This window comes from Ancylobacter vacuolatus (assembly GCF_030813595.1).
GTDB classification, from domain to species: Bacteria; Pseudomonadota; Alphaproteobacteria; order Rhizobiales; family Xanthobacteraceae; genus Ancylobacter; species Ancylobacter vacuolatus.
In genome coordinates, this window is record NZ_JAUSUH010000002.1 from 114,481 (window position 1) to 343,457 (window position 228,977).

At 68.9% G+C, this 228,977-nt stretch carries 202 protein-coding genes, 1 tRNA gene, 1 pseudogene and 1 riboswitch (2 of these 205 only partly in view); of the genes and pseudogenes, 89 read left to right on the top strand and 115 right to left on the bottom strand.

Annotation, left to right across the window (positions count from 1 at the left end; genetic code table 11):
- From J2S76_RS04510 to J2S76_RS04555, 10 genes are all read right to left on the bottom strand, one after another.
- Positions 1-1,422 carry the 5' end (the start) of an efflux RND transporter permease subunit gene (locus J2S76_RS04510; protein WP_307057932.1) on the bottom strand. It extends 1,779 nt beyond the left edge of the window, so the window shows 1,422 of its 3,201 coding nt (coding positions 1-1,422); the start codon lies at positions 1,420-1,422; its stop codon lies beyond the left edge, outside the window.
- A complete protein-coding gene (locus J2S76_RS04515; RefSeq protein ID WP_307057934.1) occupies positions 1,422-2,684 on the bottom strand; it encodes an efflux RND transporter periplasmic adaptor subunit in 1,263 nt (420 codons plus the stop codon). The genes J2S76_RS04510 and J2S76_RS04515 overlap by 1 nt, the downstream gene beginning before the upstream one ends.
- Entirely contained in the window at positions 2,681-3,439 is a 759-nt protein-coding gene (locus J2S76_RS04520; RefSeq protein WP_307057936.1) for a TetR/AcrR family transcriptional regulator, read from the bottom strand. Before J2S76_RS04520 ends, J2S76_RS04515 begins: the two co-directional genes overlap by 4 nt.
- Positions 3,440-3,562: 123 nt before the next feature.
- Positions 3,563-4,075 (bottom strand): RNA pyrophosphohydrolase, encoded by a 513-nt coding sequence (locus J2S76_RS04525; protein ID WP_307057938.1) that lies wholly within the window; start codon positions 4,073-4,075, stop codon positions 3,563-3,565.
- A 91-nt stretch (positions 4,076-4,166) separates the two neighbouring features.
- Positions 4,167-4,595, bottom strand: coding sequence for a hypothetical protein (locus J2S76_RS04530; protein ID WP_307057940.1), 429 nt, complete (start codon positions 4,593-4,595; stop codon positions 4,167-4,169).
- 145 nt (positions 4,596-4,740) lie between these two features.
- Positions 4,741-6,090: a S41 family peptidase gene (locus J2S76_RS04535; RefSeq protein ID WP_307057943.1), complete on the bottom strand. Its 1,350-nt coding sequence runs from the start codon at positions 6,088-6,090 to the stop codon at positions 4,741-4,743.
- On the bottom strand, positions 6,087-7,355 hold the full coding sequence (locus tag J2S76_RS04540; RefSeq protein WP_307057945.1) for a murein hydrolase activator EnvC family protein: 1,269 nt from the start codon (positions 7,353-7,355) through the stop codon (positions 6,087-6,089). The genes J2S76_RS04535 and J2S76_RS04540 overlap by 4 nt, the downstream gene beginning before the upstream one ends.
- 124 nt (positions 7,356-7,479) lie before the next feature.
- Complete coding sequence (gene rlmH, locus J2S76_RS04545; RefSeq protein ID WP_307057947.1) at positions 7,480-7,962, bottom strand: 23S rRNA (pseudouridine(1915)-N(3))-methyltransferase RlmH; 483 nt, start codon at positions 7,960-7,962, stop codon at positions 7,480-7,482.
- Between the two features lie 7 nt (positions 7,963-7,969).
- Positions 7,970-8,383 (bottom strand): ribosome silencing factor, encoded by a 414-nt coding sequence (gene rsfS, locus J2S76_RS04550; protein WP_018388178.1) that lies wholly within the window; start codon positions 8,381-8,383, stop codon positions 7,970-7,972.
- A 101-nt stretch (positions 8,384-8,484) separates the two neighbouring features.
- Complete coding sequence (locus J2S76_RS04555; protein ID WP_307057949.1) at positions 8,485-9,963, bottom strand: MFS transporter; 1,479 nt, start codon at positions 9,961-9,963, stop codon at positions 8,485-8,487.
- 339 nt (positions 9,964-10,302) lie between these two features.
- Here J2S76_RS04555 and J2S76_RS04560 point away from each other — a divergent pair, with 339 nt between their 5' ends.
- The 4 genes from J2S76_RS04560 (at position 10,303) to J2S76_RS04575 (ending at position 13,603) form a co-directional block, all read left to right on the top strand.
- On the top strand, positions 10,303-10,689 hold the full coding sequence (locus J2S76_RS04560; RefSeq protein ID WP_307057951.1) for a hypothetical protein: 387 nt from the start codon (positions 10,303-10,305) through the stop codon (positions 10,687-10,689).
- Between the two features lie 87 nt (positions 10,690-10,776).
- Positions 10,777-11,919 carry a BMP family ABC transporter substrate-binding protein gene (locus J2S76_RS04565; protein WP_307057953.1) on the top strand — a complete coding sequence of 381 codons (1,143 nt, stop codon included), beginning with the start codon at positions 10,777-10,779 and terminating at the stop codon, positions 11,917-11,919.
- A gap of 182 nt (positions 11,920-12,101) precedes the next feature.
- On the top strand, positions 12,102-13,154 hold the full coding sequence (locus J2S76_RS04570) for a sensor histidine kinase (protein WP_307057954.1): 1,053 nt from the start codon (positions 12,102-12,104) through the stop codon (positions 13,152-13,154).
- Positions 13,155-13,225: 71 nt separating this feature from the next.
- A complete protein-coding gene (locus J2S76_RS04575) occupies positions 13,226-13,603 on the top strand; it encodes a response regulator (protein WP_307057956.1) in 378 nt (125 codons plus the stop codon).
- A 22-nt stretch (positions 13,604-13,625) separates the two neighbouring features.
- Here the strand turns inward: J2S76_RS04575 and J2S76_RS04580 are convergent, their stop codons facing one another.
- A complete protein-coding gene (locus tag J2S76_RS04580) occupies positions 13,626-14,192 on the bottom strand; it encodes a nicotinate-nucleotide adenylyltransferase (protein WP_307059117.1) in 567 nt (188 codons plus the stop codon).
- Between the two features lie 198 nt (positions 14,193-14,390).
- Positions 14,391-15,632 (bottom strand): glutamate-5-semialdehyde dehydrogenase, encoded by a 1,242-nt coding sequence (locus J2S76_RS04585; protein WP_307059118.1) that lies wholly within the window; start codon positions 15,630-15,632, stop codon positions 14,391-14,393.
- A gap of 334 nt (positions 15,633-15,966) precedes the next feature.
- On the opposite strand from J2S76_RS04585, the gene J2S76_RS04590 reads away from it, so the two are divergent.
- The 10 genes from J2S76_RS04590 to J2S76_RS04635 all read left to right on the top strand — a co-directional run bounded on the left by J2S76_RS04590 (position 15,967) and on the right by J2S76_RS04635 (position 23,310).
- A complete protein-coding gene (locus J2S76_RS04590; RefSeq protein WP_307057958.1) occupies positions 15,967-16,800 on the top strand; it encodes a YihY/virulence factor BrkB family protein in 834 nt (277 codons plus the stop codon).
- A gap of 114 nt (positions 16,801-16,914) precedes the next feature.
- Positions 16,915-17,373: a baeRF12 domain-containing protein gene (locus tag J2S76_RS04595; RefSeq protein ID WP_018388186.1), complete on the top strand. Its 459-nt coding sequence runs from the start codon at positions 16,915-16,917 to the stop codon at positions 17,371-17,373.
- Positions 17,374-17,642: 269 nt separating this feature from the next.
- On the top strand, positions 17,643-18,119 hold the full coding sequence (locus J2S76_RS04600) for a TspO/MBR family protein (RefSeq protein WP_307057960.1): 477 nt from the start codon (positions 17,643-17,645) through the stop codon (positions 18,117-18,119).
- A gap of 45 nt (positions 18,120-18,164) precedes the next feature.
- Entirely contained in the window at positions 18,165-18,368 is a 204-nt protein-coding gene (locus tag J2S76_RS04605; RefSeq protein WP_131836658.1) for a twin transmembrane helix small protein, read from the top strand.
- Between the two features lie 10 nt (positions 18,369-18,378).
- Complete coding sequence (locus tag J2S76_RS04610; RefSeq protein ID WP_307057965.1) at positions 18,379-18,984, top strand: cob(I)yrinic acid a,c-diamide adenosyltransferase; 606 nt, start codon at positions 18,379-18,381, stop codon at positions 18,982-18,984.
- Between the two features lie 5 nt (positions 18,985-18,989).
- Entirely contained in the window at positions 18,990-19,643 is a 654-nt protein-coding gene (locus J2S76_RS04615) for a glutathione S-transferase family protein (RefSeq protein ID WP_307057967.1), read from the top strand.
- Positions 19,644-19,731: 88 nt separating this feature from the next.
- Positions 19,732-20,451 carry a rhomboid family intramembrane serine protease gene (locus tag J2S76_RS04620; protein ID WP_307057969.1) on the top strand — a complete coding sequence of 240 codons (720 nt, stop codon included), beginning with the start codon at positions 19,732-19,734 and terminating at the stop codon, positions 20,449-20,451.
- 221 nt (positions 20,452-20,672) lie between these two features.
- A complete protein-coding gene (locus J2S76_RS04625) occupies positions 20,673-21,422 on the top strand; it encodes an electron transfer flavoprotein subunit beta/FixA family protein (RefSeq protein WP_307057970.1) in 750 nt (249 codons plus the stop codon).
- Between the two features lie 2 nt (positions 21,423-21,424).
- Entirely contained in the window at positions 21,425-22,381 is a 957-nt protein-coding gene (locus J2S76_RS04630; RefSeq protein ID WP_307057972.1) for an electron transfer flavoprotein subunit alpha/FixB family protein, read from the top strand.
- 47 nt (positions 22,382-22,428) lie between these two features.
- Entirely contained in the window at positions 22,429-23,310 is an 882-nt protein-coding gene (locus J2S76_RS04635; RefSeq protein WP_018388194.1) for a 3-hydroxybutyryl-CoA dehydrogenase, read from the top strand.
- 113 nt (positions 23,311-23,423) lie between these two features.
- Here J2S76_RS04635 and J2S76_RS04640 read toward each other — a convergent pair whose 3' ends face one another.
- Complete coding sequence (locus J2S76_RS04640) at positions 23,424-24,386, bottom strand: DMT family transporter (protein ID WP_307057975.1); 963 nt, start codon at positions 24,384-24,386, stop codon at positions 23,424-23,426.
- Between the two features lie 80 nt (positions 24,387-24,466).
- Positions 24,467-25,933 (bottom strand): aminotransferase-like domain-containing protein, encoded by a 1,467-nt coding sequence (locus J2S76_RS04645; RefSeq protein ID WP_307057977.1) that lies wholly within the window; start codon positions 25,931-25,933, stop codon positions 24,467-24,469.
- 121 nt (positions 25,934-26,054) lie between these two features.
- Between J2S76_RS04645 and J2S76_RS04650 the strand changes: the two genes are divergently transcribed.
- A complete protein-coding gene (locus tag J2S76_RS04650; protein ID WP_307057979.1) occupies positions 26,055-26,915 on the top strand; it encodes a DMT family transporter in 861 nt (286 codons plus the stop codon).
- 4 nt (positions 26,916-26,919) lie between these two features.
- On the opposite strand, the gene tlpA is transcribed toward J2S76_RS04650, so the two are convergent.
- The gene (tlpA, locus tag J2S76_RS04655; protein ID WP_307057981.1) at positions 26,920-27,720 is read right to left on the bottom strand and encodes a thiol:disulfide interchange protein TlpA; all 801 of its coding nucleotides are present in this window, start codon (positions 27,718-27,720) and stop codon (positions 26,920-26,922) included.
- A 27-nt stretch (positions 27,721-27,747) separates the two neighbouring features.
- Here tlpA and argH point away from each other — a divergent pair, with 27 nt between their 5' ends.
- Positions 27,748-29,130 (top strand): argininosuccinate lyase, encoded by a 1,383-nt coding sequence (gene argH / locus J2S76_RS04660; protein WP_307057983.1) that lies wholly within the window; start codon positions 27,748-27,750, stop codon positions 29,128-29,130.
- 120 nt (positions 29,131-29,250) lie between these two features.
- Here the strand turns inward: argH and J2S76_RS04665 are convergent, their stop codons facing one another.
- Entirely contained in the window at positions 29,251-31,533 is a 2,283-nt protein-coding gene (locus J2S76_RS04665) for a heavy metal translocating P-type ATPase (protein WP_307057986.1), read from the bottom strand.
- Positions 31,534-31,613: 80 nt separating this feature from the next.
- Between J2S76_RS04665 and J2S76_RS04670 the strand changes: the two genes are divergently transcribed.
- Complete coding sequence (locus J2S76_RS04670; RefSeq protein WP_307057988.1) at positions 31,614-32,048, top strand: MerR family transcriptional regulator; 435 nt, start codon at positions 31,614-31,616, stop codon at positions 32,046-32,048.
- A gap of 15 nt (positions 32,049-32,063) precedes the next feature.
- On the opposite strand, the gene J2S76_RS04675 is transcribed toward J2S76_RS04670, so the two are convergent.
- Positions 32,064-32,987 carry a LysR family transcriptional regulator gene (locus J2S76_RS04675; protein WP_307057990.1) on the bottom strand — a complete coding sequence of 308 codons (924 nt, stop codon included), beginning with the start codon at positions 32,985-32,987 and terminating at the stop codon, positions 32,064-32,066.
- A gap of 117 nt (positions 32,988-33,104) precedes the next feature.
- Here J2S76_RS04675 and J2S76_RS04680 point away from each other — a divergent pair, with 117 nt between their 5' ends.
- Positions 33,105-34,595, top strand: coding sequence for a CoA-acylating methylmalonate-semialdehyde dehydrogenase (locus J2S76_RS04680; RefSeq protein WP_307057992.1), 1,491 nt, complete (start codon positions 33,105-33,107; stop codon positions 34,593-34,595).
- Between the two features lie 112 nt (positions 34,596-34,707).
- On the opposite strand, the gene J2S76_RS04685 is transcribed toward J2S76_RS04680, so the two are convergent.
- From J2S76_RS04685 to J2S76_RS04700, 4 genes are all read right to left on the bottom strand, one after another.
- The gene (locus J2S76_RS04685; RefSeq protein ID WP_307057994.1) at positions 34,708-35,232 is read right to left on the bottom strand and encodes a nucleoside deaminase; all 525 of its coding nucleotides are present in this window, start codon (positions 35,230-35,232) and stop codon (positions 34,708-34,710) included.
- A gap of 29 nt (positions 35,233-35,261) precedes the next feature.
- Positions 35,262-36,197 carry a prephenate/arogenate dehydrogenase family protein gene (locus tag J2S76_RS04690; protein WP_307057996.1) on the bottom strand — a complete coding sequence of 312 codons (936 nt, stop codon included), beginning with the start codon at positions 36,195-36,197 and terminating at the stop codon, positions 35,262-35,264.
- Positions 36,187-37,317, bottom strand: a complete 1,131-nt coding sequence (gene hisC, locus J2S76_RS04695) for a histidinol-phosphate transaminase (RefSeq protein ID WP_307057998.1) — start codon at positions 37,315-37,317, stop codon at positions 36,187-36,189. The genes J2S76_RS04690 and hisC overlap by 11 nt, the downstream gene beginning before the upstream one ends.
- A 78-nt stretch (positions 37,318-37,395) precedes the next feature.
- Entirely contained in the window at positions 37,396-38,298 is a 903-nt protein-coding gene (locus J2S76_RS04700; protein WP_307057999.1) for a chorismate mutase, read from the bottom strand.
- Positions 38,299-38,431: 133 nt separating this feature from the next.
- Between J2S76_RS04700 and metX the strand changes: the two genes are divergently transcribed.
- Both metX and metW read left to right on the top strand, forming a co-directional pair.
- Complete coding sequence (metX, locus tag J2S76_RS04705; protein WP_307058002.1) at positions 38,432-39,619, top strand: homoserine O-acetyltransferase MetX; 1,188 nt, start codon at positions 38,432-38,434, stop codon at positions 39,617-39,619.
- Positions 39,619-40,269, top strand: a complete 651-nt coding sequence (gene metW / locus J2S76_RS04710; protein ID WP_307058004.1) for a methionine biosynthesis protein MetW — start codon at positions 39,619-39,621, stop codon at positions 40,267-40,269. The genes metX and metW overlap by 1 nt, the downstream gene beginning before the upstream one ends.
- 110 nt (positions 40,270-40,379) lie before the next feature.
- On the opposite strand, the gene J2S76_RS04715 is transcribed toward metW, so the two are convergent.
- On the bottom strand, positions 40,380-41,108 hold the full coding sequence (locus J2S76_RS04715) for a class I SAM-dependent methyltransferase (RefSeq protein ID WP_307058006.1): 729 nt from the start codon (positions 41,106-41,108) through the stop codon (positions 40,380-40,382).
- 294 nt (positions 41,109-41,402) lie between these two features.
- On the opposite strand from J2S76_RS04715, the gene J2S76_RS04720 reads away from it, so the two are divergent.
- Both J2S76_RS04720 and infA read left to right on the top strand, forming a co-directional pair.
- Entirely contained in the window at positions 41,403-42,815 is a 1,413-nt protein-coding gene (locus J2S76_RS04720; protein ID WP_126281480.1) for a DEAD/DEAH box helicase, read from the top strand.
- A 159-nt stretch (positions 42,816-42,974) separates the two neighbouring features.
- Positions 42,975-43,256, top strand: coding sequence for a translation initiation factor IF-1 (gene infA / locus J2S76_RS04725; protein WP_013168254.1), 282 nt, complete (start codon positions 42,975-42,977; stop codon positions 43,254-43,256).
- A gap of 79 nt (positions 43,257-43,335) precedes the next feature.
- Here the strand turns inward: infA and tenA are convergent, their stop codons facing one another.
- The 8 genes from tenA to ccmA form a co-directional block, all read right to left on the bottom strand.
- Positions 43,336-44,010, bottom strand: a complete 675-nt coding sequence (tenA, locus tag J2S76_RS04730; RefSeq protein WP_307058009.1) for a thiaminase II — start codon at positions 44,008-44,010, stop codon at positions 43,336-43,338.
- 109 nt (positions 44,011-44,119) lie between these two features.
- Positions 44,120-44,536 carry a F0F1 ATP synthase subunit epsilon gene (locus tag J2S76_RS04735; RefSeq protein ID WP_307058011.1) on the bottom strand — a complete coding sequence of 139 codons (417 nt, stop codon included), beginning with the start codon at positions 44,534-44,536 and terminating at the stop codon, positions 44,120-44,122.
- A gap of 68 nt (positions 44,537-44,604) precedes the next feature.
- Positions 44,605-46,038: a F0F1 ATP synthase subunit beta gene (gene atpD, locus J2S76_RS04740; protein WP_091442226.1), complete on the bottom strand. Its 1,434-nt coding sequence runs from the start codon at positions 46,036-46,038 to the stop codon at positions 44,605-44,607.
- A gap of 25 nt (positions 46,039-46,063) precedes the next feature.
- Positions 46,064-46,945 (bottom strand): F0F1 ATP synthase subunit gamma, encoded by an 882-nt coding sequence (locus J2S76_RS04745; protein ID WP_307058014.1) that lies wholly within the window; start codon positions 46,943-46,945, stop codon positions 46,064-46,066.
- Positions 46,946-46,985: 40 nt separating this feature from the next.
- Positions 46,986-48,515, bottom strand: a complete 1,530-nt coding sequence (gene atpA / locus J2S76_RS04750) for a F0F1 ATP synthase subunit alpha (RefSeq protein ID WP_018388219.1) — start codon at positions 48,513-48,515, stop codon at positions 46,986-46,988.
- Positions 48,515-49,069 (bottom strand): F0F1 ATP synthase subunit delta, encoded by a 555-nt coding sequence (locus J2S76_RS04755; RefSeq protein ID WP_307058016.1) that lies wholly within the window; start codon positions 49,067-49,069, stop codon positions 48,515-48,517. The genes atpA and J2S76_RS04755 overlap by 1 nt, the downstream gene beginning before the upstream one ends.
- Before the next feature lie 375 nt (positions 49,070-49,444).
- On the bottom strand, positions 49,445-50,116 hold the full coding sequence (gene ccmB, locus J2S76_RS04760) for a heme exporter protein CcmB (RefSeq protein ID WP_018388221.1): 672 nt from the start codon (positions 50,114-50,116) through the stop codon (positions 49,445-49,447).
- Positions 50,113-50,751 carry a heme ABC exporter ATP-binding protein CcmA gene (gene ccmA, locus J2S76_RS04765; protein ID WP_307058018.1) on the bottom strand — a complete coding sequence of 213 codons (639 nt, stop codon included), beginning with the start codon at positions 50,749-50,751 and terminating at the stop codon, positions 50,113-50,115. Before ccmA ends, ccmB begins: the two co-directional genes overlap by 4 nt.
- Before the next feature lie 220 nt (positions 50,752-50,971).
- On the opposite strand from ccmA, the gene acnA reads away from it, so the two are divergent.
- The 5 genes from acnA (at position 50,972) to aguA (ending at position 57,582) form a co-directional block, all read left to right on the top strand.
- Positions 50,972-53,656 (top strand): aconitate hydratase AcnA, encoded by a 2,685-nt coding sequence (gene acnA / locus J2S76_RS04770; protein WP_307058020.1) that lies wholly within the window; start codon positions 50,972-50,974, stop codon positions 53,654-53,656.
- Positions 53,657-53,960: 304 nt separating this feature from the next.
- On the top strand, positions 53,961-54,767 hold the full coding sequence (locus tag J2S76_RS04775; protein WP_307058022.1) for a DUF1223 domain-containing protein: 807 nt from the start codon (positions 53,961-53,963) through the stop codon (positions 54,765-54,767).
- A 389-nt stretch (positions 54,768-55,156) separates the two neighbouring features.
- A complete protein-coding gene (locus tag J2S76_RS04780) occupies positions 55,157-55,498 on the top strand; it encodes a DUF2794 domain-containing protein (protein ID WP_307058024.1) in 342 nt (113 codons plus the stop codon).
- Between the two features lie 87 nt (positions 55,499-55,585).
- Positions 55,586-56,491: an N-carbamoylputrescine amidase gene (gene aguB, locus J2S76_RS04785; protein ID WP_307058025.1), complete on the top strand. Its 906-nt coding sequence runs from the start codon at positions 55,586-55,588 to the stop codon at positions 56,489-56,491.
- Positions 56,491-57,582: an agmatine deiminase gene (gene aguA / locus J2S76_RS04790; RefSeq protein ID WP_307058027.1), complete on the top strand. Its 1,092-nt coding sequence runs from the start codon at positions 56,491-56,493 to the stop codon at positions 57,580-57,582. The genes aguB and aguA overlap by 1 nt, the downstream gene beginning before the upstream one ends.
- Before the next feature lie 3 nt (positions 57,583-57,585).
- Here the strand turns inward: aguA and J2S76_RS04795 are convergent, their stop codons facing one another.
- The 8 genes from J2S76_RS04795 to J2S76_RS04830 all read right to left on the bottom strand — a co-directional run bounded on the left by J2S76_RS04795 (position 57,586) and on the right by J2S76_RS04830 (position 65,867).
- A complete protein-coding gene (locus J2S76_RS04795; RefSeq protein WP_307058029.1) occupies positions 57,586-58,617 on the bottom strand; it encodes an SDR family oxidoreductase in 1,032 nt (343 codons plus the stop codon).
- Positions 58,617-59,282: a nickel pincer cofactor biosynthesis protein LarB gene (gene larB, locus J2S76_RS04800; protein ID WP_307058031.1), complete on the bottom strand. Its 666-nt coding sequence runs from the start codon at positions 59,280-59,282 to the stop codon at positions 58,617-58,619. Before larB ends, J2S76_RS04795 begins: the two co-directional genes overlap by 1 nt.
- A 3-nt stretch (positions 59,283-59,285) precedes the next feature.
- Positions 59,286-60,092, bottom strand: coding sequence for an ATP-dependent sacrificial sulfur transferase LarE (larE, locus tag J2S76_RS04805; RefSeq protein ID WP_307058033.1), 807 nt, complete (start codon positions 60,090-60,092; stop codon positions 59,286-59,288).
- Positions 60,085-61,446, bottom strand: coding sequence for a nickel pincer cofactor biosynthesis protein LarC (gene larC, locus J2S76_RS04810; protein WP_307058035.1), 1,362 nt, complete (start codon positions 61,444-61,446; stop codon positions 60,085-60,087). Before larC ends, larE begins: the two co-directional genes overlap by 8 nt.
- Positions 61,443-62,750, bottom strand: coding sequence for a nickel-dependent lactate racemase family protein (locus J2S76_RS04815; protein ID WP_307058037.1), 1,308 nt, complete (start codon positions 62,748-62,750; stop codon positions 61,443-61,445). Before J2S76_RS04815 ends, larC begins: the two co-directional genes overlap by 4 nt.
- A 196-nt stretch (positions 62,751-62,946) precedes the next feature.
- Positions 62,947-64,002 carry a selenide, water dikinase SelD gene (gene selD / locus J2S76_RS04820; protein ID WP_307058039.1) on the bottom strand — a complete coding sequence of 352 codons (1,056 nt, stop codon included), beginning with the start codon at positions 64,000-64,002 and terminating at the stop codon, positions 62,947-62,949.
- A 168-nt stretch (positions 64,003-64,170) separates the two neighbouring features.
- The gene (locus J2S76_RS04825; RefSeq protein ID WP_307058041.1) at positions 64,171-65,301 is read right to left on the bottom strand and encodes a transglutaminase-like domain-containing protein; all 1,131 of its coding nucleotides are present in this window, start codon (positions 65,299-65,301) and stop codon (positions 64,171-64,173) included.
- Positions 65,298-65,867, bottom strand: a complete 570-nt coding sequence (locus J2S76_RS04830) for a TlpA disulfide reductase family protein (RefSeq protein WP_307058044.1) — start codon at positions 65,865-65,867, stop codon at positions 65,298-65,300. The genes J2S76_RS04825 and J2S76_RS04830 overlap by 4 nt, the downstream gene beginning before the upstream one ends.
- Before the next feature lie 287 nt (positions 65,868-66,154).
- Here J2S76_RS04830 and fdnG point away from each other — a divergent pair, with 287 nt between their 5' ends.
- From fdnG to J2S76_RS04865, 7 genes and pseudogenes are all read left to right on the top strand, one after another.
- Positions 66,155-69,244, top strand: coding sequence for a formate dehydrogenase-N subunit alpha (fdnG, locus tag J2S76_RS04835; RefSeq protein WP_307058047.1), 3,090 nt, complete (start codon positions 66,155-66,157; stop codon positions 69,242-69,244).
- A gap of 12 nt (positions 69,245-69,256) precedes the next feature.
- A complete protein-coding gene (fdxH, locus tag J2S76_RS04840) occupies positions 69,257-70,243 on the top strand; it encodes a formate dehydrogenase subunit beta (RefSeq protein ID WP_307058049.1) in 987 nt (328 codons plus the stop codon).
- Positions 70,240-70,959: a formate dehydrogenase subunit gamma gene (locus tag J2S76_RS04845; RefSeq protein WP_307058051.1), complete on the top strand. Its 720-nt coding sequence runs from the start codon at positions 70,240-70,242 to the stop codon at positions 70,957-70,959. The genes fdxH and J2S76_RS04845 overlap by 4 nt, the downstream gene beginning before the upstream one ends.
- Before the next feature lie 240 nt (positions 70,960-71,199).
- Complete coding sequence (fdhE, locus tag J2S76_RS04850; RefSeq protein ID WP_307059120.1) at positions 71,200-72,114, top strand: formate dehydrogenase accessory protein FdhE; 915 nt, start codon at positions 71,200-71,202, stop codon at positions 72,112-72,114.
- A gap of 10 nt (positions 72,115-72,124) precedes the next feature.
- Positions 72,125-73,546 (top strand): L-seryl-tRNA(Sec) selenium transferase, encoded by a 1,422-nt coding sequence (gene selA / locus J2S76_RS04855; RefSeq protein ID WP_307058053.1) that lies wholly within the window; start codon positions 72,125-72,127, stop codon positions 73,544-73,546.
- A pseudogene (gene selB, locus J2S76_RS04860) lies at positions 73,543-75,390 on the top strand (selenocysteine-specific translation elongation factor); the annotation flags it as partial. The gene selA and the pseudogene selB, both read left to right, overlap by 4 nt.
- A 150-nt stretch (positions 75,391-75,540) precedes the next feature.
- Positions 75,541-75,636: transfer RNA gene (locus J2S76_RS04865), tRNA-Sec, on the top strand.
- Between the two features lie 73 nt (positions 75,637-75,709).
- On the opposite strand, the gene J2S76_RS04870 is transcribed toward J2S76_RS04865, so the two are convergent.
- From J2S76_RS04870 to J2S76_RS04890, 5 genes are all read right to left on the bottom strand, one after another.
- Positions 75,710-76,597, bottom strand: coding sequence for an ABC transporter permease (locus J2S76_RS04870; RefSeq protein WP_307058055.1), 888 nt, complete (start codon positions 76,595-76,597; stop codon positions 75,710-75,712).
- The gene (locus J2S76_RS04875) at positions 76,594-77,604 is read right to left on the bottom strand and encodes an ABC transporter permease (protein ID WP_307058057.1); all 1,011 of its coding nucleotides are present in this window, start codon (positions 77,602-77,604) and stop codon (positions 76,594-76,596) included. Before J2S76_RS04875 ends, J2S76_RS04870 begins: the two co-directional genes overlap by 4 nt.
- Before the next feature lies 1 nt (position 77,605).
- Positions 77,606-78,685 carry an ABC transporter ATP-binding protein gene (locus tag J2S76_RS04880; RefSeq protein WP_307058059.1) on the bottom strand — a complete coding sequence of 360 codons (1,080 nt, stop codon included), beginning with the start codon at positions 78,683-78,685 and terminating at the stop codon, positions 77,606-77,608.
- Positions 78,686-78,852: 167 nt separating this feature from the next.
- A complete protein-coding gene (locus J2S76_RS04885; RefSeq protein WP_307058060.1) occupies positions 78,853-80,025 on the bottom strand; it encodes an extracellular solute-binding protein in 1,173 nt (390 codons plus the stop codon).
- 178 nt (positions 80,026-80,203) lie between these two features.
- On the bottom strand, positions 80,204-81,223 hold the full coding sequence (locus J2S76_RS04890) for a serine hydrolase domain-containing protein (RefSeq protein ID WP_307058062.1): 1,020 nt from the start codon (positions 81,221-81,223) through the stop codon (positions 80,204-80,206).
- On the opposite strand from J2S76_RS04890, the gene J2S76_RS04895 reads away from it, so the two are divergent.
- Entirely contained in the window at positions 81,222-82,280 is a 1,059-nt protein-coding gene (locus J2S76_RS04895; protein WP_307058064.1) for a DUF4747 family protein, read from the top strand. The two genes, J2S76_RS04890 and J2S76_RS04895, sit on opposite strands and share 2 nt — an antisense overlap.
- 548 nt (positions 82,281-82,828) lie before the next feature.
- On the opposite strand, the gene proB is transcribed toward J2S76_RS04895, so the two are convergent.
- The 5 genes from proB to rplU form a co-directional block, all read right to left on the bottom strand.
- The gene (gene proB / locus J2S76_RS04900; RefSeq protein ID WP_307058065.1) at positions 82,829-84,013 is read right to left on the bottom strand and encodes a glutamate 5-kinase; all 1,185 of its coding nucleotides are present in this window, start codon (positions 84,011-84,013) and stop codon (positions 82,829-82,831) included.
- Positions 84,014-84,228: 215 nt separating this feature from the next.
- Complete coding sequence (gene obgE / locus J2S76_RS04905; protein ID WP_018388249.1) at positions 84,229-85,266, bottom strand: GTPase ObgE; 1,038 nt, start codon at positions 85,264-85,266, stop codon at positions 84,229-84,231.
- A 68-nt stretch (positions 85,267-85,334) separates the two neighbouring features.
- Positions 85,335-86,006, bottom strand: coding sequence for a GNAT family N-acetyltransferase (locus J2S76_RS04910; protein ID WP_307058068.1), 672 nt, complete (start codon positions 86,004-86,006; stop codon positions 85,335-85,337).
- A gap of 145 nt (positions 86,007-86,151) precedes the next feature.
- A complete protein-coding gene (rpmA, locus tag J2S76_RS04915) occupies positions 86,152-86,421 on the bottom strand; it encodes a 50S ribosomal protein L27 (RefSeq protein WP_307058070.1) in 270 nt (89 codons plus the stop codon).
- Between the two features lie 29 nt (positions 86,422-86,450).
- A complete protein-coding gene (gene rplU / locus J2S76_RS04920; protein WP_018388252.1) occupies positions 86,451-86,759 on the bottom strand; it encodes a 50S ribosomal protein L21 in 309 nt (102 codons plus the stop codon).
- A gap of 280 nt (positions 86,760-87,039) precedes the next feature.
- Here rplU and J2S76_RS04925 point away from each other — a divergent pair, with 280 nt between their 5' ends.
- The 4 genes from J2S76_RS04925 to J2S76_RS04940 all read left to right on the top strand — a co-directional run bounded on the left by J2S76_RS04925 (position 87,040) and on the right by J2S76_RS04940 (position 90,638).
- Positions 87,040-88,278: a CaiB/BaiF CoA transferase family protein gene (locus J2S76_RS04925; RefSeq protein ID WP_307058072.1), complete on the top strand. Its 1,239-nt coding sequence runs from the start codon at positions 87,040-87,042 to the stop codon at positions 88,276-88,278.
- A gap of 149 nt (positions 88,279-88,427) precedes the next feature.
- Positions 88,428-88,949, top strand: a complete 522-nt coding sequence (locus J2S76_RS04930; RefSeq protein WP_307058073.1) for a hypothetical protein — start codon at positions 88,428-88,430, stop codon at positions 88,947-88,949.
- A 79-nt stretch (positions 88,950-89,028) separates the two neighbouring features.
- Positions 89,029-89,724 carry an aminotransferase-like domain-containing protein gene (locus J2S76_RS04935; protein ID WP_307058075.1) on the top strand — a complete coding sequence of 232 codons (696 nt, stop codon included), beginning with the start codon at positions 89,029-89,031 and terminating at the stop codon, positions 89,722-89,724.
- Between the two features lie 149 nt (positions 89,725-89,873).
- Positions 89,874-90,638: an aminotransferase-like domain-containing protein gene (locus tag J2S76_RS04940; RefSeq protein ID WP_307058076.1), complete on the top strand. Its 765-nt coding sequence runs from the start codon at positions 89,874-89,876 to the stop codon at positions 90,636-90,638.
- Here J2S76_RS04940 and J2S76_RS04945 read toward each other — a convergent pair.
- The 20 genes from J2S76_RS04945 to ccoN form a co-directional block, all read right to left on the bottom strand.
- A complete protein-coding gene (locus J2S76_RS04945) occupies positions 90,631-91,644 on the bottom strand; it encodes an ABC transporter substrate-binding protein (RefSeq protein WP_307058078.1) in 1,014 nt (337 codons plus the stop codon). The two genes, J2S76_RS04940 and J2S76_RS04945, sit on opposite strands and share 8 nt — an antisense overlap.
- Positions 91,645-91,671: 27 nt before the next feature.
- Positions 91,672-92,466, bottom strand: a complete 795-nt coding sequence (locus tag J2S76_RS04950) for an ABC transporter permease (RefSeq protein WP_307058080.1) — start codon at positions 92,464-92,466, stop codon at positions 91,672-91,674.
- The gene (locus J2S76_RS04955) at positions 92,463-93,326 is read right to left on the bottom strand and encodes an ABC transporter ATP-binding protein (protein ID WP_307058081.1); all 864 of its coding nucleotides are present in this window, start codon (positions 93,324-93,326) and stop codon (positions 92,463-92,465) included. The genes J2S76_RS04950 and J2S76_RS04955 overlap by 4 nt, the downstream gene beginning before the upstream one ends.
- 24 nt (positions 93,327-93,350) lie before the next feature.
- Entirely contained in the window at positions 93,351-94,313 is a 963-nt protein-coding gene (locus J2S76_RS04960; RefSeq protein WP_307058083.1) for a hydroxymethylglutaryl-CoA lyase, read from the bottom strand.
- Complete coding sequence (locus J2S76_RS04965) at positions 94,310-95,569, bottom strand: CaiB/BaiF CoA transferase family protein (RefSeq protein WP_307058085.1); 1,260 nt, start codon at positions 95,567-95,569, stop codon at positions 94,310-94,312. Before J2S76_RS04965 ends, J2S76_RS04960 begins: the two co-directional genes overlap by 4 nt.
- Positions 95,570-95,719: 150 nt before the next feature.
- Positions 95,720-97,828: a TonB-dependent receptor gene (locus J2S76_RS04970; RefSeq protein ID WP_307059122.1), complete on the bottom strand. Its 2,109-nt coding sequence runs from the start codon at positions 97,826-97,828 to the stop codon at positions 95,720-95,722.
- A 283-nt stretch (positions 97,829-98,111) separates the two neighbouring features.
- A complete protein-coding gene (locus J2S76_RS04975; RefSeq protein WP_307058087.1) occupies positions 98,112-98,507 on the bottom strand; it encodes a DUF2946 family protein in 396 nt (131 codons plus the stop codon).
- Positions 98,508-98,673: 166 nt separating this feature from the next.
- Entirely contained in the window at positions 98,674-99,351 is a 678-nt protein-coding gene (locus J2S76_RS04980; protein WP_307058089.1) for an energy-coupling factor ABC transporter permease, read from the bottom strand.
- Positions 99,352-99,387: 36 nt separating this feature from the next.
- Positions 99,388-99,626, bottom strand: a riboswitch (cobalamin riboswitch).
- Between the two features lie 30 nt (positions 99,627-99,656).
- Complete coding sequence (locus tag J2S76_RS04985; protein WP_307058091.1) at positions 99,657-100,433, bottom strand: Crp/Fnr family transcriptional regulator; 777 nt, start codon at positions 100,431-100,433, stop codon at positions 99,657-99,659.
- Positions 100,434-100,487: 54 nt separating this feature from the next.
- On the bottom strand, positions 100,488-100,892 hold the full coding sequence (locus J2S76_RS04990) for a hypothetical protein (RefSeq protein ID WP_307058094.1): 405 nt from the start codon (positions 100,890-100,892) through the stop codon (positions 100,488-100,490).
- Positions 100,893-101,091: 199 nt separating this feature from the next.
- Positions 101,092-101,835, bottom strand: coding sequence for a sulfite exporter TauE/SafE family protein (locus J2S76_RS04995; RefSeq protein WP_307058096.1), 744 nt, complete (start codon positions 101,833-101,835; stop codon positions 101,092-101,094).
- A 7-nt stretch (positions 101,836-101,842) separates the two neighbouring features.
- Entirely contained in the window at positions 101,843-102,460 is a 618-nt protein-coding gene (locus J2S76_RS05000) for a hypothetical protein (RefSeq protein ID WP_307058098.1), read from the bottom strand.
- A complete protein-coding gene (gene ccoS, locus J2S76_RS05005; protein ID WP_018388272.1) occupies positions 102,457-102,615 on the bottom strand; it encodes a cbb3-type cytochrome oxidase assembly protein CcoS in 159 nt (52 codons plus the stop codon). Before ccoS ends, J2S76_RS05000 begins: the two co-directional genes overlap by 4 nt.
- Positions 102,615-104,825, bottom strand: coding sequence for a heavy metal translocating P-type ATPase (locus J2S76_RS05010; protein WP_307058100.1), 2,211 nt, complete (start codon positions 104,823-104,825; stop codon positions 102,615-102,617). The genes ccoS and J2S76_RS05010 overlap by 1 nt, the downstream gene beginning before the upstream one ends.
- The gene (locus J2S76_RS05015) at positions 104,822-105,298 is read right to left on the bottom strand and encodes a FixH family protein (RefSeq protein WP_307058102.1); all 477 of its coding nucleotides are present in this window, start codon (positions 105,296-105,298) and stop codon (positions 104,822-104,824) included. The genes J2S76_RS05010 and J2S76_RS05015 overlap by 4 nt, the downstream gene beginning before the upstream one ends.
- Complete coding sequence (locus tag J2S76_RS05020) at positions 105,295-106,821, bottom strand: 4Fe-4S dicluster domain-containing protein (protein WP_307058104.1); 1,527 nt, start codon at positions 106,819-106,821, stop codon at positions 105,295-105,297. The genes J2S76_RS05015 and J2S76_RS05020 overlap by 4 nt, the downstream gene beginning before the upstream one ends.
- Complete coding sequence (gene ccoP, locus J2S76_RS05025; protein ID WP_307058106.1) at positions 106,821-107,690, bottom strand: cytochrome-c oxidase, cbb3-type subunit III; 870 nt, start codon at positions 107,688-107,690, stop codon at positions 106,821-106,823. The genes J2S76_RS05020 and ccoP overlap by 1 nt, the downstream gene beginning before the upstream one ends.
- Complete coding sequence (locus tag J2S76_RS05030) at positions 107,677-107,844, bottom strand: cbb3-type cytochrome c oxidase subunit 3 (RefSeq protein ID WP_307058108.1); 168 nt, start codon at positions 107,842-107,844, stop codon at positions 107,677-107,679. Before J2S76_RS05030 ends, ccoP begins: the two co-directional genes overlap by 14 nt.
- A gap of 2 nt (positions 107,845-107,846) precedes the next feature.
- Entirely contained in the window at positions 107,847-108,584 is a 738-nt protein-coding gene (ccoO, locus tag J2S76_RS05035; RefSeq protein WP_307058110.1) for a cytochrome-c oxidase, cbb3-type subunit II, read from the bottom strand.
- A gap of 11 nt (positions 108,585-108,595) precedes the next feature.
- Complete coding sequence (gene ccoN / locus J2S76_RS05040; RefSeq protein WP_307058112.1) at positions 108,596-110,071, bottom strand: cytochrome-c oxidase, cbb3-type subunit I; 1,476 nt, start codon at positions 110,069-110,071, stop codon at positions 108,596-108,598.
- A gap of 136 nt (positions 110,072-110,207) precedes the next feature.
- On the opposite strand from ccoN, the gene J2S76_RS05045 reads away from it, so the two are divergent.
- The 4 genes from J2S76_RS05045 (at position 110,208) to J2S76_RS05060 (ending at position 112,986) form a co-directional block, all read left to right on the top strand.
- A complete protein-coding gene (locus tag J2S76_RS05045) occupies positions 110,208-110,465 on the top strand; it encodes a hypothetical protein (protein ID WP_307058115.1) in 258 nt (85 codons plus the stop codon).
- Positions 110,466-110,480: 15 nt separating this feature from the next.
- Positions 110,481-110,828 (top strand): hypothetical protein, encoded by a 348-nt coding sequence (locus J2S76_RS05050; protein ID WP_307058117.1) that lies wholly within the window; start codon positions 110,481-110,483, stop codon positions 110,826-110,828.
- A gap of 317 nt (positions 110,829-111,145) precedes the next feature.
- Positions 111,146-112,426: an ATP-binding protein gene (locus J2S76_RS05055; RefSeq protein ID WP_307058119.1), complete on the top strand. Its 1,281-nt coding sequence runs from the start codon at positions 111,146-111,148 to the stop codon at positions 112,424-112,426.
- Positions 112,423-112,986: a response regulator transcription factor gene (locus J2S76_RS05060; protein WP_307058121.1), complete on the top strand. Its 564-nt coding sequence runs from the start codon at positions 112,423-112,425 to the stop codon at positions 112,984-112,986. The genes J2S76_RS05055 and J2S76_RS05060 overlap by 4 nt, the downstream gene beginning before the upstream one ends.
- A gap of 10 nt (positions 112,987-112,996) precedes the next feature.
- On the opposite strand, the gene J2S76_RS05065 is transcribed toward J2S76_RS05060, so the two are convergent.
- From J2S76_RS05065 to J2S76_RS05075, 3 genes are read right to left on the bottom strand one after another with little or no spacing between them, the layout of a single operon-like run.
- Positions 112,997-114,265 (bottom strand): SAM-dependent methyltransferase, encoded by a 1,269-nt coding sequence (locus J2S76_RS05065; RefSeq protein WP_307058123.1) that lies wholly within the window; start codon positions 114,263-114,265, stop codon positions 112,997-112,999.
- Between the two features lie 12 nt (positions 114,266-114,277).
- The gene (locus J2S76_RS05070) at positions 114,278-115,060 is read right to left on the bottom strand and encodes a DUF1365 domain-containing protein (protein WP_307058125.1); all 783 of its coding nucleotides are present in this window, start codon (positions 115,058-115,060) and stop codon (positions 114,278-114,280) included.
- Positions 115,057-116,433 (bottom strand): NAD(P)/FAD-dependent oxidoreductase, encoded by a 1,377-nt coding sequence (locus J2S76_RS05075; protein WP_307058127.1) that lies wholly within the window; start codon positions 116,431-116,433, stop codon positions 115,057-115,059. The genes J2S76_RS05070 and J2S76_RS05075 overlap by 4 nt, the downstream gene beginning before the upstream one ends.
- A gap of 206 nt (positions 116,434-116,639) precedes the next feature.
- Between J2S76_RS05075 and J2S76_RS05080 the strand changes: the two genes are divergently transcribed.
- The 4 genes from J2S76_RS05080 to J2S76_RS05095 are packed head-to-tail and all read left to right on the top strand — an operon-like array spanning position 116,640 to position 119,559.
- On the top strand, positions 116,640-117,203 hold the full coding sequence (locus J2S76_RS05080) for a sigma-70 family RNA polymerase sigma factor (protein WP_307058129.1): 564 nt from the start codon (positions 116,640-116,642) through the stop codon (positions 117,201-117,203).
- On the top strand, positions 117,200-117,874 hold the full coding sequence (locus tag J2S76_RS05085) for a ChrR family anti-sigma-E factor (RefSeq protein WP_307058131.1): 675 nt from the start codon (positions 117,200-117,202) through the stop codon (positions 117,872-117,874). Before J2S76_RS05080 ends, J2S76_RS05085 begins: the two co-directional genes overlap by 4 nt.
- A 3-nt stretch (positions 117,875-117,877) precedes the next feature.
- Positions 117,878-118,759, top strand: a complete 882-nt coding sequence (locus J2S76_RS05090) for an alpha/beta hydrolase (protein ID WP_307058132.1) — start codon at positions 117,878-117,880, stop codon at positions 118,757-118,759.
- Positions 118,756-119,559: a DUF1295 domain-containing protein gene (locus J2S76_RS05095; protein ID WP_307058134.1), complete on the top strand. Its 804-nt coding sequence runs from the start codon at positions 118,756-118,758 to the stop codon at positions 119,557-119,559. Before J2S76_RS05090 ends, J2S76_RS05095 begins: the two co-directional genes overlap by 4 nt.
- Here the strand turns inward: J2S76_RS05095 and J2S76_RS05100 are convergent.
- Entirely contained in the window at positions 119,549-119,950 is a 402-nt protein-coding gene (locus J2S76_RS05100) for a DUF2177 family protein (RefSeq protein ID WP_307058135.1), read from the bottom strand. The two genes, J2S76_RS05095 and J2S76_RS05100, sit on opposite strands and share 11 nt — an antisense overlap.
- Before the next feature lie 167 nt (positions 119,951-120,117).
- Here J2S76_RS05100 and J2S76_RS05105 point away from each other — a divergent pair, with 167 nt between their 5' ends.
- From J2S76_RS05105 to J2S76_RS05115, 3 genes are all read left to right on the top strand, one after another.
- Positions 120,118-120,615, top strand: a complete 498-nt coding sequence (locus J2S76_RS05105) for a YciE/YciF ferroxidase family protein (RefSeq protein ID WP_307058137.1) — start codon at positions 120,118-120,120, stop codon at positions 120,613-120,615.
- A gap of 232 nt (positions 120,616-120,847) precedes the next feature.
- A complete protein-coding gene (locus J2S76_RS05110) occupies positions 120,848-123,187 on the top strand; it encodes a glucose/quinate/shikimate family membrane-bound PQQ-dependent dehydrogenase (RefSeq protein ID WP_307058139.1) in 2,340 nt (779 codons plus the stop codon).
- 127 nt (positions 123,188-123,314) lie between these two features.
- Entirely contained in the window at positions 123,315-124,697 is a 1,383-nt protein-coding gene (locus J2S76_RS05115) for an NAD(P)/FAD-dependent oxidoreductase (RefSeq protein WP_307058141.1), read from the top strand.
- A gap of 13 nt (positions 124,698-124,710) precedes the next feature.
- Here the strand turns inward: J2S76_RS05115 and J2S76_RS05120 are convergent, their stop codons facing one another.
- Positions 124,711-124,983 carry a hypothetical protein gene (locus tag J2S76_RS05120; RefSeq protein ID WP_307058143.1) on the bottom strand — a complete coding sequence of 91 codons (273 nt, stop codon included), beginning with the start codon at positions 124,981-124,983 and terminating at the stop codon, positions 124,711-124,713.
- 397 nt (positions 124,984-125,380) lie between these two features.
- Here J2S76_RS05120 and J2S76_RS05125 point away from each other — a divergent pair, with 397 nt between their 5' ends.
- A complete protein-coding gene (locus J2S76_RS05125) occupies positions 125,381-125,659 on the top strand; it encodes a hypothetical protein (protein ID WP_307058145.1) in 279 nt (92 codons plus the stop codon).
- Positions 125,660-125,675: 16 nt separating this feature from the next.
- On the opposite strand, the gene J2S76_RS05130 is transcribed toward J2S76_RS05125, so the two are convergent.
- Complete coding sequence (locus J2S76_RS05130) at positions 125,676-128,036, bottom strand: acetamidase/formamidase family protein (protein ID WP_307058147.1); 2,361 nt, start codon at positions 128,034-128,036, stop codon at positions 125,676-125,678.
- A 289-nt stretch (positions 128,037-128,325) separates the two neighbouring features.
- Between J2S76_RS05130 and J2S76_RS05135 the strand changes: the two genes are divergently transcribed.
- From J2S76_RS05135 to J2S76_RS05160, 6 genes are all read left to right on the top strand, one after another.
- Positions 128,326-129,420 (top strand): TRAP transporter substrate-binding protein, encoded by a 1,095-nt coding sequence (locus J2S76_RS05135; RefSeq protein ID WP_307058149.1) that lies wholly within the window; start codon positions 128,326-128,328, stop codon positions 129,418-129,420.
- Positions 129,417-129,965, top strand: coding sequence for a TRAP transporter small permease subunit (locus J2S76_RS05140; RefSeq protein ID WP_018388302.1), 549 nt, complete (start codon positions 129,417-129,419; stop codon positions 129,963-129,965). The genes J2S76_RS05135 and J2S76_RS05140 overlap by 4 nt, the downstream gene beginning before the upstream one ends.
- A complete protein-coding gene (locus J2S76_RS05145; RefSeq protein WP_307058152.1) occupies positions 129,952-131,277 on the top strand; it encodes a TRAP transporter large permease in 1,326 nt (441 codons plus the stop codon). Before J2S76_RS05140 ends, J2S76_RS05145 begins: the two co-directional genes overlap by 14 nt.
- A 16-nt stretch (positions 131,278-131,293) precedes the next feature.
- Positions 131,294-132,883: a gamma-glutamyltransferase family protein gene (locus tag J2S76_RS05150; RefSeq protein WP_307058154.1), complete on the top strand. Its 1,590-nt coding sequence runs from the start codon at positions 131,294-131,296 to the stop codon at positions 132,881-132,883.
- A 136-nt stretch (positions 132,884-133,019) separates the two neighbouring features.
- On the top strand, positions 133,020-134,351 hold the full coding sequence (locus J2S76_RS05155) for an NAD(P)/FAD-dependent oxidoreductase (protein WP_307059124.1): 1,332 nt from the start codon (positions 133,020-133,022) through the stop codon (positions 134,349-134,351).
- Between the two features lie 45 nt (positions 134,352-134,396).
- Entirely contained in the window at positions 134,397-135,692 is a 1,296-nt protein-coding gene (locus J2S76_RS05160) for an NAD(P)/FAD-dependent oxidoreductase (RefSeq protein WP_307058156.1), read from the top strand.
- A gap of 31 nt (positions 135,693-135,723) precedes the next feature.
- Here J2S76_RS05160 and J2S76_RS05165 read toward each other — a convergent pair whose 3' ends face one another.
- From J2S76_RS05165 to J2S76_RS05210, 10 genes are all read right to left on the bottom strand, one after another.
- Positions 135,724-136,551, bottom strand: coding sequence for an ABC transporter permease (locus J2S76_RS05165; RefSeq protein ID WP_307058158.1), 828 nt, complete (start codon positions 136,549-136,551; stop codon positions 135,724-135,726).
- A gap of 5 nt (positions 136,552-136,556) precedes the next feature.
- The gene (locus J2S76_RS05170; protein WP_307058160.1) at positions 136,557-137,813 is read right to left on the bottom strand and encodes an ABC transporter permease; all 1,257 of its coding nucleotides are present in this window, start codon (positions 137,811-137,813) and stop codon (positions 136,557-136,559) included.
- Positions 137,814-137,984: 171 nt separating this feature from the next.
- Positions 137,985-139,043, bottom strand: a complete 1,059-nt coding sequence (locus tag J2S76_RS05175; RefSeq protein ID WP_370874706.1) for an ABC transporter substrate-binding protein — start codon at positions 139,041-139,043, stop codon at positions 137,985-137,987.
- 83 nt (positions 139,044-139,126) lie between these two features.
- Complete coding sequence (locus J2S76_RS05180) at positions 139,127-140,230, bottom strand: ABC transporter ATP-binding protein (protein ID WP_307058161.1); 1,104 nt, start codon at positions 140,228-140,230, stop codon at positions 139,127-139,129.
- Between the two features lie 672 nt (positions 140,231-140,902).
- A complete protein-coding gene (locus J2S76_RS05185; RefSeq protein ID WP_307058162.1) occupies positions 140,903-141,838 on the bottom strand; it encodes an acetamidase/formamidase family protein in 936 nt (311 codons plus the stop codon).
- 32 nt (positions 141,839-141,870) lie between these two features.
- Positions 141,871-142,569 carry an urea ABC transporter ATP-binding subunit UrtE gene (gene urtE / locus J2S76_RS05190; protein ID WP_307058164.1) on the bottom strand — a complete coding sequence of 233 codons (699 nt, stop codon included), beginning with the start codon at positions 142,567-142,569 and terminating at the stop codon, positions 141,871-141,873.
- Positions 142,566-143,294, bottom strand: a complete 729-nt coding sequence (gene urtD, locus J2S76_RS05195) for an urea ABC transporter ATP-binding protein UrtD (protein WP_307058166.1) — start codon at positions 143,292-143,294, stop codon at positions 142,566-142,568. Before urtD ends, urtE begins: the two co-directional genes overlap by 4 nt.
- Positions 143,291-144,397: an urea ABC transporter permease subunit UrtC gene (gene urtC, locus J2S76_RS05200; RefSeq protein ID WP_307058168.1), complete on the bottom strand. Its 1,107-nt coding sequence runs from the start codon at positions 144,395-144,397 to the stop codon at positions 143,291-143,293. Before urtC ends, urtD begins: the two co-directional genes overlap by 4 nt.
- On the bottom strand, positions 144,394-146,010 hold the full coding sequence (gene urtB / locus J2S76_RS05205) for an urea ABC transporter permease subunit UrtB (protein ID WP_307058170.1): 1,617 nt from the start codon (positions 146,008-146,010) through the stop codon (positions 144,394-144,396). Before urtB ends, urtC begins: the two co-directional genes overlap by 4 nt.
- 204 nt (positions 146,011-146,214) lie before the next feature.
- Complete coding sequence (locus J2S76_RS05210; RefSeq protein ID WP_307058172.1) at positions 146,215-147,468, bottom strand: transporter substrate-binding protein; 1,254 nt, start codon at positions 147,466-147,468, stop codon at positions 146,215-146,217.
- A gap of 435 nt (positions 147,469-147,903) precedes the next feature.
- Between J2S76_RS05210 and J2S76_RS05215 the strand changes: the two genes are divergently transcribed.
- A complete protein-coding gene (locus tag J2S76_RS05215) occupies positions 147,904-148,269 on the top strand; it encodes a transposase (protein ID WP_307058174.1) in 366 nt (121 codons plus the stop codon).
- A gap of 18 nt (positions 148,270-148,287) precedes the next feature.
- On the opposite strand, the gene J2S76_RS05220 is transcribed toward J2S76_RS05215, so the two are convergent.
- The 8 genes from J2S76_RS05220 to J2S76_RS05255 form a co-directional block, all read right to left on the bottom strand.
- Entirely contained in the window at positions 148,288-150,024 is a 1,737-nt protein-coding gene (locus tag J2S76_RS05220; protein WP_307058176.1) for an ABC transporter permease subunit, read from the bottom strand.
- On the bottom strand, positions 150,017-151,096 hold the full coding sequence (locus J2S76_RS05225; protein ID WP_307058179.1) for an ABC transporter ATP-binding protein: 1,080 nt from the start codon (positions 151,094-151,096) through the stop codon (positions 150,017-150,019). The genes J2S76_RS05220 and J2S76_RS05225 overlap by 8 nt, the downstream gene beginning before the upstream one ends.
- Positions 151,097-151,133: 37 nt before the next feature.
- The gene (locus J2S76_RS05230; protein ID WP_307058181.1) at positions 151,134-152,237 is read right to left on the bottom strand and encodes an ABC transporter substrate-binding protein; all 1,104 of its coding nucleotides are present in this window, start codon (positions 152,235-152,237) and stop codon (positions 151,134-151,136) included.
- 331 nt (positions 152,238-152,568) lie between these two features.
- Positions 152,569-154,638 (bottom strand): sigma-54-dependent Fis family transcriptional regulator, encoded by a 2,070-nt coding sequence (locus J2S76_RS05235; RefSeq protein WP_307058183.1) that lies wholly within the window; start codon positions 154,636-154,638, stop codon positions 152,569-152,571.
- Positions 154,639-154,760: 122 nt separating this feature from the next.
- Complete coding sequence (locus J2S76_RS05240; protein WP_307058185.1) at positions 154,761-156,029, bottom strand: D-arabinono-1,4-lactone oxidase; 1,269 nt, start codon at positions 156,027-156,029, stop codon at positions 154,761-154,763.
- Positions 156,030-156,048: 19 nt separating this feature from the next.
- Positions 156,049-157,173 (bottom strand): LLM class flavin-dependent oxidoreductase, encoded by a 1,125-nt coding sequence (locus J2S76_RS05245; RefSeq protein ID WP_307058187.1) that lies wholly within the window; start codon positions 157,171-157,173, stop codon positions 156,049-156,051.
- Positions 157,174-157,346: 173 nt separating this feature from the next.
- Positions 157,347-158,621 carry an NAD(P)/FAD-dependent oxidoreductase gene (locus J2S76_RS05250; protein WP_307058189.1) on the bottom strand — a complete coding sequence of 425 codons (1,275 nt, stop codon included), beginning with the start codon at positions 158,619-158,621 and terminating at the stop codon, positions 157,347-157,349.
- A gap of 416 nt (positions 158,622-159,037) precedes the next feature.
- Entirely contained in the window at positions 159,038-159,400 is a 363-nt protein-coding gene (locus J2S76_RS05255) for a RidA family protein (RefSeq protein ID WP_307058191.1), read from the bottom strand.
- Between the two features lie 452 nt (positions 159,401-159,852).
- Here J2S76_RS05255 and J2S76_RS05260 point away from each other — a divergent pair, with 452 nt between their 5' ends.
- Complete coding sequence (locus J2S76_RS05260) at positions 159,853-161,031, top strand: MFS transporter (RefSeq protein WP_307058193.1); 1,179 nt, start codon at positions 159,853-159,855, stop codon at positions 161,029-161,031.
- A gap of 23 nt (positions 161,032-161,054) precedes the next feature.
- Here the strand turns inward: J2S76_RS05260 and J2S76_RS05265 are convergent, their stop codons facing one another.
- On the bottom strand, positions 161,055-162,542 hold the full coding sequence (locus J2S76_RS05265) for an aldehyde dehydrogenase family protein (RefSeq protein WP_307058195.1): 1,488 nt from the start codon (positions 162,540-162,542) through the stop codon (positions 161,055-161,057).
- 329 nt (positions 162,543-162,871) lie between these two features.
- Between J2S76_RS05265 and J2S76_RS05270 the strand changes: the two genes are divergently transcribed.
- Both J2S76_RS05270 and atzF read left to right on the top strand, forming a co-directional pair.
- Entirely contained in the window at positions 162,872-163,372 is a 501-nt protein-coding gene (locus J2S76_RS05270) for a flavin reductase family protein (RefSeq protein ID WP_307058197.1), read from the top strand.
- Positions 163,373-163,506: 134 nt separating this feature from the next.
- The gene (gene atzF / locus J2S76_RS05275; protein ID WP_307058198.1) at positions 163,507-165,291 is read left to right on the top strand and encodes an allophanate hydrolase; all 1,785 of its coding nucleotides are present in this window, start codon (positions 163,507-163,509) and stop codon (positions 165,289-165,291) included.
- Positions 165,292-165,312: 21 nt separating this feature from the next.
- Here the strand turns inward: atzF and J2S76_RS05280 are convergent, their stop codons facing one another.
- Positions 165,313-166,755: a mannose-1-phosphate guanylyltransferase/mannose-6-phosphate isomerase gene (locus tag J2S76_RS05280; protein ID WP_307058200.1), complete on the bottom strand. Its 1,443-nt coding sequence runs from the start codon at positions 166,753-166,755 to the stop codon at positions 165,313-165,315.
- A gap of 249 nt (positions 166,756-167,004) precedes the next feature.
- Here J2S76_RS05280 and J2S76_RS05285 point away from each other — a divergent pair, with 249 nt between their 5' ends.
- Positions 167,005-168,369, top strand: a complete 1,365-nt coding sequence (locus tag J2S76_RS05285; protein WP_307058201.1) for a phosphohexomutase domain-containing protein — start codon at positions 167,005-167,007, stop codon at positions 168,367-168,369.
- A 3-nt stretch (positions 168,370-168,372) separates the two neighbouring features.
- Here the strand turns inward: J2S76_RS05285 and J2S76_RS05290 are convergent, their stop codons facing one another.
- The 4 genes from J2S76_RS05290 to mdoH all read right to left on the bottom strand — a co-directional run bounded on the left by J2S76_RS05290 (position 168,373) and on the right by mdoH (position 173,143).
- Entirely contained in the window at positions 168,373-169,287 is a 915-nt protein-coding gene (locus tag J2S76_RS05290; RefSeq protein WP_307058203.1) for an alpha/beta hydrolase family protein, read from the bottom strand.
- Between the two features lie 92 nt (positions 169,288-169,379).
- Entirely contained in the window at positions 169,380-169,970 is a 591-nt protein-coding gene (locus J2S76_RS05295) for a hypothetical protein (protein WP_307058204.1), read from the bottom strand.
- A 116-nt stretch (positions 169,971-170,086) separates the two neighbouring features.
- On the bottom strand, positions 170,087-171,148 hold the full coding sequence (locus J2S76_RS05300; RefSeq protein WP_307058206.1) for a rhamnan synthesis F family protein: 1,062 nt from the start codon (positions 171,146-171,148) through the stop codon (positions 170,087-170,089).
- Positions 171,149-171,328: 180 nt separating this feature from the next.
- Positions 171,329-173,143, bottom strand: coding sequence for a glucans biosynthesis glucosyltransferase MdoH (gene mdoH / locus J2S76_RS05305; protein WP_307058208.1), 1,815 nt, complete (start codon positions 173,141-173,143; stop codon positions 171,329-171,331).
- Between the two features lie 151 nt (positions 173,144-173,294).
- Here mdoH and J2S76_RS05310 point away from each other — a divergent pair, with 151 nt between their 5' ends.
- From J2S76_RS05310 to J2S76_RS05325, 4 genes are read left to right on the top strand one after another with little or no spacing between them, the layout of a single operon-like run.
- Positions 173,295-174,278: a zinc-dependent alcohol dehydrogenase gene (locus J2S76_RS05310; protein WP_307058210.1), complete on the top strand. Its 984-nt coding sequence runs from the start codon at positions 173,295-173,297 to the stop codon at positions 174,276-174,278.
- Positions 174,279-174,286: 8 nt separating this feature from the next.
- Positions 174,287-174,688 (top strand): 6-pyruvoyl trahydropterin synthase family protein, encoded by a 402-nt coding sequence (locus tag J2S76_RS05315; protein WP_307058212.1) that lies wholly within the window; start codon positions 174,287-174,289, stop codon positions 174,686-174,688.
- Positions 174,689-174,698: 10 nt separating this feature from the next.
- Positions 174,699-175,745 (top strand): glycosyltransferase family 4 protein, encoded by a 1,047-nt coding sequence (locus J2S76_RS05320; protein WP_307058214.1) that lies wholly within the window; start codon positions 174,699-174,701, stop codon positions 175,743-175,745.
- The gene (locus J2S76_RS05325) at positions 175,742-176,578 is read left to right on the top strand and encodes a class I SAM-dependent methyltransferase (protein ID WP_307058217.1); all 837 of its coding nucleotides are present in this window, start codon (positions 175,742-175,744) and stop codon (positions 176,576-176,578) included. Before J2S76_RS05320 ends, J2S76_RS05325 begins: the two co-directional genes overlap by 4 nt.
- A 20-nt stretch (positions 176,579-176,598) precedes the next feature.
- Here the strand turns inward: J2S76_RS05325 and J2S76_RS05330 are convergent, their stop codons facing one another.
- Both J2S76_RS05330 and J2S76_RS05335 read right to left on the bottom strand, forming a co-directional pair.
- Entirely contained in the window at positions 176,599-177,165 is a 567-nt protein-coding gene (locus J2S76_RS05330) for a cytochrome b (protein WP_307058219.1), read from the bottom strand.
- Positions 177,152-177,901 carry a RibD family protein gene (locus J2S76_RS05335; RefSeq protein ID WP_370874696.1) on the bottom strand — a complete coding sequence of 250 codons (750 nt, stop codon included), beginning with the start codon at positions 177,899-177,901 and terminating at the stop codon, positions 177,152-177,154. Before J2S76_RS05335 ends, J2S76_RS05330 begins: the two co-directional genes overlap by 14 nt.
- Before the next feature lie 109 nt (positions 177,902-178,010).
- Between J2S76_RS05335 and ribA the strand changes: the two genes are divergently transcribed.
- From ribA to J2S76_RS05380, 9 genes are all read left to right on the top strand, one after another.
- On the top strand, positions 178,011-179,165 hold the full coding sequence (ribA, locus tag J2S76_RS05340; protein WP_307058223.1) for a GTP cyclohydrolase II RibA: 1,155 nt from the start codon (positions 178,011-178,013) through the stop codon (positions 179,163-179,165).
- 182 nt (positions 179,166-179,347) lie between these two features.
- The gene (locus J2S76_RS05345; RefSeq protein ID WP_307058225.1) at positions 179,348-180,052 is read left to right on the top strand and encodes an FCD domain-containing protein; all 705 of its coding nucleotides are present in this window, start codon (positions 179,348-179,350) and stop codon (positions 180,050-180,052) included.
- Positions 180,053-180,165: 113 nt separating this feature from the next.
- Positions 180,166-181,122: a tripartite tricarboxylate transporter substrate binding protein gene (locus tag J2S76_RS05350; protein ID WP_307058227.1), complete on the top strand. Its 957-nt coding sequence runs from the start codon at positions 180,166-180,168 to the stop codon at positions 181,120-181,122.
- A gap of 185 nt (positions 181,123-181,307) precedes the next feature.
- A complete protein-coding gene (locus J2S76_RS05355) occupies positions 181,308-181,799 on the top strand; it encodes a tripartite tricarboxylate transporter TctB family protein (RefSeq protein WP_307058229.1) in 492 nt (163 codons plus the stop codon).
- A complete protein-coding gene (locus J2S76_RS05360) occupies positions 181,787-183,292 on the top strand; it encodes a tripartite tricarboxylate transporter permease (protein ID WP_307058231.1) in 1,506 nt (501 codons plus the stop codon). The genes J2S76_RS05355 and J2S76_RS05360 overlap by 13 nt, the downstream gene beginning before the upstream one ends.
- Positions 183,289-184,659, top strand: a complete 1,371-nt coding sequence (locus tag J2S76_RS05365; protein WP_307058233.1) for an MmgE/PrpD family protein — start codon at positions 183,289-183,291, stop codon at positions 184,657-184,659. The genes J2S76_RS05360 and J2S76_RS05365 overlap by 4 nt, the downstream gene beginning before the upstream one ends.
- Positions 184,656-185,423, top strand: coding sequence for an SDR family NAD(P)-dependent oxidoreductase (locus J2S76_RS05370; protein WP_307058234.1), 768 nt, complete (start codon positions 184,656-184,658; stop codon positions 185,421-185,423). Before J2S76_RS05365 ends, J2S76_RS05370 begins: the two co-directional genes overlap by 4 nt.
- Before the next feature lie 39 nt (positions 185,424-185,462).
- Positions 185,463-186,218: a TSUP family transporter gene (locus J2S76_RS05375; RefSeq protein WP_307058236.1), complete on the top strand. Its 756-nt coding sequence runs from the start codon at positions 185,463-185,465 to the stop codon at positions 186,216-186,218.
- 114 nt (positions 186,219-186,332) lie between these two features.
- Positions 186,333-187,856 (top strand): MFS transporter, encoded by a 1,524-nt coding sequence (locus tag J2S76_RS05380; protein WP_307058238.1) that lies wholly within the window; start codon positions 186,333-186,335, stop codon positions 187,854-187,856.
- Between the two features lie 9 nt (positions 187,857-187,865).
- On the opposite strand, the gene argE is transcribed toward J2S76_RS05380, so the two are convergent.
- Entirely contained in the window at positions 187,866-189,020 is a 1,155-nt protein-coding gene (gene argE, locus J2S76_RS05385) for an acetylornithine deacetylase (protein ID WP_307058240.1), read from the bottom strand.
- 216 nt (positions 189,021-189,236) lie between these two features.
- Here argE and J2S76_RS05390 point away from each other — a divergent pair, with 216 nt between their 5' ends.
- On the top strand, positions 189,237-190,487 hold the full coding sequence (locus J2S76_RS05390; protein WP_307058243.1) for a Zn-dependent hydrolase: 1,251 nt from the start codon (positions 189,237-189,239) through the stop codon (positions 190,485-190,487).
- A gap of 221 nt (positions 190,488-190,708) precedes the next feature.
- Here J2S76_RS05390 and J2S76_RS05395 read toward each other — a convergent pair whose 3' ends face one another.
- The 4 genes from J2S76_RS05395 to J2S76_RS05410 form a co-directional block, all read right to left on the bottom strand.
- The gene (locus J2S76_RS05395) at positions 190,709-191,431 is read right to left on the bottom strand and encodes an ROK family protein (RefSeq protein WP_307058245.1); all 723 of its coding nucleotides are present in this window, start codon (positions 191,429-191,431) and stop codon (positions 190,709-190,711) included.
- Between the two features lie 13 nt (positions 191,432-191,444).
- Positions 191,445-193,943, bottom strand: coding sequence for a glucan 1,4-alpha-glucosidase (locus J2S76_RS05400; protein WP_307058247.1), 2,499 nt, complete (start codon positions 193,941-193,943; stop codon positions 191,445-191,447).
- 157 nt (positions 193,944-194,100) lie between these two features.
- Positions 194,101-196,860: an autotransporter domain-containing protein gene (locus tag J2S76_RS05405; protein WP_307058249.1), complete on the bottom strand. Its 2,760-nt coding sequence runs from the start codon at positions 196,858-196,860 to the stop codon at positions 194,101-194,103.
- Between the two features lie 113 nt (positions 196,861-196,973).
- Complete coding sequence (locus tag J2S76_RS05410; RefSeq protein ID WP_307058251.1) at positions 196,974-198,011, bottom strand: LacI family DNA-binding transcriptional regulator; 1,038 nt, start codon at positions 198,009-198,011, stop codon at positions 196,974-196,976.
- Between the two features lie 164 nt (positions 198,012-198,175).
- On the opposite strand from J2S76_RS05410, the gene J2S76_RS05415 reads away from it, so the two are divergent.
- The 8 genes from J2S76_RS05415 (at position 198,176) to xth (ending at position 207,665) form a co-directional block, all read left to right on the top strand.
- Positions 198,176-199,234: a sugar phosphate isomerase/epimerase family protein gene (locus J2S76_RS05415; RefSeq protein WP_307058253.1), complete on the top strand. Its 1,059-nt coding sequence runs from the start codon at positions 198,176-198,178 to the stop codon at positions 199,232-199,234.
- Positions 199,231-200,382, top strand: coding sequence for a Gfo/Idh/MocA family protein (locus J2S76_RS05420; RefSeq protein WP_307058255.1), 1,152 nt, complete (start codon positions 199,231-199,233; stop codon positions 200,380-200,382). The genes J2S76_RS05415 and J2S76_RS05420 overlap by 4 nt, the downstream gene beginning before the upstream one ends.
- Positions 200,379-201,908: a sugar ABC transporter ATP-binding protein gene (locus J2S76_RS05425; RefSeq protein ID WP_307058257.1), complete on the top strand. Its 1,530-nt coding sequence runs from the start codon at positions 200,379-200,381 to the stop codon at positions 201,906-201,908. The genes J2S76_RS05420 and J2S76_RS05425 overlap by 4 nt, the downstream gene beginning before the upstream one ends.
- Positions 201,901-202,938 (top strand): ABC transporter permease, encoded by a 1,038-nt coding sequence (locus tag J2S76_RS05430; protein ID WP_307058259.1) that lies wholly within the window; start codon positions 201,901-201,903, stop codon positions 202,936-202,938. The genes J2S76_RS05425 and J2S76_RS05430 overlap by 8 nt, the downstream gene beginning before the upstream one ends.
- Positions 202,939-202,965: 27 nt before the next feature.
- Positions 202,966-203,931 carry an ABC transporter substrate-binding protein gene (locus J2S76_RS05435; protein ID WP_307058261.1) on the top strand — a complete coding sequence of 322 codons (966 nt, stop codon included), beginning with the start codon at positions 202,966-202,968 and terminating at the stop codon, positions 203,929-203,931.
- A gap of 67 nt (positions 203,932-203,998) precedes the next feature.
- On the top strand, positions 203,999-204,559 hold the full coding sequence (locus tag J2S76_RS05440) for a DNA-3-methyladenine glycosylase (RefSeq protein WP_307058262.1): 561 nt from the start codon (positions 203,999-204,001) through the stop codon (positions 204,557-204,559).
- 131 nt (positions 204,560-204,690) lie between these two features.
- Positions 204,691-206,802 carry a catalase gene (gene katE / locus J2S76_RS05445; protein ID WP_307058264.1) on the top strand — a complete coding sequence of 704 codons (2,112 nt, stop codon included), beginning with the start codon at positions 204,691-204,693 and terminating at the stop codon, positions 206,800-206,802.
- Between the two features lie 56 nt (positions 206,803-206,858).
- On the top strand, positions 206,859-207,665 hold the full coding sequence (gene xth, locus J2S76_RS05450; protein WP_307058266.1) for an exodeoxyribonuclease III: 807 nt from the start codon (positions 206,859-206,861) through the stop codon (positions 207,663-207,665).
- On the opposite strand, the gene J2S76_RS05455 is transcribed toward xth, so the two are convergent.
- The 5 genes from J2S76_RS05455 to J2S76_RS05475 are packed head-to-tail and all read right to left on the bottom strand — an operon-like array spanning position 207,662 to position 211,140.
- The gene (locus J2S76_RS05455) at positions 207,662-208,915 is read right to left on the bottom strand and encodes an RNA polymerase sigma factor (RefSeq protein ID WP_307058268.1); all 1,254 of its coding nucleotides are present in this window, start codon (positions 208,913-208,915) and stop codon (positions 207,662-207,664) included. The genes xth and J2S76_RS05455 overlap by 4 nt on opposite strands.
- Complete coding sequence (locus J2S76_RS05460) at positions 208,915-209,286, bottom strand: YciI family protein (protein WP_307058270.1); 372 nt, start codon at positions 209,284-209,286, stop codon at positions 208,915-208,917. The genes J2S76_RS05455 and J2S76_RS05460 overlap by 1 nt, the downstream gene beginning before the upstream one ends.
- A gap of 24 nt (positions 209,287-209,310) precedes the next feature.
- Positions 209,311-209,619: a ubiquitin family protein gene (locus J2S76_RS05465; protein ID WP_307058272.1), complete on the bottom strand. Its 309-nt coding sequence runs from the start codon at positions 209,617-209,619 to the stop codon at positions 209,311-209,313.
- A gap of 5 nt (positions 209,620-209,624) precedes the next feature.
- Positions 209,625-210,710, bottom strand: coding sequence for a WD40/YVTN/BNR-like repeat-containing protein (locus J2S76_RS05470; protein ID WP_307058274.1), 1,086 nt, complete (start codon positions 210,708-210,710; stop codon positions 209,625-209,627).
- 13 nt (positions 210,711-210,723) lie between these two features.
- Positions 210,724-211,140 carry a VOC family protein gene (locus J2S76_RS05475; RefSeq protein WP_307058276.1) on the bottom strand — a complete coding sequence of 139 codons (417 nt, stop codon included), beginning with the start codon at positions 211,138-211,140 and terminating at the stop codon, positions 210,724-210,726.
- A 152-nt stretch (positions 211,141-211,292) separates the two neighbouring features.
- Here J2S76_RS05475 and J2S76_RS05480 point away from each other — a divergent pair, with 152 nt between their 5' ends.
- Positions 211,293-211,736, top strand: a complete 444-nt coding sequence (locus J2S76_RS05480) for an SRPBCC family protein (RefSeq protein ID WP_307058277.1) — start codon at positions 211,293-211,295, stop codon at positions 211,734-211,736.
- Positions 211,737-211,759: 23 nt separating this feature from the next.
- On the opposite strand, the gene J2S76_RS05485 is transcribed toward J2S76_RS05480, so the two are convergent.
- Together J2S76_RS05485 and J2S76_RS05490 are read right to left on the bottom strand one after the other, a co-directional pair.
- Complete coding sequence (locus tag J2S76_RS05485; RefSeq protein ID WP_307058279.1) at positions 211,760-212,398, bottom strand: NrsF family protein; 639 nt, start codon at positions 212,396-212,398, stop codon at positions 211,760-211,762.
- A 1-nt stretch (position 212,399) separates the two neighbouring features.
- Positions 212,400-212,936: a sigma-70 family RNA polymerase sigma factor gene (locus J2S76_RS05490; RefSeq protein ID WP_018388372.1), complete on the bottom strand. Its 537-nt coding sequence runs from the start codon at positions 212,934-212,936 to the stop codon at positions 212,400-212,402.
- Positions 212,937-213,123: 187 nt separating this feature from the next.
- Between J2S76_RS05490 and J2S76_RS05495 the strand changes: the two genes are divergently transcribed.
- The 4 genes from J2S76_RS05495 (at position 213,124) to J2S76_RS05510 (ending at position 215,658) form a co-directional block, all read left to right on the top strand.
- Positions 213,124-213,411 carry a BufA1 family periplasmic bufferin-type metallophore gene (locus J2S76_RS05495; protein WP_018388373.1) on the top strand — a complete coding sequence of 96 codons (288 nt, stop codon included), beginning with the start codon at positions 213,124-213,126 and terminating at the stop codon, positions 213,409-213,411.
- Between the two features lie 70 nt (positions 213,412-213,481).
- The gene (bufB, locus tag J2S76_RS05500; protein ID WP_370874697.1) at positions 213,482-214,363 is read left to right on the top strand and encodes an MNIO family bufferin maturase; all 882 of its coding nucleotides are present in this window, start codon (positions 213,482-213,484) and stop codon (positions 214,361-214,363) included.
- A gap of 3 nt (positions 214,364-214,366) precedes the next feature.
- Entirely contained in the window at positions 214,367-215,137 is a 771-nt protein-coding gene (locus J2S76_RS05505) for an HvfC/BufC N-terminal domain-containing protein (RefSeq protein ID WP_307058284.1), read from the top strand.
- Entirely contained in the window at positions 215,134-215,658 is a 525-nt protein-coding gene (locus tag J2S76_RS05510; RefSeq protein WP_307058286.1) for a DoxX family protein, read from the top strand. The genes J2S76_RS05505 and J2S76_RS05510 overlap by 4 nt, the downstream gene beginning before the upstream one ends.
- Before the next feature lie 12 nt (positions 215,659-215,670).
- On the opposite strand, the gene J2S76_RS05515 is transcribed toward J2S76_RS05510, so the two are convergent.
- The 3 genes in view from J2S76_RS05515 to J2S76_RS05525 are tightly spaced (each overlapping or abutting the next) and all read right to left on the bottom strand, a layout consistent with a single transcriptional unit that may run on beyond the window.
- Positions 215,671-224,652, bottom strand: a complete 8,982-nt coding sequence (locus J2S76_RS05515) for a type I polyketide synthase (RefSeq protein WP_307058288.1) — start codon at positions 224,650-224,652, stop codon at positions 215,671-215,673.
- Positions 224,639-226,804 (bottom strand): AMP-binding protein, encoded by a 2,166-nt coding sequence (locus J2S76_RS05520; RefSeq protein ID WP_307058289.1) that lies wholly within the window; start codon positions 226,802-226,804, stop codon positions 224,639-224,641. Before J2S76_RS05520 ends, J2S76_RS05515 begins: the two co-directional genes overlap by 14 nt.
- Positions 226,801-228,977: the 3' portion of an ATP-binding cassette domain-containing protein gene (locus tag J2S76_RS05525; protein ID WP_307058292.1), read on the bottom strand. 601 nt of this gene lie beyond the right edge of the window; only the last 2,177 of its 2,778 coding nucleotides appear in the window; its start codon lies off the right edge, out of view; the stop codon is at positions 226,801-226,803. The genes J2S76_RS05520 and J2S76_RS05525 overlap by 4 nt, the downstream gene beginning before the upstream one ends.

A 228,977-nucleotide genomic window follows, 5' to 3' on the forward strand; every position in this document is an offset into this window, starting at 1 on the left:
CACCGCCACCGTGATGCCGAACTGGCGGAAATACTGGCCGGCGATGCCGCCCATGAAGCTGACCGGCAGGAACACCGCGACGATGGTCAGCGTGGTCGCCACCACGGCGAGGCCGATCTCGTCGGCGGCGTCGATAGCGGCGCGATAGGCGGATTTGCCCATCCGCATATGGCGCACGATGTTCTCGATCTCGACGATGGCGTCGTCGACCAGAATGCCGGTGACCAGCGTCACCGCGAGCAGGCTCACCCCGTTCAGCGAGAAGCCGAGCATGTCCATCACCCAGAAGGTGGGCAGGATGGAGAGCGGAATCGCCGTCGCGGTGATGATGGTGGCGCGCCAGTCGCGCAGGAACAGCATGACGACGATCACCGCCAGCACCGCGCCCTCGATCAGCGTGTGCATGGCGGAGGTATAGTCCGCCTCGGTGTATTTCACCGTCGAATCGATCAGCGTGATCGAGACGTCGGGATGGCGCCTCTCCAGGTCGCGCAGCGCCTGCGCCGTGCTCTCGGCCACCACCACGTCGGAAAAGCCCTTGGCGCGGTAGACGCCGAAGGCCACGACAGGCATGCCGTCGAGCCGGGCGAAGATGCGCGGCTCGGCCGCCCCGTCGGTGACGGTGCCGAGATCGGCCAGGCGCACATGGCGCGAGGCCCCGCCCCCGCTCGCCGGCAGGGCGATGCGGGTCTCGGCGAGACCGGCCACCGTGGTGGCGCCGCCGAGCGTGCGGACGGATTGCTCCTGGGTGCCGATTTCACCGCGCCCGCCGGCGAGGTCGACATTGGTGGCGGCGAGCTGGCGGTTCACATCCGCCGCCGTCACGCCGAGCGCCGCCAGCTTGTCGGGGTCGAGCGAGATGCGGATCTCGCGCTCGACGCCGCCCTCGCGCTTCACCTGGGCGACGCCGCGCACGCCCTGCAGCGCCCGCACCAGCGTGTCGTCGACGAACCAGGACAGTTCCTCCGGCGTCATCGCCGGGGCGGAGGCGGCATAGGTGACGATGGCCATGCCTTCGACATCGACGCGCTGGACCAGCGGTTCCTCGATATCCTGCGGCAAATCGGTGCGGACTTTGGTCACCGCGTCGCGCACATCATTCACGGCGCGGTCGACCTGTGTCTCCAGCTGGAACTCGACCACGGTGAGGGAGGAACCCTCGGTAATGGTGGAGGAGATGTGCTTCACCCCCTGAACGCCGGCGATCGAGGTCTCGACGATCTTGGTCACCTGCGACTCAAGCTCGCTCGGCGCGGCGCCGGGCTGGGTGATGGCGACGGAGACGATCGGCACGTCGATATTCGGCATGCGGGTGATCGGCAGCCGGTCGAAGGTGTAGAGGCCGATCGCGGTCAGCACCACGAACAGCACGATCGAGGGCACCGGCTTGCGGATCGCCCAGGCGGAGACGTTGAGAGCCATTACACGCCTCCCTTGGCCGGGTCGGCGGCCAGCGGCACCGGGGTCACCCGGTCGCCATCGCGCAGGAAGCCGCCGGCGCGGGCGACGACGCTCTCGCCCTCGCGCACCCCGTCGGTGATCTCGACCACGCCGTCGCCCTGCAGTCCGATCTTCACCGGCCGGCGGCGCACCGTGTCACCCTCGACCACGAGCACGAAAATCCCATCGGCGGCGAACTGCACCGCCGATTGCGGCAGCGCCACGCCCTGGTGGCGGGCGATCTCGATCACGCCCCTGCCATAGGCGCCCGGGCGCAGGCGCGGGTCTTCCGGCAGCGCCACCGCGACACGGGCGAGGCGGGTGGCGACATCGACCTTGGCGCCGACCAGGCGCACCGTGCCATCCAGCGGCGTGTCGAAGCCGGCCGGCAGCACCGCGACCTTGAGGCCCGGCACCACCCGCGGCAGCGCCGATTCCGGCACTTCGGCGTCGAGATCGATGGCGCCGTCCTTGACGATGCGGAACAGCGGCTCGCTATTGGCCGAGAGCACAATGGCGCCGACGCGGGCCGAGCGGGCCGAGACGATGCCGGCCTGCGGCGCGGTGATCTCGGTGCGGGCGAGCCGCACCTCGATCTCGTCGCGCGTGGCCTTGATCTGGGCCGCTTCGGCCTCGGCGGCCGTCACCATTTCCTCCGCCGCCGTCACCTGGGCGGTGGACACCTTCACCGCGCGCTCGCGCTGGTCCAGCACCTCCTGCGAGGTGGCGCCGGTCTTGATCAGGGTGCGGGCGCGCTCGACGGCGGCATCCGCCTCGGTCAGCTGCGCCAGCATCTGCTGCAGCTGCGCCTTCTGCTGGGCGATGGCGGCCTGCGCCTTGGCGGCATTGGCGGTGTTCTGGGCGAGCAGCGTCTCCAGCATGTCGCGCGAGAGGCGCGCCATCACCTGGCCCTGCTCGACCCGGTCGCCTTCCTCCACCAGGATGTCGGTGATCTGGTAGCCGTCGATCTGCGGGCCGACCATGATCTCCTCCCGCGCCACCAGCGTGCCGGTGACGGGCAGCCGCTCCACCACCTCGCGCACGGTGGCGGGCACCACGGAGATGGTGATGCCCTTGACCTCGTTCGGCGCCGGGGTGGCCACCTCGGCCTGGGCCGGCTCGGAAAGGCTCAGCCCGGCGGCGATCCGGTCCCGGAAGGCATAGCCGGCAAGGCCGACGACCACGGCGGTCATGGTGAGGGCGAGCGCGATACGCCCGCGAAAGGAGGCCGGCTTGACGGTCATGATGTGCGGTCCGGTGAAAGGGTCGGCGCCGCAGCGGGCGCCAGCATGCGGCCGATCAGGCCGGCCAGCGCCGGCATCATCTGGACGAGCGAAAGGTCGGGCTCGAAGCTCTGGCGCAGCACCAGCCCGTCGCCGATGGCATTGATCATCACCATCACGACGTCGGGGTCGAGCGAGGGGTCGATCTCGCCGCGCGCCTGGGCGGCGACGAGATGGGCGCGGATCGCCGCGTTCATTTCATCCTCGACCGCGTCGAAGGTCGGCTTCAGCGCCGAGTTGCGCGCCGCTTCGGCATAGATTTCCGGCCCGAGCGCCAGCGTCACCATCGGCGTCTCGCCGGAAAACAGTGCCTGGCCCATGCGGGCCAGCCCCTCGACGAAGCCCGGCGCGGTGTCCAGCAGTTCCAGGCAGCTCATGCGCACCGCCCGCTCCTCGTCGACAATGGCGACGATGATCGATTCCTTGGAAGGGAAATAGCGGTAGAGCGCGCCCGGGCTCATCCCGGCTTCGGTGCAGATCTGCTGCATCGAGGTGCCGTGGAAGCCGGCGCGGGTGAAGCAGGCAATGGCCGCGTCCAGCACCCGCCGGCGCGGGTCGCGGCGCAGCTTCTCCACCGGCGCGGCGTTCCGCGCGGCGGCGGAATCCGGGCGGCCGGCGGGCTTTGCACCAGCTTGAATGCCAGCCTTGGCACCGGCTGGAGCACTCGGCTTGGCGCCGTGATCGGCCACGGGGAGACGGGGAGCGTGGGTGTTCATGCACCTTCCATTACTGGGAGCGAACGTTCGTTCGCATTTAGACATGCATGGAAATCGTGTCAAGAACGAACGTTCGTTCGCATCAGGCAAGCGGCACCGAAAGCACCGTCGCCGGCCCGGCGACTATTGCGCCGGCGCCACCACCGGCTGGAATTCGCGCGCCACCCGCTCATAGACCGGGCGCTTGAACGGGACGATCAGACCCGGCGTGCGCTCCAGCCGCTCCCAGCGCCAGGCGACGAATTCCGGCTTGTGCTTCCCCCCGCCCGGATGCAGGACGTCGATCTCGTCATCCGTGCCGGTAAAGCGCAGGGCGATCCATTTCTGCGTCTGCCCGCGAAAGCGCCCTTTCCAGGCCTGCCGCGCCAGCGGCTCCGGCAAATCATAGGCGAACCATTCCGAGGCCATGGCGAGCGGCGCCACCGAGGAGACGTTGGTCTCCTCGTAAAGCTCGCGCAGCGCCGCCTCTTCCGGGCTCTCGCCCTCGTCAATGCCGCCCTGCGGCATCTGCCAGGAATGCTGCGCGTCCACCTGCTCGGGCCCGCCCCGGCGCTCGCCGAGAAAGACGAGACCGTCGCGGTTGACGAGCACCACCCCGACGCAGGGGCGATAGGGAAGCTGGTCGAAGGGAATCATGAAGCCACCCCGCAGGAGCCTGGAACGCACGTACGGGCGGTATATAGGCGAGGAGCCGGGCGGCGCGTAGGGGCCGCGCCGGGCCGCTTGGTCACGGGGTTAACGCCGTCTCACTCTCCGCGCCGGCGAAAGGCGCCGCCGTGGCGGTGTCGAGCGACCCGGGACGCGCCATCACCTGGCTGCGTCCGGTCGCGCCGTCGAACACGGTGATGCTGACGCCGTCATCGCCGGCCAGAGGCGCGCGCAGCGTCGGCATGTCGGCGGCGACGCCCATGGTGGGGAAGCCGTCCGCCTCCAGCGCGAAGGGCGCGCTGGGCGGTGCGGCCGGCTCGCCGGCCCGGAACACATAGGCCGCCACCCCGACGCTGATCGCCGACAGGATGGTGAAGCCGAACACCCCGACCGCCACGCAGTGCCGCGCGTGGTCGCGCCCGGCATCGCGGCCCGGCAGGCCTTCGCCGGCGGACGCATGTTCCGACGGAGGCGAGGAAAGCATGCGGAGAGGGGACGCGCTGTTCATGACTGCCTTTGTCGCCGCCGACCAAGGCGGGATCGGGGCAAAATCGGGCATTCGGCGCGGCAGGGCAAAAAAGACGAGGCCCGCCTCGGGTGAAGGCGGGCCTCGCGGGTCTCGGATAGGCCGGCCGGAGGCCAGCGGCAGCACGTCAGTTCGGCACGGAGGCCTTGGGGTCGGCCGGGTAGGCGGCGTTCTTCTGCACGCCCTCGATCAGGTCGATCGCCAGCTTGAGCTGGGTGTCGTCCTTCGGGTCCGGCGGCACATAGGCCGGAGAGCCGGTCTGCTCGTCCTCGCCATTCTTCAGATGGCCCTTGAGCGAGGCCTCGCCGCGCGTGGTCTCGACGCCGGCCGCCTCGGCCTTTTCCTTCACGTCCTGCGGCACGTCCTGCACCAGCTCGATATCGGGCTGGATGCCCTTGGCCTGGATCGAGCGGCCCGACGGCGTGTAGTAGCGCGCCGTGGTCAGCTTGATCGCGGCATTGCCGGACACCGGGATCACGGTCTGCACCGAGCCCTTGCCGAAGGAGAGCGAGCCCAGCACCGTGGCGCGCTTGTGGTCCTGCAGCGCGCCGGCGACGATTTCCGACGCCGAGGCCGAGCCGCCATTGACCAGCACGATGATCGGCTTGCCCTTGGCGAGGTCGCCCGGCCGGGCGTTGCGGCGCTCGGTCTGCTCGGGGTCGCGGCCACGGGTGGAGACGATCTCGCCACGGTCGAGGAAGGTGTCGGAGACGTCGATCGCCTGGTCGAGCAGCCCGCCCGGATTGTTGCGCAGGTCGATGATGAAGCCCTTGAGCTTGTCCTCGCCGATCTGCTGGGTGAGGTCGGCCACCGCCTTCTTCAGCCCCTCGCCGGTCTGTTCGCTGAACGAGGTGATGCGGATATAGCCGACATCGCCGTTCTCGACCCGCGAGCGCACCGACTTGATGTTGATGATGTCACGGGTGATCGACAGTTCGATCGGCTTGTCCGCGCCCTTGCGGACGATGGTCAGCTTGATCGGCGTGTTGACGGCGCCGCGCATCTTGTCGACGGCCTGGTTCAGGGTCATGCCCTTCACCTCTTCGCCGTCGAGCTTGGCGATGAGGTCGCCGGCCTGCACGCCGGCCTTGGCCGCCGGGGTCTCGTCGATCGGGGCGACGACCTTGACCAGGCCGTCCTCCATCGTCACCTCGATGCCGAGCCCGCCGAACTGGCCGCGGGTCTGCACCTGCATGTCGCGAAAATCCTTCGCGTCCATATAGGTCGAGTGCGGGTCGAGCGAGGTGAGCATGCCGTTGATCGCGGCTTCCACCAGCTTCGAATCTTCCGGCTTCTCGACATAATCGGCGCGCACGCGCTCGAAGACGTCGCCGAACAGGTTCAGCTGGCGGTACGTGTCCGAGGCCGCCGCCATCGCCGCCGTGGGCTCAAGCAGCAGCCGAGGCTGAGTGGCACCGACCGCGATCAAGGCGCCGGCCGCCGCACCGAAGAGAAATACAGACGTCCTACGCATCATCCGCGTACCTTCTCGCTTTCGCTCGTCGCCCACCATGGCGTTGGATCGATCGAGTTACCATCCTTGCGGAACTCGACGTAGAGAATGGGTTGGGCGGTTCCAAGGCCGACCGACGACACGAGCTGGGGACCGCGCCCCATCACTCCCACCGGCTCGCCGGACAGCACGAACTGACCCAATTCCACCGTGATCTTATCCATTCCGGCAAGCAGGATATGATAACCGCCACCAGCATTGATAATTAACAGTTGTCCATATGAGCGGAAAGGCCCGGCATACACCACCCAGCCATCGCTGGGGGAGGCCACCTGGGCCTCGATGCGGGTGCCCATGGACATGCCCTTTTCCTGCCCGCCATAGCCGTCATCGGCACCGAAAGCCTTCAGCACCGCGCCGCCGACCGGCAGTTTCAGCAGGCCTTTCGCCTCCTCGAACGGCACGCCGGGCGCCAGCCGGCCGGGGTTCTGCAGCGCCGCCAGCCGGTCCGCCGGGGCCACCCCGGCGCCTTGCTGCGCCTGGCTTTGCGCCGCGTCCTGCGCCGCCTTGCGGGTGGCGGAAATCTCGGTCTCCATCCGCTCCATCAGCTCGCGCACATTGCCCGCCTCGGCCGCCAGCGCCGCGGCGCGGGTCTTCTCCTCGGTCAGCGCCGCCTCGCCCTGCTGCAGCGAGTTCTTCTTCTCCTCGATCAGAGCGGCGGTGCGGGCGCGCTCATCGGCCAGCGCGCGTTTCAATTCTGCGAGAGCGTCGCGTTCGCGGGCGGTGTCCTGGCGCACACGTTCCTGCGCGGCGAGCTCGCTGGCGAGCAGATCGGTCTCCGCCTTCAGTTCCGGCAGCACCGCGCCGAGCATCATGGCGGAGCGGATCGACTGCAGCGCGTCGTCCGGGCGCACCATCAGCGCGGGGGGCGGACGGCGGCCGAGCCGCACCAGCCCGCCCAGCACCTCGGCCAGCACGGCGCGGCGGGCGTCGAGCGATTCCTTGATGTCGGCCGCCTCGCGGTTCAGCAGCAGCAGGCGCTGTTCGCTGGCGTCGAGCTTGGCCTCGGTCTCGCGCACCCGGATCGCGGTGTCGAGCAGCGCCTCGTTCAGCTTGGCGCGGTCGCCCTCCAGCGCCGCCATCTCGGTGGCGAGGCGCTTCTGGACGGCGGTGGAATCCTTCAGCTCGGCATCGAGCCGCTCGATTCGCTGCTGCTGGTCCTGACCAGCCCCCGGTTCAGCGGGCGCCTGCGCCAGCGCGGGCGCCGCAAGGAGCCCCGCCAGCAGCACGCAGGCGCACGCCACCGCCCGGCGGGGCGGCCGGCGGCAGGGGGGCGAAGCGGTGCGGCGCGCGGGCATCGGCACAGGGAGGGGCCGGCAGGGTTAAGGTGAGGTTAGCGCCCCGCCATCGCCCTCAGGCCTTATGGTAGGGGTGGCCTGCGAGAATGGTGGTGGCGCGGTAGATCTGCTCGGCCATCATGACGCGAACGAGCTGGTGGGGAAAGGTGGCGCGGCCGAAGGCGATGAGCCGGTCGGCGCGGGCGCGCACCGGATCGCTCAAACCATCCGCCCCGCCGATGATGAAGGCGAGCGTGCGCGCGCCACGGTCGCGCAGGGCGGCGATGTCGGCGGCGATCTGCTCGGAGCTCATCTCGACCCCGCGCGGGTCAAGCACTATCACCGCCCCGGCCTCGGGCAGCGCCGCGAGGAGGGCGGTCCCCTCCTCGGTCATGCGGTCCTCGGCGCGGCGGGCGGCGCTTTCGCTGATCTCGCTCACATCCGGGCCGGAAAGCCCGAGCGCGCGCCCGCCCTTGCCGGCGCGATCAAAATAGCGCGCGCACAATTCCCTCTCGGGCCCGGCCTTCAGCCGGCCCACAGCAAGAACGAGCAGACGCAAGACGCGCTCAGCCGCGCGTCAGGGTCGCCGGGCCGCCGGGGACGGCAGCCGACCACATCTTCTCGATATTGTAGAACCCGCGCACTTCCGGCTGGAAGACGTGGACGATGACATCGCTCGCATCGATCAGCACCCAGTCGCAGGCCGGGAAGCCTTCGACCCGCACGCCCTTGACGCCATGTGCCTTGAGCGCCTCGACGAGGTGCTCGGCAATGGCGCCGACATGGCGCTGGGCGCGACCGGAGGCGACGACCATGTAATCGGCGATGGTCGTCTTGCCGCGCAGTTCGATGGAGACGACGTCCTCGGCCTGGTCATCATCGAGACGGGCGAGAACGAGGGCAAGAATCTCCTCGGCGTCTAAACGCGCGTCAGAGACAGGTGCAGTCGCCGGGCTGTTGTCGGCCGCTGCAAGCGCCATGATGGACAGGGGTCCTGATCCTCTCGTCGAAACCGCATCGCCACGGGCGGACCTCCCGCTCCGTGCATGCCCCCTTAGGATAGTGCGGATGAGCGCGATCTTCAACCGGGGGGTGGAGATCTCGCGGGCGGGGCCGCCGCCGCCCGGGCCGCGACGGCGGCGAGCACTGCCATCGCCGCCAGCAGCGGCAGCGCGGTCCGCACCGCCGCGAGCAGGCTCGCGCCGTCCGCTCCCAGCCCCTGCGCCCCGCTCCCGGTCTCGGCGCCAAGCCGCCAGGCCAGCGCGGTCGCCCCGGCCGCGACGCCGAGGCTGGTGCCGAGCACGCGCATCAGGTTCAGCAGCGAACCGGCTGCCCCGGCGAGCCCGGCGGGGGCGGCGGCGATGGTCACCGCGCTGTTGGGCGCCACGAACAGGCCGAGCCCGATGCCGATGAGCACAAAGGACAGCGTGTCGAACCAGTGGTGCCAGGGCGACAGGCCGAAGGTCAGCCAGAGAATGACGAGGCCCGCCAGGCACACCGCCATCCCGGCGACGCCGATCCGGCGGGCGCCGAGGAAGCTGCGGATCTCGTGGCTGAACGGCGCGGTCAGGCCGAGCGCGACAGGCACAAGCGCCAGCCGCAGCCCGGCCTCGGCGGCGCTTTCGCCATAGCCATGCGCCAGCCCGAACGACATGAGGAAGAACACGCCATAGAGCAGCCCATAGCCGAGCACCACCGCCAGTGCGCCCCAGCGGAACGCCGCGCTGGCGAACAGGCGGGGATCGATCAGCGGCGAGGCGGTGCGGCGCTCGCGGCGCACCAGCTGCCACAGCAGGAAGGCCGCCAGCGCGAGGCTGCCAAGGGTGAGCGGCGCGGCGAGGCCCCAGCTCGACACATGGTTGAGCGTGCCGACCAGCAGGATCAGGGCCGGGCCGATCATCAGCGCCCCACCCCAGTCGAACGTGCCCTTGCCCCCGGTATCGGTGGAGCGCGGCAGGGCCAGCCAGCCGACGAGAATGGCGATCGCCCCGAACGGCACGGTGATGCCGAAGATCCAGCGCCACCCCAGCCCGTCGACGATGAAGCCGCCCAAAGCCGGCCCGGCGCTCATGCCCACGGCCTGCGCCGCCGCGAAATAGCCGAGCGCTCGGCCGCGCTGCGCCTCGGGAATCGCCCGCACCAGAATCGCGATGCTGTTGGCGCCGAGCAGCGCGCCGCCCATGCCCTGCAGAAAGCGGAAGGCGAGCAGTTCACTGAAGCTGTCCGCCAGGGCGCAGAGCGCGCTCGCCACGATGAACAAGGTGTAGCCGGCTAAATAGAGGCTCTTGCGCCCATAGCTCTCGCACAGCCGGCCGAACACCGGCAGGAAGGAGGCAAAGGCGAGCAAATAGGACAGCGCGACCCAGCTGACATCTTGCAGCGGCGCATCGAACGCCCGGCCGATCGCGGGCAAGGCCAGCTGGACGATGGTGGCGTCCAGCTGCCCGACAAAGGCACCGACGCAGACGAGGGCGACGACGAGCCAGCTGTGCCAGGATTGCCGCTCAAGCCAGGCAAGCGGTGCCGGCTCAATGAGAAGCCGGTTCAGGGGCAGGACCATAAAAAGCACAGCGTCGACAGGGAGGAAGAACGGGGTACAGTCTGGCATGGGTCTGGTTTGTTGACCAGAGAAGCGGCGCCAGCCTCCCGGGTAGCCAGGCGGCTCCCCCCTTCTCGAATCCTGCCGACACCACCGGCGTATTCAACCCGTGGAAGAAACCCAGGCCAGCCTGGGCCGCGCCGCCCGCGCGCCGGCCTCCCCATAGCAGGAAAGGTCCCACCGGCACGGCGCTCCCCCCTCCCGCTCCATCGCCCGCCGCGTGATTCTATCGCTGGCCTCGGGGGCCAAGTTGGCGCACATATCTTTGGGGGTTTTCCGCCCGCCGAGAGGATCGCCAGGATGAATCGTCTCGCCGCGCTGGGAGTGGCCCTCGCCGCCCTCGCCCCATTCCCGGCCCTCGCCCAGACCGTCGCCTTCGACCCCGACGCGCTCATCATTGAGGCGCGGGACAATGGCGAGCTGGCGCGAAAATGGTGCGCGGCCAATCCGGAGGTGGAGCATGTGCTGGTGCTCCCCGCCGCCTTGTTCGTCGACAGCGAGCAGCTCATCTGCGACGGCAACCCCTACAAGCTCTACCGGCTGATCGAGCACGACGATCCCGATGATTTCGAGTATTTCCTCGATCCGCCCTTCACCAACACCATCCGCCTCGGCTGCGACGGCAAGGCCGGCCGCACGATGAAGATTGTGGCGCTGAACTGCCGGCCGCTGCACCCCAAGCCCTAGAGCGTTTTCGAGCGAAGCGGATTCCGGTTCGCGTGAAGAAAGGCGTAAAAACAAGACCCTAGAGCCGCCCCTCCCCGGATGCGCCCCATGCAAGGCCTGCCCACCCGCCGCCATCTGCTGAAAGGTCTGGCCCTCGCCGGGGCGGTCCTTGCGCCCGTCGCACCCTTTGTCCCGCGCGGCGCGCGGGCGCAGGCGCTCACCGTCGGGCTCATCGCCATCGGCCCCTGGCAGGATTGGGGGTGGAACCAGTCCTTCGCCGCCGCCGGCGCGGCGCTCGAGGCCGCCGGCGTCACGGTGGTTGAGGCCGGCTATCTCCCCGAGAGCACCGACTATGACAGCGGCCGGGACGATGCCGAAACCCGCGCCTATGCGGCGGCGCTCGACGCGCTGGTGGCGCAGGGCGCGCGGCTGGTGATCTCCACCTCCTTCGGCCATGACCCGTTCCTGGTGGCGGCGGCGCTGCGCCGCCCGCAGGTCATGTTCCGCCAGGCCTCGGCGCTGGCCAATGACGCCACCCCGGCCAATCTCGGCAGCCAGAACGCGCTGATCAACCAGGGGCATTATGTCAACGGCGTCGCCGCCGGCCTGTGCACGCGCAGCAACACGCTCGGCTTCGTCGCCGGCCTGCCCTTCGCCCCGGTGCTGCTCAATGTGAATTCCTTCCTGCTCGGCGCCCGCGCCAGCAACCCGAAGGCCGTCGTGCGGGTGCTGTTCACCGGCGGCTGGGAGGACGAGGCGCATGACGCGGCCGCCACCAATGCGCTGGTTGATGCCGGCTGCGACGTCATCACCTGCCATCTCGACGCGCCGAAAGTCGCCATCGAGACGGCGGAGGCGCGCGGGGTGAAAACCTGCGGCCACGCCTTCGACCAGAACCCGCTGGCGCCCAAGGGCTACATCACCGGCGCGGATTACCACTGGGCCGGCCTGTTCGCGGGCTTCGCGCAGGCTGTCGTGCGCGGCGCGGCGCTGCCGAAATTCACTGTGGGCGGCTATGACACCGGTCTCGTCCGCTCCAGCCCCTTCGGCGCCGGTGCGACCGCGCCGGCGATCGCGGCGGCAGAGGGCGCCATCGCGGCGATGACGCGCGGCGCGCCAATCTTCACCGGCCCGCTCTTCGACAATAAGGGCCGGCAGGTGCTGGGGGCGGGCACGCGCTATGGCCCTTATGCCGATGAGCTGCAGCGCACCGACTATCTCCTCCAGGGTGTCATCGGCACCATTCCCTGAGCGTCGGGCCGCTCAGCCTGCCACTCAGGGTTCTTACCTATCGCCCACACGCTCAACTCATGCGGGTTCTCACCATTTGTGTGCTAGGGTCTGCCAGAACGTCAGGTCGGCAACGGCCTTTGACGGCGTTCCCGCCGAATGATGGCTCGCTCCGCGGGTTTTCGGCCCTTGAGGGCCACGCCGTGTCAGACGAACCGATTGCGCATTTCGAGGCGGCGAGCACCATCGCCGTCGTCGTCTCGTCCAACGAGCCGCTGCTGTTTCTCAGCGCGGACCAGCGCGTCATCGCGGCGAGCACCTCGTTCTGCCGCGCCTTCGAGATCGAGCCGGCGACGATTCCCGGCCGCCCGCTCGCCGAGCTGGGTGCGGGCGAATGGGCGCTGCCCGGGCTTGCCTCGCTGCTGCGGACCACCGCCTCGGGAAGCGCCCGCATCGAGGCCTATGAGATCGATCTTGAACGGCCCGAGCGCGAGACGCGGCGGCTCATCGTCAATGCGCGCACGCTGGACGATGGCGACAGCGCGCGGGTCCGGCTGCTGATGGCCGTCACCGATGTCACCGACATGCGCGCCGAGGCGCGGCTGAAGGACGATCTGGTGCGGGAAAAGGCCATCCTGATCCAGGAGGTCCAGCACCGCGTGGCCAACAGCCTGCAGATCATCGCCAGCGTGCTGATGCAGAGCGCGCGCGGCGTGCAGTCGGAGGAAGCGCGCGGCCACCTGCAAAACGCCCATCACCGGGTAATGTCCATCGCCTCGGTGCAGCGCCAGCTCTCCTCCGCCAAGGCGGGGAAGGTCGAGCTGCGCACCTATTTCACCCAGCTGAGCGAAAGCCTCGGCGCCTCGATGATCGCCGATCCGGCGCGGCTCTCCATCGCGGTGACGGTGGATGAGAGCAGCGTGGAGGCGGATGTGTCGATCAGCCTCGGCCTCATCGTCACCGAACTCGTCATCAATGCGCTCAAGCACGCCTTCCCCGATCAGGCACAGGGCCGGATCGGGATCGACTTTCACTCCGCCGGCAAGGACTGGACGCTGTGCGTGTCCGATGACGGCGTCGGCCTGCCGACCGGCGAGGCGGCGCCGAAGCCCGGCCTCGGCACCGGCATTGTCGATGCACTGGCGCGCAATCTCGACGGCGAGATCGAGGTGAGCGACGCCCATCCCGGCACGGTCATCACCATCCGCCACCGGGCCGGCGCCCGCCGCCCCGCCAGCCGCCCCGCAGCGGAGTAGCCCTGCCGTGCCCGGCGACATGCCCCTCCCTCAGCCGACGACGTCCTCGGCTCACGTGAACCGAGTGCGTGATGCTTAACGGCAAATCCGTCGTCCTCATCGTCGAGGACAGCCCGATCATCCGGATGAGTGCCGTCGATCTCATGGAATCGGCCGGCTATGTGGCGCTCGAAGCGGACTGCGCCGATGAGGCCATCCGCCTTCTTGAGTCGCGCAACGACATCGACCTCGTCTTCACCGATGTGCAGATGCCCGGCACCATGGACGGCATCAAGCTCTCCCACTACATCCGCGACCGCTGGCCGCCGGTGAAGCTGGTCGTGGCCTCCGGCAAGGCGATCCTGGAGGAGGGTAGCCTGCCCTTGGGAAGCCAGTTCTTCCCAAAACCCTATGACGGCCATGCCATCGCCGACGCGATCGGCCGGCTGCTGGCCGAGGAAGCCCACTGATCGCGGCGCTCAGGCCGCGCGCTCACCCCTCGCCCGCCTGCCGGATCCGTGTCGAGGACAGCGGCGATTTCAGCCCGTGCAGGAACACCCAGGCCGGCGGGCGCATGGTGGCGAGCCCGGCCGCCTCGTTCTCCGGCACCCGCCAGCGGGCGAGCGCGGTGGCCGCCGGGCTCGCCATGGCGGGGAAGGTGCAGCCGGGCCGGTCGATCACGGCGAAGGGCACCAGCGCCGCGATGTCGCGCCAGTGCTGCCAGCGGTGGAAGGCGGCGAGGTTGTCCGCCCCCATCAGCCAGACGAAATGCACCGCGGGATAGCGCCGCACCAACGCCGCCACCGTGTCATGGCTGTAACGGGTGCCGAGCCCGGCCTCCAGCCCGGTGGGCAGCAGCGCCGGGTGGTCCGCCACCGCGCGCGCCTGCGCCAGCCGCTCGGCAAGAGGGGGCAGCGCGCGGTTGTCCTTCAAGGGGTTGCCGGGCGTCACCAGCCACCACACCCGGTCGAGCCGCAGCTTTTTCAGCGCCAGCAGGCTGGCGGCGCGGTGCGCCTCATGCGCCGGGTTGAAGCTGCCGCCATAGAGCCCGATCCGCATGCCCGGCGCGAGCGGCGGGATGCGGGCAAGCGACGGCAACGGGACAACGTCACCTCTCCCTGCCGGGGAGAGGTCGGCGCGGAACGCGCCGGGTGAGGGGAAGGGGCGTTCCGTCATCCCGGCCCCAACGCCCCCTCACCCCGACCCTCTCCCCGGCGGGCAGAGGGAGCAACAGCGCGGCAGGTCAACGCGGGCATGTTACGGCCGGATCTGGCCGGTGCCGCGCACGCGGTATTTGAACGAAGTCAGCTGCTCGGCGCCGACGGGACCACGCGCGTGCATGCGCCCCGTGGCGATGCCGATCTCGCCGCCGAAGCCGAACTCGCCGCCATCGGCGAACTGGGTCGAGGCGTTGTGCACCACGATGGCGGAATCGACCTCACTCAGGAACCGCTCGGCCACATCGGCATCCTCGGTCAGGATGGCGTCGGTGTGGTGCGAGCCATAGGTCGCGATATGGTCGATGGCCGCACCCACACCGTCCACCAGCTTCACCGAGATCACGGCGTCGAGATATTCGGTGCGCCAGTCCTCTTCCGTTGCCGCGCTCACCCGCGCATCCGCCGCCTGGGTGGCGGCGTCGCCGCGCACCGCGCAGCCCTCATCGAGCAGCATGGTGACGAGCGGCGCCAGCAGGCGGGAAGCGTCCGCCCGGTCCACCAGCAGCGTCTCCGCCGCCCCGCACACGCTGGTGCGGCGCAGCTTGGCGTTCTTCACGATGGAGAGCGCCTTGCCGAGGTCGGCGCCCTTGTCGACATAGATGTGCACCAGCCCTTCCAGATGGGCGAAGACCGGCACCCGCGCCTCCGCCTGCACCCGGGCGACGAGGCTTTTCCCCCCGCGCGGCACGATCACGTCGAGGTTGCCGCCGAGCCCGGCGAGCAGCTCGCCCACCGCCGCGCGGTCGCGGGTGGGCACCAGCTGGATCGCGTCGGCGGGCAGGCCGGCGCTCAACAGCCCCTCCACCATCGCGGCATGGATGGCGCGCGAGGAATGGAAACTGTCCGAGCCGCCGCGCAGGATCACCGCATTGCCGGCCTTCAGGCACAGGCTGCCGGCATCCGCCGTCACATTGGGCCGGCTCTCATAGATCACGCCGATGACGCCGAGCGGGGTGCGCACGCGCTCCAGCCGCAGCCCGTTCGGCCGCTCCCAGCTTTCCGTCACCTGCCCCACCGGGTCGGGCAGCGCGGCGATCTCCTCCACCGCGCCGGCGATGGCCTCCAGCCGCGCCTCGTTCAGCACCAGCCGGTCCTGCAGCGCCGCGCTCATGCCGGCCGCGCGGGCGGCGGCGAGGTCGTCCTCATTGGCGGCCAGGATGGCGGGGGCGTGGGCCCGGATGGCGCGGGCGGCGGCCATCAGCCCGGCCTGTTTCACCGGCGCCGGGGCGAGCGCCAGCGCGCGGGCGGCGGCGCGGGCGCGGGTGCCGATGTCGGCCATCACCGCGTGCACATCCTCCGGCAGCGTCCCCTGCACACGCGGCGCCGGCGCGCCGAGAGCGGTCTCGGTGGCGGAAGCGTTGCGCAGGGCGGAGGAGGCGGTCATGACGTCACCCATCATTTTGGTCGGGGCAGATTGGTCGGGGTGGTGAAAGCGGGCGCCCTGTCTAGCACAGGCAGCCCTTCGGGCACCAAAGCGAAATCGCGGGTGCCGCGCTCTTTACCAGTGCGCGCCGGGGTGAATCGCATTTGCGACTTGCCATTTGGCCCCGGGCATCCGATGTCACGCCCACATGCCCGCCCGCTGAGGCGCATCCGCGAGGAGACGGCCGCCCTTGTTTCGCGCCTTCGACATTGCCTGGGACGCCTTTTGGCGCTTCGTCGAGGATGATGGCTGGGCGATTGCCAGCCACATCGCGCTTTCCGCGCTGATGTCGCTGTTTCCCTTCCTCATCTTCGTCACCGCGCTGGCGGCGTTCTTCGATTTCAAGAACCTCGCCGAGGAGACGGTGCAGCTGATGCTGGAGGCGTGGCCGGCCCAGGTGGCCGACCCGATCGGCCGCGAAATCCGCAACGTGCTGACCCAGGTCCGCACCGATGTGCTGACCATCGGTGTGGTGCTGGCGATCTACTTCTCCTCCAACGGCATTGAAAGCCTGCGCATCGGCCTCAACCGCGCCTATGGCATGCGCGAGGCGCGCTCCTGGTACTGGCTGCGCCTCGAGTCGATCGGCTATGTCGTGGTCGGCGCCGCCGGCCTGCTGGCGCTGTCCTTCCTCGTCGTGCTCGGCCCGGTGCTCTGGCTCGCCGCCGTGCGCTATGTGCCGGCGCTGGAGCCGTTCGGCTGGGTCATTACCTTCCTGCGCTATGCCGCGACCTCGGCGATCCTGATCGTGGCGCTTGTGGTGGCGCATATGTGGCTGCCAGCGGGGCGGCGCTCGCTGGCCGACGTGGCGCCGGGCATATTGGTGACGCTCGGCCTGTGGCTCGCCGCCGGCGCCGCCTTCGGCCGCTACCTCGCCGAATTCGCCGGCAATTATGTCACCACCTATGCCGGCCTCGCCTCGGTGATGATCGCGCTGGTCTTCCTCTACACCACCGCCTCGATCTTCGTGTATGGCGGCGAACTCAACGCCGCGATCCGCCGTGCCCGCGAAGGGCGCCTCTAGGGCGATCTGTCCGGGAACCTCTCCGCTCTCCCATCGCTTGACCTTGGTCAAGGCGCCCGGGCGCGTTCCGGGCGCCCAATGGCGTATTGGGTTCGAGATGGCAAGGAGGCTCGCATGAGCACCAGCTACGACAAGATGAAAATCGAGGAAGGCGCGTGGGTCGTCGTCTGCGACGGGCGCAAGGCGCTGATCCTGTGCAACAAGGGCGACGCCCTCTTCCCCAATTTGCGGTCTCATGAGGTGCATGAGCAGGACAACCCGCCCACCCGCGAGCAGGGCACCGACCAGCCCGGCCGGGTGCACCAGTCGGTGGGCTCGGCGCGCTCCTCGGTGGAGCCGACCGACTGGCAGGAAGAGGGCGAGCGCGCCTTCATGCGCCAGCTCGCCGCCCGTCTCGATGCCGCCGTGACGGCGGGCGAGGTGAAGTCGCTGGTCATCGTCGCCGCCCCGCGCTCGCTCGGCGCGCTGCGCCCGCATCTGTCCAAGGGCGTGCAGGACATCCTTGCCGCCGAGGTGGACCGCGACATGGTCAAGCTGCCGATCCACGAGATCGAGAAGCATCTGGCCGCCTGAGCCGGCGCCCATCGCCCGGCGCTCCGCCGCCGGTTTCCCCGCAGCGAAAAAGAAGATTACCTTCTCCCCGCCGCCGGCCCTCCGGCGGCGGGGTTTTGCGTCGAAGCGATCAGCGCGGCCGTGCCGGTGAACCGATGCGCGTCCCGCCCGTATTGCCCTGCGACGCTGATCTCCTGCCTGCCGCCTGCCTGCCGCCTGCCTGCCGCCTGCCTGCCGCCCGCCTGCCGCCTGCGTGAAAAAGCGGGTCCACGAGCCCTGAAGGTGCCCTGATGAAAACCCTCTCCTTCTTCCGTCTCGTCGTCGCGGTCGGCCTCTGTCTTGGCGTCGGGGCGCTCGGCTCGCTGGTCACCACGCCGCAGATTCCCACCTGGTATGCCGGGCTGGTGAAGCCGTCCTGGACCCCGCCGCCGGCCGCCTTCCCCATCGCCTGGACCACGCTCTATGTGCTGATGGCGGTGGCGCTCTGGCGGCTGTGGCAATTGCACGCGCCCTCGCCCGCCCGCCGGCTGGCCATCGGCCTGTGGCTGGCGCAGCTGGCGCTCAACGCCATCTGGTCGCCGGTGTTCTTCGGGCTGGAGGCGCCGGGCGCGGCGCTGGTCGTGGTGGTGGCGCTGTGGCTCGCCATCGCCGCCACGATCTGGGCGTGCCTGCGGATCGACCGTATCGCCGCGGGGCTGCTGGTTCCCTATCTCGCCTGGGTGTCCTATGCCACCACGCTGAACGCTGCCATTGTCGTGCTCAACTGAGCGTTCGCCCATCCAGCGTTCCGATGGGCACCGCCGGAGACCCTGATGGACCTTGTCACCATCGCCAAATTCATCGTCCTGCCCATCGCCCTCGGCTCGGTGGCGCTGGTGCTGGTGCTCGGCCTCGCCAACATGGCGCGCGGCGGCCCGCCGGAGCGCTCGCAGAAGCTGATGCAGTGGCGCGTGCTGCTGCAGGCGGTGGCGCTGTGCTTCGTGCTGCTCACCATCATCCTGATGAACCAGGGCTGAGAGGGTTTCCATGGTCGTCCTCAACCGCATCTACACCCGCACCGGCGACGATGGCACCACCGCGCTCGGCACCGGCGAGCGGCGGCCGAAATATGATCTGCGCGTCGCCGCCTATGGCACGGTGGACGAGACCAATGCGGTGATCGGCGTCGCCCGGCTGCACACCGGCGCGGACCCGGCGCTGGCCGACATGGAGGCGATGCTGGCCCGCATCCAGAACGACCTGTTCGACCTCGGCGCCGACCTCGCCACGCCGGAAACCGGCGAGGATCTCGGCTACACCCCGCTGCGCATCGTCGCCGGGCAGGTCGACAAGCTGGAGCGCGACATCGACACGCTCAATGCCAATCTCAAGCCGCTGCGCTCCTTCGTGCTGCCGGCCGGCACCCCGGCGGCGGCGCATCTGCATGTCGCCCGCACCGTCTGCCGGCGCGCCGAGCGCATGGCGGTGGAGCTTTCCGCCACGCTGGGCGAATTCGTCACCCCGGAAGCGGTGAAATATCTCAACCGCCTCTCCGACCTGCTCTTCGTCATGAGCCGCCTCGCCAATGCCCGCGCGGCGGGGGAAGGCGAGCCGGGCGACGTGCTCTGGGTGCCGGCGGCGGGGCGCGAGTGACGGATTTGGACGACGCGGCCGCGCGGCCCCGCGTCTTCGGCACGCCGGACAGCGTCTATGTCCGCATCGTCCGCCTGACGCTGATGGAGAAGGGCGTCGACCACGACCTTGTGCCGGTCGATCCCTTCGCGGCGGAGGGCCTGCCGCCCGCCTATGGCGAGCGCCACCCCTTCGGCCGGATTCCGGCCTTTGAGCATGACGGGTTCCGTCTCTACGAGACCGGCGCCATCACCCGCTATGTCGACGAGGCCTTCGCCGGCCCTTCCCTGCTGCCCGACACAATGCAGGCGCGCGCCCGCGCCAACCAGATCATCAGCATCGCCGATTCCTACGCCTATCGGGCGCTGGTCTGGGGCGTCTATGTCGAGCGGGTGGAGAAACCCGCTGAAGGCCAAGGCGTCGATGCGGCCCGCCTCGCCGGCGCGCTCAATGAGGCCCGCCTGTGTCTGGCCGCCATCGAGGCGCTCATGGCCGGGGCGCCGTTCCTCGCCGGCAACGAGCTGAGCCTCGCCGATCTCTATCTCGCGCCGATGGCGGATTATTGTCGCCAAGCGCCGGAAGGGGCGGCACTTCTCGCCGCCCATCCCGGCCTCGCCGCCTGGTGGGCCCGCATGGCGGCGCGCCCGTCACTGACGCAGCTCGGCCTCGCCGCGCCGTGAGAGCCGCAGCGGTGGCATTTTCGCGCGCGAAGCGGCATTGTCCCGGGGCGTCGCGCGCCGCACCCTTTCCGAGATTCGCTGTAGCCCCATGCTGATCCCCTTCAACGACGACAATCCGCTGGAGGGCATCACCCACGCCTATGTCACCTGGGCGCTGATCGCGGTGAATGTGCTGGTGTTCGTGCTGCTGCAGCATGGCTACCGCGCCGAGCTCGACATTCCCTCCGCCTTCGGCTTCGGCGCCATTCCAGCCGTGGTCACCCATGCCGCCGTGCTGCCGCAGGAATATGTGCGCGTGCCGGCCGAGCTGACCCTCGTCACCTACATGTTCCTGCATGGCGGCTGGCTGCATCTGGCCGGCAACATGGCCTTCCTCTGGGTGTTCGGCGACAATGTCGAGGACGCGCTCGGCCATGGCCGCTTCCTGCTGTTCTATGTGCTGTGCGGCGTCGCCGGCGGCCTCGCCCATTCCCTCGCCGTGCCTGATTCGGCGTCCCCTCTGGTCGGCGCTTCGGCGGGGATATCGGGGCTCGTCGGCGCCTATCTCATGCTGCACCCCAATGTGCGGATCTGGGTGCTGATGTTCCTGCGCGTGCCGCTGCGTGTGCCGGCGATCTGGCCGCTGGGGGCGTGGATCGGCTTCCAGCTGTGGAGCCTGCTCCAGTCCGGCGACGAGGAAACCGCGTGGTGGGCGCATGTCGCCGGGCTCGTCGCCGGCGCGGTGCTCATCGTCTTCCTGCGCCGGCCGGGCGTGCCGCTCTGGGTGATGACGCGCGACGGCACGCCGGACGGACGCCCACCGGTGTGAACGCGTCCGTGTGACGGCTTCCTGTGCACGTCAGGGTGAGCGTTGACAGTGCCGGGGCCGAATCCTAGTTTGCCGGCGCTTTTCGCCGGCTGCTCCCGCTCCCCCCAGATTCCCGCCCCCAAGCCCCCTCTTCCGGCTTTCCGCGCGGCCCTGGCAGGCGGCGCCGCCGGCGCCGATGGCTGCCAGAGGCGGGGTCGCTGCCCTGCCGGGGGAGACAGGTGATGAAGATCCTCGTGCCCGTGAAGCGGGTGGTCGACTACAACGTCAAGATCCGGGTCAAGGCCGACGGCTCCGGCGTCGAGCTGGCCAATATCAAGATGTCGATGAACCCGTTCGACGAGATCGCCGTCGAGGAGGCGCTGCGCCTGCGCGAGGCGGGCAAGGCCTCCGAGGTGATCGCCGTCTCCATCGGCCCGGTGAAGACCGACGAGACCATCCGCACCGCGCTGGCCATGGGCGCCGATCGCGGCATCTGGGTGAAGACCGAGGAAGCCGGCATCGAGCCGCTCACCGTCGCCAAGCTGCTCAAAGCCCTCGTTGCGGCCGAGGGGCCGTCGCTGGTCATCCTCGGCAAGCAGGCGATCGACGATGATTGCAACCAGACCGGCCAGATGCTCGCCGCCCTGCTCGGCTGGCCGCAGGCGACCTTCGCCTCCAAGGTCGTTGTCGGCGAGGGCACGGTGGACGTCACCCGCGAGATCGATGGCGGGCTGCAGACGCTGCGCCTCGCCCTTCCCGCCGTGCTGACCACCGATCTGCGCCTCAACGAGCCGCGCTACGCCTCGCTGCCCAACATCATGAAGGCGAAGAAGAAGCCGATCGAGGAGAAGAGCGCCGCCGAGCTCGGCGTCGACCTCGCCCCCCGGCTGGAAATCCTCTCCACCTCCGAGCCCTCGGGCCGCACCGCCGGCATCAAGCTGGCCTCCGCCGCCGAGCTGGTCGGCCATCTCAAGACGGCGGGAGTGCTCTGATCATGGCCGACACGCGTCCCACCCTGCTGCTCGCCGACCATGACGATGCGAGCCTGAACCCGGTCACGGCCCGCGCGCTCACCGCCGCCTTGGCGCTCGGCGCCCCGGTGCATGTGCTGGTGGCCGGCGAGAACGCCCGCGCTGCCGCTGAGGCCGCCGCCAAGCTCGACGGCGTGACTGAAGTCCTGCTCGCCGACGGCCCCGCTTTCGCCCACCGCCTCGCCGAGCCGGTGGCCGCGCTCGGCGTCGCACTGGCGCCGGCCTATGGCGCGCTCATTGCCCCCTCCACCGCCTTCGGCAAGAGCGTGATGCCGCGCATCGCCGCGCTGATCGACGTGATGCAGGTCTCCGACGTCATCGCCGTGGTGGCCCCCGACACGTTCGACCGGCCGATCTATGCCGGCAACGCCATCCAGCGGGTACGCGCCACCGACGCCACCAAGGTGCTCACCATCCGCACCGCCTCCTTCACTGCGGCCGGCGAGGGCAATGCCGCGCCGATCCGCGCGCTCGAGGACGCCGTGCCCGCGAGCGGCGCCAGCTTCCTCGGCGAGGAAATCGCCGCCAGCGCCCGCCCGGACCTTGCCGCCGCCCGCATCATCGTCTCGGGTGGAAGGGCGCTCGGCTCGGCCGAGAACTTCCACGCGATTGTCGAGCCGCTGGCCGATGCGCTCGGCGCGGCGGTGGGCGCCTCGCGCGCGGCGGTCGATGCCGGCTACGCCCCGAATGACTGGCAGGTCGGCCAGACCGGCAAGGTGGTGGCGCCCGACCTCTATGTCGCGCTCGGCATTTCAGGCGCCATCCAGCATCTCGCCGGCATGAAGGATTCCAAGGTCATCGTCGCCATCAACAAGGACGAGGACGCGCCGATCTTCCAGGTGGCGGATTACGGGCTGGTCGGCGACCTGTTCGAGATCGTGCCGCAGCTGCAGGCTGAAATAGCTAAGGCAAAAGCCTGACGGGACACTATACTGCCGCCCTCCGCAGGGGCAGAACGGACGTGGCAATGGCTTTCGAGATCAAGCGCATCGGCATCATCGGCGCCGGCCAGATGGGCAATGGCATCGCGCATGTGTGCGCACTCGCCGGCTATGACGTGGTGCTGAACGACCTTGAGGCGGATCGCATCAAGTCCGGCCTCGCCACCATCAATGGCAACATGGCCCGGCAGGTCTCCAAGGGCCTGTATGCCGAGGACGAGAAGAAGGCGGCGCTGTCCCGCATCCACGGCACCGACCAGGCGGCCGACCTCGCCGAGGTCGACCTCGTGATCGAGGCGGCGGTGGAAAAGGAAGAGATCAAGCGCCGCATCTTCTCCTCCATCTGCCCGTTCCTGAAGCCGGAGGCGATCCTCGCCACCAACACCTCCTCCATCTCCATCACCCGGCTGGCCGCCTCCACCGACCGGCCGGAGCGCTTCATCGGCATTCACTTCATGAATCCGGTGCCGCTGATGCAGCTGGTGGAGCTGGTGCGTGGCATCGCCACCGAGGACGAGACCTTCGAGCTGTCCAAGGGCTTCATCACCCGGCTGGGCAAGACCTATGCGGTGGCGGAGGATTTCCCCGCCTTCATGGTCAACCGCATCCTGCTGCCGATGATCAACGAGGCGATCTACACGCTCTATGAGGGCGTCGGCTCGGTGGACGCCATCGACACCGCCATGCGGCTCGGGGCCAACCACCCGATGGGGCCGCTGCAGCTGGCCGATTTCATCGGGCTGGATACTTGCCTGTCGATCATGCAGGTGCTGCATGAGGGGCTGGCCGATTCCAAGTACCGTCCCTGCCCGCTGCTGGTGAAATATGTCGAGGCCGGCTGGCTCGGGCGCAAGACCCAGCGCGGCTTCTACGATTATCGCGGCGAAAAGCCGGTGCCGACCCGTTAGAGGCGGGGCACGCCGGCACGCTGAGAGAGCCCGTCGCCGGGCGCCGTCATGTCCGTCATCCTGAGGTGCCCGGCACTCGCCGGGCCTCGAAGGACGCAGACGGGTGCCGCCCGCTACCCCATCTTCCCCAGCAGCCACCTTGCCGGCCGCCCGTCGATCGCCGCCAGCCCCAGCGCGATGATGGCGAAGCCGGCGAATTCGCGCGGCTCCAGCGCCTCGCCCAGCACCAGCGCGCCGAGCAATATGGCGCTCACCGGCACGAGAAACGTCACCAGCGAGATATTGGTCGCGCCATTGCGGCCGAGGATGCGGAAATACAGGATATAGGCCAGCCCGGTGGAGAGCACGCCGAGGCCGAGCAGCGCGCCGATAACAGGCGCTGAGGGCGCCGGCAGGTTCCACGGCCGGTCGATCAGCGCCACCACCGGCAGCAGCAGCAGGCTGGAGCTGGCCAGCTGCGCCATGGCGATGCCGAGCGGCGGCAGATGCCGGAAGCGCCGGGAATAGACCGCCGCGAAGCCATAGGAGACGGTGGCGCCGATGGCGGCGAGCTGCGCTGGCAATTGGTGCCCGCCGAGCTGGCCGAGCAGCGCCGGCCCCATCATCACAGCGACGCCGAGAAAGCCGAGGCTCACCCCGGCAAGCTTGCCGACGGTGAACTTCTCGTCATGGGTGAACGCCTGCGCCACCAGCACGGTGAACAGCGGCGTCGCCGCGTTGAGGATGGAGGACAGCCCGCTCGGCAGATGCTGCTGCGACCAGGCGATCAGCCCGAACGGGATGATGTTGGCGATCACAGCCAGCAGCAGGAACTCGCCCGCCAGCCGCCGGTTCATCGGCATATGGATGCCGCGCGCCCGGGCGATCACCCACAGCGCCAGCGCGCCGATGGCCACCCGCGTCAGCACCATGGTCAGCGGGGGAATCTCGGCGATCGCCACCTTGCCGAAAAAGAAGGAGCCGCCCCAGATCACCCCCAGCAGCGCCAGCGCCGCCCAGTCGGAAGGCGCCATGGGCAGCGGCCCGGCGACCGAGGTGGCGAGCCCGGTGCGGTGGACGGGGCTCGACGCGGACATGGGGCACGCTCCTGCAGGGGTGAGGGGCGTTCTAGTCCTCCCCAGGGTTGCGCGCCACCCGTTTTCGCCAGCGTCGCCCGTCAGGCGAGGAGAAGCGAGTCCTGCGTTGCCGCCGGCAGGCGACAGGCCCCATCCGCGCCCAAGTCGGCTCCCAGCCCGGCCTTGAGCACGGCGTAGACGCGGGGATCGTCCATCTGCGCCACGTTGAAGCGCATGAAGTCCGCCGCCTGCTGCGCGGGGCTGAAGACATTGCCCGGCGCCAGGATCACCCCCTCTGCGAGTGCGAACTGCGCCAGCCGCGCCGCGTCGCGGCCCTCCGGCAGCTGGCACCAGAGATAGAAGCCGCCGCGCGGCGTCACCCACGCGCGAAAGCCGAGGTCCGCCAGCCTTGTCTGCGCGTCGCGCCGGGCGCGGGAAAGCCGCCCCCGCAGCGCCGCCATGTGCCGGCGATAGCCACTGTCCATCAGGCTGTCGAACACCAGCTGGGAGGCGAGCGGGCTTGCCCCGCCAAACTGCGTCGCGACCTGCAGATCGACCAGCGCCTCGATCCAGTCCGGCCGCGTCGCGATATAGCCGCAGCGGACGGAAGCCGACAGCGTCTTGGAAAAGCTGCCGATGCGGATGACGTTGACGAGACCGTCAAACGCCGCCAGGCGCGGCGAGGGCTCGGGCTCGAACTCGGCGAAGATATCGTCCTCCACGATGACAAGCCCATGGGCCGAGGCGAGGGTCAGCACCTTGTGGATGGTCTGGGCCGACATCGTCGCCCCGGTCGGGTTGTGCAGGCCGCAATTGGTGATGTAGAGCCTCGGCCGATGCTCGGTGAGCATCTCGGCGAACCGCGCCGTGTCGGGCCCGGCCGGCGTATAGGGCACGCTGACGATCCGGGCCTGATGGGCGCGCAGCAGCGCCTGAAAATTGAAATAGCAGGGATCGTCGACCAGCACCGTATCGCCGGGGCGCAGCAGAAACCGGCAGATGAGGTCGATCGCCTGCGTGCCGGACGAGGTCAGCAGCATCTGGTCCGGGCTGAGGTCCAGCCCCTCGCTGGCGCAGCGGCGGGCCAGAAACTGCCGCAGCGGCAGTAACCCCCGTGTACCGCCATAATTGGCCAGCAGGGCGTCATCGGCGCGCGAAAGGCCACGCAGCGCCCGCCGGAGGATCGCGCCCGGCATCCAGTCCGGCGGCAGCCAGCCGCATCCCGGCTTCAGCGTCTGCGCCGCGGCGTCCAGCGACTGGCGCGAGACCCAGAGCGGGTCGATGGCGCGGTCCGCCCTCGGCTGCAGCTCGTTGACGGCCGGGGACGCCATCCCGGACGCGACATAGAAGCCGGACCCCGGCCGCGCATGCACGACTCCCTCCGCCACCAGCCGGTCATAGGCCTCGACCACCGTCGAGGGCGACACGTTCAGGCTTGCGGCGGCGCGACGGATCGAGGGCAGCTTGTCGCCCGGCGCCAAGGTGCGGCGGGCGATCTGGTCGAGGATCGCCGCCATCACCTGCCCGGTTCGGGTCGCACTCGCCGCACTCGCCGCACTCTTTGCCATCGCGTCACCCCAACTGTATGGCTCATATTCTCATACAGTTCGGTACGGATTGTACGGGGTGTAACTGGCCCGGCCAAGGCCGGGGCGGGTATGGATGCCGCTCCTTCACGCGGGCGGACCGATGGAACAGACGTCAAAGGGATGGGGCAGCGGCCTTGTCGGCGTGATCATTTTCAGCGGCTCGCTGCCCGCCACGCGGGTCGCCGTCGGCGGTTTCGAGCCGGTCTTCCTCACCAGCGCCCGCGCGGTGATCGCCGCGCTGCTCGGCGGGGCGCTGCTGGTGGCGCTGCGCCAGCCCCGCCCGGCCGCGACCGACCTCTTCTCGCTGCTGATTGTGGCGATCGGCGTCGTGGTCGGCTTTCCGCTGCTGACGGCGCTGGCGCTCCAGCATGTCACCTCGGCCCATTCCATCGTCTTCATCGGCCTTTTGCCGCTGGCCACCGCGACCTTCGGCGTGCTGCGCGGCGGCGAGCGGCCAAGGCGGGGGTTCTGGTTCTTCTCGGCGCTGGGCAGCCTGTCGGTGGTCGGCTTCGCCCTCTCGCAGAGCGGCGCGGGTTCGCTGGTGGGCGACCTTTTGATGGTGGCGGCCGTTGTCCTGTGCGGCCTCGGCTATGCGGAAGGCGCGGTGCTCTCCCGCCGGCTGGGCGGCTGGCAGGTGATCTGCTGGGCGCTGGTGCTGGCGCTCCCCGTCATGGCGCCGATCGCCCTCGCCACCCAGCCCGCGACATGGCACGGCATCGGCGCCCCGGCATGGCTGGGCCTCGCCTATGTCTCGGTCTTCAGCATGCTGGTCGGCTTCGTGTTCTGGTATCGCGGCCTGGTTCTGGGCGGCATCGCCAAGGTCGGGCAACTGCAGCTGCTGCAGCCCTTCTTCGGTCTCGCGCTGGCGGGCCTGCTGCTGCACGAACCCGTCCCCATCGCCATGGTGGCCGTCACCGGTTTCATCGTGCTGTGCGTCGCGGCCGCCAAGCGGTGCGCGTGAGCCCTCAGGGCGCCGACGTCGCCGCCAGCCCCTTGTCGGCCAGCGCCGCCTTCACCAGCGCCACCGCATCGGGACTCGCCCATTCCGCCGGGCCGGCGATATGGCCGAGCTCGCAGCCCTGCGCATCGATCAGCATGGTGGTGGGCAGACCGAAGCCGCGCCCGACGACGCGCAGGTCCTGGAAGGCCTGCGCCTTCGGGTCGGTGTAGAGGGCGAGGTGCTTCAGCCCCGTCTCCGCGAAGAAGGTTTTCGGCTTGGCCGGGTCGCGGGTGTCGATATTGACCGTGATCACTTCAAAGCCCGGCGCGCCATCGCCGCCCTTGCTGCCGAGCGTCGCCTGCAGCTCGTCAAGCGCCGGCATCTCCTTGCGGCAGGGCACGCACCAGGTCGCCCAGATATTGACCAGCTTCAGCCCGTCGCCGCCCACCTGCGACAGCCGGGTCGGCTGGCCGTCGGGGGCAAGGAAGGCGAGGTCGGGAATGCGGGTCGGCTTCTCCGTCGGGGCGAAGGCGGCGAGCTCCCCGGTGGCCAGGGCGGCGAGGCGCTTGCCGGCCGCGCTGGCCACACTGCACTGATCGTCCACCACACCGGCCTGACTGGCCTCACTCGCCACGGCTATCGGCGCCGGCGCGGCCGGCCCGGTGGCAACGACATTGCGCGGCCCGCCCCCTATCCCGTATACGCCTGCCAGCCCGGCGACGGCGCCCGCCACCACGGCGGCCGCCAGAAGGAGGGCGAAGCGTCCCGTGCGGCGCGGCGAGCCCTCTGTTTCGGGTCCGCCTGCGTCCTCAGGTCGTTCGGTCATGGCCGTCCTCGCGGAGAAAAGTCTAACATGAGCAACAAGATGTGGGGCGGCCGCTTCGAGACCGGGCCCGACGCGATCATGGAGGAGATAAACGCCTCCATCGGTTTCGACCAGCGCCTGTATGCGCAGGACATTGCGGGATCGAAGGCGCATGCCTCGATGCTGGCGGCGCAGGGGATCATCGACAAGGCTGATGCCGAAAAGATCGCCGCCGGTCTAGACACGATCCTGTCAGAGATCGAATCCGGCGATTTCACCTTCCAGCGGGCGCTGGAAGACATCCACATGAACGTGGAATCCCGCCTCGCCACACTACTCGGCGCCCCCGCCGGCCGCCTCCACACCGCAAGGTCGCGCAACGACCAGGTGGCGACCGATTTCCGGCTGTATGTCCGCGACACGATCGACACGCTCGATGCGCAGATTCGCGATCTGCAGCAGGCACTTGCGGAGAAGGCGCTGCTCTATTCCGGCACGGTTATGCCGGGCTTCACCCATCTGCAGACCGCCCAGCCGGTGACCTTCGGCCACCATCTTCTGGCCTATGTCGAGATGCTCGGGCGCGACCGCGGGCGGTTTCGCGATGCCCGCGCCCGGCTCAACGAGTGCCCGTTAGGCGCCGCCGCGCTGGCCGGCACCTCCTTCCCGATCGACCGCTTCGCCACCGCCAGCACCCTCGGCTTCGACCGGCCGACGGCGAATTCGCTCGATTCCGTCTCCGATCGCGACTTCGTGCTGGAGACACTGGCAGCGGCGTCCATCGCGGCGATGCATCTCTCGCGCTTTGCCGAGGAGATCGTGATCTGGACTTCGCCGCTGGTGGGGCTGATGAAGCTCTCCGACCGCTTCACCTCCGGTTCCTCGATCATGCCGCAGAAGCGCAACCCGGACGCGGCCGAGCTGGTGCGCGCCAAGATCGGCCGAATCGCGGGTGCTTTCAACGGCTTGCTGATGGTGATGAAGGGTCTCGCCCTAGCCTATGCCAAGGATATGCAGGAGGACAAGGAAGGCACGTTCGACGCCCTCTCCACCCTCTCGCTGATGATTGCGGCCACCAGCGGCATGGTGCGCGACATGGTGCCGGACGAGAAGCGGATGAAGGCGGCGGCGGGGGCGGGCTATTCCACCGCCACCGATCTCGCCGACTGGCTGGTGCGGGTGCTCGGCCTGCCCTTCCGCGAGGCGCATCACGTCACCGGCCGCATCGTCGCGCTGGCCTCCGCCAAGGACGCCCCGCTGCACAAGCTCACGCTCGCGGAGATGCAGTCGGTGGAACCGCGCATCACCAAGGACGTGTTCGGCGTGCTCTCCGTGTCGAAGTCGGTCGCCAGCCGCGTCTCCTATGGCGGCACCGCGCCGAAGAATGTGCGCACCCAAGCCAAGCGCTGGCTGAAGCTGCTGGCGAAATAAGCGTCGCAGATAGTTGCCGTCATCCCAGCCGAAGCGAAGCGCAGAGCCGGGATCGTCTGCCGCCTTCCGGCGGAGGCCGATCCGGGATCGGCCTCCGCCGTTCGGGATGACGTATCTGGCTCACCCCGCTCTCCGCCCTAGCAATCGCAAGGCGTTGGCCGTCACCAGCACGGTGGCGCCGGTGTCAGCGAGGATGGCGGGCCAGAGGCCGGTGAGGCCGACGAGGGTGGTGACGAGCAGCACCGCCTTCAGTCCCAGCGCCAGCGTGATGTTCTGGTGGATGTTGCGCATAGTGGCGTGCGACAGCGCGATCATCGCCGCGACATCCCCTACCCGGCCATGCAGAACGGCGGCGTCCGCCGTCTCCAGTGCCACGTCCGCGCCACCGCCCATGGCGATGCCGACCGTGGCGGCGGCGAGCGCCGGCGCGTCGTTGATGCCGTCGCCGACCTTGGCGACCTTCAGCCCCTCGCGCTGAAGCTCGCCGATGATGCGCTGCTTGTCGGCCGGCATCAGCCCGGCGCGCACCTCGATGCCGAGGTCGGCGCCGATCGCCCGCGCCGTACGTTCATTGTCGCCGGTCAGCATCAGCGTGCGGATACCGGCGGCTTTCAAGGCATCGAGCCCGGCCCGGGCGTCCGCGCGCGGCTCGTCGCGCAGGGCGATGAGCCCCTGGGCCCGCCCGTCCGCCAGCAGTACCGCCACCGTCTTGCCCGCCGCGTTGAGCGCCGCGATGGCGGCCGACTGTTCTTCGCTCAGCGGCGCCCGTGCGGCGGCCGCCTTGGGCGAGCCGAGGAATAGCGCCGCGCTTCCGACGATGCCGCTCACCCCCTCGCCGCCCAGCGCGCCCGCCTCCCGCGCCGGCGGCACGGCGAGACCACGCGCGGCCGCCTCGCCGAGAATGGCATTGGCGAGCGGATGGGTGGAGCCCGATTCCAGCGCCGCGGCGCGGGCGAGCAGGTCCGCCTCGTCGCCCTCGAAGGCCACGATGTCGGTCACCTCAGGCTTGCCCTCGGTCAGCGTGCCGGTCTTGTCGAAAGCGACGGTGTTAATGGTGCGCAGCGTCTCAAGCACCGCCCCGCCCTTGATCAGCAGGCCGCGCCGCGCGCCCACCGCCAGCCCGGCGGCGATGGCGGCGGGGGTGGAAATGACAAGCGCGCAGGGGCAGCCAATCAGCAGTAGCGCGAGGCCCTTGTAGATCCACTCATCCCAGCCCGCCCCTAACAGCAGCGGCGGCACCACCGCCACCAGAGCGGCGAGAACTACGACGAAGGGCGTGTACCACCGCGCGAAGCGGTCGATGAAGCGCTCAGTCGGCGCCTGGCTCTCCTGCGCCTCCTCCACCAGCCGCACCACGCGGGCAATGGTGTTGTCGGAAGGCGCCGTGGTGGCACGAATGGTGAGCGCCGCCTCGCCATTCACTGTGCCGGCGAACACGCCGTCACCCGCCAGCTTGGCCACCGGCACGCTCTCGCCCGTCACCGGCGCCTCGTTCACCGAGCCGGCACCCTCCAGCACCTCGCCATCGGCTGGAAGCCGTTCACCGGGGCGCACCAGGATCACGTCGCCAATCTCAAGGCTTTCCGCCGGCACCTCGCGCGTGCCCCCGCCCTCGACCAGGCGCGCGGTCTTCGGCACCAGCGCGGTGAGGGCACGGATGGAGTTGCGCGCCCGCCCGGCGGCGACACCTTCCAACAATTCGCCGACGAGAAACAGAAAAACCACGGTCGCCGCCTCCTCGGAAGCGCCGATGATCACCGCGCCGATGGCGGCAATGGTCATCAGCGTTTCGATGGAGAAGGGCGTGCCGACGAGCCCCGCCATCACTGCCCGGCGGGCGATCGGGACAAGGCCGATGGAGAGGGCGGCGATGAAGATCCAGGGGTCGAGCGCGGGAAAGAAATGGCCGAGCCCATAGGCAGCCGCCAATGCCGCGCCGCAGACAAGGGCGAGCCGCGCCTTGCCGCTGCTCCACCACGGGCCGTCGCCTGCGAGATGGGCATGGTCGTGCGCGCTCGGCGCCGCCGCCACGACCGGCGCCGGGGCCGCCGCCGCGTGGGTGGGATCGCCGTGGGCGTGCCCTACGTGCGAATGACCGTGGTCGTGACCGCAGTCGTGACCATGGTCATGGGCCTGTTCATCTGCGTGCGCCGGCGCGGCGGGGGCGCCGGTTGCGGCTTTCGTCGCGGTCGGCAAGGCGGATATGCCGTAGCCGAGGCCGGACACCCGCTTCTCCACAAGCACAAGGTCGGCGCCGTCATGGGCCACCGTCATCGTCCCCGCCGCCACCGCGACCGACACATCGGCGACGCCATCGAGGCGCCGCACCGCCGTCTCGATCTTCATCGCGCAGGAGGCGCAGTCCATGCCCTCTATACGGTAACGGGTCTTTATCGCCGGCATGATCGTCTCTCCTGCGCTCGCCCTTGCGTCGGCCGCAGGCAGACCCTAGTTCCTCTAGCGACTAGAGGAGCAAGAGCGAAATGAAGGGCATTTACACCATTGGCGATGCGGCGCGGCAAAGCGGCGTGAAGGTGCCGACCATCCGCTATTATGAGGAGATCGGCCTGCTCCCCGCGCCGCCGCGCACCGAAGGCGGCCGCCGTTCCTATGGGGCGACCGATCTGCGCCGGCTGGCCTTTATTCGCCATGCGCGGGAGCTCGGCTTCGAGATCGACGCCATCCGCACCCTTCTGCAATTGCAGGACGAGCCCGACCAGTCCTGCGCCGCGGCGGACGCCATTGCCCGCGACCACCTCGTCACGGTGGAGCGGCGCATCGCCAGCCTCACGGCCCTGCGGGAAGAGCTGGCGCGCATGGTCGAGGGCTGCTCGCACGGCCATGTCGCCAGCTGCCGGGTGATCGAGATCCTCGCCGACCACGGTGAATGCGCGCATCATGAGGGCGCGCGCGCCTGATCTCCCGGGCGCCGCTCAGGCCTGGGTCAGGCGCGCGTCCTCGCGCGCTGACGACTCCTGGGTGAAACCCGCCCGCGCCTCGCGCACCGCCCCGGCGATGAAGTCCTCCACCGTGCGGATGCGCCGGAGGTCGCGGATGTCGGCATGCGTCACCAGCCAATAGGCGCGGCGGAAATTCAGTTCGGGCAGCACCCGCACCAGTTCGGGATGCTCCAGCGCGGCATAGTCGTGCAGGATGCCGATACCGCCGCCCGCCCGCACCGCCTCCATCTGGCCAACGACGCTGGCGCATTCGAGCCGGCGCGCCTCCACCTCACGAAACACCTCGAAATAGTCGAGCGCCGGGGAATAGACGAGATCGGGCACATAGGTGACGAGCAGCCGCCCGGTGACATCGCGCAGACACTCCACCGGTCCGGTGCGGGCGAGATAGTCCCGCGAGGCATAGACGCCGAGTGTGTAGTCGGTGAGCTTGCGCGCCACCAGCCGCCCCTCGCTCGGTCGCTGCAGCGTGACGGCAATATCCACCTCGCGCTTGGGCAGCGAGAAGCTGCGCGGCAGCGGCGCCAGCTGGATCGAGAGGCCGGGATGCTCCTCCGCCAGCCGGCCGAGGCGCGGGGCGAGGAAATAGGTGCCGAAACCATCCGGCGCGCCGATCCGTACCGCCCCGGCCAGCGCGAGATCGACATTGCCCAGTGCCGCCTGCGCCTGCAGCATCTCGGTCTCGATGCGCTCGGCATGGGCGAGCAGCCGCTCGCCGGCGGGGGTCAGCTCGCTGCCGGTGGTGCGGCGTTCCAGGAGCTTCGAGCCGAGGCTCGCCTCCAGCGCGCCGAGCCGCCTTCCGACAGTGGCGTGGTCCAGCCCGAGCTGGCGCGCCGCCGCCAGCATCTGGCCGGCGCGAGCGACCGCGAGAAAGATGCGCAAATGGTCCCAATCCATGGCACCCTGCCTAGCGCAATGTGCGCAGCCGCACAACGGATGCGAAAACATCGTCGTTGAAGTGACGACTTTCGACAAGCACAACCGCAGGCAGGAAAACCAGAGGGAGAGATCGCCATGGCGGTCATCGGGCATTACATCGGCGGCAAGGTGGTGACCACGGCGGGACGCACGTCCCCGGTCTTCGACCCCTCCACCGGCGCGCAGACCGGCGAGACGCTGCTCGCCACGACGGCCACGGTGGGCGAGGCGGTTGCCGCCGCCGCCAAGGCGTTCCCCGGCTGGGCCGACACGCCGGCGCTGACCCGCGCCCGCATCATGTTCAAGTTCAAGGCGCTGCTGGAGCGCGATATCGACGCGCTGGCGGAAGCCATCACCCGCGAGCACGGCAAGACCTTTGAGGATGCCAAGGGCGAGGTCACACGCGGCATCGAGGTGGTCGAGTTCGCCTGCGGCATTCCCCACCTCCTGCGCGGCGACTTCACCGAGCAGGTGGCGCGCGGCGTCGATGTGTTCTCCGCCCGCCATCCCGTCGGCGTGGTGGCCGGCATCACGCCGTTCAACTTCCCGGTCATGGTGCCGATGTGGATGTTCCCGGTGGCGCTGGCCTGCGGCAATGCTTTCGTGCTGAAGCCCTCCGAGAAAGACCCGACACCCTCGCTGATGCTGGCCGAACTGCTGACTGAAGCCGGCTTGCCGGCCGGGGTCTTCAACGTGGTTCAGGGCGACAAGGAAGCCGTCGACGCCCTCCTCACCCATCCCGATGTCGCCGCGGTCAGCTTCGTCGGCTCCACCGCCATCGGCGAATATGTCTACAAGACCGCCGCCGCGCATGGAAAGCGGGCGCAGGCGCTGTGCGGCGCCAAGAACCACCTGGTGGTGATGCCGGACGCCGACCTCGACAAGACCGTCGACGCGCTGATGGGCGCCGGCTACGGCTCGGCCGGCGAGCGCTGCATGGCGGTTTCCGTCGCGGTCGCGGTCGGCGGCGTCGGCGACGCGCTGATGGAAAAGCTGGTGCCGAAGGTGCGCGCGCTGAAAGTCGGCCCCGGTCTCGACCGCGACAGCGAGATGGGCCCGCTGGTGACCAAGGAACACCTCGCCAAGGTCTCCGGCTATGTCGATGCCGGCGTCGCCGCTGGCGCCGAGCTGGTGGTCGACGGGCGCGGCCTCAAGCTGCAGGGCTATGAGAACGGCTATTTCATCGGCGGCTGCCTGTTCGACAAGGTGACGCCGGACATGAAGATCTACAAGGAAGAGATCTTCGGCCCGGTGCTCTCGGTGGTGCGCGTCGACCGCTATGATGACGCGCTCAAGCTGGTCAACGACCACGAATATGGCAATGGCGCCGCCATCTTCACCCGCGACGGCGATTCCGCCCGCGCCTTCGACCGCGACGCCAAGGCCGGCATGATCGGCATCAACGTGCCGATCCCGGTGCCGGTGGCGTTCCACTCCTTCGGCGGCTGGAAGCGCTCGGTGTTCGGCGATCGCAACGTCTATGGCATGGAGGGCGTGGGCTTCTACACCAAGATGAAGACCACGACCGCCCGCTGGCCCACCGGCATCCGCGAGGGCGCCCAGTTCGTCATGCCCACCAGCGGCTGAGGCCCTCCGCCTCGCCAAAGCGTCATCCCGGACGGCCAAAGGTCGATCCGGGATGACGGCGCTGCCGGCGCACCACATCCCGGCTCTCCGCTCCACTGCGGCCAGATGACGACTATGGGTCGGCTGCCTCGCCCCGCACCGCCGCCTGGAAAGACGGGGCGCCGCCCTCCCGCCAGAACGGCTCCGCGGTCGTGTCGAGAAAGGTCGCGAACAGCGCCTGCGCCTCGCTGCGGCACACGCCGCCGATAATCTCCAACGGGCGGTGCTGGTGGCGCGGCGGCGCGCCTGTGAGCGTCACCGAAGCGCAGCCGCCATAGGCGTCCTCCATCGCGAAGACCAGCCGCGTGATCGGCAGGTGCAGCAGCGTGCCGAAGCACATCACGCACGGTTCCAGCGTGGTGTAGAGGGTGAGGCCGTCCGCGCGGGCGAAACGATAGTCGCCCATGAACACCCGATGGAACAGGTTCATCTCCGCATGGCTGAGATGATTGGACGCCATCGTCTTACGCGCGCGGCCGAGAACCTGCGTTCCCCGCGCCAGCACGGCGCCGACAGGAAACACGCACGTTTCCAGGGCCCCGGCCGCCTCCGCCAGCGCCTCCGCCATCATGAGTTCATCGTTCGTCCGCCGGTCCATCCGCAGCGTCCCTGAAGGCCCCTCGCGCCTCAGTCGTGCGAGCGGCCGAAGTCCGGCGCCGCCGTCTCCTGGCCGATCTCGATGATCGAGCGGCGGATGGCGCGGGTGCGGGTGAAAAGGTCGAACAGTTTGTCCCCCTCGGCCCAGCGAATGGCCCGCTGCAGCGCGATCAGGTCCTCGGTGAAGCGCCCCAGCACCTCGATCACCGCCTCGCGATTGTTCAGGAACACGTCGCGCCACATGGTCGGGTCGGAAGCGGCGATGCGGGTGAAGTCGCGGAAGCCGCCGGCCGAGTATTTGATCACCTCGGACTGGGTCACCGCCTCAAGGTCCGCCGCCGTGCCGACGATGTTATAGGCAATGAGGTGCGGCACATGCGAGGTGATGGCCAGCACCAGATCGTGGTGCTCGGGCGTCATGGTCTCGACATTGGCGCCCATGGCGGACCACAGGCCGGAAAGCGCCGCCACCGCCGCCGGATCGGTACCCTCGGGCGGGGTGAGGATCGACCAGCGGTTCTTGAACAGCGTGGCGAAGCCCGCATCCGGGCCGGAATATTCCGTGCCCGCCACCGGATGGCCGGGGACGATGTGGACATTGGCCGGCAGATGGGCGCGCAGCGCGCTCACCACCGCCCCCTTCACCGAGCCGACATCGGAGACGATGGCGCCCGGCTTCACATGCGGGGCGATGGCCTGCGCCACCGCACCCATGGCGCCGACCGGCACGCACAATATGATGATGTCGGCGCCGCCCACCGCCTGCGCCGGGGTCGCGGCCACGAGATCGGCAAGCCCCAGCGCTTCGGCACGCGCGCGCACGGCGGCCTCGCCGTCATAGGCCACCAGCGTGCCCGCCAGCCCACGCGCCTTGGCGGCACGCAGGATGGACGAACCGATGAGCCCAACACCGATGACGGTGAGCCGGCCAATGAGTGGATGGGCGAGGGGCGGATCAAGCACCATCGCCCGTCTCCTTCCCGCCCATGAAGTCCTTCAGCGCCACAACCAGCAGGCGGTTAGCCTCCTCGGTACCGACGGTGACGCGCAGCGCGCCGGGCAGGCCATAGGAATCCACCCGCCGCAGGATCAGCCCGCGCTGGGCGAGGAAGGCGTCGGCCTCCTTCGCCGTGCGGCCGGGCGCCTCTGGGAAATGCACCAGCAGGAAATTGGTCACGCTTGGCGTCACGGTGAGGCCGAGCCCGGTCAGTTCCTGCGCCAGCCAGGGCAGCCAGTGCTCGTTATGGGCGATGGCGGCATCGACATGGCCGGTGTCCTCGATCGCCGCCACGGCGGCGGCAAGGCCCGGCGCCGAGACGTTGAACGCCCCGCGAATGCGGTTCACCGCGTCCGCCACCTCGGCCGGCCCATAGAGCCAGCCGACCCGCAGCGCAGCGAGGCCGTGGATCTTCGAGAAGGTGCGCAGCATCACCACGTTGGAGCAGGTCGCCACCAGCTCGATGCCGGCCTCGTAGTCGTTGCGGCGGACATATTCGGCATAGGCGGCATCGAGCGCCAAAAGCACATGCGGCGGCAGACCACGCTGCAGCCGCTTCACCTCATCGAAGGGGATATAGGTGCCGGTCGGGTTGTTCGGGTTAGCGAGGAAGACCACGCGCGTCTTGTCCGTCACCGCCGCCAGCAGCGCGTCGACATCGGAACGATAGTCCTTCTCCGGCGCCACCACGGGCGTCGCACCCGCCGCCAGCGTGGCGATGCGGTAGACGAGGAAGCCATGCTGGGAAAACAGCACCTCGTCGCCGGGACCGGCAAAGGCGGCGGCCGTCAGCATCAGCAGTTCGTCTGAACCGGTGCCGCAGACAATGCGGGCCGGGTCGAGCCCATAGTTGGCGGCGATCGCCTCGCGCAGCTTGGTCGAGGAACCGTCGGGATACAGCTCCAGCGCGGTGGCCGACTGGAAAGCGGCGATCGCCTTCGGGCTGGGACCGAGCGGGTTCTCGTTGGCCGAGAGCTTGTGCACCTTCACGCCCGCACCGCCATGCGACTTGCCCGGCACATAGGCCTCGATCGCCATGACGCTGGCGCGCGGGACAGGACGGGTGGGGCGGTTGGCGGGGGACGACATGACGTGGCTCCGAAGGGCGGCGATTCTCAGATGTGAAAGGCGGGAGACGGAAGGCAGGGCGGGATCCGGTAGGGCCGATCAGCCCTGCGGCGAATGGGTATAGCGGCTCGCATGGCTGCCGACGAGAGCCGCCGCGCGCACCGAGGCGCCGCCTTCGCGCAAGGCCGCCAGCACTGTGTCCAGGGTGGCCGCGTCACCGACCGGAATCGAGGCCAGCAGCGCCGCCCCGTCGAGGCCGCGATCGGGCACGGCGATCACGTCGGCGAGCGGCGCCAGCGTGCGGGCCGCCTGAGCGTTCCACCCCGAAACATGCAGGCTCCAGGTCTCGACTTCCGTCACCGCCCCGTCCGTCACCGGATGGGCGATGCAGAACACCGGCAGGCCGGCGGGGTGGTCGGCGCGCTCGACGAAGGGCAGGCGGGCGATGATCTTGGGCGCGTGCGCGCCCTCCAGCGCCGTCCACCACGCCCCGGCGGAGGGCGAGGCGAAGGCGGGCACCAGGCCGAGATCGCCGCGTGAACGCGCCACCGCCGCCACCACGCCGGCCGCGCCCATATGGCCGATGAACGGCACGGTGAAGCCGAAATGGAAGCGCGAGGCATCGCGCATCGCCGCCTCGCCGGAGGCGAGGTCGGCATGCACGGCATAGGGCGCCTGCACATAGGTGAAGGTGGAGATGATGACCCGCCAGATGCCTTCCACCGTGTCGAGCGGGAGAATGCCGCGGTGCCGGTCGACGATCTGGCGCATCATCGAGGCCTCGCGCGCCGGGCGGAAGGCCGAGCCACTTTCCGTTCCCTGCGCCCGCTTCACCGCCACCAGCCGGTCGATGATCTGGCTGCGCTCGATCAAAAGCGCGTGCATCGCGGCGTCGATACGGTCGATTTCCGCGCGCAGGGTCCCGAGGTCCGGCGCGGCAGGCGCACAGACCGGCGAAAGGGCGGCTTGCGGCCCTTCGGGCCTATCGGCTTTCATGTCCATCGAGCGATGTCGTACCCCTCGCGCGCGTCGCGCGCAAAAGAAAATCGGGGGGTCGGCTCTATTGACAAGTGGCGGCTGTGGGATCATCCGATCGTCCGGTATAACGAACTCTTCGTCCGGTATGACGGTTCCCATGTCCGATAGCACGGCCCTGCGCGATCTTCCGGCCTATGAGGCCGCCCGCGGCGAAGCGGACCACCCGCATTCCGCCGTGGCACGCTTTGGCGCCGACACGCCGCTCCCGCTCGATGCCGGCGGCGTGCTGACACCGTTCCAGATCGCCTACCAGACCTATGGCACGCTGAACGCGGCCCGCTCCAACGCCATCCTGCTCTGTCACGCCCTGTCCGGCGACCAGCACGCGGCCAATGTCCACCCCGTCACGGGCAAGCCAGGCTGGTGGGAGACGCTGGTAGGCCCGGGCAAGCCGATCGACACCGAGCGCTTCTTCGTCATCGCCTCGAATGTTCTGGGCGGCTGCCTGGGCACAACAGGCCCCTCCTCGACCAACCCCGCCACCGGCCAGCCCTATGGCCTCGACCTGCCCGTGGTGACCATCCGCGACATGGTGCGGGCGCAGGCCATGCTCATCGACCATCTCGGCATCGAGAAGCTGCTCGCCGTGGTCGGCGGGTCGATGGGCGGCATGCAGGTTCTGCAATGGGCGGCGAGCTATCCCGAGCGCGTCTTCGCCGCCATGCCTATTGCTACAGCGGCGCGCCATTCGGCGCAGAACATCGCCTTCCACGAGGTCGGCCGGCAGGCGGTGATGGCCGATCCGGAATGGCGCGGCGGGCGCTATCTGCAGGAGGGCACCAGCCCGCGGCGCGGTCTCTCCGTCGCCCGCATGGCGGCACACATCACCTATATGTCGGATTCCTCGCTGCACCGTAAATTCGGCCGGCGGCTGCAGGATCGCGACGGGCACACCTTCTCCTTCGACGCGGATTTCCAGGTGGAATCCTATCTGCGCCATCAGGGCGAGGCCTTCGTCGATCGCTTCGACGCCAATTCCTATCTCTATGTCACCCGCGCGATGGATTATTTCGACCTCGCGGCGGACTATGGCGGCGTGCTGGCCAATGCCTTCAAGGGCAGCAAGACGCGGTTCTGCCTCGTCTCCTTCACCTCCGACTGGCTGTTCACCACGGCGGATTCGCGGGCCATAGTGCACGCGCTCAACGCCTCCGGCGCTCAGGTATCCTTCGCCGAGATCGAGAGCGACAAGGGCCACGATTCCTTCCTGCTCGACGAGCCGGAATTCTCCGCTATCACCCGCGGCTTCATCGATGCCGCCGCCCGCGCCGTGGGGGCACTGTGATGACCCCGCGCGACCTCACCATGAGCGAAGCCGCCCGGGTCGCCGGCGCCCGCGTCGATCTGCTGCTCATCGCTGAGATGGTGCGGCCCGGCTCGCGCGTGCTCGATGTCGGCTCGGGCGACGGCGAATTGCTGGAACTGCTCGCCACCACGCGCGGCTGCGACGCGCGCGGCATCGAATTGTCGCGCGAGGGGGTCAATGCCGGCGTGGCGCGCGGCCTGCCGATCATCCAGGGCGACGCCGATGTCGACCTGGCCGACTACCCCGACAATTCCTTCGACTATGTGATCCTCTCGCAGACCATCCAGGCGACGCGTCGGCCGAAATGGGTGCTGGAGCAGATGCTGCGCGTAGGGACCCACGCCATCGTCTCCTTCCCCAATTTCGGTTTCTGGCGCATGCGGCTCGACCTGCTGCTGAACGGGCGGATGCCGAGCACGGAGAATCTGCCCTATAGCTGGCACGACACGCCGAACATCCATTTCTGCACCATTCGCGACTTCGTGGCGCTGGTGGAGGAGGTCGGCGCCCAGATCGACCGCGCGGCCGCGCTGAACGGCTACGGCCACCCGGTGCGGTTCAACCTGCCTTGGGCGGTGTGGAACCTGCTGGGCGAGCAGGCGGTATTCCTGCTCTCCCGCAAGGGGTGAGCGGGCGCGGCCAGCGAGCGAGGGAAGCGGTCGCCAATCTTATCCAAGACACGGACAGAAGCTATATTTACGCTGCCAAGTCCCAACCTCGCCTCAGTCCTTCGTAGGGCTCACCCCCCCATCGGCTGCGGCGCCAGCACCGGCTCGAACACCCGGAGCCGGGCGCGGCGCTTGGTCGGCACCGGCTTGTAGACCTGCTTGGTCGCCTCGACGATGTGCACCCCGGCGAAGGGCAGCGCCAGCGTGGCGCCCACCCGCTCCCATGCCACGGCCGAGCGCAGGAACCAGTTGCGCGGCACAGGCGGCATGTACAGCGCCTCGTCCCAGCCCACCGGCGTAAACAGCGCCTGCCGCAGCAGGTCGGTGATCTGGGTGCGGGAGAACGGCCTGCCATGGCCGAACGGGTTGTTTTCGGTGCGGGCCCAGATGCCGCGCCGGCTCGGCACCACGCAGATGAGCCGCCCGCCCGGCGCCAGTACCCGCCACACCTCCCGCAGCACCTCCCCGGCCTCGGGGGTCATCTCCAGCAGATGCACGGCGATGACGCGGTCGATCATGCCGTCGCGCAGCGGCAGCTCGGTCTCGTCGACCAGCGCGGCGAGCGTCGGAGCGGCGGAGGGCCAGCGCGTTACGCCCTGCGCGCCCGGCATGAAGGCGAACGCCCGCTCGCATTCCTCGCGGAACATGCCGAGATAGGGCGTGGCATAGCCAATGCCCAGCAAAGAGAGGCCGCGCACATTGCCGGAACGCGCGCGGATGGCGCGCCCGACAAGGCGGCGCGTGACCACGCCGATGGGCTGGGCATAGAAGCTGCGAAGGCCGACAACATCAGGATACATGGCTCAAGCTTATAGCCTGAGCGATGACGCCTTGAAATCACCACCCTTTTAGGCCACATAGGCGGGGCATGCGGGATATTCGTCCGCATCGGGGCCGCGTCGCTCGATGTCCGCTTCGGCTGGGAGCCGGATCCGGTCAGGTTTATCCTGATCGAATTTCCGCCTCCACTTCTGAGCCGCGGCAGTCTTCGGCCCTTCATCACCTGAAATCGCCGACGTCCCAGGCCACGCGGGGTGTCTCAACACCCCGTGATTCGCGGTTTGCGCCCGATGTGAGCGCGAACGCAATCGCCCATGAAAGAATTTTACTTGATCTCCTTCAACGAACTCGGCCTTGCCGAGCCGATCCTGAAAGCCCTCGCGGAAGCGAACCACACCACCCCCACCCCGATCCAGATCCAGGCCGTGCCGCAGGTGCTCGCCGGACGTGATCTCATCGGCATCGCCCAGACCGGCACGGGCAAGACGGCCGCCTTCGCGCTGCCGATCCTGCAGCATCTCGTCACCAACCGCTTCCGCCCCGAGCGCCGCTCGGCCCGCGCGCTGGTGCTGAGCCCGACCCGCGAGCTCTCCGGCCAGATCCTCGAGAGCTTCCGCCTCTATGGGAAGCATGTGCGCCCCTCCACGGCGCTCGCCATCGGCGGCGTGCCGATCGGCCGCCAGGCCCGGGCGCTGGCCAATGGCGTCGACGTGCTCGTCGCCACGCCGGGTCGCCTGGTCGACCTGCTTGAGAACAACGCCGTGCGGCTCGACATGGTCGAAGTGCTCGTCCTCGACGAGGCCGACCAGATGCTCGATATGGGCTTCATTCACGCCATCCGCGCCATCTGCGCCCGGCTGCCGGCCAAGCGCCGCAACCTGTTCTTCTCCGCCACCATGCCGCGCGAGATCGAGAAGCTGGCGGATTCGCTGCTGACCGATCCGGTCCGCGTCGCGGTGACCCCGGTTGCCAAGACCGCCGACCGCGTCGAGCAGAAGGTGCTGTTCACCGACCGCGCCGGCAAGCCGAACCTGCTGGTCGAGCTGCTCTCCGAGCCGGAGATGGACCGCGCCCTCGTCTTCTCCCGCACCAAGCACGGCGCCGACCGTGTGGTGAAGGGGCTGGCCGGAGCCGGCATCGCCGCCGAGGCGATCCATGGCAACAAGTCGCAGCCCCAGCGCGAGCGCGCTCTGGCCGCCTTCCGTCAGGGCGTGGTCAAGGTACTGGTGGCGACCGATATCGCCGCCCGCGGCATTGACGTGCCGGGCGTCAGCCACGTCATCAATTACGACCTGCCCAACGTGCCCGAGAGCTATGTCCACCGCATCGGCCGCACCGCGCGCGCCGGCCGCGAAGGCATCGCCATCTCGCTGTGCGATGGCGAGGAGCGCGCCTTCCTGCGTGACATCGAGCGGCTGATCAAGATCACCATCCCCTCGGTCGACCGTCGTGGCGAAAGCCGTCGCGAAGGCGCCCCGCGCCTTGAAGGCTTCCGCTCGGAAGGCCGCCCCGAGGGCGCCCGCCCCTCGCGCGACGCCCGTGGCCCGCGCAGCGACGCTCCCCGTGGCGCCCGCCCGTTCAACCGGGGCCCGCGCCCCGAGGGTGACGCCCGCAAGGACGGCCCGCGCCATGAAGGCCCGCGTCTCGACGCCGTAGTGCGCCGGGATGGCCCGCCGCTCGAAGGCCGCCGCCCCCCGCGCCGCAAGGCCTATCGCGCCGCCCCGTGACCGCCTGAAACCCACCCCGCGTCCCGATAAGGGTGCGCGGGGTGTTGCGGAGGCTGGCATGTACGGCGCCGCAGCATTATCAGGACAAGACAAATGCCGGCCGGCAGGGTATTGGCCTAGCGGCAAGGCCGGCAGCAGCCTGTACGAGGAGAGCCATTAATGGCGAAAGAGGAACTGCTCGAGTTCGACGGCACCGTGACGGAAGTTCTGCCCGACGGCAACTTCCGCGTCGTGCTCGACAATGAACACGAGATACTCGCCTATGCGGCGGGCAAGATGAAGAAGAACCGCATCCGCACCATCGTCGGCGACCGTGTCGTCGTCGAGATGTCGCCCTATGATCTGGAGCGTGGACGCATCAATTTCCGCCACAAGACCGGTGGACCGACCCCGCCGATCGGCAGCGGCCAGCGTCGCCCGCCTCCCGGCCGTCGGCGCTGAGCAGCCGGGCGTCGCCGCCCGGCCCCTCTCCCCGCCGCGCGCGGGCTTGCCTTGTCCGCCCGCGCCGCGCCCGGTCCGTTCAGACCGGCCAGTCGGCGAGGCGCCAGGCTGAATCCCAGAACATCCATTCGAGCTCCGTGGCCCGCTTATAGGCCGCGTGCATGCGCTTGAGCACGGCGGGCGACGCGCCCATCGCCGCGCGGTCGGTCGTGGCGATCACCGCCCGCACCGCCTCGTGGAATTCCTCGCCGGCATAGGTGTCGATCCAGGCGTCATACGGGTTGGGCCGCACCGCCCGCCCGAGAATGTCGCGACCGACCTCGGCATAGATCCAGAAGCACGGCAGCAGCGCCGCCAGCGCCACCGGATAGGGCTCGCTATAGGCGGTCGCGATCAGGAAGCTGGAATAATGGTGGCACACCGGCGACATCGGCGTGCGTTCGAACGCGTCCGCATCAATGCCGAAGCTCTCGAAGAAATCGGCATGCAGCGAGCGCTCGACCACCACCGCGACCTTGGCGGCCTCGGCGAACTGCACCAGCCCGTCCGTATCGTCCGCCTTGGCGGCGGCGATCGCCAGCGCCCGGCCAAAGGCGATCAGGTAGTGCGCGTCCTGCAGCATGTAGTGCCGGAAGCGCTCCAGCGACAGCGTGCCATCTGCCAGCGCCGCGTTGAACGGCATGGTGCGGATCGCCTCATAGGTCGGCAGGTTCCGCCCCCAGGCATGGGAACTGAAGGTTGAGCCGTCGCTCATCAGCGTTTCCTCCGGACATGAAAAGGGCCGCTGGTGACAGCGGCCCGGATCATAGACGTTTCAAGGGTGGCTGCGAAACCGGCGCATGCGCGGTTCCGAGCGAGGCGCGTCAGTGCGCGGTGCGCGCATCCGCCTCGATCGCCGCCGCCGCCGATGTCAGCTGTTCCAGGAACTGCTGACGGCTGGCGCGGGTCACCTCGTCGCGGGCGTCCTCCACGTCTTCCTGCGCGTCGCGGATCATCTTGGCGAGATTCTCGGCGCGCAGTTCGGCGAGCGGGATCGCAGTCTCGGCCAGCACGGTGAGGCCCTGCGGGTTGGCTTCGGCGAAGCCGCCGCGCACGAAGAGCTTCTTCGGCCCGCCATCGCCCTTGATCGTCAGCACGCCGGGCTTCAGCGTCGACACGAAGGGCGCATGGCCGGCAAGGATGCCGAACTCGCCCTCGGCGCCGGGGACGATGACTTCCGTCACCGCGCCGGAATAGACGAGGCGCTCGGGGGAGACGAGTTCAAACGGGAAGGTGGCCATGGATCCTCCAGGGGATGCGTCAGCGTCAATGATCGACGCCCCGTGCCGTCAGGGCCGGGGCGCGCGGATCACGCGGCCTCGGCAGCCATCTTCTTGCCCTTCTCGATCGCCTCTTCGATGGTGCCGACCATGTAGAAGGCCTGCTCCGGGAGGTGATCATACTTGCCTTCCACCAGGCCCTTGAAGCCCTTGATGGTGTCGGCGAGGTCGACGAGCTTGCCGGGCGAGCCGGTGAAGACTTCGGCGACGTGGAAGGGCTGCGACAGGAAGCGCTCGATCTTGCGGGCGCGGGCGACGGTGAGCTTGTCCTCTTCCGACAGCTCGTCCATGCCCAGGATCGCGATGATGTCCTGCAGCGACTTGTAGCGCTGCAGCGTCTGCTGCACCTGACGCGCCACATTGTAGTGCTCCTCGCCGATGATCAGCGGCGAGAGAATGCGCGAGGTGGAGTCGAGCGGGTCCACCGCCGGGTAGATGCCCTTTTCCGCGATCGAGCGCGACAGAACGGTCGTCGCGTCAAGATGGGCGAAGGAGGCGGCCGGCGCCGGGTCGGTCAGATCGTCGGCGGGCACGTAAATGGCCTGCACCGAGGTGATCGAACCCTTGGTGGTGGTGGTGATGCGCTCCTGCAGCGCGCCCATGTCGGTGGCGAGCGTCGGCTGATAGCCCACCGCCGAGGGAATGCGGCCGAGCAGTGCCGACACTTCCGAACCCGCCTGGGTGAAGCGGAAGATGTTGTCGACGAAGAACAGCACGTCCTGGCCCTGGTCGCGGAAATGCTCGGCGACGGTGAGGCCGGTGAGCGCGACGCGGGCGCGGGCGCCCGGAGGCTCGTTCATCTGGCCATAGACCAGCGCGCACTTGGAGCCGGCGGAGGAGCCGTTGTGCTCGTGCGGGTCGACGTTCACCTTCGACTCGATCATCTCGTAATAGAGATCGTTACCCTCGCGGGTGCGCTCGCCGACGCCGGCGAACACCGAGTAGCCGCCATGCGCCTTGGCGATGTTGTTGATCAGTTCCATGATCAGCACGGTCTTGCCGACGCCGGCGCCGCCGAACAGGCCGACCTTGCCGCCCTTGGAATAGGGCGCCAGCAGATCGACGACCTTGATGCCGGTGACGAGGATCTCGGCCTCGGTCGACTGGTCGGCATAGGAGGGCGCGGGCTGATGGATGCCGCGCGTGGCCTCGCCGACGATCGGGCCGAGTTCGTCCACCGGCTCGCCGATGACGTTCATGATGCGGCCGAGGCACGCCTCGCCGACCGGCACGGAGATCGCGCCGCCGGTGTCGGTCACCTTGGTGCCGCGGACCAGACCTTCGGTCGAGTCCATGGCGATGGTCCGCACGGTGTTCTCGCCGAGATGCTGGGCGACTTCGAGAACGAGGCGGGCCCCGTTATTCGTCGTCTCCAGCGCGTTCAGGATCGCCGGGAGGTGATCCTCGAACTGCACGTCCACGACGGCGCCGATGACCTGCGTGATGCGTCCGACATTAGCCATGTTCGTCGTCCTTCCGGGTCCTGCCTCACAGCGCCTCGGCGCCGGAAATGATCTCGATAAGTTCCTTCGTGATCATCGCCTGGCGGGTGCGGTTGTAGGTCAAAGTCTGCTTCTTGATCATGTCACCCGCGTTGCGGGTGGCGTTGTCCATCGCGCTCATGCGCGCGCCCTGCTCGGACGCGCCATTTTCGAGCAGCGCCTTGAAGACCTGCACGGCAAGATTGCGCGGCAGCAGGTCGGCGAGGATTTCGGCCTCGCCCGGCTCGTATTCATACACCGCCTCGGCCCCGGTCGCGGCAGCGGCCGGCGCGGCGAAGGTGGCGGGGATCAGCTGCTGCGCGGTCGGGACCTGCGAGATCACCGACTGGAAGCGGCTGAAGAACTGGGTCGCAACGTCGAACTCGCCGGCGGCGAACATGGCGCCGATCTTCTCGGCGATCTTCTGCGCGTCGGCGAAGGTGACGCCCTTGTTGGCGCGCAGTTCGACAACGTCGACGATCTGCTTCTCGAACTGGCGGCGCAGCGCCTCGTGGCCCTTGCGGCCGACGCAGAAGATCTTGACCGTCTTGCCCTGCCCCATGAGCGACAGCGCGCGCTCGCGGGTGAGGCGGACGATCGAGGAGTTGAAGGCGCCGCACAGGCCGCGCTCGGCGGTCAGCACGATCAGGAGATGCGTCTGGTCCTTGCCGGTGCCGGTCAGCAGCAGCGGCGCGTCCGGCCCGCCGGAAATCGCGCCGGCAATGTTGCCGAGCACGCTCTCCATGCGCTGGGCATAGGGGCGCGCGGCCTCGGCCGCCTGCTGGGCGCGCCGCAGCTTGGCGGCGGCGACCATCTGCATGGCCTTGGTGATCTTCTGCGTCGCCTTCACCGAAGCGATGCGATTGCGCAGATCCTTAAGGCTGGCCATCTAACTTGGACTCCCGTGCCCCGGTGCTCGGCTCTGCCGTTCAGGCGAAGGTCTTGGAGAAGGAATCGAGCGCCTTGACGAGCTTCTCGGCGGTATCCTTCGACAGTTCCTTCGACGTGCGGATGGCGTCGAGAATGTCGGCATGCTTGGTGCGCAGGAAGATCAGCAGGCCCTGCTCGAACTCGCGCACCTTGGAAACCGGCAGCACGTCGAGATAGCCATTGGTACCGGCATAGATCACCACCACCTGCTCCTCGACCCGCAGCGGCGCGAACTGCGACTGCTTGAGGAGCTCAGTGAGGCGCGCGCCGCGGTTCAGCAGCTTCTGCGTCGAGGCGTCGAGGTCGGAGCCGAACTGGGCGAAGGCGGCCAGCTCGCGATACTGAGCGAGCTCGCCCTTGATCTTGCCGGCAACCTGCTTCATCGCCTTGATCTGCGCCGAGGAACCGACGCGCGACACCGAGAGGCCGACGTTCACCGCCGGGCGGATGCCCTGGAAGAACAGGTCGGATTCCAGGAAGATCTGGCCGTCGGTGATCGAGATCACATTGGTCGGGATATAGGCCGAGACGTCGTTGGCCTGGGTCTCGATGACCGGAAGGGCGGTCAGCGAGCCGGCGCCGTTCTCGTCATTGAGCTTGGCGGCGCGCTCGAGCAGGCGCGAGTGGAGATAGAACACGTCGCCGGGATAGGCTTCGCGGCCCGGCGGGCGGCGCAGCAGCAGCGACATCTGGCGGTAGGCCACGGCCTGCTTGGACAGATCGTCATGGACGATCAGCGCATGCATACCGTTGTCGCGGAAGAACTCGCCCATGGCGGTGCCGGAGAACGGCGCCAGGAACTGCATCGGCGCCGCATCGGAGGCGGTGGCGGCGATGATGATGGAATATTCCAGCGCGCCCTGCTCTTCGAGCACCTTGACGAACTGCGCGACGGTGGAACGCTTCTGCCCGATCGCGACATAGACGCAATAGAGCTTAGCCTTCTCGTCGGTGCCGGCGTTGATCGTCTTCTGGTTCAGGATGGCATCGAGCGCGACGGCGGTCTTGCCGGTCTGGCGATCGCCGATGATCAGCTCGCGCTGGCCACGGCCGATCGGGATCAGCGCGTCGATGGCCTTGAGGCCGGTCTGCATCGGCTCATGCACGGACTTGCGCGGGATGATGCCCGGCGCCTTCACGTCGACGCGGCGACGCTCGGTGTACTCGATCGGGCCCTTGCCGTCGATCGGGTTGCCGAGGGCGTCGACGACGCGGCCGAGCAGGCCCTTGCCGACCGGAACGTCGACGATGGCGCCGGTGCGCTTGACCGTCTGGCCTTCCATGATCTCGCGGTCGGAACCGAAGATGACGACGCCGACATTGTCGATTTCGAGGTTCAGCGCCATGCCGCGCGTGCCGTTCTCGAACTCGACCATCTCGCCCGCCTGGACGTTGTCGAGCCCGTAGATGCGGGCGATGCCGTCACCGACGGACAGAACCTGACCCACCTCGGAGACTTCGGCTTCCTGGCCGAAATTCTTGATCTGCTCCTTGAGGATCGCGGAAATTTCAGCGGCGCGGATATCCATCAGCGAACCTCTTTCATCGCAGTGCGGATCGAATTGAGCTTGGTCTTCAGCGAGGCATCGATGAGCTTTGAACCGACCTTGACCTTCAGCCCGCCCAGGAGCGAGGGGTCGACCTCGACGGCGAGCTTGACGTCCTTGCCGGTCAGCGCGTCGAGCGCCTGCTTCAGCGTGGCAGCGTGGGAGTCCGAAAGCGGCTGGGCGACGGTGACTTCGGCCGTCACTTCGCCCTTATAGGCGGCGACCAGCAGCGCGAAATCGCGCATGATGGCCTCGACGGTGAAGAGCCGGCGGTTGGCCGCCACGGTCTTGAAGAAATTGGCGGAGAGGCCCGTAATGCCGGCCTTTTCGAGGAGGGCGGCGATCGCCCTCTCCTGCGCCTCGGACGCGAAGACCGGGCTGCGCACCAGGCGCCTGAGATCATCGCTCTCGGCGATCATGGCGCTGAACCTGTCCAGGTCCGCCTTGACCGCATCGACAGCATTGGCGTCGCGGGCCAGCTCGAAGAGCGCCGTCGCGTAGCGTCCTGCCGCTCCGGATACGTAGGTCTCGGCCACTTTGCCTCTCTCGGGGCTTGTCCGGAGCGCGCGTCACCCGGCAGGGGACGCCTCTTCCGGACTGGAAGGATGTGAACTCAAGGCGGCGCAGGGATTTCCCTTACCCCACAGCGAAGTCGGCGGTTCCCTAACACGGCTCTCCGCATGCTGCAACACGAGGGCGTGAGGGAAAAACCGGGGCAAATGACGTAGCGGCCGGATAATGCCGGCTCACGCGCCATATCTCGTTGCCGCAAGGCTTTGCGAGGCCTGCGGCGCATTGTTGCACCGCGCCTTTTCCCCATGCCGGCGCGAGGTTTTCCACCCCTGCGCGAGGATGTCGCGCTTTCTGGCATACCAGAGCCTGGTCGCCTCCGCCGGCTCGCGGCCGGCGGCTCAGTCGCGGGCGACCCGCAGCGCTGCCGCCGCCGCGATCGGGCCGAGCACCATCGCCGCCAGCGACAGGCCGAGCAGGATGCGGAACGGCGTGCCGAACGGCACCGTGCCGCCGAGCGCGGTTGAGGTGGCCGCCACCGCGAAGATCAGCACGGGAATCGTCAGCGGCATCACCAACACCGCCACCAGGAGCCCGCCGCGCCGGAACACGGCGGCGAAGGCGGCGCCGATCAGGCCGAGAAAGGTGATGGCCGGCGTGCCCACCAGCAGCGTCAGCGTCAAGGCGCCGATCGATGCGGGGGCAAGGTTCAGCAGCAGCGCCAGCACCGGCGCGGCCACCACCAGCGGCAGGCCGGTGGCGATCCAGTGCGCCAGCCCCTTCGCCGCCGCCACCAGTTCCAGCGGCAGCGCCCCCATGGCGAGCACATCAAGCGCGCCATCCTCCGCATCGGCGGAAAACAGCCGGTCGAGGCCGATCAGCGAGGCCAGCAGCGCGCCGATCCACAGGATCGCCGGGCCGATGCGGGCCAGCAAGGCGAGATCCGGCCCGATGGCGAAGGGCGTCACCACCACAACGGCGAGGAAGAACACCACGCCGAGCCCCGCGCCGCCGCCGGCGCGCAAGGCGAGCCGAAGGTCGCGGGCAAGCAGCGCCAGAAAGGCCCGGCTCATGCGTCTATCCTCTCGGCAACAGGCCGCGCCGGCCGCCAGGCGCCGAGATCGAGCCCGTCGCAGGGGCCGAAATCCAGCGGCGCGTGGGTGGCGGCGACGATCAGCCCGCCCGCCGCCACATGCGCCCGCGCCAGTTCGGCAAAGCGCAGCTGCGCCGCCACGTCCAGCGCCGTGGTCGGCTCGTCCAGCAGCCAGAGAGGGCGCTCTGCCACCAGCAGGCGGGCCAGCGCCAGCCGGCGCTTCTGCCCGGCCGAGAGCACCGCCACCGGCAACCGCTCCAGCCCGCCGAGCCCGACCGCTTCCATGGCCTCGCCCACGGTGAGCGCCGGACGGCCGAGCATGGCGCGCCAGAAGGCGAGGTTCTCCTGCGCGCTCAGCGCGCCCTTATGCGCATCGAGATGGCCGAGATAATGCACATCCTCGGCGAAATCATTCGGCTCGGGCGCCCCTTCCAGCCGCAGCACGCCCGCTTCCGGCCGTGCCAACCCGGCGAGGATGCGCAGGAGCGAGGATTTTCCCGTGCCGTTCGGCCCGGTCACGATCAGCGCCCGCCCGGCCTCCAGCGTGAAGCCGAGCCCTTGGAAAAGCATCCGAACGCCGCGCCGGCAAGCCAGTTTTTCGACCACGAGCCGCATCAGCCCCTCCGCCGCCTACCGCTGACGACGCGCCGCACAATTTTCCGACGCATCGCGTCAAGCCCTCTAGGATCGGAGTTTGAAATGGCTCTATATAGAAATCTGAACGATGCGCCCCGTGCCGTGCCAGGGCCCGCCCGAGCTGAGCTATAGCCCGCGGGCCCGCTTCCCTCCAAGGCCCAGCGCATCCTGTCACTTTGTTAGCGGGGACCTGCCAGCCGTGACGTCTCTCGACAGCTTCAAAAGCCGGAAAACTCTCACCGTCGGGTCCAAGACCTACGTCTATTACAGCCTGCCGGAGGCGGAGAAGAACGGCCTCGACGGCGTCTCGGCCCTGCCCTTCTCGATGAAGGTGCTGCTGGAGAACCTGCTCCGCTTCGAGGACGGCCGCTCCGTCTCGAAGAAGGACATCGTCTTCATCAAGGACTGGCTGATCAATCGCGGCAAGGTCGAGAACGAGATCGCCTATCGCCCCGCCCGCGTGCTGATGCAGGACTTCACCGGCGTTCCCGCCGTGGTCGACCTCGCCGCCATGCGCGACGCCATGGTGCATCTGGGCGGCGACCCCAAGCGGATCAACCCGCTGGTTCCCGTCGACCTCGTCATCGACCATTCGGTGATCGTCAACTTCTTCGGCGACAGCGCCGCCTTCGGCAAGAATGTCGACGAGGAATACAAGCAGAACCAGGAGCGCTACCGCTTCCTGAAATGGGGCCAGTCGGCCTTCGACAATTTCCGCGTGGTGCCGCCCGGCACCGGCATCTGCCACCAGGTGAACCTCGAATATCTCGCCCAGACCGTGTGGACGAGGGATGAGGACGGCGAGACGGTCGCCTATCCCGACACCTGCGTCGGCACGGACAGCCACACCACCATGATCAACGGCCTCGGCGTGCTCGGCTGGGGCGTCGGCGGCATTGAGGCGGAGGCGGCCATGCTCGGCCAGCCGGTGTCCATGCTCATCCCCGAGGTCATCGGCTTCAAGATGACCGGCGAGATGAAGGAGGGCATCACCGCCACCGATCTGGTGCTCACCGTCACCCAGATGCTGCGCAAGAAGGGCGTGGTCGGCAAGTTCGTCGAGTTCTTCGGCCCCGGCCTCGACCACCTCACCCTCGCCGACCGCGCCACCATCGGCAACATGGCGCCGGAATATGGCGCCACCTGCGGCTTCTTCCCGGTCGATTCGGAAACCATCGCCTATCTCGACGAGACCGGCCGCACGGATGAGCGAATCGCTCTCGTCGAGGCCTATTCCAAGGCCCAGGGCATGTGGCGCACCGCCGGCACCGCCGACCCGGTGTTCACCGACGTGCTGGAGCTCGACATCTCCACCGTGCTGCCCTCGCTCGCCGGCCCCAAGCGCCCGCAGGACCGCGTACTGCTCTCCGGCACCAAGCAGGGTTTCCTCGCCGCGCTCGAAGGCGAGTTCAAGAAGGCCGGCGAGACGGGCAAGCGTGTGCCGGTGGCCGGCACCGATTATGATCTCGGCCATGGCGACGTCACCATCGCCGCCATCACCTCGTGCACCAACACCTCCAATCCCAGCGTGCTGATCGCCGCCGGCCTGCTCGCCCGCAACGCGGTGGCCAAGGGCCTCAAGTCGAAGCCCTGGGTGAAGACCTCGCTGGCGCCCGGCTCCCAGGTGGTGGAGGGCTATCTCAACGCCGCCGGCCTGCAGGGCGATCTCGACGCGCTCGGCTTCAATTTGGTCGGCTTCGGCTGCACCACCTGCATCGGCAATTCCGGCCCGTTGCCGGAAGCGATCTCGGAAGCCATCAACACGCATGACCTCATTGCGGGTGCCGTCATCTCCGGCAACCGCAATTTCGAGGGCCGCGTGAACCCGGACGTGAAGGCGAACTACCTCGCCTCCCCGCCGCTGGTGGTCGCCTATGCCATCGCCGGCTCGCTGCAGATCGACCTCACCACCGAGCCGCTCGGCACCGGTTCGGACGGGCAGCCGGTGTTCCTCAAGGACGTCTGGCCGTCCAACCAGGAGATCGCCGCCTTCATCCGCGCCAACGTCACCAAGAAGATGTTCCAGGAAAAATATTCCGACGTCTTCAAGGGCGACGAGAACTGGCAGAAGATCGCCATTCCGCTCGGCGAGACCTATGCCTGGGACGACCGCTCCACCTATGTGCAGAACCCGCCCTATTTCGAGGGCATGCGGATGGAGCCGGAGCCCGTCACCGACATCCTCAAGGCGCGGGTGATCGGGCTTTTCCTCGATTCGATCACCACCGACCACATCTCCCCGGCCGGCTCGATCAAGGAAGCCAGCCCCGCCGGCGCCTATCTGCGCGATCATCAGGTGCGCCCGGCCGACTTCAACCAGTACGGCACGCGGCGCGGCAATCACCAGGTGATGATGCGCGGCACCTTCGGCAATATCCGCATCAAGAACCAGATGCTGAGCGGAACGGAAGGCGGCTTCACCCGCCACTGGCCGGATGGCACCGAAATGCCGATCTACAACGCCGCCATGCTCTACAAGCAGGAAGGCGTGCCCACCGTCGTCTTCGCCGGCAAGGAATACGGCACCGGCTCCTCGCGTGACTGGGCGGCCAAGGGCACGGCGCTGCTCGGCATCCGCGCCGTCATCGCCCAGAGCTTCGAGCGCATCCACCGCTCGAACCTGGTCGGCATGGGCGTGGTGCCGCTGGTGTTCCAGAACGACGAGTCCTGGCAGTCGCTCGGCATCACGGGCGATGAGGTCGTCACCCTCAAGGGCATCGAGGGCGACCTCAAGCCACGCCAGACGCTGATCGCCGAGATCACCTTCGCCGACGGCACCATCAAGAACGTCCCGCTCACCTGCCGCATCGATACGCTGGATGAGCTGGACTACTTCCGCAATGGCGGCATCCTGCCCTTCGTGCTGCGCAATCTCGCCGCCTGAGCCGGCGGCTCTGCCTCTGTGAAAAGCCGGCGCGGGCCTCCACCCGCGCCGGCTTTTCCACATGCGGGCGGCCCGCGCGCCACCTCCCCCTCAACCGCCCGGCGCGCCACTACCCGTCACGCCGGCGTGCGCGGCGACACCCGAATGTGACTGGTCGGGGCGCGGCAGCCGTCTTATTGCCTTGGGGGCGGACCGGCCGGCAGGCTCCGGCGACGGCTCCGCCCCGAGCCCCGCGACCGGCGCCATCCCTGCGGACCGGCCTGCCTGTAACCGATACGTCCGCGCCCAAGGACCCCCGCCCGATATGTCCGTGACCGCCTTCGCCCTGCGCCTGCCTGCTCCTTCCGCCTGTGCGGCTGCGCTGGCGCTGCTCGCCCTCACCCTGGCGCTGCCGGGCACTGCCCGGGCGCAAGAGGCGCCGGCGCCGGCGGAGAAGGCCGCGCCGGTGAAGCCGGTCACCGCGCCGAAGGCGATGATCGAGCTTTTCACCAGCCAGGGCTGCTCCTCCTGCCCGCCCGCCGACCAGCTGATGGGCGAGCTTGCCGCCCGCTCCGACGTGATCGCGCTCACCCTGGCGGTGGACTATTGGGATTATCTCGGCTGGAAGGACACGCTGGCCAAGCACGGCCACTCGTTGCGCCAGAAGGCCTATGCCCATATGCGCGGCGACGGCAAGATGTTCACCCCGCAAGCGGTGGTCAATGGCCACGCCATGATGATCGGCTCGGACCGGGCGGCGCTGGACCGCACGCTGGCGGCCACGACCCCGCCGCCCGTGCCGGTGTCGGTGGCGAGCGTCGACGGCACGGTCAGGGTCCACATCGCTGCCGTCCCCGGCGTGGCGAAGGGCGAGATCTGGCTCTGCCCGGTGGCGAGCCGGATGGATGTCGAGATCGGCCGCGGCGAGAATGAGGGCGCGAAGGTGGCCTACCACAATGTGGTGCGCGGCTGGATCCGGCTCGGCAGCTGGGACGGCACCGAAGCGCGCTTCGAGACCCGGCTGAATCGCCAGCCGGGCGATGCCGTCGACGCGGTCGCGGTCTTCGTGCAGTCGGGCTCCTCCACCGAGCCGGGCGCCATACTCGGCGCCGCGCTGCAGCCGCTCGACTGACATCCCCGGCAACGGGATCACGCGCTCGTTAACCGAAAACACAAGGCTGCCCGATTTCGGCCGTTGCAACGCCCCTTGGGCCGGCCAATCTCATCCTCATAGCGTTGGGCCGGTTCGCGAGTGCATCGGTTTCCCAGCCCCCCAGCCCCCCGCGGTGCTTGTGGACCGGCCTGACGTTATCTCTAGGTTCAATCCCCGAATTGCTCTTCAGGGCCGGCTGCATAGCCGGCCCTTTTTTGTGCCCGGCGGCCGGCACGCTGGCCGCTCTTGGACGGCCCGGCGCGAAAGGCGCTTGATGCGGCACCCCGCCCGGTGGATCATGACGGCGACATGACACCCGTGATTCCGCAGGCGCGCCCATGGCGCGCCGCAGAGGCCGGAGGCGCCGCGTGGCGGAAATCGACCCCATAGCCTTGCCGGTCGGCGCCCGCACCGACCGCGTCACCTTCGACCGGCGCGAACTCGACCGCATTCTCGATCTCTATGGCCGCATGGTCGCGCAGGGCGAATGGCGCGATTACGCCATCGACTTCACCCGCGACAAGGCTATCTTCTCGATCTTTCGTCGCGCCGCCGAAGTGCCGATCTATCGCATCGAGAAGGACCCGCGCCTCGCCCGCAAACAGGGCGCCTACACGGTGGTGTCGCAAACCGGCCTCATCCTCAAGCGCGGGCACGAACTTGCGCGGGTCATCGCGGTGCTGGAAAAACCGCTCCGCGCTGTCAACTGAAGCCCTTTCAAGCGAAGTGGGTGCCGTTCGCGTAACGAAAATGCGTCGGCCCAACACATCTGCCTTCCTGTCGATTCGGAGATTTCCATGCGGAGCCTGACCGTCGCCGCCACCCAGATGCGCTGCGACTGGAACATCGAGGGCAACATCGCCCGCGCCGAAGCCCTCGTGCGCGAGGCGGCCGGGCGTGGCGCCAAGCTCATCCTGCTGCAGGAGCTTTTCGAGACCCCCTATTTCTGCCAGGACCAGCTGCACGAGTTCCTCGACCTCGCCAGCCCCTTCGAGGGCAACCGGCTGATCGCTCATTTCGCCGGCCTGGCGAAGGAGCTGGGCGTGGTGCTGCCCATCTCCTTCTTCGAGCGCGCCGGGCAGGCCACCTTCAACAGCCTCGCCATGGTCGACGCCGATGGCGAGCTGCTCGGCCTCTACCGCAAAAGCCACATTCCGGACGGGCCGGGCTACACCGAGAAGTTCTATTTCTCCCCCGGCGACACCGGCTTCCGGGTCTGGGACACCGCGGTTGGGCGCATCGGCGTCGGCATCTGCTGGGACCAGTGGTTCCCGGAATGCGCGCGCACCATGGCGCTGCTCGGGGCCGAAGTGCTGCTCTACCCCACCGCCATCGGCTCCGAGCCGCACGATTCGGGCCTCGATTCCGCCGGCCATTGGCAGCGGGTGATGCAGGGCCATGCCGGCGCCAACCTCATGCCGCTCATCGCCTCCAACCGCATCGGCCGGGAAGAGGGCCGCAACGGCACGTCCATCACCTTTTACGGTTCCTCCTTCATCGCCGGCCCCACCGGCGAGAAAGTCGCCGAGGCCGGGCGTGATGACGAATCGGTGCTCACCGCCACCTTCGATCTCGACGGCATCGCCCGCCAGCGCCAGAGCTGGGGCGTGTTCCGCGACCGCCGGCCGGACCTCTATCGCCCGCTGCTCTCGCTCGACGGGCGGGCGCCGACCCGCACCTCCGTCAGCGACCGGAGACTCTGATGAGCGAGACCCTCACCACCCTGCCCGCCGCCGATGGCTTCCGCATGCCGGCCGAATGGGAGCCGCACGCCGGCACCTGGATGATCTGGCCCGAGCGCCCGGACAATTGGCGCGCCGATGCCGAGCCGGCGCAGGACGCCTTCGTGGCCGTGGCCAGCGCCATCGCCCGCTTCGAGCCCGTCACCATGCTCGCCAGCCCGCGCCAGTGGCGCCATGCCCGCGCGGCCCTGCCGCCTTCGGTGCGCGTGGTGGAGGCGACCTCCGACGATTCCTGGTGCCGCGACAGCGGCGCCACCTTCCTCACCGATTCGGCCGGCCGGCTGCGCGGCGTCGACTGGGGTTTCAACGCCTGGGGCGGGCTCTATGCCCCCTGCGACCAGGACGAGGCGATCGCCGCCAAGATGCTGGAGATCGAGTGGGCCCCCCGCTACGCCGCGCCGCTGGTTCTGGAAGGCGGCTCGATCCATGTCGATGGCGAGGGCACGGTGCTCACGACAGAGGAGTGCCTGCTCAACCCCAACCGCAACCCGGGCCTCTCGCGCGAGGAAATCGAGCAGCATCTGAAGGATTATCTCGGCGTCTCCAAGGTGCTCTGGCTCGGCGCCGGGCTGGTCGACGACGAAACGTCAGGCCATATCGACAATCTCGCCTGCTTCATTCGGCCCGGCGTGGTGGCGCTGACCGGCTGCGAAGACCCGCTCGACCCGCAATACCCGATCTCGAAAGACGCGCATGAGCGCCTTTCGAAGATGACCGACGCACGCGGGCGCGCGCTTGAGATTGTCACCCTGCCGCTGCCCGGCCCGCTGTTCCGGACGGCTGAGGAAGCGCTCGATCTCGGCAGCGAGCCCGGCACCATGTCGCGTCGCCCGGGCGAGCGGCTCGGCGCCTCCTATGCCAATTTCTACCTCGGCAACGGCTTTGTACTCATGCCGCTGCTCGACCCGGCGCAGGACGGCGCGGCGCGGGACATCCTCGCCCGCCTGTTCCCGGAGCGCGCGGTGGTGGGCGTGCCGACGCATGAGATCATCCTCGGCGGCGGCAACATCCACTGCATCACCCAGCAGCAGCCGCTGGGCAGGCCGGGCTGACGCTCAGGGTTTCACCAGGCCCAGCCGGATCAGGCTTTCCGCCGTGGCGAGGATCGCCTCCTGCGCCGATCGCGGCGACCAGCCAAGCACGCGCCTGGCTTTCTCGTTGGTGGCGCTACGGCGGATGCCGAGCCGGGGCACCGCCATCCGGGCCACCGGGAGGGCGAGCGCGGCAAGGCGCACCATCATATCCGGCAGCTGGAAGCGCGGCACACGCCGCGCCGCCGGGCCGAGCCCCACGCGCAGCACCTTCGCCATCTCGTGCAGCGATACCGCCTCGCCCGCCGTGGCGAGGAAGCGCTCGCCCGCCGCCTCCGGCACCGTCATCGCGCTGAGATGCAGATCGGCGACATCGCGCACATCGACAAGGCCGAGATAGATGCGCGGCGTCGCCGGCACGGCGCCGTCCAGCAGAGCCCGGACAAGGTCGAGCGAGGCCGACATGTCAGGCCCCAGCGCCGGGCCGAGCACCACCACCGGGTTGACGGTCGCCAGCTCCATGCCTGCGCCCTCGCCGGCGATGAAGTCCCACGCCGCCCGCTCCGCCAGCGTCTTGGAGCGCGTATAGGCGTCGACGTCAGCGTCGTCAGGGTCGGTCCAGTCGCGCTCGTCATAGGGCGTGGGGCGCGGCGCATGCCCATAGCCCACCGCCGCGAAGGAGGAGGTGACAACCACCCGCCGCACCCCGGCCGCCCGCGCCGCCTTCAGCACCCGCACCGTGCCCTCGCGCGCCACGGCGATCAGCGCGTCCTCATCGGCTGCCACCATTCCCGCCGGCACCGGCGAGGCGACATGCAGCGCGTAATCGCACCCCGCCATCGCGGCCGCCCAGCCGTCATCGTCGAGCAGGTCGGCACGGTGGAAGCTCAGCGATGCCCCGGGTGAAGCCCCTCCCGCCGCCAGCCGGGCGCGCGCTTCGCCCTCGCGCGCCATGTCGCGCAGCGTGGCGCGCACCTCATGGCCCGCGCGCAATAGAGCGAGGACCACATAAGCGGCGATGAATCCCGAGCCGCCGGTGACGAGGACACGCGCCATCACCGCTCCTGGTTCGCCGGCACAGCCGCGCCCAGCATTTTGAGCGCGGCGCAGGCCGCGCCGAAGCCATTGTCGATGTTTACCGTCACCACCCCGGGCGCGCAGCTCGCCAGCGCCGAGGTGAGCGCCGCCTTGCCGCCCTCCGCCACGCCATAGCCGACCGAGGTCGGCACGGCGATGACGGGCGCGCTCACCAGCCCGCCCAGCACGCTGAACAGCGCGCCCTCCATCCCCGCCACGGCGATCACCACCCGGCAGGCGCGGATTTCCTCGATGCGCTCCATCAGCCGCCAGAGCCCGGCCACGCCGACATCGGCGACGAGGAGCGCCCCCTCCCCGTTAAAGGCGAGGGTCTGCACCGCCTCGCGCGCCACCGGCAGGTCGGAGGTGCCGGCCGCCACCACCGCCACAGGCGTATCCGCCAGCGCCAGCTTCCCGCCGAGCACGGCAGTGCGCGCGAGCGGGTCATAATCGAGCCCGGCGCGGGCTCCCTCGTCCAGCGCCGCGAAGCCCGCCGGCTCCAGCCGCGTCAGCAAGAGCCGCGCGCCGCGCGCCTGGGCGGCCGCGAGAATCTCGGTGATCTGCGCCGGCGACTTGGCGCTGCACAGCACCGCCTCGGGCAGGCCGGTGCGCGCCGCGCGGCTCCAGTCGAAGGTGAAATCCATGGCTCAGGCCCCGATCCGCTCGCCGCCGACGAACATCGCGCCCCGGCGATAGGCGCGGCTGCCGGCATAGACGCGGCCGGCCTCGCCGCACAGCCCCGCCATCAGCGCGTCCACCGCGCCCGCCTGCTCCATCGCCTCCTCGCCCAGTTCCACCGCCACCCCCTGATGGGTGATCCGGCAGCGCAGCGTGCCGCCGCCGATCAGCGCGGAAAGCCGCCGCTCGGCCACTTCCACAAAGGCGAGGTCACCGGCCGCGATAGCGATGCCGGTCTCGACCCGGCTGGCGAGACAGGGCTGCGCCGGCAGCTCGGCCACCGCGCCAAGGCCGAGCGTGCGGGCGAGCGCGCGCACATCGGCCTTGGTCATGTCGGCTTCGATGAGCGGATGCACCACCCGCCGCTCGGCGGCGGCGATCAGGCCCGGCCGGTAGTCGCCGAGATCGTCGAGATTGGCGCCTGACGCGATCGGCCATTCGGTCAGGCCGGCGATGCGGTCATAGAGATTGGTCTTGCAGAAATAGCAGCGGTCCACCGGGTTGTCGCGGTAGCGCGGATCGTCGAACTCGCCGGTGCCGGTGACGGTCAGATCCCAGCCCTGCGCCGCCGCCAGCTGTCGCACCCGCGCCGTCGGCTCCGCCGGCACGGCCGGGGAAACGGCATGGATCACGCGGAGCCGCACGCCATGGGAGTGGGCGAAGCTGGCGAGGGTGAGCGAATCCACCCCGCCGCTCACCGCCACCGCCAGCGCGGGGAAGCGATCGAGCACCCGCGCCAGACGCATGACGGCGGGCATCGCCTGGGGATCACTCATCGCCGCATTCCGCCCGTTGCTTCTGCGCCCGCCGCGCGGCCAGCGTGTCGCCGGTGAGCGCATCGCTCTCCGCCTTCACCGTTTCGCCGCCGGGGCGCGCCGCGCGCTTCACCGCCACCCCCGCACTCTCGCCCGCCACGCGCTTCAGGGTCAGCCGCCGCTCCTCGCGCAGCCGCAGCCCCAGCGTCGAAGTCTGGGCGAAGCAGGCCTGCGCCACGGCGTCCGCGCTCTCCGGCCGCGCCAGCAGCCGCAGCGCCACCACCGGCCGCCCCTTCTTGCCGAATCGATGACCGAGGCTGACATCGAGCACGCCCGGCTCGGCCCGCAGACGCTCGGCGGCGGTGCCGATCTCCTCGCCGGTCATGTCGTCGATCTCGCATTCGAGGACCGCGACCACATCACCGCTCAGCGCGTCCTCTTCCGCCGGCGCCTCCTCGAACACCAGCGCCCGCAGCACATTGGGCATGCCGGGCAGGCTGCGCGTGCCCGCCCCGGTGCCGGAGGCCACCAGCCGCCCGCGCATGGGGCGGCCGGGCCGCGCCAGATGCTTGAGGATCGCCGCGCCGGTCGGGGTCACGCGCTCGCCGGCAATGCCATCGTCGCGCCAGTCGAACCCTTTGAGGAGGGCGGCGGTGGCCGGCGCGGGAACGGGGAGCGGCCCGTGCTGCGTCTTCACCAGCCCGCCGCCGAGCGGCAGGGGGGAAACGGTCCACTCCGTGCCCTCCAGCGCGGCGGCAAGGCTGCCGGCGGCGACCACGTCGAGCAGCGAATCCCAGTCGGCGATTTCGTGGAAATGCACCTCGTCCACCGGCACGCCATGGATGGCGGCTTCCGCCTCGGCGAGAAGGGCGAGAATGGCGCAGGCATGGTACGCCGTGCCCGCACGAAGCGGCGCCGCCGCGATCCGCGCCCGCATGTCGCGATAGGAGCCGGCGCCGTGGGAATGGGCGTTCCCATGCGCGTGCGCCGCGTGGTCGTGCGCGTGTTCACGCACTCCCTCGCCCTCGTCACAACGCCCCTCATCCCCGGGCTCGACCCGGGGACCCAGCGCTTCCCCTAGAACCGTGGCCGAAGCCTGGGTGGCTGGGTCAAGCCCGGCCATGAGGGCGGAAGGAGGATGAGTGTTGTGGGTGTGAGAATGGGAAAGGGCGTGGGCGCCCTCCAGCCCGAAGCGCCGCACGGCGATGGCGCCGCTCAGCCCCTGCGCGAGAAAGGGCGCTCCCGCCCCTTCCGGCAGCACGGCGCGCGCCTCGGCCATCACCTGCAGGGCGAGGTCGGGCAAGGCATCCAGCAGCGCCGCCACGAACATGTCGCCAGCGACGCCGCCCACCGCGTCGAGATGGATGCGCCTCACGCCGCCGCCTGCCGGTCGCGGCACACCGGGATCACATAGGGTCCCTCGGGAATGATGGCGAGCGCGTTGTCGCCGGAACGCTGCAGGCTCGCCGCGATCGCCTCATTGATATCGGTCACGATCTCCACCGCGGTGATGCGGCGTTCCTCATCGGTCAGCCCCGTGGTGTGGAGCTGGATGCGCCCCACCCGCATGGGCTTCAGCTGCATCTCGGTCTGCCATTCATCCACGTCGGCCAGCGTCTTGGCGGTCAGCGTGGCGAGGAACCGGTCCGGCCCCAGCTCCACCAGCCGCGCCTGCGCCGCGCGGAACTCCTCGCTGCCAAAACCTTCCGAACATTCCGAGGCGATGATCAGCGTGCCGCCGGGCTCCAAAATGTCGAGCGGCGTCACCATGCCCTTCACCGTCTGGTAATAGGTCTTGTCCAATGGATAGCCGGCTGAAGATGTCACCACCGTGTGGTAGCGGCGCGGCGCCTCGATGACGGTCGAGCCCTCAACGAACGCCACGGCGGCGAGATGGCTGGCGATGATCTCGCCGAAGGCGACGAAGACCAGGTCGCGCGCCTCGTCCAGCACCGTGTTCAGCGCATAGACATCGCCCAGCTTGCGCACGATCTCCAATTGCTCCTCATGCAGCGGGTTGCCGACGAGGTTGCACTGCACCGCGAGCGGGTCTTCCATGAAGCGGGCGGAATGGAAGGTGCGGATGGTCTGGTGCCCGGCGACACCAGGCGCCACCACTTTGCGCCCGCCCGACCAGCCAGCCATGAAATGCGGCTCCACCAGCCCGGTGGCGATGCGCAGTTCTGCCTCAACGAAGCGCCGGTCGATAAAAACAGGCGTGCCGCGCGTCAGCGTAGCCCCGAGATCGACATGGGCGGCCTCGTCGCGGGCGAAATGGTTTTCCACCCGCACATTCTCCAGCACCCAGGGGTCGCCGACGAGTTCCGCCAGCTCCTCGCCCTCATTCGGCCGGTGCAGCCCCGTCGCGACCAGCACGGTGATGGCCTCGGCGGCAATGCCGGCGGCGATCAGCGTTTCGATCATCGGCCGCAGGAAAAGCCGGTTCGGCACCGGGCGGGTAATGTCGCAGATGAGGATGCAGGCGCTCTTGCGGCCCGTGGCGAGTTCCGCGAGCGGCGCCGAGTCGACGGGATGATCGAAGGCATGGCGGATGGCCGCCGCATTGTCCGGCAGCTTGGGCAGCGCCGCCTTGCGCAGCACGGTCGGCTTTGCCCCCGGCGGCAAGGTGAGGTGCAGCGCGCCGCGACCGAAGGCGAGTTCGAGACCCGTGTGAGACATGGCCGCTCCTTGAGGTTGCCCACCGCAGGAGGCTCACCCTCCCGGTCGGTCGAGAGATGAGGATATCCCGCTGGAGGTCGGTCTTAAACCGGCAAGCCGACAACAAAAAGCCGCGCGACGGGTCGGGCGGGCTTTCGCCGAAGCCTGATCCCGCTCTGCCGACATCCCGAAGGGCTGGCGCCGCGCGCGGGCCCGATCAAACCACCGTGACCAAGGGCGCCCCCTCCACCGCTCGCCCGATGATGGCGGCGCGCGAAAAGCCGGCGGCGCGGATCTCGCCCAGCACGCGCTCGGCCGCCTCGGGCGCCACCGCCACCAGCAGCCCGCCGGAGGTTTGCGGGTCGGTGAGCAGATGCCGCTCCGCTTCCGTGATTCCCTCCGGCAGCCGCACCCCCTCGCCATAGCTCGCCCAGTTGCGGTGCGAGGCGCCGGTGACGAATCCCGCCTGCGCCAGCGCGCGTGCCTCGGTGAGCAGGGGCAGCGCCCCCGCCTCGATCTCCAGTGCCACGCGGGAGCCGCGTGCCACTTCCAGCCCATGGCCGAGAATGCCGAAGCCGGTCACATCGGTCACCGCGTGCACGGCCGCGTCCCGGCCCAGCGCGGTGCCGATGCGGTTCAGCGTCGTCATCGCGGCGATCATCTCGGCATAGGCGGCAGGCGACAGCTTCTCCTTCTTGAAGGCGGCGGAATAGATGCCGACGCCCAGCGCCTTGGTGAGGATCAGCACGTCGCCGGCAAAGGCGGTGCTGTTCTTGCGGATCTGCTCCGGCCGCGCCGTGCCGATCACCGCCAGCCCATAGATCGGCTCCGGCGCGTCGATGGAATGGCCGCCCGCCACCGGAATGCCGGCCTCGGCCGCGATGGCGGCGCCGCCCTTCAAAATCTCGCGCACCATCGCCGGCTCCAGCTTGCCGAGCGGCATGCCGAGGATCGCCAGCGCCAGCAGCGGCTTGCCGCCCATGGCGTAGACGTCGGAGATGGCATTGGTGGCGGCGATGCGGCCGAACTCATAGGGGTCGTCCACCATCGGCATGAAGAAGTCGGTGGTGGCGATGAGGCAGGTGTCGTCGTCGAGAAGGTAGACCGCCGCGTCGTCGCCGGTCTCGGTGCCGACCAGCAGCCGTGTGAAACCGGCGCTGGAAGGCTGCTCGGCCAGCAATTCGCGCAGCACTGAGGGCGCCAGCTTGCAGCCGCAGCCCCCGCCATGGGCGAGGCTGGTGAGGCGGAACGGGGCGGCAGGGGTGTCGAGCATGGAACGACTTCCTTTTCGCGGGCATATCCCTTCTGGAGTTCTTGGCGCGGCGATCGCACGCGTCCTTCGAGGCCCGGCTTTGCCGGGCGCCTCAGGATGACGTGAGCCACAGACGCCCGTCATGCTGAGGAGCGGGGCAACGCCCCGCGTCTCGAAGCACGCAGGCTCTTACGCCGAAACCTCGCTCGCCTTGATCACATAGGCGAAAGCGTCGGGGTCGAGGCAGTCATGGCGCAGGCTCGCCACTTCCGCCTGCGGGTACATCAGGAAGCCGAGCTTCGGCCCGGAGGAGCCCGGCAGGGCGATGTCGTGGCCGTCATTATAGGCCAGCCAATTTCCCTCCCAGGAGCCGAACAGAGCCTTGCGCGCCGCCAGCACCTTGGCGTCGTCCATGGCGTTCTTGCCCGGCGGCTCCTCCAGCACGACCTTGCGCACATCCGCCGGATCGGTGGCGACCCAGCCGAAGCCGTCCAGCCACACTTCGGCGCGGCAGTGCTGCGCCTTGGAGATGGTCGGCGAATTGGCGCCGAGGCTCTTATAGCCGAAGGCCGAGGGCGCCACGCGGATGCCGTAGAGGTCGCGAGCGGGAATGCCGGCGGCGCGGTTGAGACCCACGAACAGCGCGTTGAGGTCGGCGCATTTGCCGCCGAGATTGCCGCTCGCCAGCAGCGAGGCGACATCGCCGGTGCCGCAGCCGCGCGTCGCCGCGTTGCGATAGGTGTTCTCGACCACCCATTCATAGATCGCGCGGGACTTCTCAAGATCGCTCGTCTTGCCGGCGGTAATCTTGTCGGCGGTCGCCTTGACGATGCCATCGGTGGGGATGAGATCGGTGGCGGCGAGAAACAGCGCCCGTTCATCCGGTGTGAGTGCGGCAACCGTGCCGGGGGTGGTGAAATCCGTCGCGCGGTCGCGGGTGGAGAAGCGCGTGGTGATCTCGACGCTGGGCTTGGCCTCGCCCTCGGCCCAGGTCAGGTGCAGCATCTGCGCGCCATAATGCGGGTCCTTCACCACCTCGGCGGTGGCGGCATTGGTCTTCCAGGTGCTCTCGCCCGGCTTCATCCAGTCAGAGGCGGTGTAGGAGGGCAGCGGCACCCAGGCTTGCGCCGGGCCGGCCTTGCCCTCCACCGGCTTCACATCAAGCACCGTCACCACCTCGAAGTCGCGCCATTTGCCCGGCTTCGGGGCGAAGGCGGCGGCCGCTGCCGGGCCGGCGGCCTGGGCGAAGGCGGCGTGCGGTACGGCGGCGACGGCGGCAAGGGCGGCGCCGGCTTTAAGGAACTCGCGGCGGCTTGTCATGGCGAACTCTCCCGGGGCGGTTGATCGTCGTTGAGGGGCGGCAGCCCCGCGCCGAGGGGCGCGGCGGCGGGATCGGCGAGGCTGTCGAGCAGGCGGTCGGTGGCCGGGTCGTCCCAGTCGACCGGGCCGTCGGCGTAGAGGCGCAGCGTGTGGGCGGCATCGAGCACGAAGCTCGCCGGCAGGCCGGTGACCTTCCACGCCTTCAGCGCGGCGCGGTCCTCGTCCAGCAGCACGGGAAAGGGCACGGGATGGGCCTCGAAGAAGCGGCGCACCCGCACCTTCACCTCGCCGACATCGACCGCGAGGACCGCCAGCGCTCCCTCACCCTGTCGCGCGGCGAGCCGGGCCAGCCCGGCCATCTCCTCCCGGCAGGGCGCGCACCAAGTCGCGAAGAAGTGAACGATCACGGGCCGCCCGTGCAGCGCAGCAAGGTCCTGCGGGCCGTGATCAAGCGAATCCCGCGCCAGCCCCGGCGGCGCGGCACCCAGCGGCAGCGGCGCGGTGGCATAAGCCGGCAGCGCCCCGCCAAGCGCCAGTGACGCAAGGGAAGCGACAGTAACCAGCAAGATGTGGTTCTTTCCGCCCCGACACGCGGGAGCCGCAGATGCGAGCACGCCGTGATGCTGCGCCGGGGTTGCAGAATCGTCAATCGGGCGATCGGGAAAAACCATCGATGCTGCGCCGCAGCACGCCCGCCTTGCGGAGCGCCGCCGCCAAGCCATTGTTAATACTTATTTTTTCTCAGACACGCCATCTGACTGCGCGTTTGACTTTGGAGAAACTAAAAAATAGCCTGTCATCGGCAAAGCCTATCGGTCGATGGGCTTTTTATGGAGATTACGGGAGGGCCACGATGAATATGGAGCTCTCGCGCCGTACGTTCCTCAAGACGTCGGGCGCCGGCCTTGCCGGCACCACGTTGGGTGCCTTCGGCTTCAGCGAGGCGGAGGCGGCCGTCGCCGCTGCCGTGAAGCCGTTCCACCTGGTGAACACCACGGAAGCGCGAAACACCTGCACCTACTGCTCGGTCGCCTGCGGCATCATCATCTATTCCAAGGGTGATCTGCGAAAGGGCGAGAAGGCCGACATCGTCCATATCGAGGGCGACGCCGACCACCCGACCAATCGCGGCACGCTCTGCCCCAAGGGCTCGGCGCTGCGCGACATCGTGAAGTCGCAGACCCGGCTGACCCAGCCGATGCTGCGCAAGGCCGGCTCGGACAAGTTCGAGGCCGTCTCCTGGGATCTGGCGCTCGACAAGATCGCCCGCGCCATGAAGGACGACCGCGACGCCAATTTCGTCGCCACCAACCAGGACGGCGTGACGGTCAATCGCTGGCTCACCACCGGCTTCCTCGCGGCCTCCGCGACCACCAATGAAACCGCGTTCGCGACCTACAAGGTCGTGCGCTCGACCGGTATACTGGCGTTCGATAACCAAGCGCGCGTCTGACACGGCCCGACGGTGGCGAGTCTCGCCCCAACATTTGGCCGTGGCGCCATGACCAACGCCTGGACGGACATCAAGAACACCGACCTTGTGGTCATCATGGGCGGCAATGCCGCCGAAGCCCATCCATGCGGCTTCAAATGGGTCACCGAGGCGAAAGCCACCCGGGGCGCCAAGCTCATTGTCGTCGATCCGCGCTATAACCGCTCGGCGGCGGTGGCGGATTTCTATGCGCCGATCCGGCAGGGGTCGGACATCGCCTTCCTGATGGGGCTGATCAATTACTGCATCAGCCATGACAAGGTGCAGTGGGACTATGTGAAGCCCTTCACCAACGCCAGCTTCGTGGTGCGCGAGGGCTATGCCTACCAGGACGGCCTGTTCACCGGCTATGACGAGAGCAAGCGCGACTATAATCGCGACAGCTGGGAATATGAGATCGGGCCGGACGGCTATGCCGTAGTGGACGAGACGCTGCAGAATCCGCGCTGCGTGTGGAACCTGCTGAAACAACACGTCGCCATCTACACGCCCGAGATGGTCGAGCGCATCTGCGGCACGCCGAAGGACGCCTTCCTCAAGGTGGCCGAGATGGTGGGCGAATGCTCGACCCCGACCAAGACCATGACGAGCATGTATGCGCTCGGCTGGACCCAGCATTCCAAGGGCGCGCAGAATATTCGCGGCATGGCGATGCTCCAGCTCATCCTGGGCAATATCGGCGTGCGCGGCGGGGGCATGAACGCCCTGCGCGGGCATTCCAACATTCAGGGGCTGACCGATCTCGGGCTGATGAGCAATCTCATCCCCGGCTATCTCAACATCCCCACCCAGAAGGAACCCGACTTCACCACCTATATGTCGACGCGCGCCTTCAAGCCGCTGCGGCCGAACCAGACCAGCTACTGGCAGAACTACCGCAAGTTCTTCGTCAGCTTCATGAAGTCGATGTACGGCCCTGCCGCCACCAAGGAGAACGACTGGGCCTACAGCTACCTGCCCAAGCTCGATGTCGCCAGCTACGACGTGCTGCGCGTCTTCGACATGATGAAGCACGGCAAGGTGAACCTTTATTTCTGCCAGGGGTTCAACCCGCTGCAGGCTTTCCCGGACAAGGGCAAGCTCGCCGCCGGCCTCGCCAAGCTGAAGATGCTGGTCATCATGGACCCGCTGCAGACCGAGACCGCCCGCTTCTGGGAAGACCACGGCACCTTCAACAAGGTGAACCCGGCGGACATCAAGACCGAGGTGATCCAGCTGCCCACCACCTGCTTCGCCGAGGATGAGGGCTCGCTGGTCAATTCCGGCCGCTGGCTGCAATGGCACTGGCCTGGCGGCTCGCCTCCGGGCGAGGCCAAGACCGACATCTGGATCATGGCGCAGATCCATCTGCGGCTGAAGGAGCTCTACAAGAAGGAAGGCGGCGCCTTCCCCGACCCGATCGTCAATCTCAACTGGTCCTACAAGGACCCGGGCGAGCCGACGCCGGAAGAGCTGGCACGGGAGATGAACGGCTCGGTGCTGGTCGATGTCTTCGACCCCGCCGACCCGACCAAGAAGGTGCTTGAAGCCGGCAAACAATTGTCCGGCTTCGGCCAGATGCGCGACGATGGCACCACGGCCGGCGGCTGCTGGATCTTCTCCGGCTGCTGGACCGAGGCCGGCAACATGATGGCGCGGCGGGACAATTCCGATCCCGGCGACGCCGGCATGTTCCTCAAATGGTCGTTCGCCTGGCCGGCCAACCGGCGCATTCTCTACAACCGTGCCTCCTGCGACCTCGACGGCAAGCCGTGGGATCCCTCGCGCAAGCTGATCGAATGGGACGGCGCCAAATGGACCGGCTACGACGTGCCGGACATTCCGCCCACCGCCAAGCCGAGGGATGTCGGCCCCTTCATCATGAACCCCGAGGGCACCTCGCGCCTGTGGGTGCGCAAGATGATGCGGGACGGGCCGTTCCCGGTGCATTACGAGCCGTTCGAGAGCCCGGTCGCCAATGTCATCGCGCCGAAGGTGCGGGGCAACCCGGTGGCGCGCGTCTTCCCCGACGATTGGAAGACCTTCGCCGATATCGGCGATCCCAACTTCCCCTATGCCGGCACTTCCTACCGTCTCACCGAGCATTTCCACTACTGGACCAAGAACAACCATGTGAACTCGGTCCTGCAGCCGGAACAGTTCGTCGAGATTTCCGAGGAACTGGCCAAGGACAAGGGCATCGCGCTCGGTGGCTGGGTGCGGGTGTGGTCGAAGCGCGGCGAGCTCTACGCCAAGGCGGTCGTCACCAAGCGCATCAAGCCGATGACGATCGACGGCAAGATCGTCCACATCGTCGGCGTGCCGATCCACTGGGGCTTTGTCGGCGCCGCCCGCAAGGGCTTCACGGCGAACACGCTGACCCCCTTCGTGGGCGACGCGAACATCGAGACCCCGGAGTTCAAGGCGTTCATGGTCAACATCGAGCCCTCCACCGGGCCGGTGGTGGCATAGGGAGGCGGCAGCATGTTCCCACCCATCCCCAACCCCACCGTCGCCTCCGACGCCGCCACCCCGCGCTTCGGCGAGAAGGACATTCTACGCCGCAGCGCCTCCGAGGTCACGCCGCCCGCCCAGCGGCTGACCGAGGTCGCCAAGCTGATCGATGTCTCCAAATGCATCGGCTGCAAGGCCTGCCAGGCCGCGTGCCTGGAATGGAACAACCTCACCGAGGAGATCGGCTTCAACCACGGGGTCTACACCAACCCCATGGACCTGACGCCGGACAGCTTCACCCTGATGCGCTTCACCGAATGGGTGAACCCCGAGACCGAGAACCTCGAATGGCTCATCCGCAAGGATGGCTGCATGCATTGCGAGGACCCGGGCTGCCTCAAGGCCTGCCCGGCGCCCGGCGCCATCGTGCAGTATTCGAACGGCATCGTGGACTTCCAGCACGACAACTGCATTGGCTGCGGCTACTGCATCAAGGGCTGCCCGTTCAACATCCCGCGCATCTCCAAGGTCGACCACACCGCCTATAAGTGCACGCTGTGCTCCGACCGTGTCGCGGTGGGCCAGGGCCCGGCCTGCCAGAAGGCGTGCCCGACCCAGGCCATCGTCTTCGGCACCAAGGACGAGATGAAGGACTGGGCCGAGCTGCGCATCACCGACCTGAAGTCGCGCGGCTTTGCCAATGCCGGCCTCTATGACCCGCCGGGCGTCGGCGGCACCCATGTGATGTATGTGCTGCACCACGCCGACACGCCGTCCATCTATGCCGGCCTGCCGGACAATCCGCGCATCTCGCCGCTCGTCGACGCCTGGAAGGGCATGACGAAATATGTCGGCCTGGCGGTGATGGGCTTCGCCGCCGCCGCCGGCTTCCTGCACTATGTCGTCGCCGGGCCGAACAAGGTCTCGGAGGAAGACGAGGAGAACGCCGAGAGGCTGGCCGATGGCACCCCGCCGCCGGTGCCGCCCGCCAGCCTGCAGGAGGGGAGGACGCCATGAGCGCCGACAACCTCAAGACCCATACCCCCGACGATGTGGAACCGGGCGATGCCGTTCGCCCGGGCCACCCGGTGCAGGTGTCGCGCTACACGGTGGCCGCGCGCATCAACCACTGGATCACCGCCCTCAGCCTGATCGCGCTGGCGCTGTCGGGCATGGCGCTGTTCACGCCGAGCCTGTTCTTCCTCACCGGCCTGTTCGGCGGCGGCCAGTGGACGCGGGCACTGCATCCCTGGATCGGCGTGGTGCTGTTCTTCTCCTTCGCCGGGCTGTTCCTGCGCTTCTGGAAGGCGAACCTGCCCGCGCGGGAAGACGGCACCTGGCTCGCCCGTATCAGCGACGTGCTGCGCGGGCGGGAGGAGCGGCTGCCGGAAATCGGCAAGTACAATGCCGGCCAGAAATTCGTCTTCTGGGGCATGTCGGGCCTCATCATCGTGCTGATCGCCAGCGGCATCGCGATGTGGGACCAGTATTTCTACGCCTTCACCACCATCGAGCAGAAGCGCGTCGCCGTCCTCGTCCATGCGGTGGCGGCGGTTTGCATCATCTGCGTGTGGATCATCCACGTCTACGCCGCCATCTGGGTCAAGGGCACCATCGGCGCGATGACGCGCGGCAAGGTGACGGGCGGCTGGGCGTGGCGGCATCACCGCAAATGGCTGCGCGAATTGGTCGGCACCCGGCCGGGCAAGCGCCCGCCGACGCCGGCGGAATAGGGACGGGCGACAGGACGGCGCGCTGCGGGCAACGTTGCCGTCATCCCGAACGGCCGCAGGCCGATCCGGGATCGCGCGCCACGACGAGATGCCGATCCCGGCTCTGCGCGCTCCGCGCCTGGCCGGGATGACGACCGATAAGGTCCGCGCCGCCTACCAGGCGCGGACAACGCAGCAGGTGTCGTCGCGAGAACCCCGCGACAGCCTAAGGAACACGTGGCCCGTGCGGTTCGTGAGGTGATGATGTCGCAGGATCTCCAGCCCGATCCCACCGTGATCGGCACTGTGTCCGCCCCGCCTTTCGCGGTCCTGCCCGATCCCGCGCGCCTGTTCGGCGTGCGGGCGAAGCGGCTGCGCATCTATGCGGCGGTCAGCCCGCTCAAGCCCTATCTCGATTTCGTCGCCGGCCTCATCGAGGCGCAGCACGCCATCGTCCCCGGCCTGCCCCCGGTGGCGGCGCCCGACCCGGAAGCGCTGGAGCGCGCCCGCGCCTTCGAGATGCCGGCGCTGGAGCGCGCCAGCACCCTGCTCGACGACACGCTGGAGGCGACGCTCGACCAGCTGTTCGACGCCGCCGCCGGCGTGAAGATGCCGGAGGAAGCCGGCGCCGCCCTCACCCGCGTGCGTCTCGCCGATGGCCCGGTGCGGGCGCAGATGGTGCGCGACGTGCTGGCCCATGACCTGCCGGTGGAGCGGCTAGCCGAGCATGTCTATGTCGCGGCCGGCCTGCAGGTGCATTTCGCCCGCCGCGCCGCCGCGCTCGACGCAAAAAAACTGGTGCCGGTGGGCGACGGCGTGTGCCCGGCCTGCGGCGGCCCGCCGGTGGCCTCGCTCATCGTCGAATGGCCGAACGCGCATGGCAACCGCTTCTGCGCCTGCTCGCTCTGCTCCACCCTGTGGAACTATGTCCGCATCCGCTGCTGCGCCTGCGGCACCACCAAGGGCATCGGCTATCAGGAAATCGAGGGCAGCCCCGGCACGGTGAAGGCGGAAACCTGCGACGAGTGCCACACCTATGTGAAGGTGATGTACCAGAACAAGGATGTCACCCTCGAGCCGGTGGCCGACGATATCGGCACGCTCGGGCTCGATCTGATGATGCGGCAGGGGCCCTATCGGCGCGCCGCCTTCAACCCGTTCCTGCTCGGCTATTGAGGGCGCCGCGATGGACGCGCCCTCTCGCCCCGCCGCCCCCTCCCCGCGTGACCTGCCCTCGGTCGACCGTGTGCTGGCGACGCCGGCCGGCCAGCAGGCGGTGGAAGCGTTCGGCCGCGCCCCGGCGACGCAGGCCATCCGCGCCGCGCTGGACGAGGTGCGCGCCTGCCTGCTCGCGGGCAAGCTCGCCGCCCTGCCGGCGCCCGATCATGTGGCACTCGCCGCCGCTGAGGCGCTGGAGCGCAGCGCCCGCTCGCATTTGCGCCCGGTGTTCAACCTCACCGGCACGGTGCTGCACACCAATCTCGGCCGCGCCTTGCTAGCGGAAGAGGCAGTGGAAGCCGCCACCCGGGCCATGCGCGCCGCCGTGGCGCTGGAATATGATCTTGCCACCGGCAAGCGCGGCGAGCGTGACGACCATGTGCGCGAACTCCTCATCGAGCTGACCGGGGCGGAAGACGCCACGGTCGTCAACAACAACGCCGCCGCCGTGCTGCTGGTGCTGAACACGCTCGGCCTCGGGCGCGAGGCCATCGTCTCGCGCGGCGAGCTGATCGAGATCGGCGGCGCCTTCCGCATGCCCGACATCATGGCCCGCGCTGGGGTGAGGCTGGTTGAGGTCGGCACCACCAACCGCACCCATCCCAGGGACTATGCCGGGGCGCTCAATGACGCGACCGGGCTGGTGCTGAAGGTGCACACCTCCAATTACCGCATCGAGGGGTTTACCCGCGAGGTGCCGGCGCGCGAACTGGCCGCCATCGCCCATGCGCGCGGCGTGCCTGTGGTCAATGATCTCGGCTCCGGCACGCTGGTCGACCTCGCCCGGCTCGGCCTCGCCCATGAGCCGACCGTGCGCGAGGCGGTGGCGGAAGGGGCGGATATCGTCACCTTCTCCGGCGACAAGCTGCTCGGCGGGCCGCAGACCGGCTTCATCGTCGGCAGCAAGGACCTCATCGCCGCGATCAATAAGAACCCGATGAAACGGGCGCTGCGGGTCGACAAGATCCGCCTCGCCGCGCTGGAAGCGACACTCAGGCTCTATCGCGACCCGGACCGGCTGGCCGCCCGGCTGCCGACCCTGCGCCTGCTGGCGCGCTCGCGCGCCGACATCGCCGCCCGCGCCCATGCGCTGGCAGAACCGCTCGCGGCCGCCTTGGGCGAGGATTTCGACATCGAGATCGTCGACTGCGTCAGCCAGATCGGCTCGGGCGCCCTGCCGCTGGAAACCCTGCCGAGCGCCGGCTTCGCCATCCGCCCGGCGACGGAGGCCTCCGGCGGCCGGCTGAACGCGCTGGCGGCGGCGCTGCGGGCGCTGCCTGTCCCGGTCATCGGGCGCATCAGCGAGGGCGCGCTGATCCTCGATCTGCGCTGCCTGGAGGACGAGCAGGGCTTTCTGGCAAGCCTCGCCCATATCGGGGGGCCGGGATGATCATCGGCACCGCCGGCCATATCGACCATGGCAAGACCGCGCTGGTCGGCGCGCTCACCGGCGTCGATACCGACCGGCTGAAAGAGGAGAAGGCGCGCGGCATCTCCATCGATCTCGGCTTCGCCTATCTGCCCACACAGGCCGGCACGCTCGGCTTCATCGACGTGCCGGGGCACGAGAAGTTCATCCACACCATGCTGGCGGGGGCGAGCGGCATCGACTTCGCCCTGCTGGTCATCGCCTGCGATGACGGGGTGATGCCGCAGACGCGCGAGCATCTCGCCCTGATCGATTTGCTCGGCATTTCGCGCGGCCTAGTGGCGCTGACCAAGGCCGACCTCGCCGATGACGCCCGCCTTGCCGAGGTGACGGGCGAGATCGCTGCGCTGCTGGAAGGCACGGCGCTGACGGGTGCTCCGGTCCTGCCGGTGTCAGCCCATACCGGCGCGGGGGTGGAGGCGCTGCGGGCGCGCCTCATTGACGCCGCCCGCGCCTTCGCCGCCCGGCCGGGTGAGGGCCACTTCCGCCTCGCGGTGGATCGCAGCTTCACGATTGCCGGCGCCGGCACGGTGGTGACAGGCACGGTGCTCTCCGGCCGGGTGCGGGTGGGCGACCCGCTGATGGTGAGCCCCGACGGACGGCCCGCGCGCCTGCGCTCGCTGCACGCGCAGAACCGCAAGGCGGAAGAAGGCCGCGCCGGCGACCGCTGCGCGCTGAATCTGGCCGGCGAGGCGATCAGCGCCGAGGCGATACGGCGGGGCGACATGGTGCTCGACCCCTCGCTGCACGCCCCCACCGAGCGCATCGACGCCACACTCACCGTGCTGGCGGGCGAACCGAAGCCGCTCGGCGCGTGGTTTCCGGTGCGCTTCCACCACGGCGCCAGCGAGGTCGGGGCCCGGCTCGTGCCGCTCTCGGACGAGGCGCTCGCCCCCGGCACCACAGGCCTCGTGCAGATCGTGCTGGAGCGCCCGATCGCGGCCGCGGTGGGCGACCGCTACGTGATCCGCGACACCTCGGCCCAGCGCAGCCTCGGCGGCGGACGGCTGATCGACCTGCGCCCCCCCGCCCGCAAGCGCCGCACGCCCGAACGCCTCGCCCAGCTCGGCGCTCTCGCCGAGAGCGAGCCGGATGCGGCGGTGGCGGGGCTGCTGGCGGTCGCGCCGTGGCATCTCGACCTCACCGCCTTCGCCCGCGACCGCGCGCTGGCGGCGCAGGCCCCGGCGGAGATCGCGGCCCGGCTCGGCCTTGTCGCCCTCACCGCCGGCGGCAGCCTCACCGCACTGTCACCGGAGCGCTGGTCGCTCTATGGCGCGGCGCTGCGGGCCGAACTCGGCCGCTTCCACGAGGCCAATCCCGACCTGCCCGGCATGGGCGCGGAGAAGCTGCGCCTCGCGCTCACCCCTCGCCTGCCCAAGCCCGTCTTCACCGAGGCGTCGCGCCGCCTGGCGGAGGACGGCGCGCTGGTGCTGGAAGGCGCCTGGGTGCGGCTTCCCTGCCATGAGGTGCGCCTCACCGACAGGGACGAGCGCCTGTGGGAGAGCCTCGCGCCCCACCTCGCCGGAACCGCACGCTTCCGTCCCCCGCGCGTGCGCGATCTCGCCGCGATGACCGGCGAGGCGGAGAGCGAGATCCGCCGGCTGATGAAGCTGCTCGCCCGCATGGGCCGGGTGGACGAGGTGGCGCATGACCATTTCTTCCGGCGCCCCACCCTCGCCGAGATGGTGGCGATGGCGAACGCCCTGTCCGCCGCCGCGCCGGGGCGGGACTTTCCCGCCGCCACCTTCCGCGACCGCATTGAGGAAGGCGGCCACGCGGTCGGGCGCAAGGTGGCGATCCAGATCCTGGAATTTCTCGACCGCCACGGCGTGACCCTGCGGCGCGGCGACCTGCGCCGGATCAACCGCCACCGGCTGGACCTGTTCGGCGCGATCGACGACACTGCGGTCGAGCCAGCCAATCCCGCCCCGACACCGGGCGCGGATGCGCCTTCTGGAAGAGCGTTACCTCCGGTGAGGTATCCGGACTTCAAATCCGGAAGGGGCCGCGAGCCGGTCCCTGGTGGGTTCGACTCCCACTCTCTTCCGCCATCTGCCTCGCCGCCCGGCCCCGGTCAGGGCCGTTAGCCTTCCACCGGCGCGTGCCGCCGTGCCCGGCGGGCGCTCACCCCATCGCCGGCGCCGGTGTGCCGGAAAGCTCGGCCTCCTCCGCCTCCAGCGCCGCGCGCTGGCGCGCCGCCGCCGCCGCGTCGGAGCGGCGCTTGTAGATCTCATAGGCGATGGCGCCGATCACCGTCACCGCGACGATCACCACCGCCAGCGCCGAGATCGCCGGGGTCGAGCCCTGCCGCACCCGCCCGGCCAGCACCGTGGTCAGCGTCTTGTCGGACAGGATGGCGAAGGTCGTGGTGTTGTAGTTCTCGAAGGAGGACAGGAAGGCCAGCACCGCCGCCGAGGCCAGCGCCGGCTTGAGGAAGGGCAGCAGGATGTGGCGGAACACCTGGGGGTAGCTGGCGCCGAGGTCCAGCGCCGCCTCCTCCTGCGAGCGGTCGAAGCGCTGCAGCCGGGCGAGGATGATCAGCATGCAATAGGCGGAGATGAAGCTCGCCTGCCCCAGCACGGTCAGCACCACCCCGTCATAAAGAAAGCGCGTGCCGGTCTGGCCGGTGAACTGGCGCCAGAACACCACGGTGGAAATGCCGATGATGATGCCGGGGGTCAGCACCGGCGAGACCACGACGAGATAATAGAGCGAACGCACGCGCGGCTGGATCTGCGTCATGATGATGGCGCCGGCCAGCCCGATCGGCACCGAGATGCACACCACTAGCAGCCCGATCCACAGGCTCATCTTCAGGCCCGCCATCATGTCCTGGTCGGCGAACAGCGCCGAGAACCAGTCCAGCGTCACCCCTTCGATCGGCCAGACCTGCGGGTATTGCGGGGTGTTGAAGGCGGAAACCGCCATCACCGCCAGCGGCCCGAGCAGATAGAGGAAGAACACCACCGCGTAGAGCGCGAACATCACCCGCTGGAACGGACCCGGATTCATCGCGTGATTTCTCCAAGGCTGAGCCTGAACGCCTTGAGCACCACCAGCACGAAGATGATGCAGCTCACCAGCAGGATGAAGGCATAGGCAGCCCCCTGCGGCCAGTTGAAGGCCTGGTAGAAGCGGTCATAGACGATGGGGGTGAACCACAGCGTGCGCGGCCCGCCCAGCACCAGCGGCGCCGCCAGCGCGCCGGCGGTCAGCATGAACACCAGCGTGCAGCCTGAGGCGATGCCCGGCTTGGCATGCGGCAGCACGATGAAAGCGTGGATGTGCCACCACGGCGCGCCAAGGTCCCGCGCCGCCTCCACCTGGTTTTTGTCGAGGCTCTCAATGGCGTTGTAGAGCGGGAAGATCATCATCAGGAGATAGGCGTAGGACAGGCCCATATAGAGGCCGACATCGGCGCCGAGGAAGTCGATCGGCTCATCGGTGAGCCCGCTTCCCATCAACATCTGGTTGATGATGCCCCCCGAGGAGAGGAGCACGCGGAAGGCGAAGGCGCGCAAAATCTCGTTCACCCAATAGGGCAGGATCAACAGCAGCAGCAGCACCCGCAGCCGCGCCGCCGTGGCCGATTGCGCCATGTGGAAGGCGAGCGGGTAGCAGATGGCGAAATTGATCAGGGTGATGACGATGCTCACCCCGATGGTGAGGAAGAAGGCCTTGATGTGCAGCCAGTTCCATTCGGCGGTCGAGGTGGTGGAGCCGAACAGGAAGTAGCGGTAATTCTCCAGCGTGTAGAGGTCCTTCGGCCCGCCCATCTGCGAGGGCGGCAGCTTCGGGCGGAACGACATGTCCACCATGGCGAGCTGCGGCAGCAGGATGATGAAAAAGGCCCAGAAGCCGACCGCTAGCACCAGATAAAGCCCGATGGCGAGGCCGTTGCGCTGGAAAAAGCCGCCCCCGCTCGCCACGCCGGTGCGGCGCTCATAGGCGGCAAGGGCGAAGAAGAACACGACCACCGCCAGAGGCAGGCCGAAGACGAAGGCGAGGCTGCCGCTCATCTCAGTGCCTTTCCGGCCGGGCCAGCAGCAGCGCGTCTTCCGGGCGGAAGCCGATGCGCAGCGTCTCGCCCGGGGTGGGCAGGGCGGCAAGCGCGTTGGCGCCAAGGCTCGCCATCACCTTCTGCCCCGTGCGCACCCGCAGCGTCACATGGGTCACGCTGCCCTCATAGGCGACGTCGAGCGCCTCGCCCTCGAAGCCGGCCGTGGTGCCATTGGCGCGCAGCTGCATCACCTCCGGCCGCACGAACAGCAGCGCTTCCTGCCCGACATCGAGCGCCACCGGGTTGCGGCCGGCAAGCGTGCCGAGCGGCGTCTCCAGCGTCGCCATGGCGCCGTCGCGGGCGGTGATGCGGCCGCGAATCTGGTTGTTCTCGCCAACAAAGGAGGCGACGAAGGGCGTGCGCGGCTCGGCATAGACGGCGCGCCCGTCGCCCACCTGCTCGATCACCCCGGCATTCATCACAGCGATGCGGTCCGACATGGTCAGCGCTTCGCCCTGGTCATGGGTGATGTAGATGAAGGTAATGCCGACCCGCTTCTGGATCGCGCGCAGCTCCGAGCGCATATGCTGGCGCAGCTTGAGGTCGAGCGCGGAAAGCGGCTCGTCGAGGAGCAACACGGACGGTTCGACGGCAAGGGCCCGGGCAATCGCCACGCGCTGCTTCTGGCCGCCGGACAGCTCGGACACCTTCTTGTGGCCATGCTCGGCGAGCGCCACCTGGATCAGGAGGTTCTTCACCTTCTCGTCGCGCTCGTGCCGGGGCACGCCGCGCACCCGCAGGCCGTAGCCGATATTCTCCGCCACCGTCATCATCGGGAACAGGGCGAGGTTCTGGAAGATCAGCGCGGTGGGGCGCTTGTTGGGGCCGATGCCCTTCATGTCGGCGCCGCCGATCCGCACCTGCCCGCGCGTCGGCTCGATGAAGCCGGAAATGGTGCGCAGCAGCGTGGTCTTGCCGCAGCCGGACGGCCCGAGAAAGGAGAAGAACTCGCCCGGCTCGATGGTGAGATTGGCCTCCTTCACGGCGACGAAATCGCCAAAGGTGACATTGACGCCCTCAAGCTCGACGGCAGCGGCCATGCGGATTTCCGTTCAGTTGGGTTGCCGTCACCCGGACGCCGCGGCAGCGGCGATCCGGGGGGGGTGGGACGGGCGGGGAGCGTGCAGCGGGCAGCCCACGCGTTGACCAAAAACGCCGTCATGCCCGGGCTTGGCCCGGGCATGACGGTATTAAGCCGGCAAACGCCTCACGCCGCCTTGAACTTCTCAGCGTACTGGGTGCGCAGCTCGGCGTACCACGACGGCTCCGGCGGGCGGCTCCACAGATTGTCCAGCGCGTTGCCGGGATAGGCTTCGGCGAAGTTCTTCTTGGCGACCTCGGAGAGGAACTTGTCGGCGCCCTTCACCACGGGGTTGTAGCCCGAACCATTGGCGACCATGGCCGAGATCTCGGGCGTGTGGATGAAGTTGATGAACTCATAGGCCTGCGCCGTGTTCTTCGCCGCCTTGGTCATCGACCAGCCGTCGATCCAGGTAATGGCGCCTTCCTGCGGCGCCATATAGGCGACCGGCTTGCCGTCCTTCTTCAGCGACAGCGGCGGGCCGTCCCAGGTCTGGCCGATGACGCAGCCATTCTCCATGAAGCCGGACTTGGTGTTGTCGGCCGAATCCCAGAACTGCTTCACCTGCGCCTTGTTGGCGACGGCGAATTCGAGGATCGGGTCGTAGATCTTCTTCATCGTCGCCTCGTCCTTGAAGGCGTCGAGCATGCGGTTGGAGGGCAGCTTGCCGGTCTTGTCCCACCACAGGCCGATGCCGAGCAGCAGCGAGTGCGGGCGGCCCTGCATCTTGCCCTTGAACTCCGGCGCCCACAGCGTGCCGTAGCTCAGCGTGGGGTATTCCAGCTTGGCGAGGTCGGTGCGCCAGGCGATGGCTTCCGAACCCCAGCAATGGGGCACATGGTACAGCCCGCCATCCCAGGTCCACACGCTGGTGGAACCTTCCAGCATCGCCGGCAGCACCTGGTCGAGCTTCAGCTTGGAGGTGTCGTAGGGGGCGAGCACGTCGAGCTCGCGGAACTGGGGCGCGCGGTCGCGGGTGGGGGCGCACAAATCGAAGCCGTCGCCCTCGGTGGCCTGCAGCTTGTTGATCTGCTCCTCGTTCTGCGAGAACGGGGTGGAGTTGACCTTGATGCCGGTCTTCTTGGTGAATTCCGGGATCACCGGCTCGGGCAGCTCGTCGGCCCAGTTGAGCAGGTTCAGCTCGCCGGAGGAGGAGAAGGCGTCGCGCACGAGATAGGGGCCGGCGGCAGTCATGGCGCCGGCGGCCAGCGCGCCCTTGAACAGCACGCGGCGGGTGAAGCTGCGGGCGGCGAGCAGCGTCTCGATCGACGAATTGGTGGGCTCGGTCTTCTTCGTCACGGCGTTCCCCTCGGAATGGCGATGGATCGCCTGACGAGGAGCACGAAGCATGCCAGCGCCGCGCCCGCCGTTGCTGCGTTGCACAATCGCGACGGATCGCTTGTCGAAACCCGACATGCAACCGCCACTGGCGCGCAATTCAGCACGCCCGCGCGCCCGCCTGCCTGTGAATCGGGCGTTACCGGAGTGTGGCGAGGATCTCGCCGGCCAGCGCGTGCACATCGTCGCGGTGGCCGGTGCGGCCGGAGGGCGCGTCCGTGGTGGAGGTCATGACCAGCGAGACGCCGCGTTCGGGCACCACATAGAGCATCTGCCCGCCATAGCCCCAGCCATAATGGGCGCGCGCCCCGTCGATTTGCCGCGTGAACCAGCCATAGCCATAGGCGTCGCCGGTGAAGCGCGATTGCGTGCGCGCCTGCCAGCATTGCGCGATCCAGTCCGGCGGGATCACCTGCTCCCCCGCCCGGTTGCGCCCGCCGTTGCGGCAGGTTTCCGTGAAGGCGAGCAGCGAGGTGGGGCGCATCGCCATCTGGTTGCCGCCGAAATAGATGCCCTGCTTGTCGCGCTCCCAGCTGGCGATTTCAAACCCCTCGATCGACCCGAGCCAGTCGCGCGCCAGCGCCAGCGTCGAGCGCCCGCTGGCCCGCGTCAGCAGCGCCGAGACGAGGTGCGAGGAGCCGGTGGAATAGAGCATCTGCCCGCCCGGCTCGTCGACAAAGGGCCGCGCCAGCGCGGTGCGCACCCAGTTGGGGCTGGCGATCCACGCGCCATAATAGGCGCCGGAGGTGCGCTCCAGCCCCGCCTGCATGGAGAGCAAATTGCCGAGCGTGATCGCATTAAGGCGCGGGTCGGGGTCCTCGGGCAGGTCGGCCTTCAGCAGCGGCGCGATCTTTTGGCCCGGGCCTTCCAGCACGCCCTTGTCGATGGCGATGCCGGCCAGCACGGCGAGGATGCTTTTCGAGGCCGATTTGATGTTGGTCGGCCGGTCCACCCGCCCGCCGTCATAGCCGCGCGCGGCCAGCGTTTCGCCGTCCTTGGCGACAATCACGGTGCGCAGCGGCTCCAGCCCGCCGGCGCGGTCAAGCACGGCGGTCAGCGCGGGCGGCGCGGAGGATTCGGGCGGGGGCTCAGCCTGCGCGCGCGCGAGGCGCGGGGCGAGCAGAAGCAGCGGAGCGGCAAGCAAGGAACGACGGTGCATGCCGGATAATATAGGGCGGGCGCGGGGGACGGGAGGTCACGAAGGGGGGAGGATCGGTCATCCGTCTGAGCTGAGAACAATTGTCGTAGCGCTCTCGACAAGAGGTATTTCTAGTACGATGTTTACGTCTGTGTGGCGATGGGGAACGCCAGTACAGCTAGCAGTGGGGCAGAGTGATCTGATGTCGAGAGATTCAAAGATCGAAGTTTCAGCGATCAATTTGAGAATACCGGAGAGTAAAAATCGTGATTATTCCGGACTTATAAAAACACTTAGCGATCTAAAGCGGGGTGTAAAGGTATATGGAGATAGCTATGTTGCAATCAATTATTATAATGAACTAAGTAAATGGGGAGTAATATCGAAATATACAGAAATTGATATCGATGGCGAGTGGTTTAATATAGAAGATTTTTCGGTAGCAACTGTTGATCAAGTTGGTAAAATTGTCATTCCGGATAATTTAAAGCCAAATCTTGCCCAATTTTATTTTATGATTGATACCGATTTACATATATTTGTATTTTCATCTTATTCTGAATCAAAGGGACTTAGCGCCCGATCAATGGGTCTATATTTTAAGGAGGCACTTGAGTGGACTGAGATTACAGATCAATTTGGACGAGTGGAATCTGACATTGTTAAGAGCTACGATCAGGTAGACCGACTCCTCTCTCTCCCAAACATTAAGGAAATTACCGTCATTATCAATCGCCCGAACCCAGATGATATAGGAGAATCGCTAGCAACTATTATTGAAAATAGACTTTCCGAACAGAATGCAGACCAATATCAAGAGACATTGAAGGCAAAAGGACCGAACAGCATAGTGCCAAGCGAGAGAACCAAGGATCTTGCGAAGATTGCTGCAGAAAATGGGACTTATAGACAAAAAAGTGTTGTTAATGGAGTCCTGAAAAGCGAAGACACAGACAACAGCCCATTATTTGAAGTAAAAAAGTATAAATCTCACGAATCTGAACAGAGAATATTCTTCTCGCTCGCGAAAAAATTAATTGATAGAGTTCGTGTAGCAAGGGAAAGTTTAAATGCCTAGCGACAGGACAGGATTTTTATCAACAATAAAGATTTTATACAGAAATTACGGGGGCCTACGGGCTTTCGTTAGCTCAGAATACGTTATTATATCAATAATTTTAACAGTTTTATCTTGGAAAATCGCCACGACTGGACAATGGATTGACATAGCTAAGTCTACACTTCCGACATTAACCGGATTTTCGATAGCGGCGTACGCAATATTATTCGCGATATTGGATGAAAAAACGCGGGCCGCACTCAGAGTGCCTGAAAAAGAGCTGAAAGACAGATCTCCACTGCTCGTTTTGGCGAGCACAATATCACACGCTGTTGTCGTACAGGTTATTGGAATAATATTTGCAATAGTGGCGTCTGGAAAATCGATCCCGAATATAACAGGTAATATCTTTCTACCTCAGATAACAAATACAATTTTGTCATTTATAGGTCTATTTATAACATACTATGCAATAATACTGATATTGGCATCAATTCTCGTTATATTTCGAGTCTTGTTTATAATTTCGCGAGTATAATAAGTTATCTTACACTGAATTCTTGCCCTCACCCACCCCCCAGCACCAGATCATCCCGGTGCACCATCGCGGCGCGGCCCTCAAAGCCGGTAATCGTGACGATCTCGTCGGATGAGCGGCCCTTGAGGCGTTCCGCGTGGTCGTGGTCATAGGCCACCAGCCCGCGCCCGACTTCGGCGCCATCCGGCCCGCGCAAGATCACCGCGTCGCCGCGGCTGAAATCGCCTTCCACCCGGGCGACGCCGGCGGGCAGCAGCGAGGAGCCGCGACGCAGGGCGGCCACCGCGCCGGCGTCGAGATGCAGCGTGCCGCGCGGCTCCAGCGCGCCGGCGATCCAGCGCTTGCGGGAAGCCACCGGGTTGGCGGGAGCGAGAAACCAGGTGCAGCGCGCCCCGGTCTCGATCGCCCGCAGCGGGTTCTTCACCTTGCCTGACGCGATCACCAGATGCGCGCCGGCGGTGGTGGCGATCTTGGCCGCCTCCACCTTGGTCTTCATGCCGCCGCGCGACAGCTCGGTGCCGGCGCCCCCCGCCATCGCCTCGATCTCGGCGGTGATGCGCGGCACCACCGGAATGAGGGTGGCGTTGGGGTCCTCGTTCGGCGGGGCGGTGTAGAGGCCGTCAATATCCGAGAGCAGGATCAGCAGATCGGCGCTGGTCATGCCGGCGACGCGGGCGGCCAGCCGGTCATTGTCGCCATAGCGGATTTCCGAGGTCGCCACCGTGTCGTTCTCGTTGATGACGGGGACGACCTTCAACTCCAAAAGCTTGGCGATGGTCGAGCGGGCGTTGAGATAGCGCCGCCGCTCCTCGGTGTCGCCCAGCGTGATCAGGATCTGCCCGGCCGCCACGCCCTCATGGGCCAGCGCCTCCGACCAGGCCCGCGCCAGCGCGATCTGGCCGACAGCGGCGGCGGCCTGGCTCTCCTCCAGCTTCAGCGGGCGCTTGGGGAGCTTCAGCACATTACGCCCCAGCGCGATGGCGCCTGACGAGACCACCAGCACTTCCTTGCCCTCGCGGTGCAGCTGCGCCACATCCTCGGCCAGCGCCGCCAGCCAGGCATGGCGCAGGGCGCCGCGCTGCTGGTCGACCAGCAGCGCCGAGCCGACCTTCACCACCACGCGGCGAAAGGCGGACAGCTTCGGCGCGGCGGGAGCGGCGGCGGCTTCGGCGAGGTGGGCGGTGTCGGTGGCGGAATCGGCGGGAACGGTCATCGCGGCGGGCTTCGATCAGAGGAGAGACGGCGCGCTACATACGCCGTTTCCGCCGGGAAGGCGCGGGAATTGTGCCTTCACCTCTCCCCGTGGGGGAGAGGTCGCCGCGCAGCGGCGGGCAAGGGGCGGGGCGCACATGGCAGGGGCGCACATGGCCGGGGCGCACACGGCCGGGGCGCAGCGCCCCCCTCACCCCCGAGGGGAGAGGGAGTGCCTCACGGGTGCCAGGGCTCGGGAGGCGCGCCGCGCTGCAATTCCTCCGCGCGGCCCTCGTCGATGACGCCGATCAGCGCCCGCAGCGCCTCGCGCACGCCCTCGCCGGTGGCGGCGGACAGCGCCAGCGGCTTCTTCTTCGCCGCGCGCTTGAGGCGATCGAGCTGGGCCTTCAGCGTCTCCTTGTCGAGCGAATCGATCTTGGAGAGGGCGACGATCTCCACCTTGTCGGCGAGGTCGTGGCCATAGGCCTCCAATTCGCCGCGCACGGTCTTGTAGGCCTTGCCGGCATGTTCGCAGGTGCCGTCGACCAGGTGCAGCAGCACGCGGCAGCGCTCGATATGGGCGAGGAACCGGTCGCCGAGGCCGATGCCCTCATGCGCACCCTCGATCAGGCCAGGAATGTCGGCGAGGACGAATTCGCGCCCGTCCACCTTCACCACGCCGAGGCCGGGGTGGAGTGTGGTGAAGGGGTAGTCGGCCACTTTCGGCTTGGCGGCTGTGGTGGCGGCGAGGAAGGTGGACTTGCCGGCATTGGGCAGGCCGACGAGGCCGGCATCGGCGATGAGCTTGAGCCGGAGCACGATCCAGCGCTCCTCGCCCTCCTGGCCGGGGTTCACGCGGCGCGGGGCCTGGTTGGTCGAGGTCTGGAAATGGGCGTTGCCGAAGCCGCCATTGCCGCCCTTGATGAAGCGGATGCGCTGTCCGACCTCGGTCAGATCGGCCAGAATGGTCTCACCGTCCTCATCGAGAACCTCAGTACCCGCCGGCACTTTTAGCACAACATCGTCGCCTTTCGCCCCGGCACGGTTGGAACCCATGCCGTAGCCGCCTTTTTTGGCTTTAAAGTGCTGTTGGAAGCGGTAGTCGATGAGCGTGTTTAACCCGTCTACACACTCGATCCAGACATCCCCCCCCCGCCCCCCGTCGCCGCCATCCGGCCCGCCGAACTCAATGAACTTTTCGCGCCGGAACGAGAGGCAGCCCGCGCCGCCGTCGCCGGCGCGGACATAGATCTTGGCCTGGTCGAGAAACTTCATGGTAGCGGCTCAATGTTGCGGGGGCCCCGCAGCGGCGGGAACCCTTAGAGAATAGCAAAAATGCCGGCTCAATGGCGAACGGCGTCGAGCTCGTGCAAACGTGCGGGCTGGGTGGCGCCCCAGGCGCGCAGCGACGTCCAAAGCCGCCGCTCGAGCCGGAAGCGGTCCACCGGCACCGAGGCCCCCATTGCCCGGACCTTGGCGAGTCCCACGCCGGTCCACTGGAAGCCGCACTTTTCCAACACACCGCGCGAGGCGGGGTTGACGACGCGGGCGGAGGCGGCGAGCGCGTTGAGCTTGCGGTCGCCGAAGGCGTGGTCGATCAACGCCCGCACAGCCTCGGTGGCAATGCCGTGGTCCCAATAGGGCTCACCGAGCCAGTAGCCGATCTCCGGCACGTCCTCATCGCGGCGATTGAAACCACACATGCCGACCGGAATGGCCGGCCCGAAACCGGCCGAACCGGGAAGGCGCAGGCTCGCCTCGTTCTTGAGGAAGATGGCGAAGGTTGCCGCCTCCGGCCCGCCCGGCAGATTGGCAACGAAGGAGGCCGCATCCGCCATGCCATAGGGATGGGGAATGTTCGCCGTCATCTCCGCCACCTTGCGGTTGTCGGCGAGCTCCGCGATCCAGGTCATGTCCTCGATCCGGGGCACGCGCAGAAGGAGGCGGCTGGTTTCGAGGACGGCGGTACTGCTCTCGACGAGTGGTGACCCGAGGGTCGCTTCGACTATGGTCATCTGAGGGCTCCTGGGACCGGAACGACGAAGGGGAGGCGGTTCACTCGCCTCCCCTGTCGGGTACCCCGGGTGTCCTCTCAGGGACGTTCGGGAAATCCTTCCGGTCGGGCGAGACCGGCGGGATTTCCAAGAACCCTCACCGGCTTTATTCGGCGGCCTCGGCGGCCGGAATGACGGATACGTAGGTGCGCGAATTGGCTTTAGCTCGGAATTCGACGCGGCCTTCGATAAGCGCAAAGAGGGTATGGTCTTTGCCCATGCCGACATTGATGCCGGGATGCCAGGTCGTGCCGCGCTGGCGCACGATGATGTTGCCGGCGGCGACCTTCTCGCTGCCGAACTTCTTAACGCCAAGGCGACGACCGGCCGAGTCACGACCGTTGCGGGAGGAACCGCCTGCCTTCTTATGAGCCATGTTGCTCTCCTATTTCCTAGCTGGCGGTCTCAGGCGCCGAGAATCGAGGTCACGCGGACGACGGTGAAGTCCTGCCGGTGGCCGATCTTGCGACGCGAATTCTGACGGCGACGCTTCTTGAACGCAATAACCTTCGCGCCACGGGTGTGCTTGACCACCTCGAGCGTGACGGAAGCGCCGTCGACCAGCGGAGCGCCGACCTTCGGGCTGTCGCCGCCGAGCATGAGAACCGGCAGGGTCAGGGAAGAACCTGCCTCGGCCTCGATCTTGCCGACGGTAACGAGCGCATCGGGGGCAACGCGGTACTGCTTGCCACCCGTCTTGATGACCGCGAACATGTTTTGTCCTTTCGTTCGATGCCGGTCTCCGGCGTTGCCGCCTGGACCGGCTTCTTTCGGTCGGTTGAGATAAGCGCATGGGACACAGGATCCCACGACGCAGGCCGGCTCCTTACAAAGCGAGCCTCGTCCTGTCAAGGAAAAGCTGGCGCGCCAAGGTTTCCGGGAGGGGCGAGCGTGGTGCCGACGACACATGGCGCGCCCGTTCCCGACACGCCGATGGCACCCCCGGCGCGGGCCGGCTATCGTGCCCGCCGCATGCCTGCCCGAGGACCTTTCCATGACCGACAACCCCACGAGCACGCCCACCGCGCAGGCCCTGGCCGGAATCCGGGTGCTCGATCTCTCCCGCGTACTGGCCGGCCCCTGGGCCACGCAGACGCTGGGCGATCTCGGCGCCGACATCGTCAAGGTCGAAAAGCCGGGCGACGGCGACGACACGCGCGGCTGGGGCCCACCCTGGCTCTCCGATGGCGAGGGACGCCCGACGCGCGAGAGCGCCTATTTCCTCGCCGCCAATCGCAACAAACGCTCGGTGACGATCGACATGGCGACGGCGCAGGGGCAGGCGCTAATCCGCCGCCTCGCACAGCAGAGCGACGTCGTGGTGGAGAACTTCAAGGTTGGCGGTCTCAAGCGCTATGGGCTCGATCATGAAAGCCTCGCCGCGCTGAACCCACGCCTCGTCACGTGCTCCATCACCGGCTTCGGCCAGGACGGGCCGGAAGCCGGCCGCGCCGGCTATGATTTCATGATCCAGGGCATGTCCGGCCTCATGTCGGTGACGGGCAGCCCGGAAGGGGAACCGCAGAAAGTCGGCGTCGCCCTTGTCGACATCCTCACCGGTCTGAACGCCACCATCGGCATATTGGCGGCACTGGAGCAGCGCCACCGCACCGGGCGCGGCCAGCATATCGACATCGCGCTGTTCGATGTCGCAGTGGCAAGCCTCGCCAACCAAGCGCTGAACTTCCTCGTCGGCGGCAGCGCGCCGCGCCGGCTGGGCAATGCGCACCCGAACATCGTGCCCTACCAGGCCTTCGAAACATCGGACGGCCATCTCATCCTCGCGGTGGGCAATGACGCGCAATTTGCCCGCTTCTGCCGCCTTGCCGAGATGCCGGAACTGGCGGACGACGCGCGCTATGCCATCAATCGCGAGCGGGTTGCCCATCGCGAGACACTCGTTCCGCTCATCGCAGCAGCGCTGAAACGCCAGGCGACCGGCGAATGGCTCGCCATGCTCGACGCCGCCGGCATTCCGGCAGGACCGATCAACACCATCGCCCAGACCTTCGCCGAGCCGCAGACGCTCGCACGGGGGCTAGCGATCCACTTGCCGCATCCGCTCGGCGGCATCGCACCCGGCGTGCGCAGCCCGCTGCGGCTGAAGGATTCGCCCTTTGACGCCCCCACCGCCCCGCCCTTGCTCGGCCAGCACACAGACGAGGTGCTTGAGACCCTGCTCGGCGTGAATGCCGCCGAGCGACAAGCGCTGCGCGAGGCCGGCATCATCTGAAGCCGGCTGCGTCCGAGCTCGCGCGCTGAGCGATATGCCCGCGAAATTGGCACTGTCATTTTTTAGGCAAGCAGCACTTTCTGTGCGCGCGCTGCCGGGCCACGCTGCACCTCGCAATGGGCGCAACGATCCTGACTGGAGTACATGCGATGACAGAGGCGAAGACCGACTTCTCGAAAGGCGCCGCCCACATCAACGACCAGTTTGTCCCGATCTCGGAGGCCAAGGTCCCTGTCGGCGACTGGGGCTTCACCGGCGAGGTGTTGCGCGTCATCGCGCTGCAAGGTCTGCTCGGGCCGCTGGGGCTGATCAATGCTGTGCTGATGGCGCTCGGCACCGCGCCGCTGCGCTTCATCATGCACACCAATCTCGCCAGCGCCATCGGGCTCGTCTATCTCTGCCTGCCGATCGTGGTGACAGTGATCTACCTGATCGTCACCTTCATCATGGCGTTCAATAATCTGGAGATTTCATTCTACCTGCTGGGCGCGACGCCCACCCTACCCTCGGTCGCCTGGGGCGCGCTGCGCTATGGGGTGAAGCCCGAACTCTACGCCCTGGCGACCGCCGTCAACCTTGTTGTCATCCTGGGCCTCGGCGTCATGTTCGTGCTCATGCTCACCGGCAAGGCATCCTTCGGCCACCGGCCGGAGCGCGAGCGGGCAGTGTAGCCGCCCCCGCCGGACGGTGGGGCTCTGGCACGGCGATTGCTTCGAGCGTCGTGGGGGCATGGATCGCGGAGGACACCACGTGTTGCTCGATGCGCTGGGCCTGAACCTCGAACGCCGACCGGATTCCCCACTCTGCCGGCAGATCTATGAAGGGCTCGCGGCTGAAATCCGTCGGCGGGGCGATCAAGCATGGCCAGCGGCTGCCCTCGACGCGCGACCTCGCCCAGTCGCTCGGCGCCTCGCGCAACACCATCATGCTGGCTTGGAGCAACTGGCCGCCGAGGGCTATCTGGAAGGCCTCTCCTGCTCGGGCACCTATGTCTCGCGCGAACCGCCGGCGGAGGTGATCGCACCGGCGGCGCCGCGCATCAACCCGGCGATCTGGGCGGCCGGCAGCCTTGACCGCAGTGCGGAGCTGGGCGTGGCGATCGAGGAACCGGAGGACCTGCCCGCTGCGTTCGGCGGCGCCCTCGCCCATGCGCCGCAGACGCCGCGTCACATGCGCCGGCCGGCGCCATTCCGCTCCAATTTCCCGGCGCTCGACGCCTTTCCGGTAGCGCTCTGGGCCAAGCTCGCCGCCGATCTCTACCGTCAGCTCGACGCCGATACTGCCAACCACCTCATGGGCGAGGGCGACCCGCAGGGCTACGCGCCATTGCGCGCGGCCATCGCCGTCATGTCGCCTCGGGGCGTGGCATCGACTGCTCGGCCGACAACATCGTCATCTTTGACGGCGCCCAGCAGGCGATCGACCTCGCCTGCGGGCTGCTGCTGATGCCGGAGGACGAGGTGATCTGCGAGGACCCCGGCTATGACGGCATCTACGCGTCCACCATCGCCACCGGCGCCACCCCGGTGCCGGTGGCGATGGGATGCGGACGGGCTTGATGTCGACCGCGAGCTCGCCAGCGCCCCCATGCACGCATGGTCTATGTCTCGCCCTCCAAGCAATTCCCGCTCGGCATGTCGCTCTCGCTGGAGCGGCGGCAGGCGCTGGTCGACTGGGTGGAGAGAACCGGCGGCTGGATCATCGAGGACGATTACGACAGCGAGTTCCGCTATGCTGGTCGGCCGCTACCATCGCTCTATGCGCTCGATCGCGGGCGGCACGTGCTCTATCTCGGGACCTTCAGCAAGACCCTGTTTCCCGCCCTGCGGCTCGGCTTCGCCATCGTGCCAGGGCCACTGGTGGAGGCCTTCGTCTCGGCGCGCACCGTGGTCGAGCGCTATTCGCCGATCCTCGAACAGGTACTGGTCGCCGGCTTCATGCAGGAGGGGCATTTCGCCAGTCATGTCCGCAAGATGCGTAAGCTCTACGCCCAGCGCCAGGCGCATCTGCTGGCGCGCGTCGGCGGCCGGCTCGGCGCCTTCATGACCGCGCAGCCGACCGACCCAGGCATGGAGATCGTCGCTCGCCTCGCTCCCGGCCTCAGCGCCCGCACCTTGGCCAAGGCGGCGGCGCGGGCGGGGCTGGAGATCATGCCGCTCTCGGCATTGGCGCGGCACCCGGACACGGATGTGGACGACTACAGAACCCCCGGCTTCAGCCCGTTCGCGCCCCGGCAGATCGATGAGGGGGTTGAGCGCTTGCGCAAGGTGCTGCTGGAGCTCAACGGCGCCAACGCACCGACCAGCGGCCATGAAGGAGACGGCCGGAACAGTCCGACCGTCTCCGGAGAGCTTACTTAGCCTTCGCCTTGGCGAGGAAGGAGCCGTCGAAGGTCTTGGAGAGGTCGATCTTCGCCGGGTCGATCTTCGGGTCGGTGGTGGTGATGAGGTTCAGCGCGCTCTTCATGCTGGCCTCGTCAATGTTGCCATCGGTCGAATAGGATTCACGCGAGGCGTTGAATGCCTTGATGTACAGGCCCTTGTCGCCGAGCCAGTACTCCTGGGGAACCGTCGCCGCCACCTCTTCGGGCGTCGCCTTCTCCAGCCATTTCAGCGTCCGGTAGAAGGCGTTGGTGAGCGCCTGCACCGTGTTCGGGTTGGCCTTGATGAAGCTCTCCTTGAAATAGAGCACGGCGGCCGGGTTTTGGCCGCCGAACACCGCCTCGGTGCCGGCCGTGGTGCGGGTGTCGACAAGCACCGTCAGCTCGCCCATGTCCTGCAGCTTGGAGATGACCGGGTCGAGATGCGAGATGGCGTCGATCTCGCCCTTCTGCATCGCCGCCACCGCCGAGGCGCCGCTGCCCACGCCGATGAAGGAGGCGTCGTCGGCGGACATGCCGTTCTTCATCATCAGGTACTGCACGAGGATATAGGTGGAGGAGCCCGGCGCTGTGACGCCGATCTTGGCGCCCTTGAGGTCGGCCACGGACTTGATCGTGTCCGCGTTGCGCTTGCTCACGCCCACCACGATGCCGGGATAGCGGCCGAGATCGATAACGGCGCGGATGTCCTGCTTCTTGTCCTGCATGCGGATCGTGTGCTCATAGGCACCGGTGACCGCATCAACCGAGCCGCCGATCAGCGCCTGCAACGACTTGGAGCCGCCGCCGAAATCGTTGATCTCGACGGTCAGGCCCTCATCCTTGAAGTAGCCGAGCCGCTCCGCCAGCGTCAGCGGTAGATAGTAGAGCAGCGGCTTGCCGCCGACCCCCAGCGTCAGGTTCGGCTTCTCGATCTCGCCGGCCTGCACCGCGCCGAAGGCGGGAATGAGCAAGCACGCCGCCAGCAGCAGGGTACGCATCTTCATGGCATGTCCTCCCGTTTGTTGTGTTTGTCAGTTCTGTTCGCTCGCCGCCTGCGGGCGCCACACCAGCAGGCGCTTCTCCACCCGCGTCACGAACCAGTCGATGACGAGCACGAAGGCAGCGAGGATGAACATGCCGGCGAACACGCCGGTCACGTCGAACACGCCCTCGGCCTGGTGGATGAGATAGCCCAGTCCGGCGGACGAGCCGAGATATTCGCCCACCACCGCGCCAACCAGCGCGAAACCCACCGCCGTGTGCAGCGAGGAAAACATCCACGACATGGCGGAGGGCCAGTACACGTTGCGGAACAGCTGGCGCTCGTTCATGCCCATCATCCGGGCATTGGCGAGCACCACGGGGCTCACTTCCTTCACGCCCTGATAGACGTTGAAGAACACGATGAAGAATACCAGCGTCACCCCCAGCGCCACTTTCGACCAGATGCCAAGGCCAAGCCACAGCATGAAGATCGGCGCCAGCACCACGCGCGGCAGGGCGTTGACCATCTTCACATAGGGGTCGAATACCGCCGCGACCACAGGCTTGCGCGCGAACCAGAAGCCGATGACGACGCCGCCGATGGCGCCGATGAGAAAGGCCAGCACGGTCTCGGTCAGCGTGATCCAGAGATGCTTCCAGATCGTGCCGGAGACGAACAGCTCGACCACCCGGGAGAGCACGTCCCCGGGCTTGGAGAAGAAGAATTCGGGCAGCAGATAGTCGCCGCCGATCGGCACCGTCGCCCCGACCTGCCAGACGGCGAGCGCCGCCACAGCGACGAGGATCTGCAAAAAGAGCAGCTTGGCGGGATGCAGCTTCATGAGGAGACCTCCACGCCGTCCATGTCGTCGCCATAGGTTTTGGCGACTTCGGTCTTGAGCTGGTTCCAGATCGTCCGGTGCAGTTCGTGGAAGCGTGGGTCGAGCCGGATTTCGGCCGCGTCGCGCGGGCGGGCGAGGTCGATCGGGTAGTCGCCGATGATGCGCGCCTCCGGGCCGGCGGACATGATGACCACGCGATCGGACAGCGCGATCGCCTCTTCGAGGTCATGAGTGACGAACATCACCGCCTTGCGGTCCTGCGCCCAGAGCCGCAGCAGCAGCGTGCCCATGATCTGCCGCGTCTGCGCGTCGAGCGGCCCGAACGGCTCGTCCATAAGCAGGATTTTCGGCTGGCGGATCAGCATCTGGGCCAGCGCCACGCGCTTTCTCTGGCCGCCGGAAAGCTCATGCGGGTAGCGCTCGGTGAAGCGGGCGAGTCCCACCCGCTTCAGCCAGTCCTGCGCCTGCGCGTGAGCCTGCGCGCGCGCCATGCCGCCGATCTCCAGCGCAATCGCCACATTGTCGAGCGCCGTTTTCCACGGCATCAGCGCGTCCTGCTGAAAGAGGTAGCCCGCGCGTGCATTGAGGCCGATCAGCTTCTCGCCGAAGATAGACACCGTGCCGCCCGCCGGCGCCAGCAGGCCCGCCGTGGCGTTCAGCAGCGTGGACTTGCCGCAGCCGGTCGGGCCGACAATGGCGACGAACTCGCCCTCGCGCATATGCAGCGAGGTCGGCGCCACCGCGTTGAACACCGGCCGACCCTTGACGGCGAAGCTGATGGCGATGTCGTCCAGCGCCACCGCCAGCGAGGCCCCCGCGTGCGGTGCCTCGGCGGTCGTCGCCCTCGCAGCGGCGTTCATGGTCTCTCCTGCCATCCTGTGGTCCTACTGTGCGGCGCGCAGATGCGCCGGCACGGGGTGAAGGTCGCCGCTGCGCCCGGCCTTGGCGACTTGTCCGGGAATGTCGTGGCCGAGCAGCGCCGGCAGGCTGCGCGCCAGCGCGAGCAGGGCGGAAAGGTCGACCCCGGTTTCGACGCCCATCGCCTCCAGCATGTGGACGAGGTCCTCGGTAGAGATATTGCCGGTCGCGCCGGGTGCGAAGGGACAGCCGCCAATGCCGCCGAGCGAGGCGTCGAAGCGGTCGGCCCCGGCCTCCAGCGCGGCGAGCACATTGGCGAGGCCCATGCCGCGCGTATTGTGGAAATGCAGCGTCAGGGGTACGCCGCCGCCGAAACGAGCGCGAAATGCGCTGACCAGCGCGAAGACCTGGCGCGGATTTGCCATCCCCGTTGTATCGGCGAGCGTCACCGACTGCAGCCCGGCCGCCAGATAGGCTTCCGCGAGATCAAGCACCCGCTCCACCGGCTGCACGCCCTCGAACGGACAGCCGAAGGCCGTGGCGATGGAGCCATTGAGCGTCGCCGCCGTGCCGGCCGCCGCCACAATGGCGCGGAAACCTTCCAGCGACTGCGCGGGTGTCATCCGCATATTGGCGAGGTTATGCGTCTCGCTCACCGAAAGGACGAGGTTCAGCTCATCCATCCCGGCCTCCAGCGCCGCCTCGGCGCCGCGCAGATTCGGCACCAGCGCTACATAGGTCACCTCAGGCCGGCGCTGGATGGCGCGCGCCACCTCCCCCGCATCGGCGAGGTTCGGCACGGCCCGCGGCGAGACGAAAGAAGTGACCTCGATCTTGGCCACGCCGGTTTGCGACAGCGCATCGATGAGCGCCACCTTATCCTCGGCCGGCAGGAAGCGCGGCTCGATCTGCAGCCCGTCGCGTGTCACCACCTCCTGGATGAACACATGCGAGGGCAGGTCTGCGCCACGGATGGCTGGGACGATCACGGCATCCCTCCCGCGCCGGGTTCGCTCACCACCGTACCTTTGGCGACAGCCCCGTTGGCCACCAGCGCCTCGATCTCCGCCTCGTCATAGCCAAGCGTGGCAAGCACCGTGGCCGTGTGCTCGCCGAGCGCCGGCCCGAGCCAGTTCACCGCGCCGGGCGTCTCGGAAAGCTTCGGCACGATGCCGGGCATCTTCACGCTCAGCCCGTCCGGCAAAGTGGAGGGCAGGATCATGTCGCGGGCGAGATATTGCGGGTCGTCCACAATGTCGGCCACCGAATAGATGCGGCCATTCGGCACCTCGGCACGGTCCAGCGCTGCCGTCACCTCGTCGAGCGAGTGCCGGCTGGTCCAGGCGGTAATCGCCGCGTCGATCTCCTCGACATGGCGGACCCGCCCGTCATTGGAGGCCAGGCGCGGGTCGCCGCCGAGATCCTCGCGTCCGATCGTGCCCATGAGCCGGCGGAAGATGCCGTCGCCATTGCCGGCGACGATGACATAGGTCCCCTCGGCGGTAGGATAGGAGTTCGAGGGCGCGATGCCCGGTAGCGCTCCCCCCGAACGGGTACGCACGAAGTCGAAGGCGTCGAACTCCGGGACCAGGCTTTCCATCATGTTGAAGACGCTCTCGAACAGCGAGACGTCGACCACCTGGCCGGTGCCGCGCCCGGACTTGATGTGAATGAGCGCCATCAGCGCCCCCATCACCGCGTGCAGGGCGGCGAGCGAATCGCCGATGCTGATGCCGGTGCGCGCCGGCGGCCGGTCCGGCTCGCCCGTGGTGAAGCGCATGCCGCCCATTGCCTCGCCCACGGCGCCGAAGCCGGGCCGCTCGCGATAGGGCCCGTCCTGGCCGAATCCGGAAATGCGGACCATGACGAGGGTGGGATTGATCGCCTTCAGCGCGTCCCAGCCCAGTCCCCAGCGCTCCAGTGTGCCCGGACGGAAATTCTCGATCAGCACATCGGCGTCGCGCACAAGGCGGCGCACCACCTCCTGCCCCTCTTGCAGGCGCATGTTGATGGCGACGGACTTCTTGTTGCGCGACTGCAGGTACCACCAGAGCGAGGTGCCCTCGTGCAGCTTGCGCCATTTGCGCAAGGGATCGCCTTCGCCCGGCGCCTCGACCTTGATGACCTCGGCGCCGAACTCCGCCATCAGCCGCGCGGCGAAAGGCGCGGCGATGAGGTTGCCGAGCTCGATCACACGGATGCCGCTCAGCGGCCCCTCAGCGGGACCCTGCCGGGAAGCTTCCATCGCAGGCGCTCCTCACACGTCGTTTTCTCGTTCTATCGGCCGAAAGAGACCGAGGGTCCACCCCTCTTTAGGCAAAGATCGGCAGTGAGACCAGTGTGGGAGGCTGCCGGAAGGCCCCGCGCGCCGTGGCGCGCAGGGCTGCGAAGCAGCTCAGAACGAGACGGTCAGCCGGGCATTGAAGGAGCGGCCCGGCCCGGCCACGCCATAGCCCCAGGCCGGCGAGGTGCCCATCATCGAGGAGACCTGGTAGTTCACCAGATTGGCGCCGCCGAGCGGCAGGTCGTACTCGGTGTCGAACAGGTTCTCGATGCCGAGGTCCAGCTTGAACGGGCCCCGCTGGTAGCTGGTGCGCAGGTTGAACAGCGCATAGGCATCTGTCTCCAGCTCGTTATGCACCTCGCTGACCTCGGTCTTGGCCCCGACCAGTTGCACCTCGGCGGTGGTCGTCCAGTTGCCGAGGATGTGGTCGAGTGCCAGCGTCGCGTTAACAGGCATGATGTGGTACAGATTTACCCCGTCAACCCGCTGCCCGCGCACGAAGTTCAGGTTGCCACGGAACACGCCTTTGCCATAGGTCGGGTTCTCCCAGAGGTCGAGCCGCCCGTCGATGTTCACGCCATAGAGATAGGCGTTGTAATTGGCGAATTGCAGATACACGAAACCTTCGGTGGCGGTGAGGTTGTCCGGCAGGTTGGCCAGGCACCCCGGCAGGGCGCAGCGGCGCACGTCGATGTAATCCTCCACATAGCTGGCATAGGGCGACACCCGCACCTCCCACGCCTTGCGCACCGGGTCGCGCCAGGTGGCAGTGAGGCTCGCCGTATGGGCTTTCTCCGGCTCAAGGTCGATGTTGCCGACATAGCCGTTGCCGTCGCCGAACCAGCCAATCATGTTCATCGCCATGGCGTTGGTCGACCAGGAATAGCGCTCGTAGAGATTGGGCGAGCGGGTCTTGCGGGCGAGCCCGATATCGAGCTGTCGCGCCTCGTCCGGCTGGTAGCGCAGGATCGCCGAGCCATCGATGTTGATATCGGTGCGGGCATGGTCCAGCGCGTTGAAGGCGGCGGCATTGGCGCCGTACATCATCTCGTTGTAGCCCTGCACGTCGCCGGTGTTCATCCACACCACGTCGCTGCGCGCGCCGAGAATGGCGGTCCACTGCTGCGAGAGCGCGCGCTCCCACTCGGCAAACACGCCGACGCGCAGACGCTGGCCGTCATTGATGTTCCAGAACGTGTCCGGTCCCATCATCATCGAGCCCTCGACCGGCGGCCACCAGTCGTCGAGCTGGTTGTAGTAGAGCTCGTTGCCGATCCGCACGATGTCCCGGTCCGTCGGCTCAAGCGTGCCGGCGACGCGGTAGCCCATGTCACTGGCCTGTGTGTCCATCGGCATGTCGCCGGTCTTGTCAAACGCGATGAAGCCCATGGTGTGGCGCACATTGTTGTAGAAGGCGTTCGCTTCCAGCTGGCCCCACTCGAAGTTCTTCTCAAGAGCACCGTTGACGAAGAGGCTCTTATTATCAACCATATCCATGTATTGATTGACATAGCCTTGGTAAGGAATGAACTGCCCGCCGAGCTGGAAGGTCACGAGGCCGTCGTCCAGCTTGCGCGATAGGCTCAGGGCGTGGTTCTGCGTCTCGTACATCGTCGATTTGATGGTCGTGCCATTGCCAGACTTGTAGTCGTCGGCCTGCACCCATCCGCCGGTATAGTTGACGCTGCCGACGTCATTGGCCGCGTTCAGGTTCACGTCGACGCCGACGACATTGCCATTGCTGCGATAGTACCCGGACACGCTGCCGGAGAAGACCACTTCCGGCGTTTCGGCGAAGGTCGGGGGCGCGACGGTCACGTCAATGCGCGCCCCGGTATAGTCGCCGCCAAGGCTGACCGGCGCGGTGCCGGAATAGACCTTCAACTGCCCGATCATCGCCGGGTTCACATAGGAGAGCGGCGGATTCATCATGTTCGGGCAGGCCGGGCCGAATAGCATGCCGTCGATGGACACCTGCACTTGGTCGGCGCTCATGCCGTTGACCGCCGGTAGGCTCGACACCCCGCCCGCGCCCCAGAAGGCGCCGCCGGGCACAGCATCGATGAGCGAGCCGGAATCACTGGTCCACAGCGTGGCGTTATTGGCCTCGATGGCGGAAATGGTGCCGGTATCGGCGGGAACGAACCCCTCATAGCTGATATCCAGCGGGCCGGTCGCAGCAACGCCGTCCGCCGGACGGACCACGGTAACAGTGGGCAGCTGCTCGCCGGCCATCATGTCGGGGACGGCATCCTGCGCGTGAGCGGGCGCGATCAGCGCGGGAATGCACAGCAGGGCAGCGACCGGGCCAGCCAACGCCGTCGACCGACGCAGCAGGGAGCGGCAGGGTGGACGCCATGACGGCGTGCGCGAAGACAGAATCGGGGACTGCATGGCGTTTCCATCGGTCTGCGGAACACACCTGCCGATAGGCGCGCCGAACGGCGGGACCCTGGGCGGTTCCGGTTTTCAGAAGAAGGCGCTGCGCGAGGCGGCGCCGTTGTCAGACGAGGGAAAGCGCGAGCGGCGGCCCGCGCGGATGATGCGCGCCGCGAGCGGGCAAGATGGGGCGTCGCCAGGGCGCTGACATCGGCCATTCGATGGGCGAGACAAAACGCTGGGCAGCCTGCTCAATGCCAAACACCGGTTGCAGGGCAAGATCGACGCGCAATGTGCAGAGCGGGCAATGGGCAACGGCGCGACGCTCCCCACCCTCATCCGAAGGTGCGGTCGACGAGGACCCATTGAGGCAGATGAAGGCACCGTGGGACCCTAGTGGATCAGCGGCGGCACGGGCGGCAAAGACACTGGCCAGCAGCAGCTGCAGGACGAGCGCATACGCCACCGTCAGCGCGACGGCGCGCACTCCCAGCCAGCTGCTTCCTGAACGCCCAGACATCCCCGATTCCCCGAGGCGATCATGGCATCGGCAGCGGCTTTCGCACAGGGTTGACAGGCCCTTGAGCGGCCACTTGGACAATTTGTCCACGTGGGCGAGCAGCCTCAATACAGGCGATGTTCAGCAGGGAAACGGGAGGCGCAAGGCGCCTCCCGGCCCGCAGATGTCACGCCGCGTCGTAGAGCCGTCGCTCGAACAGCGGCGTGCCGCGCAGCCCGCTCAATGCCTTGGCGGCGGCCAGTACGGCTAGGTCGACGAGCGGTTCGATGAGGATGACGAGCATGTAGGCGGCGCCGAAGGAGACGATCGAAGAGGCGTTTTCCACCGTGAAACCGTGGCCGTAGAAGGCCCAGAACGCCACCCAGACAACGATTCCGGCCTGGTAGGTGGTCGAAAGCGCCAGCGCCTGCCGGTACTTGATCTCCACATAAGGCGTGTTCGGTGCGATCAGTCGGGTGGACAGTGAGGCCAGTGCGAACAGCGGCACCAGCAGGGTGGTGACGTTCATGCCATATTGCGGCAGGTCGAACGGCGCGAAGAAGATGCCCTGTATGGCGAGGCCGGCGGCAAGGCCGATGGCCGCCGGGGCCACGCCGAAAATGAGGAACAGCGTCGAGCCGAGGATGAGATGCACCTCCGACACGCCGACCGGATGGTGCGGCAGCACCTCGAAGAAGCAGAAGACGAGCGCGGTGGTGGCGAGGCTGCGGAGGATGAGCGAGACGACGCCGCGCTCGGCCACGGCGTCGGCCGCAAGCTTGAGCGTGTAGGCGCCGGCGCCGGCCGCCGTCACATAGCTGAGCCAGATCTTTCCTTCGGCCACAAGGCCGGGTTCGATATGCATGATGTTCTCCTGCGCCGTCTCACCCGACGGCACCTGTTGGATTTTTCATCCATGGCCGGTCTCCTGACTTGCGGGTCACGGCATGCCTTCCGCCTTCCCGGTCCTTGCCCGAAGGGGCTTGGTCCAGTGGCACGATGGAAGGCCGCTCGCCGCTTACAGTCGCGGGGGCGGTCGGGGCTTCGGGCGATGGACCTCGCGGGTCCCTGCGCCTTACCCCGTTCCCGTTTCATCCGGAAAGGTCTCCCCATCCGGACACCATGGTGAATCGATGGGTGCATCGACACCGCGCATAAAACAGCGCGCTGTCACGTCGCGCAAGCGGCGCTGTTCGTCGTCGCCCCGCGTCGCGCTGGCCGGCCGGCCCGTGCCGTGCGCCCCTTGGCGGCGTAGAGGGCCTCCACCTTGCATTCGCCCACGGCAATGCGGCGCAACGTGGCGAGGTCCTGCAGGATCAATCGCCCTTCCTTGCCGAACGCGATCAAGCCATCCTCGCGCAGGCGGCTCATGCAGCGGCTGACCGTCTCCAGCGTCAGGCCCAGCCAATCGGCAAGGTCGCCGCGGCTGAGATGAAGCGGGAAGCTCAGGCTTTCCGCCTCCTCGTCCCACGCCTCGGCGAACTGCGCGGCGAGGTCGAGCAGCACTGCCGCCACCCGCTCGCCGGCGCTCTGCCGTCCCAGTCGGGTGACGTGGCCGAGCGCCCGGATGAGCAGCACATCCTGACTTTGCGCCGCCAGGCTGGCGCGCGCGCCGGAGGCCTCGTCGACCGGCTCCAGCTGTGTCGGCGCCAGTGCCACCGCCGCGCCGTGCAGGCGGGCGAGGAGCGCGCCGTCGCAGAACCGGCCGGGACCCAGAATGTCGAGGATCTGCCGACGCTCGGCATCCAGCTGGCGGGTCAGCGCCAGGCAGCCGGCGCGCACCCGGTACAGCCGGGCCGCGTCGGCGTCGTGGCCGGGAAAGGCCAGCCGCGTGCCGGGCGCCAGCGCCAATGCGCGGACGGCTCGGGAAGCTCTTTCGAGCCCGGGCATCAGCGCGTCGAGAGGGACCATCGCCGGCTGGCCGACGGGAAGAGGGCTGACAAACATCGGGACGATCCGGCACAGGCGCCGGGAGCCCTCAAGCGGGCCGCGCCGGCTGCATCACACCACAGGCAGGCGCAGGCCTGCCGCGAACAGGGCAGCAAAGGCGGGTGCCGGCGGCGCGCGCGAGGAGATGCGGTAGAGCGGAGGGGGCATCGCCACCCGGCGCTCGGGCGGCGGCAGGCGAACCGCACGGCGGTACTCGGCGCGACGATACAGATCGCCCGACGGCTCGGGCAGGCCCATGACCGCGTTGAGACGGCAGGCGTCGCAGCCGGGAAGATGCGCAACCGGGTGCGGGTTGCCGTCCTCATCCGCGCCGGTGAGGCAGAGATCGGGCACCGTGCCGTCCGGCAGCGTGTATTGCGAGAGATCGATCGCGGCCTCGCTTGGACTTGCCACCGGCGAATGATGCGCGGCGAGGGCGAACAACAAGGCGAGAGCGCACAGAATCCGCAGCCACACCGCCCTGCGCCGGCCGACCGGCGATCGGAGCGACCCGCTTGCGCTCAAGCGGTCAATGCGGGAGATCGGCTGTCCCATGAAGGCCCACGCAAGAGCAGTTCCGCGCGAGTGAGTGGTTGAAGCGCGCAGGCAGAACCCTAGCATGCGGCCAATCAAGCGACAGTGGACAAGACGTCCAATCGCCGGCGCCCCCGTCCCGTCAGCTCAGGCACAGCGCTTCCCACGCCGCCTCCGGCAGAAGGGCGCTGGCGGTGGCGACGAGAAGCAACGCCACGCCCGCCATGACCCGCAGGCGCGGCGCCCGTGCCGCCTGCCGCAGGCTGGTGACGCCAAAGGCGGTGGCGGTGACGGAGGGCAGCGTGCCCAGCCCGAAGCCGGCCATCACAAGAGCCCCGCCGACACCGCTGCCGGCCAGCATGGCGTAGAACAGCGCGCCATAGACCATGCCGCAGGGCAGCAGGCCCCAGGCCGCGCCAGCGAGGAAAGGTCTTATCGCGCCAGTGAGGAAGGGCCTTGCTGCGCCAGCGATAAAGGGTCCTGCCGCGCCATCTGCCAGAACGGGACGGCCGGGGGGGCGCATCAGCCGGGCGAACGGCGCGGCAAGCCGATCGATCACCGTCAGGGCCGGGGCCAGCCCGATCATCGACAAGCCGATCCAGCCCAGCGCCACCGCCGCCGCCCAGCGCAGCACCAGATGGGCAGCGCCCTGGTCGAACGCGCCATAAAAGACCGAGCCAAAGAAGCCGAGAAAGCCGCCGGCCGCCACATAGGAGGCGATGCGCCCCGCCTGCGCCACCAGCAGCACCCGGAGGCGGGCGCCGGGGCCCCGGCCGGGCTCGAAGGCGAGCAGCACCCCCGAGGCGATGCCGCCGCACATGCCTGCACAATGCAGGCTGGAGGCGAAGCCGAGGATCAGGCCGCCAATGAAGCTGAGATCGACCATGGCGCCCTCAGCCCTCACTGGGGCCGTCTTCCGGTTCGCGGCTGGAGTCCACCGCCAGCATCATCAGCACGCAGATCAGCACCGGCACGGCGGCAAGCGCGGCGTAGAACGCCACCTGAATGCCGATCGCGATGCAGCCGAGCACCAGCAGCAGGAGCGCGTTGACCGCCGTCATCGGCAGGTTTTCCGCCGCCATCAGCCCCAGCAGCAGATCCCGCAGGGCGATGAGCCGCCGCCGTGGCGACGGCGGGGCGGGAAATCCCGAAAGCTTCAGCCGGCCCAGTGTGCGCTCCCAGGCGAAGAGCAGCAGGCTGGCCGTGATCGCCAGCAGCGCGGCGGGCGGCAGCAGCACCAGGCCGACCAGCGGGCGGAGGAGCGCCCACAGGCTTGAGCCCGCGCGCAGGAGGGCAAGGCGCGCCCGTGCGATGCGGGGCGCCAGGAAGAAGAAGCCCAGCAGGGCGAACATCGTCCCCGCCCCGGCCAATGCACCGGCCAGGCCGGCGAGAGAGCCGCCGAGCGCCGAGGCGAGCAGCACGTTCAGGAGGAAGGGCAGCGCGCGCGGCATCTCGACGGGGCGCGAAGGAAGGGGGGAATTGGCGACCTTGAGGGGTGTCATCGCGTTCATGGGGCGGCCTCCGGGGAATCATCGTCGAGCAGGACACGGGCGGCGGCGCCGTCGAGATCGTCGTACTGGCCGGCGCGCAGCGTCCAGAAAAACGCGGCGAGGCCGAGCGTGCCGAGCGCGAGGGCGATGGGGACGAGAAACAGCAGCACATCCATCAGAGGCGCCCCTCGGCGGGGGCGCCGGCGCGCAGGGCGTTGAGCGTGACGGTGAGCGAGGACGCCGCCATGGCGATGGCCGCGCCGAGCGGCGTCACCAGCCCCAGCACCGCCACCGGGATGAGCGCGATGTTGTAGAGCGCGGCCAGCACCAGATTCTGCACGATGATGGCCCGCGCCCGCCGCGCCGCTCGCCAGGCCTGCGGGAGAGCGGCGAGGTCGCCGGAAGGCAGCACGATGTCGGCGGCGCTCTGGCTCGCCGGCGCGCCATGGGTGAAGCTGGCGGACACATGGGCGGCGGCCAGCGCCGGGGCATCGTTCAGCCCGTCGCCGACCATCAGCACGCGCCGCTCCTGCCGCCGCCACGCTTCCAGCCGCGCCAGCTTGTCGCGCGGGCGAAGATCGCCCTGCCACTCACCGATGCCGACCGCCTCGGCAAGGCGGGCCACCGCTTCGGGCCGGTCGCCGGAGAGGATCGCCATCGGCAGGCCGGCATCGGCGAAGGCGGCGGCGACACGCGCGGCCTCGGGGCGCGGCGTGTCCTCGAAGACGAAGCGCGCCGGGGGATGGCCGGGCCGGGCGAGCCAGACCTCGCTCTCCGGCGCATTCGCCGGCGCGAGCCCGCAGAAAGCCGCGCGGCCGAGGCGGATCTCGCCGCCAGCAAAGGGCGCGCGCAGCCCTTCGCCGGGCACTTCCTCGCAATCGTGCAGCGGCTTGGCGTCGGGATGGGCGGCATGCAGCGCCCGCGCCACCGGGTGAGAGCTCGCGGCGGCGAGCGCGGCGGCGAGGTGGATCGCCTCCGTATCCTCGGGCCAGAGCGTGATGCGCGGCGCGCCTGAGGTCAGCGTGCCGGTCTTGTCGAAGGCGACGAGATCGATCCGCGCCAGCCGCTCCAGCGCATCGCCGGCGCGCAGCAGGATTCCCCGCTTGAGCAGCGCGCCGGTCGCCACCACCTGCACCGCCGGAACGGCAAGCCCGATGGCGCAGGGGCAGGCGATGATGAGCACGCTCACCGCATGGAGCAGCGCCACGGCGAGGCCGGACTCAGTGAAAAGCCACCAGCCGCAGAGGGTTGCCAGCGCCACGCCATGGATGACAGGCGTCCAGACCCGCGCCACCCGGTCGGCCAGCACGACACCGGGCCCGCGCGTGCGCTCCGCCCGCTCGACCAGCCGGGCGATGTCGGCGAGGTGGCTGTCCTCGACGCCGGCGCTGGCGCGCAGGCGCAGCGGGCCGGTCAGGGCGACGCTGCCAGCCAGCACCCGCGCGCCCGGGGCCACCGCCTGCGGCAGGCTTTCGCCGGTGACGATGGCCACGTCGAGTTCGGTTTTTCCTTCAATGACAGTGCCATCGACCGGCACGCGCTCGCCGGCGCGCACCAGCACCACCATGCCGGCACGGATCGCCTCTGCCGGCAGCACCTCGACCGTGCCGTCCTGCCGGCACACCGCCGCGCCATGCGCCTTCAGCATCAAAAGCCGCTCGACCGCACTGCGGGAACGGGCGCGGACGCGGAAATCGAGCGTGCGCCCCACAAGCAGCACGAAGAGCAGCGCGGTGGCGCTGTCGAAATACACATCGCGCCCCTGGCGGGCGAGTTCGATCAGGCTGATGAGGACGGTGAGAAGGAGGCTGAGGGCGATCGGAACATCGATGTTGCTGTGCCCGGCCCGCACCGCCCGCAGCGCCGAGCGGAAGAAGGGCCGCCCGGCGAGCGCCACCGCCGGCACGGTGACGAGCGCGGCCAGCCACTGGAACAGCGCCTGCGTACCCGGCGCCATATCCTGCGCCTGCCCGGCCCAGACGGCGAGCGAGAGCATCATGACATTCGAGGAGGCGAAGGCTGAGATGGCCAGCGCCCGCAGCCATTCGCGCCCGGTGTCGGCGTCGAGCTGGGCGAGATGGGCGGGGTCGAACGGCGCCACCTTGTAGCCGAGCGCTTCCACCGCCCCGGCCAGCGCATCGGCATGGCGCGCCTCGCCCTGCCATTCGACGCTGAGGCGGCGCAGAGCGAGGTTGAGCCGCGCCCCGGTCACGCAGGGGTCGGCGGTCAGCCGGCCCTCAATGGCGCCGATGCAGGCGGCGCAATGGGCGCCCTCCACCAGCAGGTGCAGCCGCCGCGTTGCCCCCTCGCTCTCGACGAAGCCGCAGACCGAGCGCGGGCCGGGCGCGTCGTCGAAGCTCGCGCCGGGGAGATAGGCGAGGCTCACGGCGCCACCTCCAGCGTCTCGATGCGCTCGGACGTGGCGCCGGCCTGCGTCAGGGTGAGCCGCACCGCCCAGTCGCCGGCCAGCGGCAGGCGCAGCGGCGCCTCGAACCGGCCGGGGCCGACCGCATGGAAAGCGATCGGCAGAAGCTGGGGAAAGCGGGTGGCGCGCTCGGCCGTGGCGATGAGCCGATCGGGGGTCAGCGGCGCGCCGTCCGCCCCCTTCAATTCAACGGAAAGCCTGCCGGCGAGCGGGGTGTCGGGCGCGAAGGCGAGCCGCGCCGACCAGTCCGGCGCATGCGCCGCCGCGTGCACGCCGGAGGCCGGTTTCGGATCGGTGACGAGGCCGGAAAAGCTGCGGTTGGCCAGCAGCACGAACCAGAGCTGGAGCCCGGCCAGCGCAATGAAGAACAGCACGAAGCCGGCCGGAATCCACAGGTCGCGGCGCGAGTCTGGCGGGATGCGGGCGCGGCTCACCGTTCCGGCCCCCAGAAATAGGTGGGGATCCGCGCCAGTTCCTCGCCAGTTTCAGCCTCGCGCACCACGACGGTGAAATCCTGCCGGCCGGACGGCGCCGCCCGTGCCGGCAGCACCACCAGCAGCCGCTCGTCGAGGGTGCGGTCCGAACCGATGGCGACGCGCACCACCTCGGCGGCCGGCAGGTCCTGCGTGCCAAGGCGCAGAAGGGCCCCATTCAGCCCCTCGGCATGGAGCGCCACCCGCGCCAGCCCGGCGCGGCGATGGGCGAGGCGCAGGGCGTAGTCATTGCGCACGCTGCCGTCTGAGAGCTGGACGAAAGGCGGGTTGCGCTGCGGTTCGGCGTGCACGCTCACCTGCGCCAGCGTCGCCATGCCATAGCCGGAAAAGCCGAGCGCCAGCAGCGCGGCAAGGCCGAAGGCCAGCGCCTTGGGCCGCAGCCAGTCGACACGCGGCGGCGCGAGGAAGGAGCGGCGCGGCGCGCTTTCCACATCGAAGCGGATCAGCCCTTCCGGCCGGTCGAGCCTCGCCATCACCTCGTTACAGGCGTCGATGCACAGGCCGCAGCCGATGCAGCCCATCTGCAGGCCGCGCCGGATGTCGACCCCGGTCGGGCAGACGGTGACGCAGCGCGTGCAGTCGATGCAGTCGCCGCGCAGCGAGGGGGAGGGTGCCAGCGCGGAGAAGGCCACCGCCTCTGCCACCAGCCCCATCAGGCGCGGCGCGGCGGGCGCCGGCCCAATCGCAGGCCCTGTCGATTGCAGCTCACCGAAGCCATGCAAGGCGAGATCGGGGCGCAGCGGGGTGCGCCGGCGCCCGCGCGGCTCGCCGCGCCCGTGCTGATAGGTGACGACGAGGCTCTGCCGGTCGAGCAGCGCCGCCTGGAAGCGCGGCCACGGGCACATGTGCAGGCACACGCGCTCGCGGGCATAGGCGGCGAGCAGCCAGGTGGTGCCGGTGAGAACAAGCACCGTGGCATAGGCGATGGCGGGCGCTCGCCCCGTGAGCAGAAGGCCGGGCAGGGTCGGCGCGTCGATGAAATAGCCGGTGAAGCCGACCCCGGTGGCCAGCGCGATCAGCAGCCACGCCACGGTGCGCAGGCGCCGCTCGCTTGCCCCCTTGCCGACAAGGCGGACGATCAGCCGGTCGACAGCGAAGAACAGGTCCGACCACACGGTCTGCGGGCAGGCAAAGCCGCACCAGACCCGCCCGGCCAAAGTGGTGGCGAAGAACAGCGCCATGGCGCCGAAGATCATCATGCCCACCGCGATCGGCAAATCCTGCGGCCAGAATTCCAGCCCGAACACCATGAGCCGCCGGCCCGGCAGATCGAACAGCACCGCCTGCCCCGGCAGCCCTTCGCCGCGCTCCCAGCGCAGCCACGGCGTGAGGAAGTAGATGCCGAGCATCAGGCAGGTGAGCGACGTCTTGATGCGGCGGAAGCGGCCGCGCGTCGCATGGGGAATGTCCGGCCGGGCGATGGCACGGGACGGGGCGAGACCTTGCAGCGTGGTCGCCGGCATCAGCGTTCTCCTCCGCCCAGCGAATGGACATAGAGCGCCAGCATGCGGATGGTGTCGTCATCCAGCTTGCCGGCAAAGGCCGGCATCATCCCCATGCGCGGCGTGGCGATCTGGTGCCGGATGGCGTCCCTGGTGCCGCCATAGAGCCAGATGGCATCGTCGAGACGCGGCGCGCCGAAATCGCGACTGCCCTCGCCCGTCGCGCCGTGGCAGGCGGCGCAGTTGGCCGCGAACAGTTCCGCCCCCGGCAGGCTGGCGCGGGTGACCACCGCAGCCGGGTCGGAAAGCGTCAGTACGTAGTCGGCAATGGAATCGATCTCGGCGGCGGACAGCATCTCGCCAAAGGCCGGCATCATGCTGTCGCGCGTTTCCTCATGGCCCGAGCGTATGCCGAAGCGCACGGTCTGCTGGATCGCGGCAAGCGAGCCACCCCACAGCCAGTCATCGTCGACCAGCGCCGGAAACTGGCCGATCTGGCCGCCGGCGCCGACACCGTGGCAGGGCGCGCAGTTCTCGTTGAAGGCGGCGCGCCCGCCGGCAATGGCGAAGCGGCGCAGGTCCGGATGGCTCTCCACCTGGTCCAGCGGCGTCTGGGCGAGCTGGTGCCGCCAGTCCGCCTGCGCGGCGCGCCCGGCCGCCATCTCCTCGGCGAACTGGCCCTCGCTGGTCCAGCCCAGCGTGCCCTTGAACACGCCTGATGTCGTCGCGAAGGAGGGAAACAGCCACATGTAGAGAAGGGCCACAAGGCACGAGCCGAGGAACACCGTGACCCACCAGTGCGGGATGGGGGTGGTGAGCTCCTTGATGCCGTCCCATTCATGGCCGGTGGTGGCGTAGCCGGTGAGGGGATCACGTTCAGGCGCGGCCATCGCGGTCCTCCTCCAACGCGAACGGAATGCGGGCGTGGCGGTCCATCTGCGCGCGGGTGCCGGGCCGGAACACCTGCGCGAGAATGGCCAGGAACAGCAGCACGGCGGCGACCAGCCAATATTTCAGCGCGAAGACGAGAAGGGCTTCGGGCATGGTCAGGAGCCCTCCCCGGGGGTGGCCTGCGAAAAATCCGCCAGCGTGCCCAGCACCTGCAGATAGGCGATCAGCGCGTCCATCTCGGTGACGCGGCCGGGCTGGCCGTCGAAATCGCCGAGCCGCGCCTTGGGGTAGCGGGCGAGCAGCCCCTCCGTCTCCTCGCCGCTCGCCTGGGCGCGGATATCGGCGGGCGCCTGCGCGATCATCGTATCGGAATAGGGCACGCCGACATCGCGCAGCGCCCGCATATGCGCGCCGAAGCCGTCCACGTCGATGTCGCGGTCCTTCAGGAAGGCATAGGCCGGCATGATCGACACCGGCACCACGCTGCGCGGGTCGATCATGTGGGCGAGGTGCCAGGCGTTGGAATATTTCGAGCCGACGCGGGCGAGGTCCGGCCCGGTGCGCTTGGAGCCCCAGAGGAAGGGGTGGTCATACATGCTCTCGGCGGCGACCGAGTAGGGACCGTAACGCTCCACCTCGTCGCGGAACGGACGGATCTGCTGGCTGTGGCAGGTGTAGCAGCCCTCGCGCGTGTAGACGTTGCGGCCGATCTGCTCCAGCGGTGAATAGGGCCGCATGCCGGGGACCGGCTGCACCGTGGTCTCCAGCTTGAACAGCGGCACGATCTCCACCAGCCCGCCGATCAGCACGACGAGCAGCGTCAGCACGAAGAGCAGCGTGGTGGAACGCTCGATGAGGGCGTGGCCGGTGGGGTGCTCAGCGTTCGATGCCATCTCCGCCTCCCTCACGACGCCGTCGCCGGCGCCGCCTGCGGCGCACGGGCGGGAACCGGCTGGCGGATGGGCTGGCGCAGCGTCATGGCGAAATTGACCGCCATCAGCACCCCGCCGGTGAGGTAGAGCACCCCGCCGATCAGGCGGATCACGTAGTAGGGGTGCAGCATGGCGACGCTGTCGGCGAAGGAATATTGCAGAAAGCCGAAGGCGTCATAGGCGCGCCACATCAGCCCCTGGGCGATGCCGGCGACCCACATGGCGGTGATGTAGAGAACGATGGCGATGGAGGCGATCCAGAAGTGCCATTCCACCAGCCGGTGCGACCAGAGCGGCCGCCGCCACAGCCGCGGCACCATGTAGTAGAGCGCGCCGAAGCAGATGAAGGCGACCCAGCCCAGCGCGCCGGAATGGACATGGCCGACCGTCCAGTCGGTGTAATGGCTGAGCGAATTGACCGACTTCAGCGCCATTAGCGGCCCCTCGAAGGTCGCCATGCCGTAGAACGCCACCGCCACCACGAGGAAGCGCAGGATCGGATCGGTGCGCAGTTTCCCCCACGCGCCCGAGAGCGTCATGATGCCGTTGATCATGCCGCCCCAGCTCGGCATCCACAGCATGATCGAGAACGCCATGCCGAGCGTCTGGGTCCAGTCCGGCAGCGAGGTGTAGTGCAGGTGGTGCGGGCCGGCCCAGATATAGAGGAAGATCAGCGCCCAGAAATGCACGATGGAGAGCCGGTAGGAATAGATCGGCCGCTCCGCCTGCTTGGGCACGAAATAATACATGATGCCGATGAAGCCGGCGGTGAGGAAGAAGCCGACAATGTTGTGGCCGTACCACCACTGCACCATCGCGTCCTGCACGCCTGAGAAGGCCGAATAGCTCTTGGCGCCGACGAAGGAGACCGGCATCGCCAAATTGTTGACGACGTGCAGCACGGTGACGGTGATGATGAAGGCGAGGAAGAACCAGTTGGCGACATAGATGTGCGGCTCGCGCCGGCGCACCAGCGTGCCGACGAAGATGGCGAGATAGGTGAGCCACACCACCGCCAGCCACAGGTCGGCATACCATTCCGGCTCGGCATATTCGCGGCTCTGGGTGATGCCCATGACATAGCCGGACAGCGCGATGACGAGGAATGCCTGGTAGCCCCAGAACAGGAAATTGGCGAGGCGCGACCCGCCCCAGAGCCCGACCTGGCAGGTGCGCTGCACCACATAGAGCGAGGTGGCGATCAGCGCATTGCCGCCAAAAGCGAAGACGACACCCGAGGTGTGCACCGGCCGCAGCCGGCCGAAGGTGAAGTATTCCCCGACATTGAGCTGCGGATAGGCCAGCTGCGCCGCGACAATGACCCCGGCGGAAAAGCCGAACAGCGCCCAGATCACCGTCGCCACGGTAAAGCGGCGGATGATGGCCTCGTTATAGCCCGGAATGGCGTGCGAACGGGCGGCGTGCGCCCAGGTGACGGCCGCATCCATGTCAGCAACCACTCCCAAATGCGTTACTACGTATACTTGCGAGCATTTTATTCATTTTATACATTAGGATGAATTGACTATTGTTTTCACTATTGCAATTTATGAACTTTACACTCAACCTTTCAGGAGACTCTACATGACCGCGACCCATTTCATCCTGATCGCCCTCGCGGTCATAACCGGCGCCTATCTCGCCATGGGCCCACGCGGCGAGCCGGTGGGCTGGGCGATCGGGCTCAGTCATGGCGCCCTCGCCCTGCTCGCGCTGGCGGGCTTCGCGGCGGCGGGAGACATTGGCTTCGCCGTTTTCACCGCGCTGCTCGCGGTCTATGCTGGCGCCATGTGCGCGGCCGAGGCGATCCAGCTGATGCGCCGGCCGCCGGCCCGCTCCTGAAAGGGGAAAGCCGCCATGCCCCACCTCGTTCGCTTCCTGATGCGTCACGCGCTGATCGGCGTCGGCCTCGGCGCCCTGTTCGTGGGCACGCTGGTGCTGCTGGACGTGGCGCGGCTCGGCACGCTGATGACGCAGTCCTCGTCCGGCCTGATCGCGCTGATCGTGCTGACCGGCGCGGTGGGCATCACCTTCGGCAGCGTGCAGATGGGCTTCGCCATCATGCTGCTGGGCGAGGACGAGCAGACCCCCGGCAAGGGCCGCCGGGCCCGGGCGCGCACCGCCCAGATGATTCCGGCACTGGCGCGGGCCCAGCCCCGCAGCGACGTCGCCGAACACAGACAAAGCCGCGTTCTGCGTCTGTAACGGAGGGTAGTAGCGCGCGCCCGAAAGCGTATTCAGGGCGCCTGTGGAAAGGCAATACATCAGCGTTCCTCAGACTTGCGCCTTGGCGGCACACGAGGTCTCTGCCACGCCGCCCGCAGGACAAGCGCGCCGGTTGGTTTCGTAGAACTACTTAACAGTGGGTGGCGGGGGGCGCCCTTGGACAGAATGCCCAATCGGCCTCAAGGCGCGCTCGCCCTAGAAGCGGCAGACGGGTAAGTCTGTGCCGCGCGCCGCGTGTTGCGGACTATCGGGGAGGGCTGCGGGCAGCCCGTCGGCGCGGCGGGAGGCGTCAGGGATTGGTTTCGGATTCCACCGGCGACACAAGCGACAGGAAAAACCTACTGCTGCTCATCCAGCTGCGCTGGATCGCGGCGATCGGCCAGCTTGTCACCATCTGGTTCGTGCATGCCGAGCTGGCGATAGCCCTGCCGCTGTTCGAGATGCTGGCGGTGATCGCCTTCCTGGTCGGGCTCAATCTGGTCAGCCTGCTGCGCTACCGCCACCGTGAGCGGGTGACGAACACCGAGCTGTTCCTCGAATTGCTGCTGGATGTCGGCGCGCTCACCGCGCAGCTCTATCTCAGCGGCGGGGCGCTGAACCCGTTCATCACGCTGTTCCTGCTGCAGGTCATCCTCGGCGCCATCCTGCTGGAGGCGTGGTCGGTGTGGACGCTGGTGGCGATCACCAGCGCCTGCTTCGTCGGCCTCACCGCCTTCCACCGCGACATTCTGATGCCGCACAGCCATATGGGCGGGTTCTGGAACCTGCACATACAGGGCATGTTCATCTGCTTCCTGCTGTCGGCCTGCCTGCTGGTGGCGTTCATCACCCGCATCAACGCCAATCTGCGCCAGCGCGACGCCCGGCTGGCCGAACTGCGCCAGCAATCGGCGGAGGAGGAGCATGTGGTCCGCATGGGGCTGCTGGCCTCCGGCGCGGCGCATGAGCTGGGCACGCCGCTCTCCACCCTCTCGGTCATCCTCAATGACTGGGAGAAGATGCCGACGCTCACCCGCAACCGCGAGCTGGCGCAGGACCTCTCGGACATGCAGGCGCAGCTCGCCCGCTGCAAATCCATCGTCACCGGCATCCTGCTCTCCTCCGGCGAGGCGCGCGGCGAGGGCACGATCCGCACCAGCGTGCGCGCCTTTCTCGACGAGGCGGTGGCGGACTGGCGGGCGCTGCGCGCGCCCCCCGCCTTCGACTATGACAACGCCTTCGCCCCGGACGAGCCCGTCATCTCCGATCTCGCGCTCAAGCAGGTGATTGTCAACGTGCTGGACAATGCGCTGGAAGCCTCGCCCGCCTGGGTCGGGCTGGTGGCGCGGCGCGAAGGCGACACGCTGTGCCTGGAAGTGGCGGATCGCGGCCCCGGCTTTCCGCCCGACATCGCGGCGGCGCCGGGCAAGCCCTACCGCTCCACCAAGGCGCGCGCCGGGGCCGGGCTCGGCCTGTTCCTGGTCGTCAACGTGCTGCGCCGGCTGGGCGGCGCGCTGGAGGCGGGAAGCCGGGCCGAGGGCGGCGCCCGGGTGCGGCTGACCCTGCCGCTGGCCGGGCTTTCGGGAGGCACGCCATGAACGAGGCCGCGCCCGCCGCGAACGGAGCCTGGCCCGCCGGCCCGCTGCTCATCGTCGAGGATGACGCCACCTTCGCCCGCACGCTCAAGCGCTCCTTCGAGCGGCGCGGCTATCAGGTGACAAGCTGCGCCGGGCTGGACGAGGTGGCGGCGCTGCTGGCGCATGTCCGCCCGGCCTATGCGGTGGTCGACCTCAAGCTCGCCGGGCAATCCGGGCTCGACTGCGTCAAGGCGCTGCACGCCCATGACCCCGGCATGCGGATCGTCGTGCTCACCGGCTTTGCCAGCATCGCCACGGCGGTGGAGGCGATCAAGCTCGGCGCCTGCCACTATCTGCCCAAGCCCGCCAATGCCGACGACATCGAGAAGGCGTTCGAGCGGGTGGAGGGCGATGTCTCGGTGCCGCTGGACGGGCGCCCCACCTCGCTGAAGAACCTCGAATGGGAGCGCATCCACGAGACGCTGGTGGAGACCGAGTTCAACATTTCCGAGACCGCGCGGCGGCTCGGCATGCACCGCCGCACGCTGGCGCGCAAGCTGGAGAAGCGGCAGGTGAAGTGAGGCCGCCCGCTCACCCCTTCAGGCGATAGAGCCCGACATCGATGGCGCCGGCGCGGAAGCCGCCTTCGCAATAGGCGAGGTAATACTCCCACAGGCGCCGGAAGTCGGCATCGAAGCCGAGCGTCTCGATCTGCGGCCAGGCGCCCAGGAAGCGGGCGCGCCACGCGCTGAGCGTCTGCGCATAGCCCTCGCCGAAGCACTGGGTCTCCACCAGTTCGAGCCCCGCCGCCCGCGCCTGATCGGCAATATGCGTCTTGGTCGGCAGCATGCCGCCGGGGAAGATGTGGCGCTGGATGAAATCGGTGTTGCGCCGGTAGGACTCGAAACGGTCCTCGGCGATGGTGATGACCTGCAGCACCGCCGTGCCGCCCTCGTTCAGGCAGGCGCGCAGCTTGGCGAAATAGGTCGGCCAGTAAGCCTCGCCCACCGCCTCCATCATCTCGATGGAGACGACGCGGTCATAGCGCTCGGCAACGTCGCGATAATCCTGCAGCCGCAGTTCGGTGCGCGCCTCAAGGACGGGATCGGCGGCGAGCATCGCCTGGCCATAGGCGAGCTGCTCGCGCGAGAGGGTGATGCCGGTGACATCCGCCCCCGACCGCGCGATCGCGGCGGCGAGTGCGCCCCAGCCGCAGCCGATCTCCAGCACGCTCTGGCCGGGCCGGACCCCCAGCATGTCGACGATGCGGGCGAGGCGGACCTGCTGCGCCGCCTCCAGCGTCTGGCCGGCCGGCACGCTCAGCGCGGAGGAATAGAGCATGCTGGAATCGAGCCACGCCCGGTAGAACTCATTGCCGAGATCGTAGTGGAACGCGATGTTGCGGCGGCTGCCGGTGCGGGAATTGCGGCGCAGCCCGTGGCGCAGCCGGTTCCACAGCCGCACCGGCCCCAGCGCATCGATGCGGCCGGCGAGAACGGGCAGGTTGTGGGCGGCAAGCTCGATCAGGCACGGCAGGTCCGGGCTCGACCAGTCGCCGGCGATGAAGGCATCGGAAAAGGCGATGTCGCCGCCGGTAATCAGCCGGCGCAGCGCGCGCCAGCGGTGCAGCACCAGCGTCGCCTCCGGCCCCGGATGGCCCCCGCGCCCGGTGAGGCGCCGCCCTTCCGGCGTCACCACGATGAGGCTGCCCACCGCCAGCTGGCGCAGCAGCCGCGCCAGCACGGCCTCGCGCCAGCCATGGCGCACGCTCGTGCCGCGCCGCGCGCGCGCGGCCGGCGCGTCGAGCGTGCCGGGCACATCGGTGGGGAGATGGGCGAGGGTATCGGCGTCACGCGGCATACGGCTCTTTCCTCAGGGTCGGTGCGCGGGCGAAATGCTGACAGGGGAGTCCGGCGCCTGCGGACGCGGGCGCAGGCCGATGCCCTTGGCCCATATCCACAACGCTTCCCAATGGATTCCGGCGATCACTTTCAGCGTCAACAGCGGATAACTCAGCATCACCCGCAAAAGCTGGCGATCATTCAGGGGCAGGCGCCGGGCGGTCTGCACCGCGCTCAGCACCGGCCCTTCCGCGTCGCTGGCGAGAATGGCGATGCGCAGGCCCTCGCCGGGCGGGGTGATGCGGAAGGAATAGGTCAGGCCCATATCCATGAAGGGCGAGACATAGAACCGCTTCTCCGCCTTCTGGCGCAGCGGGGCGACCTCGCCCGCGCCCACCGGGATCAGGTAGGAATGGCGCTGGCCGAAGGTGTTGTTCACTTCATAGAGCAGCGCGATGAGCGAACCGTCGCGGCGATGGCAGAAATACACGCTCAGCGGATTGAAGGCGTAGCCGAACAGGCGCGGCAGGGTGAGCAGCCGGATCGCCCCGCCATCGGGGGCCAGCCCGGCGGCGGCGAGCAGGCGCTCGACCTGCGCCTTGAGCGGCCCGGCATCGGGATCTGCGTAGTCGCGGTCGCGGAAGCTGAACACGTTGAAGCGGTTGCGCGAGAAAAGGCGCAGCCTTGCATCCAAGCCGGCGATCTCGTCGAGGTCGAGCAGCAGCGAGAACAGGCGATAGGCCAGCCGGTGGCGGCGCGGCTTCAGCCGTACATGCATCACCTCGCCGGCATAGAGCGCCGAGGCCTCGCTCATGCCACCAGCTCCGGCCCGGCCGGCCCCGCAGGGTGGCGTATCCGCGCGGCCGCCGGGTGGTGGGGCGGCAATGCGATGCGGCCGGATTCGTTCGCCACCGTCCATGGACGCCTGACCCCTCCCAGCGCCTCGGCCACCGCGAGCCCGGCCTGCAGCCCGTCCTCGTGGAAGCCGGCGCCGAAATAGGCGCCACAATACCACAGCCCGCCCTCGCCCTGCAGCGACCACAGGCGATCCTGGGCCGCCATCGCCCCGCTGTCGAACAGCGGGTGCTCATAGGAGGCGCGGTAGAACACCTTGTCGTCGGCGGGCGGCTCCACCGGGTTCAGCGTGACAAAGAGCGGGTTGCTCTCGGGGATCGCCTGCAGGCGGTTCATCCAATAGGTGACGCACAGCTTTTCGCCGGCGCGGCGGTCGGCCAAATAGTTCCACGCTGCCCAGGCCGTGCGGCGTCGCGGCATCAGCCTGTTATCGGCATGCAGCACCGCCTCGTTGCGGCTGTAGCGGAACGCGCCGAGCAGGTCCCGCTCGCGGGCAGTGGGCCGCTCCAGAAGCGCGAGGGCCTGATCGGCATGGGTGGCGAGGACCACATGGTCGAAACGCCGCGCATCGCCGGACGCATCGGTGACGCTGACGCCGCTGGCCCCCCGGCGCACCGCACGCACCGGCCCGCCGGCGACAACGCGGCCGCCAAAAGCCTTGCGCAGGCGGGCGACATAGCAGCGGCTGCCGCCGGTCACGGTGCGCCAGACCGGGCGGTCGGTCAGCTGGAGCAGGCCGTGATTGGCGCAGAAGCGCACAAAGGCCGCGACCGGATAGCGCCCGACATCGGCGGCCGGCGTCGACCAGATCGCGGCCGCCATCGGGTAGAGGTGATCGTGCCGGAACGCCGCGCCATAGCGATGGGCGTCGAGATAGGCGTCGAGGCTCTGGTCGCCCATGGTGGCGAGATCGCGCGGCGCGTTGCGGTAGAAGCGCAGCAGATCGGCCAGCATCGAGCCGAAGCGGGGCGAGACCAGGTTGCGGGGCTGGGCGAACAGGCCGCGCAACCCCGAGCCGGAATATTCCAGCCGGCCGCCATCCAGCGACACCGCGAACGACATTTCCGAGGGGCTCGTTCCCACATCGAGATGGGCGAACAGCGCGGTGAGGTTGGGATAGGTCTTCTCGTTATAGACGATGAAGCCGGTATCGACCGCGACGCCCTGCGCCTCCACCGTGTTGGAATGACCGCCGAGCCGTGCCTCGGCCTCGAACAGCGTCACATCGTGGCGCTTGGACAGCAGCCAGGCGGCGGACAGGCCGGAAATGCCGGCGCCGATGACGGCGATGGACAGCGCCGGGCCGGGCACGAAGTCCTGACGAATGTTCATGGCGCGTGAATCCGGACGGTGGAGCGGGGAGCGAAGGTTGTCTACTGTGTACGCACGGGCACGGCGCTGGATCACTCGCGAGCGGAATGATCCAGCGGCAGAGCCGGCGCGTAGAAGGGTTCATGAATGCCTCGCTCGAAGATGTCCGAACCGCAGAGCCTCGCGCTTGCCTGCCCCTGCGGCGGAGGCCGGAGGTGACGCGGCTTATGAAAGATGATGGCGTGCCGGACGGCGCGGAGCTCGCGCGGCTGATCGGGATGGTCGCCACCGAGCGCGACCGCCAAGCCTATGCGCGTCTCTACAGCTATTTCGCCCCGCGCCTGAATGCCTTTCTGCGCAAATCCGGCCTGCCGCCCAATACGGCGGAGGAGATCGCCCAGGAGGTGATGCTCTCGGTCTGGCGCAAGGCATCCTATTTCGACGCCACGCGGGCCGGCGCGGCGACGTGGATCTTCACTATCGCCCGCAATTTGCGGATCGACCATCTCAGGCGGATCCGGACCGCCGCCGCCAGTGAGGACGAGCAGGGCGAGGTCGAGACCGCGCCCTCGGGAGAGACGCTGCTGTTGACGGCGGAGCGCGAGGCCCGGGTGCGCGAGGCGCTGAAGACCCTCTCCGCCGAACAGGCCACCGTGCTGCGCCTCTCCTTCTTTAGCGAGAAGGCGCATTCGGAAATCGCCCGCGAGCTCGGCCTGCCGCTGGGCACCGTCAAATCCCGCGTGCGCCTTGCCCTTGGGCGGCTGCGCGTTCTGCTGGAAGGCCAATCATGACGATCCGCCATCACGCGACCGACGAAACGCTGATGCGCTATGCCGCCGGGCAGCTGCCGGCCGGGCCGGCGCGGGTGCTCGCGGTCCATCTCGCCACATGCCCGTGCTGCCGGTCCCGCCTCGGGGAGTTCGAGGCGGTGGGCGGGGCGCTGCTGGAGGCGATGCCGCTTGCGCCGATGGCGCCGGACGCCTTTGCCGCCGCGCTGCGCGCCATCGACGCAGAACCGCAGTATGCGGCCGTGTCGCCGCTCTCGCGCGCTCGCGCGATGCCGAGCGCCCCAGTGACGCTGCCCGGCGGTATACCCCTGCCCGCCGCGCTGCGCGACTGCGAGATCGGGCCCTGGCGCTGGATCGGGCTCGGCGTGCGGGCGAGCACGGTGAGGCTGCCGGAAGATCGGCAGGCGCGGCTGACGCTGCTGCGCGTCGGGCCGGGACGCAAGCTGCCCGATCACGGCCATGTCGGCACCGAGTTCACCCAGGTGATTTCCGGCTCCTTCTCCGACGGCTATGGCCGCTACGGACCCGGCGACCTCAGCGAGATGGACCAGGAGATCGAGCACCAGCCGATCGTCGACCCCGAGGGCGAGTGCATCTGCCTCGCCGCGCTGGAGGGCAGCATGCGGCTGAATGGCTTCTTCGGCCGGCTGGTGCAGCCCTTCGTCCGGATCTAGGCGATGCGCGCGGCGCTGCTCATCGCCCTCGCTTTGCTGAGCACGGGCGCCGCCCGCGCCGCCGAGGGACCCACCGCCGTGCTGAACGCGCTCTCGCGGCTGGAGCCGGTGCGCGTGACCGAAAACCTCGCTTATGCCGACGGGTCCCGGCACCGGCTTGATGTCTATGCCCCGACCACAGGCGCCGCGCAGGGCCGGCCGGTGGTGGTGTTCTTCTATGGCGGCAGCTGGGATTCCGGCGAGCGGGCCATGTACCGCTTCGTCGGCGCGGCGCTGGCCGGCCGGGGCATGGTCGTCATCATCGCCGACTACCGGCTCTACCCGCAGGTGCGCTTTCCGGCCTTTGTGCAGGATGGCGCGCGGGCGGTGCGCTGGGCGCACGACAATGCGAGCGCCTATGGCGGCGACCCTTCCCGCCTCGTGCTCATGGGCCATTCCGCCGGCGCGCAGATCGCCGCCCTGCTGGCCTTCGACCGGCAGTGGCTGGGCGCGGTGCGGCTCGACCCCAGGCGCGACGTCGCCGGGCTGGTGGGGCTCGCCGGTCCTTATGATTTCCTGCCGCTGAAAAGCGCCAAGCTGAAAGAGATCTTCGGCCCAGAGGCCGGGCGCGGGCGCAGCCAGCCGATCCATTTCGTCACCGGCGAGGCGCCGCCCGCCTTCCTCGCCACCGGCGCCCGCGACACCACGGTCGAGCCCGGCAACAGCGTGCGGCTGGCCGAGCGCATCCAAGCGGAGGGCGGCGAGGTAAGCCTCAAGCTCTATGACCGGGCCGACCACCGACTGATCCTCGGGGCGCTCTCCCCGCCGCTGCGCCTCATCGCCCCCGTGCTGGACGATGTGACCGGCTTCATCGGGCGCGTGACCACGCCGGAGGCCGGCCGATGACGCTGCTCGTCTCCCTTGCCGTGCTCACGCTGGGCCTCTGCCTCGCCATGGCGGCGGCGTGGTGGGCGGCCGAGCGCAGCGGCAATCATGGCTGGGTGGACACGGTGTGGTCCTATGCCACCGGGGCCGCCGGGGTGGTGGCGGCGCTGCTGCCGCTGGGCGGCGAGCCCTGGGCGCCGCGCCAGTGGCTGGTCGCCGCGCTGGTCGCGCTGTGGTCGCTGCGGCTGGGCACGCATATCCTGCAGCGCACGCTGAAGGGCCATGACGATCCGCGCTATGCCGATCTGCGCCGGCAATGGGGATCGGCGGCCTCGCAAAGGCTGTTCCTTTTCCTGCAGGTGCAGGCGCTGGCCGGGCTGGTGCTGGTCGTCGCCGTGGCGGCGGCGGCGCATAACCCGCTGCCGTTCTGGCGGGTGGGCGACGGGCTGGGCGCCGCGCTGTTCCTCGCCGCGGTGGCCGGCGCCGCCCTCGCCGACCGCCAGCTGGCGCGTTTTCGCGCCGACCCCGACAATCGCGGGCGGGTGTGCGATGCCGGGCTATGGGGCCTGACCCGCCACCCCAATTACTTCTTCGAATGGCTCGGCTGGACCGCCTATCCCGCCATCGCGCTCTCGCTCGCCTATCTGCCGGGATTGGCGGCGCTGCTCGCCCCCGCGCTGATGTATGTGCTGCTGGTGCACGCGTCAGGCATTCCGCCGACGGAAGCGCATATGCTGCGCTCACGGGGCGAGGCGTTCCGCGCCTATCAGCGCCGCGTCAACGCCTTCTGGCCCGGCTGGGGCCGTTCCCCTACTCGGTGACGGCGCGGGTGATGAGCATGCCGGCCGTCGTGGCCATGGCGGTTGCAAAGGTGCCCCAGGCGAGATCGATCGCCGTCATCGCCGCCGGCCAGTTGCGCAGCGTCGCATGGTTGGTGAGGTCGTAGGTGCCGTAGGCGATGAGGCCGAGAAAGGCACCGAGCATCAGCGCCGTGGTCCAGCGACCCGAGGCCAGCGCCGGCTGCACGGCGAACACCACCACGCCAGTGACATAGAGCAGATAGAACAGCACCGCCGGCGGCCAGTTCGGCTGCTCGGCCATCAGATCGCCGATCAGCGGGCGATAGACGCGGTTGGCCATGAAGCCGAGCCAGAGCGCGTCGAGCGCGAGAAAGACAAGCCCGGTCGATAGGTAAGCGACGAAGAACTGCATAAGCGCGCCTCTGGAGCGGTGAAGGGTGTTCAGGAGGGTACGGCGCGCCGCATCGCCCGGATCAGTTCCCGCTATCGGCGGAAAAAGCGCGCTCCGCACGCGGGAACGAAGCGTCACAGCCTTTGTTGTCGGCCCGAGGCTTGGGACATCACGCGACGGAGACCGACATGGCTGAAAAGAACCTTGAAACCCTGTTTCACGAGACCCTGAAGGACATCTATTACGCCGAGCGCAAGATCCTGAAGGCGCTGCCGAAAATGGCGCGCGGCGCGCAGTCGCCGGAACTCAAGGCGGCGTTCGAGAAGCACCGCGACGAGACCGAAGGCCAGATCGAGCGCCTGCAGCAGGTGTTCGAGCTGATCGGCAAGCGCCCGCAGGGCAAGACCTGCGCCGCCATCGAGGGCATTCTTGAAGAAGGTGAGGAAATCCTCGAGGAATTCAAGGGTCAGCCCGCGCTCGACGCCGGCCTCGCCGCCGCCGCGCAGGCGGTGGAGCACTATGAGATCGCCCGCTACGGCACGCTGAAGCGCTGGGCGCAGGTGCTCGGCATGAAGGAAGCCGTCAAGCTGCTCGACGCCACGCTGAAGGAAGAGTCGATGACCGACGAGGCCCTCACCAAGCTGGCCGACCAGGTCGCCAACCAGAAGGCGCTCAAGGCAGCGTAAGGCGGCAAGGGGCGCCGGCGGTGCCGGCGCCTCCTGCGCGTTGCTGACAACGCCGGGCCCGACGCGCCGTCTTCCCGCCCCTACCGGGGAACGCATGGCGCGCTCGCCCGTTACCCCAACGCACGCGCTGGGCTCTCCGGTGCGGTTCCGTCGCGTCAGCGGCGGCTCCGGCCGCTCCTTTCCGTTCCGGGTCGGCGCCACGCGCCGCACCTCTGGACCGAAAGGCTGGCTCATGCGCTTCCCCCTCTCCACCTTGGCCACGGCGATCCTGATCGCCCTCGTCGCGCTTTTTCTTGCCGGCGGCGGCCTCTGGCTCGTGAGCCTTGGCGGCAGCTGGTTCTATGCGGCGCTCGGCCTCGGCCTGCTGGTCTGCGCGGCGCTGGTGGGACGGGCGCATCCGGCGGCGCGGCTGGTGTTCGCGGCGGTGCTGGCGGCGACGCTGGGCTGGGCGCTGTGGGAGGTGGGCTTCGACTGGTGGCCGCTCGCCACGCGTGGCGGGCTGGTGGTGCTGCTCGGCCTGTGGCTGCTGACGCCCTGGGCGCTGGGCGGCCTGCGCCGCTGGGACGGCGCGCGGATCGCCCTCGCCGCCACGGTGCTGGTCTGCATCGGCGTTGCCGGCGCGGCGATGCTGCGCGATCCGCATGTCATTGAGGGCCGGCTGCAGGCGCAGGCCGGCGGCGCGACGGCTCCCGACAGCAACGTGCCCGATGGCGAGTGGCATCATTATGGGCGCACCCTCGCCGGCCAGCGCTACACCCCGCTGGCGCAGGTGACGCCGGCCAATGTCAGCGAGATGGAAGTGGCGTGGACCTACCGCACCGGCGATGTGCGCGGTCCCGAGGACGTGGCGGAGACCACCTATCAGGTGACGCCGCTCAAGATCGGCAATCTGCTCTATCTCTGCACCCCGCATCACATCGCCATCGCCCTCGATGCCGAGACCGGCGCGGAGCGGTGGCGCTTCGAGGCCAATGACGGCCTCGACCCCAACCGCCAGCACCAGACCTGCCGCGGCCTTTCCTATTATCGCGATGCAAGCGTGGTCGAGACCGACCTCGCGGCGGCCCCGACCTGCACGGCGCGGGTCTATCTGCCGACCTCCGACGCAAGGCTGATCGCGCTCGACGCCCTGACCGGCGCCAAATGCGCGGGCTTCGGCGACAATGGCACGGTGAATCTGTGGGCGAACATGCCTCACCAGCAGAGCGGCTTCTATTACTCCACCTCGCCGCCGACGATCGTGAATGACCGCCTGATCATCGGCGGCTCCGTGAACGACAATTACGATGTGGAATCGCCCTCCGGCGTCATCCGCGCCTATGACGCGATGACCGGGGACCTGCTGTGGGCCTGGGATTCCGGCAATCCCGACCGAACCACCCCGCTGGGGCCGGACGAAACCTACACCGCCAACTCGCCCAATAGCTGGTCGGTGTTCAGCGCCGACCCCGCTCTCGGGCTGGTCTATATCCCGCTCGGCAATGCGACGCCGGACCAGTTCGGCGCGGATCGCAGCCCGGCGGTGGAGCGCTACTCGTCCTCGGTGGTCGCGCTCGACATCGCCAGCGGCGCCGTGCGCTGGGTGTTCCAGACCGTGCATCACGACCTCTGGGACATGGACGTGCCGGCGCAGCCGGTGCTGATCGACCTGGCCACGGCGGCAGGCACCACGCCGGCGCTGGTGCAGGCGACCAAGCAGGGCGACATCTATGTGCTCGACCGTCGCAGCGGCCAGCCGATTCTTCCGGTGAGCGAGGTGCCCGCGCCAAGCGGCGCCGTCGAGGGCGACTGGACCGCCCCGACCCAGCCGGTGTCGGCGCTGAGCTTCGCGCCCGAACCGCTGCGCGAAAAGGACATGTGGGGCGCCAGCCTGCTGGACCAGCTCGCCTGCCGCATCAAATTCCGCCAGCTGCGCTATGAGGGACGCTACACACCGCCTTCGCTGCAGGGCACGCTGGTCTATCCCGGCAATTTCGGCACCTTCAACTGGGGCTCGGTCGCGGTCGATCCGGTGCGGCAGGTGATGTTCGCGATGCCGACCTATCTCGCCTTCACCTCACAGCTGGTGCCTTCCGACGAGATTTCCGCCGACGAGCAGGTGAATGCCGGCGAGGCGGGGCTGAACGTCAATGCCGGCGGCAAGTATGGCGTGCGGATGGGCCCGTTCGTCTCCCCGCTCGGCCTGCCCTGCCAGGCGCCGCCCTGGGGCTATGTCGCCGGGGTCGACCTGCGGACAGGCACGAAGGCCTGGATGCACAAGAACGGCACCATCCGCGATGCCGGGCCGTTGCCGCTGCCGCCGATCCCGATGGGCGTGCCCGGCATTGGCGGGCCGCTGCTCACCGCCTCGGGCGTCGCCTTCCTCGCCGCCAGCATCGACGATTATCTGCGTGCCTATGACGTCGCCACCGGCGCCCAGCTCTGGCAGCAGCGCCTGCCGGCCGGCGGGCAGGCGACGCCGATGAGCTATGAGGCGGGAGGACGCCAGTTCATCGTGCAGGTGGCGGGCGGGCACGGCTCCATCGGCACCAAGGCAGGCGACTATGTGATCGCCTACACGCTGCCGCGCTAGCGGACCCGGCGGGCGTTGACAGGGTTGCGCCCGGCCCGTCGCGAATGCTTGGATGAGCCTCTTGGCAGGCCGATCCCGACGGGACCTGCGGAGGGGGCGGGGGCGCCATCAACGGGATGAGGATGCCATGCCCGCAGAGGATTCACGCGACGAACCCCACGCGCTCGACCGGAGCGGCACCGGAGGGGAGCCCGGCGCGCCCGCGCCCGCCACCCGACCCCATGTCGTCATCGTCGGCGCCGGCTTTGGCGGGCTGCAGGTGGCGCGGGGGCTGGCCAGGGCGCCGGTGAATGTGACGCTGATCGACCGGCACAATTATCACTGCTTCCAGCCGCTGCTCTACCAGGTGGCGACCGCCACGCTCTCTCCGGCCGATATCGCCTGGCCGATCCGCCACGTCCTGTCACGCCAGACCAACATCACCATGCTGATGGCACGGGCCGAGGGGGTGGACCGCGACCGCCGCGAACTGCTCACCAGCGAGGGTCCGCTGCGCTACGACTACCTCGTCCTGGCCACGGGAGCGACGCACTCCTATTTCGGCCATGAGGAATGGGCGCGCTATGCCCCGGGGCTCAAGGATATCGAGGACGCCACCCAGCTGCGCCGGCGCATCCTTTTGGCCTTCGAGCGGGCGGAGGTCGCCTCCGCGCCGGAAACCCGCCGGCGGCTGCTGAGCTTCGCCATCGTTGGCGGCGGGCCGACCGGGGTGGAACTCGCGGGGTCGATCGCCGAGATTTCCCGCCACGCGCTGGCGCCCGACTTCAAGCGCGTCGATCCGCGCACCGCGCGCATTCTATTGATCGAAGCGGGCGAGCGGCTGCTGCCCGCTTTGCCGGAACGGCTTTCCGCTCATGCGCGCGAGCGGCTGGAGGCGATGGGCGTCGAGGTGCTGACCGGCCGGCCGGTCATCGACATCGGCCCCGACCATGTAACGCTCGAAGGCGGCGAGCACCTGCCGGCCTCGACCAAGATCTGGGCGGCCGGGGTGCGCGCCTCACCGGCGGCGCAATGGCTGGGAGCCGAGACCGACCGCGCCGGGCGGTGCCGCGTCGAGCCCGATCTCAGCGTGCCGGGCGAACCGGACATTTTCGTCATCGGCGACGCGGCCGCGATCAGCGACCGTGCGGGCAAGCCTGTGCCCGGCATCGCCCCCGCCGCCAAGCAGATGGGCAGCCATGTCGCCCGGGTGATCGCGGCGCGGCTTGCCGGCACCCCGGCGCCCGGCTTCCGCTACCGGCACGCCGGCGACCTCGCCACCATCGGCCGCAACGCCGCGGTGGTGAAGCTGGGGCGGTTCGAACTGACCGGCTTCCTCGGCTGGATGTTCTGGGGGATCGTGCACGTCTATTTTCTGGTCGGCGCGCGCAACCGCATCACAGTCGCGATGTCCTGGCTGTGGAACTACCTCACCTATCAGCGCGCGGCGCGGCTGATCACCGGTGATGTCGAACCCGCCCCGGTGCGCGAATTGCCGCCGGATCCTGCGAGCCTGCACCCACCGGCCTGAGCGCGGCGGGCACTCAGGAGAAGCAGCGGGCCAGCGTCGCCTCGTCGTCGAGCACCTCGAACCGCAGGACGTTTCCGGCCATATCCGTGGGGCGGATGGAAATCCACCGGCCGGCCTCCGTCACCAGCAAGGCCCGGCCGGCGCTCTTGGCCTCCGCAATTATCGCCAGTTCGGAGCGCACCTCGCCCACCGCGCCGTCGCTTTCGAAGCGGATTTCGAAGCGGGCCGTGGCGGAACCGAAGCCGCTGGTGCGCAGCCATCCCTTGGCTTGGATCGTCCTGACCATGTGCCTCGCTCACGCTGATGAGTCTGTGCAATCTCCACCAGAAGGCCTTCTACGACCTGGGGGCCATCGCGGATCAATTTCGCGGCAGAAAGCCGGAGCCCGCAGCGCGGACCCTTGCGACGCGCGTCACGTCACCTCAGGCAATGCCGCCGACGCCGCCGGGTTCCCCAGCGCGTTAAATGGGATAGGCAGGCGGGCCGGGGAGCGGCGCCTAAGCGCCGAGCGAAGGGGTGCGACAATCGTGGCGCTGAGGCGCGAAGGTATCTCCACCCCACCGAGTTGCGACGCGCCATGTTACACTTCGTCATCGTCGGTGAAGACAAGCAGGCTGGCGACTGAGAGACCACGGGGCCGTTCTCGTCGCGCTTTCGCAATACTCCATGGGAGGTGCCGGCGCATGTCTTTCGAGATTTCGGAGATCACAAGCCCTTTCGCGATCGACGAGGCGCTCGCGGGCGCCGCCTATGAGCCCGAGGACGTGGAACTGCTCGACACCGTGTTCGCCCGGGCGTGCAATCAGGTGTCCGAACGGCTTGTCATCGGCGAGGGCATTCGCAGCCTTCTGGCCTTCGCGATTCTCGAAGGCGCGAAGTCCGGCCTGCGCGATCCCGAGCACCTGACCGCCTTCGCCCTGCGCGCGCTGCCCAGCTTCCGCTCGCAGGAGGAGATTCGCTAAGGCCCGGCCGCGCGGGTCACGCGCCCGGGCGCTCGAAGATCGCCTTCGCCACCCGGGCATGAATGCCCCAATTGCCGTCGGCGACCTGGGTGACGCCGAAATCGACCGCCACCGACATCAGCGAAATCGCCTCGTCTTCATCGAGGCCATAGCGTTCCATCAGGAAGTTGCGGGTGGCGCGCGAGGCACTGCGCAGCGCCCGGCTGAGCGAGGAGCGCTTGAACACTTCGGACTGGGCGTTGCGGCCCAGCTCCCGGAGATAGTTGGTGTAGCTGAAGCCGTGCAGCAGCCAGGCGTCCGGCGTCTCGATCAGCGGCGCCGCCAGCCCGTTCAGAAACACCTTCTCCGTCTCGCCGCGCTTGTGCAGAACGAGGCGCACCTGCCCGGTGAGCGAGCATTCCAGCGCCGTGCCGCTGATCTCGCCATCGCCCTGCGCCAGATGCGGGTCGCCGAGCGAGAGCAGCGCCCCCGGCACCGCCACCGGCAGATAGACCCGCGCGCCCTTCCCCGCGCGCCAATTGTCGATATTGCCGCCGAAATAGCCGGGCGGCACGGAATCGACGATGTCGGTCTCGCGCGGGGCCACCGCGATGAAGCCGAAATGCGGGCGCACCGGGATGCGGGCGCCCTTCAGCACCCCCTCGCGCTTCTCGATGCGGGCATGGTCCACCGGCACGCCGGGATAGTCGATCGTCTCATGGACCACGCCGAACGGGTCGGTCTGCGGCACCCAGCGGAAGGAATAGACCGCCTCGGCAAAGCCGCTCTCGCCGGCCGCATCGGTGCGATAGATGGTGATGACCTCGCGCTTGCGCGGCTCGTCGAGAATGTCGTCATGGTGGAAGCCCCAGGCCGCCGCCGCATTGGAGCCGAAGGCCTGCCCCGCATGGGCCGGGTTGGCGCAGGGGCGCGGGCGCAGATCGAGAATCTCCACCTCCAGCACATCGCCCGGCTCGGCGCCGTGCACGAAGATCGGCCCGGTGCAGATGTGCACGCCGAAGCCCTCGCCCGCTCCGCGCCCGAAGATGGAGGCGTTCACCGGCCCGGCGCCGCGCCGGTCCACCGCCTTGAAGTCCCGCGTCCAGCGAAAGACGCTTTCGGCGCCGGCATCGCCCTTGATCATCCGCTCGGCATCGTCCGAGGCGTGCTGGGTCAGGGTCTCGACCGTGACCCGCGCCCCCGAGCGCACCCGCAGCACCGGGGGAATGGTGCGCGAGAGATAACCCCAATGCACGGTGTCGCGCGACACCGGCAGATGATGCTCGCCGGGCGATCCCGGCTCCGGCGACGTCCGGCCGGCCACGGCGTTCTCGGGGGCGGCGACCTCCGTCCCATCCGCGTCCGGCGCGGTGGGGGCGGCGGCGAGCGGACCCGGCCGCACCGGGCGCGAGCCTGAGTGCATCGGGCGCCCCCGCGTCCAGCGGGTCGCGACGGTCGAGCCGGCGGACTTGCGGTAGTCGCGCGGCGAGATGGCATAGGCGGCGCTGAACACCCGGCTGAAATGCGCCTGGTCGGCAAAGCCCCAGCGAAAGCCGATCTCGGCGATCGAGCGGTCGGCATGCTGGGGGTTGACGAGGTCGAGCCGGCACTGCTCCAGCCGGCGGTGACGGACATAGTCGGAGAAGGAGCGGTCCTGCCCCTCGAACAGGCGCTGGATGTAACGCGCCGACAGCCCCTCCGCCTTGGCGATATCCGCCACTGAGAGGTCCGGCTCGCGCAGCCGCGCCTCGATCTGCCCGCAGACGCGGGCGAAATGGGCGGCCTGCACCTGCGTCGCCGTGTCCTCCTCCGGCCGCGCCTCGGCCAGCAGGGCCGAGAGCACCAGCTCGGTGATGGCCGGCTCGGCCGCCATCACGTCGCCATCCTCCATCATGGCGAAGTTTGCCGCCAGCGCCCGCATCATCGGCCGGGCGGCAAGCGCGGAAATCGATTCGCCCAGCACCAGCGTCGGCACGGTGGCGGCGCGGCCGAGGCGCCCTACCAGCCTCTCGCGCGGCAGGCGCAGCAGCAGCAGCTCGAAATCATTGCGGAACTGCACCGAGACGCGCGTCGCCGGATCGCACACCCACAGATCGCCATCGGCGAATTCCGCCGCGCGGCGGCCGGAATCGGTGAGGTGGCCGCGGCCATAATTGACGAAGCCGATCAGGATCTGCGGCTCGGCCTCGGCCAGAGGGACGAGGTCCTGCGCCCGCGAGCGCAGCAGGGCGAAGGTGGCCTGGGTCGGCGACCGCTTGATCGATACCTCGCCGAAATGGAACACCGCCTCCTTCGGCATCCGCGCCGAAAGAGCGAGGCCGGCCAGCGTCTCGCGCCAGGCGGCTTCCTGCTTGCTGGCGGGAAAGGCGTTGATCGAAATCGGGGCGGCTCGGTTCATGTGGGCGGTCTACACGGTGCGAGGCGGTTTCCGCAGTGAAGCACTTTGACGAACGGCGCACAAAAACTTGTCGCGCCAATGCGGAAGGCCGCCGCACAAAATCGCGTCATTTCTGTACAACATGTTGTTTTTAATATCACATTTTACCTTGGCCACGACCGTCCCAGGACCCGCTTGCGCGGCCTCTGCCTCCAATGGGGCATTGCCCTGGCGCCGTTTCGCCGGGTTATCTCCTCCCGATCAGGACGCGCCGCAAGCTAACGGCGCCCATCGAGACAAGGGGAACAACATGGATCGCCGTGGATTTCTGGGGGCCGGCCTTGCCGGCACCGCCGCTGCCGTCACGCTCGCCGCGCCGCACGTCGCCCGCGCCCAGGAGACGTTCAGCTGGAAGATGACCAACGCCTATGGCCCCGGCGCGCCCTTCTATGTCACCGGCCCGGGCAGCCCGACCTATTTCTGCGATCTGGTCGGCAAGATGTCGGGCGGGCGTCTCACCATCCAGCATTTCGCGGCGGGCGAACTGATCCCGGCTCTGGAGGGCTTCGACGCGGTCTCCTCCGGCACGGTCGAGATGAACGCCGCCAATTCCTATTTCTGGGCCGGCAAGGTGCCGGCGGCGCAGTTCTTCACCTGCGTGCCCTTCGGCCTCAATTTCCAGGGCCAGAATGCCTGGATCTACCATGGCGGCGGCCTGCAGCTGTGGGAAGAGCTCTACGACCCCTTCAACCTCGTGCCGATGCCGCTGGGCAATACCGGCGTGCAGATGTCCGGCTGGTTCCGCAAGCCGATCGAGAAGGTCGAGGACTTCAAGGGCCTGAAGATGCGCATCCCGGGCCTGGCCGGAAAGGTCTATGCCCAGCTCGGCGTCGACGTGAAGCTGCTGCCCGGCGGCGAAATCTTCCCGGCGCTGGAGCGCGGCGTGATCGACGCGGCCGAATTCGTCGGCCCCTATCAGGACCGGCGGCTCGGCCTGCAGAAGGCCGCCAAATACTACTACACCACCGGCTGGCACGAGCCGAACAACGTCACCGAGCTGATCGTCAACAAGACCGCCTGGAACTCGCTGCCGGACGATCTCAAGGAAATCGTCCGCGCCGCCGCCATGGCCTGCAACGTGCTCAGCCACACCTGGTGCGAGGCGACCAATGGCGAGGCGATGGCCGATCTGGTGCAGAACCAGGGCGTGATCGCCGGCCCCTACCCGGCGCCTGTGGTCGACAAGCTGCGCGAGGTCTCCGCCACCACGCTGCAGCAGCTCGCCGACTCCGATCCCAAGATCAAGAAGGTCTATGACAGCTTCACCGCCTTTGCGGCCAAGCACAGCCAGTGGGCCGGCCTCTCCGAGGCGGTGTACCAGACCCAGATCCGCAGGGGCTCATGAGCGGCACGCTTGAAAAGATCGCCCGCGGCCTCGACGTGATCGTCGAGGCCTGTGGCTGGGTCGCGGCGTGGACGGGCTTCGCGCTCGTCCTCGTCATGGCCGGCAATGTGCTGATGCGCTACGTCTTCAGCACCGGCTCGGTGGCGATGCAGGAGCTGGAATGGCACCTGATGGCGCCGCTGACGCTGCTGTGCATCGCCTACACCATCAAGCATGAAGGCCATGTGCGGGTGGACATCCTCTATGCCCGCCTGCCCCTGCGCGTGCGGCAGGCGATCGACCTGTTCTCGGCGCTGAGCGTGGTGGCGCTGTCGGTCATCATCATCATCCTGTCCTGGCGCTATGTGATGCAGTCCTACCGCATCGGCGAAGGCTCGCCCGACCCCGGCGGGCTGCCCTACCGCTTCATCATCAAGGCGATGATTCCGGCCGGCTTCGTGCTGCTTCTCCTCCAGAGCCTTGCCGCCAGCCTGCGCGCGCTCATCCCCTTCCTCGGCGGCGAGGCCTCTCCTCCCGCGCAGGTGCCTGCCAATGCCCGTCAATGAAATCCTGGCGATCGCCTGCATCGCCTCCTTCTTCGTCATGCTGCTCATCGGCGTGCCGGTGGCGCTCACGCTCGCGATCAGCGGCTTCTTCTTCGGCTGGCTCGGCTTCGGCTCCAGCCTGTTCGGCCTGCTGCCGGCGCGCATCTATGGCGTTACCGCCAATTACACGCTGATCGCCATCCCGCTCTTCGTGTTCATGGGCGTGATGCTGGAGAAGTCGCGGCTCGCCGACGAGCTGATGGAGGTGATCGGCCATCTCTCGGGCGGCCTGCGTGGCGGCATGGGGCTGGGCATCGTGCTGGTCGGCATGCTGATGGGTGCGACAACAGGCATTGTCGGCGCCACCATCGTCACGCTCGGCCTGCTCACTTTGCCGACCCTGCTGCGGCGCGGCTATGACCGCAGCCTGTCCTGCGGCGCCATCTGCGCCTCCGGCACGCTCGGCCAGCTCATCCCGCCCTCCACCATCCTTATCCTGCTCGCCGACATTCTCGGCGAATCCGTCGGCACGCTGTTCGCCGCCGCCCTGATGCCGGGGCTGCTGCTCACCGGCATCTTCTGCGTCTACATGCTGCTCGTCGGCGTGATCTGGCCGGAAAAAGTGCCGGCCATTCCGCTCGCCGAGCGCCAGGCGATGCCGCGCCGGCAACTTTGGCTGAGCGCGCTGAAGGTCGGCCTGCCGCCGATCGGCCTCGTGCTCGCCGTGCTCGGCTCGATCATCGGCGGCATTGCCGCGCCGACGGAAGCGGCGAGCATGGGCGCGCTCGGCTCCATCCTCGTCGCCGCCTTCGCCGGGCGGTTCACCCTGCGAACGCTTATCGACACGGTGCAGACCACGGCCCGCATCACCGCGATGATGTTCTTCGTGCTGATCTGCTCGCAGGTGTTCGCGCTGGCCTTCCGTGGCCTCGGCGGCGAGCGGCTGGTGCATGACGCCTTCGCGCTGGTGCCCGGCGGCACCGACGGCATCCTCATCTTCATGCTGCTGATCATCTTCGTGCTCGGCTTCTTCATCGAGTGGATCGAGATCAGCTACATCGTGGTGCCGATGTTCCTGCCGCTGATGCAGAACGCCGGGGTGGATCTCGTCTGGGCGGCGGCGCTGATCGCCACCGTGCTGCAGACCTCGTTCCTCACCCCGCCCTTTGGCTGGGCGCTGTTCTACCTGCGCGGCGTGGCGCCGCCTGAAGTGACGACCGGCGACATCTATCGCGGCGTCATCCCCTTCATCGGGCTGCAGATCTGTGCCGTGGCGCTGGTCTTCACCTTCCCTGCGGTAGCGACCTGGCTGCCGAAGGCGATCGGCTGGTAGCCGGAGTTTACGTGACATGCTGAATACCGTTCGTGCCCGCCGTGGCATGGTGACATCGCCGCATCATCTCGCCAGCGAGGCGGGGCTGCGGGTGCTGCGCGAAGGCGGCAATGCGGTGGAAGCCACCATCGCCATGGCGGCGGCGCTGGCCGTCGTCTACCCGCACATGACCGCGATCGGCGGCGACGGCTTCTGGCTGGTCGGCGCGCCGGGCGAGGAACCGGTGGCGATCGACGCCTGCAGCCGTGCGGCGGCAGCGGTGACGCCGGAGCTGTATTTCCGCGCCGGGCTGAAGGCGATCCCGCAGCGCGGGCCTCTCGCCGCCAACACCACCGCCGGCACCATTGCCGGCTGGGGCGAGGCGCTGGCGCTGAGCGCGGAGCGCGGCGGCACGCTGCCGCTGGCGCGTCTCGTCGAGGACGCGGTCTGGCACGCCCGCAACGGCTTCGCCGTCACTGCCAGCCAGAGCGAACTGACCGCGCAGAAGCAGCCCGAACTCGGCCATGTCTCCGGCTTCGCCGACGCCTTCCTGGTGGACGGCGCCGCGCCGGCGACGGGTGCCACGATGAAGCTGCCGGCGCTGGGCGAGACCCTGCACCGGCTCGGCATCGAGGGCACGGAGAGCTTCTATCGCGGAGCCCTGGCGCGCGAGATTGCCCACGATCTCGCCACTGCGGGCTCGCCGGTGACGCAGGACGACCTCGCCGCCTGCCGCGCGAGCCGGGTGGCGCCGCTCTCGGTGAAGCTGCCGGGCATCCAGCTCTACAATTTCCCCCCGCCGACGCAGGGGCTGGCCTCGCTGATGATCCTTGCCCTGTTCAGCCGGCTCGGCGTGAGCGAGGCTGAGGGCTTCGCCCATCTGCACGGGCTGGTGGAGGCGACCAAGCAGGCCTTCCTCGTCCGCGACCGGCTTGTCGGCGATCCCGACGCCATGGAAGGCGACCCGCGCTACTGGCTGACCGACGGGGCGCTCGACCGGCTGGCCGCCCGCATCGACCCGGCGCGCGCCCTGCCCTGGCCGGCGCCGCCCTCGGCCGGCGACACGGTCTGGCTCGGCGCTATTGATGGCAACGGGCTGGCGGCCAGCTTCATCCAGAGCATCTATTTCGAGTTCGGCTCCGGTGTCGTGCTGCCGCAGACCGGCATCGTCTGGCAGAATCGCGGCTCCAGCTTCGCCCTTGCCGGCGCCGGGCCGCGCCTTCTGGCGCCCGGCCGCAAGCCGTTCCACACCCTCAATCCGGCCATGGCGCAGTTCGCGGATGGCCGCCACATGGTCTATGGCACCATGGGCGGAGAGGGCCAGCCGCAGACGCAAGGAGCGCTGTTCTCGCGCTACGCGCTGTTCGGGCAGGAATTGCAGGCCGCCATCACCGCCCCGCGCTGGCTGCTGGGCCGCACCTGGGGCGCGGAGACGGTAACGCTGAAGCTGGAGGACCGCTTCCCGCCGGAACTCGTTGCCGCTCTGCGGTCGGCCGGGCACGAGGTGGAGACCGTGGCGCCCTTCGACGCGATGATGGGCCATGCCGGCGCCATCGTCCGCCAGGCCGATGGCCGGCTGGAGGGAGCGAGCGACCCGCGCAGCGACGGCGCGGCGATGGGATTCTGACGCCCGACGGCGCTACTTCGGCACCTCTTGTGGACGAGGCGAGAAAGAGCGATCGCCGCTGACATCGCTTTTGCTAGCTTCGGCGTCCGGCCACGCGCATGAAGGGCCGCACGCCACTTCCATGCTCGAACAGGCCATCATGGGACCCCAAGTCGTACCCGTCGCTTCCGACCCCACCTGCCCGCCCGACGCCGATGTCGTCATCGTCGGCGGCGGCATCATCGGCACAACAAGCGCACTCTATCTCGCCGAGCGCGGCCTCAAAGTGGTGCTCTGCGAGAAGGGCCACATCGCCGGCGAGCAATCCAGCCGCAACTGGGGCTGGTGTCGGCAGGCCAAGCGCGACCCGCGCGAATTCGAGTTGATCCGCGAGGCCCTGCGCCTGTGGCGCGGCATGGACGCCCATATCGGCGCCTCCACCGGCTTCGCCACAACGGGCATTCTGTTCGCCGCCAATGACGCCAAGAAGGAAGCCTCCTTCGCCGATTGGGTACGGGACGCCGCCGGCGCCGGCATTGCAGCCGAGATGCTCTCGGGCGCCGCGCTGGCCCGGCATATGCCCGGCGACACCAAGCCCCCGCCGGCCGCGCTCTGGTGCGCGTCCGACGGGCGGGCCGAACCGCAGAAGGCGGCGCCGGCGATCGCCGAGGCGGCGCGCAAGCGCGGCGCCATCATCCTCACCGATTGCGCGGTGCGCGGCGTGGAGACCGGCGGCGGAAGGGTGATCGCCGCCGTCACCGAGCGCGGCCGCATCGCCACCTCGACCGTCGTGGTCGCCGGCGGGGCGTGGACGCGGCGCATCCTCGCCGATGTCGGCATCGACCTGCCGCAATTGAAAGTGCGGGCCAGCGTGCTGCGCACCTCGCCGGTTCCAAATGGCCCGGCGCCGGCGCTGTGGGACCATGATTTCGCCTTCCGGCGCCGGGAGGATGGCGGCTACACCCTCGCCAATGGGCATGTGAATGTGGTGCCGATCGTACCGGACAGCTTCCGCTTCGCCCTCCCCTTTCTCCCCGCGCTGCAGATGGAATTCGCCTCGCTGCGGCTGCGGCTCGGACCGCGCTTCGTTACCGAATGGCGGGAGAGCGCGCGGCGCGCCTTCGACGAACCCTCGGTCTATGAGGCGGCACGGGTGCTCGATCCCGCGCCGGACCTTGGCTATCTCCGGCAGGCCTTCGCCGCGCTCCAGCGGCGCTTCCCGGCCTTTGCCGGGGCGCGCATCGTGCAGAGCTGGGCCGGCTTCATCGACGCCACGCCCGACGCGGTGCCGGTCATTTCGCCTGTAGACACGGTGTCCGGCCTGATCGTGGCGACCGGATTTTCCGGCCATGGCTTCGGCATCGGGCCCGGCGCCGGCCATCTGGTCGCCGATCTCGTCACCGGCGCCAGCCCGATCGCCGACCCGCAGCCCTATCGTCTGTCGCGCTTCTTCGACGGCTCGCGCCCGCGCCCGATGGCGGGTCTCTGACCCGCCCGCGCCCTCGATCCGTCACCCCCCGAGCGGAACACGCCCATGGTCCAGACCCTCGCCCGCCGCCCCCTGCCGCGCTCGCTCTACCGGGAGACCGCGCCGCCGGCGCCGGAGACCGGGCCGCTTGCCGGCGACACCACCACGCGGGTGGCGATCGTCGGCGCCGGCTTCACCGGCCTCTCCGCCGCGCTGCACCTCGCGGAGGCCGGCGTCGACACGCTGGTGCTGGAGGCGAGCCAGATCGGCTGGGGCGCTTCCGGCCGCAATGGCGGGCAGGTCAATCCCGGGCTGAAATGGGAGCCGGAGCAGTTGGAGCAGGTCTTCGGCGCTGATCTCGGCGGGCGGATGGTGCGGCTCGGCGATGAGGCGCCCAGCCTCGTCTTCGACCTCATCGCCCGTCACGGCATCGACTGCGCCCCCCGGCGCGGCGGCACGCTGCGCGCCGCCATTTCCGAGCGCGCCGCCAAGGGGGTGCGGGATTTCCAGCGCCAATGGGCAGAGCGCGGCGCCGATGTGGTGATGGCCGAGGGCAAGGAGATGGCCCGCCTCACCGGCACCGGCGCCTACCCGCTTGGCGCGCATGACCGGCGCGGCGGCCAGGTGAATCCGCTCGCCTATTGCCGGGGCCTCGCCGGCGCGGCGATGGCGGCCGGCGCCCGCCTGTTCACCGACACGCCGGCGCTGCGGCTGGCGCGCCTTGCCGGCGGCTGGGAGATCACCACACCGGGCGGCCGGGTGACGGCGGAGCGGGTGATCCTCGCCACCAATGGCTATAGCGACGATCTCTGGCCGGGACTGCGGCGCAGCGTGGTCCCGGTCTATTCCTCGATCACCGCCACCGAACCGCTGCCGCCGGAACTCGCGGCGCCGATCATGCCGAACGGCGTCGTGCTGTACGAGATGTCCGCCTCCTATGCCTATTACCGGCTGGACGACGCCGGCCGCTTCGTCATGGGCGGGCGCAGCGTGCTGCGGCCGGCCAGCGCGCCTGAAGATTTTCGCGCGCTCGTCGATCACGCCACCCGGCTGTTCCCGGTGCTCAGGTCCGTGGAATGGACGCATCGCTGGAACGGGCAGGTCGCCGTCACCTGGGATCACCTGCCGCATCTGCACGAGCCGGAGGCGGGGCTGACGATCGGGCTCGGCTATAATGGCCGGGGCGTCGCCATGGCCACCGCGACCGGCCGCATGCTCGCGCGGCACGCCGCTGGCGGCGGGGGGGAGGCGCTCGACCTCCCCGTCACCCGTATCACGCCGATCCTCGGCCATGCCGCCTGGCCGCTGGCGGTGAAGGCGCGGCTGAAATGGGATCGGCTGCGCGAGACCTTCGACCGCTGAAGCTTTCGCGCACTGACGGGGCGGCGCGCGGTCAGCCGCCCGTGCCGCGCAGGCGCTCGGAGCGGCGGCGTAGCAGTTCCAGCGTCAGCATCAGCAGCGCGGCGAAAAAGACCAGCAGCGTCGCGGCGGCGGTGATCGTCGGCGAGATCTGCTCGCGAATGCCGGAGAACATCTGCCGCGGCAGGGTGCGCTGGTCCGGGCTGGCGAGGAACAGCGCCACCACCACCTCGTCCCAGGAGGTGACGAAGGCGAACAGCGCGCCTGAGGTGACGCCCGGGGCGATCAGCGGCAGGGTGATGGTGCGGAACGTCGTCCAGGGCGAGGCGCCGAGCGAGGCGGCGGCCCGGGTCAGCGTGCGGTCGAAGCCGGTCAGCGTCGCCGTCACGGTGATGACGACGAAGGGCGTGCCGAGAATCGCATGGGCGAGGATGAGGCCGAGATAGGTGTTGTTCAGCCCCACCGCCGCGAAGCCGAAGAACATCGCCACCGCCACGATCACCACAGGCACGATCATCGGCGAGATCAGGATCGACAGGATCAGCCCGGCGAAGGGCACGTTGCCGCGCGACAGGCCGAGCGCGGCGAGCGTGCCGAGCCCGGTGGCGATCAGCGTGGCGAAGAGCGCGACGATGCCGCTGTTCTGCAGCGCGATGCGCCAGCGTTCATCGGTGAAGAAATCGATATACCAGCGCAGGCTCAGCCCCGGCAGCGGATAGGTGAACCAGGGTTCGCTGGAGAAGGAGAGCGGCATGATCACCAGGATCGGGCCGATCAGGAACAGGAACACCACGGTGCAGAAGAGCGCGAAGATGAAATAGGACAGCTTCTCGCGCGGGGTCGCATAGGAGGGTGCCAACATGTCGATCAGCCCAGCTTGACCTTGTCGATCCCGACGAGGCGGTTGAACAGCGCGTAGAGCGCCAGCGTGATCAGCAGCAGGATGGCGCCGAGCGCCGAGGCCTGCCCCCAGTTCATTTCGCGATTGGTGTAGAGCGCGACGAAATAGCTGACCATCTGGTCCTGCGGCCCGCCGACCAGCGCCGGGGTGATGTAGTAGCCCAGCGACAGGATGAAGGTGAGCAGGCAGCCGGCGCCGACGCCCGGCAGGGTCTGCGGCATGTAGACCGAGACGAAGGCGGTGAGCGGCCCCGCCCCCAGCGAGCGCGCTGCCCGCAGATGCGAGGGCGGAATCGACTTCATCACCGAATAGATCGGCAGGATGGTGAAGGGCAGCTGGATATGCGTCATCGCCAGCACCGTGCCGAAACGGTTGAAGATCAGCTGCACCCGCTCGGTGGTCAGGTTCAGCGCCAGCAATATGTCGTTGAGCACGCCATTGCTCTGCAGCAGCACGATCCACGCCGTGGTCCGCACCAGGATCGAGGTGGTGAAGGGCAGCAGCACCAGGATCATCAGCACATTGGCGTGGCGAGGGGGCAGGATCGCCAGCAGATGCGCCACGGGATAGCCGAGCACCAGCGTCGCCAGCGTCACCAGCAGGCTGATCCAGATGGTGCGGATGAAGATGTCGACGAAGATCGACTGGTCGGCGAAATTGCGGCTCACGGCGCCCTGCGCGTCCTGGCGCAGATCGAGCGAGGTGAGCAGGTAATAGGGCGTGAACGTCGCCCCGGCCCGCTTCATGATCGCCCAGAACTCCACCGAGCCCCATTCGGGATCGGCGGCGATGAACTTCTCCCGCCACGGCCCGCCGCCGCCGGCGTCGACCAGCCGGCCGGCCTTGAGAAAGCGCGAGCGCGCGCCCGGCACCTCGTAGTTGATGCGTTTGCCGACCAGCGCGGTGGTGCGGTCCTTCTGCGTCTGCACCAGGTCCTCGACGAAGGCCGCGAACACGTCCTCGCCCGGGGTCGCCCTTCCGTCCCATCCGTCCAGCGCCGCGATGGTGCGCGGCATCGTCTCGCGCACCTCGGTGTTCTCCACCGCACGCACCAGCATCAGCCCGATCGGCAGGGCGAACACCGCCAGCACGAAAAGAAGCAGCGGGGCGACGAGCGAGAAGGAGCGCGCGCGATTGACGCGCTCGGCGCGCCTGAGCTTGGTCTTGAGCGAGGTGCGGTCCACGTCGGGTCCGGCCTCGCCCGGCAGGGCGGCCACGGCCATGATGAAATCCCCCTCGGCTGCTGCCGCGCCGTCCGCCTCTGGAGATGGCAGCGCGATCGGTTTCCGGCCGGGACACCGAGAGCCCCGGCCGCTCTTTCCACCCGCCCCTGCGAGGGCCGGCGGCTCGTCACATATTGGCGCGCCGGGGGCGCTGCCCCGCCGCGCCAGCGATCACTGGGCGATCCAGGTGTTGAAGCGCTTCAGCAGCTCTTCCTTGTTGTCGCCCCAGAAGACGGGATCGTTGGCGAGCGCGGTCTTGGCATTGGCCGGCGCGGTCGGCAGGTCCTTGAGGATGTCGGGCGAGACCAGCGGGGTGGCGGCGAGCAGCGCCGGGCCATAGGAGATGTACTTGGTCTGCGCCGCCTGGGCCTCGGGGCTGGAGGCGAATTCGATGAACTTGTAGACCGCGTCGAGGTCCTTCACCCCCTTCGGGATCGCCCACAGGTCGTAATCGAGCAGCTGGCCGTCCCAGACGATCTTGAAGTTCTTCTTGTCCACCTTGTTGGCGTTGAAGATGCGCCCGTTCCAGGCGGTGGCCATCACCACTTCGCCGGAAGCGAGCAGCTGCGGCGGCTGGGCGCCGGCCTCCCACCACACGATGTCCTTCTTGATGGTGTCGAGCTTCTTGAAGGCGCGATCGACGCCTTCCTTGGTCTTCAGCGTCTCATAGACCTTGTCGGCAGGCACGCCGTCGGCCATCAGCGCGAATTCGAGATTGCCGAAGGGCGTCTTCTGCAGCGAGCGCTTGCCCGGCCACTTCTTGGTGTCGAACAGGCCGGCGATGGTGGTCGGGCCGTCCTTAATCTTGTCGGCGTCATAGGCGTAAATGGTCGAATAGATGATGGTCGGGATGCCGCACTCGAAGGTCGACCCCTTCACGAAGGCGGCCTCGCCGCCGAATTTGGAATAGTCGATCGGGGTGAGGAAGCCCTCGTCGCAGCCCTGCTGCGCGGTGGCGGCATCGACATCGACGGCGTCCCAGGTGGTGTTGCCGGATTCGACCATGGCGCGAATGCGCGCGGCTTCGCCGTTATACTCTTCCTGGACGATCTTGATGCCGGTCTTGGCGGTGTAGGGCTTGTAATAGGCCTCGTCCTGGCTGGTCTGGTAGGCGCCGCCCCAGGAGGTGATGGTGAGGCTGTCCGCTGCGACGGCGGCGCCGCAGCTCGCCGAGAGGGCGAGCGCGGAAAGGGTCATCTTCAGCGACTTCAGCGGCACGAGCGACTTCATCTGCATGGTCATTCCCTTTGGATCGGTTGGCGGGAGGCGTCGGGGAGCAGGTGGCGGGGGAGCAGGTGGCGGGGGAGCAGGCGTCAGGCCGCGTCAAGGGCGCGGCAGTCCTGCGCGCGCCATCCCAGCGGTATGCGGGAGCCGACAGCGAAGACCGGCCGGTCCTCGACATTGCCGACCTTCACGACCACATCGGCGCCGCTGTCGAGCACGCAGCGCACGCGCACATGGTCGCCGAGGTAGATCATTTCGGCGACCACGGCCTCGAAATGGTTGTCGAGCGGGCCGCCGGGCGGGGCGATCTTGACCCGCTCGGGACGGATGGAGAGCAGGCACTCCTCCCCCACCCGCGCCGCATCGGTAAGGGTGGCGGTGACGACATCGCCATTGGCGAGCACCACCGAGCACAGCGTGCCGTTCGCCGCCTCGATGCGGCCGGGCAGCCGGTTATTCTCGCCGATGAACTGGGCGACGAAGGAATTGGCGGGGCTTTCATAGAGCTCGGCCGGCGGGGCGACCTGCTGGATGATGCCGGCATTGAACACGGCGACGCGGTCCGACATGGTCAGCGCCTCGCTCTGGTCGTGGGTGACATAGACCACGGTGATGCCGAGGCGCTCATGCAGATGGCGGATCTCCATCTGCATGTGCTCGCGCAGCTGCTTGTCCAGCGCGCCGAGCGGCTCGTCCATCAGCACCAGCTTCGGCTCGAACACCAGCGCCCGGGCGAGGGCGACGCGCTGCTGCTGGCCGCCGGACAGCTGGCTCGGCATGCGCGCAGCGAAGCTGCCCAGATGCACCATGTCGAGCGCCTTGGCGACGCGCTCAGCGATCTCCGCCTTCGGCCGACCGCGCACCTTGAGGGGATAACCGACATTCTGCGCCACGCTCATATGCGGGAACAGCGCGTAGTTCTGGAACACCATGCCGATATTGCGTTTCTCGGGCGGCAGGGAGTCGATGCGGGCGCCATCGAGCATGATGTCGCCGGAGGTTGGCGTCTCGAAGCCGGCGAGCATCATCAGCGTCGTCGTCTTGCCCGAGCCCGACGGCCCCAGCATGGTGAGGAACTCACCGCGGCGGATGCGCAGGCTGAGGTCCTTCACGACAAGCACCTCGCCATCATAGCTCTTCTGCACGCCGGCGAACTCGACGAAACTCTCGCTGGCACTGACCGGAAGCTTCATGGTTCCTCCTGAGACAGGGCCGTGCCGGCGAACAGTGCGTTCCCGGCGCGGCCGCATCAGCCTTTACGCTGTGCCGGTGTCGCCCGAGGGTGCGAAGGTGCCGCCTCGCCCTACGAGCTTCCGTACCCCCTTGCTTCCGCAAACCGCATGCCAAGCCGCGCCAAGCGTGCCGGCCCTCCAGCCCAAAGATCCAAAAATACAATATTTATCAATGGTTTATATTTGAGTTTCCGGCCATTCTCGGCGGGTGTCCCTAACGGGAAGACCGGAACGGACGCTTCACGGGACGACCACCGGCACGCGGAGCACGGCGTGTCTGGCCCGCCATGAGGCGCCCGCCATGCCCGGGTGATCAATAAGTAGGCGCGCCCTAATTATTGGCTATTTGCCGGAGCAGACCCGCGCGGCCCCGCCATTTCAGCCGCATGGGCCACGCGCACAAGACGGCGCCCGCCGGCGCCGGCGCCGGAGATGGCGGGCGGGACGTCATGTCCGAACCGCCATATTCGCTGAACATACGCGACCTCCGCCTAAGCCGGCGGCGGCGGCCGGGAAGAATGACCCTTTTCGATGCGCCCCGGCGGGCTCATCGCAGAGGGCAGGCGCCCAAGCGCAGACGGCCCGACCGCGGGGGCGGTCGGGCCGTCTTGGTATCAGCGGCGTGCGAGGCCGTCAGAGCAGGGATTTAGCGAGCAGCATGTGAACGCCCTTATTGCCGTCCACCATCTGCGTCACGCGCAGGTTTCCGGCCAGCGAGCACAGCATATAGGCCTGGTTGCGCGAGAGATTGGTGCGCTCGCACACATGCTTGACCATTTCCCGCGTCGCCTGCCGGGCGGCGTCGTCGAGATCCTCGTCGAGGCCGATCGACATCAGGTGCGTGGCGCTCTCGGCGAAGGGCCAGTCGAGCCGCATGTCCTTGCGCAAAGTGAGGCGGAACGTGCCGGTAACGCCGGTTTCCAGCGCGGTGATGCACACTTCGCCATCGCCCTGCACGCCATGCCCGTCGCCGGCGAAGAACAGCGCGCCCTCGTTGAAGACCGGCAGATACAGCGTGGTGCCGGCGCGCAGCTCCTTATTGTCCATATTGCCGCCAAAGGCGCGCGGCACCGGCGAGCCGCAGCGTCCCCACGCCGGCGGCGGGGCGGTGGCGATGATGCCGAAGAACGGGTCGAGCGGAATCTCCGTGCCCCACGGCATCACGCAGACATTTTTGGCGTGATCGACCACGGGATGGATGGTCTCGTAATCGGTGAACTCGTCCGGCAGCGTGCCGAGCAGCGGCAGGATGGAGACGAAGCCCCAGTCCTGGCGCACTTTCACGTCGAGAATGTCGACCTGCAGCGTGTCGCCGGGCTTGGCGTCCTGCACATAGACCGGGCCGGTGATGAAATGCGGCCCCGGCCCGGGCGGCAGCGCGTCGAGGGCGGCCATGTAATCGGCCGGCACCGGCAGGTTGTCCGGCAGTGTCTCCTTGCCGCCGGCGGGGAAGGAGTGCAGCGTCACCACATCGCCGGAGGCCACCTCCAGCACCGGGGGCGTGGTGCTGTCGAGATAGCCCAACACCATGTTCTCCGGCGTGGCGGGGATTTCGAAGCGGCGCGACATGGGAAGCTCCTGGGAAACGGCTGGGTTAGGGTTCAGACGGCGATGAAGCGGGAGAGGTGGTCGCGCGTCATTGTCTCGGCACGGCCAGTCTCGACCACCGCGCCGCGCGAGAGGATGATGAAAGCGTCGGCGGTGTCGATGGCGAAGTCGAGATATTGCTCGACCAGCAGGATCGACAGCCGCCCCTTCAGGGCCCGCAGCACCTCGCCGATCAGGGCGACGATGTTGGGCTGGATGCCTTCCGTCGGCTCGTCGAGGATCAGCAGCCGGGGCTGGGTAACGAGGGCGCGGGCCAGCGCCAGCTGCTGCTGCTGTCCGCCCGAAAGCGCGCCGCCGGGCCGCTTCCACATCTCGCGCAGCACCGGGAACAGGTCGACCGCCTCGTCCATCGCCGGCGTGCCATAGGTGCCATGGGCGCGGGCGGCGGCCTCGACATTCTCACCCACGGTCAGTTCGGAGAAGATCTCGCGCCCCTGCGGCACATAGGCGAGGCCGGCGCGGGAGCGCCGGTGCGGCGACCAGCCGGAAGCATCCGCCCCGTCGATCATCACCCGCCCGGCGCTCGGGGCCAGTAGACCCATCAGGCATTTGAGCAGGGTCGACTTGCCGGCGCCGTTGCGGCCGAGCACGGCGAGGCATTCGCCCGGCGCGATCTCAAAGCCGATCTGGCGCAGTACCTGCGCCGAGCCGTAATGCTGATCGAGGCCTTCCACCGCAAATTGCATGCTCATCGCCCCAGATAGACCTCGACCACCGCCGCGTCGGCGCGGACATGGGCCATCGAGCCCTCGAACAGCGTGCGGCCCTCATGTAGAACCGTGACGCGATCGGCGATGCGCTCGACGAAATCCATGTCGTGCTCGACCACCACAATGGCGCGGTCCGGCCGCTTGAGCGCGCGCACCAGCGCCGCCGTGCGTTCGGTTTCTTCATCGGTGAGGCCGGCGACGGGTTCGTCCAGCATCAGAACCTTGGGGTCGGAGGCCAGCACCATGCCGATCTCAAGCCATTGCTTCTGGCCGTGGCTCAGCTCGCCGGCGAGGCGGTTTGAGTGGTCGACGAGACCCACCGTCTCCAGCACCTCGCCGATTCGGTCCTCCAGCGCGGGGGCGTCGAGCCGGGCGCGGAAGCCGACATCGGCGCCGATGGCGATATGCTGACGCACGCTCAACCCCTCGAAAACGCTCGGCTTTTGGAACTTTCGCCGCAGGCCGGCGCGGGCGATGGCGGCCTCGCTCAGGCCGGTGAGATCAATGGCGCCATCGAACAGCACGCGCCCCTGCTTCGGCCGGGTGATGCCTGAGATGACGTCGAGCAGCGTGGTCTTGCCGGCACCGTTCGGGCCGATGATGGCGCGCACCTCGCCATAATCGATCGCGAGTGACAGATCGTCGAGGGCGCGGAAGCTGCCGAAGCGGACGGTGAGGCCGTCGACGAGAAGCGCGGTCAGGCTCATGGCCGCGCCTCACCCATGTCGGACGCCAGGCGCTTGGGCCCCATCGGACGCACCAGCTTGAATTTCGCGAGATCCATCAAGCCGTTGGGGAAGACCAGCACCACCAGCACGATCAGCCCGGAGAGGATGAACGGCCAGATCTCAGGCGCGGCGAAGGACAGCCAGAACTTCACCGCATTGACCAGCAGCGCGCCGATCACCGCCCCCACCAGATGCCCGCGCCCGCCGATCGCCACCCACACCGCGATCTCCAGCGACAATTCGGGCGAGAGCACGCGCGGATTGATGATCCCGACCTGCGGCACATAGAGCATGCCGGCCAGCATGGCGATGAGGGCGGAGAGGCACCAGACGATGAGCTTGAGCCGCAGCGTCTCGTAACCCATTGTTCTCAAGCGGGTTTCGTCGTCGCGCGTCGCCAGCATCAGCGCGCCGAAACGGCTCTTCACCAGTCCGTTGCAGCCGGCCAGCACCCCGGCCAGCACCAGCAGCGAGGCGACCGCCAGGGCGGTGATCATGCCTGAGGTGCCCATCGGCCAGCCGAACAGGACCGTGAATCCGGTCATGCCATTATTGCCGCCGAAGCCGGTGTCGTTGCGGAACATCAGCAGCATGGCGACATAGACCAGCGCCTGGGTGATGATGGCGAAATACACGCCGCCGACCCGCGAGCGGAAGGAGACATAGCCGAAAAGACCGGAGATCAGCGTGGTCATCACCACGGCGGCGGCCAGTGCATAGGGGAAGAACTCGAATCCGTCCCAATAGAAAGGAAACTCCTTCCAGCCCATGAACTGCAGGAAATCCGGCACCGTGCCGGTGATTTCAAAGGAATGCTTGAGCAGATACATCGCCATGAGGTAGCCGCCCAGCGCGAAGAACAGTCCGTGGCCGAGCGACAAGATGCCGAGATAGCCCCAGATCAGGTCGAGCGAGATCGCCAGAACGGCGAAGGCAGCGAGCTGGCCGATGGCGTTGGCGAGGTAGCGCGACAGCGCGAACTCGGTTCCGGCCAGTCCCGCCATGAGCAGAGCGGCGAGGACGATGAGGGTAATGAGGTGGACGATCGGTGCAGTGTGGGTAATCAGGCCGAAGCGGTTCATTTGCGGCGCCCCTTCACGGCGAACAGGCCCTCGGGCCGCCATTGCAGGAAGGCGATGATCATCAGAAGCACGATCACCTTCGCCGCCACCGCGCCCCAGAGCGGCTCGATCAGCACATTGATCTGGCCGATGCCGAGCGCGGCCACCACCGTGCCGGCAATGGTGCCGACCCCGCCGAGCACCACCACCATGAAAGCGTCGATGATGAAGTTCTGCCCCATTTGCGGGTTCACCGAATAGATCGGCGACAGCGCCAGCCCGGCGAGTCCGGCCAGCCCCGAGCCGAGGCCGAACGCCATCATGTCAACCCGCCGGGTCGGGATGCCGATGCAGGCGGCCATGTCGCGGTTCTGCGTCACCGCGCGGATGTTGAGCCCGAACGGCGTGCGCCGCACCAGCCCCCAGGTCAACGCCAGCGTCACCACGGCGAAGAGAATCGCGAACATGCGGTTCCAGGTGAAGATGAAGTCGCCGATCACGGGCACGCCGCCGGTGACATAGAACGGCGTCTCGAATTGCAGATTCTGGGTGCCGAACACCACGCGCACCAGGTTCATCAGGAACAGGCTCACCGCCCAGGTGGCGAGCAGGCTCATCAGCGGGCGCTTGTAGAGATGGCGCAAAAGGCTCGCCTCCAGCGCGATGCCGATGGCGGCGGTCACAAAGAAGGCGACCGGGATGGCGAGCACCAGATACCAATCGAGCAGCGAGGGGGCGACGACGCGCAGCCCCTGCTGCACCAGCCAGGTGACATAGGCGCCGATCATGATCAGCTCGCCCTGGGCGAGATTGATGACGCCCATCAGCCCGAAGATGATGGCGAGCCCGATCGCCGCCATGAACAGGATGGAAGCGAAGCTCAGGCCATTATAGGCCGTCGCCAGCACGTCGCCGACGGCGATGCCGCGCCCGATGCGCACGGTGGCGTCATCCACCGCCGCGCGGAATTCCGGGCTGGCGGCATAGGCGGGATCGGCGGTGAGGGCGGAAACCTGCGTCAGCGCCCGCCGGCTCGGATTGTCGGCGATGCGCGCCAGCGCCCTTATGCGGGCGGCCGGGTCGGCGGCAGTGAGCGCGGCGGTCTGGGCGAGGGTCTCAATCTCCCCCTTCAGGCCGGCATCGGGCTCCGCTGCGGCGGCCGCCTCCAGCAGGCCTTCCGGAATCAGCGCCGGCCGGCGCTCCAGCGTCTTCAGCGCCGCCGCGCGCTGGGAGGCTTCGGGGGCCGCGCGCAGGGCCAGCGCCGCGTCGACCTGTTCATAGGTGGCACGGTTCTTCAGGCTGAGAACGGGGGTGAGCGGCTCCCCCGCCGCCGCGCGCGGCTGGCGGGTGACGGCATCGAGGCCGTTCTCGGTCAGCACCGCACCGGCGTCGTCACAGGCGAGCTTGCGGTCGATCACCGCGCGGGCGAGCGGCACGGCGAAGGCGCGGTCGGCCGCATCGCCAGACATGGCGAGCCCGGTGAGCACGGAAGCCGCCTCGCCCATCGCGCTGGCATTGCCGCACAGATTGGCGATAAGGCCGGCGCGGTCGAGCGCCTGCGCCCGCGCCGAGGGGGCGAGGAGCAGCGCGGCCAGCAGGCCGGCCAGGACTGCGGTGAGACGGGTCAGATTCATCGGGCACTCAAGGCGGCGCATGGCGGTGGAAGGCCATGCGCGGCAGGTGAAAGGGCATTGGGCGGCAGTGGGCCAAGAAGACCGTCATGCCCGGGCTTGACCCGGGCATCCGCGTCTTGCGGCGACGGGGCGAGGTGGATCCCCGGGTCAAGCCCGGGGATGACGTGGTGACAACAGGTCGCCGATGACGGCGTACCGGCTCACTCAGCCATAGGGGCTGAAGGGCACGGGCTTGGGCGTGTCCTTGGACTGCCAGAGAATGTCGAAGCCCTGTTTGTCGTTGACCGAGCCGATAAACACGCCGCGGGCGACATAGTTGTTCTCGCCGGTCATCGAGATCTTGTAGCCCGAGGGGCAATCGAAGGTGAGGCCGGCAAAGGCCTTGGAGACTTCCGGCACGTCGAAGGAACCCGCCTTCGCCGCCGCCATCGCCCACAGATGCACCGAGTCATAGGCCGACACCATCGGGTCGATCGACACCGTGCCGGAGAAGGGCACGTTCTTGGCCTTCACATAGGCGGCCCAGTTCTTCAGGAACGCCTCATTGGCCGGGCCCTTGGCGTTCTGCAGATAGGCCCAGCAATTGAGGTGGCCGACCAGCTTGGCGGTGTCGAGGCCTTCAAGATCGGCTTCCACCATGTCGAGGCCAAGCACCGGAATATCGGTGGCGAGAATGCCCTGATTGGCGAATTCGCGCATGAAATCCGGGATCGAATTGCCGACCACGGTGAGGATGACCACCGGCTGGCCGCCGCCCTCATCGGCGAAGGCGCGGATCTGGTTGACCAAAGTCTGGAAGTTGGAGAAGCCGAAGGGGACATATTCCTCCTTCCAGGCGCTTTCCTTGATGCCCTTGGATTTGAAGTAGCCCTTGAGCTGCTTGTTGATGGTGCGCGGCCACACATAGTCCGAGCCGAGCATGAAGAAGCGCTTGGCCGAGACGCCTTCCTCGCCCATCAGATAATCCACCGCCGGCAGCACCGAGCTGGCCGGGGGCGAGTTCACATAGACGACGTTCTTGGAGTTCTCGTCGCCCTCGAAATGCAGGGGGTAATAGAGCAGGCCGTTCTCCTGCTCGACCACAGGCAGCACGGTCTTGCGCGACACCGAGGTCCAGCAGCCGAACAAAGCGGAGACCTTCTCCTGCTGCAGCATCTGCTTGGCGGACTGGGCATAAAGCGGCCAGTCGGAGGCGGGATCGGAGACCAGCACGTCGATGGTGCGCCCGTTCACCCCGCCCTTGGCGTTGATCTCGTCGGCGGCCATCTTGACCACATAGTTCAGCCGGCCTTCGAGATTGGCCATGGTGCCGGAGGAGGAGAACAGGCAGCCGAGCTTGACCGGGCCGGACTGCGCCTGCGCGTTGCGCAGGAAGGCGGGGGCACTGAGCGGGGAGGCCAGCCCGACGGCGGCAAGGCCGCTGGCCTGGAGAAGGGAACGCCGCGTTATATTGACCATGGACCACACCTCAACGGTTCGGAAGGTGGGCGGATTGTGTTGAGGCGCGGCGCGGGCGCAACTTCATATAATGTTCAGCCCTGCCCAAAGCGGCGCCAGAGCCCGGCCCTCACGCCGCTTTCTGGCAGGATTGCCAGAAATGCCCCGTGCCGGCGGTGCCGGCCGGGCGGACGCGGCGCGCGTGAGACGGCGCGGCAGGGCGCCCCGCGCGGGCTTGGCGGCAGCGCGGGGCAAGGTGCGGCGCCGGCCCGGCAGAGGTATTTGAGAAAGTGCATTCACCTCGGCCGGCCGCGGGTCTATAGTGCTGACCATGAGGAGCGCACGCTGAAATTATGTGCGCCAACTGACGCGGGTCGCAGGGGCGGCGCCCGCCACAGCGTGGCTACGGGACTGTTCGCGAAGATCCATCCGTGTGCGAAGCCTGAGGACGAGCCGATGCGACGTTCGCAGTTCACCGACACTGAAATCCTTCACCTCATCCGCGAGGCCGATGCCGGCGTGTCGATCCCCGAGATCTGCCGCACCGCGCAGGTGTCGCTGCGCACCTTCTACCGCTGGCGCCGGCGGTTTGGCGGGCTCGACCAGGCGGCGGTGGTGCAGATGAAGGAATTGCAGGCGGAGAACCGGCGGCTGAAATCGCTGCTGCAGAGCCTGTCGCGTCCGCAGCGCCCCTCCACCGGCGGCGAGGCCGCCTATCCCGGCGATGCCCGCCTCCAGCCCGCCCGCGCGTCGGCGCTGGCGGCGGAGCGCTGCGGCGGCGCCGTGGTCGGCCGCTTCGCCTCGGTGCGGGTGACGCGCTGAGCATCACCCCTTAGCCGGCTACGCCTCCCCGCCCCGGCCGCGCGCTTGGGCGTGGAAGATCAGCCGGTTGCACACCAGGATCGCCAGCAGCGAGCCGACCCCCACCAGGGTGAAGATGGCGTTCACCGAGGGGGTGAAGCCGAAGCGCATCTGGTTCCACACCCAGATCGGCAGGGTGGGCGAGGTGCCGGCGAGGAACAGCGTCACCATCACATCGTCGGCCGACAGGGTGAAGCCGAGCAGCGCCCCGCCGATGATCGCGCCCCGGATCGAGGGGAACAGCACATGAACGAAGCTCTGCCAGTGATTGGCGCCCGAATCCATCGAAGCTTCCAGGAGCGCCCCGTCCAGCCGCCGCAGCCGGGCGAGGATGATCATCAGCATCACAGGCATGACGAAGCTCGCCTGGCCGATGACGATGCGCCCGACGCCGGAGGGGATCTGCGCCAGCTGCGTCGCCAGCACCATGACGATGCCGAGCACCACGCCGGGGATCGCCACCGGGATCGCCAGCGCGAACTCGAAGAAGCGCGCCCGCCGCACCCTTCCATAATGCAGCGCGAAGGCGAAGCCGGTCGCCGCCACGCCTGACACCAGTACGACGGCGAAACCCACCATCAGGCTGCGCCGCACCGCCGCCAGCATCGGCTGGTTGCCGGCGAGCTCCGCATACCAGCGCAGTGTCGCCCCGCTCAGTGGGAAGGCCTGCACCGAGGAATCGTTGAACGACATCAGCACCATGATGGCGAGCGGGGCATAGAGGAAGAGATAGGGCAGCGCGAACAGCACCCTTCCCCCCGCCCGCAGCAGGCGCTGGCCGGAGGTGAGCCGGTGCGACGCCACCGGGGGCCGGGCGCCCTCGTCGCCCGTCAGCACGCCCCGCGTCTGCCCCGCCCACAGCACCAGCGCCAGGATGAGGCCGACACTGACCATCAGGCACACCGCGATCGCCGCGCCATAGGGCCAGTTATTGGCGATGCCGAATTGCGAGGCGATCACCATGCCGATCATGGTGCCGTCAATGCCGCCGACCATGGAGGGGGTGACGTAGTCGCCGACCGTCATCAGGAAGGCGAGCGAAAAGCCGATGGCGACGCTCGGCCGCGAGAGCGGCCACACCACATGGCGGAAGGTTTGCCAGGCGGAGGCGCCGCTGTCCTGCGAGGCCTCGATCAGCGCGTGCGGGATCTTCTCCAGCGCGGTGAAGATGGCGATGAAGCAGAACGGGATCGAGATATAGGTGTAGGTGAGCAGCACCGAGAAGCCGGTATAGAGAAACGCCTCGCTCGGCTGGTCGAGCAGGCCGCTGCCGACCAGCGCCGAGTTCAATATGCCGTTCTGGCCCAGAATCATCCGCCAGGCGAAGACCCGCATCAGCAGGCTGATCCACAGCGGGATGATGACCAGAAGCACCAGCACCGAGCGGTTCTTCTGCACCACGCGGGCGGCGTAATAGGCCATGGGATAGGCGATGAGGCAGCCAAGCGCCGCCGCGCCGAAGCTGGTGGCGAGCGTCTTGCCCAGCAGGAACTGGAAGCTCGCCGACTTCCAAAGCCTCATATAGCTGGCAAAGGAGGGATCGAAGACGATGAAGCCATTGGAGGTGCGCAGGAAGCTGGTGCCGATCAGCAGCAGGTTCGGCACCAGCACGAGGGCGATGAACCAGGCATAGACCGGCCAGCCAAGGACACTGATCCGGTGGAAGCGGACGGGGCGGGCGGCGGAAAGCGACATGTCGGAGGCGATGTCAGCCATGGAACACCGTTGCCTGGCCAGGGTCGAACATCACCCGCACCGGCCGGCCGGGCAGGTAGCCCTCGCCGCCCAGTGTGGGCACGGCGGCGATGATGTTGTGGTCGCCGCAGCGCACATTCACCTCCAGCGCATTGCCGAGAAACAGCACGTCCTCGACCACGCCCTCGATGGCGCAGGCCTCGCCCGGGGGATGGCCAGCCTCGGCGAGCCGCACGCATTCAAACCGGATCGCCATCCGCGCCGGGCCGGAGCGCGGCACCGCCACCCCCTTCAGCGCCCGTCCGCCGAGCAGGGCGGTGAGGCTGCCCTCATGCGGCGCCGCCTCGATCGGCAGCAGGTTGGAGCGGCCGACGAACTGGGCGACGAATTCGGAGGCCGGGTCGAAATAGATCTCGCGCGGCGTGCCGAGCTGGGCGATGCGCCCCTCGCTCATCACAGCCACCCGGTCGGACATGGACAGCGCCTCGCCCTGGTCGTGGGTGACATAGACAAAGGCGATGCCGAGTTCGCGCTGCAGCGAGACCAGCATGTGCTGCATCTGCTGGCGCAGGCGCAGGTCGAGCGCGCCGAGCGGCTCGTCGAGCAGCAGCACGCGCGGCCGGCAGACGATGGCGCGGGCCAGCGCCACGCGCTGGCGCTGGCCGCCGGAGAGCTGGTGCGGCAGCCGGGCGGCGAAATCGCCCATGCTGACGAGGGCAAGGCAGTCGCGCGCCTTGGCGAGGCGCTCGGCCTTGCGCGCGCCGGCCATGCGCAGGGGATAGGCGACGTTTTCCAAGACGCTCATATGCGGAAACAGCGCATAGGACTGGAACACGGTGCGCACATCGCGCCGGAAGGGCGGCACATCGGTGATGTCAGCCCCATCCATCAGCACGCGCCCGACATCGGGCCGCTCGAAGCCGGCGATCATGCGCAGCAGCGTGGTTTTTCCCGAGCCGCTGGGCCCGAGGATGGAGAAGAACTCGCCCGGCGCCACGGTGAAGGAAATCCGGTCGAGCGCCGGCCGGGCCGCCCCGTCATAGGTCTTGTCGATGCCGGCGAGCGTCAGGATCGCCTGCGAAGTCTTCGCCATCTCTCGTGCTCCGCGTTGCAGGGTCAGCAGGGGCGCGTCAGAGCGTGCCGGCTTTGAAGTCGTTCCAGATCTGCAGGCGCCGCTCGAAATCTTCCGGCTTCTGCAGGATGACCAGCTTTTCCCAGAAATCGCCGGCCTGCGAGTCGGGAATGTTGGTGCGCTTGAGCGTCGCCTCGCTCACGCCGCCGGCCTTGGCCTCGCTGAGGTCGAGCACGCCATTATTGGTCGAGGATTCGATGAAACGGGCCTGCCACTTGGTCGAGAGATTGTCGTTGATGAACTTGTAGACGATGTCGCGGTCGCCCTTTTTCGAGACGCCGGTGCAGTCGATCCAGGTGGGCGTGCCTTCCTTCGGCAGCGCATAGGCGAAGTTCTTGCCCTTGTCCTGCAGCGAGGTGACGACCGCGATGTTCTGGCAATAGCCGAGGAGCGCCTCGCCGGCGGCATAGATGGTGACGGCATCGTCGAAGCCACGGGCGATGGTGCGGATCTGCGGGCGTAGCGTGCGCAGCGCCTCCTCGCAGGCGGCGAAATCGGCGTCCGTCAGGTTGAACGGGTCCTTGGCGCCGACCGCGAGCGCGATCATCGGAAAGCAGATGGTGCAATCGTCGAAGATGTTGACCTTGCCGCGATATTTCGGGTCCCACAGCGCCTTCCAGCTGTCCGGCGCGGGCATGGCGTCGGCATTGTACATCAGCGGCTGGGTGCCCCAGTTGTAGGGCACGGCCACCACCTCGCCGCCGACATCGGTGTATTTCTTCCAGTCGAGATTGGGGGTGATGTTCTTGATGTTCGGCACCTTGGCGGTGTCAAACGGCACGATCAGCCCGGCTTCCTTGAAGCGCGGCAGCGAGCCGGTCTCGATATACATCACGTCCGGCTGCACCGCGCCGGAGAAGGGCTGCGAGAACAATTCGTCGACCGAGCCGATGACGACCGGCTTCACCTCGACGCCATTGGCCTCGCCCCATTCCTTGCACCAGGCGGGGTCGTGATAGGTCTCCCAGGTCAGCAGCACGATCGGCTCCTGCGCATAGGCCCGACGCAGAACGCCGGGGGCGGCGAGCGTGGCAGCGGCCGCGCCCATGCCCTTCAGGACGCCGCGCCGCGAGGGCGCCCAATCTCCAGTATGGAAGGTCATTTTTTTCCCCTGTGTTCGGCCTTTCCGGCCGACACCCGGTTCGGCAACTCTCGTGCCATCCGGATTTTTCCCGATCTTGAAAGATGATTTCAGCACTTCTGGTCATTCGGGATGGATGATTTAAAGCTTAGAGCAGGCCGCTTCGCGCGTGTTGCTGGATTGCCGGGACGAAATACCACTCAATAGTGCGACAGTGTCGCATCGCGGCGCAGCGGTGAGACAGGATCGCGCGAAGGCGACGCTGTTTCAAGGATGAGCCGGCCGCTGTCGCAGAGGCGCGACAGGGCGGCGTGACAGGGCGCCGTGACGGAGGGAGGCGCAGCGGCGAGGTTCAGGGAATGATGCGGTAGCGCTGCAGCTTGCGGTACAGGGTGGCGCGGCTCAGCTGCAGCGCGCTTGCGGCCGCCTTCACATTGCCGCCGCAGCGCGCCAGCGTGGCGACGATAGCCTCGCGCTCGGCGCAGGCGATGGCGTGACGGGCGCTGCCGGCCTCGGCCGCCGCTTCCGCCACGGCGAGGCCACCCTCCCCGGCCTCGCCCGGCAGCCCGAAGGCCGCCGCCGCCGCCGGCAGCACCGGGCGCGCGGCCAGGCCCGCCGCCGTGAAGGCCGGGCGGATGGCGATGTCCTGCGGGCCGAGCACCGTGCCCTCGCAGAGATGAACGGCGCGGTTGAGCGCGTGGCGCAGCTCGCGCACATTGCCGGGCCAGTCATGCGCCATGAGCAGGGCGAGCGCTTCCGCCGACAAAGTGAGCCCGCGCCCGGCATCGAGGCCGGCCAGCACCTGTTCGATCAGCGCCCGTCGGTCGGTGCGGGCGCGCAGGGCGGGAATGTCGATCACCGCGCCGGCGAGCCGGTAATACAGGTCCTGGCGGAACTGGCCGCGGGCGACCTGCGCTTCCAGGTTCTGGTTGGTGGCGGCGATCACCTGCAGATCGACCCGGCGCGGCTTGCCGGCGCCCAGCGGCGTGACCTCGCCGGATTCGAGCACATGCAGCAGCCTTGTCTGCTGGCTCACCGGCATATCGCCGATCTCGTCGAGGAACAGCGTGCCGCCATCGGCCTCCACCAGCCGGCCGGTGCTGCCCTCGCGCCGGGCGCCGGTGAAGGCGCCGCTGCCATAGCCGAACAATTCGCTGTCGATCAGCGTGTCCGGCACCGAGGCGCAGTTGAAGGCGACGAAGGGCGCGGCCCGGCGCGGGCTTTCCTCATGGATGGCGCGGGCGAAGGCGTCCTTGCCCACCCCGGTCTCGCCGAGCAGCAGGATCGGCAGCGAGCCGCCGAGCACGCGCCGCACGAGGCGCACATTGGCCGCCATGCGGGCATCGCCGCCGGCGCAGTCGTCGAGGGTGAGCACGCGCGGCGCCGCGCGGGGTGGCAGCGCCGCAGGGGCGGGCGCCGGGCGGGGGCGGGCCTCGCCGGCCGGCGGGGCGGCGTCCGGGGCGGCGGTGAAGCGCGGGCCGGCGCCGGCCGTGGTCGCCGCCGGTTCCAGCGGCCCGCTGAGCGAGACGGAGATGGCATCGCCGCCCTTCTGCAGATGCAGCGTCAGTTCGGTGCCGCCGAGCCGGGAGAGGTCGGCAAGCCTGTGGTCCCGCTCGAACACCGCCCACAGGCTGCGCACGCGGGCGAGCTGGATGCGGTCGCGCAGCATGTCGCGGGCGGCGTGGTTGAGCCCGACCAGCTGGAAATCGCCATCCACCGCGATCAGCCCGTGGTCAACGGCGCCGATGGCGAATTTCAGGATGAAGCAGCGGCGGAAAGCCTGGCGGAACATGCGCTCGCCGATGCGGTCGGCAAGGCTGGAGGACAGGCCGAGCACCACTTTCAGCGTCTCGCGCTGCAATTCGGGATTGCGGATCGAGATGTTGATGGCGCCGATCAGCTCGGCATCCGGGCCGAACAGAGGCGCGCTGGCGCAGGACAGGGCGGAGAATTCATAGAAGAAATGGTCATTGGTGAGCACGCCCACCGGCCGGCGCTCGACCAGGCAGGTGCCGATGGCGTTGGTGCCGGCGGAAGGCTCGGCCCAGGCGGTGCCGGGCCGCTCGACCTCGCTGTAATAGTCGGGATGGTAGTTGGCGCGCTCGGTGATGATGTAGCCCTCGACATTGCCGAGGCTGATGGAGAAGCCGGACACCGAGACGGCGCCGAACAGGGCGTCGATCTCCGGGCGGGCATAGTGGATCAGCTCGTCATTGGCCTCGCATTGCCGCTTCAGCTCGGCATCGCTCACCGCCTCGATGCGGAACTTGGCGCCGGGATCGAAGCGGTAGCCATCCATGCAGCGGCGCCAGGAGGCAGCCATGCTGTCGGCGGCGCGGGGCACAGGTAAGTCGCCGGCGGCAGGGGCAAGCTGGTTGGCGCTCGTCACGATGCGCGCGACATGGCTGCGCAGATCCAGCATCGCGGTCCCCGGTTCCGCCCCCAAGCTTAAATTGTGCGCAGCACAAAGTTTAATCGTCAACCCGCTTCCTCCTCGCTCGGTGCGGAAACGAAAAAGGGGGCCGGCTGTGCCGGCCCCCTCGCTCAGGCGAAGAGCATGCGCAGATGGTCGTTGAGGAAGACCCCGTCCGGGTCCATCTCGCGGCGCAGGCGCTTGAAGGCGTCGTATTTCGGGTAGATCCGCTCCAGCCGCTCCGGCGTCATGAAATGGTGCTTGCCCCAGTGCGGGCGCCCGTCATAGCGGTCGAGAATGGCATCGGCGTCGCGCAGCATGGCCCAGCTCGCCTCCTCCAGCGGGCCGGAAATCGACAGGGCATAGCCGTCGCGTTCGGAATAGGCGGAGAGATAGGTGTCGTCGCCCTTCACCGCCCGGCATTCGACCGGGTAGATGGCTTCGGGGTATTTGGTCTGGAACATGCGCCGCACCTCGGCGAAGCATTCCTCGAAGCGGCCGAACGGCACGGCGTATTCGATCTCGCGGAAATTCGGCACATAGTCGTTGGGGTAGATGATGGAGGAATGGTCGAATTCCTCCCCCGGCCCCAGCGTCGGCGCCGGCTCGGCCACCGGCACGGCGTTATAGGTCCGCATGTGGCAGAAATCGAAGTCGCGCGTCGTCTTCGAGGGCACCGCGCCGCCGGGCAGCTCATAGAGATCCGCCGATTCCCGGCGCGGCAGCCAGAAGAACCAGAAGGTGCGGTTGGCCTCCAGCAGCGCATGCAGGTTACTGAGGCAGTCCTCGGTGTCGGTGTTCCATGAGCGTTTGTGGATGTTGTAGGATGGCACCGCCTGCAGGGTGAGCGACACCACCAGGCCGAACATGCCGATCGAGGTGCGGAACGCCTTGAACAGTTCGCCATCGGCGGCCGAGAGGTCGCGCAGCTCGCCCTCCGCCGTGACGATGCGGGCGCCGACGAGGTGGGTGGAGAGGCAGGCCAGCGTCTTGCCGGCGCCATGGGTGCCGGTCATCATCGCGCCGATTACCGCCTGCCGGTCAATGTCGCCCTGATTGTTCAGCGACATGCCGTGCTCGCGCAGATATTTGGTCAGCGCGCTGATGCGCAGGCCCGGCCGCACCGTGACCTGCAGCTTCTCCTTGTCGACCGCGACCACCTGATTGAAGGCATCGAAGTCGATATGCACCCCCGGTGTCGGCACGATGGCGGGGTTGGAATGGCCGGCGCCGCTGGCGCGGACCGGCAGACCCTGCCTGCGCGCCTCGCGCACGATGGCGCAGACCTCTTCCTCGCTGGTCGGACGGGCGGTGTAGCGCGGCACGAAATACTGCTCGCCAAACCAGTTCCACCAGAGCTTTCCGGGCTGCAGCAGCCCGGCCGTGTCGGCGCTCGACATCTTCATTCTCTCCAGCGGTTCAGACGGCGATCGCCGACAGCTCTTCACCCGGCGCCGTTTCGCCCAGCGCCGCATTGACGATGGGCATCACCCGCCTGGCAAGCAGTTCCATCGAGCGGCGCATCGCCGGCTTGTCCTCCCATTCATGCGAGGTCATCATCAGCGTGCCGAACGGGCCGACCTCCTCGCGCAATTCGAGGATCTTGCGCGCCACCGTTTCCGGGCTGCCATAGATGACGAAATGGTCGCGCACCATCTGCGGCGTGATGGTGGCGGGATCGGTGTCGCGGAAGGGGGCGAGCAGGCCCGCCGCGCCCATGCGCTGATACACCTGGAACATGTAGTCATAGTACCAGTCATAGGCGCCGCCGGCCTTCTTCACCACGCGCTCGGCCTCCGCGTCAGTGTCGGCGACATGGATGGAGCGGGCGACGCGCCACTTCGAGCCATCCGGCGTCTTGCCGAGCTTGCCGAGTTCGTCGCAATAGGTTTCCCAATGGGTCTTCACCACCCAGGAGGCGACGAAATTGGCCGAGATCGGCATGAAGTCGTTGCGCGCGGCGACGCGCATCGAGCCGGAATAGGGGCTCGACACCGACACCGCCAGCGGGGGGTGCGGCCGGGTCAGGGTCTTGGGCAGGATGCCGACGCCAAGGTCCGGCCAGTAGCTCCTGGAGAGCTTCACGTTCCAGAATTTGCCCTCGATGTCATAGGGCGGATCGGAGGCCCAGATCTTCTTCATGATGGCGATGGAATCGAGCATCATCGCGTTGCGATCCGCGTCCTCCATGCCGAACACTTCGAAATCCGAGCCGAGGCCGCCGGTGCCGATGCCCAGCAAAAGGCGGCCGGGCGCGAGATGGTCCAGCAGCGCGACATGCGAGGCGGCCATGACAGGGTGATAGAGCGGCAGCGGCAGCACGCCGGTGCCGAGCTTGATGCGTTTGGTCTGCGGCGCCATATGCGCCAGGAACATGAGCGGCGAGGAAATCTGCTCGATCTCCGCCGAATAATGCTCGCCGATCCACGCTTCCTCGAAGCCCAGCTCGTCCGCCAGCTTGAAGGCCTCGATATCCTCGGCCAGGGCGGTGGGATAATGCCTGTTGACCGAATGAAGCGGCATCATGAAGAAGGAAAGCAGCACGACGGTCTCCCTTGACTGCGACCGGCAACGTGCCGGCAAAGCACCCTTCGGCAAGGCCCGTGCCAGAGGCTTAAGCCTCTGATTTAACAACACTCTTCATCATGAACCCGCCACCCCGGCGCCGGCCTGTCTCATTGCGGAGAATGCCGGCGCGCCGCTGCGAATCCCCGCTCTCAGAACCGCGTGGCGGCGAAGGGGGCGAGGTCGAGGGCGGGCGGGCGCCCGGCGATGAGGTCGGCCACCGCCATGCCGGTGCGGGCGGCGGAGGCGAGGCCGACATGGCCATGGCCGAAGGCATAGACCACATCAGCGCAGGCGCTGGCCCGGCCGATGACGGGCAGCGAATCCGGCATGGAGGGGCGGAAGCCCATCCAGCGCGACACCCGCGCTTCCGGATGATGCGGGGCGAGGCCGGGAAACAGCCTCCGGCCGAGGGTGAGCAGATGCGCCGCCCGCTTCCAGTCCGGCGGCGCCTCCAGCCCGGCGAACTCGACCGTGCCGGCCATGCGCAGCCCGGTCTCCATCGGCGTCGAGACGAATTTGGCGCTGGCGTCGAGGATCGGCCGCGCCGGCAGCGCCTCGGGATCGGCGATCAGCACGTGATAGCCGCGCTCGGTGTCGAGCGGCACCTCGTCGCCGAGGCCGGCGGCGAGCGGGCGGGAATGGGCGCCGCAGGCCACCACCGCCGCCTGGGCGGGGATGAGGCCCGCATCGGTTTCGATGCCCCTGAGCCGCCCGCCCTCCACGGCGAACCCGAGCGCGCGGGCCTGGATCAGCCGCCCGCCATCGCGCTGGAAGGCGTCGGCGACGGTCCGCACCAGCCGGTTGGGGTTGATCGTATGGCCGCACTGGCGGAACAGCGCGCCGATCGTGTAGTCGCGGGAGATCGCCGGCTCGAACGCCCACAGCTCCGGCCCGCGCAGCACCTCGTAGGGGATGTCGTTGGCGCGGCGCAGCTGATAGCCCAGCGCGTCGCCGGCGAAATCGGCCTCGCTGCGATAGACGGCGAGGAAGCCCTCGCGCCGGATCAGCGCCTCATTGCCGGCATGGCGCACCAGCGGCAGCCAGGCGCTGAAGGAATCGTCGAGCAGCGGCTTCAGCGCCCGCGCCTGCGCCTGAACGCGCTCCCGCGTGCCCGACTTTACGAAGCGGGCGAGCCAGGGCGCCAGCGCGGGCAGGTAGCGCCAGCGGATCGACAGCGGCCCGAGCGGATCAACGAGATAGCCCGGAACCTTCCTCAGCGTGCCGGGCATCGACATCGGCACCACAGAGGAGGGGGCGAGCACGCCGGCATTGCCAAACGAGGCACCCTCGCCAAGGCCGCCGCGCTCGACCAGCACCACGTCGTGCCCCTCGCGCAGGAGGAAGCTGGCGGTGGCGACGCCGACCGCGCCGCCGCCAATGACGGCAACGGTGCGCGCGCTGCCGGGCTTCAGGGGAGATGTCATGGGTCAGACCGCCTTGATGAACCGGCGCAGCACTCGCCGAGGTGATGAAGCGCGCGCGAAAATCGCCCGGAGACGGCCCGCGACGCGCGCTGACATCTACAACGAGCCGCGCAATGGAGAACGGATATTATTTTTATTAGATAAAAGCTCGTTCTATCTAAGTATAGATGGAAAATAGACTTCCGTCTTTTCTCACAGTTGAGACATTAACGTCGCAGAGCTGAGACGTGACGGCGCGCGACCTGCGGCGGCTGGCGCGGTTCGGGCCGAGTAGCGCCAGCGAGGGGCGGGACCGGGGTGGGAACTCCCCTCGCTGACGCCTGCGTCGGACCAGCGCTAGCGGACGCCGCCGACAGCCCGGATGGCGCCCGTTTCGGGCGCGCATCACGGGTATACGGCTACGGGTCGCTTTTGGTTCACAGCGCGGCGGTGGCCATCATCTCCACAAGGTTGGCGCCGTCTCCGGCGAGGCGGGATTCCACCGTGGCGCGCGCCGGGGCGTTGGCGGCGTCGACCCAGCGGTCCCACACCGCGTTCATGGCGGCGAAATCGCCGATGTCGTGCAGCCAGATGGTGACACGCAGCAGCCGGCTCCTGTCGGTGCCCGCCTTGGCGAGCAGCGCGTCGATCTGCGCGAGCACGTCGGCGGTCTGGGCGGCGACATCGGGCGTCTTCTCCCGCGCGACGACGCCGGCGAGATAGACCGTGCCGGCATGCACGACGGCGCGAGAGAGCCGGCCATTGGAGGACAGGCGCTGGATGGAGGACTCGGACGGCATGGCGATCCTGACGCGGGTGGGGAGGGAGAGGTGGCGGGCGCACGCGCCGCGGCCGCCTTGCGCAAGGCCCGTGCCAAAGGGCGTGCCAAAGATCGTGCGGGCGCGGGAAACGCCGCGCGACCGGCCTTTCCGCGCGCGGCGCGCGGCGCCGGACAAGCGGGATGAGACAGGCGGCGGTGAGACCGACGCGCGGCTGAGACAGCGGGCGTGCGACAGCTGATGTGACACAGGGGGCTGAGACAGCGCGCGATGCCGCCCGCGGCCGCACCCCGCCTCGCCCGTTGCCCGTTGCCCGTTGCCCCTTGCCCCTTGCCCCGGCGGGCCTGCCGGGCCATGAAACGCCCCGTGGCGGGTGCGCTGGCACGCATCCTGCCCAAGGTCCGGCAGAAAGACGCGACGGAGGCCCACCGGCCATGGCGGCGTCTCGGCCGGAAGTGAGACTGGGAAGACGCATGAGTGAGTTGTCGGTCGCGGGTGAGCGGCGTGCGCTGTTCGCCTCGCGCGTGGCCGTGAGTGCCATTTTCTTCGTCGGCGGCTGCGGGCTGACGCTGTGGGCGACCTATATTCCCATCCTCAAGGCCCGCGCCGGGCTGGATGACGCGCAGATCGGGCTGGTGCTGATGTGCGTCTCGCTCGGCTGCCTGTGCGGCATGCCGGCGGCCGGTTTCCTGCGCCCGAGGCTTGGCCCGCTGCGCGCCGGCGCGCTGGCTGGCCTCGCCTTCGCCGCCGCCAGCTTCGGCCCGGCACTGGGCGTCACCCTGCCGCTGCTGGCGCTGTCGGCGGCGCTGTTCGGCCTGTGCTTCGGCTTTCTCGATGTGTGCATGAACTCGCACGCCTCGGCGCTGGAGCGCGAGGTCGGGCGGCCGATCATGTCCTCGGCGCACGCTTTTTTCAGCCTCGGCACCGTCGCCGGGGCGCTGGCCGGGGGCACGCTGATCGGCTTCGGCTTCGACCCGCCGCTCGGCATGGGCCTCGCAAGCGCGGGGCTGGTGGCGCTGGCGCTGGCGGCGATGCCCTGGCTCTGGCTGCCGGAACACCATGTGCGCGAGGCGGCCGACACCTCGGTGTTCCGCCTGCCCAACCGCACCATGGCCGGCATCGGCGTGCTGACCGTGCTGGCCTTCGTCATCGAACTGGCGCTGATCGACTGGGGCGCGCTCTATCTGGTGCAGGCGATGGGCTCCGCCCCGGCGCAGGCGGCGTCCGGCGTCGCCGCCTTCTCGGTGGCGATGACCACCGGCCGGCTGTTGGGCGACCGCATCACCCGCGCGCTGGGCGCGGTGACGACGATCCAGATTTCCGCCGCCATCGCCTTTGCCGGCGTGGCGCTGGTCGTGTTCGCGCCGACCACGCTGGCGGCGCTGCCGGGCTTCGCCATTGCCGGGCTCGGCATCGCCAATCTTGTGCCGATCCTGTTCTCGCTGAGCGGGCGGATGCCGGGCATTCCGCCCAATGCCGGCATCGCCATGACGGTGACGATCGCCTATGGCGGCGGGCTGTTCGGCCCGCCGCTGATCGGCTTCGTCGCTCATGCGCTGGATCTGCGCGCCGCCTTCCTGATGCTGACCGTCGGCGCGCTGGTGATCGTCGTGGCGGTGCGCGCGGTCATTCCCCGCGCCCTGCGCCACTGAGGGCCGGGGCGCCGGCTTTGGCGTCAGGCCAGCTTCATCACCACGGATTTGGTCTCGAGATAGGCGTCGAGGTGCTCGGTGCCGGATTCGCGGCCATAGCCGCTCGCCTTGTAGCCGCCGAACGGCACCACCGGATCGAGCCCGCCATAGGTGTTGACCCAGACCGTGCCGGCGCGGATCGCCTTCGCCATACGGTGCGCGGTGGACAGATTGGTGGTCCACACCCCGCCGCCGAGGCCAAAGGGCGAGTCATTGGCGAGGGCGGCGGCCTCCTCCGGCGTGTCGAAGGGAATGGCGGCGGCGACCGGCCCGAAGATTTCCTCCTGGGCGATCCGCATGGCGTTGGTGACGCCTGAGAGAACGGTCGGCTCGAAGAAATAGCCGTCCTTCAGCGCGCCCTCAGTGAGGCGCTTGCCGCCGGCGGCGGCGGTGACGCCTTCGCCCAGGCCGATCTCCATATAGGAGGTGATGCGCTCCAGCTGCCGGGCATTGACGATCGGGCCGATCTGCGTCGCCGGATCGAGCCCGTTGCCGACCTTGAGCGCGCCGGCATAGGCGGAGACGCGGGCGACGAATTCCTCATAGATCGGGCGCTCGACCAGCAGCCTTGTGCCGGCGACGCAGATCTGCCCGCTATTGGCGAACACGCCCATGGCGGCCCCGGCCACGGCGGCCTCCAGGTCGCAATCGGCGAAGATAATGTCCGGCGACTTGCCGCCCAGTTCCAGCGTCACCCGCTTGAGATTGGTCTTCGAGGCCTCGACGATCTTGCGCCCGGTGAGATCCGAGCCGGTGAAGGCGACCTTGTCGACATCCCTGTGCCGGGCGAGCGCATCGCCGGCGGTGGCGCCGAAGCCGGGCACGATGTTGACCACGCCAGCCGGCACGCCGGCTTCCAGCAGCAGCTCGCCGAGCCGCAGCGCGGTGAGCGGGGCATCCTCGGCGGGCTTGAGCACCATGGTGCAGCCGGTGGCGAGCACCGGGCCCATCTTCCAGAGGGTCGAGGTCAGCGGCGCGTTCCACGGGGTGATGGCGCCGACCACGCCGACCGGCTCCTTCAACGTGTAGGTGAACACCTCGCCGGGCAGGGAATTGGGCAGCGTGCCGCCGGCGATGACCGTGCACATGCCGGCATAGAAGCGCGGCAGGCCGATTGCGCGCTGGCGGCGGGCCTGCATGGCGGTGATCGGCGCGCCCATATCCAGCACGTCGATCAGCGCCAGCGTGTCGAAGTGCTTTTCCACCAGATCGGCGAAGCGCAGCAGGCAGTGCTGGCGCTGGAACGGGGTGAAGCGGCTCCACGGCCCGGCAAAGGCGCGGCGCGCGGCGGCGACCGCGAGGTCGATATCGGCGGCGTCGCCCTCGGCCACCTCGGCCAGCACCTCGCCGGTGGCGGGGTTGAAGGTCTTGAAGGTCTTGCCCGAGAGCGCCGGGACGAAGGCGCCGTCGATCAGCAGCCCCTTGGGCAGCGGGGCGATGATGTCGGCGATGGGGTTCACGGAGAGGGTCATGTCGGGGCTTTCGGCAACGATCAGGGATGCGGGCGATGCCGCAAGGCCCGTGCCAGCGGTGGCCGGCGGTGCGGGCGGGGGCCGCGCGGGCGGATAGCGGAGGGGAAGGCGTTGCCGGCGCAGGCTTTTGGCAGCGCTGAGGGGCAGCTCCTGCAACCGGCATCGCGGCGCGCGCCCGTCTCAGATCAGCGACATCTGTCGCAGCGCGGCGCGAGACGGGTGGGCGGCGGCCGGGGATTTTGCCGGCAAAGGCACGGCAAACGCGGCTGGCACGCGGCTTGCGGTTGCTGCCATGAGGCGGCCATGCGCGCCGCAAGGTGGAGTTCGCCATGATCGACCCGACAGATTTCAAGCAGGGCATGCGGCGCCTCGCCGCCGGCGTGTCCGTCATCACCACGATGGAGAACGGGCAGCCGCACGGCTTTGTCGCGACCTCCGTCACCTCGGTGGCGGCCGAGCCGACGCCGACGCTGCTGGTCTGCGTCAACCGCAACGTCTCCTGCCACGACGTGATCGGCGCCTCGCGGAGCTTCTGCGTCAACCTGCTGGCCGAGCCGGAGCTGGAGCTCGCCAAGGCGTTCTCCTCCTCCGCCCACCGGCACCTGCGGTTCAGCACCCATGAATGGCGGGCGCTCGCCACCGGGGCGCCGGCGCTGATGGGCGCGCTGGCGAGCTTCGACTGCGAGCTGGCGGAAACGGTGAGCGTGCACAGCCACAGCATCTTCCTCGGCCGGGTGGTCGCGCTCCATTTGCCGGAGGGGCCGCTGCACCCGCTGATCTATGCCGGCGGGCAGTTCGACACGCTGGGCTCGCGCGCCCGGACGCTTTAGGCGCCGCGGCGTCCACAGGCTGTGCCGGGCGCAAGATGGCGCATGGCGAAGGGCTGCAACGTTGCATACAATGCGCTGTCCGCCGCCCTTTTTCTCGCCACTCTTTCTCCAGCCGTTTGCCAAGGGTCTTGCCGATGCCGCGCGATCTCACCTTCACCCTCGACGCGCTGCGGGCCGCCTATGCCGGGGGGCTGCGGCCGGAAGCGGTGGTGGAGGAGGCCTTCGCCCGGCTCGACGCGCTCAACGACCCCGGCATCTTCCTGCACCAGGCGCGCGCCGTGGCGCTGGCCGAGGCGCGCGCGCTCGGCAGCCCGGACGGGCGCCCGCTCTGGGGCATCCCCTATGCGGTGAAGGACAATATCGACGTGGCCGGCATGCCGACCACGGCCGCCTGCCCCGGCTTCGTCCATGTCGCCGGGGCGGATGCCTTCGTGGTGGCGCGGCTGCGGGCCCTGGGCGCGATCTGCCTCGGCAAGACCAATCTCGACCAGTTCGCCACCGGGCTTGTCGGGGTCCGCACGCCCTATCCGGTGCCGCGCAACGCGGTCGACCCGGCGCTGGTGCCGGGTGGCTCCTCCTCTGGTTCGGCGGTGGCGGTGGCGCGCGGGCTGGTGGCGTTCAGCCTCGGCACCGACACCGCCGGCTCGGGCCGGGTGCCGGCGGCGTTCAACGACATTGTCGGGCTGAAGCCGAGCCTCGGAGCGCTGTCCTCCGCCGGCATGGTGCCGGCCTGCCGCACGCTCGACACGGTCTCGCTCTTCGCCCACAGCGTCGCGGAGGCGTGGGAGCTGTTCGCGCTGACCGCCGGCTTCGATGCCGCCGATCCCTGGTCGCGGCCGCTGCCCCGCCAGCAGCTCGCGCCGCTGCCGCCTTCGGTGACGGTCGCGGTGCCTGATGAGGCGAGCCTGCGCACCTTCGGCGATACCGCGCAGGCGAGCCATTTCCGCGCCACGGTGGAACGGCTGCGCCACGGCGGGGCGAGCGTTCGCGAGATTGATCTCGCGCCATTCTATGCCGTGGCGGAGCTGCTCTATACCGGCCCCTGGGTGGCCGAGCGCGTGGCGGCGGTGGGGGCGCGGCTGACCGAGGCGCCGGAGACGCTGCACGAGACGACGCGGGTGATCCTCGCGCCGGGGCTCAAATTCTCCGCCGTCGACACCTTCAAGGGGCTGTACCGGCTGGAGGAACTGCGCAGGGCCTGCGCGCTGGCGCTGGACGGGATCGATTTCCTCTGCGTGCCGACCATCCCCTGCTTCGTCACGCTGGAGGAGGTGGCGGCCGACCCGTTCGAACCCAACAGCCGGCTCGGCACCTACACCAATTTCGTCAACCTGCTCGATATGTGCGGCATCACTGTACCGACCGGGCCGCGCCCGGATGGGCGCCCGGGCAGCCTCACCGTGCTGGCGCGAAAGGGCGAGGATTCGCGCGCGGCGGCCCTCGCACTGTGGGTCGAGCGCGGCGGGGCGGCCGCCTCCCCGGCCGACGGGCCAGCGGACAGTGAGATCGCGGACGGTGAGATCGCGGAAGACGAAATCGGAATTGCCGTCTGCGGTGCCCACATGGCCGGCCTGCCGCTGAATGGCGAACTCACCGGGCGCGGCGGGCGCTTTCTGCGCGAGGCCCGCACCTGCGCGGCCTATCAGCTCTTCGCCCTGCCCGGCGGGCCGCCGGCCCGGCCGGGGCTGGTGCGGCGCGGCGACGGCAGCGGTGGCGCCATCGCGCTGGAGGTCTGGGCGCTGCCGCGCGCCGCCTTTGGCGACTTCCTCGCCGGCATTCCCTCCCCGCTCGCCATCGGCACGGTGGAGCTGGAGGATGGCGGCGTGGTGAAGGGCTTTTTGTGCGAGACGCACGGCCTCGACGACGCGCGCGATATCACCGCCAGCGGCGGCTGGCGGGCGGCACTGGCGGAAGAATAGGCGCGGCTAACCTTTGTCGCGCTAGCCCTTGGCCCCCTGTCCCCGCGCGTAGACATCCTCGTAGCGGATGATGTCGTCCTCGCCGAGATAGGTGCCGGTCTGCACCTCGATCAGCACCATCGGCACCTTGCCGGGGTTCTCCATCCGGTGCACGGCGCCGAGCGGGATATAAACCGACTGGTTCTCGGTGAGCAGGCGCGGTTCGCCGTCAATGATGACGCGCGCCGTGCCTGAGACCACGATCCAGTGCTCGGAGCGGTGATAATGGCTCTGCAGCGACAGCGACGCGCCGGGATGGACGACGATGCGCTTGACCTGGAAGCGCTCGCCCAGCGCCAACGTCTCGAACCAGCCCCAGGGCCGGTGGTCCCTGGGGAAATGCTCGGCCTGCCGGGCGCCGCGCGCCTTCAGCGCGGTCACCGCCTGCTTCACCTCCTGCGAGCGGGAACGGTCCGCCACCAGCACGGCGTCGGGCATGGCGACGACCAGCATGTTGGTGAGGCCGATGCCGACCAGCTCCAGCCCCTCCGCCTCCGAGCGCAGCAGCGAATCGGCGCAGTCAATGGCGGTGACCGGACCATGGGCGACGACATTGGCGCCGTCCGCCGTGCCCTCGCGCATGACAGAGGCCCAGTCGCCGAGATCCGACCAGTCGCCGGCAAAGGGCACCACGTCGAGATTGTCCGAGCGCTCCATGATGGCGTAGTCGATGGAGATATCCTGCGCGCGCTGCCACGGCTCGGGGGCGAGGCGCAGGAAATCGAGGTCGCTGGCCGCCTCCTCCACCGCCTGCCGCACCGGGGCGAGCATATCAGGGGCATGGGCCGCGAACGCCTTCAGCGCGGTGTCCACCGAGAACAGGAAGATGCCGGCGTTCCAGAGATAATGGCCGTCCGCCAGCATGGCGCTCGCGCGATCGGCGTCCGGCTTCTCGACGAAGCGGCGCAGCGGCACCGGGGCGAGGGCTTCGCTTTCCGGCGCATGGGCAAGCTCCAGCCAGCCATAGCCGGTTTCCGGGCGGGTCGGGCGGATGCCGAAGGTGACGATGCGCCCGGCCTCGGCCGCCGGCAGGCCGGCGCGCACGGCGGCGGTAAACGCCGCGCTGTCGGGCACCACCTGGTCGGAAGGCATCACCAGCAGCAGTGCCTTCGGGTCGCGCGCCGCCAGGTACTGCACGGCGGCGAGGATGGCGGGCGCGGTGTTGCGCGCGCTGGGCTCGATCAGCACCGCGCCGGGCGCAATGCTGGCCTCGCCGAGCTGCTCGGTGACGATGAAGCGGAAATCGGCATTGGTGACGATGACAGGCGGGCACACATCCGGGCCGGAGAGCCGCCGCGCCGCCGCCTGGAACAGCGTCTCGCCCTCGCCGAGCTTCACGAACTGCTTGGGGAAACTCTTGCGCGAGAGCGGCCAGAGGCGCGTGCCGGAGCCGCCGCAGAGAAGAACGGGATAGAGATGTGCCATGAAGCCTTGGGGGTAGGTGGGCCTTGAGGGTCGCAGTCAGCCGTGCCAATGCGGGAAGTGTGGGCGGGGCGCGGGCGAAAGGCAAGACGGATCAAAAGCCGAGACCTAGCAATAGCCAAGACCGATCAATAGCCAAGACCGATCAATAGCCAAGACCGATCATGCATCTTGATCTCGCGTCGCGGAATCCGTATCGCCGGTGCCGGCGCGCCGGGGTCCCCCCGCGTCGGCGCACGGAAAGGCCCGGCCATGCTCACCTGCTTTAAGGCCTATGACATTCGCGGACGGCTCGGCGAGGAGCTGAACGAGGCGATCGCCCGCCGCATCGGCCGGGCCTTCGTCGAAGGGCTGGGCGCCCGCCGCGTGGTGATCGGGCGCGACTGCCGCGCTTCCTCGGCGTCGCTGGCGGCGGCCTGTGCCGAAGGGCTGGTGGCCGGCGGGGCGGAGGTGCTCGATCTCGGCCTGTGCGGCACCGAGGAAATGTATGCCGCGGTGACCGATTTTGCCGCCGATGGCGGCATCGAGGTGACGGCCTCGCACAACCCGATGGACTATAATGGCATGAAGCTGGTGCGCGCCGGCTCCGCGCCGCTCGACACAGCGACCGGGCTGGCGGCGATCCGCGCGCTGGCGGAAGGGCCCGCACTGCCTGACGTGCCCGGCGGCCGGGTGGAGCCGGCGGAAGGCGCCCGCGCGGCCTATGTGGAGCGCGTGCTCTCCTTCGTCGACACCGGCGCGCTGCGCCCGCTGACCCTGCTGGTCAATGCCGGCAATGGCGCGGCGGGGCCGACCTTCGACGCGCTGGCGCAGGCGCTGGAGGCGCGCGGGGCGCCGCTCACCTTCGTGCGGCTGCACCATGAGCCGGACGGACGCTTTCCCAACGGCATTCCCAACCCGCTGCTCACCGAGAACCAGCCGGTGACGTCGGAGGCGGTGCGGGCGGCGGGCGCCGACATGGGCATCGCCTGGGACGGCGATTTCGACCGCTGCTTCCTGTTCGACGAGACCGGGCGATTCATTGCCGGCGAATATATCGTCGGCCTGCTGGCGCAGGTGTTCCTCGCCAAGGAAAAGGGCGCCGCCATCGTCCATGATCCGCGCGTGATCTGGAACACGCAGGACCAGGTGGCCCGCGCCGGCGGGCGGGCGGTGCAGGCGCGCACCGGCCACGCCTTCCTCAAGCAGGCGCTGCGCGACACCGGCGCGGTCTATGGCGGCGAGATGTCGGCGCACCATTATTTCCGCGACTTCATGTGCTGCGATTCCGGCATGATCCCGTGGCTGCTGGTGGCCGAACTCATGGGACGCAGCGGCAAGTCGCTCAGCGAACTCGTCTCGGCGCGCATGGCGGCCTTCCCCTCCTCCGGCGAGATCAATTTCCGCCTCACCGACCCCGCCGCCGCGGTGGCGCGGGTGGAGGCGGCGTTCGCCGGGCTGAACCCCGCCCGCGACGAGACCGACGGGCTCTCGCTGGATTTCGGCGACTGGCGGCTCAATCTGCGCCGTTCCAACACCGAGCCGCTGCTGCGGCTGAATGTCGAGGCCAGGGGCGCGCCCGAGATCGTGGCGCAACGGGTCAAGGAGATCACCGCGCTGATCGGCGCGGAGGGCTGAACTTCACCCGGCCGCCGCCAACTCCACCACGTGATCCGGCCAGGGATTGCGCCCCTCGCGCAGGAAGGTGAGCGTGTCGCGCCAGAAACCTTCGGCATGGCCGTCGTGGAACAGGCTGAAATGGCCGATCGCGGCGCGGCCGTAATCGGCGGGGGCGAGGCGCACCAGCGTGCGCCGGGCGCCGGTGTAATAGGCGAGCGTGCGGGTGAGCGCGCGCACAGTGCCGAGCGGATCGTCGCTCATCGCCACGGCGAGGATGTCGGCGCGCACCGCTGCCATGCGCGCGCGGGCCGCCGCCCGCTCAGGCCCGGGATGGCTGGTCTCGAAGCGGGGGCCGCGAAAGCTCCATTCATGGGCGACGCCGGCGGGCAGATCCTCCAGCCAGCCCAGCCGCTTGCCGGGGAAATAACCGAACAGCGCGGTGAGAACCGGCATGGCGACGTGCCATTTCAGGAACAGGCCGGCGCGCTCACGCGGGGCGTAGTCCATCCACCACGCATATTGCGCGCCCATGGTCAGCATCCGGGTGAGGCCGGCGCCGCTCGCGGCGAGGCCCGGCAAAAATCCGCCGATCGAATGGCCGACCAGCATGAGCGGCGCGGGCGATTCTTCCCCCATGAAGCGCAGCGCCGCGTCGACATCGCGCTCGCCCCAGTCGCGCCAGCGATAAGGTGAGCCGCGCAGGCGGGCCGGCCGCGACAGGCCGATGCCGCGATAGTCGAAGGTCAGCACATCGAAGCCATGGCCGGCGAGAAAGCGGGCGTAGCGGTGATAATAGCGCGCCGCCACCCCGGTGGCGGGAGTGATGACCACCGCGCCATGGACCGGCCCGGGCGCCGTCGCGGGCCAGAGGTGCCCGCCGAGTTCGACGCCATCCCGGCAGGCGATGCTCACCTCGCGCGGCGCGCTCCCGCTCATGCCTCGCCTCCCGCCCGGTTTCCCGCGATTCGCGCCCGAGTATAGGGGAACCCGCCGCACCGCCGCACGCCCCGCGCGCGGCTGAGCTGCCGTCAGCGCAACAGAAGCGCCAGCCGGCGCCGGAGATCGCGCGCCGTGCGGCGCAGGCTCGCCTTCAGGCGATCGAGCCGCAGCGCCGCCACCACCCGGTCGCGCAGCGTGGCGAGGGTGAGGATGACCCACGCCATCCAGGGCAGGGTCATCAGCTTGGCCCGGCCGGCGGAATAGATGCGCTCGATGACCACGAAGCTGAGGAGATAGGCGACGAGGAACAGCACCGTGCCCGCCTTGGGCCAGCCGCCGGCGATCCACAGCAGCGCGACGAATTTCAGTGGCTCGATGGTGGCATAGGGAACGATCAGCAGCACAAGGATGGTCCAGACCGAGCGGGCGGCGATCCAGCGCTCGAAGGCGTGCATGATCTTCAGCGCCGCGAGGCGGGCGATGAGCGGGCGGTAGAGCGGGCGCACCAGCTCGTCGAGCAGGATCAGCGGCGCGCACAGCAGCCGGAACAGAAAGCCCAGCGTCCATCGCACCGGGCGCTCGCGGAAATTGGCGCGGCGGCGGGCCGGCACGGGCGCGCGATCGGACGCACGATCGGGCACGCGATCAGCCGCGCGCGGGGGCGGGACAGGGGGTTCCATGCTCACCTTATCGGCGCGATGCCGGCCGATGACCAGAGCGCGCGCCGATCACTTGCATCGCAGCGGGTCGGATAACGCGTTCTCACTCCTGGAATGGGCGGGCGCGCGGCCGGGGGCTACAGATCGAGAAGGAATCGCATCCGCGCCCGCCCGCGCAGCTGGGCGCCGACGCCCTTGACCCGCATATCGGTGAGAATTTCAGGCGCGTGGCTTTCCTCGCCCGTGGCGTGCAGCAGCGTTTCCACCTCATGCAAATGATATTGCGAGCGAAAGACAAGATCGCGCTTGAGCATCGGCGCGCCGAGAAACCGGCGGTAGAGAAAGCCGCCCGAATGAATCTGCGAGCGGGCCATGACCGCGTCCAGCAGCTGGGCGACCAGCACCTCCTGCCGCAGCCTCGCCCCCCGCAAGGCCGGCCGCAAATCGATCGGCAGATAGGGCGCGAGGTCGCGCAGCGCCGCCGGGTCCAGCTCGTCGAGCACCGCGCGCAGCCGGGCCGGGCTGAACAGCACCTCGATCGAGCGGGCCTGGCGGACCATGCAGCGCGAGCTGCGCACCTCACCCCTGTGGATCGCCCAGCGGCGGACATTGACCGGCAGATAGCGCTGCCAGAAGCGCTGAAACGCCGGCTGCTCCAGCACATGGCGCGAGATCGAATAGCAGAAGGACTGGATGTGGTAGTGATGGTCCCAGTTCTCATAGGCCGCGCAGACATCGCAGGACGAGGTGGCGAGCCGCTGGAACAGATCAGTGAGGCCGGCGCGGAAATAATAGACGCTGTCGTTCAGCACCAGCAGCCGCTCCGGCGCCCGGCCGGCGAAGGACAGGATGGCGTCGCGGTAGCCGCCCATGTCGAACCCGGTATTGTCCCGCAGCATCAGCCGGTCCACCCAGGGGGCGAGCTCCGCCAGCCGCGCCTCATCCAGCGGATGGTTGACCACCAGCGTGACATTGATACCGGCCTGCGCCAGCGCTTCCAGCGCGTTCTTCACATACCAGGGGGTCTGGATCGGCTGCCAGATGAGAAAGACCGCGTGCACATTGCCGGGGTGGTGCAGCTGACCCGCCTGCTCGGCCGGGGGCGTCTCGCGGCGCAGCAGCCGGGCGAGGCGCGCGCGCAGGATCGGCAATCGGTAGTAGACGAACCGGACATAGGACTTGCGGCGGCGAAGAGCCATGGAGCGCCCACGATGAGACAGAGGTGGCGGCGGTCGGTCAACACCCAAGCTCTATCGCCGAAGCGTTGTCGTGCAAGAGCTGTCGCCCCAGCGACCTTACCCAAGTGCCGTTAACCAGTCTCGCGCGCCGCCCAGCCCCCGCAAAGAGGCGCCGGCGCGTTGTCAACAGCCCGCGGGGCCTCACATGGCCCGCTGCGCGGCGTCCAGCGCCAGCAGGCTGCCGGTGGGGGAGACCTCCTCCGGGGTGGCGCACAGGCCGCGCCGGCTCAGCCAGCGCCCGAGCGCCGGCTCAGCGGTCAGCACCGCGAAGGGCACGGCGCCCAACAGGGCGACCAGCACCGGCAGCGCCCAGGGCAGCGTTCCCGGCGCGAAGGCGGTGAGCAGCCCGGCGAGCAGCCCGCCGAACAGAAATTGCGGCCACAGACCCGCCAGGGCGGTGCGCCAGGAGAGGCGCTCGGCATCGCGCGACTGCGCCTCCCAGGTGACGGTGCGGCCGAAGGCAAGGCCGATCATGAACAGCGCGATGCGAAAGGCCACCACCGGCCCGAGCAGCACCGAGAAGACGAATTCCGACAGCGCCCCGCCGACCAGCCGGCCCGTGCCGCCATAGCGCGCCCGCTCGCCGGCCCGCAGCACGATGTCGAGCAGGCCCGCGACCTTGGGGGCGAGGCTCATCGCGAACATGGTGGCGAACAGGGTGAGGCCCAGCGCGGCGGGGAACGGGCCGTCCGCCCGCTCGGTATCGAACACTTTCAGCGCGGCGAGGGCGATGAAGGCCATCCAGGCCACCGCGCCGACATACATCAGCATCGCCCAGGCGATCTGGAACCGGCTCATCGGCCGGAGCCCCGGCAGGGCGATCAGCCGCCAATACTGCATGTTGCCCTGGCACCAGCGCAAATCGCGGCGGGTGAATTCGGTGAGGTGGGGCGGGTTCTCCTCGAAACTGTCCATCTCCTCCGGCAGCACCCGCACCTCGTAGCCCGCGCGGCGCATCAGCACCGCCTCGATCTGGTCGTGCGAGAGGATGTGGCCGGAAAGCGGCCCGGTGCCCGACAGGACGGGAAGGTGGCAATGCGCCTTGAACGGGGCGATGCGGATGACCGCATTGTGCCCCCAATAGGGCCCGCAATCGCCCGCCCACCAGGAGGCGCCCATGGTGTAGGAGCGCATGCCGTGGCGCATGCCGAACTGGAAGATGCGGGCAAAGGGCGACGGCGAGGGCAGGCCGACCACCAGGCTCTGCAAGATGCCGAGGCGCGGATTGGCCTGCATGATGCGGATGAGGCGCAGCGTGGCGGAGGCGCCGAGGAAGCTGTCGGCATCCAGCACCAGCATCAGCTCGTGCTCATCGCCCCAGCGGTCGAGAAAGTCGCGAATATTGCCGGCCTTGAAGCCGCTATTCTCACTCCGGCGGCGATAATGCATCCCCGCCCCCTCGCCACGCTCGGCTTGCCAGGCGGCGAATAGCGCCTCTTCCTCGGCGGCGATCTCGGGCTGGGTGGTGTCGGAGAGCACGAACCAGGCAAAGCGCGCGCCGGCGCCGCTGGCGGCGATCTCGCCTTCCATGGCGCGCAGCCGGGCGAAGGCGCGGGCGGGGTCCTCGTTGCGCAGCGTCATCACCATGGCGACGCGCGAGGTGATGGGCGCGTCGTCGCTGGCCCGGCCGGCATAGGGATAGACCGAGCGCCGCGCATCGCCCGGGCCGTGCACCAGCCACAGGCCGATGAGCGCGTTCCAGAAGCCGAGAATGGTCCACGGGGTGGAGAGGCAGAAGGCCGCCAGCAGGAAGCCGTCCAGCACCGTGAAGCCGCCATGGCCGAGCAGATGGGCGAACAGGGCGACGAGCCCGGCATAGGTGGCGCCGATGAGCGTGAACACCAGCGCCCGCCGGCGGAACAGCTGCCGCAGCGACTGCACGCCGGTCGGCGTCCGGCCTTCCGCCCGCTCGGCGGGAATGAAACGCCCTTCGGCGACCTTCTCATCCAGACTCATGCGGCCCTCTGTTCGACACACGCGAAGTGCCCCTGCGGCACATCGCCGGGTTTGTACGCAGCCCGGCGCCGGTGGTTCACGTGGTTTTGGGGATCTAACCGCACCGTGATGCTGTTATGCACGCGAATGCGGCAGGGGAGTGCCATCAGTAATGGACGACATGTCTGACACCGCCACGCAGCTCTGGTGCGTGGCGCCGGGGCGCTATGAACTGCGCCGCGCGCCGCTGGGCCCCCGTGGCGAGGCCATGCTCACCGTGCGCGCGCTCGCCTCGGCGGTGAGCCGGGGCACGGAGCGCCTCGTGCTGGAGGGCGCGGTGCCGGCGAGCGAGCACCAGCGCATGCGCGCGCCGTTCCAGAACGGCGATTTTCCCTTTCCGGTGCAGTATGGCTACCAGAGCGTCGGGGTGGTGGAACAAGGCCCGCCGGAATGGCGCGGCCGCGCCATCTTCGCGCTTTATCCGCATCAGGACCGCTATCTCCTCCCCGTCGCGGCGGCGATGGCGGTACCCGATGGTCTGCCGCCGGAGCGGGCCACGCTGGCGGCGAACATGGAAACCGCGCTGAACGCGCTGTGGGATTCCGGCGCCGGGCCGGGGGACCGCATCACCATCGTCGGCGGCGGGGTGATCGGCCTGCTGCTGACCGCGCTCGCCGCAAGGCTTCCCGGCGCCGAGGTGACGCTGGTGGATGTGAACCCGGTGCGGGCCGCGCTGGCTGGGGATTTCGGCGCCGGATTCGCCCTGCCGGAAGATATCCGCGATGATGCCGACCTCGTGTTCCACACCAGCGCCAGCGCCGCCGGGCTGGCGACCGCGCTGGCGGCGGCGGCGTTCGAGGCCAAGGTGGTCGAGGTGAGCTGGTATGGCGACCGTGCCCCGACGATTCCCCTCGGTCAAAGTTTTCACAGCCGGCGGCTGCAACTGATCGGCTCGCAGGTGGGTTCCGTATCTCCATCGCGTCGGCCACGCTGGCCGCATGCGCGCCGGCTCGCCAAGGCGCTGGCTCTGCTCGACGATGCGCGGCTCGACCCATTGGTCACGCATGTCGTCGCTTTTGATACGGCGCCGGAACGGCTGCCGCCACTTCTGACCGGGGGCGAGGACGCGCTGGCGATCCTGCTCGATTACCGATGAGGAATGCCATGTACTCTGTCGAAGTCCGCGACCGCATCATGATCGCCCACTCGCTGCCCGACCCGTTCTTCGGCCCGGCGCAGGGGCTGCACGGCGCGACCTTCGTGGTCGATGTCGCCTTCTTCCGCGAGGCGCTGACGGCCCAGAACGTCGTGGTCGACATCGGCGCCGCGCTCGACGTGCTGAAGCAGACGCTGGCGCCGCTCGCCTACCAGAATCTCGACACGCTGCCGGCCTTCGCGGGCACGCTCACGACAACCGAATTTCTTGCAAAGCACATTTTCGACGCCATGGCGGCCGCCGCCAAGGCCGGGGCGCTCGGCGAGGACGGGCATGGCCTGTCGAAGATCCGCGTCACCCTGCACGAGACCGATCTCGCCCGCGCCAGCTTCGAATCCGGCCTCGGTTAAGGCGCCCGGCGTGACCGACATCGCCTTTGCCATTCCCGGCGACATCGGCCTTCCCACCGGCGGCTATGCCTATGACCGCCGGGTGATCGAGGAGGCGCCCCGCGCCGGGGGCAGGCTGATACATGTCGCGCTGCCCGGCGGCTTCCCGATCCCCTCCCCGGCGGAGCTGGAGGCCAGCGCGGCGATTTTGCACGCCCTGCCGCCCGGCCAGACGGTGCTCATCGACGGGCTCGCCCTCGGCGCGCTGCCAGCGCCGCTGCTGCGGAGGCTCGGGCGGCCGCTGGCCGCGCTGGTGCATCACCCGCTGGCGCTGGAGAGCGGGCTGAATGAGGCCCAGCGGGCGCAGCTTTTCGCCAGCGAAAGGGCGGCACTGGCGGAAGTGGCGGCGGTGATCGCCACCAGCCCCGCCACCGCCCGGCTGCTGGTGGAGGATTATGGCGTGCCTGCCGCGCGGCTGAGCGTCGCTTTGCCCGGCACCGACCCCTGCCCGCGCGCCACCGGCACCGGCCGGCCGCTGCGGCTGCTCGCCGTGGGATCGGTGATCCCGCGCAAGGCCCATGGCGTGCTGGTCGACGCGCTGGCCGATCTGCGCGCGCAGGACTGGACCTGCCACATCGTCGGCGCCACCGATCGCGACGCGCATGAGACCGCACGGGTCGAGGCGCGCATCGCCGCCCACGGGCTCGGCGCGCGCATCCGCCTCACCGGCGCGCTGTCGCCCGAACGCCTGGCCAGCGAATTCGCCGCCGCCGACCTTTTTGTCACCGCCTCGCTGTTCGAAGGCTATGGCATGGGGCTGACCGAGGCGCTGGCGCACGGCCTGCCTGTTGTCGCCACCCGTGCCGGGGCCATTCCCGACACCGTGCCGGCGCAAGCCGCGCTGCTCGCCGAGCCGGGCGATGCGGTGAGCCTCGCCGCCGCGCTGCGACGGCTGATTGACGCACCGGAACAACGCTGTCGTCTGGCGGACGCGGCGTGGCACTATGGTCAATCCCTGCCAACCTGGACGCAGACTGCGGCGACGCTTCTCGCCGCCCTGAAGGAGATTCCCCGATGAGCGGTTTTGCCGCCGACTGGCTCGCCCTGCGCGAGCCGGTGGACCACGCCTCCCGCAACCCGGTGCAGGCGGCGCGGATGCGGGCGCATTTCGCCGGCCGCGACACGCTCACCATCGTCGATCTCGGCTGCGGCACTGGCTCGAATCTGCGCGGCCTCGCCGGCGACCTGCCGCCCCGCCAGCATTGGCACCTGATCGATGGCGACCCGGCGCTGCTGGAGCGGGCCCGCGTCGACCTCGCAGCCTGGGCCGAGACGGCACGGCCAAACGCCGATGGCCTTGAGCTGCACCGGGACGGGCGGGTGATCGAGGTGAGCTTCGAGCAGGCCGACCTCACCGTGCGCGACCTGGATTTCAGCGATGTCGGGGCGGAACTCGTGACCGCCGCCGCGCTGTTCGACCTCGTCTCCGAGGACTGGCTGGAGCGCCTCGTCGCCCGGCTGGCGACGCGAAAACTGCCGCTCTATGCGGTGCTGAACTATGATGGCGAGGCCGAATGGCATCCCGCCGAGCCGCTGGACGGGCGGGTGATCGCCGCTTTCAACCGCCACCAGCGCGGCGACAAGGGCTTCGGGCCGGCGCTGGGCCCGGCCTCAAGCGAGGCCTTGGCGCAGATGCTGCGCCAGCACGGCTATAAATACGGCGCCGGCACCAGCCCGTGGGTGCTCGGCCCGGCCCATGCCGCCCTCATCGGCGCGCTCACCGATGGCTTCGCGCAGGCCGCCGGGCAGATCGAGCCGGCGCGGCAGGCCGACTTCGCCCGCTGGGCGCAGGCGCGGGCGGCGGCGGAGAGGGTAAGGATCGGCCATCGCGACATTTTCGGCCACGCCTGAGGCGCGCCGGCGGCGTCGCCTCAGAAGGGCGGCCACATCCGCGCCATCACCCCGTCGCGCTTGAGGAAGCGGTGGTAGAGCGCGGCGGCGATGTGCGCGAGCGCCAGCACGCCCAGAATCTGCGCCAGCAGCCCGTGCAGGCCGAGAATGCGCTTGGCCAGCGCCTCGTCCGGCGACAGCAGCGCCGGCAGATCGAACAGGCCGAACACATTCAGCGCCGGATAGGCCGACACCCCCGCCCAGCCGAGCAGCGGCACGACCAGCAGCAGCGCATAGAGCGCGCCATGCACGGTGACGGAGGCCACGCGCTCGAACGGGGTAAGCGTCGCCGCCGGCGGCGGGGCGCCGCGCAGCCGCACCAGCATCCGCAGCACGATCAGCCACAGAACGAGGAAGCCGACAAATTTGTGCAGGCTGTAGAGCGAGCCGGTCAGCGCGTCGAAACCGGTCGCCTCGCCGCGCGACACCATATAGAGCCCGAGCGGGATGAGGCCGAGCACGATGAGCGCGACCAGCCAGTGCAGGACGCGGGCGGTGGGGCCGTAGCGCACAGGCGCGGCCGGCACGTTCCGATCAGAAGCCGACATGCGTCCCTCCCTCGCCGGTCCGGCGCAGGTCACAGTCGCAGAGAATATTACCGTCGTCGAGCAGATAGGTGTCGACGCGCGGGCGCAGCGCGCCCTCCAGCCCGTCGATCGGCTTGAGGGCGAGGCCGGGGCGGCCCGAGCCGAGAATGATCGGCGCCACGCAGACATGCAGCCGATCGACCAGCCCGGCATCGATGAAGCGGGAGACGGTCGAGGCCCCGCCCTCGATGAGGATGGTGCGGTGGCCGCGGGCCGTCAGAGCGGCGATGAGCTTTGCCGGCTCGAAGATATCGGCCTCGCCCTCGGGGCCGATACGGTCGACCTCGGCGGGCCAGCCGGCGCCGTTGCGGGTGAACACAATCCTGTGACAGCCATCCGCCTCCAGCCATTTGGCGTCGCGCGCCGAGCGGCCGGTGCGGTCGATCACGGCCCGCGCCGGGCTGCGGCCGGGAACGCGGCGGGTGGTGAGCCGGGGGTCGTCCGCGACCACCGTGCCGACGCCGACCACCACGACATCGACCAACGACCGCAGCCGGTGCAGATGGTCGAGGCCGCTTAGGCCATTGATATCGCGTGATTTTCCGGTCGGCGTCGCGATCCGCCCATCCAGCGACTGGCCGATCTGGGCGACAATGAACGGCGCCGTGCGCGGCCGAAGGATCGGTTCGTAAAGCGCGGCCAGCGGATCGATCGGTGTTTCGCGACGATTCAAGGAAGCCCTCCGCAACTTGGACATGGTCTCTCGCGTTCGGTGAGAGGGCGCTGGCGGCATTGGTCCGTGTGCGCCCTACATCCGTAACTACTACGTGCGAGATGCGAAAATGGTGCAGCTGAAGAGGCCTCAAATGACCAATAGCGCGACGGGCGAAGGCACGATTGCGAGCCTCTTCGGCGACGCTTCCCTCACCGAGGCGGAGCGCGCCATCGCCGAAATGCGGGCCGGGCGCCCGGTCATCCTGGCGCAGGCGGGCCGGCTGTTCCTGGTGGCGAGCGCCGAATTCGCCGATGCCGGGCGGCTGGCGGCGCTGGATGAACTGGCCGGCGGCGCGCTGCAGCTGGTGCTGACGCCGGCGCGCCTGCGCGCCCTCGGCCGGCCGGAATGGGCGCAGCCAATGGCGATCCCGGCCTCGACGCTCGGCAGCGAGCGGGTGCAGGCGTTGATCGCGCAGGATGTGAGCGCGCAGGCGGGAGCGGAACTGCGCGAGGAGCTGGTCGAACCCGACCCGGCGGCCGCCGCGGCGCTGCAGCTCGCCACCCTCGCCTTGATGCTGCCCGCCGTGCTGATGGGCCCGCTCGCCCCGGCGGGGCTGACCCTGCCGGCGCTGACCGTGCGGGCCGAGGCCATCACCGGCTTTGGCGAGGACCGCGCGACGCGGGTGGAGATCGTCTCGCGCGCCCCGGTGCCGCTGCTGACCGCGCGCAATTGCGAATTCGTGGTGTTTCGCGGCGGCGAGGGCATGCGCGAACAGGTGGCGGTCATCGTCGGCGCGCCCGATCCGGCGCGGCCGGTGCTGGTGCGGCTGCATTCGGCCTGCCTGACCGGCGATCTTTTCGGCTCGCTGCGCTGCGACTGCGGCGACCAGCTGCGCTCCACCCTCGCCTCGATGGCGAAGGCCGGCGGCGGGGTGCTGCTCTATCTCGACCAGGAAGGGCGGGGCAACGGCATCGCCAACAAGATGCGCGCATACCGCCTGCAGAGCGACGGGCTCGACACCTATGAGGCGGACGAGACGCTCGGCTTCGATCTCGACGGCCGTCGCTTCGACTTCGCCGCCGCCATGCTGCGCCAGCTCGGCTATACCAGGGTGATCCTGATGACCAACAACCCGGAAAAGATCGCCGCGCTCACCCGCGCGGGGCTGCAGGTTTCCGGCGTCGAGCGCGCCCATGGACGGCGCGGTGCCGACAATATCCGCTACCTCGCCGCCAAGCGCGACCGGGCCGGCCATTTCCTCGATCTCGACGCGCTGGACCACCACGCGCCCCCCTCCTGCGGCTGACGGCGCCGCCCTCGCTTTACTTCGCGTTCCCCAGGCCTTCCTGCCTCGAAGGCCCGCCTCAACCCCGGCTCCCCAGAGCCGGGGTTTTTCTTTGCCGGTACCGCGCCGCGCATCGCGCTGTCGAATGCACTATGACGACATTAAATTGTTGACACTTTACACTCGCGGCGTAGTCTCTCGCCATGTCGCCCTCCTCCGCCGCCCATGATGTCAGCTTCCTCCGCCTCACCTCGCTGCCCATGCTGCTGGAGCGCGAGATCGAGAGCATGATTCTCGATGGCCGGCTCAGCATTGGCGGGCGGATCAACGAGAACCAGCTCGCCGCCACCTTCGGCGTCAGCCGGGGCCCGGTGCGCGAGGCGCTGCGCTCGCTGGAGGCGCTTGGGCTGGTGGAGCTGCTGCCCAATCGCGGCGTGTTCATCCGCAGCCTCGATATCGCGCAGGTGGTGGAGATGTATGGCGTGCGCGCGGCGCTGTTCGGCTATGCCGCGCAGCTTCTCGCCAGCCGCACGGACGCTGGCGAGGTCGCCCGGCTGCGCACCCTGCTCGACGAGATGACCGAGGCGGCGCAGGCGCATGATTTCGACCGCTACTACCCGCTCAACTTCGCCTTTCACGACTTCATCGTCGAGCAGGCCGGCAATGGCGTGCTCACCGCGCAATATCGCGGGCTGGTGAAGCAGCTGCGGCTCTACCGTGCCGGCAATTTGATGACCGGCAACACGCTGGAGCTTTCCAACGAGGAGCATGCCCGCATCGTCGAGGCGATCGCCCGCCGCGACGCCGCAAGCGCCTACCAGACCAGCTTCGACCATGTCGAGCGCGGCAAGGAGCGGCTTCTGGCCCGCTCCGTGTCGCTCGCCCGGGCCGAGGAACGCCGTGCCTGAGAGACGACGACGCGCCGCTCCCGCGCCAAGGGGACGCCGCGCGCCGCGAGCCCGTCACACACTCATCGGGAGACCGCCCGGCAGAGGCGGCCCCGCACCCTGGGAGGAAGTCCATGCGAAAGACCCTGACCGGCCTTTTGGCCGTACTGGCCCTGGGGCTCGGCACGCTGAGCCTCAACGCCGAACCGCTCGCCTATCCGCACAAGGTCGTCACCCTCGTCACCCATTCCAGCCCCGGTGGCGGCAGCGACGTGTTCCTGCGCGAGCTGACCAAATATCTCGGCAAATATATCGGCGCGACCTTCATCGTCGAGAACGTGCAGGGCGGCAGCGGCGCCAAGGCGGTGGCCCGCGTCGCCGCCGCGCCGGCCGATGGCAGCGTGTTCTATGCCACCACGCCGACCTACATCTATACGTCGCTGCTCTCCAAGCCCTCCGCCACCTATAAGGACCTGGAGCCGCTGGTGAATCTGTTCGCCGACAGCGAGGTGATCTACACCCGCACCGACGGCCCGTTCAACACGCTGCAGGACGTGATCGACAAGGCCAAGAAGGAGCGCGGCCGCTGGGGCGCCGCCAACCCGGCCTCGCTGGAACGGCAGGCCGCCGAACAGCTCAAGCGCGCCGCCGGTGTCAACGCCGCCATCGTCACCCATGAGGGCGGCGGCGACATGATGCTCAACGTGATGAACGGCACGCTCGACATCGGCATCGGCGAAATCCAGGAACTGCGCTCGCAGCTCGCCGCCGGCAAGATCCGCCTGCTCGCCACCTTCAATCCCGAGCGCATCCCCGAGAAGCCTGAGGTTCCCACCGTCAAGGAAAGCGGCTTCGACGTCACGCTGGTGAAGTTCCGCGGCCTTGCCGGGCCCAAGGGCCTGCCTGACAATGTCACCAAGGTGTGGGATGAGGCGATCAAGAACGTGCTCGCCGACCCCGATTACAAGGCACGCTACACGGAAGAGGTGCTGGTGCCGAACTACATCCCGCACGCGCAGTACCAGGCCTTCATCACCAACTTCGCCGACACCACCGAGGCGTTCCTGAAGGAAACCGGCGCGGTGAAGTAGCCGCCCGCCGCCCTCGCCAGCGGCGCCGGCGAAGCCCCCCGGCGCCGCAATCCGGAAACCGCGCCGGCGAAGCGCCCGGCGCCGCAAGCCGGAAACCGCGCCGGCGAAGCCCCCGGCGCCGCACGCTGGAAACCGCGCCGGCAAAGCTCCGGCGCCGCGCCCCCTCCGCCCCCCGAGGACGCACCATGAAACGGGACTTCCTGAGCGGCGGCGTGCTCATCGCCCTTGCCGCCGCCTATTACATCGCCACCGGCTCCATCGCCGAGAGCACGCTGTCGGACGAGATCGGCGCCACCGGCCTGCCCCGGCTGCTGGCGATGCTGCTCGCCTTCATCGGACTGGCGCTGATCGCCCGCACCGCCTTTGTCGCCCTCGCCGCCCGCCACGCCAGCGTGCCGGTGGCACCCCCGGCCGAGGAGGAGGAAGGCGCGCCGCTGCCGCGCGCCATCGGCCTGCTGCTGATCGGCGGCGCCTATGTCGTGCTGCTGCCCTTCATCGGCTACTTCCTCGCCGTCGCGCTGCTGATCGCCGGCGTTGCGCTTTATGAGGGCGCCGCCCGCAGCTGGGTGGTGCCCGCCGCCGCGCTGGGCGGGGCGACGCTGTACTGGGCGATCTTCGTCAAGCTGCTCGGCGTCCACCAGCCGGCCGGCACCCTCTTTCAGGGATGGCTCTCGTGACCACTTTCTGGGACATCCTGCATCTTCTCACCGCCACGCCGCTGGTGCCGGTCGCCATAATCGGGTTGACCTGGGGCATTCTCGGCGGCGCGCTGCCGGGCATTTCCGCCTCGATCACCATGGCGCTGGTGCTGCCCTTCACCTACACGATGGACCCGGCGATGGCGATCGCGCTGCTCGCCTGCGTCTATATCGGGGCGGAATATGGCGGCTCGATTCCGGCCATCCTGATCCGCACGCCAGGCACCAATTCCTCTGCCGCCACCGTCATTGACGGCTATGAGCTGAACCGGCAGGGGCGGGCCGGCGAGGCGCTGGGCATCTCGCTGATGTCCGGCGTGGTGGGCAGCCTGTTCGGCCTCGCCATGCTGGCGCTGCTGACCGAGCCGCTGTCCTGGCTGGCGCTGGCCTTCCGGCCGACCTCCTATTTCGCCCTCGGCATACTCGGCCTCAGCGTCATCGCCTCGATGAGCGGGGATTCGCTGCTGAAGGGCCTCGCCTCGGCGGTGGTCGGGCTGATGATCGCCACCGTCGGCACCGACCCGATCTCCGGCGTCACCCGCTTCACCTTCGACGTGGCGGACCTGCTCAGCGGCGTCGAGCCTGTCGTGGTGATGGTCGGCCTGTTCGCGCTGACCGAGCTGATGAGCCAGTCCGGCTCCACGTCAGTCACCCAGCTCGGCGGCTCGATCCGCATCCGCCTGCCCAGCTGGGCGATGATGCGCAAGCTGCGCCGCTCGCAGGCGATCGGTTGCTTCCTCGGCCTGTTCGAGGGGCTGACCCCGGGCGGGGGCGGCTCGGTCGCCGCCTTCATGTCCTATAATGAGGCGCGGCGCTGGTCGAAGACGCCGGAAAAATTCGGCAAGGGCTCGGAAGAGGGCATCGCCGCGCCGGAGGCGGCCAACAACACCGTGGCCTCCACCGCGCTGATCCCGCTGCTCAGCTTCGGCATTCCCAGCTCGAACTCCACCGCCGTGCTGCTGGGGGGCCTGCTGATGCACGGGCTGCTGCCGGGCCCGCGCCTGTTCGAGCAGAACCCGCAGGTGATCGACAGCCTCTATGTCGGCTCGCTCATCGCCATCATCGCCCAGATCGGCGTCGGCGTGCTGATCCTGCCGGCCTGCGTGTGGCTGGTGAACCGGCCGCGCCCCTACCGCGCGGGCTTCATCCTGGCGCTCATCCTGTCGGGCCTGTTCACCCTCAACAACAGCCCGTTCGATCTCGGCCTCGCTCTGGCCCTCGGTCTGATGGGCTATCTGATGCGGCTGGCCCGCTTCCCGGTGTTGCCGATGATCCTCGGCGTCGTGCTCGGCCACATGGTCGAATCGAGCTATCGGCGCTCGCTGGTGCTCTCGGGGGGCGACTTCCACATCTTCGTCGAGGACCCGATCGCCGTCGGCCTGCTCGGCGCCGCCCTGTTCTTCATCGTCTTCTCGCTGGCCCGCGAATACCGCGACGCGCGCCGGACCCAGATGCAGGAAACCCATTCGTGAACCAGCACCGCGCGATCTCAGAGGAAACCGTCGCCGGCCGGCTGGCCAGCTTTGCCGCCACCGCCGCGCCCCCGCCGGCCGCCGTGGCGGTGAGCCGGCGCCTGCTGCTCGATATTTGCGGCCTCGCCTTCGCCGCCCGGCATGAGCCCTATACAAGCGCCGCGCTGGCGAGCGCCGCCGGCACGGGGCCCTGCACCGCCATCGGCCACGCGCGGGGGCTGAACCTCTACGACGCCGCGCTGGTCAACGGCACGGCGGCGCATGGCGAGGATTATGACGACACCTTCGAGGGCGGGCCGGTGCATGCCGGCGTGGTGGTGGTGCCGGCCGCGCTCGCCCTCGCCCAGCATCGCGGGCTCGACGGCACCGCCGTCATGCGCGCCATCGCCATCGGTGCCGAACTGATGAGCCGGCTCAGCCTCGTGGCGCCGCAGGCGATCCATAAGGCCGGCTTCCACCCCACGGCGGTGATCGGCGCGATGGCGGCGGCGGCCTCCGCTGGAGCAGCGATCGGGCTCGACCGGGTGCGGCTCGCCCATGCGCTGGGCATTGCCGGGAGCCTTGCCTCCGGCATCATCGAATATCTCGCCGACGGGTCCTGGACCAAGCGGCTGCACCCCGGCGCGGCGGCGCAGGCGGGCCTGCGCGCGGCGCTGCTGGCGGAGGGCGGCTTTGTCGGACCGGCCACGGTGTTCGAGGGCGACCACGGCTTCTTCCGCGCCTTCGCCCCGTCGAAGACGGCGAATTTCGCGCCGCTGCTGGACGGGCTGGGCGCGGACTGGATCATGCCGACCATCGCCTTCAAGCCCTATGCCTGCGGAACCATGACCCAGCCCTTCATCGACTGCGCCATCGCGCTGGCCCGGCAGGGGGTGCGCGCCGAGGAGATCGTCAGCCTCACCTGCAAGGCGGGCGAGGGCACGGTCCACCGGCTGTGGGAGCCGCTGGCCGCCAAGCAGGCGGTGCCGAACGGCTATGCCGGCAAGTTCTCCACCCCCTTCTGCATGGCGGTGGGTTTTCTCGACGGGGCGGCCGGGCTGGTGCAGTTCACCGACGCCCAGACCCGGCGTGAAGACGTGCGCGCGCTGGCGGCGAAGATTTCCTATGAGATCGACCCCGCGGATGAGTATCCGCGCAACTTCACCGGCCATCTGCGGGCGACGCTGACCGACGGCTCGGTGCGCGAGATCCGCCAGCCGCACATGCGCGGCGGGGCGCGCGAGCCGCTTTCCGATGCCGAGCTGGTGGCCAAGTTCAACGCCAATGTGGCCTTTGGCGGCGGCGACGCGGCGGCGGCGGCGGCACTCCATGCCGCTATCGACGCCATTGCCGGCGGCGGGAAGGTAGCGCTGGGAGAGAGCGCATGAGCACGTCCCATTCCGACAGCGCCTCCCGCCCGGTCGCCATCGTCACCGGCGGCTCGCGCAATATCGGCCGCGCCATTGCCCTGGCGCTGGGGGCGGCGGGCATGGCGGTGGTCATCGTCGCCCGCTCGGACCGCGACGCCGCCGAACAGGTGGTGCATGAGCTGGAGGCTCTGGGCACACAGGCGACGTCGGTGCTGGCCGATGTCGCCCGCGAAGCCTCCGCCGACCTCATCGTCGCCCACGCGCTGGAGCGCTTCGGCCGGCTCGATGTCCTCGTCAACAACGCCGCCATCCGCCGCGAGAGGCCGGTGGAGGCGATGAGCCTGGCGGAGTGGCGCGAGATCACCGGCATCTGCCTCGACGGCGCCTTCCTCCTCTGCCGCGCCGCCATCCCGCATCTGGCGACCGTGCCGGCGGGCGCGATCATCAATATTGGCGGCCTTACCGCCTATACCGGCGCCCCGAACCGCGCCCATGTGGTCGCCGCCAAGGCGGGGCTGGACGGGCTGACCAAGGCGCTGGCGGTGGAGCTGGCGCCGCGCGGCATCACGGTGAACCTCGTCTCGCCCGGCCGCATCGGCACCGACCGCAGCCACGCCTCGGCTGAAAAGAACCCGGCCCACCATGCCCGCAACCAGACCCTTGTCGGGCGCGAGGGCACGGCGGAGGAAGTCGCGGCCATGGTGGCCTATCTCGCCGGCCCACAGGCCCGCTTCCTCACCGGCCAGACCGTCCACGTCAATGGTGGCGCATTTTTGCCCTGAAGGGCGGGCTCGCCCGGCCGACCAGAAGAGGGGCCCGCCATGTTCGGCGATGTGAGCCTGCTGCACTACGCGCTGGTGGCGGCGGTCGCCTTCGTCGCCGGCATTGCCGGCGGCATCACCGGCTATGGGCCCGGGCTGCTGATGCCGCCCATCCTGCTGCCGATCATCGGCGCCGAGGCGGTGGTGCCTGTCATCGCCGTCTCCGCCATGCTGTCCAATACCAGCCGGCTGTTCGCCTTCCGCCGCGCTTTCGATCCGCACCGGGCCGTGCTCATCGTCGCGGTGGCGCTGCCGACCTCGGCGCTGGGGGCCTATGGCTATACCCGCCTGTCGGGGGCCGGGGTGTCGGTGGTGATCGGGACGGTGCTGATGCTGGCCATCCCGGTCCGTCATTGGCTGGGCCGGCTCAAAGGCCATCTCGACGGGCCGGGGCTGATGGCGGCGGGCGCCGGCTTCGGGCTGCTGATGGGCGGCACGGCGGGCACCGGCGTGGTGCTGCTGTCGATCCTGCTGGCGGCGGGGCTGAACGGCACGGCTGTCATCGCCACCGATGCCGGAATCTCGCTCGTGCTCGGCGTGGTGAAGGTGGGGGTGTTCCAGGCGGCCGGCGCGCTCCCGCTCGCCTCCTGGGTGATGGCGGTGCTGATCGGGCTGGCGGCGACGCCGGGTGTGTTCCTCGCCCGGCGGCTGGTCGGCACCCTGTCCGAGGGCGCCCATATCCGCGTCCTCGACGGCGTGGTGGTGGTGGGCGGGCTGGTGCTCATCCTCCAGGGTCTGCGGGCGCTGATGGCGTAGCGCAGCGGCAGCCGCCATCCGGCGAACTGGCCGACCGGCCCGCAATCGGCTAATCAGGCCGGCCGCGCCGCCGGAGGCAACAGGCCGCCGTCGACGCCCAGCAGGAAGCCGCACATGGACGTCGCCACCTCCTCCGCAATCCACCGGGCCGGCCCGCGCGACTGGCTGGCGCTCGCCGTCATCGCGGTGCCGTGCCTCGTCTATGCGATGGACCTGACGGTGCTCAATCTCGCCGTGCCGCATCTGGCGCTCGACCTCGCGCCCTCGGCGGCGCAGCTTCTGTGGATCATCGACATCTACGGCTTCATGGTTGCCGGCGCGCTGATGCTGATGGGCACGCTGGGCGACCGCATCGGCCGGCGCAAGCTGCTGCTGATCGGCGCGGCGGCCTTCGCCGTGGCCTCGGTGCTGGCGGCGATGGCGCGCAGCGCCGAACAGCTTATCCTCGCCCGCGCTTTGCTCGGCCTTGCCGGGGCGACGCTGGGACCCTCGACGCTCTCGCTGATCCGCAACATCTTTCTCGACGACCGCGAGCGCACTTTTGCGATTGGCGTGTGGATCGCCTGCTTCTCGTCAGGCGCGGCGCTCGGCCCGCTGGTCGGTGGGGTGATCCTCACCTATTTCTGGTGGGGCGCGGTGTTCCTTGCCGCCGTGCCGGTCATGCTCGTCCTGCTCATCGCCGGGCCGCTGCTGCTGCCGGAATTCCGCGACGAGACCGCCGGCCGGCTCGACATTGTGAGCGCGCTGCAGTCCGTCACCGCCGTGCTGGCGCTGGTCTATGGCATGAAGCGCATCGCCGAGCACGGCCCCGGCCTGGAGGCCGGCGCGGCGCTGGCGCTGGGGCTGGTGGTCGTCGTGTTCTTCATTGCCCGCCAGAGGCGGCTGGCCGACCCGATGATCGACCTCGCTTTGTTCGCCCATCCCGGCATCGGCGCGGCGCTGGCGATCAATGTCGCGGCGATGATGGGGGTGATGGGCATCTTCGTGTTCATCTCGCAATATCTCCAGCTGGTGCTCGGCATGAGCCCGCTAGAGGCGGGGCTGTGGACCGCGCCTTCCGGCGTGTGCTTCGCCATCGGCTCGATGGCGACGCCGCGCCTGGTGCGCCGCTGGCGGGCGGTGAATGTGCTGTCGGTGGGCCTCGTCGCGGCGACGCTGGGCTACCTGCTGCTCACCCAGCTGCGGGCGGAAGCCTCGCTGCCGGTGCTGATGGGCGCGATCGTGCTGATGTGCCTCGGCCTCTCGCCGGCCGGCACCATCACCACCGATCTGGTGATGCGCCTCGCGCCGCCCGAACGCGCCGGCGCCGCCTCCGGCATTTCCGAGACCAGTTTCGAGTTCGGCGGCGCCATCGGCATCGCCTCGCTCGGCAGCCTGGTGGCGGCAAGCTACCGGCTGAGCATGGAGGGCGCCGCCCTGCCCGCCGGCATCCCTCCCATGCTGCTGGAGCCGGCGCAGCGCACGCTGGACGGCGCCGTCACGGCGGCCGCCAAGCTGCCCGAGGCGCTGGCCACGCCGCTGCTGCAGGCGGCCCATGGCGCCTTCTCCCACGCCATCGACCTCGCGGCGCTGGCCTGCGTCGCCTCGGCCATGCTGGCGCTGATCGTCGCCCGCACCCGGCTGAACCGGGTGCGGTAGGCGCGTCGCTCAGGCGCTGATCTCGTCCACCAGCCGCGCCAGCATCACCTCGCAGCGGGCGAGCTGGTCGCGGCTGACATATTCGTCCGGCTTGTGCGCGTCGCGAATATCGCCCGGCCCGCACACCACGGTGGTTATGCCGAGCTTCTCGTGGAACAGCCCGCCCTCGGTGCCGAAGGCGATCTTGCGCAGCGGGCCCTCGCCATTGAGCCGGCGCAGCAGCGCCACTACCTCGGCCTCCGGCGGCGTCTCCAGCCCGGGATAGGCGTTGACGATGTCGATGGCGGCGCCGGTGCCGGCAAAGCGCGCCTGCGCCGCCCGCGTCAGCGCCGCCGCCTTGTCGAACAGCCGGTCCATCAGAAGGGCGGGATCGTCGGTCGGCAGGTTGCGGATCTCGAAATCCACCGTGCAGCCGTTCGGCACGATGTTGAGCGCGGTGCCGCCCTGGATGGTGCCGGCATGCACGGTGGTGAACGGTACGGCATAGGCGTCATCGCGCGGGCCGGCGGCGAGTTCGTCCTGCAGCGCCCGCATCTCGCCCACCATGTCGAGCGCGAGGTGGATGGCGTTCAGCCCTTCCGGGGCGTGGCTCGAATGGCATTCCTGCCCCCGGCAGGTGAGGCGGGCGGCGAGCTTGCCCTTATGCGCGACCACGGTCTCCAACATGGTCGGCTCGCCGATGATGCACAGCGCCGGCAGGTCGTCGGCGCCAATGAGGCGCTCGATCAGCCCGCGCACGCCGACGCAGCCGATCTCCTCGTCATAGCTGAACGCCAGGTGCAGCGGCCGGTCGAGCCGCCGCGTCGCTGCCGCCTCCGCCGCCGCCAGCACGCAGGCGAGGAAGCCCTTCATGTCGCAGCTGCCGCGCCCGAGCAGATGGTCGCCGCGCGCGGTGAGGCGGAACGGGTCGGTGCTCCAGGCCTGCCCTTCCACCGGCACCACATCGGTATGGCCGGAGAGCAGCACGCCGCCGCCACCGGGCGGGCCGAGCACGGCGTGGAGATTGGCCTTGGTGCCGGCCGCGTTGTGCACCAGCGTCAGCCGGGCGCCGAGCGGCGCCAGCAGCGCGCGGACATAGTCGATCAGCGCGAGATTGGACTCGCGGCTGACAGTGGGAAAGGCGATCAGCCGTTCCAGGATCTCGATCGGGCGGGAAGCGGTCATCAGCAGGCCGGCAAGGGGAGAACGGGGCGGCAGGATGACCGGCCGGGGCTCATTGGCAAACCATTAATTTGGCATGGCCTGGATCGGAAAAGCTGAGGCCGGCAGCACAACCGTCGCGAAAACGGGCACGCAAAGATTCTAGCCACCGCTGCTTGGTGGCGGGACGCCGCGCCCCTAACATGCGCCGCCCAAAGGGGCCTGACGGAGAGCGAGCGGATGAACCAGCAGACCGGCAATATGCGCGTCGATGGCGGGCGGCTATGGGGCAGCCTGATGGCGATGGCTGAGATCGGTCCCGGCATTGCCGGCGGCAACAACCGGCAGGCGCTGACCGATGCCGACCGCGAGGGGCGCCTGCTGTTCCAGCGCTGGTGCGCGGACGCCGGCCTCACCGTCGGCGTCGACGCCATGGGCTCGATGTTCGCCCGCCGCGAGGGGACCGAGGCCGACGCGCTGCCGATCCTCATCGGCTCCCACCTCGACACCCAGCCCACGGGGGGCAAATATGACGGCGTGCTCGGCGTGCTGGCGGCGCTGGAAGTGGTGCGCACCCTGAACGATCTCGGCCTGCGCACCCGCCGGCCGGTCGAGGTGGTGAACTGGACCAATGAGGAAGGCTCGCGCTTTCCCCCCGCCATGATCGCCTCCGGCGTCTATGCCGGCGTGCACACGCTGGACTGGGCCTATGACCGCACCGACGCGGCGGGCCTGCGCTTCGGCGACGAGCTGGAGCGGATCGGCTTCAAGGGCGAGGAGCCGGTGGGCCAGCGCAAGGGCCACGCCTATTTCGAGCTGCATATCGAGCAGGGACCCATCCTCGAAGAGGAAGGGGTCGATATCGGCATCGTCACCCATGGCCAGGGGCTGCGCTGGGTGGAGGTGACGCTGACCGGCAAGGAGACCCACACCGGCACCACGCCGATGGACCGGCGGCTGAATGCCAGCCTGGGCGCGGCGCGCATCATCGACCGCATCGAGACGATCACCCGCGCCCATGGCGAGAAGGCGGTCGGTGCGGTGGGGCAGCTGGTTTTCGCGCCGAACTCACGCAACATCCTGCCGGGCAAGGTGGTGTTCACCGCCGATCTGCGCCATCCCGATCTGGCGACGCTGAACTCCATGGCGGACCAGGTGAAGCAGGCGGCGCGGGAGGTGGCGGCCGATCTCGGTATCGGGGTGGCGATCGAGGACGTCGGCGCCTTCGACCCCACCGCCTTTGACGAGGATCTGCTGGCGGATCTGCGCGCGGGGGCGGAGCGGCTCGGCTATTCCCACCGCGACATGGTGTCGGGCGCCGGCCACGATGCGTGCTGGGTGGCGAAGACCATGCCCTCGGCGATGATCTTCTGCCCCTGCGTCGACGGGCTCAGCCACAATGAGGCGGAGGAGATCACCCCGGAATGGGCCGGCGCCGGCACCGATGTGCTGCTGCAGGCCGTGCTGCAGGCGGCGGAAGTGGTGGAATAGGCCGGCGCGCACCCCTCCCTCATACCCGGGCTCGACCCGGCGCGGGAGAGACGCGCGGCGGCCGAGGCGTGGGTTTGTGCGGGTCCGCCAGGCATGGGCGGGGAGGCTGGATCCCCGGGTCAAGCCCGGGGATGACGGCGGGCCGGGGTAGACCGGCGGGCTCTGGAGCCGGCCGGAACGGCGCGCAACGCCCTCAGACCGCCCGCGCCCAGCCCTCCCCGCTACCCCTTGCGCCAGAGCGCGGCGCCGCCGGTGAGGCCGGCATCGTTGCTGGCCAGGCTGACATTGGCCGGCAGCTCGATTTCGACATGCTTGGCATTGCCGCCGCCGAGATAGAGGTGGTCGTAGTGCAGCAGCACATAGAGCAGCTCGATCACCCGCTGCACATGGTGGTTCCAGTGCTTCTTGCCGTGCGCCTCATAGGCGGCGACGCCGAGATATTCGTCATAGGTCAGGTTGTCGTGCACCGGATGGTGCGCCAGCTCCATATGCGGCATCAGCTCGCCGTCGCGGAACACGGCGGTGCCGCAGCCGGTGCCGAGCGTCATCACCATTTCCAGCCCCTTGCCGGAGACGATGCCATAGCCCTGCATCTCGGCATCATTGATCAGCCGGGCGGGGGCCTTGAGGCGCGCCGCCATCGCGTCGGCCAGCGCGAAGCCGGCCCAGAGCTCGGTGCCGAGATTGGGCGCGGTCAGCACCTTGCCCTCGCGCACCACGCCGGGGAAGCCGATGGCGATCCGGTCGAAGGCCGGGTGCTTGGCCGCCATGCCGGCATAGGCGTCGAGCAGCGCCTCCGGATGGCAGGGATGGGGCGTGTCGACCCGCTCGCGCTCGGAGATCATGGTGCCGTGGTCGTCGATGACGGCGCATTTCAGCCCGGTGCCGCCGATATCGACCGCGAGAATGCCCGCCGCGCCGCTGGCGGCTGTCGTGTCTGTCATGGGGTTCATCCTCTCACTTCGACGCTTTTGCCGGCTCGGCCACCCGCCGGCTCACCTCATGGTCGTCCTCGTCGGCGCTGGCATGGAACAGCGCGCCGTCGCCATCGACGGTGACGACGAAATCCTCGCCCTCCCACGTCCCGGACTCGGTCCAGTAGAGAGTGAATCGCAGGTGCCGGCCATGGTGCTTGGCGGTGGTCGGCAGATCGGCGATGTGAAAGCCGAAGCCGGTGGGCCGCGTCGGCGTGTCCTGCGTCGTGGTCCAGCCATCCAGCGACCAGTGGATGACCGCCGGCGCCGGCAGCTCCACCCGCAAGGCGAGGCCGGCGGGCACCGAGCGGAGCTTCTGGTTGAAGTGCCAGAGCCGGCGCGGCGACGTCACCTTGTCCACGAGATAGCGCTGGACGGTTTGCGGCGGCGTGTCGAAGACCTTGCCGTCGCGCAGCGAGCGCATCAGCTTGATGTGCTCGGAATGCGCCCAGACCAGCGGCATGGCGCTGCCCGAGGGGCGGCCCTTGAACAGCTCGCGCTCGGGAATGTCGTCCTGGTCCCACACCTGCTCGGGCAGCAGCCCGCCGGGGCCGGCGCAGTCCTCCAGCGTGACCAGAAGCTGGCCGGCGCGCACCAGATTGCCGGCGGCGATCTCGTAATGGGCGCGCTCGCCGGTGAGCAGCGGCCAGGCCCGGCCGACGCCGGTGCCGTCGAAGGGCGAGCCATCCTCATGCTCGCCATAGCCGTCGCCATTGTAGCGGTACCAGACCGGGCCCTGCGGCAGCTCCACCTTGAGAATGGCGTCGATCGCCTTGATGGTGGCGAGGATGCGCGGATCGTCCGCTGCGCGCAGCCCGAAGCGCACCAGCGCCAGCGCGTCCGGCGAGATAAGCTGCGCTGCCGGCCGGTCGCTGTCGCCCGGCGGACGGTTCTTCACCGGCACGAAGCCGTCGATCGGCGACGCGGCGTCGGCGGTTTCCGGCGGCGCGACGCGCACATAATAGCCCTCGACCCCGAGCTTGTCCGCGAGGTCGGTGCCGGTGGCGAAGGTCCAGTGCTCGATCGAGTCGTTCCAGGCGTCGGCCTTCTCGCGCAGATACTGCGCCTCGTCCTTGCGGCCGAACAGCTCCATCATCTCGGCGGCGGCCAGAAGGGCGGAGATTTCCGCCGCCAGGGTGAAGGGCGAATAGCCGGCATCCTCCTCCCAGCGGTCCTGGCCGGTCACCGGGCCGTTGAGGACGATGAATCGCGCGGCGCGCTCGATCATGTCCATATAGCCGTCGAGCTCGCCGCGCGCGAAATGGCCGCCGCGACGGATCATGTCGGCAAGCAGGATGGGGAAGGCACACTCGTCCATCTGCACGCCGCCCCAATAGGGGACGCCGTCGAGCCAGACATTCTGCGACCAGTGACCGTCGGTTTCCTGAATGCTGCGGAGATAGCCGAGCACCGACTTGGCCTCGTCGGAGGCGCCTGCCGCCAGCAGGCCGCCGGCGTTCTCGACCAGATCGCGCGGCCAGACAAGGTGATAGCCGCCGAGATCCTCGTCGCCCTTGTTGAAGCCCCACGGAATGGACAGGCTGGCGATGATCGCGCCCGGCACGGAACTCGGCTGGTGGGTGGCCAGCACGATGGTGCTGGCGCGGTACGAATTGATGTTCGAGCGGTTCTGCGGATGGTCGAGCGGCAGCAGCGTGCCCTGCCAGGCGCGCCAGCCCTGCACATAGGTGCGGCGCAGCTCCTCGAAGCCTTCCTGCAGGCTGGAAACGGTTCGGAACCCCGCCTCTTCCGGCCGGGCGCCGAAGCCGAGCGCGACCAGCATCTCGCCATTGCTGGCGCCAAGGTCGATCTCGGCGCTGAGCGCCACATTGCCGGATTCGGCGCGCTGGTAGCGCTCCTCCAGCGCACCGGAGCGGGCGAGCTGCTGCCAGCCATCGGAGGTGCCGACATAGCCGACCGAGCGGGCCTTCCACGGCACCGAGCAGGCGAGCGCCAGCGACTGGCCCCGCCGGCCGGAGGCAAACAGCATCGGCGTGCCCTTGTAGTCGCCGACCCAGCCGGTGTTGTCGGCGCCGGCATTGATGAGATGCGGCGCCAGCAGCGCGAACAGGCGATAGTCCGAGATATCGCCGATCAGCGCCTCGAAGGTGATCTTCTGGATCAGCACTTCCCGGCGTGGATCGGTGAGGATCTGCTTCTGGATACGCCAGCGCCCGTCATTGGCGGTGTTGAGCAGGTGATAGGCCGGCACACCATGCTCCAGCACGCCGACTTCGTGCTCGGCGTCGCGCTTCTCCTCGGCGAAATAGCCGTCCGGCCCGGTGACGATGAATCCGAAATCGCGGGTGCAGGCGGTGTCGACGCGGGGGTAATAGATCTCGTTGAGGATGCCGTGGCTCAGCGTGAACCACAGCCGGCTCGCCGCCGTGCGGGCGGTGCCGACGCCGACCTTGGCGCTCGATGTCCAGCGTGCCGGGCCGCCGGGGCCGCCGGGCGGTGTGAGATCTCCATCGGTGCTCATCGCTTTCCCCACTCACGCGCCCTTGAAAACGGGCGATCCTTGCCTTGGCGCGCCGGGCCAACCCGGCGCACGCGCCTCCCGTGCCCCACCAAGGAACCTGCGAGAGATTTCCGGTGCGGTCAATCGGGCATCGCTGCCGTGCCGAGTCGGGCGACGGTCAGAAGCTGACCCGCACGCTGGCCTCAACGCCATTGTCGCGCAGCCCGTCGCCGAGCTGGCCGGTGTACCGCACGGCCAGATGAACGCTATCGCCCGCCTGCGCGATCAGCCCCGCCTCCAGCAGCGCCGTATCCCGCGCCAGCGGCGCGCCCGTGGTGGTGAAGGCCGGCCCGCCGGCGAAGCCGACGGCGAGCGTGGGCAAAGCGTCGCCCCAAGCATGCTGCCAGGCGGCGGAAGCGTCGAGGCGCAGGTCAAGCGTCGCCCGTTCCCCCAGCGGCACGGAAAGGCGCGCGCCGAGCGTGCCGAAGCCGGCGCTGGCGTCGAGCCCGGGCGAGGCCAGCGCGGCGCTGCCGCCGGCTTCGGCAAAGTCATCGCCTTCCAGCGCGACATAGGCGAGGCTGGCGAAGGGCTCCAGCGTCGCGGCGGGGAGAGCGAGGCCATAGGCGAGCTCGCCGAAAATCTGGCTGGTGCCAGCGCTGATATCGGCGGTCAGAGTCTCGGCCAGCCCCGGCAGCGCGAGGCTGCGACGGGCGGAAACCTCGTTCCAGCCATAGGCGCCGCCGAGCCGCAGCGCGAGCGGGCCCCAGCTTCGCCCGCCATAGAGACCGAGCGTATAGCTGTCGACGCCGTAGGAGGCGGAGAGCGCACCGGCCCCGATGGAGCTGTGGCTGTAGCCGCCGAACGCACCGATCCGCCAGGCATCGAAGAACAGCCGGTCGAGGCCGGCATGGAAGCCGCCAATGTCGCGCGTCAGCCCGGCGCTGGCCGGGCTGACGTCGAGGTCGCCAAAGGCGCCGAAACCCTGCAGCCAGAGGTCGGTGCCGGTGCCGGGCGCAGGTTCGACGAGCCGGGTGCCGTCATCGGCGAAGCTCGCCACCTGCGCGCCTGCCGCGGCGCCCGCACCGGAGGCCGCGCGCAGCCGGTCCAGAGCCGACTGGCGGGCGAAGCGGCTGTCCTGCAGCAGAACGGTTTGCAGAGAGGCATAGCCCTGGCCGGAGAGCCGGTCGAAGGCCCCCCGCGCCGCCGCGAGGCTCGGCAGCCACGCGGCGGAGGCGACCAGAGGATCGTCAGCGTCCATCCGATCGAGCGCGCCACCGACGGCGCGCTGGTTGGCGGTGAGACCGGCGGAGGCGAAGGCGCGGGCCTTCTCCACCGCGAGCGTCACCTCATTCCCGCCAATGGCCGCCGTGACCGTGGCGAAGGCGGAGGACGGACCCGCAAACGCGGCGAAGGCGCCCGCGATCCCCTCACCCGCCGTCAGCACGGTGTAGCTGCCGAAAGGCGCGGGATCGAACAGGCCATAGGCGAGCGTGCCGTCGAGACGGGCGGTCCCGCTCACGTCAAGAAGGTCGGCGCCCGCCGCGCCGAGCCGCACGTTCAGCTGCGCCGCGTCGTTCGCCGCATAATCGCCGGCGAGCGTGAGCGTGCCGAGCGCGCCGGCCGCGCCCGGCGCCAGCGTGCCGCCGGCCTGGACATAGCCCGAGGCCGCGCGGAGGGTTCCGGTGCCGGAGACGACGCCGCCAAATTGCAGCAGGCCGCCCGTCACCAGCGTGCCGCCAATGGCGAGGCTTCCGCCGCCCAGCGCGGTGTCGAGCAGCACCTCCAGCTGCGTGCCGGCGGCGATGTCCAGCCGCGCCGCCGGATGCGCCAGGGTGAGCCGGTCTAGGGTGGGCGAGAGGTCGAGGTGGATCTGCGCGGCGTTGGCGAGCGTCACCTCATAATAGCGGCCGAGCGTTCCGTAGAAGGCGAAGTCGCCATCCACATTGTCCGGCGTCTCGTGGCGGCCGAGCGTGTCGGTCCAGCGAGAGGCGTCGCTCCAGGCGAAGGCGCCAGCGGCGGCGGAGGTGCTGCGCAGCGGGTTGGCGGCGGCGAGCCAGTCCACATGGTCGGCGACGGCGCCGTAGGTGGCGAAGCTTCCATAGGTGAAGATGGGCTGGCCCGGATTGTCGGGGTCCTCGATTCCCGCCATCGAGGCCACGCCGATCTGGACCAGCGCGCCATCGGGCATGACCATAAAGAGCGGGCCGCCGCTGTCGCCTGGCGCCGGACTGCCCTGCCAGGCCGGCACCGGGGCCGTGAGGTCATAGTCGTTCGGATTGTTCGGGTTCAGCGGGTCGCGAAACTCGAGATTGAGCAGATAGCCGCCATCCGGCAGCGCCTCGATCTCGCCGAGCGAGCCGGTGACAGCGCGGCGGCGCTCGTCATAGCCGAGATTGTTCTGGGTCCCGGTACCCATTTCGCCATAGCCGGCCATCCACACCACATCGCCGACACCGGGCAACTGAGCGGGCGAGGTGGCGAGCGTTACCGGCGCGATCTCGGTCACCGGCCGGGCCAGCGAGATCAGCGCGACGTCATTATAGGGATAGCCGGCGGGAGCATAGGCGGGATTGACCGCGACGCCGCTGAGGGCGCGATCATTGGCGGTCGGCTGCGTCGAGTCGGGGGAGAAGCGGACCTCCACCTCGTTCAACCAGCTGAGCACCACCCCCGTCTCGTCGCTCAGCGCGCAATGGCCGGCGGTGAGCACGGTGCGGGAATTGATCAGCGTGCCGGTGCAGATCGCCAGGCCGTCGATCGAGAGCGCGACGACATTGGCGAAGCGGTTTTCGCTGTCGTACCAGTTCTGCACGCCGCCCACGGCCGCGGCATCGACATCGTTGAGATAGATCGCGCCCGCCGGCGCGGCGGCGAGCAGCAGGCCGGCGGCCAGCGCGAGAACAGGGGCGAGGCGCCGTCCGGCACCCGGCCTGCGCACGCGGACACGCCGCGCAGCGGGGAGGTTCGCCGCCGATCGCGTTGCGTTCGCGCCCACCTCGCCTTTGCCCCCGTACCGTGCTTTCCCTTTCGATAGCCCGGATTCCGCCGCGCTCACAAGCGCGCCGGACCGGCCGCGCGGCTCTTTATGGCAGGGGCGGTAACGGGAGGAGCGGTGCTGGCGCGCAGCACCAGCTCGGTGGGGAGCACGATGTCGCCCTCCAGCGCCTCGCCGCCGATCATCGCCAGCAGGCATTGCGCCGCCCGGCGGCCGATCGCCTCGCGCGGCTGGCGGATGGTGGAGAGCGCCGGCGTCATGTGCGAGACCAGCTCGATATCGTCGAACCCCATCACCGACACGTCGCGCGGCACGGCAAGGCCGCGATGCTGCACCTCGCCGATGAAGCCGCAGGCCATAGCGTCGCTGGCGAGGAACATTGCCGTGGGACGCTCTTGCGCCGGCAAAGCGAGCCAGGCGGCGCCGGCGACGCGGCCGGAATCGAGGCTGAAATCGCCGGGAAGCACGAGCGGCGGCGGCAGGCCGCGCGCGGCCAGCGCCTGCTCGGTGCCGGCGAGGCGCGCCTCGCTCAGCACATTACCCGGCGGGCCCATCACATGGCCGATGCGCGTGTGGCCGAGATCGGCGAGATGGCCGACCGCGACCCGCGCCGCCGCGCGGTTATCGATCTTCACCCGCGGCGCCTCGATACCCGGTATCCATTCGCAGGCCAGCACGATCGGCACCCGGCGCTTGAGGCCCTCGGCCGGCAGCGTGCCGTCGAGCACGATCAGCCCGTCGGCACGGCTCGGCTCGGCATAGCCGAGCAGGGTTTCCCCACCCATGGCGCAGGTATCGGCGATCAGCAGATTATAGCCCGCCCCGGCGAGCACCGCCGCCATGCCGGCGAGGATCTGCGAGAAGAACGGGTTGGACAGGTTCGGCACCAGCGCCACCACCCCGCCGGTGCGCCGGTGGCGCAGATTGCGCGCGGCGTGGTTGAGCCGATAGCCGGTCTGGCGGATCGCCTCCTCGACGCTGCGCCGCGTCTCCGCGCTCACCACGTCGGGATTTGAGAGCACGCGGCTGACCGTCGCGGTGGAAACGCCGGCGAGCCGCGCCACGTCCACGATCTTCGGTCTCTGGTGCTGCATGGCCCCTCCATAGACGCGCCGGGGGCTCTCTGGCAATGCACGCGCGCTGGCGTTGCGGCATTCCCGTCCACACCCTCTTGCAATCGATTACAAGCCTCCGCTAGGCTGAATGCAACCGATTACAAAAACCAACGGTTGGCCGGTACGCCGGTCGGGAGGAAAACATGCGGACCATCAAGGGGCCGGGCCTGTTTCTGGCCCAGTTCATCGGCACAGACGCGCCCTTCGACAGCTGGCAGAACATCACGCGCTGGGCGGCCGAATGCGGCTATGCCGGCGTGCAGGTGCCCACCAACGACCCGCGCATCCTCGATCTCGACCAGGCCGCCGCCTCGCGCGACTGGTGCGCGCAATGGGCCGGGCAGGGGTCGCAGAACGGCGTCGTCGTCACCGAGCTCTCCACCCATCTGCAGGGCCAGCTGGTGGCGGTGCATCCCGCCTATGACGCGATGTTCGACGGCTTCGCGGCGCCCCAGGTGCGCGGCAATCCGGCGGCGCGGCAGGAATGGGCGGTCGACCAGATGAAGAAGGCGCTCACCGCCTCGAAGCATCTCGGCCTCACCGCCATGGTGACCTTCTCCGGCGCGCTCGCCTGGCCCTATGTCTATCCCTGGCCGCAGCGCCCGGCCGGGCTGGTGGAAGAGGCGTTCGACGAACTGGCCCGCCGCTGGCGCCCGCTGCTCGACTTCGCCGACGACTGCGGCGTCGATCTCTGCTTCGAGATCCATCCGGGTGAGGATCTGCACGACGGCGACACGTTCGAGATGTTCCTGGAGCGGGTGGACAACCATCCGCGTGCCAAGATGCTCTACGACCCCTCGCATTACGTGCTGCAGCAGCTCGACTATCTCGACCATCTCGACATCTATGCCGAGCGCATCGGCATGTTTCACGTCAAGGACGCCGAGTTCAACCCGACCGGCCGCAAGGGCGTCTATGGCGGCTACCAGCCCTGGCTGAAGCGCGCCGGCCGCTTCCGCAGCCCGGGCGACGGGCAGGTGGATTTCGGCGCCATCTTCTCCAAGCTGGCGGCGATGGATTTCGACGGCTGGGCGGTGGTCGAGTGGGAATGCTGCCTGAAGCACCCCGAGGACGGGGCGCGCGAGGGAGCCGCGTTCGTGAAGAACCACATCATCCGCGTCACCGAGAAGGCGTTCGATGATTTCGCCGCTGGCGCCACCGACCGCGCCGCCAATCGCGCGCTGCTGGGGCTGGACCGATGAGCGCCCCCTCAGCGAATGCCCCGCTGCGGCTCGGCATGGTGGGCGGCGGTTCGGGGGCCTTCATCGGCGCCGTGCACCGCATCGCCGCCCGGCTCGACGGCGAATTCACGCTCATGGCTGGCGCGCTCTCCTCCACCCCGGAGAAATCCCGCGCCTCGGCGGCGGCGCTGGGAATCCCGCGCGCCTATGACGACTACCTCGCCATGGCCAAGGGCGAGGCGCGGCGCAAGGACGGCATCGAGGCGGTGGCGATCGTCACGCCGAACCACATGCATGCCGGCCCGGCGATCGAGTTTCTCAAGCGCGGCATTCATGTCATCTGCGACAAGCCGCTGACCGCGACCATGGCGGAAGCGAAGAAGCTGGCCAAGGTCGCGGAGCAGGCCAAGGCGCTGTTCGTACTCACGCATAACTACACCGGCTACCCGATGATCCGGCAGGCCCGCGCCATGGTGGCGGCGGGCGACATTGGCCGAATCCGGCTGGTGCAGGTGGAATATGTGCAGGACTGGCTGACCGAGGCGGCGGAGAAATCCGGCTCGAAGCAGGCGGAATGGCGCACCGACCCGGAACGCTCCGGCGCGGGCGGGGCGACCGGCGACATCGGCACCCATGCCTATAACCTCGCCTGCTTCGTCTCCGGCCTGACGCCGGAAGCGCTGGCGGCCGACCTCTCCATCTTCGTGCCCGGCCGGGCGCTCGACGACAACGCCCATGTGCTGCTGCGCTTTGAAGGCGGGGCGCGCGGCATGCTGTGGGCGAGCCAGGTGGCGCCGGGCAATGAGAACGGGCTGCGCCTGCGCGTCTATGGCGAGAAGGGCGGGCTGGAATGGGCGCAGGAGGACCCGAACTATCTCTGGTTCACCCCCTTCGGCGAGCCGAGGCGCCGCATCACCCGCAACGGGGCCGGCGCGGGGCCGGAGGCCGGGCGCGTCTCGCGCATTCCGCCCGGCCATCCGGAAGGGTATCTGGAAGGCTTCGCCAATATCTATGCCGAGGCGGCGCGGGCCATCCGCGCCCATCAGGCGGGTGAGAAGGTGCCGGAAGGCGTGCTCTACCCCACGCTGGCGGACGGGCTGGCCGGCATGCGCTTCGTCGAGGCCTGCGTGCAGTCCTCGCGCCGCAATGCCGGCTGGGTGACGCTGTGAGCACCGCCCCGGAGCGCGCGGCCGCCCCGGTGCTCGAACTCGTCGATGTGCGCAAGAGCTTCGGGCCGATCGAGATCCTGCACGGCATCGACTTCGCGCTCCACGCCGGGGAAGTGCACGCGCTGATCGGCGAGAACGGCGCCGGCAAGTCGACGATCATGAAGATCCTCGGCGGCTTCCTTGCGCCCTCCTCCGGCGCGGTGCGGCTGGACGGGGCGCCGGCGCCCTACACGACCGGCGCGCAAGCCGAGGCTTTGGGCGTGGTGGTGATCCACCAGGAGTTCAACCTCGCCCCCGACCTCACCGTCAGCGAGAACATCTGGCTCGGGCGCGAGCTGGGCGGGCTGTTCCTCGACCACCGGGCGATGCGGACGGGAACGCAGGCGCTGCTGGATGAGCTCGACAGCCCGATCCGCCCGGAGGCGCGCATCCGCGACCTGCCCGTCTCCGACCGGCAGATGGTGGAGATCGCCAAGGCGCTGGCCCGCAAGGCGCGGGTGCTTGTTATGGACGAGCCTTCCGCCGTGCTCACCCATAAAGAGGTGGAGGTGCTTTTCCGCCAGATCGAGCGGCTGCGGGCGCAGGGCGTGGCGCTGCTCTACACCTCGCACCGGCTGGAGGAGATCACCCGCCTCGCCGACCGCGTCACCGTGCTGCGCGACGGAGCGGTGGTACGAAAGGCCGGGCGCGGCGAACTGACCGAGGACGGCATGGCCACCGCCATGGTCGGGCGCAAGCTGGAGGATATCTACCCGCCCAAGCGCCACCATGCCGGCGCGGTGGCGCTGGAGGTGCGGGGCTTCTCCGTGCCGCCGCTGGTGAAGGACATTTCCTTCACCCTGCGGCGCGGCGAGGTGCTGGGCATTTCAGGCCTGGTCGGCTCCGGCCGCACCGAACTCGCCGAGGGGCTGGTGGGCCTGCGCCCCGCCAGCGGCGAGATCCTGCGCCACGGCGTGCCGGTCAAGGTCGGCTCGGTGCGCGAGGCGGCCGCCTGCGGCATGGCCTATCTCACCGAGGACCGGAAGGAGCACGGGCTGCTGCTCGACAAGAACCTCGCGGTGAACCTCACCCTCTCGACGCTGGCCCGCTTCGGCACGCCCTTCATCGATGCCGGGCGCGAGGAGGCGGCGCTGACGCGGGCGATCGGCGATTTCGATATTCGCGCCCCGCGCCGCGACATGAAGGTGGGAAACCTCTCCGGCGGCAACCAGCAGAAGCTGCTGCTGGCCAAGACCATGCTCGGCGACCCGGAGGTGGTGATCATCGACGAGCCGACGCGCGGCATCGATGTCGGCACCAAGAGCCAGATCTACGCCTTTATCGACGCGCTGGCCGCCGAGGGGCGCAGCGTCATCGTCATCTCTTCCGACATGCCGGAGATTCTCGGCCTGTCCGACCGGGTGCTGGTGATGCGCCACGGCCGGATCGCCGGCGAGCTGGAGGGCGAGCGCCTCACCGAGAACGCCGTGGTGCGCCTCGTCATGGGCACCAATGAACAGGCCTCAGGGAGCGCCTCGCATGTCTGACTCAACGCGCTCCGACCCCGCGCGCGCCGACCTCGCGCGCGCCGACACAGCGCGCCCTTCCCTCGCCGCGCGGCTGCCGGGCCTGTCGGCGCTCGGCCCGCTGCTGGCGCTGATCCTGCTGGTGGCGCTGGGGGCGTATCTCAACGAGAACTTCCTCTCCGCTGGCAACGTCACCAATGTGCTGGCCCGCTCCGCCTTCATCGGCATGATCGCGGTGGGGATGACCTTCGTCATCACGTCAGGCGGGCTCGATCTCTCCGTCGGCTCGATGGCGGCGTTCATCGCCGGGGTGATGATTCTCGCCATGAACGCGCTGCTGCCCTCGATGGGCGTTGGCGTGCCGCTGATCCTCGCCGGCATGGGCATCGCGCTCGGCGCCGGGCTGCTGGCGGGGCTCGGCAACGGGCTATTGGTGACGAAGGCCCGGATCGAGCCGTTCATCGTCACGCTCGGCACCATGGGCATCTTCCGCTCGCTGGTGACGTGGCTGGCCGATGGCGGCACGATCAGCCTCGATTTCGGCGTCCGCCAGCTCTACCGGCCGGTCTATTATTCCGGCCTGTTCGGTATCGCCTGGCCGATCCTCGTCTTCGCTGTGGTGGCCATCGCCGGGCAGATCGCCATGCGCCATACGCGCTTCGGCCGCTACTGCGAGGCGATCGGCTCCAATGACAAGGTGGCGCTGTATTCGGCGGTGAATGTCGAGCGCATCCGGCTGATGACCTATGTGCTGCTCGGCCTGCTCGTCGGCCTTGCCACCATCATGTATGTGCCGCGCCTCGGCTCGGCCTCGGGCTCCACCGGCATGCTGTGGGAGCTGGAGGCGATCGCCGCCGTCATCATCGGCGGCACGGCGCTGAAGGGCGGCTATGGCCGGGTCTGGGGCACGGTAATCGGCGTGCTGATCCTGAGCCTGATCGACAACATCCTCATTCTGGCGGACCTCGTCTCTCCCTATCTCAACGGGACGATCCAGGGCGTCATCATCGTGCTCGCGGTGGTTCTCCAGCGCAGCAAATCATCCGCCTGAGAGCGGAAATAACGGGAGGAAAACACAATGGAACGCAGGACATTTCTCACCACCGCCGCCATTGGCACCGCGGCTGCCGCCACCGGCCTCTCCCTGCCCGCCATGGCACAGGGCAAGAAGGCGGTGATCGGCGTCTCGATCCCCTCCGCCACCCACGGCTTCATGGGCGGGCTGAACTGGCACGCGCAGGACACCATCAAGCGGCTGAAGGCGACCTATCCTAACCTCGAATTCGTGCTCGCCACCGCCGGCGCGGTCGGCAAGCAGGTCAATGACATCGAGGACATGGTGGCGACCCGCAACATCGACGCGCTTGTCGTGCTGCCCTTCGAATCCGAGCCGCTGACCAGCCCGGTCAAGGCGGTGAAGGACGCCGGCAAATGGGTGACGGTGGTCGATCGCGGCCTCTCGCAGGCCGGCATCGAGGACCTCTATGTCGCCGGCGACAACACCGCCTTCGGTCGCGTCTCGGGCGAGTACTTCAAGGCCAACCTGAAGCCCGGCGCCAAGATCGTGGTGCTGCGTGGCATCCCGACCACGCTCGACAATGAGCGCGTCGAAGCTTTCCAGGCGGCCATTGCCGGCTCGGGGATCGAGATCCTCGACATGCAGCACGGCAATTGGAACCGCGACAAGGCGTTCTCGGTGATGCAGGACTACCTGTCCAAGCACAAGAAGATCGACGCCGTCTGGGCGGCCGATGACGACATGGCGATCGGCGTCATGGAGGCCATCGCCCAGTCCGGGCGGCAGAAGGAAATGTGGATCGTCGGCGGCGCCGGCATGAAGCAGATCATCAAGCGGGTGATGGACAAGGACACGCAGATCCCGGTCGACGTGTCCTATCCCCCGGCGCTGATCTCCACCGCGCTGGAGGTCACGGCGCTGAACTTCGTGTCCGCCACGCCGGTCTATGGCCGCTTCATCATCGGCTCGACGCTGATCACGGCGGAGAACGCGGCGCAGTTCTACTTCCCCGACAGCCCGTTCTGAACGGGCCGCATCTTCCGAGGGGGCCGGGCGCCCCCTCCCGCCGCATGGCTCGTGATAAGCTCGCGTCATGATTCAGTTTGACGGCGACGCGCTCGCCCTCGCGCCCCGCCTGATCGGCGTGACGCTGCTGGTCGACGGGGTGGGCGGGCTCATCGTCGAGACCGAGGCCTATCGCCGCGACGACCCCGCCTCGCACAGCTTTTCCGGCCCGGGCCGGCGCAATGCCGCGATGTTCGGGCCGCCCTTCCATGCCTATGTCTACCGCTCCTACGGCCTGCACTGGTGCTTCAACATCGTGGCGCAGGGCCATGGCGCCGTGCTGGTGCGGGCGCTGGCGCCGCTGATCGGGCTGGAGCGCATGGCGGAACGCCGGGGCGGGGCGGCCCGGCTCTGCGCGGGACCCGGTCGGCTCACCCAGGCGCTCGCCATAACAGGCGCCCTCGATGGCGCGCCGCTCGACCGCCCGCCCTTTGAATGGCGGGAGCGCGAGGGCGTGCCCGACATCGTCAGCGGACCGCGTATCGGCATCACCCAGGCGGTGGATGAACCCTGGCGCTTCGGGCTGCGCGGCTCGCCCTTTCTCAGCCGGCGCTTCGCCCGACCCTCACCGAGTACCCCTGGCCGGTAGCCGGCGAAGCGCGTCGCCCGGAGCAGACGAATCTGCCCCGCGAAAGCGTCCTCGCCGGCAACGAAACCCCTCCCCTGCGGTTAGAGACGCAACGACCGATCACCGATCGCACGCCCAGGGAGCGCAGACACATGGCACGCAAGACCAAGGGGGCCGCAGGGTCAACCGCCAGGATTCACGACCAGACGCTGACGCGTGGCACTGGCGGGGAGCTACACCAGTTCGCTCAGGGCGACACGCCTGTCATGACGACCGCCCAGGGCGGGCCGGTGGCGGACGACCAGAACTCGCTGAAAGTGGGGGCGCGCGGCCCGGCGCTGATCGAGGACTTCCACTTTCGCGAGAAGATGTTCCATTTCGACCATGAGCGCATTCCCGAGCGCGTGGTGCATGCGCGCGGTTATGGCGCGCATGGCTATTTCGAAACCTATGAATCGCTGGCGAAATACACCCGCGCCGACCTGTTCCAGCGCGCCGGCGAGAAGACCCCGGCCTTTGTCCGCTTCTCGACGGTGGCGGGCTCCAAGGGCTCGTTCGACCTCGCCCGCGACGTGCGCGGCTTCGCGGTCAAGATCTACACGCAGGAGGGCAATTGGGACCTCGTCGGTAACAACATCCCGGTGTTCTTCATCCAGGACGCGATCAAGTTTCCCGATATCATCCACGCGGTGAAGCCGGAGCCGGACCGCGCCTTTCCGCAGGCGCAGTCGGCGCATGACAATTTCTGGGACTTCATTTCGCTGACCCCGGAATCCATGCACATGATCATGTGGGTGATGTCCGACCGGGCGATCCCGCGCTCCTTCCGCTTCATGGAAGGCTTCGGCGTCCACACCTTCCGCCTGCTGAACGCGCAGGACGAATCCACCTTCGTCAAGTTCATCTGGAAGCCCAAGCTCGGCCTGCAATCGGTGGTGTGGAACGAGGCGGTGAAGATCAATGGGGCGGACCCGGATTTCCATCGCCGCGATTTGTGGGAGGCCATCCAGTCCGGCAATTTCCCGGAATGGGAACTGTGCGTGCAGCTGTTCGACCAGGAGTTCGCCGACAGCTTCGATTTCGACGTGCTCGACCCGACCAAGCTGATCCCGGAAGAGATCCTCAAGCCGGTGCCGATCGGCCGGCTGGTGCTGGACCGGATGCCGGACAATTTCTTCGCCGAGACCGAGCAGGTGGCGTTCATGACGCAGAACGTGCCGCCGGGCATCGATTTCTCCAACGACCCGCTGCTGCAGGGCCGCAACTTCTCCTATCTCGACACCCAGCTGAAGCGGCTCGGCAGCCCGAACTTCACCCATATCCCGATCAACGCGCCGAAATGCCCCTTCGCCCATTTCCAGCAGGACGGGCACATGGCGATGCGCAACCCGGTGGGGCGCACCAACTACCAGCCGAATTCGCGCGGCGAGGGGCCTCGCCCCGACCCGGTGCGCGGCTTCCGCTCCTTCGCCGAGGAGATCGAAGCGCCGAAAGTGCGGCTGCGGCCGGAAAGCTTCGCGGACCATTACAGCCAGGCGCGGCAGTTCTTCAACAGCCAGACCGGGCCAGAGCAGAAGCACATCGCCATGGCGCTGACCTTCGAGCTCGCCAAGGTGGAAGACGTGGTGATCCGCGAGCGGATGGTGGCGCATCTGCTCACCATCGACGCGGCTCTGGGCGCCACGGTGGCCGACAAGCTCGGCATCGAGACGCTGCCCAAGCCCGCCGAGGCGGCGGTGACCCCGCGCGACGACCTGCCCGCCTCGCCCGCGCTCAGCATCATCCAGAACGGGCCTGAGAGCTTCAAAGGCCGCAAGGTCGGCGTGCTGGTCAGCAATGGCTGCGACGGCGCACTGCTGACGGCGCTCCAGGCGGCGCTGGCGGCGGAAGGCGCGACGATGGAGCTGATCGCGCCGAAGGTCGGCGGCGTCGAGACCGCCGACGGCACCAAGCTTCCCGCCCATCACATGATCGATGGCGGCCCCTCGGTGCTGTTCGACGCGGTGGCGCTGCTGCTGTCGGAAGAGGGCGCCGAACGACTGGCGGGCGAGGCGGCGGCGCGCGACTTCGTGGCGGACGCCTTCGCCCATTGCAAGTTCATCGGCTTCACCGCCGCCGCCCTGCCGCTGATGGCCAAGGCCGGCGTCGCCCCGGATGAAGATGAGGGGCTGATCGCGCTGGAGGAGGGCGCGTCGGTGGACGCCTTCATCGCGAGCTGCCGCACGCTGCGCCTGTGGGCGCGCGAGGGCGCGGTCAAGCTCTGACACGGCGGGGCGGCGCGCACCGGCGCCGCTCCCCGCTTTTTGCCCGAACCGCGCCGATGAAGATCGCCACCTTCAACGTCAACGGCATCAATGGTCGGCTCGCCGTGCTGCTGCGCTGGCTGGAGGAGGCGCGCCCGGATGCGGTGTGCCTGCAGGAGCTGAAGGCGCCGGACGCGCGCTTTCCCATCCGCGCCATCGAGCAGGCCGGCTATGGCGCGATCTGGCACGGCCAGAAGAGCTGGAACGGCGTCGCCATCCTCGCCCTCGGGCGCGAACCGATCGAGACAAGGCGGGGGCTGCCGGGCGATCCGGATGACGAACAGGCCCGCTATATCGAGGCGGCGGTCGAGGGCCTGCTGATCGGCTGCCTGTATCTGCCGAACGGCAATCCGGCGCCGGGGGCGAAATTCGACGCCAAGCGGCGCTGGTTCGCGCGGCTCGCCGCCCATGCGGCGGAACTGCTGGCGCTCGACGTGCCCGTCATCCTCGCCGGCGACTACAATGTGATGCCGACCGAACTCGACGTGTATAAGCCCGAGCGCTGGGTGGACGACGCGCTGTTCCGTCCGGAGGTGCGCGCGGCCTTCCATGCGCTCATCGCGCAGGGCTGGACCGATGCGCTGCGCGCGCGGCATCCCGACGCGCGGCTCTACACCTTCTGGGACTATCTCCGCCACGCCTTCGCGCGCGACGCCGGCCTGCGGCTCGATCACCTGCTGCTCAGCCCCAAACTGGCGCCGCGCCTCTCCGCCGCCGGGGTCGACCGTGCCGTGCGCAGCTGGGAGAAGGCGAGCGACCACGCCCCGGCCTGGATCGAGTTGGCACCCGCCCGCGCGGCCCGGCGCCGCAAGCCGGCAGGTTAAAGCTTCAACCCGTCGAGATGGCCGCGGATATGCGCGGCTTCGGCCGGCGTGGTGGCGAGGCTGATGGCGGTCATGAAGCCCTCACGCGCCTCCCTGGTCCGGCCGAGCTGCATCAGCAGCGCCCCGCGCAGGCCGTGATAATGAAAATAGCCGCCCAGCCGGTCGCCCAGCGGCTCCACCATGGCGAGCGCCGCTTCCGGCCCGCGGAGCTTGGAAATCACCACTGCGCGGTTGAGCGTCACCACGGGCGAGGGTTGGAGGATCTCCAGCGTGCCGTAGAGCAGGTCGATCTGCGCCCAGTCGGTGGCCTCGGGCGTCTCCGCCCGCGCATGCAGCGCCGCAATCGCCGCCTGCACCTGATAGGCTCCCGGCCTGCGGTGGCGGATGGCCTTTTCGAGCAGCGCGAGGCCCTCGGCGATCATCGCCCGGTTCCACAGGGCGCGGTCCTGCTGGTCGAGCAGGATCACCGCGCCCCCGGCATCGAAGCGGGCAGAGGCCCGGGCGTGCTGGAGCAGCATGAGGGCGGCAAGACCCATGATCTCCGGCTCGGCCGGAAACAGGCGCAGCAGCAGCCGGGCGAGGCGGATCGCTTCCTCGCACAGCGGCTCGCGGGCGGCAGTCTGGTCGCCGGCGGCGGAATAACCCTCGTTGAAGATGAGGTAGAGCATGGCGGCGACAGCGCCGAGCCGCTCCGCCCGCTCCACCGGCCCCGGCGGCTCGAAAGGCACCCCGCCCTCCCCGCTTTGCGCCCGGGCGATGCGGGCCTTGGCCCGCGTGAGGCGCTGTTCCATCGCCGCCTCGCTGACCAGAAAGGCGCGGGCGATCTGGCCGACGGAGAGGCCCGAGACGATGCGCAGCGCGAGCGCGATCTGCTGCGTCGCCGGCAGCTCGGGATGGCAGCAGATGAACAGAAGGCGCAGCACGTCGTCTCGGTAATGGGCGCCGTCCATGCGCGCGGCGATCTCCGCCTCGGCGTCTTCGGTGTCGGAGAAGACTTCCTCGGGCGGCAGTTCCGCCTGCTTTGCGCGCCGCCGCACACTGTCGAGCGCGACATTGCGGCCGACAAAGATCAGCCAGGCGGCAGGGTCGCGCGGCGGTCCGTTCTGCGGCCAACTCTTCAGCGCCCGCAGGCACGCCTCCTGAAAGGCCTCCTCGGCGAGGTCGAGATCGCGGAAATAGCGCAGCAGTGCCGCGAGTGCCTGCGGGCGCGCCGCCGTGAGCGTGGTGCCGATGCTCCGCGCCGCGTCCATCAGGGCCGCGCGCCGCCATCAAGGAACAGGCCGACCGGGCGTACCTCATAGCAGCCGCCGGGATTGGCGACGCCGAGCTCGCGGGCGATGCCGAGCGCCTCTTCCAGATCGGCACAGTCGAGGATGTAGAAGCCGAGCAACTGCTCCTTGGTCTCGGCGAAGGGGCCGTCGAGCACGAGCGGCGGATCCTGGTCCTTGCGCAGCGTGGTGGCGGCGGTGGTGGGCAGCAGCCGCGCGGCCGGGCCGAGCTTGCCGGCCGCCGTCAGCCGCTCATGGACGATGCCGAGCCGCGCCATCACGGCGTCGTCCTCTTCCTTGGTCCAGGCGCAGACGACATCTTCCTGGTGGTAGCAGAGCAGGGCGTAGAACATGGGGCACCTTTCGTGAGACAGGGATCAGCCGCCGCTGATCGCGGTGATGACGAAGACATCCGCCCCGGGGGCGAGCAGGGTGGAGAGACGGGCGCGGCGGCCGGCGACGAAAACGTTGATATGGCGCCGGATCGCCGGCGTCTCGTCGCAGATGCGCTCGCGCATGCCGGGCCAGAGCGCGTCGAGCCCGTCGACCATCTCCGCGACGCTTGAAGCGTTCACCGGCACCAGCCGGTCGGCGCCGGGAAACAGCACGACGAGATGCGGCGGCAGGCGCACAAGGACGGGGGCGGGGCCGTCATGCGAAGCCGCCGCCGGCTCTTGCCCGCCCATCGGCTTCACCGCTCCAGCACCAGCGTTTCGACCGAGGTGATGGTCGGCAGATGCGGGGCCACGCAGTCCCAGCTCTCGCCCTCATCCGTGCTGGCATAGAGCCCGCCGGCATTGCTGCCGAAATAGACCCCAGCCGGCTCTAGCGTGTCGGTCGCCATCGCCTGGCGCAGCACGTTGAAATAGGCGCCGCCCTGCGGCAGGCCGGCGCGGTTCGCCTGCCAGCTGGCGCCGGCGTCCCCCGTTCGCCACACGGCGGCGTTGCCCTCCGGCATGAAGCGGCCCTTGATGTCGCCGTTCAGCGGGATGAGATAGAGCCCGTCCGGGTCGCGCGGATGCACGGCGGCCGGAAAGCCGAAGGAGGAGGGCAGGCCCTTTTCGATGCTCTCCCAGCTGCGGCCGCCATCGTCGGAGCGGTACATGCCGCAATGGTTCTGCTGGTAGAGTCGGCCGCGCCCGCCCGGCGCCATCACCAGGCAGTGCACGCACTGGCCGAACTCCAGATAGTTCTGCCCCTCCGGCATGAAGTCGGCGCGGGTCCCGCGGTTGCGGGCTTCCCAGGTGGCGCCGCCATCCTCGCTGGCGAAAACGCCCGCGGCGGAAATGCCGACCCAGATCTTGTTCGGATCGGCCGGGTCGAGCACCAGCGAATGCAGGATCAGCCCGGCGCCGCCGGGGTTCCATTCCGGCCGGCTCGGGTGCTTTTGCAAGCCGTCGATGTGGGTCCAGCTCACCCCGCCATCGGTGCTGCGGAACAGCCCGGCCGGCTCGACGCCGGCATAGAGGCTGCCATCGGCGCCGACGGCGAGGCTCCAGACCGATTTCACCGGCGCCTGCCCGGCCTCATAGGCGAGGCCCTGGCTCGAATGGGTCCAGCTGGCGCCGAGATCAGTCGATTTCCACACTGCCGGGCCGAACCATTCATTGCCGCCGCCGGCATAGAGCGTGCCGCTCAAAGGATCGGCGACCACATGGTTGGTCGGCCATGTCTCGCAGAACGGGCCGCGCAGCTGCCAGGCGCGCCGCGTCGCGTCGCTCTCCAGCACAAAGGCGCCCTTACGGGTGCCGACGAGAACGAAAACCTGCCGTGCCATCGCCGCCTCCCCCTCAACTCACCACGACCACGACCATCCAGGACACGCCGAAACGGTCGACGAGCGAGCCGAAGGCCGGGGCGAAGAAGGTGGGGCCGAGCGGCATCGTCACCTGCCCGCCCTCGGACAGGGCGGCAAACCGCGTCTCGGCCTCTTGCGTTGTCGCGACCGACAGCGCCAGCGAGACGCCGGCAAAGCCGGCCGCGTCGGACTGGCAGCCATCGGACGCCATCAGCTCAGCGTCACCGACGCGGAAGCTGGCATGCATCACCTTGTCGTCCCAGCCCTCCGGTATCATGCCCGGCGGCGGTGCCTCGGGCGCCTCGCCAAAGCGCATCAGCGCCGTCACCTCAGCCCCCACCGCCTGGGCGTAGAACGCCAGCGCCTCTTCGGTGCGCCCGTTGAACATCAGATAGGCCTGCACGTTCATTGCGGTTCTCCCCTTGATTGCCTTCGACGACCCGAGGACGATCGGCGACGCGCGGAACCGACAGGGACTGAGAAAATTTTCGCGGCCCTGTCGGCGGGTGGCCGGATCGCGCGTCCTTGGGCATCACCGGCAGATCAGGAGGCTCACCCGCCATGCCCAGCACGATACGCCTGCACCGCGTCCTCGCAACCCGCCCGGAGAAGGTCTACCGCGCCTTTATCGAGGTGGACGCGCTGGCGAAGTGGATTCCGCCGAACGGCTTCACCTGCACCGTGGACCATCTCGATGCCCGCGTCGGTGGCACGTTCCGGATGGCGTTCCGCAACTTCACCACCGGCGCCAGCCATGCCTTCGGCGGCACCTATCTGGAGCTGAACCCCGGCAAGAGCCTGCGCTACACCGACCGCTTCGACGACCCCGCCTTGCCTGGCGAGATTGTGGTGAGCGTCAGCCTGAGGGAGGTGTCGGTGGGCACCGAGCTGGAGATCGAGCAGGCGGGCATACCGGACGCCATTCCGCCCGAGGCCTGCACGCTGGGCTGGCAGCAGTCGCTGGAGAACCTCGCCCGGCTGGTGGAGCCGGAGATCCCCGGCTAGAGCACAAGGCCGGGCGGCGCGCCCTACCAGCGCGCCACGCGCGGGGCGAGGAGCGCCCCCGCCCCGGCGAGGCCGGCAATGGCCAGGCTGTACCAGGCGGCGACGAAGAGCGGGGAATCGTCCGGGCAATGGGCGGCATAGAACGCGCCCGCCAGCCCGCCCGCCAGCAGCCCCGCCACCGCGCCGGCCAGCGCCGGGCGCGCCGGCGCGCCATGGCGCAGCACCGCCAGGAACACCACCAGCGGCGCGGCGCCGATCAGCGGAATGAAGGTGAGGCAGACGCGGGCATTGACCCCGACCAGCCGCACGGCCCAGTCGGCAGAGGGAACCGCCAGCAGTTCCAGCCCCACCGCGGCGAGCAGCAGCAGCGGCCCAGCCAGCAGCCAGCCCAGCGGCGCGCGCGCCTCCTCGCCCGGCCGCACCAGCCGGCGCAGCAGGACAAAGGCGCTGGCGGCCAAAGCGAGCGTCACCACGAATTTGAACACGAAGCGCGCCGTCTCCAGCGAGGCCAGCGCATCGGGGCGTGGACCGAGGGCGAGCGCAAACACCGCACCCGCCAGCACAAGCGCGAGCGCCAGCGCCACGCGCCAGGCGGTTGCCAGCGGCAGCGCCTGGCGGCGTGTATCGGCGGCCATCGCCCGGATGAGGTCTTGCGTGTCCATGTCACTCACGTCCAAATCGCCGCGCGATCGCGGCCAGTCCCCGGTGCAGCGCCACCCGCACCGCCGCCTCGGTCATCGCATAGGTCCGCGCCGTCTCCTCGACCGAGCGGCCGTCGACCGAAATCGCCGCCACCACCGAGCGCTGCGTCGGCGCGAGCCCGTCGAGCGCCCGGGTGATGTCGCGCGCGCTCACCGTCTCGACCTCCGGCTGGGCGAAGGTTTCGGCAATGTCGTCGACGTCGATCTCCACCCGCCGGCCACGCCGGCGGAAGGCGTCGATCAGCTTGAAGCGCGCAATGGCATAGACCCAGGGCAGAACCGGCGCCTCGGGCAGCCATGTATGGCGCTTCAGATGGATCGCCAGCAGCACCTCCTGCACCACATCTTCCGCATCGACCCCGCCATGGGTGATCTTGCCGCGCGCATAGGCACGGACAAGGCCCGCGACACGGTCGAGAAACGCTGAATAGCAGCGCTCGTCGCCCGCGAGGGCGGCGCGGAGCAGATCGGCAAGTTCGCGCTCGTTCTTGCCGCTCAACGCCGGTCTCTCCTTTTCGCGCGCCCGGGCCGCCTTGTTACGGACGGGCGGAAATAATCTGCGAAAGCCACGCCCACCTCATCACGAATTCGTGTCGGAGAGGAGCGTAACACCGCCGGCTCCCGTCTCGAATGGACCGATGCAGGGTCAAGCACGGCCCGCTGCACCGTTCAACAGGAGACGACCCATGAACCGCTCGACCCTCGCTCTCGCGCTCGCCGGCTCCCTCGCCACTGCCCTTGCCGGCGCCGCCTTCGCCGCCCCGCTGTCGCCGGAAAAGATGGCCGGCAACGAGAAGTGCTACGGCGTTGCCCTGAAGGGACAGAATGACTGCGCCGCCGGCGCCGGCACCACCTGCGCCGGCACGTCGACCATGGACTATCAGGGCAATGCCTGGAAGGCGGTTCCCAAGGGCACTTGCGTGACCATGAAGGGCGGCATGCATATGGGCTCGCTGACCCCGATCAAGAGCTGAGCCGGCTCAGGAGGCCCGCGCCGCGGGCCTCCTCTTCCCGCCTTGCCCCGTCCCCGATGCCGCGAGACCGATGATGAACGCCGTCCCCCGCGACTGTCTGCCCGCCCGCGCCGGGCTCGGGCTCAAGCCCGAGCATTACAGCCATGTGCTGGAGGCGCGCCCGGATATCGGCTTCTTCGAGGTCCATGCCGAGAACTACATGGGCGCCGGCGGGCCGCCGCACCTCTATCTGGAAGCGGTGGCCGGCCTCTACCCGCTCTCGCTGCACGGCGTCGGCCTCTCCATCGGCGCGGCGGGACCGCTCGACGCGACGCATCTGCGCCGGCTGCGCGACCTGATCGACCGCTACCGGCCGCAGAGCTTCTCCGAGCACCTGGCCTGGTCGACGCACGATACCGGCTTTCTCAACGACCTGCTGCCGCTGCCCTACACGCCGGAAACGCTGGCGCGGGTGAGCGAACATGTCGACGAGGCGCAGCAGGCGATCGGGCGGCAGCTGCTGCTGGAGAACCCGTCGACCTATCTGCTGTTCGCCGAGAGCACGATCGATGAGATCGACTTCCTGGAGGCGGTCGCGGAGCGCACCGGCTGCGGCCTGCTGCTCGACGTCAACAATGTGATGGTGTCCTGCGTCAATCACCGGCTGGACCCGACCGCCTATATCGACCGTTTCCCGGTCGAGCGCGTCGGCGAGATCCATCTGGCCGGCTATGACGAGACGGTGGACGGCGCCGGCGACCGGCTGCTGATCGACGCCCATGGCTCACCGGTCAAGACCGACGTCATGGCGCTGTACGAGCTCACTCTGGCGCGCACCGGGCCGCTGCCGACGCTGATCGAATGGGACAATGACGTGCCGGCCTTCCCCACGCTCCATGCCGAGGCGGTGCGCGTCGACGCGTTGATCGCCGGGCAGGCGGTCCGGCGCAACGTGCTGAAGCGGGCGGGCTGAGCCATGGATTTCGCCACGGGCCAGCATGCCTTCGCGCAGGCGCTGCTCCATGCCGACGCCCCCCTGCCCTTGGGCCTGACAGGCGCCGGCGGGGCGGTCGATGCGGCCCGCTTCGCGGTCTATCGCAACAATGTCCATGTCGGCCTGACCCGCGCCCTGGCGCAGCGCTTCGGCGTGACGGAGCGGCTGGTGGGCGCGGAATTCTTCGCCGGCATGGCGCGGGCCTATGCGCAGGACCATAAGCCGTCCTCGCCGCTGATCATCGACTATGGCGACGACTTCCCCGATTTCATTGCCGGCTTCGAACCGGCGCAGACGCTGCCCTATCTCCCCGATGTCGCCCGGCTGGAAGCCGCCTGGACGCGGGCCTACCACGCGGCCGATGCCGCTCCGCTCGCCTTTTCCCGGCTCGCCGCCTTCACCCCGGAGGCGCTGGCGACGCTCACCCTGAAACCGCACCCTTCCGCTACGCTGCTGCGCTCGCCCTATCCCGCCGGCGCGATCTGGGCCGCGCATCAGGGCACGGAGCTCGCCGACATCGAGGCGTGGCAGCCCGAGACCGTGCTGGTCGTGCGGCCGGAGATGGCGGTGAACGTCCATGTCCTGCCGGCCAGCGACGGGCTGTTCGCCGCGCTTCTGTTTGCCGGCGGCACGCTCGGCGCGGCGGCGGAGGCCGCTCTCACCGAGGAACCCACCTTCGATTTCGGCGCCGCCCTGGTCGGCCTTCTCACCCTCAGTGCCTTTGCCGGCATCCATCAAGGGGACGTGCCATGAAACCTGCCATCAATCCTGACACGGCCGCTGAAACCCGTGCCCTGCCGCCGCGCACGCTCCTCGCGCCGCTCGAACGGGCGGACGGTCTGCTAGCGTCGATCCCGCCCGCCTTGCCACTCCTGAGCCTGCGCGTCGCGCTGGCGGTGCCATTCTTGCTATCGGGCCTCACCAAATGGGACGGGTTTCTCACCCTGTCCGCCGGGGCGCACTTCCTGTTCGAGGAGGAGTTCCGGCTACACCTCTTCGGCGGCACCTATGCCTATCCCTTCCCCACACTGATGGCGGCGGCGGCGGGAACGGGCGAGATCGTGCTGCCGCTTTTCTTGCTGCTCGGCCTCGGCACCCGCTTCGCCGCGCTCGGCCTGCTGGTCATGACCGCCATCATCCAGCTCACCATTCCCGAGGGCTGGGCGAATTTTCACCTGCCCTGGGCCGCCATGGCTTTTGCGCTGGTGGTGTTCGGCGGCGGCCCCCTGGGGGTCGAGGGGCTGTGGCGGCGGGCGTTGCCGCCACAGCCCTGACATGGCGTCCCCTCAGCTGAATTGGGTCAGCAGGTCGAGGTCCTCCTGGCTGAGATCGAGCGCCGCGAAGTCGCTCGGCGAATAGCGGCGCTCCGAGCGCGCCGCAACCGAGCGGCAGGCTTCGGCCTCGTCGCGGATGGCGGCGAGCAGCCGCTCGATGGTCGCCGCGTTATGGCCGGCGCCGAATTCACAGCGAATGACCAGGGCGCCGCCCTCCTGCCAGCAATTGAAGGCGAGGCGGTGCGGACGCGCCGCCTGCGCCGCTCGCTCCCGGCCCGCTCCCAGCCGCACCAGAGCGAGGCCGGCATGGCCGAAGCGGCTGATGTCGCCGAGGAAGTTGAACGACACAAGCGGCCGCGCCCCGGCGAGCGGCACGGCGGCGGCGCGCAGCAGGCCATAGCCCATGGAGCGCCCCGCCGCGGCCCGCGCCAGATCCTTCACCGCCAGCAGCCAGTCCGGCAGGTCGCTCGCCTCTCCCGGCAGTGCCAGGGGATAGCGGGTGGTAAACCAGCCAAGGGTGCGCGACAGGTCGATGGCGGCATCGCCCGGCTCGCGGCCATGGCCTTCCAGCTCGACCTGTAGCGCTCCCCCCGTCCACTGCACCAGCGGGCGGGCGATGAGGGCGAGCGCGCTCTCCTGCGGCTGGTGGCCGAAGCGCTCGGTGAGATCGGCCAGCAGCGGCTGGCACAACGCCGCGTCGAGCCGGAGATCGCGGGTCTGCGCGGCGCCCTCAACGTCCGGCGCGTTTGGATGATCGAGCGGCACGGCGGTGGGCGCCTGCGTCACGCCTTGCCAATAGGGGCGATCGACCTCGAAGGCCGCCCCCATCCCCGCCTGGTGGCGGCACCACCAAGACCAGGAGGTCGGCGGCGCCAGGACCGGCAGCGGCGGGTCGGACAGCGCCTTGGCGAGATCATCAGCGAGGATCGCCCAGGACACCATGTCGAACACGAGGTGATGCACGGCGAGGACGAGACGCAGCGCGGCGCCGGCCTCGATCATGCCGGCGGCGAAGGGCCGGCCCGCCATCGGGTCGAGCATCGCCACCAGACGGTCGGCCATGCGGTCCTCGATCGGCGACACATCCTTCCCGACCGCCACCTGCTGGCGCAGCAGCGCCGGCAGGACGGCGGCGTCCTCCACCTGCTGCAGCGGCGGCACCCCATCCTGCAGGCGCACGCGCAGCCCATCATGGCGCTGCACCGCGCCCGCCAACGCCGCATCCACCGCCTCGCCCTTGGTGCCGGGCGGCAGGTCGAACACGGCGGTGAGCGCCCAGTGCCGGCGGTCGGGCATGGCGAGCCCCATGAACCAGTTCTGGATCGGCGTCAGCGGCACCGGCTCGGACACGGGCCCGCGCTCTTCGGTTGGGTGCGTGGACACGGGTTGCATCACGCCGGCCAGAGCGCGCGGCGTCGGCGCGGTGAAGATCTGCGCCGGGGAGAGCAGCCACCCCGCCGCCCGGGCCTTGCCGGCCAGCTGGATCGCCAGGATCGAATCGCCGCCCAGCGCGAAGAAGTCATCATCCGGGCGGATGACGGTGGCACCGAGCCCGGCGAAAAGCTCCCGCCACAGCGCCAGAACGGTGGCGAGCGGGTCCCGCGCGCCAGCAGCGGCGGAGGGAGCCGGCACAGCGGAGGCGACGCTCTCGACGGGCGGGGGCGCGGCGAACAGCGCCCGCAGCGCCGGCCGGTCCACCTTGCCATTGGCGGTGAGCGGCAGCGCCTCAAGGATGATGAGGCGCGACAGGCGCTGCGCCTCCGGCAGCGCCTCGCTGAGCAGGGCACCGAGGCTCTGCGCGCGCTCCCCCGGCGCCACCGCCGCGCCGACAAGGCGCACCGTGCCATCCTCCTCGCGCAGGGCCAGCACGGCGGCATCGCGCACCCCAGGACAGGCGCGCAGCTGCGCCGCCACCCCATTGGGATCGACCCGGTGGCCACGGACCTTCACCATATCGTCCTTGCGGCCGAGAAAGCGGATCAGCCCGTCTTCATCCCGGCTGCCAAGATCGCCGGTGAGATAGGCCCGCGTCCCGTCGGCCAGCCGGATGAAGCCGGAAGCGGCCTCCGCGGCTGGCTCGTCTTCGCTCTGGCCGACATAGCCCAGTGCTACGCCGGCCCCGCTCACCCGGATCTCGCCAGTTTCGCCGGCCGCCAGCACCGCACCGTGCTCGTCGACAATGTCGATCCGCGCGCCATCGAGCGCCTGGCCCACCGGCACGCGGTCCGTCGCCTGCGTGCCGGCGGCGAGCGCCGGCGTCACCTCCACCATGGTGCAGCCAATGGTGGTCTCGGTCGGGCCATAATGATTAAACACGCGCAGCTCCGGCCGCAGCGCCGTCAGCCTCTCGACGAGGCCAAAGGTCAGCACGTCGCCGCCTGAGATCAGCGCCCGCCGGGGCAGCAGCGCGGCCGCCTCGGGATGCGCCATCAGCGCCGCGAGATGGCTGGGAACGATCTTCAGCACGTCGGCGGGGTGGCGCGCCATCCAGTCGATGAAGGCGGCGGGGTCGCGGGCGGTCGCCGCGTCCAGCACGTTGAGCGTGCCGCCCGAAGCCACCGCGCCGACGACGCTGGTATAGCCGAGATCGGCGGCAAACGAGGTGGCGATGGCAAACACCTGCGGGCCGGGGAGCGCCAGCCGGTGCAGCAGCGCCTGGGCATAGGCGTCGAGCCCGCCGCAGGACACCCTCACCCCCTTCGGCCGCCCGGTGGAGCCTGAGGTGAAGAGGATATAGGCGAGGTCGCCGGCCGTGCAGGTCGCCCGCGGGGGCGGCGCTATCTTTGCCGGATGACGGCTCCAGCCGAGCACGGGCACCGGGGCCGGCTCGCTCTCAAGGGCGCCATCCGCCACCAGCACCTTGGCACCGCTCTCGGCGAGAAGCGTGGCGCGGTAATCGGCGGGATAATCCGGATCGAGCGGGACGAAGGCCGCACCCAGATGGCTCGCCGCCGCCATCGCCACCAGCGGACCGGCGCCGCGTGTCAGGCAGAAGGCGACGCGATCGCCCCGCCGCACGCCCTGCACCGCCAGCCGCATGGCGAGCGCGCCGCTGGCGCGCGCGAGTTCCGCCCAGCTGAGCGTGCCCTCGCGGTCGATCACCGCCGGCGCCTCCGGCTGCAGCGCCGCCCAGTGCGCGACATGATCGGCGAGGCTGGTCGGCCGCGGCGCGACGGCCGGGGCCGCCTCGGTCGGGGTTGCCTCCGTCGGGGCTGCCTCGGTCGGGGCCGTGCCGATCGCTGCCAGCACGGCGCGGTAGCGGGCAACCCAGCTCTCCACCCGGGCGGCATCGAACAGATCGGTGTTGAAATTGGCCTCGACGACGAGACCCTCCGCGCTGGCTTCAAGATTCCAGTTCAAGTCCCAGCGCACACTGCCATGGGCGTTGGCGCGGATGGCCGGCGCCAGCCCGGCAAAGGCAGCGAGCGGCTCCACCTTGTCCAGATTGAACGACACGCTCGCCAGCGGCGGACGGGAGGGGTCCCGCCGCACACCGCTGGCCTTGACGATGGCGGAGAGCGGATAGGCGGGGAAGGCCATCGCCTGCACCATGGCGGCGCGGGTGACGCCGAGAGCATCGCCCCCCAGACCGGCAAGCCGCACCGGCACGGTGGAGATGCAATAGCCGGTCAGTCCCGGCTCGCCCACCAGCGGCTGGCCGGCCGCGAAGATCGCCACCACCAGGTCGTCCTGCCCGGAAAGCTCCGCCAGCAGCTGGCCATGGGCGGCGAGGCACAGGGTGAAAAGCGAGCAGTCGAGCGTGCGCGCCCGCGCCGACAGTTCAGTGGCGACGTCCCGCGGCAGCAGCGCCCGCACGGTGCCGCCCGCATAGGTCTGCAGCGGCGGGCGCGGCCGGTCGGTGGGAAGATCCAGCACCGGCGGCGGGCTGGCGAACACGCCCTGCCAATACGCGGCGGCGTCCGGATCGGCGGCCGCCTCGCGGGCAAAACTGGCGAAGCGCTCATAGGCGACGGGGGCCGGCAGCATCGCCTCGGTCCCCGCCAGACGGGCGGAATAGAGCAGGCCCAGCTCATTGGCCAGCACCTGCAGCGACCAGCCATCGGTGACGATATGCGGCTGGATCAGCGCCAGCGCCGTCTCCGCCCCGCAGCGCAGCACGCCGACCCGCAGTTGCCCGGCGCGTGCCAGATCGAACGGCTGCGCTGCTGCCTGCCGCACCCAGGTGGCTATGGCGACGTCGTCGAGAAGATCGGCCTCTTCCAGCGCCACCACGGCCTGCGGCTCGATCACCGCCTCGCCGCCGCCGTCCGAAAACCGCATGCGCAGGCTGTCATGGCGCGCCACGAGATCGGCCAGCGCCGCGTTCAGCGCCGCCGCATCTATCAGACCGGGCAGGCGCAGCACCAGCGACTGGTTATAGGCCGCCGCGCTCTCCGGGCTGAAGGCGGCGAGCGTCCACAGCGCCTGCTGCCCGGGGGCGGTGGCGATGGTCCGGGGCATGGCGGGGGCATCGAACACGGCGGGGAGGGACGCCCCGCCCATCAGGCCGACCGTTGCGAGGGCGCGGGCACTCTCCCGCACCGCCCGTGCCACCGTGTCGAGGTCGTCTTCGCTATGGGCGGTGGAGAGGAAGCAGGTGCGCCCCTCCCAGACATAGACGCCGCGCGAGATCAGCTGGCTGTAGAACAGATCGCTCGCGCCGGAAAAGCGCAGCACGGAGGAGAAGTGCTCCACCCGCAGCGGGCTGCCATCTTCCTCCAGCGCGGCGTTCAGCGTGGCGCACAGCGCCTGCGTGCGGGCGTTCAGCTGCTCCTGCAGCGTCGGGCCGGACGCTTCCAGATGACCGAGCATGGCGCTGGCCGCCGCCATGGCGAGCGGGTTCTTGTTGAAGGTGCCAGCGAAGAAGGTCCGCTCCGCCTTGGGGCCGCCGGCGCCCTCCAGCGGCCAGACGCCGCCGTCGATGCCGTCGAGAAAGGCACTGCGGCCGGAGACGACGCCAATGGGCAGGCCGCCGCCGACGATCTTGCCATAGGTAACGAGATCGGCCCGCACCCCCGCCCAGGCCTGCGCCCCGCCGGCGGCGACGCGGAAGCCGAGCAGCACCTCGTCGAAGATCAGCGCCGCGCCGGCGCGGGCGGTGAAGCCGCGCAGCCACTGCAGGAAATCGCGCGGCTGCAGGCCCGGACGCCGGCTCTGCACCGGCTCGACGATAACAGCCGCCAGCCGGTCGCCCAACGCTTCCAGTGCGCTCTGGCTGCCTTCGGGGTCGGCATAGTCGAGCACCACCACATCGGCCAGCATGCCGGGCGGGGTGCCTCTGGCGAGCGGCAGGCTGGCGCCGTCCGTGCCGGAGCGCGCCAGCGTGCCGTCGAAATGGCCGTGATAGGAGCCGGCGAACATCGCCACCAGCGGGCGGCCGGTGGCGTGGCGGGCGAGGCGTAGCGCGGTCATCACCGCTTCGGTGCCGGTGTTGCAGAACAGCACCCGCTCATTGCCGGTGAGCCGGGCGATCGCCGCCGCCGCCGCGCCGGCCTTTTCCGCCTGTGGGCCGAGAAAAAGCCCCTGCTCGGCGATCTGGCGCTGGATCGCCTCCACCACCATGGGCGGGTTGTGGCCGAGCAGCTGGACGCCGAAGCCCATGGTGAGGTCGACATAATCGTTGCCGTCGGCATCGACGATATGACTGCCCTGCCCCTTCACACCGATGATCGGGTAGAGCAGCGACTTGGTTTCGGGCCGGAACCCGGCCACCGCCCGGCTGTCGGCCAGCACGGCGCCATAGGCTTCGCGCTGGTGGCGGGAGGCGCCGTGCGTGGCACCGTAGCGGGCGGCGAAATCGGTGATGAAGCTGGCCGCCTGCGGGCTCAGCGTTTCGGCCGGCGCGACGGGAGGAGCGTCCGGCGGGGGTAGGGCTGGGCTGGACACATGGGCCTCCGTCGCCGCACCCATGGCGGCAGAAGTCGGGATGGCGGAAGAGAGCGGCGTCGAAAGCGCGGGCTCGCAGGATGAGGCGGGCGCAGAGGCCTTGGCCTCCACCTCGCGCAGCACCCGCTCCAGCAGCGCCCGTGGCGTGGTGAGGGTGGTGAACAGCTCGCGGCGCGGGATCGCCACCTTCCACCGCCGCTCCAGCGTCGAGAGCGCCTCGGTGAGGGCGAGCGAATCCACCCCCAGCGTGAAGAAGCCGGCGTCGCCGGAAAGTGCCGCCTCGCTCAGCTGCAGGCTGCGGCGCAGGCTGGCGGCGATGCCGGCGCGAACGTCCTCGCGGCTCGGCGCCGGGAGGGCCGGCACGACCGCCGCCGACGGGGGCGCGGGCGCGTGCAGGGCGAGCGGCGCCACCGGCCGCCGGGAGGGAGCGTCGACCCAATGCCGTTCACCGGCGAAAGGATAGGGCGGCAGGTGCGCGCGCGGCGCGCCGCTCTCTGGCCATTGCACGTCGATGCCGGCGACGAACAGGCGGCAGAGCGCCAGCGCCAGGGTTTCGCCCGCCGCGCGGTTGCGACGGAGAGTCGGGATAAAGCGGGCGTCCCGGCCCTCGAAGCCGGGAGCGCGCTGGGCGAAGCCGACCAGCGTCGCGGCCGGGCCGATCTCCACCACCACCTGCACGCCCGCGCCGGCCATCGTCTCGAGGCAGGCGCCGAATCGCACCGGCTGGCGGATCTGCCGCCCCCAATAGGCGGGATCGGTCAGATCGGCGGAGAGATCGCCTGTCACATTGGAAACCACGGGCAGGCGCGGGCTCGCGAGAGCCGCGCCGCGCACCTTCTCCGCGAATGGTGCCACCACGTCGTCCATGAGGTGGGAATGGAAGGCGTGGCTGGTGGCGATCCGCTGGCTGCGGATGCCGTGCGCATCGAGCGCGGCGAGCAGCGCGGCGACCGCCTCGCTCTCCCCCGACACCACCACCTCCTCCGGTGCGTTCAGCGCGGCGATATCGAGCCGCGCGGCGTAAGGCTCCAGCAGCGGGGCGATGCGCTCCTGCGTCGCGAACACCGCCGCCATCTCGCCGCCCTGCGGCAGCGCGCCCATCAGCGCGCCGCGCGCCGCCACCAGGTCGAGCGCCGCCTCGAAAGGCAGCAGGCCGGCGACGCAGGCGGCCGACCATTCGCCGAGGCTGTGGCCAGCGACGATGTCGGGCGTGACGCCGAACACCTTGAGCCGCTCGGCCAGCGCGACCTCCAGCACGAACAGCGCGGGCTGCACCTCGGCGGTCTCGGTCAGCGGGCCGCGTGCCGGATCGAACATGCGCGCGGCGAAATCGAGGCCGAGCTGAGCCCCGGCGGCGTCGACCCGGGCGCGAAAGGCCGGGTCGGCCTCATAAAGCTCCGCCGCCATGCCCGGCCACTGGCTGCCCTGGCCGGAAAACAGGAAGGCGATCTTCGGCCGTTCAGAGATGGCGAAGCCAGTCGCGCCGGGGGTCGGCGCTTCGCCCTCGGCGACCGCGCGCAGGCCCGCCAGCGCTTCCTCATAGCTGCGCGCCAGCAGGGCAGCGCGGTGGGAAAAACGCCCGCGTCCGGCGTTCAGCGCCGCCGCCATGCCGGCCAGCGAGACCTGCGGTTCGGCGGCGAGATGATCGGCCAGCGCGGTGGCCATACGGCGCAGGCCGTCGGCATCGGGAGCGGAGAAGGCGAGGACGGTCGGCAGCGGCGCGTCGATTGCCGCCGGCGCGACCAGCGGGGCCTGTTCGAGAATGAGATGGGCATTGGTGCCGGAAAAGCCGAAGCTGCTCACGCCGGCGCGGCGCGTGTCGCAGGCCGGCCAGTCCATCGCCTGTTCGACGACGCGCACGGGGAGTTCGTCCCAGGCAATGCGCGGATTGGCTTGCGCCTGGTGCAGCGTGGCCGGCAACCGCCCGGCTTCCAGCGCCAGCACCATCTTGATGAGGCCGGCAATGCCGGCGGCGGCCTCCAGATGGCCGATATTGGTCTTGGCCGAGCCCAGCAGCAGCGGCGCGGCGCGGCCCTCGCCATAGGCGGCGGCAAGCGCCTGCACCTCGATCGGATCGCCGAGCGGCGTGCCGGTGCCGTGGCATTCCACCGCCTGCACGTCCGCCGCTGATAGGCGCGCATCGGCCAATGCGGCAGCGATCACCGCCCGCTGGGCGGCGCCATTGGGGGCGGTGAGCGCGCTGGAGTGGCCGTCATGATTGATGGCGGAGCCGCGAATGATGCCGCGGATGGCGTCGCCATCGCACAGGGCGTCGGAGAGGCGCTTCAGCACCACCAGCCCGCCGCCCTCGCCGCGGACATAGCCATCCGCGCCCGCGTCGAAGGTGCGGCAGGCATGGCCGGGCCCCAGCATGCCGGCGGCAGCGAGCGCAGCGGTTACGTCGGCGTCCAGTGTCAGATTGACCCCGCCCGCCAGGGCAAGGTCGCATTCGTCGCCGCGCAGCGCGCGGCAGGCGGCATGCACGGCGACCAGCGAGGAGGAGCAGGCGGTGTCGATCACCAGAGCCGGGCCGGTGACATCGAGCCAATGGCTGATGCGACCGGCGGCGATCGAGCCGGCATTGCCCAGAATGGCAGCGGGGGAGAGCGTGTCGGTCGCCTGGAACCGGGCCTCGTATTCATTGGCGCCGAGGCCGAGAAACACGCCGGTCGCGCGCGGCCGCCGGGCGGCATCGGCATAGCCGGCATCTTCCAGCGCCTGAAAGGCCAGCATCAGCGCCAGGCGGTGCTGCGGGTCCATGGCCTCGGCCTCGATCGGCCGGAGGCCGAAGAAGCCGGGGTCGAAGCGCTCCACGCCATCGATATAGCCGCCGGGCGGCAATCCCTCGCGCTCCGGCCGGTCGGCCGGGGCGGGGCGGACGGCATCGCGACCCTGGAACAACAGCGCGCCATAGGCGGTGGCGCTGGCGGCCTCGGCAAAACGGGCGGCAAGGCCGATGATCGCCACCGGCTGGCGTGCCCGCGCCGTCTCGGCGCGCAGCGCGTCGATGCGCCCTTCCAGCGCCAGCATCAGATCGGTGATCTGTTCGGGGTGCAGCCGGCTCAGCCGCGTCAGCAGTCCCGCGCGCCGCTCCTCACTCGTGGCCACGGGCGCCTCCTTCAATCATCGACAACAGTTCTTCCAGATCCCCGCCGGCAGCCGGCGGTGGCGCTGGTATCGAAGGCGAGGCTTGCGCCGGGCTCGCCGGTGGCGCCCCGGTCAGATGCGCCACCATGGCGCGGATGGTGGGGTGGTCGAAGGCGAGGGTTTGCGGCAGGGCACGGCCGAGATGGGTGCCGAGCGCCCCGGCGAGATCGACCGCATCGAGCGAGGTGAGGCCGAGTTCGCCCATGCCACGATCCCCCGGCACGGCGGAGGCGGGCAGGGAGAGCCGTTGTGACAGCCAGTCGCGCAGCCAGTTCTCCAGCGCCGGCGCCGCCATCGCGAGAGCCATTGTCGGGACGGCCGGCTGGGGTTCCCGCGCCGCGTCGAGCACCGCGTCCAGCGCTTCTTGCCGCGCACTGCGCCACTCGGCGATGACGGGCAGCGCGCCCTCGCGCCAGGCCTGCCGGTTGGCGGCGCGCTGGATCTTGCCGCTGGAGGTGCGCAGCACCGCCCCGGGTTCGACCAGCACGATGCGAGAGAGCTGCAGCTCCAGCGTCTGCCACACGCAAGCGCTGATGGCGCTAAACAGCGGCGCCGGGTCGGTGCGGCGCTGGGTGCGCTCCAGCTCCTGCACCAGCACCACCTGCTCGCCGCCCGGCTCGCGGACCACGCCGAAGGCGGCGCCGCCGCCCGCCCGCAGCGCCGGATGCGCGCCCTGCGCCACCCGCTCGATATCCTGCGGGTAATGATTGGCGCCGGACAGGATGATGAGGTCCTTGATCCGGCCGGTGACGCAGAGCTCGTCGCCGATCATCGCGCCGAGATCGCCGGTGCGCAGATATCCGGTCGGGTCATCCTCGTCGGCCACCCGCACCCCGAAGGTCGCGGCGCTCTCCTCCGGCCGGCGCCAATAGCCGCGCGCAATGGTGGGACCGCCGAGCCAGATTTCGCCCACCCGGTCGGGCGGCTGCCGGCGCCCGGTCTCGGGATCGACGATGGCCACGCTCACATCCGCCAATGGTGCACCGCTGCCGGGGATCACGAGACGCCGGGACGCGGCGCCGGCCTCGACGATGCGTCCCGCTTCCAGCGCGGCGGCATCGAGGGCGAACAGCCGGGGGGCCACGCCCACGGGGCTGGCGGTCACGGCCAGCGTCGATTCGGCCAGCCCATAGGCGGGGGCGAACGTCTCGCGGCGGAAGCCCTGCGGGCCGAACACGCCGACGAAATCCTCCATCACCTGCGGGTCGATCGGCTCGGCCGCGTTCATCGCCATGACCAGGGAGGACAGATCGAGCCCTTCGCGCGCTTCCGCCGGAATGCGGCGGGCGCAGAGGTCGTAGGCAAAACTGGGCGCCGCCGTATGGGTGCCGCGAAAGCGGCTGATCGCCTCCAGCCACAGCACCGGGCGCTGCAGAAAGCTGTTCGGCGCCATCTGCACGACGGGGCAGCCAGAGTACAACGTCTGCAGCAGCCCGAAGATCAGGCCGAGATCGTGGAAGGCCGGCAGCCACGTCACCATCGTGCTCGCCGGCGACAGTCCCCACGCCGCCTCCATCCGCGCCATGTCGGCCATGAGATTGGCATGGCTCACTTCCACCCCCTTGGGCAGGGCGGTGGAGCCGGAGGTGTACTGGATGAAGCAGGTGGCGGTGGGGTCGACCTCGCGCAGGGGGGTGGCCTGCGCCGGATCGCCGTCGATGTCGCCAATATCCTGCCAGCGGATCGCCGCGAGCTCGGCGCTGTCGGCCTGCCAGAGGCCGGACTGCTCGGCGACCCCGCCGCCGGTCAGGGCGACCGTGGCGCCGCTGTCGGCGGCCACCGCCTGCAGGCGCTGAATCAGCCGGTGCCGGCGCGGCGGGTTGATCGGCACGGCGAGCCGCCCCGACCACTGGCAGGCGAGGAACGCCACCAGGAAGTCGACGCAGGGCTGAAACACCAGCAGCACCGGCGCGCCGGGCGCGCTCTCCCTCTCCAGGAATCCGGCGACGCGGGCGGCCCGCGCCGCCAGCTCCGCCGCGCCGCAGCGCTCGAAAACGGCACCATGGCTGTCGAGGAAGGTGATGGACCAGCGGCTGTCGGGGCTCGCGGCAAGCGCCGCGAGCCGGGTGGCGACGGTGCCGGACGGGGTGCCGGCGGGCAGAACGGAGCTCATAGGGTCGGCACCTGCAGCTTCAGCCAGGTATAATGCTTCATCATGGCCTCGTAGCGCGGGGTAAAGGTAGACACGATCCGCTGCTCGACCTCGGGATGCGCGGCGAGCAGCCCGCGCAGCGTGGCGTGGTCGATGGTCAGCAGGTGGCAGGGCTTGCGCGCCACCACGCGGGTGAACTCCTCGGCCTTTTCCAGCGCGGCATTCTCGCCCAGCGCATCGCCGGCTTCCAGTACCTCCACCGGCATGAAGGTGCCGTCGGGCAGGCGCACGCTCTGCTGCGCCTCGCCCTGGGTGATGAAGATCAGCCGGCTGGCGGGCTGGCCATCCTCGATCAGCACCGTGTCCGGTCCCACCGTTTCCACCGTCATGCGGGCGAGGAGCCGTTCGAGGAATTCCGCCGGCACGCCTTGCAGCAGGGGACGCTTGCGCAGCCGGTCCAGAAGCTGCTCGCGCGGCACGACGCCCTCCGCACCGGCGATCACGCTGCGCTGCCACAGATCGGCATAGACGCCATCGGCGTCGAGCAGCGACTGGTGGGTGCCGCTTTCCACCACCCGGCCCGCCTTCACCACATAGACGAGATCAGCTTGCTCGCACTGGGTCAGGTCATGGGTGACGGCGACCACGGTGCGCCCCTGCGTGACCTTGCGCAGCGTCTCCTCCACCGCCACGCGGCTGGCGGGATCGAGCGCGGAGGTCGCCTCGTCCAGCAGCATGATCTGCGGGTCGTGCAGGATGGCGCGGGCGATGGCGATGCGCTGGCGCTGCCCGCCCGAAAGCTTGCTGCCGCCCTCGCCGACATCGGTGTCGTAGCCGTCCGGTAGCGACATGATGATGGGATGGATGTCGGCGGCCTTGGCGGCGGCCTCCACCTCGGCATCGGTGGCCTTGAGCTTGCCCATGCGGATGTTCTCCCGCACCGAGGCCTGGAACAGGATGGTCTCCTGCGGCACCAGCGAGATGAGCTGGCGCACCTGCTCCTCCCCCAGCAGCCGCATGTCGACCCCGTTCACCCGGACATGGCCGCTGCCGGGCGAGAACTGGTTCTCGATCAGCCGCAGGATGGTCGACTTGCCGGAGCCGGACGGCCCCACCACCATCACCCGTCGCGGGCAGTCGATCGTCAGCGACACCTTGTCGAGCGTGCTTGTGCTGCCGTCATAGCTGAAGCTCACCTCGTCGAAGCGCAACGAGCTGACCTTGCCGCCGATCGATTCCGGCCGTTCCGGGTCCGGGGCGGCATCAGGCTTGCCGAGCAGGGCCTGCACCCGCTCCAGCCCGCCGACGCCCTGGATCAGCAGCGGCAGCTGGGCGCCGATGAAGCCGGCGGCACCACCAATGGTGAGCAGAAGCGTGATGAAGGCGACGATCGTGCCCGAGGACACCTCGCCCTCGACCGACTGCATGGCGCCGAGACCGATGACCAGGAGCTGCGCCGCGCTGACGCCGAAGCTGGTGAGGCGCCCGACAAGGCCGGAGGAGAAGTACTGGTGGTAGCTGGCGTTGAACAGCCGGCCGAGTTGCCCGGTGAACAGCTTCGCCTGCAGCTCGCGCAGGCCGAAAATGCGGATCACCCGCTGCATCAGCAGGGTTTCCTTGACCACATGGGCGACCCTGGCGTCTTCGGCGCCGCGCTCGTAATTGTAGCGCACGGCGCGCTTGCTGAAGCCCCTCGGCAGCCAGAACGCGATCAGCAGCGATACCAGGGTGGCGATGGCCAACTGGGTGTCCAGCGAGAACGCCACCACCACCGAGCCGATCAGCATCAGCCCCTTGGAGAACAAGCCTGGCACCGCCCAGATGACGGCCTTTTCCACCACGGTGATGTCGTTTGAAAAATCGGCGATGATCTCGTCGGTGTCGGAGCTGGCGAGTTCGCGCGCGTCCATGTTGTTGATCTTGGCGAACATGCGCGCGCGCAGATCATTGATGATGCGCGGCCCGAGCTTGGCCACGGTATAGTCGAGGATCACGCCGAAGAAGGACGCCGCCAGGAAGCCCCAGGTCAGATAGGCGAGATAGGTGCGGATGATCGCGACATCGCTGGGCTTGATGCCCTCGTCGAACAGCGCCTGCAGCCAGAGCGGCACATAGACCGCGTAGAGAATCTGCACCGCATTGGCGAGCAGGAACCAGAACAGCAGCATCTTGTGCCGTGCCGCCGCCTTCGCCA

Coding starts and splice junctions, on each gene's coding strand:
- J2S76_RS05125 (WP_307058145.1), top strand. CDS start 125,381: ATGTCTTTCGAGATTTCGGAGATCACAAGCCCTTTCGCGATCGACGAG.
- J2S76_RS05440 (WP_307058262.1), top strand. CDS start 203,999: ATGATTCAGTTTGACGGCGACGCGCTCGCCCTCGCGCCCCGCCTGATC.
- J2S76_RS05215 (WP_307058174.1), top strand. CDS start 147,904: ATGCGACGTTCGCAGTTCACCGACACTGAAATCCTTCACCTCATCCGC.
- J2S76_RS05060 (WP_307058121.1), top strand. CDS start 112,423: ATGAACGAGGCCGCGCCCGCCGCGAACGGAGCCTGGCCCGCCGGCCCG.
- J2S76_RS04530 (WP_307057940.1), bottom strand. CDS start 4,595: ATGAACAGCGCGTCCCCTCTCCGCATGCTTTCCTCGCCTCCGTCGGAA.
- J2S76_RS05505 (WP_307058284.1), top strand. CDS start 214,367: ATGGATTTCGCCACGGGCCAGCATGCCTTCGCGCAGGCGCTGCTCCAT.
- J2S76_RS05250 (WP_307058189.1), bottom strand. CDS start 158,621: ATGACATCTCCCCTGAAGCCCGGCAGCGCGCGCACCGTTGCCGTCATT.
- J2S76_RS04890 (WP_307058062.1), bottom strand. CDS start 81,223: ATGCACCGTCGTTCCTTGCTTGCCGCTCCGCTGCTTCTGCTCGCCCCG.
- J2S76_RS04950 (WP_307058080.1), bottom strand. CDS start 92,466: ATGAAGCTGCATCCCGCCAAGCTGCTCTTTTTGCAGATCCTCGTCGCT.
- J2S76_RS04925 (WP_307058072.1), top strand. CDS start 87,040: ATGACCGACAACCCCACGAGCACGCCCACCGCGCAGGCCCTGGCCGGA.
- J2S76_RS05430 (WP_307058259.1), top strand. CDS start 201,901: ATGTCTGACTCAACGCGCTCCGACCCCGCGCGCGCCGACCTCGCGCGC.
- J2S76_RS05050 (WP_307058117.1), top strand. CDS start 110,481: ATGCCCCACCTCGTTCGCTTCCTGATGCGTCACGCGCTGATCGGCGTC.
- J2S76_RS05065 (WP_307058123.1), bottom strand. CDS start 114,265: ATGCCGCGTGACGCCGATACCCTCGCCCATCTCCCCACCGATGTGCCC.
- J2S76_RS05140 (WP_018388302.1), top strand. CDS start 129,417: ATGAGCGGCACGCTTGAAAAGATCGCCCGCGGCCTCGACGTGATCGTC.
- J2S76_RS04680 (WP_307057992.1), top strand. CDS start 33,105: ATGGCGGTCATCGGGCATTACATCGGCGGCAAGGTGGTGACCACGGCG.
- J2S76_RS05410 (WP_307058251.1), bottom strand. CDS start 198,011: ATGCAGCACCAGAGACCGAAGATCGTGGACGTGGCGCGGCTCGCCGGC.
- J2S76_RS05070 (WP_307058125.1), bottom strand. CDS start 115,060: ATGAGCGAGGCCTCGGCGCTCTATGCCGGCGAGGTGATGCATGTACGG.
- J2S76_RS05345 (WP_307058225.1), top strand. CDS start 179,348: ATGTCGCCCTCCTCCGCCGCCCATGATGTCAGCTTCCTCCGCCTCACC.
- J2S76_RS05115 (WP_307058141.1), top strand. CDS start 123,315: ATGCCCGCAGAGGATTCACGCGACGAACCCCACGCGCTCGACCGGAGC.
- J2S76_RS04955 (WP_307058081.1), bottom strand. CDS start 93,326: ATGAACGCCGCTGCGAGGGCGACGACCGCCGAGGCACCGCACGCGGGG.
- atzF (WP_307058198.1), top strand. CDS start 163,507: ATGCCGCGCGATCTCACCTTCACCCTCGACGCGCTGCGGGCCGCCTAT.
- J2S76_RS05210 (WP_307058172.1), bottom strand. CDS start 147,468: ATGGTCAATATAACGCGGCGTTCCCTTCTCCAGGCCAGCGGCCTTGCC.
- urtC (WP_307058168.1), bottom strand. CDS start 144,397: ATGAACCGCTTCGGCCTGATTACCCACACTGCACCGATCGTCCACCTC.
- J2S76_RS05240 (WP_307058185.1), bottom strand. CDS start 156,029: ATGTCGAGCGCCGACACGGCCGGGCTGCTGCAGCCCGGAAAGCTCTGG.
- J2S76_RS05330 (WP_307058219.1), bottom strand. CDS start 177,165: ATGTCGGCTTCTGATCGGAACGTGCCGGCCGCGCCTGTGCGCTACGGC.
- J2S76_RS04670 (WP_307057988.1), top strand. CDS start 31,614: ATGAAGGGCATTTACACCATTGGCGATGCGGCGCGGCAAAGCGGCGTG.
- J2S76_RS04580 (WP_307059117.1), bottom strand. CDS start 14,192: ATGCGGATCGGGCTCTATGGCGGCAGCTTCAACCCGGCGCATGAGGCG.
- J2S76_RS05470 (WP_307058274.1), bottom strand. CDS start 210,710: ATGGCACGGCAGGTTTTCGTTCTCGTCGGCACCCGTAAGGGCGCCTTT.
- tenA (WP_307058009.1), bottom strand. CDS start 44,010: ATGAGCGACGGCTCAACCTTCAGTTCCCATGCCTGGGGGCGGAACCTG.
- J2S76_RS04620 (WP_307057969.1), top strand. CDS start 19,732: ATGCTGATCCCCTTCAACGACGACAATCCGCTGGAGGGCATCACCCAC.
- J2S76_RS05160 (WP_307058156.1), top strand. CDS start 134,397: ATGGTCCAGACCCTCGCCCGCCGCCCCCTGCCGCGCTCGCTCTACCGG.
- J2S76_RS05375 (WP_307058236.1), top strand. CDS start 185,463: ATGTTCGGCGATGTGAGCCTGCTGCACTACGCGCTGGTGGCGGCGGTC.
- J2S76_RS05120 (WP_307058143.1), bottom strand. CDS start 124,983: ATGGTCAGGACGATCCAAGCCAAGGGATGGCTGCGCACCAGCGGCTTC.
- J2S76_RS04640 (WP_307057975.1), bottom strand. CDS start 24,386: ATGTCCGCGTCGAGCCCCGTCCACCGCACCGGGCTCGCCACCTCGGTC.
- J2S76_RS05170 (WP_307058160.1), bottom strand. CDS start 137,813: ATGGCCGTGGCCGCCCTGCCGGGCGAGGCCGGACCCGACGTGGACCGC.
- J2S76_RS04975 (WP_307058087.1), bottom strand. CDS start 98,507: ATGTCTGGGCGTTCAGGAAGCAGCTGGCTGGGAGTGCGCGCCGTCGCG.
- J2S76_RS05475 (WP_307058276.1), bottom strand. CDS start 211,140: ATGAACGTGCAGGCCTATCTGATGTTCAACGGGCGCACCGAAGAGGCG.
- J2S76_RS04700 (WP_307057999.1), bottom strand. CDS start 38,298: ATGGACATGAAAGCCGATAGGCCCGAAGGGCCGCAAGCCGCCCTTTCG.
- J2S76_RS04625 (WP_307057970.1), top strand. CDS start 20,673: ATGAAGATCCTCGTGCCCGTGAAGCGGGTGGTCGACTACAACGTCAAG.
- J2S76_RS05335 (WP_370874696.1), bottom strand. CDS start 177,901: ATGTCCAAGTTGCGGAGGGCTTCCTTGAATCGTCGCGAAACACCGATC.
- katE (WP_307058264.1), top strand. CDS start 204,691: ATGGCACGCAAGACCAAGGGGGCCGCAGGGTCAACCGCCAGGATTCAC.
- J2S76_RS05105 (WP_307058137.1), top strand. CDS start 120,118: ATGGCTGAAAAGAACCTTGAAACCCTGTTTCACGAGACCCTGAAGGAC.
- obgE (WP_018388249.1), bottom strand. CDS start 85,266: ATGAAGTTTCTCGACCAGGCCAAGATCTATGTCCGCGCCGGCGACGGC.
- J2S76_RS04895 (WP_307058064.1), top strand. CDS start 81,222: ATGCCGGATAATATAGGGCGGGCGCGGGGGACGGGAGGTCACGAAGGG.
- J2S76_RS04870 (WP_307058055.1), bottom strand. CDS start 76,597: ATGAATCCGGGTCCGTTCCAGCGGGTGATGTTCGCGCTCTACGCGGTG.
- urtE (WP_307058164.1), bottom strand. CDS start 142,569: ATGAGCATGCAATTTGCGGTGGAAGGCCTCGATCAGCATTACGGCTCG.
- J2S76_RS05270 (WP_307058197.1), top strand. CDS start 162,872: ATGATCGACCCGACAGATTTCAAGCAGGGCATGCGGCGCCTCGCCGCC.
- J2S76_RS05350 (WP_307058227.1), top strand. CDS start 180,166: ATGCGAAAGACCCTGACCGGCCTTTTGGCCGTACTGGCCCTGGGGCTC.
- J2S76_RS05255 (WP_307058191.1), bottom strand. CDS start 159,400: ATGCCGTCCGAGTCCTCCATCCAGCGCCTGTCCTCCAATGGCCGGCTC.
- J2S76_RS04600 (WP_307057960.1), top strand. CDS start 17,643: ATGAAAACCCTCTCCTTCTTCCGTCTCGTCGTCGCGGTCGGCCTCTGT.
- J2S76_RS04515 (WP_307057934.1), bottom strand. CDS start 2,684: ATGACCGTCAAGCCGGCCTCCTTTCGCGGGCGTATCGCGCTCGCCCTC.
- J2S76_RS04665 (WP_307057986.1), bottom strand. CDS start 31,533: ATGCCGGCGATAAAGACCCGTTACCGTATAGAGGGCATGGACTGCGCC.
- J2S76_RS04565 (WP_307057953.1), top strand. CDS start 10,777: ATGCAAGGCCTGCCCACCCGCCGCCATCTGCTGAAAGGTCTGGCCCTC.
- J2S76_RS05400 (WP_307058247.1), bottom strand. CDS start 193,943: ATGAGCACCGATGGAGATCTCACACCGCCCGGCGGCCCCGGCGGCCCG.
- J2S76_RS04980 (WP_307058089.1), bottom strand. CDS start 99,351: ATGCATATCGAACCCGGCCTTGTGGCCGAAGGAAAGATCTGGCTCAGC.
- J2S76_RS05300 (WP_307058206.1), bottom strand. CDS start 171,148: ATGGCTCTTCGCCGCCGCAAGTCCTATGTCCGGTTCGTCTACTACCGA.
- J2S76_RS05165 (WP_307058158.1), bottom strand. CDS start 136,551: ATGTTGGCACCCTCCTATGCGACCCCGCGCGAGAAGCTGTCCTATTTC.
- J2S76_RS05135 (WP_307058149.1), top strand. CDS start 128,326: ATGGATCGCCGTGGATTTCTGGGGGCCGGCCTTGCCGGCACCGCCGCT.
- J2S76_RS05420 (WP_307058255.1), top strand. CDS start 199,231: ATGAGCGCCCCCTCAGCGAATGCCCCGCTGCGGCTCGGCATGGTGGGC.
- rsfS (WP_018388178.1), bottom strand. CDS start 8,383: ATGGCGCTTGCAGCGGCCGACAACAGCCCGGCGACTGCACCTGTCTCT.
- fdxH (WP_307058049.1), top strand. CDS start 69,257: ATGTTCCCACCCATCCCCAACCCCACCGTCGCCTCCGACGCCGCCACC.
- J2S76_RS05225 (WP_307058179.1), bottom strand. CDS start 151,096: ATGGCGAAGACTTCGCAGGCGATCCTGACGCTCGCCGGCATCGACAAG.
- J2S76_RS05230 (WP_307058181.1), bottom strand. CDS start 152,237: ATGACCTTCCATACTGGAGATTGGGCGCCCTCGCGGCGCGGCGTCCTG.
- J2S76_RS05315 (WP_307058212.1), top strand. CDS start 174,287: ATGTACTCTGTCGAAGTCCGCGACCGCATCATGATCGCCCACTCGCTG.
- J2S76_RS04635 (WP_018388194.1), top strand. CDS start 22,429: ATGGCTTTCGAGATCAAGCGCATCGGCATCATCGGCGCCGGCCAGATG.
- J2S76_RS04690 (WP_307057996.1), bottom strand. CDS start 36,197: ATGGTGCTTGATCCGCCCCTCGCCCATCCACTCATTGGCCGGCTCACC.
- J2S76_RS05260 (WP_307058193.1), top strand. CDS start 159,853: ATGAGTGAGTTGTCGGTCGCGGGTGAGCGGCGTGCGCTGTTCGCCTCG.
- J2S76_RS05020 (WP_307058104.1), bottom strand. CDS start 106,821: ATGCCGGCGACCACGCTGCAAGGTCTCGCCCCGTCCCGTGCCATCGCC.
- aguB (WP_307058025.1), top strand. CDS start 55,586: ATGCGGAGCCTGACCGTCGCCGCCACCCAGATGCGCTGCGACTGGAAC.
- J2S76_RS05000 (WP_307058098.1), bottom strand. CDS start 102,460: ATGAACGCGATGACACCCCTCAAGGTCGCCAATTCCCCCCTTCCTTCG.
- J2S76_RS04825 (WP_307058041.1), bottom strand. CDS start 65,301: ATGACAAGCCGCCGCGAGTTCCTTAAAGCCGGCGCCGCCCTTGCCGCC.
- J2S76_RS05030 (WP_307058108.1), bottom strand. CDS start 107,844: ATGCCCGAAGCCCTTCTCGTCTTCGCGCTGAAATATTGGCTGGTCGCC.
- ccoP (WP_307058106.1), bottom strand. CDS start 107,690: ATGGCCGCGCCTGAACGTGATCCCCTCACCGGCTACGCCACCACCGGC.
- J2S76_RS04745 (WP_307058014.1), bottom strand. CDS start 46,945: ATGGCCAGCCTTAAGGATCTGCGCAATCGCATCGCTTCGGTGAAGGCG.
- J2S76_RS05090 (WP_307058132.1), top strand. CDS start 117,878: ATGCGCGCGGCGCTGCTCATCGCCCTCGCTTTGCTGAGCACGGGCGCC.
- J2S76_RS05145 (WP_307058152.1), top strand. CDS start 129,952: ATGCCCGTCAATGAAATCCTGGCGATCGCCTGCATCGCCTCCTTCTTC.
- ccmB (WP_018388221.1), bottom strand. CDS start 50,116: ATGAGCCGGGCCTTTCTGGCGCTGCTTGCCCGCGACCTTCGGCTCGCC.
- J2S76_RS04845 (WP_307058051.1), top strand. CDS start 70,240: ATGAGCGCCGACAACCTCAAGACCCATACCCCCGACGATGTGGAACCG.
- J2S76_RS04605 (WP_131836658.1), top strand. CDS start 18,165: ATGGACCTTGTCACCATCGCCAAATTCATCGTCCTGCCCATCGCCCTC.
- larE (WP_307058033.1), bottom strand. CDS start 60,092: ATGAGTGATCCCCAGGCGATGCCCGCCGTCATGCGTCTGGCGCGGGTG.
- J2S76_RS04595 (WP_018388186.1), top strand. CDS start 16,915: ATGAGCACCAGCTACGACAAGATGAAAATCGAGGAAGGCGCGTGGGTC.
- J2S76_RS05370 (WP_307058234.1), top strand. CDS start 184,656: ATGAGCACGTCCCATTCCGACAGCGCCTCCCGCCCGGTCGCCATCGTC.
- J2S76_RS04880 (WP_307058059.1), bottom strand. CDS start 78,685: ATGGCCGCTGCCGTCGAGCTTGAGGGCGTCAATGTCACCTTTGGCGAT.
- tlpA (WP_307057981.1), bottom strand. CDS start 27,720: ATGACCGAACGACCTGAGGACGCAGGCGGACCCGAAACAGAGGGCTCG.
- J2S76_RS04650 (WP_307057979.1), top strand. CDS start 26,055: ATGGAACAGACGTCAAAGGGATGGGGCAGCGGCCTTGTCGGCGTGATC.
- J2S76_RS04525 (WP_307057938.1), bottom strand. CDS start 4,075: ATGATTCCCTTCGACCAGCTTCCCTATCGCCCCTGCGTCGGGGTGGTG.
- rpmA (WP_307058070.1), bottom strand. CDS start 86,421: ATGGCTCATAAGAAGGCAGGCGGTTCCTCCCGCAACGGTCGTGACTCG.
- J2S76_RS05510 (WP_307058286.1), top strand. CDS start 215,134: ATGAAACCTGCCATCAATCCTGACACGGCCGCTGAAACCCGTGCCCTG.
- larB (WP_307058031.1), bottom strand. CDS start 59,282: ATGGATTTCACCTTCGACTGGAGCCGCGCGGCGCGCACCGGCCTGCCC.
- J2S76_RS04735 (WP_307058011.1), bottom strand. CDS start 44,536: ATGGCCACCTTCCCGTTTGAACTCGTCTCCCCCGAGCGCCTCGTCTAT.
- J2S76_RS05460 (WP_307058270.1), bottom strand. CDS start 209,286: ATGTTCTACGCCCTGCTCTGCTACCACCAGGAAGATGTCGTCTGCGCC.
- J2S76_RS05220 (WP_307058176.1), bottom strand. CDS start 150,024: ATGGCTGACATCGCCTCCGACATGTCGCTTTCCGCCGCCCGCCCCGTC.
- ccoS (WP_018388272.1), bottom strand. CDS start 102,615: ATGGATGTGCTGCTGTTTCTCGTCCCCATCGCCCTCGCGCTCGGCACG.
- J2S76_RS05285 (WP_307058201.1), top strand. CDS start 167,005: ATGCTCACCTGCTTTAAGGCCTATGACATTCGCGGACGGCTCGGCGAG.
- J2S76_RS04945 (WP_307058078.1), bottom strand. CDS start 91,644: ATGAAGATGCGTACCCTGCTGCTGGCGGCGTGCTTGCTCATTCCCGCC.
- J2S76_RS05435 (WP_307058261.1), top strand. CDS start 202,966: ATGGAACGCAGGACATTTCTCACCACCGCCGCCATTGGCACCGCGGCT.
- J2S76_RS05480 (WP_307058277.1), top strand. CDS start 211,293: ATGCCCAGCACGATACGCCTGCACCGCGTCCTCGCAACCCGCCCGGAG.
- J2S76_RS05295 (WP_307058204.1), bottom strand. CDS start 169,970: ATGGAACCCCCTGTCCCGCCCCCGCGCGCGGCTGATCGCGTGCCCGAT.
- metW (WP_307058004.1), top strand. CDS start 39,619: ATGACCCCGCGCGACCTCACCATGAGCGAAGCCGCCCGGGTCGCCGGC.
- J2S76_RS04560 (WP_307057951.1), top strand. CDS start 10,303: ATGAATCGTCTCGCCGCGCTGGGAGTGGCCCTCGCCGCCCTCGCCCCA.
- selD (WP_307058039.1), bottom strand. CDS start 64,002: ATGCTCGACACCCCTGCCGCCCCGTTCCGCCTCACCAGCCTCGCCCAT.
- J2S76_RS05085 (WP_307058131.1), top strand. CDS start 117,200: ATGACGATCCGCCATCACGCGACCGACGAAACGCTGATGCGCTATGCC.
- atpA (WP_018388219.1), bottom strand. CDS start 48,515: ATGGATATCCGCGCCGCTGAAATTTCCGCGATCCTCAAGGAGCAGATC.
- J2S76_RS04815 (WP_307058037.1), bottom strand. CDS start 62,750: ATGTCTCACACGGGTCTCGAACTCGCCTTCGGTCGCGGCGCGCTGCAC.
- J2S76_RS04630 (WP_307057972.1), top strand. CDS start 21,425: ATGGCCGACACGCGTCCCACCCTGCTGCTCGCCGACCATGACGATGCG.
- argE (WP_307058240.1), bottom strand. CDS start 189,020: ATGACCGCTTCCCGCCCGATCGAGATCCTGGAACGGCTGATCGCCTTT.
- J2S76_RS04645 (WP_307057977.1), bottom strand. CDS start 25,933: ATGGCAAAGAGTGCGGCGAGTGCGGCGAGTGCGACCCGAACCGGGCAG.
- J2S76_RS04995 (WP_307058096.1), bottom strand. CDS start 101,835: ATGGTCGATCTCAGCTTCATTGGCGGCCTGATCCTCGGCTTCGCCTCC.
- J2S76_RS04555 (WP_307057949.1), bottom strand. CDS start 9,963: ATGGTCCTGCCCCTGAACCGGCTTCTCATTGAGCCGGCACCGCTTGCC.
- selA (WP_307058053.1), top strand. CDS start 72,125: ATGGACGCGCCCTCTCGCCCCGCCGCCCCCTCCCCGCGTGACCTGCCC.
- argH (WP_307057983.1), top strand. CDS start 27,748: ATGAGCAACAAGATGTGGGGCGGCCGCTTCGAGACCGGGCCCGACGCG.
- bufB (WP_370874697.1), top strand. CDS start 213,482: ATGATGAACGCCGTCCCCCGCGACTGTCTGCCCGCCCGCGCCGGGCTC.
- J2S76_RS05415 (WP_307058253.1), top strand. CDS start 198,176: ATGCGGACCATCAAGGGGCCGGGCCTGTTTCTGGCCCAGTTCATCGGC.
- J2S76_RS05395 (WP_307058245.1), bottom strand. CDS start 191,431: ATGACAGACACGACAGCCGCCAGCGGCGCGGCGGGCATTCTCGCGGTC.
- J2S76_RS05130 (WP_307058147.1), bottom strand. CDS start 128,036: ATGAACCGAGCCGCCCCGATTTCGATCAACGCCTTTCCCGCCAGCAAG.
- J2S76_RS05265 (WP_307058195.1), bottom strand. CDS start 162,542: ATGACCCTCTCCGTGAACCCCATCGCCGACATCATCGCCCCGCTGCCC.
- J2S76_RS04720 (WP_126281480.1), top strand. CDS start 41,403: ATGAAAGAATTTTACTTGATCTCCTTCAACGAACTCGGCCTTGCCGAG.
- J2S76_RS04775 (WP_307058022.1), top strand. CDS start 53,961: ATGTCCGTGACCGCCTTCGCCCTGCGCCTGCCTGCTCCTTCCGCCTGT.
- proB (WP_307058065.1), bottom strand. CDS start 84,013: ATGACCGTTCCCGCCGATTCCGCCACCGACACCGCCCACCTCGCCGAA.
- ccoO (WP_307058110.1), bottom strand. CDS start 108,584: ATGGCATCGAACGCTGAGCACCCCACCGGCCACGCCCTCATCGAGCGT.
- J2S76_RS05390 (WP_307058243.1), top strand. CDS start 189,237: ATGAACCAGCAGACCGGCAATATGCGCGTCGATGGCGGGCGGCTATGG.
- ccmA (WP_307058018.1), bottom strand. CDS start 50,751: ATGCGGCTCGTGGTCGAAAAACTGGCTTGCCGGCGCGGCGTTCGGATG.
- urtB (WP_307058170.1), bottom strand. CDS start 146,010: ATGAATCTGACCCGTCTCACCGCAGTCCTGGCCGGCCTGCTGGCCGCG.
- J2S76_RS04965 (WP_307058085.1), bottom strand. CDS start 95,569: ATGGAAGCTTCCCGGCAGGGTCCCGCTGAGGGGCCGCTGAGCGGCATC.
- urtD (WP_307058166.1), bottom strand. CDS start 143,294: ATGAGCCTGACCGCGCTTCTCGTCGACGGCCTCACCGTCCGCTTCGGC.
- J2S76_RS05100 (WP_307058135.1), bottom strand. CDS start 119,950: ATGCAGTTCTTCGTCGCTTACCTATCGACCGGGCTTGTCTTTCTCGCG.
- J2S76_RS04875 (WP_307058057.1), bottom strand. CDS start 77,604: ATGAGCGGCAGCCTCGCCTTCGTCTTCGGCCTGCCTCTGGCGGTGGTC.
- J2S76_RS04685 (WP_307057994.1), bottom strand. CDS start 35,232: ATGGACCGGCGGACGAACGATGAACTCATGATGGCGGAGGCGCTGGCG.
- J2S76_RS05080 (WP_307058129.1), top strand. CDS start 116,640: ATGAAAGATGATGGCGTGCCGGACGGCGCGGAGCTCGCGCGGCTGATC.
- fdhE (WP_307059120.1), top strand. CDS start 71,200: ATGATGTCGCAGGATCTCCAGCCCGATCCCACCGTGATCGGCACTGTG.
- infA (WP_013168254.1), top strand. CDS start 42,975: ATGGCGAAAGAGGAACTGCTCGAGTTCGACGGCACCGTGACGGAAGTT.
- aguA (WP_307058027.1), top strand. CDS start 56,491: ATGAGCGAGACCCTCACCACCCTGCCCGCCGCCGATGGCTTCCGCATG.
- J2S76_RS05465 (WP_307058272.1), bottom strand. CDS start 209,619: ATGGGCGGGCAAGAGCCGGCGGCGGCTTCGCATGACGGCCCCGCCCCC.
- J2S76_RS05360 (WP_307058231.1), top strand. CDS start 181,787: ATGGCTCTCGTGACCACTTTCTGGGACATCCTGCATCTTCTCACCGCC.
- mdoH (WP_307058208.1), bottom strand. CDS start 173,143: ATGAGTCTGGATGAGAAGGTCGCCGAAGGGCGTTTCATTCCCGCCGAG.
- J2S76_RS05325 (WP_307058217.1), top strand. CDS start 175,742: ATGAGCGGTTTTGCCGCCGACTGGCTCGCCCTGCGCGAGCCGGTGGAC.
- J2S76_RS05380 (WP_307058238.1), top strand. CDS start 186,333: ATGGACGTCGCCACCTCCTCCGCAATCCACCGGGCCGGCCCGCGCGAC.
- xth (WP_307058266.1), top strand. CDS start 206,859: ATGAAGATCGCCACCTTCAACGTCAACGGCATCAATGGTCGGCTCGCC.
- J2S76_RS05290 (WP_307058203.1), bottom strand. CDS start 169,287: ATGAGCGGGAGCGCGCCGCGCGAGGTGAGCATCGCCTGCCGGGATGGC.
- J2S76_RS04520 (WP_307057936.1), bottom strand. CDS start 3,439: ATGAACACCCACGCTCCCCGTCTCCCCGTGGCCGATCACGGCGCCAAG.
- atpD (WP_091442226.1), bottom strand. CDS start 46,038: ATGGCTAATGTCGGACGCATCACGCAGGTCATCGGCGCCGTCGTGGAC.
- J2S76_RS04585 (WP_307059118.1), bottom strand. CDS start 15,632: ATGGCCGACATCGGCACCCGCGCCCGCGCCGCCGCCCGCGCGCTGGCG.
- J2S76_RS04910 (WP_307058068.1), bottom strand. CDS start 86,006: ATGACCATAGTCGAAGCGACCCTCGGGTCACCACTCGTCGAGAGCAGT.
- J2S76_RS05310 (WP_307058210.1), top strand. CDS start 173,295: ATGGACGACATGTCTGACACCGCCACGCAGCTCTGGTGCGTGGCGCCG.
- ribA (WP_307058223.1), top strand. CDS start 178,011: ATGACCAATAGCGCGACGGGCGAAGGCACGATTGCGAGCCTCTTCGGC.
- ccoN (WP_307058112.1), bottom strand. CDS start 110,071: ATGGATGCGGCCGTCACCTGGGCGCACGCCGCCCGTTCGCACGCCATT.
- hisC (WP_307057998.1), bottom strand. CDS start 37,317: ATGTCGTCCCCCGCCAACCGCCCCACCCGTCCTGTCCCGCGCGCCAGC.
- J2S76_RS05455 (WP_307058268.1), bottom strand. CDS start 208,915: ATGGACGCGGCGCGGAGCATCGGCACCACGCTCACGGCGGCGCGCCCG.
- J2S76_RS05045 (WP_307058115.1), top strand. CDS start 110,208: ATGACCGCGACCCATTTCATCCTGATCGCCCTCGCGGTCATAACCGGC.
- J2S76_RS05180 (WP_307058161.1), bottom strand. CDS start 140,230: ATGAAGCTTCCGGTCAGTGCCAGCGAGAGTTTCGTCGAGTTCGCCGGC.
- J2S76_RS04535 (WP_307057943.1), bottom strand. CDS start 6,090: ATGATGCGTAGGACGTCTGTATTTCTCTTCGGTGCGGCGGCCGGCGCC.
- J2S76_RS05235 (WP_307058183.1), bottom strand. CDS start 154,638: ATGCTGGATCTGCGCAGCCATGTCGCGCGCATCGTGACGAGCGCCAAC.
- J2S76_RS04575 (WP_307057956.1), top strand. CDS start 13,226: ATGCTTAACGGCAAATCCGTCGTCCTCATCGTCGAGGACAGCCCGATC.
- J2S76_RS05150 (WP_307058154.1), top strand. CDS start 131,294: ATGCTGAATACCGTTCGTGCCCGCCGTGGCATGGTGACATCGCCGCAT.
- J2S76_RS05485 (WP_307058279.1), bottom strand. CDS start 212,398: ATGGACACGCAAGACCTCATCCGGGCGATGGCCGCCGATACACGCCGC.
- J2S76_RS05095 (WP_307058134.1), top strand. CDS start 118,756: ATGACGCTGCTCGTCTCCCTTGCCGTGCTCACGCTGGGCCTCTGCCTC.
- J2S76_RS05495 (WP_018388373.1), top strand. CDS start 213,124: ATGAACCGCTCGACCCTCGCTCTCGCGCTCGCCGGCTCCCTCGCCACT.
- J2S76_RS04715 (WP_307058006.1), bottom strand. CDS start 41,108: ATGTATCCTGATGTTGTCGGCCTTCGCAGCTTCTATGCCCAGCCCATC.
- J2S76_RS04940 (WP_307058076.1), top strand. CDS start 89,874: ATGGTCTATGTCTCGCCCTCCAAGCAATTCCCGCTCGGCATGTCGCTC.
- J2S76_RS05355 (WP_307058229.1), top strand. CDS start 181,308: ATGAAACGGGACTTCCTGAGCGGCGGCGTGCTCATCGCCCTTGCCGCC.
- J2S76_RS04985 (WP_307058091.1), bottom strand. CDS start 100,433: ATGTTTGTCAGCCCTCTTCCCGTCGGCCAGCCGGCGATGGTCCCTCTC.
- J2S76_RS05175 (WP_370874706.1), bottom strand. CDS start 139,043: ATGAAGTCGCTCGTGCCGCTGAAGTCGCTGAAGATGACCCTTTCCGCG.
- metX (WP_307058002.1), top strand. CDS start 38,432: ATGTCCGATAGCACGGCCCTGCGCGATCTTCCGGCCTATGAGGCCGCC.
- rplU (WP_018388252.1), bottom strand. CDS start 86,759: ATGTTCGCGGTCATCAAGACGGGTGGCAAGCAGTACCGCGTTGCCCCC.
- J2S76_RS04795 (WP_307058029.1), bottom strand. CDS start 58,617: ATGGCGCGTGTCCTCGTCACCGGCGGCTCGGGATTCATCGCCGCTTAT.
- J2S76_RS04610 (WP_307057965.1), top strand. CDS start 18,379: ATGGTCGTCCTCAACCGCATCTACACCCGCACCGGCGACGATGGCACC.
- J2S76_RS05110 (WP_307058139.1), top strand. CDS start 120,848: ATGCGCTTCCCCCTCTCCACCTTGGCCACGGCGATCCTGATCGCCCTC.
- J2S76_RS05280 (WP_307058200.1), bottom strand. CDS start 166,755: ATGGCACATCTCTATCCCGTTCTTCTCTGCGGCGGCTCCGGCACGCGC.
- J2S76_RS05185 (WP_307058162.1), bottom strand. CDS start 141,838: ATGTCGCGCCGCTTCGAAATCCCCGCCACGCCGGAGAACATGGTGTTG.
- J2S76_RS04930 (WP_307058073.1), top strand. CDS start 88,428: ATGACAGAGGCGAAGACCGACTTCTCGAAAGGCGCCGCCCACATCAAC.
- J2S76_RS05520 (WP_307058289.1), bottom strand. CDS start 226,804: ATGAGCTCCGTTCTGCCCGCCGGCACCCCGTCCGGCACCGTCGCCACC.
- J2S76_RS04675 (WP_307057990.1), bottom strand. CDS start 32,987: ATGGATTGGGACCATTTGCGCATCTTTCTCGCGGTCGCTCGCGCCGGC.
- J2S76_RS05075 (WP_307058127.1), bottom strand. CDS start 116,433: ATGAACATTCGTCAGGACTTCGTGCCCGGCCCGGCGCTGTCCATCGCC.